We start from the raw sequence: 192021 nt of genomic DNA, 5'->3' as shown, positions 1-192021 counted from the left end.
CACAGGTACCTGACCATCGAACAGGCCCGGTACGGCTCGCGGCTCAACGTCCGCCTGCGGATCGCGCCCGAGGTGCTGCAGGTCGTCCTGCCGTTCCTCGTCCTCCAGCCGCTGGTCGAGAACGCGGTCCGCCACGGCCTGGCCAAGAAGCCGGGCGGCGGCATGCTCACGATCACCGCAGAGGACAACGGCAACGAGGCCCTGATCAGCGTCGAGGACGACGGCGTCGGCATGGACCCCGACCGTCTCGACGACATCAAGGACGCCCACCAGACCGGCGCGCACGTCGGCATCGGCAACATCAACGACCGCATGCGCACGGTGTTCGGTGCCGAGTACGCCCTCGTCGTCGAGACCGCGCCCAACGCGGGCACCAAGGTCATCCTGAAGGTGCCGAAGTTCGCGCGGAACGTGCTGCCGAACCTCAACCTGGGCACCCAGCTGACCGACGAGCCGATGACGAACGAGCAGCCGGTCATCCGCGCCTGACCAGGCCTGCCAGCGGTGATGACACTGCGTGTGGAAAGCGGTCTCGCGCTCGCCCCGTTCGGCCGTCTGTGTCCCCGGGACCTGTCTGCGATCATCCTTTCGGGCTAACTTGATCAACACGAAGGACGGGGTCGCGATGGGTGCCGTTGAGGCTCAGGTGCGCGAGTACTACGACACGGCAGGACCGGCGTACGCGCAGCTCATGGGGTCGTTCTGGCACCACGGTGACCTGGAGGCCGAGAACGCGGGACTGTCCCCGGTCGAGGCGGCGCAGGCCCTGGCGCGCAAGCAGGTCGAGGCCGCGGGTCTCCAGGCCGGCGGGACCGCGATCGACTTCGGCAGCGGGGTCGGCGGCACGACCGTCTACATGGCGCAGATCAGCGGTGCGAACCTGGTCGGGCTGTCGAACAACGAGTGGCTCTCCGCTCAGGCCCGGCAGCACACCGCCGAGCAGGGCATGTCCGGGCAGGTGTCGTTCCTGACCGTCGGCGACGAGGACTACAAGACGCTCGTGGCGTGGCCGGCGGACTCGCTGGACATGGTCAGCTTCTTCGAGTCGGTGTGCCACCTGCCGGACAAGGCGAGCTTCTTCCGCGCGGCGTACCGGATCCTCAAGCCGGGCGCGTGCCTGGTTGGCGTCGACTGGGTGAAGCGGCCGTGGGGCGAGCACCAGACCGACGAGCAGATCGCCGAGTGGATCCGCCCGGTCGAGGAGGTCATCTCCATCCCCTGGCTCGGCAGCGTCGACGACTACCGCGGGATGTGCGAGGCCGCGGGGTTCACGGTCGAGATCGCCGAGGACCTCTACCCCGGCGTCGAGTGCTGGGGCAGCACGCCGCCCGACGACGGTCAGGGCTGGGGCGCCTACGAGGGCGAGCTCAGCACCGTGATCCACGACGGGAAGCGCGTGCTCGACGCGGCCCGTGCCGCCGGGGTGTTCTCGGTCGGCCGGTGGGTCGCCCGCAAACCGGTGTGACGTACGCGTTCCCACGCCTGCGGTGAAGCCCTCAACTCCGGCCCCGAACGTGCCGATTGTGGTGTTGACCAATGAACAGCCGGCGCTCCCTCAGGTCGAGGCCGGCCGCGAGTTAAGGGCATCATCCATTGCAGGAACAACAGGCACCCGAGCGCGTCCGCGTCTGCATCAAGTGCACCGCGAAGGGGTTCAACAGCTGCAAGTGCTGAGCGACGCCGCAGCTCAGCGTGCTGCGACGGCCAAGGTCGTGATCAGCACGACGGCGCACACGCTCCAGCTCACCCACATCCAGTAGATGTGCATGGGCGTCGGTCCGGCGGCGTTCTGCCTGCCCCGGTCGTCCCACCACTCGACGTAGCGCTCGAGCCAGCGGATCGGGTTGAACGTCACCCGCCGACTCTAGCCCGACGTCACGTGTTCTAAGTCACGCAGGGGCCCCGCGTTCCCCGGAAGGAAACGCGGGACTCCCGCGTGACGCCAGAACGCACGTACTGTCGAGTACATGAGCGTCACGGACAAGATCGCGGCCCGTCTGCCGAGGGTCATGGACCGGGGTGAGCGGCCGCCGGTCGTCGCGGCGGTGCGGTTGCACGGGGTCATCACCCCGCAGTCCTCGCCGGTCGCGCGCAACACGATCAGCCTCCAGAACGTCGAGTCGGCGATCAACCGCGCGTTCGACAACGAGCGCCTGATCGCCGTGGCACTGCTCATCAACTCGCCGGGTGGTGCGCCGACCCAGTCAGCCCTGATCGCCGAGCGCATCAGGGAGCTCGCGAACAAGAAGCACGTGCCGGTGCTCGCGTTCTGCGAGGACGTGGCGGCCTCCGGTGGCTACTGGCTGGCGTGTGCGGGCGACGAGATCTACGCGCACGGCACCTCTCTCGTGGGCTCCATCGGCGTGGTCAGCGCGGGCTTCGGCCTCGACGGCCTGCTGGAGAAGGCCGGCGTCGAGCGCCGCGTCTACACGGCGGGGGAGAACAAGGTGCGGCTCGACCCGTTCCAGGCCGAGAAGCCGGAGGACGTCGAGTGGCTCAAGGGGCTGCACGCCGATCTGCACGAGCAGTTCAAGGCGTGGGTCACCGAACGGCGCGGCGCCAAGCTCAAGACCGAAGAGGACCTCTTCAGCGGTGAGGTCTGGACCGGCGCGAAGGCCCAGCAGCTCGGTCTGGTCGACGGCATCGGCACCATCCGCACTGTCATCGCGAAGCGCTTTCCCGACGCCGAGCTGACCATCGCGGAGCCGCGCAAGCCGTTGCTGGCCAAGCTCGGGCTGACCGGTGCGTCCACCCGATCGGGCGATCTCGTGACGCAGGTGCTCGCGAGCATCGAGGAACGTGCTCGCTGGTCCCGATTCGGGCTGTGAGCATCAGTTCGGTTTCACAGGGCGTGTCGAGTCAACCCTTGACGTAGACATGACCGCACATTGATGGGCAAGATGCCCGACACAGTGAGTACCCAAGACAACGCCGGTCTCCTCGTCCTCGCAGTCGATGACGAGGCTCCCGGCCTGAGCGAGATCAAGTACCTGCTCGAGAGCAGTCCTCTCATCCGGCGCGTCCTCACGGCCTTCGACGCCGCCGAGGCTCTGCGCATCCTGAGGGGTGACTACGAGCAGGAGGTCATGGCGAGGACCAAGTCCGGCCTGCCGCCGGTCGACGCGGTGTTCGCCGACATCAACATGCCCGGACTCTCCGGCATGGATCTCGCACGGGTGCTCAGCGCGTTCCGGTACCCGCCCGCTCTCGTCTTCGTGACGGGCGTGGAGGAACGCGACGCGCTCGTCACGGCGTTCGACGTCGGCGCGCTCGACTTCATCAACAAGCCGATCAACGAGGAACGCGTCCTCAAAGCGATCTCCCGGGTCGCCGACCGCGTCGGTCGCACGGCGGCGCCCGCTCCCACCGCGCCCACCGCCTCGGCGCAGGCGGCCGAGCCGAGCGACGACGAGGTCATCCCGGTCGAGCTCGGCGGCACCATCAAGCTCGTGCCGCGCGCGTCCGTGCGGTACGTCGAGGCGCAGGGCGACTACGCCCGTCTGCACACGCAGGACGGCAGCCACCTGGTGCGCATCCCGCTCGCCCAGCTGGAAGAACGCTGGGCCAACGCCGGGTTCGTGCGCATCCACCGGTCGTACCTCGTGGCGCTGCCGCTGGTGAGCGAGCTGCGGATGACGGCGAACGGCTACGCGGTCGTGATCGGCACCGGTGACGGCGCCAAGGAGCTCCCGGTGAGCCGCCGGCACACCAAGGAGCTCAAGGAACGGATCGTCCGACCGCCGAAGAGCGGCTGGTGAGCAGGCACGACGCGGGAAAGCCCGAACAGGCCGCCCGCGAGGCCTGGCTCGGTGAGCAGGCCCGCAAACCCCGCAGGCGCAGGGTCGTGCTGGCGGACTCGACGAAGGCGCGCGGCAAGGCGCTCCGGACGATCATCGAACTGGAGGAGCAGACCAGCGTCGGCGAGAAGCTGGTCCGCGACCTCATCAGGCAGCAGCTCAAGTCGGCGTTCGGGCTCGCGTTCGCGGTCCTGATCGGGATGTGCCTGCTGCCGATCACCTTCTACCTGGTCCCGCAGATCGGCGACCTGAAGATCCTCGGCATCCCCATCCCGTGGCTCGTCCTCGGCCTGGCGCCCTTCCCGATCCTCTACGGGGTCGGGTGGGTCTTCCGCCGGCAGGCCGAACGGCACGAGCGGGACTTCGTGAACATGGTCGACCGTTGACGTGAACGCCACCATCTGGAGCCTCAGCGCCATCGTCGCCGTTGCGGCCGTCACGTTCCTGCTCGGGTACGTCGGGTCCCGCAAGGCGAACACCACCCCGGACTTCCTGGTGGCGCGCCGTGCGATCCCCGCGACCCGCAACGCCGCCGCGATCTCGGGCGAGTACCTGTCCGCGGCGTCGTTCCTCGGCGTGGCCGGGCTCGTGCTCAAGGACGGCGTCGACGCGCTCTGGTACCCGGTCGGCTTCACGGCCGGGTACCTCGCGCTGCTGCTCTTCGTCGCCGCGCCGCTGCGCCGCTCCGGCGCCTACACGTTGCCCGACTTCGCGGAGGCGCGGCTCGGGTCGGCGAACGTGCGGCACTTCAGCACGTTCTTCGTGGTGTGCATCGGCGTGCTGTACCTGGTGCCGCAGCTGCAGTCGGCCGGCCTGACGCTGACCACGATCACCGGCCTGCCGCCGTGGTTCGGCGGCCTGATCGTCACGGCCATCGTGGTGATCAACGTGCTCGGCGGCGGCATGCGTGCGATCACGCTGGTGCAGGCGTTCCAGTACTGGGGCAAGCTCTTCGCGATCGCCGCGCCCACGTTCGTGCTCTTCGTGGTCTTCCTCGCTTCTCCGCAGCGCGGCACGCAGCCGATCAGCGACGACGGTGTGATCAGGTTCCCCCAGGCCGAGACGGTCACCGTGGCCGAGCAGGTGGTCAAGGTCCGCGTCGACGAGCCGCTGACGTTGCGGGTGTACGGCCAGATCGACGGCAGGGGCGCCGACGGTCCGGTGTTCTGGGGCCGCGGCGTCTACGAGCTGAGCCCCGGCACGCGGATGGAGTTCACGGCGGGCAGCCCGGTGCCGGTGGTCGAGGGCTCGCCGACGACCAACCACGACTGGACGCGGCCGCAGACCGGCGGCATCTCCGAGCTGCTCAGGACTTACTCGCTGATCTTCGCGACGTTCCTCGGGACGATGGGCCTGCCGCACGTCCTGGTCCGCTTCTACACCAACCCCGACGGCAAGGCGGCTCGTCGGACCGCGCTGCACGTGCTGTACCTGCTCGGTCTCTTCTACATCTTCCCGACGGTGCTGGGCGTGCTGTCCCGTCTCTACCTGCCGCAGCTGCTGGTGAACGGGAAGACGGACGCGGCGGTGCTGATGCTGCCGGAGACGATGGTGCCGAACCTGGGCGGTCAGATCCTCGGCGCGATCGTCGCCGCAGGCGCGTTCGCGGCGTTCCTGTCGACCTCGTCCGGTCTCGTCGTGTCGGTCGCCGGGGTCGTTTCGACGGACATCATGCCGGGCAAGGTTCGTGACTTCAGGTGGGCAACTGTGTTCACCGGACTTGTCGCGATCGGTCTTGCTCTGCTGCTGCCGCGCTCCGATGCGTCACTGACCGTGGCCATGTCGTTCGCGCTCGCGGCGTCGACCTTCTGCCCGCTGCTCGTGCTCGGCATCTGGTGGCGCGGGCTCACCTGGGTGGGTGCCGTGTGCGGGCTCGTGGTCGGCGGCGGCATGGTCATCACCGCTCAGGTCGTGAGCGTCGTCAGCTCCTACACCGGCCGCTGGGCGCCCGCGTTCATCACCCAACCTGCGCTGATCACCGTTCCGCTCGCGTTCATGACGATGATCGTGGTGAGCAAGGCGACCCGCAGACGGGCGCCGGCGGACGTCAACCAGATCCTGCTGAGGCTGCACGCGCCGGACCCGCTGGGCTTCATCCGCGACCGCGACATCGCCCGGTTCGGCACCGCCGAGGAGAAGGCCAGGATGGCCGATGATCAGCGCAGGGGAGCTGGTCGGACACGGTAAGTACTCACCGTTTCAAATGGGTGAAAATTGGTCACTCGAATCGGTGAACGGTGATTGCGGTCACGCAGAGTGCTGTTCGTCTACGCATACTGACCGTTCGTCGCATCACCCGACTGCTGGGCGCAACGCCTCGAACGGAGCCTTACCTGAGTGACTCAAGTCTCCATACGGTTCTCGACCAAGAACAGGACCGCACCTGGAGGCGTCACGTGCACGTCACGTTGCTGACACCTACGACGAATACCGCGAGGAGGGGACTGTGAGCACTGTCGAGCACACCCCGAGCGAGTCGGCCGATGCCCAGAAGTGGGTCGACGTCCAAGCAAGTGATGACTTCGCGCAGCTGAAGCACCGGCTGCTGAAGTTCGTGTTCCCGGTCTCCGGGCTGTTCCTCGCGTGGTACCTGCTGTACGTGCTGCTCGCGGACTACGCGCACGGCTTCATGGCCACGAAGGTCGTCGGCAACATCAACGTCGGGCTCATCTTCGGCCTGCTGCAGTTCGTGTCCACGTTCGTGATCACGACGCTGTACGTGCGGCACGCCAACAAGAACCTCGACCCGTTGGCGGAGAAGCTCCGCGGTGAGATCGAGGGAGACGGCAAGTGAACGAGTCCAGCCCGATCCTCAACATCAGCATCTTCGGTGTCTTCGTCCTGATCACGCTGTTCGTGGTCATCCGGGCGAGCCGCAACACCAAGACCGCTGCTGACTACCTCGCCGCCGGCCGCGCCTTCACGGGCCCGCAGAACGGCATCGCTATCGCGGGTGACTACCTCTCCGCGGCCTCGTTCCTCGGCATCGCGGGCGCGATCGCCCTCAACGGCTACGACGGCTTCCTGTACTCGATCGGCTTCCTGGTGGCGTGGCTCGTCGCGCTGCTGCTGGTCGCCGAGCTGCTGCGCAACACCGGCAAGTACACGATGGGCGACGTCCTGAGCTTCCGGATGCGCCAGCGCCCGGTCCGCGCGGCCGCCGCGACGTCCACGATGGCCGTCTCGTTCTTCTACCTGCTGGCCCAGATGGCCGGTGCCGGTGGTCTCGTCGCACTGCTGCTCGGCATCACGGGCACCGGTGGCCAGGCCCTGGTCATCGCCGTGGTCGGCGCCCTGATGATCGCCTACGTCCTCATCGGCGGCATGAAGGGCACCACCTGGGTGCAGATCATCAAGGCGGTCCTGCTGATCGCCGGTGCGGGCATCATGACCGTCTGGGTGCTCGGCAAGTACGGCTTCAACCTGTCGTCCGTGCTCGGTGCCGCCGTCGACGCCGCTCCGAAGGCGGGCGAGAAGCTCCTCGGCCCCGGCCTGCAGTACGGCAAGACCGGCACCAGCAAGCTGGACTTCCTCTCGCTGGCACTGGCCCTGGTGCTCGGCACCGCGGGTCTGCCGCACATCCTGATGCGCTTCTACACCGTGCCCACGGCGAAGGAAGCTCGTCGCTCGGTCGTGTGGGCGATCTGGCTGATCGGCATCTTCTACCTGTTCACGCTGGTCCTCGGCTACGGCGCCGGTGCGCTCGTCGGTCCGGACAGGATCAACGCGGCACCGGGCAAGGCCAACTCGGCCGCCCCGCTGCTCGCACTCGAGCTCGGTGGCCCGATCCTGCTCGGCCTGATCGCGGCGGTGGCGTTCGCGACGATCCTCGCGGTCGTGGCGGGCCTGACGATCACGGCGTCGGCGTCGTTCGCACACGACATCTACGCCAACATCATCAAGAAGGGCGCGGAGGAGGACAAGGACTCCGAGGTCAAGGTCGCACGTCTGACCGCGATCGTGATCGGTCTGGTGTCCATCGGCGGCGGCATCATCGCCAACGGCCAGAACATCGCGTTCCTCGTGGCACTGGCCTTCGCGGTCGCGGCCTCGGCGAACCTGCCGACGATCCTCTACTCGCTGTTCTGGAAGAGGTTCAACACCTCGGGCGCGCTGTGGAGCATCTACGGCGGTCTGGCCGTGACGATCACCCTGATCGTCCTGTCGCCCGCCGTGTCCGGCACGCCGACGTCGATGTTCAAGACCGTCGACTTCCACCTGTTCCCGCTGTCGAACCCCGGCATCGTCTCGATTCCGGTCGCGTTCCTGCTCGGCTACCTCGGCACGATCCTGTCCAAGGAGAAGGCCGACCCGCTCAAGCAGGCCGAGATGGAGGTCCGCTCCCTCACCGGTGCGGGCGCCGAGAAGGCCATCGCGCACTAACGCTTTCGCTCTCGATGAACGGCGCTTTTGTCCACCTCAGGTGGACAAAAGCGCCGTTCATCGTTTCCGCGTTCGTGCAACCCTGGCAGGGCTGACCGCGTATTGAACGCGAACGCAGCACAAGCATGGGGGACCGGAGTGCGACGAGACGAGGAGTTCTCGGAGTTCTTCACGAACAGGTTCGACTGGGCACGGCGCACCGCCTACGCGTTGTGCGGTGACTGGTCGGAGGCGGAAGAGCTCGCGCAGAACGCGTTCGTGAAGGCGTACGCGAAGTGGTCGAGCGTGAGGTGGGAAAGCGCCGACGCGTACGTTCGCACGATCGTGACGCGTCTCTTCCTCGACAGCAGGAGACGGGTGCGTGGCCGTGAGCACCCGGTCGCCGACGTGCCGGAACGGGGTGTCGGCGGCGGGTTCGGCGAGCACGACTCCCACCTGCACGAGGCGTTGCAACGGGTGCCGCCCAAGCAGCGAGCCGTGCTCGTGCTGCGTTATGTCCACGACCTGTCCATCGAGCAGACGGCCGCTGAGCTGGGCTGCTCGGAGGGCAACGTCAAGAGCCAGACAGCCAGGGGGTTGGCGACGCTCCGCGAGGCGTACGGCAGCCCGGTCGACTCGGAGAGTGTTCGATGAACGTTGAAGACGAGCTGCGCGGGGCTCTCGACGTGTCCGCGCCACCAGCCACGACGACGCTGGACGACGTGCTCAGGCGCGGCAGGCGCCGGCTGTTCGCCCGGCGAGCGGGGGCGGCGTTCGGCGCGATGGCGGTGGTCGCGGTCATCGGGATCGGCGGCGCCGTGTGGAACCAGGCCGGACCGTCGGTGCCCCTCGGCAACCCGGGACAGTGGCCTCGGGTTTCGGAGACGGCGCGCGAGCCGATGCACCCCAACGATCCGAATCGCGACTGCGGCATCCAGCTGCCCGCTGTGCCGTTGGTGCGCAACTTCGGTGGGGTGGCGTTCTCCGCCGAGCAGCTCCGCTCGTGGCGGAAGAAGGCGCAGGCCGTGATCTCGCCGGTGGACATCGACTCGGAGATCGTCGAGGACGTCCTCAACACCTACGACTTCGACGTCGTGGACGAGCGCGGTACCGGCAGCGTGCGGCTTTCCGCGGGGACGTTCAGCGGCACCCCGTCCGAGGCGGCGGACGAGGCGGTGTGGGCGAACGGGAGCTGCGAGCCACCTCGCCGTGCCGAAGCCCGTGACGGCACCGTCTACCAGCTGTACGACCTGCGGTGGGAGTCCCCGACGAAGACGCAGACCCTGCACGTCTACCGGCCGGACGGCCACGTGTTCCGGATCGTGCAGTCCAACCGGGGCCGGGCGGAACCCTCACGAGGGCGCGAGACGCTGCCGCTGACCGTGGAGCAGCTCGTGAAGCTCGGGCCCGCCGTCGCGGCGGTGGCCTAGGGGGAGGCCGTGCCGGAGGTTCACGTCCGTGCAACCTCCGGCATGGCACCATCTACGGCGTGACTGTTCCAAGCGTGGAGATCGCCGACGTTCCCGCCGTGCTGCCCGAAGGCGCCGTCCTGCTGGACGTGCGCGAGCAGGACGAGTGGGACGCGGGCCATGCGCCCGGCGCCCTGCACATCCCGATGAGCGAGATCGGTGGCCGTCTCGAGGAGGTGCCGAACGACGTGCAGCTCTACGTCGTGTGCCGCGCCGGTGGCCGCTCCGCCCGCGTGACGCAGTACCTCAACCAGAACGGCTGGGAGGCCGTCAACGTCGAGGGCGGCATGCAGCACTGGGACGCGTCCGGCCGCCCGCTCGAAGGTGGCGTCGACGGCATGGAACCCGAGGTCATCTGATCGTGCAGCCGCTGCAGCCGATGCGCGTGGACTGGGTGGCGACTCCGCCACCCGGTGCGTACCCGCAGCCTTCGCAGCGGTCGCAGAAGCTGTCGTACGGCGGCCCGCCGAACTACCCGGTCACGCCGCGCTGGGGCTTCCCGCTGCTGGCGTGGCGCTGGCCGACGGCCGTGGCCGGTGCGGTCGAGCAGGCCGACTCGGTCGACGGTGTGCGCAGGCTGGGCAGGACCGCGCAGAACTCGCTCTGGCTCCTCGCCGCCGTCGCGGTCTGGGGCGCGCTGTCCGAGATCTGGCGGTACGTGCTGGTCGCGCTGAGCCGGTTCGGCGCGCTCTCGCCCGGTGTGGTCAGCGCGTCGGACGCGATGGTGGTGTCGTCCTCGGCGATCACGATCACCGGGTGCCTGCTCTCGCTCGTGCTCACGCTGCTGTGGGTGCGGCGCACGCGGAACGTGGCCGCGACCCTCGTGGGCTACGGGCCGTCCCGTTCCGACACGGAGGCTCTCGTCGGTCTCCTCGTGCCCGGCATGAACCTCGTCGTGCCCGGATCGGTGCTCGCCGAGCTCGAACACGCGGTGGCCCGCAGGCCGGCCGGTGAACGTCCCCGCCCGTCGAAGCTCCTGCGCCGGTGGTGGGGCCTGTGGGTGGCCTCGGGGCTGACGTTCGTGATCACCGTCCTGTGGTCGTTCCGCGACAGCACCCAGGCGCTGGCCGACGGGGTGCTGCTGCACGCGTTCGGTGACCTGCTGCTGGCCGGGGTCGCGGTGGCGACCGCGCTGGTCGTCCGCAGGATCACCACGCTCCTGCTGCCGGTGGACGCCGCGTCCGTCCGGCTGATGCGCGTGGTCGAGGTCAAGGACGCTCCCGAACCGCCGTTGCGTCCCGTGCGCGCCTCCGGTTCGCCACGCTGAGTTCATCCTCAAGGACCTGCCGGTGCTCCTCGGGGAGTGCCAGGTTGGGTGGATGCGGACACTCGTCGGGGCGCTGGTGATCGCAATGGCCGCACCAGGCGCCGCTCAGGCGCACGACAGGGACTTCGACCTCCAGGCACATCGCGGTGGCATCGGCCTCACGGTGGAGAGCACGCTCAAGGCGTTCGGCAAGGCGCTCGAACTCGGTGTGACGACGCTGGAGCTCGACCTCCAGATCACCGAGGACGGCCGTGAGGTCATCACCCACGACCGCAAGACGAACCCTTCCAAGTGTCTCGACACGAAGCCCGCCTTCCCCGGTGATCCCGAGTTCCCCTACGCGGGCAAGTACTTGAAGGACCTGACGTTCGCCCAGGTCCGGACGTTGGACTGCGGCAGCACCAGGTGGTCTCAGTACTCGGACCAGGAGCTGTCGCCGGGCGCCCGCATGCCCACGCTGGCCGAGCTCTTCGACCTCGCGCGCAGGCACCGGGCGTGGGGCGTCCGCTTCAACATCGAGACGAAGGTCGAGGCTGCGGCGCCGCACGAGACCGCGCCGCGTGAGCAGTTCGTGCAGCGCGCGGTCCGGGAGATCCGCCGCTCGGGCTTCATTGCGAACGTGACGATCCAGTCGTTCGACTGGGGCACCTTGATGCGGTTGCGCGAGGTCGAGCCGCGCATCCCGCTGGTGGCGCTGACCCAGCCGGAGTTCCTGCTTCCCGGTTCGCCGTGGACCGGTGGGCTGAACCTGGACGACTTCGGCGGCAGCGTTGCTCGCGCGGTGAGGAGCTTCGGCGCGAAGGCCCTGTCCCCGGTGCACACGATGACCACGAGGGAACTGGTCACCGAAGCCCGCGGACAGGGCCTCGCTGTCATCCCGTGGACCGTGAACGAGGAGTCACGGATGCACGAGATGATCGACACCGGGATCGACGGCCTGATCACCGATTACCCGGATCGGTTGCGGAAGGTGCTGAAGGAGCGGGGTTTCAAGCTCCCGAAGCGATATCCGCGTCGTTAGCTGATGCCGATCGGGTTGGCGGAGTGGTTGCCGGTCTGCAGTCCTCCGCGCTGGCCGGTCGAGATGCCGCACAGCGCCGCTTCACTCAGTCCTGCGGACGACGCCTGTGCCGAGGACAGCGTGTTGCCCGAAGCCTGGCCGTCGATGGTGACCGCGCTCGGGTACAGCTTGCTGTCGGCTTCGCGGCACACGAGCACGATCACCTTGAAGGTTCTCGGGTTCGTGTACGAGAGGTTCTTCGTCTCGCCGCGGACGACGGTGAAGGTCTCCGGAAGGTCCGAGTCCTTCACGTAGCCGGTCGGGGTGGTCGTCTCGTCGATCGTGTACGTGCCGGCCGGCAGGTTGGTGAACGGCGGCTGGCAGACACCGGAGGCGTCCGTGGTGCACGTGCCGACGACGGTGCCGCCGGTGCCCGTGCCGTTGTACAGGGTGAAGACCGCGCCAGGCACGTTGTTGTTGGCGTCGTCCTTCTTCTGCACGTTCACGGTGGCCGGACGCGCCGGGTCGGTGAACGTCAGCTGCTTGTTCTCACCGGCTGCGATGGTGAACGTGTACGGCAGGGTCGGGTCCTTGTCGTAGCCGGCGGGAACCGTCGTCTCGTCGACGGTGTAGGTGCCGACGGGCAGGTCGGTGAACTGCGGGGTGCACGAGCCGTTCGCCTGCACGGTGCAGGTGCCCCTGACGGTGCCGGTGGTGTCGGAGCCGTTGTACAGCGTGAAGACGGCGCCTGCCTGGCTGCCGCCGTCGCTGCCGAGCTTGGTCACGGCTGCGGTTCCGCAGTTGCGGATGTTGACGTTGCCCGGCCCGACCAGGTCCTTCATCTGCGCGGTCGACGACTGGCCGGAGCTGCGGCTGACGGCGTAGGCCTTGCCGAAGCCCTCGCACACGCCGGGCGCGAAGACGCCGGCGGCGGTCAGGTTGATGCCGGCCTCACCGAACTCGTGCAGGCCGAGCGTCTCGGTCGTCGGCGCGACGGTGTCCTGCGCGGTCGCACCGGTGTTGACGGCTGCCTCGGCGACACCGCTGGACAGCGTGGTCGCGGTGCCCCAGCACGGCGGGGAGTTGCTGCCGACCTCGCAAGCACCGGAGGTGATCCACCGCGAGAGCTTCAGGACCGGAGTGCCGCCGCCCTCGAAGTCGTAGACGATCAACATGTCACCGGCGGTCCGCTGCACGAGCCCGGACGCGCCACAGGACGTCGTGCCCTTGTTGAACTCGAACGCCACGTGCGCACTCGGCGACGTGGTGTTCTGCGGGATGCGGACCCACGCGAGCGTCAGGTACACGCTGCTGCCGACGGTCTTGCTCGCCACGTAGACGCGCTTGAGGTCGTCCTTGTTGGACGCTTTCGCCGTTCCGACGGTTGGACAGGTGTCGTCCTGCTTGGTGCCACCGGCGAAGCCCGAGTCGGAGGTGGTCGCCTGCCGGTCCTCCAGGCCCGTGAAGGCCCAGCCGGAGGTGACCTTGTTCGCGGTTCTGAGGCCGGGAGTGCCCGTCCAGGTGGCGGGCGAGAAGCTGTTCCAGTCGAAGTTGATCGAACCCTGCGGGTTGAGGTTCGCGTCGTCGTCCTCGAAACCGGCGGCGAGGCCCACCGGACCCGCTACGGCGACGCCTGCGGGACCGAGCAGGCCGAGCACGAACGCGGACACAGCAGCGCCCGCGATCATCAAACGTCTGCGCATTGGTTGCTCCGGGTGCGCGAGGACGCAGGCCCGGTCCCCGCACCGCGCCGACGTCCAGTGGACGGGTTGGCGGCCGGGCGGGAGAGTTGGTGCGACGATCAACGGTCGAGCGGGGCCGAAACATGAGCGTAAACATGCATTTCGCCAACAGCCCCGCTGCTGACTTGTTCAAGGCCGTTGTTCTGGCCCGAAGTGCCTGGGTCGGCTGATCACTCTCCGTTGCCGAGTGCCAGCGAGTGCAGGCCGCGGATCACGAACTCCGCCCGCCGGTTCGGCTCCTCCGCCAGCACCGCACCGGGCAGCTTGCGGTGCAGCGACGACAGCGCCGCCTCCACCTCGATGCGGGCCAGCGGTGCGCCGAGACAGTAGTGGATGCCCATGCCGAAGCCGAGGTGCTGGTTCTTCTCGCGGCCGACGTCGAGCGTGTCCGGGTTCTCGAAGACCAGCGGGTCGCGTGCCGCGGCCCCGAGCAGGGCGGCGATCTTCTGACCGGGCTCGACGACGTGGCCGGCGATCTCCACGCGTTCGGTGGCGGTGCGTTCGAAGAGCTGCAACGGCGAGTCGTAGCGGATGAGCTCCTCGACGGCGGTGGGCATGATCTCCGGGGAGAGACGCTCCCACTGCGAACGGTGCCGCATCAGGGCGTAGACGCCGTTGCCGATCACGTTGACCGTGGCCTCGTGGCCCGCCATCAGCAGGAGCACCGCGGTGGCGACGAGCTCGTCCTCGGTGAGCCTGGCGCCGTCGGTGTCGGTGACCGCGACCAGGTCCGAGACGAGGTCAGCGCCGGGGTTCTTGCGCCGCAGCGCGATCAGTTCGCGCAGGTAGGCGACGAACTCCGCGGCGGCGCGTTCGGCCGCCTCCTGCTGTTCGGCGGGCAGGCCGTACTCGTACATCTTCACGATGGCGTTCGACCACGGCTGGAGCAGGTGGCGGTCCTGTCCGGGGACGCCCAGCAGCTCGGCGATCACCTCGACCGGCAGCGGCGCGGCGACGTGGGCCAGCAGGTCGGCCTGACCCTGGTCCTTGATCTCGCCGACCAGCTCGTCGACGAGCCGGTCGGCCAGCTCGGCGACCCACGGCCGCAGGCGCTCGACGTGCCCGCGGCCGAACGCGGCGGCCACCAGGCGGCGCAGGCGGGTGTGCGTGGGCGGCTCGTTCTCCAGCAGCGAGTTGCGGTGCAGGAGGTTGAAGGCCATGAACTGCTCGACCGGCTTCACGTCCGACCAGATCCGACCGAGCGAGCGGTGCCGCAGCACCGCCGAGCAGGCTGCGTGCGAGACAGCGACGGCGACGCCCATCTGCTCGTGGTGATGCACCTCACCGGCTTCGCGCAGGGCGGCGAAGGCCGGGTACGGGTCGGCGATGAAGGCGGGATCGCGCTGGTCGAACGTCACAAAGCGGGACGGTAAGTCGCGATCCGCGTTTCGTCCACGCCGATTTGATTGATGACTCAAATTGTTGTGCAGACACTATCGTCTGAGCTTGTGCAGCTGCCTTCCGTCGTCGCGCACCGTGGCGCGTCCACCGACCGTCCTGAGCACACCATCGGCGCCTACGAGCTGGCCTTGCAGGAGGGCGCGGACGGGCTCGAGTGCGACATCCGGCTGTCGAAGGACGGCGAGATCGTGTGTGTGCACGATCGCACGCTCACCCGAACGTCGAACGGCCGTGGCACGGTCAGCGCGCTCACGCTGGAAGAGCTGAAGAGGCACGACTACGGCAGTTGGCACCGCCACGGGCAGAAGGCCGAACTGCTGGTGCTCGACGAGCTGCTGGACCTGGTCAGGGGCACGAACGTGCAGCTCTTCGTCGAGACCAAGCACCCGGTCCGGTACCGCAACGAGGTCGAGCGCAAGCTCGTCGAGGCGTTGAAGAGGCACAGGCTCGACGCCCAGATCGTCATGATGTCCTTCTCGCCCACGGCCGTGAAGGTGTTCCGGGAGATGGCGCCGGACGTGCGGACGGTGCTGCTGCTCGACCGTCTCGGGCGGTACCGCAGCGGTGCGCTGCCCTCGTTCGCCGACTACACCGGGCCCGGTGTGCACGTGCTGCGCAACGACCCCGATTACGTCGATCGGGCGAGGCGCGCGGGGCACGAGACGTACGTGTGGACCGTGGACAGCGCCGAGGACGTCGCGCTGTGCCGTGACCTGGGGGTCCGCTACCTCGCGACGAACGCCCCGGCGAACACCCGCCGCCTGCTGACGGCTAACTTGGCGACCTGACAAGCCTGAACACGAGGAGGGCCGAGGTGGCCAAGCGGACTGCGGTCAAGGACGCACCGAAGGACGGGATCAACCCGAAGCAGCCCTGCCCGTGCGGGTCCGGCAAGCGCTACAAGGCCTGCCACGGCGCACCCGGCGGCGCGACGGACGTGATCGTGTCCCGGCCGTTCGAGGGCCTCGCCGCCGAGTGCGAGCTGATCGCGCTGCGCGAGTTCGTGCCGTCGGCGGTGGCGAAGCTGCCGGTCAAGGACGGTCGCGAGGTCACGCTCGCCACGGTGCTGCCGATGGCCGCCGCCGGCCTGATCCGCGGCGACGACGTGCCGTTCGTCGGTCTTCAGGTGCAGACGCGGTCCGGCGACATCAGCCGCGACCTGGCGCGGGCGCTGCAGTGGGCGCAGCAGGCGAAGACCGGTGACGTGCTCCCGGTCGTCGGCCCGGACAACGGTGAGAACCCCGGCCGCCTGCAGGACCTGCTCGACCCCGAGTCCGAGATCGTCCCCGTGCTGCACACCGACTTCGTGTGGTGGATGCCGGAGGGCACCGAGCCCTCGGGTGACGTCGCGCTGTCGCTGGAGCGCGCGAACGCCGCGATCCTGCCGACCGAGCGTCTCGACGCCCCCGGCGTGAAGGCCGCGTACTGGGTGGACGCGGGCGACAAGGCGCACCTGCGCTGGGTTCGTCCGGAGCCCGAGGAGAAGCTGCTGCCCGCGATGGCGCGCCTGGCCGCCCGCGGTGAGCTGGACCTCGGCGAGGGCTCGCGCTACGCCGGTTCGTTCCGCGCGCACGGCCTGCTGGTGCCGGTGTGGGACCTCGACCGCGAGATGCACGCCCGCGAGTGGGCCGACCCGGCCGAGGCGCTGGGCAAGCGTTTGCTGGAGGCCCTGGCCTCCGACGAGCCGCTGAGCGACGCCGAGCGCCGCGCCCGTGACGGCCTTCGCGGCCGCCAGATCACGCTGCGTTGATGCACAGGTTGTCCACAGAGCTGTCCACAAGGAGCTGTGGATAAGTGCTGCTGCACATCATCTCGAAGGCCGGCTGGGCAGCTGCCCGGTCGGCCGGGTCGATCTCGCCCGCCGGTGAGGACTTCGTGCACTGCTCCGACCGCGGTGTCGTGCACGTGACGGCGGGCAAGTTCTTCCACGGGCAGAGCGAGCTGCTGCTGCTCGTGATCGACCCGAAGCTGGTCGACGCGCCGGTCAGGTGGGAGGCGGTGGCGGACTCGCCGCTGTGGTTCCCGCACGTCTACGGGCAGATCCCGGTCGCGGCGGTGCTGGAGGTGCACGACTTCCCGTGCGAGCCTGACGGTTCGTTCGTTCTACCGGAAGCCGTTGCCGTTCTGTGATTAAGTTGGGCAACCGATCCGTCTAGTCGGGCGTGATCTCCCTGAAGCCAGTTGCTTCAGGGAGGGGGACGTGGCCGTGACGGCGGTGCTGCGACTGGAGTTGACCGCCGACAGCGGTGGGGGAAGAGCGGAAACCGTGGGGGACTTCGCGGAGTTCGTGCGCATGTCCATGCCCGGACTTCTCCGCTACGGGCACGCCCTGACCGGAAACCCGCACGACGCCGCCGACCTGGTGCAGTCCGTGCTGGAGAAGGTCGGCTCGCGCTGGGTGTCCGTGCAGCGCAAGGGTGACGACCCGCTCGCGTACGTCCGCCGGGCGATGGCGAACACGCACATCAGCATCTGGCGCAGGAGGCGTCGCGAGAACCTCGTGGCGGACCTCCCCGACAGCGGCGTTGTCGCTCCCGAGCTCAGCAGGCTCGAAAACGAACCGCTCTGGCAAGCACTGCGGTCGTTGCCGCCACGGCAGCGCGCGGTGATCGTGCTGCGTTACTACGAGAACCTCTCCGAGGTCGAGATCGCGAACGCGCTCGGAATCTCCTGCGGCACGGTCAAGAGCCAGAGCAGCAAGGCGATGGCGAGTCTTCGCACCCGCCTGGGAAAGGACTGACCGGTGGACCTCGACGACGAGCTGCGCAGGCTCTTCAGCGACGATCGGCTGGACGTCCACAGCACGCCGGACGCGACCGAGGCGGTCGTGCGCGGTGCCGAACGACGCCGACGACGGCGCTCGGCCACGACGACGGCGTTCGCCCTGGTGGTGCTGGTCGGTGCCGGCGCCGCGCTGACCCAGCTGCCCCGGTCCGACGACACGGCGGGCGACCTGCTGCCCACGTCCACCTCGAGCGCCTCCGCGACCACGACCACCACGGCGGTCAGCACGTTCACCTCGACCGCGACCGTCACCGTCGACCCGCCGCCGAGCTCGAGCGGCTCCAGCTCCGTCAAGACCGAGACCGGACAGCCGACCAAGACGACCATCCCCGCCGTCCCGGCGCCGCCTCAACCGCAGGCGCAACCGGGGCAGTTCGGGTCGCTCAAGCTCGGCATGTCCGAGGCCGACGCGCTGGCCACCGGCTCGCTGATCGAACCGAGCAGCGCCGCCGACCCGGAGAACCGGTGCAAGGCGTACGCGACGAAGTCGGTGCCCGACGCCAACGCCGTGATCATTTCTCCGGTCCGGGGAATCGTGCGGATAACCGTGCCGGGCTATGCCAAGACGCCCAAGGGAATCACCGTCGGTTCGACGGTGGACCAGGTGAAGGCCGCCTATCCGAACGCCACGCAGAGCGGTTCCACCCTGTTCGCGAAAATGGCCGCGACTCCGGCCTGGTCGTACGTCTTCGAAACCGACGGCTCGTCGGTGACCGCAGTCCTCATGCGCCTCGACGCCAACGACTGCTCGACGGTCTGACCATTTGATCTTGCCGAGGTTCCGCCGCTCTTGGGGGTGCGGCGGAACCTCGGCATCCAAGCTGGTCCGAACGGGTTGCGTTACTCCTTCGTGACACACCTCTGACAACCACCTCGCGGTCCCGGCGTCTTATGGATGTCCGAACGGCGCCTGGGGATGTACAGCCATCGGAATCCTGACACCTCGCCACGGGGAAATCGTGGCGGGCTGTTCGGTGTGCATTCTTTCGGCATTTGGTTCGTCGTGACTTTTCTGTGACAACGAACTTCGCAACCGCTTCACAATGTCGACGTCTCATGAGTGTCGAAACAAAAGCCTGGGGGGCTTGAAATGAAGAACACCGTCAAGATTGCTTTTGTCTCCGCAGTGGCCGCTGCTCTCGGCCTGACCGCGTGCACGTCCACGCCGGACCAGAACGCCGCCGCGCAGACCCCGGCGTCCACGCCGTCGACGTCCGTCATCACCGAGGTCGAGACCGCCACGGTCACCAACCCGCCCGAGCAGGCGGACAGCCGTCCCGGCTACGGCGCGCTCAAGCTGGGCATGACGCTGGAGGAGGCGCGGGCGACCGGCCAGACGAACCTGAGCTTCAGCGAAGGCAACCCGTTCTGCGTGGCCGACGGCACGGTCGCGATCTCGAAGCAGGACGGCGTCTCCCGGATCACGCTGCCCGCGGACGGCAGGACGTCCAAGGGAATCGCCATCGGCTACGGCATCGACCAGGTGCGGATGGCGTACCCGAACGCACAGGAGTACCGCGCCGGTCTTTCCGCGCAGCTCGACGGGTACAGCTACGCCTTCGTGATCGAGAACGACAGCGTCGTCGCCATCAAGCTCCTGAGCAACAACGCCGCGTCGGGCTGCGACCAGGCCGACCTCTGAGCAACCGCTCGAACAAAACCAACTGAACGAAATCTTTCTGGGGGGAAAGAAGAATGAAGCGCTCGATCGTCCTCGTCGCCATCGCCGCCGCCTTCGGCCTGACCGCGTGCACGTCCACGCCCGCGTCGGAGCAGAACGCCGCTCCGGTGACGCAGCAGCCGTCCACCACCGCTCCGTCGACCTCTGTGGTCACCGAGGTCGTGACCACCACCGTCACCAACCCGCCCGCACCGCAGGCAGTGGCGAAGGTCGACAACCGCCTCGGCTACGGCGCGATCAAGCTGGGAATGACGCTCGAAGAGCTGCGGGCCGCAGGGCTGACCGACCTGGCTTGGGAAGACTTCAGCCACGGGTGCGCGGCCGACGACAAGATCGCGGTCTCCAAGAAGAAGGGCGTCGAGCGGATCACGCTGCCAGCGGAGGCCAGGACGTCCAAGGGGATCGGTGTCGGTTCGACCTTCGCCGAGGTGAAGCGGGCCTACCCGAGCGCCTCCGAGTACCGCGCGGGCTGGTCGGCGCGCGTCGGCGACAACGCCATCTACGCGTTCACCGGCAGCGCCGAGCTCGACCACTTCGCGGACACGGACGAGGTCTTCGCCATCAAGATCGGCGCGATCGACACCGACTGCGCCATGGCCTACCTCTGAACCTCTTCATTTCCTGGGGGAAAGAAGATGAAGCGCTCGATCGTTCTCGTCGCCGTCGCTTTGGGTCTGACCGCGTGCACCGCCACGCCCGCGCCCGAGCAGAACGCCGCATTCACCACGCAGCCGCCGTCCAGCACAACCACGCCCACCACCTCGGTGGTCACCCGGACTCCCGCGCCGAAGGCAGTCACGAAGGCCGACAATCGCGTCGGCTACGGCGCGCTCAAGCTGGGCATGACGCTGGAGGAGGCCCGTGCCACCGGCCAGACCGACCTGACCTGGGAGGGCGCCGGCGACAACCCGTGCGTGGCGGACGGCAAGGTCACGATCTCCCGGAAGCAGGGCGTGGTGCGGATCTTCCTGCCCGCCGACGCCAGGACCTCGAAGGGGATCGGCATCGGCTCGACGTTCGCCGACGTCAAGAGGGCCTACCCGGACGCCCACGAGTACCGGGCGGGCTGGACCGCCGCCGTCGACGGCGACAGCCACTACGCGTTCCTGAGCAGCAGCAAGTCCGAGGACTACCACGCGCTCACCGAAGAGGTCGCCGGCATCAAGCTTCTCGCGAACGGCGCCGACTGCGTGCTCTCGTTGCTCTGAAAATCGAACTTTCCTGGGGGGAAAGAAAATGAAGCGTTCCATCGTTCTCATCACCATCGCTGCGGCTCTCGGTCTGGCCGCCTGCACCTCCACTCCCGCGCCCGAGCCGGACGACAACGCCACGTCCACGCCGCAGGCCGCGGTGGTCACCGAGGTCGTCACGCACACGGTGACCAACCCGCCTCCTCCGCCACCCGCCAAGCCCGTGATCGACTCGTTCGGCTACGGCAGCCTCAAGCTCGGCCTGACGCTGCAGCAAGCCCTGGACACCAAGTTGATCGGCCCGAACATCTACGGCAGCCCGGGCTGCACGTTGCACGAGATCCTGGGTACCGACCGGAGGATCTGGATCTCCCCGGACATCGGTGTCTCGACCATCAGCTTCAACGCCGACATGACGGCTGACGGCGCGGGTATCGGTGCGAGCGAGGCGAAGGTCAAGGCCGAGTACACGAACTTGGCACCGTCCGGTCCGACCTACCCCGCCCGTGCCGAGGCCGACGGCAACCCGAAGGCCCGGTTCGTCTTCCGGTTCTCGGAGGGCAAGGCCTACGAGTCCTACCTCGAGCTCAAGGAGCAGCGCTGCCACAACTAGTCAGAAAATCTTGAGCGGTCGTGTCGAGAAGCAGGGAACGGCTCCGTCCCCGTGGTGAAAGCGGCCAAGATGGGTCGCGACAGCACCAGAGGAGACCTCAGAGATGGCCAAGTACCTGCTGCTCAAGCACTACCGCGGCGCCCCTGAGCCGGTGAACAACGTGCCGATGGACCAGTGGTCCCAGGACGAGATCACCGCGCACATCCAGTACATGAACGACTTCGCGGACAAGCTCAGGTCCACCGGTGAGTTCGTCGACGGCCAGGCGCTCGCCCAGGAAGGTGCGTGGGTGCGCTACGACGGTGAGGGCCGGCCGCCGGTCACCGACGGGCCGTTCGCGGAGACGAAGGACCTCATCGCCGGGTGGATGATCGTCGACACCGACAGCTACGAACGCGCGCTCGAACTGGCGGGGGAGCTGTCGGCGGCGCCGGGCAAGGACGGCAAGCCGATCCACGAGTGGCTGGAGATCCGTCCCTTCTACGGCAACGCGCCGACGATCACGGAGTAGACGTGGACGAGGCACTGCTCAGGAGCCTCACGCCGGCCGTGCTCGGCATCCTCGTCCGCCGCGGAGCAGAGTTCGCGGCGGCCGAGGACGCCGTGCAGGACGCGCTGGTCGAGGCCGTCCGCGTGTGGCCGGACGACCCGCCGCGAGACCCGAAGGGGTGGCTGGTCACGGCGGCCTGGCGCAAGTTCCTCGACGCGACGAGGGCGGACACGGCCCGGCGCAGGCGTGAGGATCTCGTCGACGCCGAACCGGAGCACGGTCCGGCGAGTGCCACCGACGACACGTTGCAGCTCTACTTCCTGTGCGCGCACCCGTCGCTGACCCCGTCGTCGGCGGTGGCGCTCACGCTCCGCGCCGTCGGCGGGCTGACCACCCGCCAGATCGCCCAGGCCTACCTGGTGCCGGAGGCCACGATGGCCCAGCGCATCAGCAGGGCCAAGAAGACCGTCGGCGGCGTGCGGTTCGACCAGCCCGGCGACGTCGCGACCGTGCTGCGGGTGCTCTACCTCGTCTTCAACGAGGGCTACTCCGGTGACGTCGACCTGGTCGCCGAGGCCATCCGGCTCACCCGTCAGCTCTTCGCGGCGATCGACCACCCGGAGGTCGCGGGCCTGCTCGCCCTGATGCTGCTGCACCACGCCCGCCGCGCGTCCCGGACGGACGGCGGCAGGCTGGTTCCGCTCGCCGAGCAGGACCGCGGGAAGTGGGACACGAGGCTCATCGCCGAGGGCGTCGAGATCCTCCAGGCGGCACTCGCGCGGGACCGGCTGGGCGAGTTCCAGGCGCAGGCGGCCATCGCGGCGCTGCACGCGGACGCACCGGAAGCGGCAGAGACCGACTGGGTGCAGATCGTCGAGTGGTACGACGAACTGGCGAAGCTGACCAACAGCCCCGTCGTCCGGCTCAACCGCGCCGTGGCCGTGGGGGAGGCCGACGGACCGCGCGCCGGGCTGAAGGCGTTGGCGGAACTGGAAGATTCTTTGCCCCGTTACTCGGCGGTGGCCGCCTACCTGCACGAGCGCGACGGTGATCTGCGAACGGCAGCGAGGCTCTACGTCGACGCGGCGGAGAAAGCGTCGAACCTCGCCGAACGGGAATACCTCACCCGGCAGGCCGCCCGCCTCAACAACTGAAAAAGGCCCGCCGAGGCGGGCCTTTGTGATCAGGCACTCGAGCGTGCGAAGAAAAAACTCAGAGCGCGCCACCGGCGGCGGTCGGTGCACCCGCGTCGGCGCCCTCGCCACCCACCGACTCGCGGGTGAGGAACGTCTCCACGTAGAACATGTTGCCGTCGGCGCGGTCCATGATCGTGAGCAGCGTCTTCATCGAGGAGACCTCCTCGACCTGCTCCTTGAGGAACCACTGCATGAACTGCTCGCCGATGTAGTCGCCCTCCTCGCGGGCGGCCTTGGCGAGCGCCACGATCTGGTCCGTGACCTGCTGCTCCTGGCGCAGGGCGAGGTCGACGAGGTCGCGTGGCGTCTTGAAGTCGTTGATCGGGGTCTCGGTGCCGGGAATGGCGACCGCGATGTCGTTGTCCATGAGGAACTGCACGATCATCATGGCGTGGTTGCGCTCTTCGAGAGCCTGCTTGTAGAAGTGCGACGCGAGGCGCGGGAGGTCCTCGTTGTCGAACCACACGGCGAGCGCGATGTACTGCTGTGAAGCAGAGAACTCGTTGCCGACCTGAGCCTGCAGGAGTTCGTGGAACTTCGACTTCTTGGACAGGATCTTCTTCACGTTCGAGGCCATGAGGAGTACGTTAGCCGAAAACGATCAGGCCCGCATTCCAGGAAAAGCTAACCTTTGTTTGGAAAGGTGATCCAAACAAAGGTTAGGCATACCTGATGATCACACCAATGGTGCGCGGTCGATCGGGCACGACATGCACCGGGGGCCGCCGCGGCCTGATCCCAGTTCGGAACCGGCGATGCGCAGCACCTCGACGCCGGCGTCCTCCAGGCGCGCGTTCGTCTCCACGTTGCGCTCGTACGCCACGACGAGACCGGGTCCGACCGCCAGCGTGTTGTTGCCGTCGTCCCACTGTTCGCGCTCGGCGGTGACGACGTCGAGGCCGGTGTCGATCACCCGCAGGCGTTCGATGCCCATCGCCTCCGCGGCCGCGTCGAGGAACGGCACGGGACCGTCCACGCGCACGCCACCGCTGCCGTCGGACCGCATCGGGTACGCCGTCAGCGTGTGCCTGATCGCCGGGTACATCACCACGGCGTCGCGGTCGACCATCGTGCAGACGGTGTCGAGGTGCATCGTGGCGCGTTCCTGCTCGATCGGCACCGCCAGCACCGTGTGCGCGAGACCGTCTGCGAGCGCGGAGCGGGCGAACGACTCCGCGCCCGCCGGGGTCGTGCGCTCACCGACGCCGATGGCGATCACGCCCGGCGCCAGCAGCAGCACGTCGCCGCCCTCCAGCGGCGCCGAGTGCGCGCCGTACGCGCGGCCCGTGCGGCGGAACCGCGGGTGGTAGGCGTAGATCAGGTCGGTCAGCGTCGTCTCGCGGTCGCGGGCGGGCAGCGCGAGCGACGTGATGGCCACGCGGTCGCCGACCCAGACCGACGAGTCGCGGGTGAAGAGCAGGTTGGGCAGCGGGTCCACGGCGAAGTCGATCGGCAGGTGCATCTTGCGCACCAGCGACGCGCCCTCGGCGGCGGGCAGCTCCTCGAACGTCATGCCGGTCATCAGCACCTGGGCCAGCTGCGGGGCCGGCAGCGAGGTGAGGTGGCTGCGCAGCGCGTCGGCCAGGTCGATGCCGAGGCGGCGCTCGTTGACGGCGCTGTGGATGCCCGCGATGCGCGCGCGGTTGTCCTCCAGGGCCTGGACCAGCACGTCGGCCAGCAGCAGGACCTCGACGCCCTTCGAGGTGAGCGTCGCGGCGAACGCGTCGTGCTCCTCCTGGGCCCTGCCGACCCACGGCACGCCGTCGAAGAGCAGCTGGTCGTTGTTGCGCGGGGTGAGCCTCTTGAGCTCGTTGCCCGGCCGGTGCAGCAGCACCGTGCGCAACGGGCCGACCTCGCTGTCCACGCGGGGCGCGGCGTCCGGGAGTGCTTCGGTCTCAGCGATCGTGTGCGCAGTCACCGAACGAGCGTAACGCTGAACAGCACAAATCGCCGCTGCTGGACCTGAAATCGCAACGAATGGCGGCTGTTCCCGGTTTTTGCCGTCGAATCATTAGGGCAACCAGCTGACTTTGCCGCGCAACATTGTGTAACCGATGAACGCGACGACGTCGAGGATCGTGTGAGCGATCACCAACGGCCACAGGCGCCTGGTCCGCTGCCAGTAGAAGCCGAAGACGAGCCCCATGACCAGGTTGCCGACGAACCCGCCGAAGCCCTGGTAGAGGTGGTAAGAACCGCGCAGCACCGCCGCCGCGAACAGTGCCGTGTACCTCCTCCACCCGAGCTGCTCCAGCCGCGTGATCAGGTATCCGACGACGAGCACCTCCTCCGCCCACGCGTTGCCGGCGGCGGCCAGGATCAGCGCGACGCTCATCCACCACTGGTTGTCCAAAGTGGACGGCTGGACGGCGAGGTTCAGCCCGAGCGCCCACGCCGCGAAGTAGAACGCGAGACCGGGGATGCCGATGATCGCGGCGAGTCCGAGCGCGCCCAGCGAGTCGGCGAGCTTGCGAGTGCCGTCGAGCCCGATCACGCGCAGCTTGATGCCGGTGCGCCACAACAGGTACAGGCCGATGCCGCCCCACGCGGCGAGCTGCAGCACGCCGAGCAGCTGCGCCACGAGGTCCAGCAGGTCGGCGCGCGCCTGCGGGACGTTGATCGCGACCGACTGCTGGTTCAGCGGCGTCGGCTGGAGCAGGCTGTCGATCAGGCGCACGAGACTGCGCAGACCGGACAACCCGAGCGTCATGCTGAAGACGATCAGCAGTTCTAGCTGGTAACCGCGCTTCTCTTCGGCCGGAATCAAGGTCACCCGCGCGAGGCTACCTCTGGGACAGGAACGGGCAGCCCATCAGCCGCCGCAGCTCGGCGGCGAGTTCCTGAGCAGTGCTGACCGGCTTGGAGAACGCGATCCGCACGTCGTGGTCGTCGCACTCGGCCTCGACCCGCAGCCGCAGCCCGAACCGGTCGAGCCCGAGCGGCCGCACGTGACCGTGGCGCAGCTCCTCCGGCAGGTGACGGGCGAGCTGGCCCACGACGTCGCGGTGCGCGGCCTCCAGGTGCCGCAGCCAGTGGTCCTCGTTGCGGCAGAACGGATCCGGCGTCGCGCTCGCGAACTGCTCCGGCCGGATCGACGACGTGCCCTCGGCGTCGGCGATCACCAGCGACGCGGGTGTGAGCCTCAGCACCGAAGCGCCGTGACCCGCGTCGAGCAGCCGGTGGTCCGGCCGCACGTCGGCGACCGCGAGGATCTCGTCGCGCGCCTCCTGCCCGTCCAGCGCGGAGACCCAGCCGGTGAGCCACAGCAACCCGCGAACCGGTTCACGCAACGGCACCGGTGCCTGGTCGGCGATCTCCAGCATCGCGGTCACCTCGGTCCGCGGCGCCTGCCACAGCTGCCCGACCAGCGGGTGTTCGTCGGCGAGCAGCAAGATCGTCGTGCCGCACGGGTGCACGTGGTGGAACAACGGGCTGGTGCGGCTGCCTGCCTGAGGAAGCAGTGCGGCGTGACCACCGCGAGCCGCGATCGTGCGAGCGCGTTCCGCGGCGTGCGGCGCCGGCGGGCGCTTGGTCTGGGTGTCGGTCACCACTGCACCTCCTCAAGGTTAGGCAAGCCTAACTTAGCTTCACTGATCAACGGAAGCGTCACCTGTACGGTTGACAGGTGGTCGTGCCAAACAAGCCGTCCACCGAGGTGACGGCGCTCGACGATCGGTGGACCCGGCACTGTGTCGACCGGGCGAGCCGTCGTGCCCTGATGTGGACAGTTCTCGCCGGTGCGGCCTTCGCGCTCCAGTTCGTGCTGGTACTGGTGTGGTCGTGGTCCTCACCGGCGGCGCTGGTCCTGCTCTTCTTCGCCGCGGCCGTGCTGTGGGTGGTGACGCGTCGCCGTCCGGTGCGTTTACCGGAAGGCGAACCGTGGCATTTCGCCCATGTGCAGTGGGAAGGAGGGCGTCTGGTCGTGTTGTCGTCGCCGCCTCTTTTGTTGACCTTGAGCGTCGGTCCCTTCCTGCGCGGGCGGATCGCGCGCCACAAGCGCGTGTGGTTCGTGCCGCCCGACTCGGCGGGGAACACCGTCGTCACGTTCCGCGGCGTGCCGCAGCTGATTCCGGCGCGTGTGCAGAGATGATCCCGAAGATCGGTGTCGAGAACTGGGTCGGGACCTGCCTCGCGCGGGCGGATCGGCGCGCCGTGGGGCACGTCCTGTTCGCCGTCGCGGTGTTCGGCCTCGTGCTGATGATCGGGTGGCTGTGGCTCACCGTGCTGGCCGTCCCGGTGGTGCTGGAACTGGCCGCGCCGGGGTTGCGGCACTTCTTCACGCGGCGCGGCACCCTGCAGCTGATCGAGCGGTTCCCGTTCCGGCCGGTCTCCGTGAACTTCGTGCCGGGCCGGCGCATCGGGCGCCAGGCGTACCTCAGGGTCGACGACTCGGAGAACAACCTGCGGCTGCCGGAACTGCCTGAGCGGGCGCGGATCCTGGTCCGGCACACCCGGCGGGTGTGGATCGCCGGTCCGGACGAACGCGGACGCCTCGTGGCGATGACGCGCGGACTGGCGTTCCTGGTCCGTGGACGGGTCGTGGAGCGCTAACGGCCCGTTGCGATGCCCTCGGACTCCGCCCACTGCGTGAGGTCGTCCTTGCGCAGCGCGGCCGCCAGCAGTTCGGGGAACTTGTCCGGTGTGCAGGCGAACGCGGGCGCGCCCAGTGCGGAGAGCTTCGCGGCGAGCTCGTGGTCGTAGGCGGGCGTGCCGGAGTCGCTGAGCGCCAACAGGTTCACGACCGTCACGCCGCTCGCGACCAGCTCGCGGACCCGGCGTTGCAGCTCGGCCTCCGAACCGCCCTCGTACAGGTCGCTGATGATCACGACGACCGTGTCGGTGGGCCTGCGGACCTGGGTCTGCGCGTAGGCGACCGCGCGGTTGATGTCCGTGCCGCCGCCGAGCTGGGCGCTGAACAGCAGGTCGACCGGGTCGCTGAGCTGGTCGGTCAGGTCCGCGACCTCGGTGTCGAACACGACGAGCCTGGTCGAGATCGACCGGATGCTCGCGAGCGCCGAACCCAGAACTGCCGCGTGCACCAACGAGTCCGCCATCGAGCCCGACTGGTCGACGAGCAGGATCACGTCCCGCATGGCTGCCGTGCGGGAGCGCCTGCGGTGGCCGATCAGGTCCTCGACGATCACGGTTTTGTGCTGCGGCTGGTAGTTCTTGAGGTTCGCCTTGATCGTGGACGCCCAGTCGACGTCGGGCAGCTGCGGCCGGTGGGTGCGCCGGGAGCGGTCCACGGCACCGCGGACGGCCTCGACGAGCCGGTCCTTCAGCCGCCTCTCGATGTCCTCGACCACCTTGCCCACCACGGCTTTCGCGGTGTCGCGGGTGCGGGCGGGGATCGCGCGGGAGAGCTGGAGCAGCGTGCTGACGAGGTTCACATCCGGCTCGACCGCTTGCAGCAGTTCGGGTTCGAGCAGCAGCTGCTTGAGGCCGAGCTTCTCGACGGCGTCGCGTTGCATGACCTGCACGACGGACGTGGGGAAGTACTTGCGGACGTCGCCGAGCCACCGGTGCAGCTGCGGGGAGCTGGCGCCGAGTCCGGCACCGCGATCGCCGCCACCGCCGTACAGGCCCGTCAGCGCGCCATCACGTCGTTGGTCGTCGTCTCCGAGCTGTGCGACGTCTTCAGCACTGGGGCCCAGCAGGAGGCGCCAGCGCCTGAGCCGCTCGTCCGTCATTTGAGCGCCGCCGCCACTTCTTCGGCCGCACGCACGACGTGTGGGCCGACAACGTCCGCATCGAGCCTTTCCAGCGCCACGACGCCAACGGATGCCCTGAGCCCGGGAACGCCGCGCACGGGTGCTGCGACGCCGAACGCGTTGGGCTGCAGCTCACCGGAGGACACGACCCAGGTTTCGGTGGGCTGCGAGATGGCCTTGCCGGCGGCCCCGCGGTGCACCGGGTGACGGGAACCCACCCGGTACGCCACGTGGAAAGCGGTCCACGACGGTTCGACGACCGCGACGGCCTGCGCCTCGCTGCCGTCCGCGACGGTCAGGTGCGCGGTGGCGCCGACCTTCTCCGCGAGCTCGCGCAGAGCCGGGTTCGCCGCCATCCGCAGCTGCGGGAGGACGTTGGAGGCGAGCCTCAGCACGCCCAGGCCGAGCCGGACCTTCGACCCCTCCCTGCGCACGAGACCGCGCGCCTGGAGCGGGACGAGGAGCCGGTACACGGCCGCCCTGGACGCGCCGATGGCCGTGGCGAGCTCCGAGATCGACGGCGCCTCGGACTCCGCCTCAGCGACCGCCTGGAGCAGCGCCAGACCCCGTTCCAGGGTCAGCGAGCTCTCCTTCGTCGCTCCGACCATCACGCACTCCGAACTGTGCCCACCACCTCGGCCAGGCCGACCACGGAGCCGCCTTCACCGGGAGCCGTCGCGGTCAGTCTGACCGTGTCGCCGTCCTCCAGGAAGGACCTCGTGGAGCCGTCGTCGAGCTTGAAAGGTTCCTTGCCGCCCCAGCTGAGTTCGAGGAACGAGCCGCGCTCGTCCTTCTCCGGTCCCGAGACCGTGCCGGAGGCGAACAGATCACCTGGGCGCACGGTAGCCCCGTTCACCGTCATGTGGGCCAGCTGTTGCACAAATGACCACGACATCTCCCTGAACGGGGGCCGCGCGACGATCGTGTCGTTCAGCTCCACCGTGATGGTGATGTCCAGGCCCCACGGCTGATCGCACGTCAGGTAGTCGTGCAGCTTGTTCGGCAGCGGTGGCGTCGGTACGCGTGCAACCGAGAACGCCTCGAGCGGGGTGATCCACGCGCCGATCGACGTGGCGAACGACTTGGCGAGGAACGGGCCCAGCGGCTGGTACTCCCACGCCTGGATGTCGCGCGCCGACCAGTCGTTGACCAGCGCGACGCCGAAGACGTGCTCGGCGGCCCTGCTGGTGGAGACGTTGGCCGACTGCGGTCCGCCGCAGACGAACCCGATCTCGGCCTCGATGTCGAGGCGCTCGGACGGGCCGAACTTCGGGCCGTCGCTGCCGCGCTTCTGGCCGTTCGGGCGCACGATCTCCGTGCCGGAGACGTACACCGTGCCGGCGCGGCCGTGGTAGCCGATCGGGAGGTGTGTCCAGTTCGGAGTGAGCGGGTCGCCGTCGGGGCGGAACATCCTGCCGACGTTCTCCGCGTGGTGCCTGCTCGAGTAGAAGTCCACGTAGTCGCCGACGGTGAACGGCAGCTTCGCGGTCTCGATCCCGACGAGTTCGGCGCCCTTGGGTGCGGAGGTCGCCGTGACGATCTCCTTGAGCTTGGCGCGCAGGACGCTCCAGACCGGACGGCCCGCCTTCAGCAGCGGGTCGAGCGAGTCGCCCTGGACGTACTCGCTGCACTTGCCCAGCGCGAGGCTCTTGAGGAGCAACGCCTGGTCGCCGACGCGGACGGCCACACCCCCGTCGACGACGCCGTAGGGGAGGGTCTGCGGTCCGAACGGCTGGTCTTCGGTGAAGTTCGGGTCGCTGATCCAGCTCACAGGAGTCCCAGCTCCTCGAGGTCGGCGACTGGTTCGGCGAGCGAGCACGAGCCGTAGCTCGCGAAGACGCCGCGGACGGCGTGGGCCGCCTGGTCGCTGAGCGCCTTGGCCTCGGCGGTGAGCGCCTCGGCGTCGGTGCTCGCCAGCGCCTCGCGGACGTCGCGGCCGCTGAGGGAGCGGGCCGTGGCGACGAGGAGGTTCAGGAAGCCGTGGTGGGTGAAGCCCTGCTCGTCGGTGTGGCGGACGGCCTTGTGCAGGCCCGCCGTCGCCTTGAACGCGACGCCGCCGCCGCTGACGACGGACAGGAAGTCCGCGACCTCGTCGACGCTCGGGAAGTTCTCCTGGGAGAGGCCACCGCAGCGCAGCTTGGGCCAGCTGCCGTGCTCGATCACCCTGCGGACGCCGTCGAGCCACTCGGGGCCGCCGCGGCGGGGCTCCACGACGCGGATGACGTCCTCGGGCACGAACTCCGACACGCGCTCGAGCCACACCTCGTCCACATCGGACGGTGCGGGCATCTCGACCATGCGCAGGGCGAGGAGCTCACTGCGGCTCTCGACGATGGACACGGCCTTCGGCACGCCGCCGAGGCCGGTGTCGATCACGAGGCTGAGTGCGATCGGCTTCGGTGGCTTGACCTTGATGAGTTCGGTGATCAGTTCGGCGAGCCGGGAGGCCGGACACAGGAAGAGACCCATGACGCCAGACCACTCGCCGACTCGTCCGTCGAGGTGACCGCGCACCGCGTCGGGCATCGACGCGTTCCCCGGAGGGAACAGCGCGGCATCGTCCACAAGCCTCGCGAGCAGGGGCGGAGTACCGCGCGGACCGGGCGCACGGAGTTCGACAGCGCTTGACACGGCTGACACGCTAGCTGGGTATCGGTAAGTGAACAAAGATGTCCGATAGTCGAACGCCTTGAGAATGGTTCCGGAGACGTCATGGCCTACTACCGCCAGGTGGGGGAGATCCCCCGAAAGCGCCACACCCAGTTCCGCAAACCGGACGGTGGGCTCTACGCGGAAGAGCTGATGGGAGTCGAGGGGTTCTCGGCGGATTCGGCCCTGCTCTACCACCGGTACCTGCCCACGGCGATCGTCAACGCGGAGACGTTGAAGGACGAGCGCGGGTCGGTGTCCCCGAACCTCCCGCTGAAGCCGCGCGCGTTCAAGACGCAGGACCTGACCTGGGCTTCTGATGAGGTCGACGCGGTCACCGGGCGGCGGAAGCTGTTCGGGAACGCCGACGTGACCATTGGTTTTGTGGTCGCTTCTGTGCCTTCACCGTTGTACCGCAACGCTTTCGGTGACGAGCTGCTGTACGTGCAGTCCGGCTCCGGCGTGATCGAGACGATCTACGGGGCGCTGGAGGTCGGGGACGGCGACTACGTCGTGCTGCCGACTTCGTGCACCTATCGGGTGGTGCCGTCGTCGCCGATGTCGTTGCTGGTGCTGGAGGCGACGGGGCACATCGGGCCGCCTCGTCGCTACCTGTCGGCGAAGGGGCAGTTCCTGGAGCACTCGCCGTACTGCGAGCGGGACATCCGCGGTCCTGTCGAGCCGTTGCTGGTCGAGGGCACGGACGTCGACGTGATCGTGCGGCACCGGGCGGGGCTGACCAAGTTCACCTACGCCAACCACCCGTTCGACGTGGTCGGCTGGGACGGGCACCTGTACCCGTGGGTGTTCAACATCCGCGACTTCGAGCCGATCACGGGCCGCGTGCACCAGCCGCCGCCCGTGCACCAGACGTTCGAGGGCCCGAACTTCGTCGTGTGCTCGTTCTGCCCGCGCAAGGTCGACTACCACCCGCTGGCCGTGCCGGTGCCGTACAACCACGCGAACGTCGACTCGGACGAGCTGATGTTCTACGTGGGCGGCAACTACGAGGCGCGCAAGGGCTCCGGCATCGGCATCGGCTCGATGTCGCTGCACCCGTCGGGCTGCACGCACGGACCGCAGCCGGGTGCCGTCGAGGCGTCGCTGGGTGTGGACTACTTCGACGAGACCGCGGTCATGGTGGACACGTTCCGGCCTTTGGAACTGGGCGAGGCCGCGGAGGCCTGCGAGGACCCGGCATATGCGTGGACGTGGGCCCGTCGCGGTCCGGCCTGATTTTCTGTCGGGGGTCCTCGCTAGTTTGGTTCCGTGAGGACACGAGCCGTTCCGACGCGCTGGCAGGGCCTGGGCAAGGCCCTGCCGGTGCTGTGGGGCCTGTACACGGGTTCGGGCGCCGTGCCGTACCGCGTGTGCGTCGACCTGGCCGCGGGCTCGGCGAAGTGCACGTGCCCCTCGCGCAGGTTCCCGTGCAAGCACGCCGTCTCGTTGCAGGAGCTGGACATCCCGGACGCCGTGGCGCCGGACTGGGTGGAGGAGTGGACCCAGCGGCGAGCGGCCCGTGAGCTCGACTCCTCACCGGAGGCCGTGGCCCGGCGCCAGCGAGCGCGCGAGAAGACGGCCGCGAACCGCGCCTCGGCGATGTCGTCCGGCATCGAAGGCCTGCGCGACTGGCTCCGTGACGTCGCCTCGGCCGGCGTGGCCTCACTGCCGGGCCGTCCCGCCTCGTGGTGGCAGGCGTTCATCGCCCGCATGATCGACGCCCAGATCCCGGGCGTGGCCGCGGCGGTGGCCGAGATCCAGGAGATCGTGGCGCGCTCGGGCCCGCGCTGGACCTCCGACGTGGCCGACCGCCTGGGCGGCCTGCACCTGCTGTGCGCCGTGCAGCCCCGCTCCCGCCTGGGCGTCACGATCCCGGAGGAGACGGTCCGAGCCACTCCCGGTGTCGTCGACCGCTGGGTGGCCCTCCTGCGCCTGGAAACCGACGACGGCCGAGTCCGCACCATCCGCCAGTGGTGCTGGGGCCGCGAAACGGCCCGCTGGGTGGTCGCCATCCGCCACTCGGCAGTAGGCGCCCCCGTACCGCTCCTCCCACACGGCCAGGAGTCCACGGCCCAGGTCCACCCCTACCCGGGCTCCGACAGAGTGGCCCTGGGCGAACTGGAGGCCTCCCGCCCCCCAGACCCGGTCCCGGCCCCCACCACGTGGCGAGAGGCCCTGGCCACCCTGGAACCGATGCTGACAGCCGACCCCTGGCAACGCCTCTTCCCCCTCGGCTGCGCCTCAGTCCGCCTCTGCGGCGGATTCTTGGTGGACGCCTCCGGCCACGGCCTCCCGGTCCGCGACGACAGCGGCCTGGACATGGCCCTGGCGCTGACCGGCGGCGTCCCCTTCGACGCCTGGGCGCTGTGGGACGGCCACGCCCTCCGCGTCGGCGCCATCGCGGTGGACGGCACCCTGGAGGTGGTGGCATGACGCCCAAGTCGCGGCGAGCCCACCCCGCTCTCCGCAGGTCGGCGCGAACCCGGACCGCGCTGCTCCACGCCGCGCCGGCTCTGTTGGCGGCCTCGTCCGCGCTGACTCGGTCGGCGGCGGCCCAGACCGCCCCACCCCGGCCTGCCCCACTCCGGTCTGCCCCGCCGCCCCGCTCCATGCGCTCCCGGCCCGCACGCCTCCACCCTCACACCCCCGCGGACTCCCAGCGCGCCCGCCTCCACGCCCCGGCCCGCCTGTGGCCCGCCCACCCCCACACCCCGGAGGTGGCGGCATGAAGGCCGACTGGTCCAACACCGTCCAAGCCCTCCTCATCGGCACCACCCGAGGCGGCGGCGACCCCACCACCCTGCTCAACGACTGCGCTGCCCTCGGCGTGGCCGCGTTCGGCGCCACCCTCCCCCAGGAGGTCCAGGCGGACCCGCTCCCGCAAGCCCCACCAGAACCCGCGAACCTGCCCCGCCCCGCCGCCAGGGCCGTCCTCGAGGCGATCATGAGCGTCGACGACGAGGTTCTCCTCACCGAGTGGTGCGCGCTCGCCAAGGCCGGCAACGTCGTGGCCGACCACCGCATGCTCCCCGCCCTGCTCGCCCTCGGCACGGCGCGCCCCGGGCTGCGGGCTGCCGTCGTCGAGGTCCTCGGCACTCGTGGTCGCTGGCTCGCCGCCACCCGGCCCGGCTGGTCCTGGGCCAGCGGGACCGCGCCGCTCACCGACGAGGTTCCGCTCGAAGAGGTCCTCGACCTGCCCAGCGCCCAGCGTGTGCGTGCCCTCCGCCGCAAGCGCAGGGCGGACCTGGCGAGAACGAGCGCCTTCATCGCCGAGGAGTTCGCCAACTCCCCGAGGGCCGCCGATCGCCAGGTCCTCATCAGCGCCCTGGAGACCGGGCTCGACCAAGCCGACGAGGAGCTCCTCGAGACCGCCCTCGACGACCGCGCCGCCGCCGTCCACGACGAGGCGCTCCGCCTGCTCCGCAAACTGCCGACGTCGGGCCTCGCCACCAGAGCCGCCGACCGGCTCGGGCGGGGGCTGTGGCTCACCGACGACGGTTTCGACGTCCAGACCGACGAGCTCTGGACCGGGCAGCCCGATCTGGCCGAGCAGCGCGATCTCATGCGCGACGGGTCCGAGAAAGGTGTGGCCGGGCGCATCAGGGCGGCCGCGGCGAGTGTGCCGCCCGGGTACTGGACCAGTCGCCTCGAGACGAACGACGCCAAGGCCGCGAACGTCCTGCGCAGGGGGCCGTGGGCCAACGCCCTGCTGCGAGGGGTCGCGGACCAGCTGGCCGCCGCGCGGGATCCGCGGCCGTGGGCTGCGGCCGCCGCCGAGACGCTCACCGGGATGGAGCAGCTCGAGATGCTGGCCGCGCTGCCCGCCAAGGTCGCCGAGCAGGCGGTGGTCGCCGTCTCCGTGAACTGGCACTACGACCTGCTCGACCACGCGTGTGCCCAGCTCCCGGCGCCGTGGTCGCCCGAGACGACGCGGGCGCTGCTGCACCGCTACGCCGCGTTGCCCGATCCGCGCTGGCGTGCCGGGCGGCCTCCTGCCGTGTTGCTGGCAAGGGGTGATGCCGACCTGCTCGGCGCGAACTGGGAGGCTCTGACTCGCCGTTGGCCGGAGAACTCGCTGGAGCTGGAGGTCCTGCGCCTCCGCATCCGCCTGCGCGAGTCGTTCGCACCACCAGCCGAAGAACCACAGGAGGCCCAGTGACCGCCGTGCTCAGGCCGACGGCCGAACAGCAGTACGCCGCCGAGCTGGACGCCGTCGCGGCCCAGGACGACCGTCAGCGGCCGCCCAACTGGCGCCTGTCCCCGCAGGCCGTGGTCACCTACGTGCTGGGCGGGACCCTCAGCGACGGCACCGTGATCACGCCGAAGTACGTCGGTGCGCGACGTTTGGTCGAGGTCGCCGTCGGCACGCTCGTCACGGACCGCGCGCTGCTGCTCGTGGGCGTTCCCGGCACGGCGAAGTCGTGGCTGTCCGAGCACCTCGCGGCGGCGATCAGCGGCGACTCGACGCTGGTCGTCCAGGGCACGGCCGGCACGAGCGAGGACCAGGTCCGCTACGGCTGGAACTACGCCCGGCTCATCGCCGAGGGCCCGAGCGAGAACGCGTTGGTGCCGAGCCCGGTGCTCAAGGGCATGCAGAGCGGTGCCGTGGTCAGGGTCGAGGAGCTGACCCGCATGCCGTCCGAGGTCCAGGACTCGTTCATCACGATCCTGAGCGAGAAGTCGCTGCCGGTCCCCGAGCTCAACACGCAGGTCCAGGCCGTGCCCGGCTTCACCGTCATCGCCACGGCCAACGACCGCGACCGCGGCGTGAACCAGATGTCGTCGGCACTTGCGCGGCGCTTCAACACCGTCGTGCTGCCGCCGCCCGCGACCGAGGACGCCGAGGTCGAGATCGTGGTGACCAGGGCGCAGCAGCTCGGCAAGGCGCTCCAGCTGCCGGCCGAACCGCCCGCGCTGGACGAGGTGCGCCGGGTCGTGCGGATCTTCCGGGAGCTGCGCAACGGTTCCACTGTGGACGGTCGCACCCAGCTCAAGAAGCCCAGCGGCAGCCTGTCCACGGCCGAGGCGATCTCGGTCATCGCGAACGGCATGGCGCTCGCCGGTCACTTCGGCGACGGCACGCTCGGCGCGGACGAGCTGGCCAGCGGGCTCATCGGGTCCGTCATCAAGGACAGGGTGTCGGACGCGACCGTGTGGCAGGAGTACGTCGAGACGGTGCTGAAGGAGCGTGCCGAGTGGCGCGACCTCTACCGGGCCTGCCTGGAAGTCAGCGGTGACTGAGCCGGTCCTGCTCGGCATCCGGCACCACGGCCCCGGCTCGGCCCGGATGGTGAAGCGGGCGCTCGAGCAGACGCGGCCGGCGCTCATCCTGATCGAGGGGCCGCCCGAGGCGGACGCGCTCCTCGAGCACGTCCACGCCCTCACGCCGCCGGTCGCGATCCTGTTGCACGACGAGACGGAACCCGAGAACGCCGCTTTCTGGCCGTTCGCCGAGTTCTCCCCGGAGTGGCAGGCACTGCGCTACGCCGACGAGAACGAGGTCCCGGCTCGCTTCTTCGACCTGCCGGCTGCGGCGTCGATCGGTGACGACGGCCCGAGCGGCAACGTGGACCCCATCGGCCTGCTCGCCGAGGCCGCGGGTTTCGACGATCCCGAACGCTGGTGGGAAGACGTCGTCGAGCACAGCGCGAGCGACCCGATCGAGCTCGCCGACGCCATCGCCGAGGCCATGGTCGCAGTGCGCAAGGAATTCGAGGAAGAAGTCGGCGAGCGCACGCTCCGCAGAGAAGCGTTCATGCGCCAGACGATCCGCAAGGCGCGCAAGGAGACCGACGGCCCGATCGCCGTCGTCTGCGGTGCCTGGCACGTCCCGGCGCTGCTCGCCAAGCCGACGGTCGCCGCAGACACCACACTGCTGAAAGGCCTGCGCCGCCGCAAGATCTCCGGCACCTGGGTCCCGTGGAGCCACGGCCAGCTCGCCGCCGAGTCGGGCTACGGCGCCGGTGTCGACTCGCCCGGCTGGTACGCGCACCTCTGGCAGCACCAGGCCGACGTGGTACCGCGCTGGTTCGCCAAAGCCGCTGCCGTGCTGCGCGAAGAAGACCTCCCGGCCTCCACCGCCAGTGCCGTCGAGGCCGTCCGGCTCGCGGAAGCCCTTGCCGCGCTGAGAGAACGTCCGTCTGCAGGCCTGAGCGAGGTGAACGAGGCGGCGCTGGCCGTGCTCTGCGGCGGCGACGAGATCCCGCTGCAACTGGTGCACCGCAAGCTCGTCGTGGGCGAACGTCTCGGCGAGGTGGGCGAGGCCGTCCCGCGTTCACCGCTGGCCGCGGATCTCCAACGCCTGCAACGCAGACTGCGCCTCCCCGCGGACGTCCAGCCCAAGCAGCTCAAGCTGGACCTCCGCAAGGACACCGACCGCGAACGCTCGAAACTCCTGCGACGGCTGGAAGTTCTCGGCGTGCCGTGGGGCAAGCCGGACCGCTCCAACTCCCTCGGCACCTTCGCCGAGGTCTGGCAGCTGCGCTGGGACCCGGTCTTCGCGGTGTCCGTCGCGGTCGCTGCCCGCCACGGCACGACCGTCCACACCGCCGCCGAGAACGTCCTCACCCAGGCCGCGAAGGACGCCACCAGGGTGGCCGACGCCGCCTCGACCCTGACGAGGTCCGTGGGCTGCGAGCTCCCAACGGCCGTCGTCGAGGCGCGCAACGCCCTCGACCGGTGTGCGGCCATGGCCACGGACGCCCTCGAACTGCTCGCCGCACTGCCGGACCTGGCCAGGACCGTGCGCTACGGCTCGGTCCGCGGCACCGACCCCGAGCTCCTGCGCGTGGCCCTGCACGGCCTGCTCACGCGCGGCGCGGTGGGCCTGCCGCTCGCCTGCCGCAACGTCGACGACGAAACCGCCGAGAACGCGCTCGCCGTCATCGACGGCGCCCACGAGGCCGCCCGTCTCGCGGCCGACGAGGACCACCAGAAGACCTGGTGGCGAGCCCTGCACGCGTTGGTCAAGGCGGAGGCGCACGGTCTCCCGACCGGCAGAGCCACCCGCCTGCTCTGGGAAGCCGGCGAGCTGACGAGCGACGACGTGGCCGCCCGCCTGCACCGCAGCGTCGCCACGGCCTTCGTGGCGGGCTTCCTGCGAGGTTCTGCGACCCTGCTGGCCGCCGATCCACGCCTCTTCGGGCTGATCGACGAGTGGCTGAGCGGTCTGCGCGGCGACGCGTTCGACGACGCCCTGCCGCTGCTGCGCCGCGCCATCACCGACTTCACGCCGGCCGAGCGGCGCCTGCTCGGCGAACGCGTCGTCGCAGGCGAGACCCCGCAACCGGCCTCCGACGACGACTGGGACCTGGAGATCGCGGAACGCCTCGCGGCCCACGTCCGGAGCCTCCTGGCCTGAGTTTGGCGGACGACGAAACCGTCGATCCCAGAGCCGTGACCGCACCGGACGAAGAGCGCCTCGACCGTTCCCAGGAACTCATCGACGAGGCCAAGAAGATCGCCCACGATCTCCGCGAGGAGGCCCCGGACACCACCGGGAGCGAGCCTCCGGAAGAAGGCTCACCCGCGAACTAGCGCCTGTATCGAAGCCAAGCGGGTCAGACACATATTTTTTGGCGCGAAAAGCACGTTCGGGCCATCTATCGGCCCGAACGTGCTTTTCGCGCCAAACGGCAGGGGCTCGGTGCGGACTTCGATACAGGCGCTAGAGCGACCAGGGCGGCGTGACCGTCGTCCCGTCCTCCAGCGTGCCGATGATCCCGACCGAGGTCGCGACGAGCACCCGCGCGGGGCCGCCGGTCAGCGACAGCGGGGTGTTCGGCGGCACCACGATCGCGTCGCCCGCCTTCGCCGTCTGGCCCTGGATCGTCACCGCTCCGGACAGCACGTAGAAGACCTCCTCCTTCGAAGCGGTGTGCGTCTTCCCGTCGCCCCCTTCCGGCACGTCGACGGTCCACAGCGCGATCTCGGTGCTGCCGCGCGACGGCACGGCGAACGGCCTGAACTCGAACCCGCCGAACTCGAACGGCTCGACGGAATCCCCAGTGACCAGCAAGACAACCTCCAAAGTAGTCAACGAAGTTGTCTAACCTTAGAATAAGGTCAACCTGGTTGTCTAGTAGGAGATGCGAATGGAACCGGTGCCGATGCTCCTGGCGATGACGTACCGCGCCATGGGCGACCAGTTCCACGACCGCCTCAGGCAGATCGGCCTGGAACCGCTCAGGCCCGCCCACGGCTACGTCTTCCGGTTCCTCAAGGCGAAACGCGCGACGACCGTCGACATCGGACAGCACCTCGGCGTCACCAAGCAGGCGGCGGCGAAGATCGTCAACGAGCTCGACGAGTGGGGTTACGTCCTGCGCGAACCGCACCCGACGGACAAGCGCGCCCAGTACGTCACGCTGACGACGAAGGGCCGCGACTACCTGAAGTTCGCGGACAACCTGTGGTCCGACCTCGAGACCGAGATGGCCGAGGCGATCGGGCGGGACACGCTCGACACCATCAGGACCGGCCTCGCCACGTACCTGCAGCACGTGCACGGCGAGGACCAGCCCGGTCTGCGTCCGGTCTGGTGACCGTCAGAACGCCTGCCACAACGCGACCAGCGAGAACCCCGCGAAGACCACCCCGGCCACGCGCTGGATCCAGTGCGTCGGCAACCGTCCTGCGAGCTTCCGCCCGACCAGCACCGCCAGTCCGGCGACGGCGACCAGCGCCAGCCAGGCGCCGAGTCCGACCATCAACGGCGCCCCGTACCGGGCGGTGATCCCGGCGGTCGCGAGCTGTGAGGCGTCACCCCACTCGGCGGCGAACAGCACGCCGAACGACGTCAGCGCTGCCCGCCAGAACGGCACGTCGGCATGCGTGCCGGCCTCGTCGGCAGAGTCCTCGTCACGCGAGAAACCCTCCTTGAGCAGGAAGAACGCGCCCACGGCGAACAGCAGCGCGACCACGAGGGACACCACGCGGTCCGGCAGCAACGTGAGCGCCGACCCGAACGCGGCGGCCACCACGCTCTGCGCGGCGAAGGCCGCGACGACGCCTGTGAACACCGGCCAGGCGCGGTAGCGCGTGGTCAGCACCAGGGTCGCGACCATGGTCTTGTCGGGGAGCTCGACGAGGAACACCACCGCGAACGCGGTGATGAACGCGAGCAATGAGGTGGCCAAGAGGTCCTCCACGTCCGAATCCGAGCCCGGACGGAGGCGCAACAGACCCCGACCGGGCATGCTGCAAAGCCCGGCCGGAGGTCTCGTTCGCCCGTACAAGACGGGTGTGGCACCGGATCCGCTCGCAGGCGGATCAGTATGTCGATCACCACGCCACCGGCCACGAACTCCGGTGGGAACTACTCCCCTCTGGCGCATCCATGCTAACCGACGCTTGTCACCTGTCCGGGGTGACTTCGCGCACGGGACCTTGGTCCCGAGCCGGGACGGGACCGTCGTACCTGATAGCGGCCATGATCCGGATTTAGTCTCAGTGACGTGGACGTACTCGAACTCGCGCGGTGGCAGTTCGGCATCACCACCGTCTATCACTTCCTGATGGTGCCGCTGACGATCGGCCTGTCGTTGCTCGTCGCAGCGATGCAGACCGCGTGGGTGCGCACGGGCAACGAGCGCTACTACAAGATGACGAAGTTCTGGGGGAAGCTCCTCCTGATCAACTTCGCCATGGGTGTCGTGACGGGCATCGTGCAGGAGTTCCAGTTCGGCATGGCCTGGAGCGCCTACTCGCGGTTCGTCGGTGACGTGTTCGGTGCCCCGCTCGCGATGGAGGGCCTCGTCGCCTTCTTCGTCGAGTCGACCTTCCTGGGCCTGTGGATCTTCGGCTGGGACAAGCTGCCGAAGAAGGTCCACCTCGCCTGTGCCTGGGCGTTCAGCCTCGCGACCATGGCCAGCGCGTACTTCATCCTCGCCGCCAACTCTTGGATGCAGCACCCGGTCGGCATCGTGCTGGAGGACGGGCGTCCGCGCCTCACCTCGATCTGGGCCGTGCTGACGAACAACACGACGCTCGCGGCCTTCCCGCACACGATCGCGGGTGCGTTCGCCGTCGCCGCCACGTTCCTCGTGGGCATCGGCGCCTGGCACCTGTGGAAGAAGTCGGACGAGACCGGGGTCTGGCGCAGCTCGCTCAAGCTCGGCACCTGGGTCGGCGTCGTGGCGTTCGCGGTGCTCGCGATCAGCGGTGACGTGCAGGGCAAGCTGATGTTCCAGCAGCAGCCGATGAAGATGGCCGCCGCGGAGGCCCTGTGCCACACCGAGGAGCCCGCCGCGTTCTCGATCTTCGCGATCGGTGACGTCACCAGGCCGGACTGCGAGAACGTCAAGAGCATCACGGTGCCCGCGCTGCTGAGCTTCCTCGCGAACAACGACTTCACCAGCGAGGTCAAGGGCATCCAGGACCTCGTCCCGATGTACCAGGAGAAGTACGGCACGAACTACCCGGTCGACGAACGGCTCGGCGAGCTGAGCGGCAAGCCGATCGACTACGTGCCCGCGCTTCCCGTGACGTACTGGGGCTTCCGCCTGATGATCGGGTTCGGCGCGATCTCGGCAGGGCTGGGCCTCGTGATGCTCTGGCTCACCCGCGGCGGCCGCGTTCCGCAGGGCAGGTGGTTCCCGATCACCGCGCTCGCCGGCATCGCGACTCCGTTCCTCGCCAACAGCTTCGGCTGGATCTTCACCGAGATGGGCAGGCAGCCGTTCGTGGTCGTGCCGAACCCGTCCGGAGTGGACGGTGTCTGGATGTTCACCGCGCAGGCGGTCTCGAACAGCACACCCGGCGAGATCCTCACCTCGCTGATCGCGCTGACGCTGACCTACGGAGCGCTGGCCTGCGTAGAGGTCTACCTGATCCGCAAGTACGTCCGCGGTGGTGTCGCCGGGGTCATACCCGCGAAAACCGACGACGGCGCGCTGGCGTTCGCGTACTAGGGGAGAAGCTGTGGAGATTCTCTGGTTCTGCCTGATCGCCCTGCTGTGGCTGGGCTACCTGTTCCTCGAAGGCTTCGACTTCGGCGTCGGCATGCTGCTGCCCGTCCTCGGGCGCGACAACACCGAACGACGGGTCATGATCAACACCATCGGGCCGGTGTGGGACGGCAACGAGGTGTGGCTTCTGGTTGCGGGCGGTGCCACGTTCGCGGCCTTCCCCGGCTGGTATGCGGCGCTCTTCAGCGCCGCGTACCTGCCACTCACTCTGTTCCTGCTGGCGCTGATCGGTCGCGGTGTCGCCTTCGAGTACCGCGGCAAGGTCGACTCGGACCGCTGGCGCAAGGTGTGGGACACCGTGATCTTCGTCGGTTCGTGGGTTGCGGCACTCGGGGTCGGCCTGGTCATCGCGACCACCGTGCTCGGCCTGCCGATCGACGCCAACGGTGACCGGGTCGGCTCGCCGTTCGCGGCGATCACGTGGCAGGCGGTGCTGGGCGGGCTCGCGATCGCCGGGTACGCGCTGGTCCACGGTGCGATCTTCTTGGCCCTCAAGACCGAGGGCGAGATCCGCGAACGCGCCCGCCGGCTGGCGTTGACGATGGCACCGGTCGCGTTGCTGCCGCTGGTGGCGCTGCTGCTCTACGTCGCCGGGTTGTGGGCGCTGCCGGTGCTCCTGTTCGCCGGACTCGCGTTGTGGAGGCTCTGGGCCGGCCGCGAAGGACAGTCGTTCGCGTTGATGGGACTCGCCGTGGCAGCAACCGTCGTGGTGCTGTTCGCGTCGCTCTACCCGAACGTCCTGCCGTCCACGTTGGACCCGGCGTACTCGCTCACCGTCGCCGGCGCGGCGTCGAGCCCGTACACGCTGACGGTCATGACGTGGGTGGCGGCGTTCGGCACCCCGGCCGTGCTGGTCTACCAGGGCTGGACCTACTGGGTGTTCCGCAAGCGCATCGGCGTCCAGCACATCCCGGCAGCGCACTGATGAACCGAGGCCCGCTGGGTGCACTGCCCCAGCTCTCGAAGAACGCCAGGCGCGCCCTCGCAGGGGTGGGCGCCCTGGCGTTCCTCAACGCGCTGGCGCTCGTCGCCCAGGCCGTCGCGCTGGCGTCGGTGATCACGACCCGCGAGGGTCTTCCGCTTCTCGCCGTGGCGATCCTGGCGCGCGCAGCGCTGTCGTGGGCAACGGAATCTGCCGCTGCGCGCGCCGCCGCCGGTGCGAAGGAGGAGCTCCGCACCCAGCTGCTCGCGAAGTCGTTCGAACGCGGCCCCGGCTGGATCGCGGAACGCGGTACCGCCGAGCTGTCGGTGCTCGCGACCAAGGGCCTCGACGCGCTCGACGCGTACTTCACCCGCTACCTGCCCGCGCTGGTCACGGCCGTGGTCGTGCCGCCGCTGGTGGGTGCGTGGATCCTCTTCACGGACTGGCCGTCGGCGGTCCTGATCGCGATCACCGTGCCGCTGATCCCGGTCTTCGCCGCGTTGATCGGCTGGTACACCGAGAAGCGCGTGCAGAAGGCCGCGGACGTCACCGAGCTCCTCTCTGCGCAGCTCCTCGAACTCCTGCGTGCCCTCCCGGTGCTGACGGTGTTCGGTCGCGCCAAGCAGCAGGCCGTGGCTGTTCGCCAGATCGGCGAGCAGCACCGCAGGGCCACGATGGGCACGCTGAAGATCGCGTTCCTTTCAGCGCTGGTCCTCGAAATCGCCGCCTCTCTCTCGGTCGCCCTGATCGCAGTCGGCATCGGCATCCGCCTGGTCCACGGCGACATGACCCTGATGACCGCGCTGGTAGTGCTGATCCTCGCCCCGGAGTGCTACCTCCCCCTCCGCGCAGCGGGCGCCGCCCACCACGCCAGCGAGGACGGTCTGGAGGCCGTCAGGCGTGTCGCCGAGGTGGTCGACCACGAGGACAAGACCCGGCCGCGGCTGCCCGGCGGCTCGGTCCACGTCGACAACCTCCGCGTCCTGCGCAGGGGCGGGTTCGCTCCTGACGGCGTGAGCTTCGACGTCCGCCCAGGAGAGATCTATCGGCTCGAGGGCGCGAGCGGAGCGGGCAAGTCGACGACGTTCCAGGTGCTTCTGGGCTTCCTGGAGCCGACGGACGGCACCGCGTTCGTCGCCGGCGACATCGCCTACGTGCCGCAGAAGCCCGCGTTCGCCGCCGCCACCCCGCGCGCCGAGCTGGAGCTCACGGTTCCTGGCGCTGAAGACATCGAACTGGTCGCACGTGAGGTCGTTGCTGAGCATCTGCTCGACCGGCGCATCACAGACCTCTCGACCGGTGAACGCCAACGCGTCGCAGTCGCGCGCGCCCTGCTGAGGGTGCGTCACGGCGCGACGGTGCTGTTGCTCGACGAACCGACCGCGCACCTCGACCCGGTGACAAGTCGCAAAGTCGACAAAGCGATCAAGAGAGCAAGCGCCACGGCCGCCGTCGTACTCGCCTCGCACCGCGACAAGGAGACGACCGAGGACGAGACGTTCGCGAAGATCGTCACCGAAGAGACCCAGCAGGAACGCCCGAAGCGCCTGCCGATCCCGTGGAAGGGTGCCGCCCTCGGCGTGCTCGCGACCCTCGCGGGCATCGCGTTGACCGCGCTGGCGGCCCACCTGATCGCCCGTGCCGCCGAGATGCCGCCGATCCTGACGCTGTCGGTGCTGGTCGTGGGCGTGCGGACGTTCGCGCTGAGCAAGGGCGTGCTCCGGTACGTCGAGCGCCTGGTCACCCACCACGAGGCGTTCAAGCTCGCGACCGATCTGCGCGCCGAGCTGTGGCTTCGGCTCGTGCGGACCCAACGGCGTGATGGACTTCAACGGCTCGTCGAGGACACCGACACCGTGCGAGACCTTGTGCCGCGCGTGCTGGTGCCACCGGTCGTGGCCGTTGGCGCGGGCATCGCGACCACGATCCTGTTCGCGTTCATCGACCCGGTGGCTGCGCTGACGTTGGGCGGCCTGCTCCTCGCCGCAGGCCTGGCCGCGCCGGCCGTCGCCGTCTGGACCGAACGCCGGGCCAGCACGAAGCTCGCCAGGGGTCGTCGCAAGGTCGCCGCCGACACGATCAACGCTCTCGCGGCCGCGCCGGACCTCATCGCGCACGACGCCCACCACCGCGTGCTCGCCCAGCTCCACACCGAAGACGTCGAACTGGCGGGGGAGACCCGCAGGCAGGCGTTCGGCACGGGCGCAGCAACGGCGATCGTCCTGCTCGCGACCGGTGTGGCGGCTCTCGTCTGCGCCACCACCGGCAACCCGGTGCTCGGCCTGGTCCCGCTCGCCCTCGCCGAACCGCTGGCCGCACTGCCGCTCGCCGCCCAGCAGCGCCGGGCGTTGGCCGAGGCGAGTGCACGGCTCCAGTTCGACGCTCCGGAACGCCAGGAGGTCCCCAGGGGCAAGCGGATCCGGCTGGAGAACGTCGACGTGCGCTGGCCGGGTGCGACCGAGCCGACGCTGAAGGACCTGCACCTCAACATCGAGCCGGGCACGCACGTCGCGATCGTCGGCCCGTCCGGCAGCGGCAAGTCGACGTTGTTCGCGCTGCTCCTGGGCTTCCTCCAGCCCGAGCGCGGCATCGTCGAGCTGCCGCGCGCCACCTGGTGCCCGCAGGAACCGATGCTGGTCAGCACGACCGTCCGGGAGAACCTGCGGATGTCGGGACCGCACGACGACGAAGCGTTGCAGGCCGCTCTGCGCACGGCCTGCCTGCCGGAGTGGGCCGACCGGCTCGACACCGTGATCCGGCCCGACCAGGTGTCGGGCGGTGAGGCGCAAAGGCTTGCGCTCGCCAGGGCGTTGCTGCACGACGCCGACGTGGTGCTGCTCGACGAGCCCACCGCTCACCTCGACGAACCGACCGCGCGAAAGATCCTGGAGCAGCTCAGGCAGGACGGCAGGACGATCTTGCACATCACGCACCGCCCGGACGAGGCGGCGAGGGCGGACCTGGTGCTGGACCTCGGCACGCCCGCATACCGTTGAGGACCATGGACCCCTCCCTGGCGCGGCGCGTGCTCGTCGCGTCCACCGAGATCACGTCGGCGGCGCTGGAAGACCCGGAGAACGTGCTGCGGCTCGTGGTGGAGGCGGCCGCGGAGATCGCGGACGCCGACCTCGGGCTGGCCATGCTCGCCACGGCCGACGACGACGGCACGCTCACCGTCGAGGCGTCCAGCGGCGAGCCGGTCGTCGCGACCCTGAGCCCGCGCAGCGCCGCCGCGAAGGCCGCACGCACCGGGGTCCCGGTGATGGCCGACGACGTCACGAACGACCCGCGCACCGCCCCGTACGTGCCGCAGGCGCTGCGGAGCTATGGACCGTTCGCGGTGGCGCCGTTCGGCACGTCGGACCGCAAGATCGGCGCGCTGGCGGTTTATCGACGCAGGGACAAAGCGCCGTTCACGCAGGAGACCGTGGACGTGCTGACGGCGTTCGCGGCCCAGGCCGGCCTCGCCGTCGTGCTGTCGGAGGGCTTCACCGCACGGCAGCGCGTCGCTGTCTACGAGGAACGCGAGCGCATCGCCCGCGACCTGCACGACGTGATCATCCAGCGGCTCTACGGCGCCGGCGTGCAGCTCAGCCTGCTGGAACGGCGGCTGGGCAAGAAGCTCGACGCCTCCCAGCGCGCCAGGATCGAAGAGGCCGTCGAGCTGGTCGACGAGACGATCGCCGAGGTCCGCGCGACCGTGCGCAAGCTGCGCAACACCGATCCCGCCGACTCCGCAGACCTGCTCGACTCGATCAAGGCCGAGGTCCGCACGGCCGGCGAGCTCCTCGGATTTTCGCCGCGCCTGCACGTGTCAGGCGACCTGGCGAACGTGCCGCGCAGGCACGCCGACGACGCACGGGCCGCGCTTCGAGAGGCGTTGTCCAATGTCGTGCGGCACTCAGGCGCAACGCACGTCCAGATCGACGTACGGCGCGATGAGATGCATCTGCTGCTGCGCGTCGCGGACAACGGATGCGGCATCCCGTCCGGCGTGACTCAGCGAGGATTGCGGCATCTCGCGGAACGGGCGAAGGCCGCGAGTGGCGATTTCCGCGTGGTGAGTTCACCGAACGGGACGACGCTCACCTGGTCCGTCCCCGTTTAGCCACCCATGCGGCGGCTTGCGTTCGGCGTTCCATGCCGAGTTTGGCGAGCACGGACGTCACGTAGTTCTTCACGGTCTTCTCCGCGAGGAAGAGACGTTCACCGATTTGGCGGTTCGTCAGCCCCTCGCCGATCAGCTCCAGCACGCGCTGTTCCTGATCGGTGAGGCCGACCGGGGCCGGGTTGCGCATCCGTTCGAGCACGCGGGCCGTCGTGGCGGGGTCCAGAAGGGACCGTCCAGCCGCGACCTCGCGCACGGCCGTGACGACGTCCTGGCCCCTGACCTGCTTGAGCAGATAGCCAGACGCACCGGCCATGATGGCCCCCACCAGTGCCTCCTCGTCGTCGAACGCGGTCAGTACGAGACAGCGGATGCCGAGGTCGCGGAGCGTCCGGCACAGGTCCACACCACTGCCGTCGGGCAGCTGAACGTCCACGACGGCCACATCGGGCGGTGTCTGCCCGGCCCGCGTCACCGCCTCGTCCACCGACCCCGCCTCGGCGATGACCGAAATGTCCTCCTCGTCGTCCAGCATCTCGCGCAGCCCCCTGCGCACAACTTCGTGATCGTCAACCAACAAAACGCGCACTGGCACGAATCCACCGTACGTCGAATGGCTGTTCCTGAGTACGCCTCGTATTGGCACAGTTCTTGGCATGGCAGAAGGCTCGGTAAGGCCGGTCGAGGAAGCAGATCGCATAGTTGTCGCCCGATTGGTCCTTGAGCTATGGGGAGCGCACACAGCCGTCGCGCACGGCGAGGTGTTCTTCCCTGCGAGTCTGCCGGGCTTTTTGGTGGAGAAGCAGGGTCACGTGCTGGGTCTGCTCACCTACGCGGTGGCCAACCACCAGCTGGAGATCGTGACGGTCGATGCGCTGCGGCGGGGCCGCGGCGTCGGCACCGCGCTCGTCGACGCCGCGGTTCGCCAGGCGCGCACGCTCGGGTGCAGTCGCGTGCGACTGACGACCACGAACGACAACCTCGACGCGATCCGCTTCTACCAGCGCAGGGGTTTCAAGCTGGCGGCGTTGAGACCGGACGCGGTGCGGGAGGCGCGGAAGCTCAAGCCCGAGATCCCCGCCGTTGGGGAATACGGCATCCCCATCACAGATGAGCTTGACCTGGAACGATGGGTCGCCCCACGCCAGTAGTCCACAGGTGTCCACAACTCTGTCCACAGGGTTGTGCACAAGGTCCTAGACGTGCAGCGGGTTGAACGCCTCGTCCCACGCGGCCGCGACCTGGTGCGCGCACGTGGACGGCGCGACGCCTCCCACCCCGGTGCCGAGCCCCGGCATCGCGATGGTGCGGACGGCGTCGCGCACCGGCGTGCCGTCCTCCAGGCGTCCTTCGAGCCACAGCCGCAGCACGGCCCGTGCCGCGAGGTACGGGTGGACGGTGTCGCCCGGCAGCCGCTCGCCGGGCCGCCGCATGGTCGGCGCGCTGATCAGCCACGCCGGCTCGGTCTCGCCGGTTGCGACGAGTTGCGCCTCGCCCACGGGGAGCTCACCGCCGTGCAGCGCGAGCACCGCGCTGCGGACGTTGGTCTCGACCTGGGGGAACGCCGTGGCGTAGACGGCGTCGATGCCGCCGCGCATCCAGCCCTGGGAGTTGGCGGGACTGACGATCGCCTGCGCGCGGATGTCCAGCACGGACCCGCGATGCACCCGCACCCCGGTGCGTCCGTCGGCGACGGCGAGCCAGGCGTTCGCCATCGGTTCGTCGACCGCGCACAACACGAGTTCAGGCGCTAGAGCGGGCACGCCTCAAGCATTCCAGTTCGAACGGTCCTGACGGAACCCAGGTTTGGCGGCTGACACAGGCGTGATTCTCGCCTCTGATCGCCGCACTACGCTGACCCGATGCCGCGCATTGCGTACTTCGGACCACAGGGGACGTTCACGGAGCAGGCCGCGATGAGGTTCGAGGGCGAACTCGTCCCCGTCGACACGATCCCGCTCGCCGTCGCTGCCGTGCGCAAGGGCGAGACGGACTTCGCGTGCGTGCCGATCGAGAACTCCGTCGAGGGCGCCGTGCCAGCGACCCTCGACGTGCTGATCCGGGACGAGCCCGTGGTCGCCGTCGCCGAGACGGTGCTGGACGTGAAGTTCAGCATCCTGGTCAGGCCGGGCACCACGGAGATCAAGACCATCGCCTCGCACCCGCACGCGCTGGCCCAGGTCCGCGACTGGATCGCGGAGGAGCTGCCCGGCGTCACCTCGATCGCCACCTCGTCCACCGCGGGCGCCGCGGCCGCTGTTGAGCGCGGCGAGTTCGACGCCGCCGTGACCGCCCCGGTCGCCGTGAACCACTACAAGCTCGACGAGTACGCCACCGGCGTCCTGGACGTGGCCGACGCTCGCACGAGGTTCCTGCTGCTGCGCCGTCCGGGTCAGCTGCCAGAGCCGACCGGAGCAGACCGCACGAGCGTCGTGGTGACGACCCCGAACCGCGTGGGCGTGCTGTCCGAGCTCCTCACCGAGCTCGCGTTGCGTGGCATCAATCTCACCGGCCTCGAATCACGCCCCACGAAGGGCAAACTGGGCACGTACCGCTTCTACATCGACGTCGAGGGGCACATCGCAGAACCGAGGATCGGTGACGCGCTGGCCGCGCTGCACCGACACTCGCACGAGATCCGGTTCCTGGGCTCCTTCCCGAAGGCCGACCACGAACCAGTCGAGGCTCACAACGAGGAGTTCGCCGCGGCAGCCGCTTGGGTCGATGCTGTCAGAAAGGGCGAGCGCGGGTGAGGTTGCTGCTGGTCAGGCACGGTGAGACGGCGTCGAACATCGAACGCAAGCTGGACACGGCGATGCCGGGTCCCCCGCTCACCGAGCTGGGCCACAAGCAGGCCCGCGAGCTGGCCGACACCCTCGCGTCCGAAGACATCACCGCCGTCTACGCGAGCATCGGCCTGCGCGCCCAGCAAACCGCTCTCCCCACCGCCGAACGCTTCGGCCTGCCCGTGCAGATCCTCGAGGGCGTCCACGAGATCCAGGTCGGCTCGCTGGAGGGCCGCAACGACACCGAGGCCTACCGGACCTACCTGGAAACCGTGATCAAGTGGGCCGAGGGCGCCCTGGACGTGCCGTTCCCGGACGGCGGCGAGACCGGGCAGGAGGTGCTGGACCGGTTCCTGGGCGCCATCGAGTCGGTGCGGCAGGACGGCACGGTCATGGTCGTGACGCACGGCGGCGCGGGCAGGATGGGCGCGCTGGCGCTGGCGTCGAACATCCCGGTGGAGCTGGCGGAGAACCTGCTGCCGAACACCGGGGTCGTGGTGCTGGAGGCCGACGGTGACGGCTGGCTCTGCCGGTCGTGGGCGGGCGTGGAGATCTAAGCCGTGTGCCGAAGTGGATGAACGGCGCATTTGTCCACCTCAGGTGGACAAATGCGCCGTTCATCGCGGACGAGGAGCCTGCTGGCGGCGCCGCGCGGGTCAGCCCCAGCCCAGCTCGTGCAGCTTCGCGTCGTCCACCCCGAAGTGGTGCGCGACCTCGTGCAACACGGTGACCATCACTTCCTCCACCACGTCGTCCTCGGTGTCGCAGATGTCGAGGATCGCCTCGCGGTAGATGAAGATGTGGTCGGGCAGCGTGCCGCCGTAGTCGGTGTTGCGCTCGGTCAGCGCGATCCCCTGGTACAGGCCGAGCAGGGACGGCTCGTCCGGGTTGCGGTCCTCGACGAGCACCACGACGTTGTTCATCGCGTGCATGAACTCGGGCGGGATCAGGTCCAGGGCCTCTTCGACCAGCTCGTCGAAGCGAGCGCGAGTCATCTCGACGGTCATCGGTTCTCTGTCGTCGTGGTGGGGGCGCTGGAGGACGGCTTGTCCTTGTCGGGCTTGTTGGACTGCGAGGGCTCGCCTGACTGGGAAGGCTTGTCCGACTCGGAGTGCAGCGGGGCGCCGGTCGGTTCGTCCTGGGGCTTGACCGAGGTGGTCTGCGGCGGGTTCGAGGTGGTCAGCGGGGCGCCGTTCGGGTTGCGGACGCTGCCGCTCCAGGCCACCAGGTTCTCGCCCTGGGGGACGGCGCCGACCTTGCAGTTCGCCTTGCGGGAGCCGACTGCCCAGCTCTTGTCCGAGCGGGTGTCCCAGGTGACGAGCAGGCCCTTCGCCTTCAGGTCCGCGCCGCCGGTGTACTCGGCCGCGATGGCCGCGCACTTCTCCGACATGATCGGGTCCTGCTTCTCGGGGGCCAGGAACTCGCCCTCGGGGTGCTGGAAGACGCCGACGATCTCGAACGCGTGCGGCTGGGCGCAGTCGACCGGGTCGCCCACCGTGTTCTTGTCGCCGAGCGCGAGGCACACGCCGGGGTCGTAGACGTTCGACTGGTCCTGGGTCTTGGCGCTGCCGAACGACGGCAGGGCGGCTCCGGACGGTGCGGTGACCTGCAGGCCGCAGCGGAGCTGGCGGTAGCCGTCCGACCAGCGGCGCTCGTCCGGGTTCAGGGTGCTGACGCCGTACTTGCCGTCCGGGTCGAGCTTGCCGCCCATGTACGTGGTGGCGGCCTGCGCGCACTGTTCCTGGGCGATCTTCTCCCAGGCCTCGGCGTTCGGGAACGGCGCTTCCTTCGGGTACGCGCCGGTGATGTCCGCGAGACCCGTCACCTCGAACTTGTGGGCCGCCGAGCAGTCGACCTTCTTCGCGTCGGAGAGGTCCGCCTTCGACCAGTCGAGGCATTCGCCCGCCACGGCCTGATAGGCGGCGTTGACGAGCTCGCGCTTGGTGCCGAGCGGGCCTCCTGCCAGCACAGACGTGAACGCGGACATCATCAGCAGGACGAACGCGCCGAGGAAAGCGCCGACCATCACAAGCCGCGTGTCGCGGATGTGACCTGATCGACTCAACCAACCGGCGCTCGGAGACATCTCATCCATGATGCCCGTGCCGTGTGAGACGGCTGTGCGCCGGGTTCGGTCGAGTGTTGCTATTAGGACACTCGTCACTGAATCGGCCGTGTTTCAGCCGCGTCGCTAGGTACCTTGCCCGCGGGAGTGGTGATGACTGACAACAACCTGCCAGGTCCTGGCCAGCCGACGCCCCAGTCGGGGCAGCCGTCGGGTGCGCCCGGCCAGCCACAACAGCCGCCGCCGTACCAGCCGGCGCCGCAGCAGCAGCCCGCCAAGGGCAAGGTGCGGCAGCAGCAGGCCGGCGTGACCAAGCCGCGCCAGCCGTCGGTCGCCGAGCAACGCGCTCGTGCCGCCGCGCTGAAGGCGCAGCAGGAGCGGTTCGCCGCCGAGTCCGCCGCGTTCGAGAAGCGCCGCAAGACGCGCAAGCGCCTGCTCATCGGCGGTGGTGTCACCGTGGGCGTGATCGCGCTGGTCGCGATCTGGTACGCGGCCGCCAGCCCGAAGAACGTCACGGCGCAGTGCACCGACCAGAACAACGTGATCGTCGACGACGACTACTGCTCCGACAGCTACTACCGCAGCCACGGCGGGTACTCGAGCGGCGGCTTCATCTACATCGGCGGCAGCTCCTACCGCTACAACTACGGCGGCACCGGCGCGATCGGCCAGAAGGTCACCGGCGGGAGCTACACGATCCCGAAGGGTGCGAACGTCGCCACCAAGTCGGGCACGTCCATCCAGCGCGGTGGCTTCGGCGTCAGCAGCGGCTCGAAGAGCAGCGGAGGCTGAGCAGTTGCGTCGTGAAACCTCGCAACCGCGGCCGAACTGGCAGCGCACGGTCTCTGACCAGGGGTTGGTCTTCGGCCTGCCCGCGAAGTACGCCGACGGCGCCGACCGCCCGTACTGGGACGAGTCGGTGCACTACGTGTTCGAGATGAGCGAGATCCTCTCGCTCGAAGCCGACGTCGAGCTGCTCCACTCCATGTGCCTCGACGCGGTCGACAACGTCGTGCTGACCGAGCGGTACCGCGACTTCGGCATCCCCGAGTGGGTGTGGCCGCACATCGCCGAGTCGTGGCGGCGTCGCGACCCGCACGTCTACGGCCGCTTCGACCTGCGCTACGACGGGTCGGGCCCCGCGAAGCTGCTCGAGTACAACGCGGACACCCCGACGTCCCTGCTCGAGGCCGCGTACATCCAGTGGTACTGGAAGACCGACGCGTTCCCGGACGACGACCAGTGGAACTCGCTGCACGAGCAGCTGGTCGCCCGGTGGACCGAGATCGGCTCCAAGCTGCCCTCCGGCGAGCTGCACTTCACCTGGTCCGGCGCCGACCCGTCCGGCGAGGACCACCTCACCATCGCCTGCATGCAGGAGACGGCCGCCGAAGCGGGCCTGAACACCGTGGGCCTCGCGATCGAGGAGGTCGGCTGGGACACGCTGCTCAACCGGTTCGTCGACCTCGAAGAGGCCCCGATGAACACGGTGTTCAAGCTCTACCCGTGGGAGTGGGTGGTCGAGGAGCAGTTCGGCCGCCACGCCGTCGAGTCGTTGCCCGGCACGCTGTGGGTCGAGCCGCTGTGGAAGATGCTGCTCTCCAACAAGGCGCTGCTCGCGGTCCTGTGGGAGATGTACCCCGGCCACCCCAACCTGCTCCCTGCCTTCCTGAACGACCCCGGAATGCTCACCGAGTACGTGCGCAAGCCGCTGCTCGGCCGCGAGGGGTCGAACATCCAGATCGTCGCTCCCGGCTACGAGACGCAGACCGGGGGCGTGTACGGCAAAGAAGGTTTCGTGTACCAGCTGTTCGATCCGCTTCCGGACTTCGACGGCTACCGCCCCGCGTTGGGTGCCTGGGTCGTCGGCGACACGTCGGCAGGACTCGGCATCCGGGAAACGGTCGGTCTCGTGACCGACGATGGCGCGGCGTTCGTGCCGCATCGAATTGTTGAGTGAACTCGGAAAGGGAACAGCACATGACGACCACGCTGCTCGCGTTGGATCCCGGCTTCGGCGCGACCCTGGGTCGGAACATCGGCGCGATCGCGCTGTACGCCGTCGTCGGTCTCGTCCTCATGGTTTTCGGCTTCTACGCGATCGACTGGACGACGCCGGGCAAGTTGTCCGCCCTGGTCCGCAACGGTGCCCCCAACGCGGTCATCGTGACCGCCTCCGGCCTCGTCTCGATGGCGTTCATCGTCGTCATCGCCATCACCAGCTCGGTCGGCAAGCTCGACGAGGGGTTGCTCTCCGCGCTGGTCTACGGCCTGGTCGGCATCATCGTGCAGGTCGCCGCGGTGCGCCTGCTGGAGTTCGTGACCAGGCTGGACATCGGCTCGATCATCGAGTCGGACCGGTTCGCGCCGGCGTCGATCGTCGTCGCGTCGGCGCACGTCGCCCTGGGTCTCGTGGTGGCCGTCGCGATCAGCTGATCGCACACTCGGTGGAAAGGCCCGGTGCTCAGGCGCCGGGCCTTTTCGCTTTCCGGAACCGCCAGAAGATCAGCGACCCGTCCACGCCGCCTCCTGTTCTGCGCACGTACACGGGTACGGCCGGAGCGTCCTCGCGGTTGCCCGGATTCCGGGATGAACCGCAGGTCTACCCTTCAGGGGTGATTGACCTCAAGGTGTTGCGCGAGAACCCGGAGATCGTGCGCGCGTCACAGCACGCCCGCGGAGAGGACCAGGGCGTCGTCGACTCCCTGCTGTCCGCTGACGAACGCAGGCGGAGTGCCATCTCCCGCGCGGACACCCTGCGCGCCGAGCAGAAGGTGCTCGGCAGGGAGGTCGGCAAGGCCAAGGGCGACGAGCGGGCCGCGTTGCTCGCCAAGGCCAAGGATCTGGCGGCCGAGGTCAAGGCCGCGGAGGCCGAGCAGAACGCCACCGCCGCGGAGGTCGACGAGCTCCTGGCCAGGATCCCGAACCTGGTGCACCCGGACGCACCGGTCGGCGGCGAGGACGACTTCGTGGTCCTCAAGACGGTCGGTGAGCCTCGCCAGTTCGACTTCGAGCCCCTCGACCACCTCGACCTCGGCACCAGGCTCGGTGCGATCGACGTGGAACGCGGCGCCAAGGTCAGCGGCAGCCGGTTCTACTTCCTCAAGGGCGTCGGCGCGCAGCTCGAGCTCGCACTGCTCATGATGGCCGCGCAGCAGGCGACGGCCAACGGCTTCCAGCTCATGATCACGCCCACGCTGGTGCGGCCGGAGATCATGGCGGGCACCGGGTTCCTCGGCGCGCACTCCAGCGAGATCTACCACCTGCCGGACGACGACCTGTACCTCGTCGGCACGTCGGAGGTGCCGCTCGCCGGCTACCACGCCGACGAGATCCTCGACGGCGAGAAGCGGTACGCGGGCTGGTCGTCGTGCTACCGGCGCGAGGCCGGGTCGTACGGCAAGGACACCCGCGGCATCATCCGCGTGCACCAGTTCAACAAGGTCGAGATGTTCTCCTACGTCCGCCCCGAGGACGCCGAGGCGGAGCACGCCCGGCTGCTCGGCTGGGAGGAGGAGATGCTCGCCAGGATCGAGGTGCCGTACCGCGTCATCGACACGGCGACCGGCGACCTCGGCACGTCGGCGCACCGCAAGTTCGACTGCGAGGCCTGGGTGCCGTCGCAGGGCCGCTACCGCGAGCTGACCTCGACGTCGAACTGCACCACGTTCCAGGCGCGCCGGCTCAACGTGCGGTACCGCGACGAGAACGGCAAGACCCAGATCGCGGCCACGCTCAACGGCACGCTGGCGACCACCCGGTGGCTCGTGGCGATCCTCGAGAACCACCAGCAGGAGGACGGGTCGGTCGTCGTTCCCGCTGCTCTGCGCCCGTTCATGGGTGGTCTGGACGTTCTCAGGTAAAAAATCGCCAAAAGGTTGTACTTCGGCGGTCACAGCGGCGTCCTAGTAGGCGACACACCACATGGGGGATGTGGTGTGCGGCGATTCAGGGGGTTGTGATGGCGTTCGAAGCAGCGGTCGGCGAAGTCGACATCACGCCGGAGTTCCCGCCGTACCCGAGCCTGTGGATGGGCGGGTACGGGTGGGGCCCGCGCGGCAACCACGGCGCGGTGGCGCGCCGGTTGCGGGCGCAGTGCCTCGTCATCTGGGACGACGGTGTGCCGAAGGTCCTGATGCGGGCGGACCTCATCAGCGTCCCGAGGGACGTCCACCAGACGATCAGGGGCACTCTCGCCGACGAGGAGCTGGTGGCCTTCGACGACTTCCTGCTCGTCGCGAGCCACACGCACTCGGGCCCGCTGTACGGCGACATCCGGCCGAGCCCGTACGTGATGATGGACCTCACCGACGCGGACGTCGACGCGGTCAACGGCACGACCTTCCTGATCACCGACGCGTTGATCCAGCTGGTCCGCGACACGCTGGACCAGGAGCGGACCGGCGTCACGCTGTCCTACGCCGAGGGCGAGGCGGGCATCGGCCAGAACCGGGTGTCCGACGGCGGTGCCGTGCTGGACACGGTGCCGGTGCTGCGCGTCGACACCACCGACGGCGACCTGTTCGCGGTGATGTTCGGGGCAGCGTGCCACCCGGTCTCGCGCGGCAGGGACGACGTGTTCGACGGCGAGTTCCCCGCCGTCGCGGCCGAGTTCGTGGAGAACGAGCTCGGCGTGCCCGCGCTGTTCTTCCAGGGTGCCTGCGGTGACCAGGAGGCGAAGGACCCGCACGTCCCCGCCACGACCGAGCTGCTCGGCACGCTCCTCGGGCAGGAGGTCGTCAACCTGCTCGACAGCGGCGACTTCGCCGAGGTCACGGGCCCTGTCCAGGTGGCGATGACCGAGGTCGACCTGCCGTTCCAGGTCGACACCTCCGACCCGGACGTGCTCGACATGCTGCGCGACAAGTACCAGGCCCGCCAGAACGCGCTGAACGACCCGAAGGACGCCAACTGGCGTCACGCCGGGGTGATGCTGAAGCTGATCGCGGACGGCGAGCTGCCCACCGCGATGGCCATGCCCATCCAGCGCTGGCGGTTCGGCGGCCTGAGCATCCTCGCGCTTGCGCACGAGCCGTTGTCGGCCTACCACGTGAACCTGCGCGAGGCGTTCGCCGGCAACCTCTGGGTGATGGGGTACGCCAACGAGTGCGAGGGCTACGTCGCGGACAACGACACCCTGCGTTCCGGCGGCCACCTGCACGGCGGGTACGAGGCGGGGTGGAACGAAGGCGACGACACCATCGCCGGGTTCGGCTGCTACACCATCTCGTACGCGTGGCCGAGCCCGCTGAAGTTCTCCCAGAGCGCCACACCCGCAGCGGGCTCGACCGAGCGGATCGTGATGGACGCCGCGCAGGGTCTGCTCAACAGCTGAGCCCGTCAGGGCCGGTCGGCCGCGTGAAGTAGAGTGGCCTACCGGCCCCGTCCGGGTGGAAGCGCCCTGGTGACGTGGGTTACACCATCAAACTCACGGGCAGGGCAGATCAGGTGGCGAACCGCATTCACGAGACCGCGATCATCGGCGCGGACGTCGAGCTCGGTGACGACAACGTGATCGGACCGTACACGGTGATCGCCGGGCCGTGCCGGATCGGTGACGGCAACTTCATCGGCCCGCACGTCAGCATCGGCGGCCCCGCCGAGTACCTCAGCGCCCCGCACCTCGCGGGCTGGGACGGCGAGAACGACGGCCCCGGCGTGGTGATCGGCGACCGCAACCGCATCCGCGAGTTCGTCACGATCAACCAGGGCGCCAAGGACGCGACCCGCATCGGCAGCGACAACTACCTGATGGGCCGCGCCCACGTCGCGCACGACTGCATCATCGACAACAGCGTCGTGATCACGAGCGCCGTGCAGATCGCCGGCCACTGCCACGTGTGGAGCGGTTCCAACATCGGCCTCGGCACCGTCGTGCACCAGGGCACGCAGATCGGGCCGGGCGCGATGATCGGGCTCGGATCGGCCATCCGCAAGGAGGTCGGTGCGTTCACCATCACCCTGGGCAACCCCGCCCGCACGACCGGCGTCAACGTCATCGGCCTGTCGCGCCGCGGCTGCGACGAGGATGCGATCGCCGCTCTCACCGGCTTCCTGACCGGCAAGGAGGCGGAGGTCCCCGCCGGCCTGCCGGAGGAGCTCGCCGCGCTGCTCAAGGCGTGGACCGAGCGTTCGACCGAGCACTGATCCCAAGCCACCAGCACCGTCCGAGAGAACGAGAGAAGCATGTCCCTGAACGACCGTCTTCGTGGTGTCTTCGTGGACGCCCTCCAGCTCGACGACTCCGTTGACGTCGAGAACCTGAAGTACCGCGACATCGAGGAGTGGGACTCGGTCGGCCACATGGCGCTCGTCGCCGCCATCGAGGACGAGTTCGACGTGCAGTTCGAGACCGAGCAGGTCATCGACATGAGCAGCTTCAAGGTCGCCGTCGACATGCTGAAGGGCTTCGGCGCTGGTGAGTGACTTCACCGGCAAGGTAGCGGTCGTCACCGGCGGCACGCGCGGCATCGGCTTCGCCACCGCCGCGGCGCTCGCCGAGGCCGGTGCGACGGTCGTCATCACCGGCCGCGACCGCGAGACCGCCGAGAAGCGTGCCGCCGAGCTGGGTGAACGGGGCCACGGCGTGGCGCTCGACGTCACCGACTCGGCCGCCGTCAAGGACGTCTTCAAGACGATCGCCAAGGAGCACGGGCGCATCGACGTGCTCGTGGCCAGCGCGGGGATCCTCGAGGGCGGCCTCATCGGCATGCTCACCGACGACCACGTCACGAAGACGCTGACCACGAACGTCGCCGGCACGATCAACTCCGTGCAGGCGGCGGCGCGGGCCATGATGCGCAAGCGCACCGGCTCGATCGTGCTGCTCGGCTCGATCGTCGGCGAGCGCGGCAACGCCGGTCAGATGGTCTACGCGGCGTCCAAGGCGGCGCTGGTCGCGGCCGCGAAGTCCGCGGCGAAGGAGCTCGGGCGGCACGGGATCAGGGTCAACGCGGTCGCGCCCGGCGTGATCCAGACCGACCTGATCTCGGAGCAGTCCGACGAGGTGCTGGAGCGGGTGAAGGGCGACACCGCCCTCGGCCGGCTCGGCACCGCCGAAGAAGTCGCCAAGGTGATCCGGTTCCTCGCCAGTGACGACGCGTCGTTCGTCACCGGTCAGGTGCTCGGGATCGACGGAGGTTTGGTGCTGTGACGCTGCTGCACGCTCAGGCCCGCCTGCGTGACGCCGCGACCGGTGACCTGCTCGGCGGTGCCGAGCTCGCCGGTCGCGTGTCCGAGGTGGCGAAGGAACTCGCCGATCTGCCGTCCGGGGTGCTGTTCCTCCGGGTCGGCCTGGACCTGACGAGCGTGCTGCGGTACCTGGGTGCGTTCGAGGCGGGCCGCGCGGTCGCGCTGCTCGACCCGGCGCAGGACCGCGAGGTGCTGGACGGGCTCGTGTCCCGGTTCCGGCCCGCGGCCGTGCTGGGCATCGACGACGAGCCCGCTCCCGGCTACTCGGCGGACTGGGTGCGTGAGGACGCGGACGGCGTCGAACCGCACTCCGATCTGGCCGTGATGCTGCCGACCAGCGGTTCCACCGGCAACCCCAAGTTCGTCCGGCTGTCCCGTTCGGCGATCCTCGCGAACGCCGACGCGATCGCCGAGGTGCTCGGGATCGACGAGAACGAGGTCGCGCCGACCAGCCTGCCGCTGCACTACAGCTACGGCATGTCCGTGCTGAACAGCCACCTGCGCAAGGGTGCGACCGTGCTGCTGGAGGGCTCCGGCGTCGTCGCGCGGCCGTTCTGGGACGCGGTCACGAAGTACGGCGTCACGTCGCTCGCGGGTGTCCCGTACCACTACGAGATGCTGCGCAGGCTGCGGTTCGACCCGGCCAAGTACCCGTCGCTGCGCACGCTGACGCAGGCGGGCGGCAAGCTCCGCACCGAGCTGGTCAGCGAGTTCAACGACAAGATGCGCGCCGTCGGCGGGCAGATGTTCGTCATGTACGGCCAGACCGAGGCCGCGCCGCGGATGGCCACCGTGCCGTCCGACCGGCTCACCGAGAAGCTCGGCTCGGCCGGCCCCGCGCTGCCCGGCGGCACGTTCTCGATCCGCGACGAGGACGGGAACGAAATCACCGAGCCCGGTGTTGCCGGTGAGGTGGTGTACCGCGGTCCGAACGTGATGATGGGCTACGCCGAGTCCGAAGCCGAGCTCGCTGCCGGCGACGAGACCGGCGGTGTGCTGATCACGGGTGACCTCGGGTACCTCGACGAGGACGGATTCCTCTACATCACCGGCCGGTTGAAGCGGATCGGCAAGGTGTTCGGCAACCGGGTCAACCTGGACGACCTGGAGCAGATCGTGAAGGGCTACGGCGCAGCCGCCGCCGTGCCGGCGGGCGACAAGGTGGTCGTCTTCCTCGACAGGGCCGACAAGGACACCTGCAAGCAGGCCGCGAAGACGTTGTCCGAGACGCTGCACATGCACGTCACGGGCTTCGACGTGCGTCCTGCCGAGGGTTTCCCGCAGCTGCCCAGCGGCAAGATCGACTACCGGTCCTTGGAGGCACAGGTATGAGCGTCTTCGGACGCAGTCAGGCCGAGCGCGAGACCGCGCTGCTGGCGGAGCTGACCGAGCTGACCGAGCACCACCGCGCTCACTCCGAGCAGTACGACCGCATTCTGTCGTCGCTCGGCATCAAATCCGGCGAGCCGTTCGCGTCGCTGAACGACCTGCCGTGGCTGCCCGTGCGCATGTTCAAGACGCACGAGCTGAAGTCCATTCCGGACTCCGAGGTCTTCAAGGTCCTCACCTCGTCGGGCACGACCGGCGGTGGCGCGTCGCGGATCTACCTCGACAAGGAAGCCGCCGCGGTGCAGACCCGCCAGCTCGGCGCGACGCTGCAGGAAGTCCTCGGCGGCAAGCGGCTGCCGATGCTCATGGTCGACACCATCGGCATCATCAAGAACCGCCGCTCGTTCTCCGCGCGCGGCGCCGGCGTGCTGGGCATGGCCACGTTCGGCCGCAGCCACGTGTACGCGCTGGACGAGAACGACAGGCCGGACGTCGAGGCCGTCAAGGAGTTCCTCGCGAAGCACGGCTCCGAGCCGTTCCTGATCTTCGGCTTCACCTTCATGGTGTGGCAGTACCTCTACGAGGTCGCGCGCGAGCACCAGCTCGACCTGTCGAACGGCATCCTGATCCACTCCGGTGGCTGGAAGAAGCTCATCGACATCGCGGTCGACAACTCGGAGTTCCGCCGGCGCTTCGCCGAGGACACCGGCCTGACCCAGATCTACAACTACTACGGGATGATCGAGCAGATCGGCACGGTCTTCCTGGAGGGCAAGTCGGGCAACTCGTTGTACTGCCCGGACTTCGCGGACGTGATCATCCGCAACCCGGACACCTGGGAGGAGCAGCCAGTCGGCGAGCCCGGTGTCATCGAGGTCGTCTCGACGTTGCCGCGCAGCTACCCCGGCCACGTGCTGCTGACCGAGGACCTCGGTGTGGTGCACGGCATCGACGACGGCGACTGGCCCGGCAAGCGGTTCTCCGTGCTCGGCAGGCTCCCGCGCGCCGAGGCCCGCGGCTGTTCGGACACCTTCTCTGGAGCTGTTGCATCATGAAGCGCCGTTTCCCCGCCGGATCCGACGTCTCGTCCGTCGACGAGCTCCTCGCGAGCATCTCCGGTGAGCCCACCGGTGGCCGGCTGAAGGTCGGCGACGAGCGGATCGTCGACTTCCTGGTGAAGTTCGCGCGCAAGCTGCTCGCCCCGCAGATGGCCCGCCGCTACCCGGAGCTCGCCTCGCTCGGCTTCTTCCTGCGCCGCGGCGAGATCAACAAGGTGCTGAAGCAGCTGGAGACCCCGGCGGGCGTGCTGCGCTTCGGCCGCGGCCTCGTCTTCCACATCCCGCCGGCCAACGTCGACACGATCTTCGTGTACTCGTGGGCGCTCTCTGCCCTGGCCGGCAACAGCAACGTCGTGCGCATCTCACCGCGCTCGGCCGGCGCTGCCGAAGCCGTCGTCGAGGCCCTGAACGACGCTCTGAAGGACGCGCACCCCGCCGTCGCCGAGACGCAGGTCATGGTCACCTACGACCGTGACGACAAGGTGACCGCCGCCCTGTCCGCCGCGTGCGACCTGCGCGTCATCTGGGGCGGCGACCGCGCCGTCAACGAGGTGCGCAAACTGCCGCTGGCACCGCACGCCCGCGACGTCACGTTCCCCGACCGCGCCTCGTTCGCGCTGATCTCCGTCGACGGCTGGGTTTCCGCGACGCCGGAGCAGAAGCGCGAGGTGGCCGTCGGTTTCTACAACGACTCGTACTGGTTCGACCAGGCCGCCTGCTCCTCACCGCGCGCACTGTTCTGGGTCGGCGACGAAGCCGCCGCCCAGCAGGCGCGAGGCGAGTTCCGCGCCGAGCTGAGCGCGGTGCTGGCAGCCAAGCACCACGTCGTCGAGCCCGCGATGGCCGTGCAGAAGCGGGTTTCCGCCTACGGCGTCGCGGCAGACGGCCACGCCAAGTCCATCTCGTTCGACGGCAACGCGGTGGCCACGCTGGAACTCACGGCCGCAGCGGACGTGCCGCGCGAGTGGCTCGGCGCGGGCACGTTCCCGTTCGCCACGCTGCCGACGCTGTCCGCGCTGGTGCCCATGGTGCAGCGCAAGGACCAGACGCTGTCCGTCTTCGGCTTCTCGCAGGAGGAGCTGGAGGCCCTGGCGCACGAGCTGGCCGGCCGCGGCATCGACCGCATCGTGCCGTTCGGCAACGCGCTGACGTTCTCCGACCACTGGGACGGTTTCGACCTGCCCGCGGAGTTCACCCGCCTGGTGACTGTCCAAGCCTGACAGTCCACAAAAGACGAAACCCGCACTGGAGCCCGGTGCGGGTTTTGTTTTGTCCTTGTGTCAGACGAGAGTCGCGACCGTCTCGTCCGCGATGTGCCGCCCGATCTCCAACGCACTGGTCGCCGCCGGGGACGGCGCGTTCAGCACGTGCACCTGACGCGGCGCCGACTCGATCAGGAAGTCGTCGACCAGCGACCCGTCCGGCAGCATCGCCTGCGCGCGAACCCCGGCCTCGGCACGCACGATGTCGTCCTCCCCGACGGCCGGCACCAACCGGGCAAGGCTCGCCGCGAAACGCTTGCGGGAGAACGACCTCAGCACCTCGTCGAGGCCGATGCGGCCGAACCGGCGGGCCAGCTTCCAGGTGCCGGGGAAGCGCAGCACGTCGAACACGTCGCGCGGGGTGATCTGCGCCCAGCGGTAGCCCTCGCGGCGCAACGCCAGCACCGCGTTCGGGCCCGCGTGCACCGAGCCGTCAAGCATCCGGGTCAGGTGCACGCCGAGGAACGGCAGTGCCGGGTCTGGCACCGGGTAGATCAGGCCGCGCACGAGCGGACGACGTTCGGGGCGCAGTTCGTAGTACTCGCCGCGGAACGGAACGATCGTGGCCTTCGGGCGCAGGCCGGCGAGCCGGGCCACGCGGTCGCTCTGCAGGCCGGCGCAGTTCACCAACGCGTCCGCGCGGACGATTCCTTGCGGCGTCGCGACTTCCACGCCCGCGGACGTGGAGCGGATGGCCAGCGCGGGTGCGCGGAGGCGGAGGTCGGCACCGGAGAGCAGGCCCACCAGGACCTGGCACACGGCCGGGAAGTCGATGATCGCCGTGGACTCGACGCGCAGTGCGGAGACGGCGGACACCTCGGGCTCGTACTCGCGAGCCTCGGCGGGGGAGATCAGCCTGGCCGGGACACCGTTCGCCGCGGCGCGTTCGGCCAGGGTGTTCAGGCGGGGGAGCTCGTCGGGCGAGGTGGCCACGACCAGCTTGCCGCAGACGTCGACGGGAACGCCGTGTTCCTGGGCGAACGCCACCATGGAAGCGTTGCCCGCCACCGACATCCGGGCCTTGAGCGAGCCGGGCTTGTAGTACAGCCCGGCGTGCACGACGTTGCTGTTGTGCCCGGTCTGGTGGGCGGCCCAGCTGGCCTCCTTCTCCAGCACGGTCACGTCGTGGCCGCGCTGGAGAAGCTCGTGAGCGGCGGAGAGTCCGAGGATCCCTCCGCCGATCACGACGACGTGACTCACGTCAGTCCTTGCCCGAGATCTTCTTCAGGATGTCGAGGTTCGCCTCGCAGATCTTCGGCATGTCGAAGTTGTCGAAGACCCACTGACGACCGGCCTCGCCGATCTTCTTGGCGACGCCCTCGTCCTCGATCAGGCGGTTGATCGACTCGGCCAGCCCGTGGTGGTCGCCCGGCTTGGTGAGCAGCGACTCCGTGCCGTTGGTGATCACGGCGTTCGGGAAGTAGTCGGCCCGCTCGGCCATGACCGTCGGGACGCCCGCCGCCATCGCCTCGAGCGACGCGATGCCGATGCCGAAGCCCTGGAGGTCGTGGACCTCCATGTCGGAACCCGCGAGCAGGCCAGGGATCTCGGCCTTCGGCAGCGTGCCGGTGCAGATCAGCGCGTGGTCGACGCCGAGCTGCTTGGCGATCTCCATGAACTGCGTGTTGTACAGGCCGCCGATGACGAGGACCTTGGTGTCCGGGTGCTTCTTGAGCACCTCGGGCAGCGCCTTGACCAGGTTGATCCGGTCGCGGACCGGGATCACGTGGCCGAGCGACGCGATGACCGGGCCGTCACCGATCTCCGGGAACCGCTCGCGCATCTTGGCGCGCTCGGCGACCGGGTCGAGGTCGTGGAAGCGGTCGAGCTCGACACCGACGGCCAGCTTCTCGATGCGCTCGTCCGGCGTCTTGTAGCGCTTCTTGATGTACTCGTAGAAGATCGTGTCGATCGCGACGAGCTTCGTCGGCTTGTTGTACGACTGGATCGGCTTGACGACGAACGCGTCGAGCATCCGGAAGACCGCGTGGATCGGCTTCATCGGGCTCTGCAGACGCGTGTGCAGCGTCAGCACCGACGGCACCTTGCGCTTGCGCGCCCACATACCGCTCTGCCAGGTCAGGTCGAAGAACTGACCGTGCTGGTGGACGACGTCCGGCTTGAAGTCGTCCAGCAGCTTGAAGACCTTCTTGCGGTTGCCCCACTTCAACGCGAACGTGATGTCGAAGTTGAAGGAGATGCGGGTCTCCGGCAGCGTCCACGACGGCAGGCGCACGATCTTGATGCCGTCGCGCTCCTCCACCGGCAGCGCACCGCCGTACGCGGCGGTGATCACGAGGACCTCGTGACCCTGCGACGCGTAGTAGCGCGCCAGCGTGTCCGACACGTAGGCGCTGCCGCCCATGCGGGGCGGGAAGAAGTTGTTGATGATCGCGATCCGCATCGCGTCAGGCCTTCCCGTTGGTCGCCGAGATGGTCGCCTCGTGGACGACCTTGTGCGCCGGGAGGATCGCGTTGCGCTCAGCGAGCACCTCGTCCGAACCCGCGCCCAGCTCGAGCAGGTTCAGGAAGTGGTTCAGCTGCGCGGCCAGCGGCTCGGCGCTCTGCAGGATCGTCGGCAGCTCGATGACGGTCTGCGACTGGTAGCCGACGCCGTCCGCCGCGGGCGAGTCCGCCACGTGCTTGTAGATCGTGATGTCCCGGCGCAGCAGGTCGATCTCGATCAGGCGGTCGATCTCCAGCACCGAGATCTGCCGCACCTTGCGCTGGCTGATCCGCGACGCGGAGATCGTGGCGAGGGCGCCGCTCTCGAACGACATGGTGGCGTCGGCCGAGTCCTCGGAGCCGTTGTCCTGCGACTGCTTGTGGAAGAAGCCGAAGGAGCCCTTGACCGCGGCCGGCGCGTTGCCGACGAAGCGGATCGCGAGGTCGACGTCGTGGATGAGCAGGTCGCCCGCGACACCGGTCTTGATCCGCGGCACGAACGGCGAGTGCCGCATCGCGTTGATCTGCACGACCTCGCCCACGAACTGCCTCGCGGTGAGGATCGCCGGGTTGAAGCGCTCGAGGAAGCCGCAGACGAGCGGCAGGCCGCGCTTCTCCGACTCGGCGACGAGCTCCTCTGACTGCGCGTACGTGGCGGCGAGCGGCTTCTCGATGAGCAGCGGCTTGCCGAGCTCCAGCGCCTGCTTCGCGATGGCGTAGTGCGCCTCGGTGGCGGCCGCGATGACGACGGCGTCGACGTCCTTCAGCCCGTCCAGCGAGTCCGTGTACTCGATGCCGAAGCGGTCGGCGATGGCCTGACCGGTCTGGGCGTTGTGCTCCACGACGAACTTGAAGTCGACGCGGTCGGACTGCGACAGCACGCGGGCGTGCAGCGAGCCCATCGTGCCGGCGCCGACGAGGGCGACCTTGGGACGAGCGCTCACGCGCCGAACACCTCCCGGACGGACGAGACGATGGTCTCGAGGTCGGCGTCGGTCAGCTTCGGGTGCACCGGCAGCGACAGAGCCTGCTCGGCGACCTTCTTGGCGACCGGCACGTCCGACGCGATGACCTGCGGGTTTTCCCGGTAGCAGTCGTAGTCGAAGACCAGCTTCGGGTAGTAGATGCCGTTGCCGATGCCCTTCTCGGTGAGCTTCGCCGCGAGCTCGTCGCGGGTCACCGGGGCGTCGTCGCCGACCAGGATCGTGTACTGGTGCCACACGTGCTCACGGCCCGGCAGCACGGCCGGCACGGTGAGGCCGGTGACGCCGTCGAGGCCCTTCGAGAGCGCCTCGGCGTTGCGCCGCCGCGCGTCGGTGAGCTGCTGCAGCTTCTCCAGCTGCGGGATGCCCAGCGCCGCGTGCAGGTCCGTGAGGCGGTAGTTGTGGCCCGCCATCTCGTACTGGTAGCGGGCGCGCATGCCCTGGTTGCGCATGACGCGCAGCTTGTCCGCCAGCGCGTCGTCCGACGTCGTGATGACGCCGCCCTCGGCGGTGGTGATGTTCTTCGTCGCGTAGAGCGAGAAGCAGCCGATGCCGAACGAGCCGGCCGGCTTGCCCTCGTACGTCGCGCCGACTGCCTGCGCCGAGTCCTCGACGATCGTCAGACCGTGCTGCTGCGCCAGCGGGACGAGACGGCCCATGTCGGCCATCTGGCCGTACAGGTGGACCGGCATGAGGACCTTGGTGCGCTCGGTGACCTGCGCGCTGACCTTCTCCGGGTCGATGTTGAAGTCGACGGCGCTGATGTCCGCGAAGCGCGCGGTGGCGCCTGCCTCGAGGATGGCGTTCAGCGTGGCCACGAAGGTGAACGGCGTGGTGATGACCTCATCACCCGGCTGCAGGTCGAGCGCCTGGATGGACGCGACCAGCGCGGTCGTGCCGTTGTTGACGGCGACCGCGTGCGGCACACCGGCAACGGAGGCGAAAGCGTCCTCGAACCGCTTGACCATCGGGCCCTGTGCGATGACACCGGAGCGGAGCACTTCCAGCACGAGCGGCTCGGCGTCCTGGACGTCGACGACGGTAATCGGAATCATGCAGCAGACTTTCCACTTCCGGAGACGGTTGGATGCGTCCGGTACAGTTACCCCGGTGTTACTGCCAGGTGCAGACCAGGCGCGGACCACAGGCTACCTGCCTGATGGAGTGATCTTTTTCAGGGTCCGTTGTGGATCCGCAGCGCAGGAGCAACGACTTTCATGGACTCCCAGCCCGCCGTGCCCGGCCCGCTGCTGGGTGGCGAAGCAGGAAGCGGAGAACCGATGACCGTCAAGCCCGACGTGGCTGCGCCTGCCGAAGACGAGCAGGCAGCGCCTCCGGCGAAGACGCGCAAGGCAGTGATCATCGCGTGGGCCAAGCGTCTGCTGATCGTCGCGGTGCTCGCCGCCGCCACGTGGTCCCTGTACTCCCAGTGGGACGAGGTCTACCCCACGCTGCTCGCGCTGCCGTGGCAGTCGGTCGTGCTGTCCATGATCGCGGTCCTGGTCGGCATCTTCCTGGGCCCGCTGGTGTGGAAGATCGTGCTGTCGGACCTGGGCGCCCCGGTCCGCTTCTCCGACGCGTCGAAGTTCTACCTGGTCGGTCAGCTCGGCAAGTACGTTCCCGGCGCCGTCTGGGCCGTCCTGCTCTCCATGGAGCTCGCCCGTGAGGCGGGCGTCAACCGCGCCCGCAGCTTCACCGCGGGCCTGGTCGCGACCGGCATGGGCGTGCTCGCGTCGCTGATCGCCGGTCTCGCCGCGCTGCCGGTGATGCTGTCCGGCCGTCCCGAGTCGAACCAGCTGCTGTGGCTGTTCCTGCTGCTGGCCGTCGGTCTGCCGTTCCTGCACCCGCGCCTGCTGACCTGGTCGGTCAACCTGGTCCTGAAGGCCCTGCGCAAGCAGCCGATCGAACGCCGCTTCACGGGCGTCGAGATCCTCAAGGCGCTGGGCACTGCCGTCGCCATCTACCTCTGCTACGGCGTGCACCTCTGGCTGCTGGTCAACTCGCTCGGCTCGCCGCGCTGGGACACGCTGATCCTGTCCACCGGTGCCATGGCGCTGTCGATGACCGCGGGCCTGCTGGCGTTCTTCCTGCCCTCCGGCATCGGCGCCCGCGAGCTGGTCATCACGGCCACGATCGCGACGGTGCTGCCCTCGGGCCAGGCCATCGCGCTGGCGCTGGTCTCGCGCCTGATGTTCACCATCGCGGACCTGGCGGCGGCCGGTTCGGCGGCGCTCCTCGTGTACGTGCAGAAGCGCCGCGGCGCCCCGGTCCCCGTCCCGGCCGAGGACTGACACCCGCGAACGAGGTTGACGAGGGGAGCTTTCAGTGCCCCGGCAAAGTCCTCAGCCGTCGTCCATGAACGGCGCATTTGTGCACGTGAGGTCGACAAATGCGCCGTTCATGCCAGGGGCTGGGCGCCCGCGCGGTGGATGAACGGAACCTTCATCCACCCCAGGTCGATGAAAGTTCCGTTCATCAACCTCGGAGCCGCTTTGGAACGGGGCGGTCAGAACCAACGCTCCAGGACCTGGGCCACGCCGTCCTGGTCGTTCGTACCGGTGACCTCGTCGGCCACCTCCAGCAGTTCGGGGTGCGCGTTGGCCATGGCGACGCCGTGGCCCGCCCACCGCAGCATCGGGATGTCGTTCGGCATGTCCCCGAACGCGATCACGTTCTCGGCCGCCAACCCGAACCGCTCGGCCACGTCGGCCAGTCCAGTGGCCTTCGTCACGTCCCGTTCGGAGATCTCGATCAGCCCCGCGTTGGTCGAGTAGGTGATGGCGAACTCGTCGCCCAGCACCGCGATCGCGGCCGCAGCCATCTCGGCACTCTTCATGCCCTCGTGTCTGACCAGCAGTTTCACCGCCGTGTGCCCCAGCACCTCTGCCCTCGAGGCGACGTCGTGCCCGTCCGGCCACGCGTGCACGTACGCCTCTTCCGCGATGAACGACTCGACGTCGGCCGCGCGCTCGCCGACCCGTTCCGCCGCGACCGCGCCACCTGGAATCGCCGTGGTCAGGGCCTCGCCGAGGTCGTGCAGCCGCACCGGGCTGATGCCGCGCTGCCAGATCACTCGGTCCTCGCCGACGTCGTAGAGCACCGCGCCGTTCGCGCAGACCGCGTACCCGGTGGCGCCGACGGCGTTCGCGATGCGCGGCATCCAGCGCGGCGGGCGGCCGCTGACCAGCACGAACGGCGTCCCGTCCGCGATCACCCTGCCTGCGACCCGTGCCGTGTGGTCGCTCACCTGCTCGTTCGTACCGAGGATCGTGCCGTCGACGTCCGATGCCACCAGCGCTGGTTTCTCCACGAATCCATCCTCGCTGATGCCGGAAGTGGATTCGTCGAGTTGCGGATCACGTCGCTAGGGTCAGGTGGTGCGAGTAGGCGTGGTGATCCTGCCCGAGTACCGGTGGTGGGTCGCGGAACCGAAGTGGAGAGCGGCCGAGGAGCTCGGCTTCTCCCACGCGTGGACGTACGACCACCTCGGCTGGCGCACGCTGGTCGACGGCCCGTGGTTCTCCGCCGTTCCGACGCTCACCGCGGCCGCCGCGGTCACCTCCAGGATCCGGCTCGGCACGCTCGTCGCGTCACCCGTCTTCCGGCACCCCGTGCCGTTCGCCCGCGAGGTCCTCACGCTCGACGACCTGTCCGACGGCCGGCTCAACCTGGGCCTCGGCTCGGGTGGCACCGGCTCGTACGACACCACCGCGATCGGCGGGCAGGACCTGACGCCCCAGCAGCGCACCCAGCGGTTCGGTGAGTTCGTCGAGCTGCTCGACCTGCTTCTGACCAGGGACAAGACGACCTGGAAGGGTGAGCACTTCGTCGCGGAGGAGGCCCGCGGGTACCCCGGTTGCGTGCAGCGGCCGCGGGTGCCGTTCGTGGTGGCCGCCGACGGGCCGAAGGCCATGAACATCGCCGCCCGCTACGGCACCGGCTGGATCACCACCGGCTCGCGGCGGCTGGAGAACCCGAGCTACGAGGACTGGTGGCGCGGGGTCGCCCAGGTGACCAAGAGGTTCAACGAGGAGCTCGCCTCGATCAACCGGGCGAAGGGCACCATCGACAGGTACCTCAACCTCGACTCCGCGCCCGTCTACTCGCTGTCCAGCGTCGAGGCCTTCCAGGACGCCGCGGGCCGGGCCCGTGAGCTCGGGTTCACCGACCTGATCGTGCACTGGCCGCGCAGCGAGGGCGTCTACTTCGGCCACGAGACCGTGCTGGAGCAGGTGGCCGGGGACGTCTTCCCCGGCCTCGCCGACTCCGAGATCAGGGGTTGACGGGCGCGCCCTGCGGCACCAGCTTGTAGATCGTCGAGTCCTGGTTCGAGTAGACCTTTTGCACGAACGGCTTGCCTTCGAGATCGCGCAGGCCGGCGACGCGCTCCTTGCCGCCGTGCACGTACCCGGTGTCGACGATCACGTAGCTGACCTTCAGGTACTTCACCGCGTCGCGCACGGCCGAGTCGCTGGCGTAGTCGTTGAACTCCGCCTGCAGCAGGTGCACCGAAGGCGACTCCGCCGAGCCGTCGTAGTGGCCGACGACCGGCTGCACGCCCGCGAGCGCGTACATCCAGACCGTGCCGTCCCTGCGGTCGTTGAGCACCCGCTCACCGGGCTTCACCACCTTGGCGAGCTCCTGGAACGCGAGCACCTCGTCCGGGCTGACCACCATGTTGTGGCGGTCGGCGCCGGGCTGGTTCGCGTAGCCCTGCTTGACCTGGTTCATGTTCAGCGTGAAGTACAGGCCCTGGCTGACGAACGCGAACACCGCCACGACGACCCCGCCCGCGACGTAGCGCGCCGGGCCGTCGGACAAGCGCGGCACGCCCGCCTTCACGAAGTCGTACACCTGCGCCAGGCCGTGGCCCGCGACGACGACCAGCGGCACGCACGCCAGCGCGATGAGCCGCCACTGGTCGTTCCACCACGGGCTCGTCACCCGCGCGACCCACGGCTGCGAGTACGACGCCGTCAGCACCCACACGCCGCCGAAGAACGCGGCGGAGCCGAGCAGCCAGCGCAGGTCGCCCAGGCGTGAGGCGAAGATCAGGCCGATCCACAGCGCGAGCGCCAGCCAGTACTGCGGCAGGGCGATGACGTGCTGGAACGTGAGCAGCGAGCCGACGGACTGGCTCACCGGGAACGTCGACGGCCAGTCGACGATCGCGATCTTGCCGCCGACCGCGAGCGCACCCAGCAGGTGCGGCAGCGTCACGACGACCGCCACGACGGCCGGGACGATCAGCTTGAGGGCGTCGCGCCAGATCAGCTTGAGGTTGCCCCACCAGCGCTGGATGAACATCGGCAGCACGAACAGGATGCCGCCGAACAGCGTGCTGGAGTGGATGGCGAGCAGACCGACCGCGACACCGCCGAAGAAGACACCGGTGTCGAGCGCCGAGCGCTTGAGGTAGGCGTCCATCGCGATGGCGAGCACCGGCATGACGGCGATGCCCAGCGTGAACGTGAGCAGCGGGCCGCGCCACAGGTTGTCGTAGGTCGCGCTGGTGCAGGCGACGGTGACGAGCGCGGTGAACGCGGCGGTGACGGCGCGGCCGTTGAAGTGCCGGATCATCGCGACCAGGGTCAGCGCGAGCAGGCCGGGCAGCAGCACCGTGTTCGCGTTCAGCACGGCCGGCACCGCGGCACCGGTCAGCTTGAACACCAGTGCGCCGACCAGGTGGTAGGCGTTCGGGTAGAAGACGCCGTCGGGGAGCTCGTACCAGTTGACCTTGCCGGTCGCGTACAGGCTGCCCTCGCCGGTCTCGGCGATGTAGCGGATGCCGTTCGCGTGGTACGCGGCGTCCCAGTCCTGCGGGATCGAGTTGAGGTCCCAGCGCATCGCGGCCATCAGCACCGCGACCCCGACGACCGCGGCGGCCAGCAGCGTCACCGCCACGGCGAGGTGAGCGGTCCGCGTCCACGGCGACGGCTCGCGCTCGACCGGGCCGCGCCTGCGCACCACGAACCACCGCGCGGCGCCGAAGACGACGATCACGAACACGGTGCTGAGCAGGAACGTCCAGACGTTGAACGGGATCCCGATCTTCCACAGCCACGGGCCCGCGAGCCCGGCGATCAGGTACGTGAACACCGGGGCGCTGGCCGCCAGCGTCCACCCGCGAAGGCCCGCGGCCGCGGCGGCGAGCCCGCCCGGCAGCCACAGGACGGCGAGATACGTGCCGATCGTCGCCAAGGTCAGCAGAGTGCTCGCTTCGGTCGGCACAGGACCACCCAAGGTTGCTCAGCAAGTGGAGGTGCGGGTCGGGCCCGCGTGACCCAGCAAGGCTATCCCTACCTGGGTAATGGACCTGAAACGACCCGTCACACGCGTTTTACCTGATCAAGGCCTGTGTGGTTCGCAGAGGGGGTGCTGGGGCCGTGTCGCGTGGCACAGGTACCCTCCCCAATCGTGAGCTTCGCTGGCTATGACCTGATCGTCGTCGGATCTGGATTCTTCGGTCTCACGGTCGCCGAACGCGCCGCGTCCCAGCTGAACAAGCGGGTGCTGGTGCTCGAGCGTCGTGCCCACATCGGCGGCAACGCCTACTCGGAGGCTGAGCCCGAGACAGGAATCGAGGTGCACCGCTACGGTGCGCACCTCTTCCACACCTCGAACAAGCGGGTCTGGGAGTACTGCAACCAGTTCACCGAGTTCACCGGCTACCAGCACCGCGTCTTCGCGATGCACAAGGGAACCGCGTACCAGTTCCCGATGGGCCTGGGCCTCATCACCCAGTTCGTCGGCAAGTACCTGTCGCCGGACGAGGCCCGCGCGTGGGTCGCCGAGCAGGCGTCGGAGATCGACACCAAGGACGCGAAGAACCTCGAGGAGAAGGCGATCTCGCTGGTCGGGCGCCCCCTCTACGAGGCCTTCATCCGCGACTACACCGCGAAGCAGTGGCAGACCGACCCGAAGGAGCTGCCGGCCGCGGTCATCAGCCGCCTCCCGGTCCGCTACACCTTCGACAACCGCTACTTCAACGACACCTACGAGGGTCTGCCGGTCGACGGCTACACCGCGTGGCTCGAGAAGATGGCGGCGCACGAGAACATCGAGGTCCGCCTCGACACGGACTTCTTCGACGTGAAGGACGAGATCCCGGCGGGCACGCCGATCGTCTACACCGGTCCGGTCGACCGCTACTTCGACTACTCCGAGGGCTGGCTGGGCTGGCGCACGCTCGACTTCGAGCAGGAAGTGCTCCCGACCGGTGACTTCCAGGGCACCCCGGTCATGAACTACAACGACGCGGACGTCCCGTACACCCGCATCCACGAGTTCCGCCACTTCCACCCGGAGCGCGAGTACCCGTCGGACAAGACGGTCATCGTCCGCGAGTTCTCCCGCGCCGCGGAGAAGGACGACGAGCCGTACTACCCGATCAACACCGCCGAGGACCGCGCCAAGCTGGAGCGGTACCGCGAGCTCGCCAAGAAGGAGGCGGCCGAGCGCAACGTGCTGTTCGGCGGCCGCCTGGGCACGTACAAGTACCTCGACATGCACATGGCGATCGGCGCGGCGCTCAGCGCGTTCGACAACAAGATCGCCCCGCACCTGACCGACGGCACGCCGATCAACGGCGACCTCGACTGATCAGGTCGAAATGTGAAACATCGCCCGGCCGTGCAACCAGTGCGGCCGGGCGATCGTCATTTGACAATGGGTACTATGGCGCGAGATGCGCCGAGCCACGACGTCCACCTGTGGCATCTGGTAGCCAATCCATGAAGCTGACCCGAACCGAAGCCGTTCGGTTCGCCGGAGGAAGCACGTGACCGAGCAGGCCAACGCCGCAAGCGCCACCAAGATCGACCCGACCAAGGTCCTCCAGCGGGTGATCATGCCGCGGGACGAGGACCCGCTGGACGTGCGTCCGCTCTACCTGGACGAGCCGGAGAACGTGCACAGCCACGTGTCGGGCCGCCGCGCGGTCACGGTGCCGACCTCGGCGAAGGTGTCGTTCGCCTCGTACTTCAACGCGTTCCCCGCGAGCTACTGGAAGCGCTGGACGGTCATCGAGGACGTCGTGCTGCGCATGCGCGTCCGCGGCGCCGGTCGCATCGACGTGTACCGGTCGAAGCCGAACGGCGACATCATCCACCTCGACGGTCAGGTCATCCGCAGCGCGAAGTCGTGGACCGACGTCGCGCTGAAGGTGTCGCTGAAGCCGTTCGAGGACGGCGGCTGGATCTGGTTCGACGTCTTCACCGACGACACCACGATGGAGATCACCGAGGCCGCGTGGACCACGGAGCAGGAGCTCCCCACGCAGACCGTCGCCATCGGCATGACGACCATGCGCCCGGTCGACGCGGTCATCGCACTGCGCGCCCTGGGTGAGGACCCGGCCGTCCTCGCCGTGCTGAAGAAGGTCTTCGTCGCCGACCAGGGCGCCGTGAAGGTCCGCGACACCGAGGGCTACGCCGAGGCCGTCAAGGCGCTGGGCGACAAGCTCGAGGTCATCGAGCAGGACAACCTGGGCGGCTCCGGCGGCTTCACCCGCGGTCTGTACGAGGCGATCGAGCACACCGACGCCGACCAGATCATGCTGATGGACGACGACATCCGCCTCGAGCCGGACGCCGTCCTCCGCTCCAACGCGTTCGCCCGCGCCGCCGCCCAGCCGGTCATCGTCGGTTCGCACATGCTGAACCTCCAGGCCCGCTCGCGCCTGCACAGCATGGGCGAGGTCGTCGACCTGGGCACCTGCTACTGGCGCGCCGCGCCGGGCGCGCTCACCGACCACGACTTCGGCAGCGAGTCCCTGCGCGAGACCGAAGAGCTGCACGCCCGCATCGACTCCACCTACAACGGCTGGTGGATGTGCCTCTTCCCGCGCGAGGTCGTCCAGCGCACCGGCTACCCGCTGCCGCTGTTCATCAAGTGGGACGACGCGGAGTACTCGCTGCGCGCCCTGGAACGCGGCTACCCGACGGTGTCGCTGCCCGGCTCGGCCGTGTGGCACATGCCGTGGACGGACAAGAACGACGCCACCGACTGGCAGGCGTACTTCCACACCCGCAACCGGCTCGTCCTGGCCGCGCTGCACAGCCCGTACGACGTGCGGTCCACCCTGTTGAAGCAGGGGCTGAAGCTGTCGCTGCGGCACCTGCTGTCGATGGAGTACTCGACGGTCGTCATCCAGCAGAAGGCGATCGAGGACTTCCTGGCCGGTCCGTCGCGGCTGTTCGACTCGCTTCGGACTGCGTTGCCGGAGATTCGGGAGCTTCGGAAGAAGTACGCGGACGCGCAGGTTCTCCCGTCGGCGCGCGAGTTCCCGCCGCCCACGTTCGACATGGTGCGTGCGGAGCAGATGCTGACGCCGCCCACGAACCCGGTGACCATCGCGTCCGAGGCCGCCAAGGCGTTGATGCACAACCTGCGCGAGCCGCAGGCGGCGACGGCCGAGCGCCCGCAGATCAACGTGCCGGCGACCAACGCCCGCTGGTTCCTGCTGGGCAACCTGGACTCCGCCACGGTGTCCAACGCCGACGGGTCCGGTGTGGCGTTCCGCAAGCGCGACCCCAAGGAGTTCCGTCAGCTGATGAAGCGGGCGGTGCGCAACTACCGTCGTCTGTCGTCGGAGTGGCCGCGGATGCAGAAGGTGTACCGCGACGCTCTGCCCGAGCTGACCTCGGTCGAGTCGTGGCGCAAGGTGTTCGAGAACAACTGATCTTGAAGTGAGCGGAAGGGCCCTCGGTTTTTTCGAGGGCCCTTTTTGCTGGGCAACCTCGTCCCGAGATCACGCGTCCATGGCGCATGGGGGACATCAAGAGAGCAGATTTCTACGACGGGCCCGCCCACGACTACCTCGGGTACTGGAAGGGCCGTGACTACGAGCACGATGCCGAGCGCATCGCGATCGATCGTCTTCTCGCTGGTCAGCACTTCGAGCACGCGGTTGATGTCGGGGGCGGCTACGGCCGGATCACCGCGCTGCTGCCGCAGTACGCGGACCACGTGACGCTTGCCGAGCCCAGTCAGCGGCAGCTTGACGTTGCGGCTCGGTTCCTCGGGGAGGGGATTGAGCGGGTGCAGGCTCAGGCTGCGCACCTGCCGTTCGCCACTGGGTCGATGGACCTGGTCACGATGATTCGGGTCATGCACCACCTGCCTGATCCGACCGCGGAGTTGGCTGAGATCGCCCGTGTGCTCGACGCCGTGGGGGTCGCTGTCATCGAGGTCGCGAACCTCGGGCATGCGCGCAACCGCTTGCGCAGGCTTGGTCGAGGGGTTCCTGTTGGGCCCGTGGACATCCGGTCGCCGGAGAACCGGCACGACGACGAGATTCCGTTCGTGAACCACAACATCGACACCGTGACCCGGCAGCTGTCCGACGCCGGACTGCGGGTGGTGCGGTCGCTGTCGGTTTCCAACCTGCGGTCGGGGGCGTTGAAGCGGGTTGTGCCGCATCGGGTGTTGTTGCGGGTGGAGAGGGCTGCTCAACCCGCGTTGGCTCGGTGTCGGTTCGGGCCGAGCATCTTCTTGTTGGTGGCCAAGGGTTAGTCCTTGATGCCTGTCTCCGTCACGCCGCGTACCAGGAAGCGTTGCAGGGCAACGAAGACTATGACCAGTGGCGTGATGGAGACTGCAGCGGCGAGGAAGAGTTGGACGACGTCGATGGACTGCGAGGTCAGGAACGTCGACAGGGCCACCTGGACGGTCCAGGAGTCCTGGTCTTGGGCGATCACCAGAGGCCAGAGGAACTGGTTCCAGCTGGTCACGAAGGCGATTACGCCCAGGGCCGCGAAAAAGCCCTTGGAGCTGGGGACCACCACTCGCCAGTAGGTGCCCCAGTGGCCGAGGCCGTCGATCCGGGCGGCCTCCTCCAGTTCCCTCGGGAAGTTGAGGAAGTACTGGCGGAACAAGAACGTGGTGAAGCCGCTGAAGAGGCCGGGGATGACCAGGCCTCGCAGGTCGGAGACCCAACCCAGCGTTGAGACGACCACGAACGTCGGTACGAACGTGACCGCCGCCGGGATCATCAGCGTCGCGATCACCAGGTACAGCACCAGGTTCGAGTAGCGGTACGGAATTCTTGCCAGGCCGTAGCCTGCCAGGCCGCAGAGCAGGAGTTGGCCGAAGGTTTGCAGGACTGCGACTACCAGTGAGTTGGCCATGCTGCGGACCATTGGGACGGCCGGGTTGGTGAAGAGGTCGGTGAAGTTCTCCCAGCGGATCTGAGAAGGCCAGAAGGTCCACGTTGGGGCGGTGATCTCCTGCTCGGTGGCCAAGCCGTTGCGCAGCACCAGGTAGAACGGGATCAGGAACAGGGCGGCGGCGATGGACAGTGCCAGGTATCGCAGGGCCTTCATCGGGTGATCACCTTGCCTTGCAACAGGGTTACGCCGGCGATCAGCAAGGTGAGGATCACGGCGCCTGCGCTGCCGTGGCCGAAGTCCTGGCCGCCTGAGCCCAGGGCGGTGTAGTAGAGGTAGATCAACGGTGGGCGGGCGAAGGGTGGGTAGCCGCGGTCGGAGCCCAGGACGTTGTAGAACTCGTCGAATGCCTGGTACGCCGCGATGAGCAGCAGCAACAGCACTGCTACCGACGTGGTGCGCAGCTGGGGCAGCGTGATGAACCGCAACGTCTGCCACCCACGCGAAGCGCCGTCGATCCACGCTGCTTCGTAGAGGTGTTGCGGGATCCGCTGGAGTCCGGCGATGAACAGGATCATGTAGAAGCCGAGTTGCAGCCACAGCCGCAAGGTCACAAGCACCAGCCAGTACCAGGGCGGTGACGTCGACACGGTCCAGGCGATCGGGTCGGCGCCGAACCAGCCCAGGACCGTGTTGGCCAGGCCGAAGCGGACGCCGTTGAAGATCGAGAGCTTCCAGACCAACGACGCCACCACGTACGAGCAGGCCGTGGGGAGGAAGAAGACCGAGCGGAAGAACGCCTTCATGAAGGTGATCTGGTTGACCAGCAACGCGAGCGCCAGCGCCAGCACGAACGTCAGCGGGACGATGAAGGCCGCGAACACGCTGAACGTGCCCAGGCTGCGCAGGAACGGTTCGTCCGTCAGCATGTCGGCGTAGTTGCGCAGGCCCACGAACTCCGCGGGCGTCACCGTGTTGCGGGCCTCGAAGAACGAGAGCAGCAGGCTCCAGCCGATCGGGACGTACACGAAGACGAGCAAGCCGATCGCGAACGGGCCCACGAACAGCCAGAACGCGCGTCCGTGTTTCATTTCGAGGGCCTCATCCGTAGAGGCGCTTCAGCTCGTCACGTGCCTTCGCGGCCGCCGCCTTGAGCTCCGCGTCTGCGGGGGCGCCGTCGCGGACCACTCGGGACACGGCGTCGTTGAACGCGGTGCGCATCACCGAGGTCCAGTCCGGTGGGTTGGAGGCTTTGGCGTTGTCCTGCACGAACTTCACCGCGTCGGCGGCCGCGCCCGAGGTCAGCTTCGAGGCCTTCGCCGCGATGCTCTTGCGCGGTGGGATGTGGAAGCCGTAGCTGAGGTTGAAGTCCTCCTGGTAGTCGGTTCGCTCGATCCACAGCCAGCGCACGAACTCCTTGGCCTCGTCCACCCGCTTCGACTTCGCGTTGACCATCGCCCCGAACGCGCCGACCGGGACGCTCGGGGCGCCGGCGGCGGTGAGCTTCGGGAACGGGAGGACGCCGAAGTCGTCGCCCAATGCCTTCTGGATCGCCGGCACGGTCCACAAACCCGTCCACTGCATGGCGACCAGGCCCTGGGTGAACGCGTCCGGTTCGGCCCAGTCCTTCACCGCGCCGAGCAGCAGGCTGCCGCTGGTGTAGAGCTCGCGCAGCTTGCCGATCGCCTGTGCCGCAACGGGATCGTCGAAGCCGACCTGGTGGTCGCGCACGTAGTCGAGGCCTGCCGACCACAGCGCGGGGCCGCCCAGCACGCCTCCGCCGCCGTCGTTGCCGGCGAACAGACCCTTGACGCCGTCTCGGGTGAGGCGGCGGGACGCGTCGATCAGTTCGTCCACAGTGGATGGTGGTTGGACGCCGGCCTTGGCGAAGAAGCTCTTGCGGTAGAACAGCATCTGCATGTCCACCGCCTGCGGGACGCCGTAGATCTTCCCGTCAACGGTGTGCGTCGCGAGAATCGACTCGGAGAAGTCGTTCCTGGCGTCGCCGAAGACGTCGTCGAGCGGCACGAGCTGACCCGCCCTCACCGAGCTGATCTGCGGGGTGGACTCGAAGACGTCCGGTCCGCCGTCGGACAGCAGGCTCGTCGCGAGCTTGGAGTCGTAGTCGCCGGGGTTCCACTGCACGTCGACCGGGGTTTTCTGGTACGCCTTGGCGTAGCGCTCCACCGCCTGCTGGACGCCGGGCTCGCCGTACGCGTGGTACCACTGCTTGAGGGCCTGGCCGTTGCCGCCCCTGCCGGTGTTCGATCCGCAGGCCGCGAGAAGCGCGCTCGCGCCCGCCAAGGAGAGAAGTCTGCGTCGGGAGATCACTCATCACGTCTTACTCCGATCACCTCGGGTGCGCGAGCGGTTACTCGAAGTGTGCGACCACGACGTTGGAGAAGTTGATGACGTACTCCCGGCCGTCCGGGGCCGTGATGGGTTGCGTGTGACCGTTTCGGACGATCTGGGTCAGCCGCGGCGCGAGGTCGTCCCGCGTCTCGTCGGTGACGGTGAGGGTGATCGGGTTCGGGTTTGCGGCGAGGAACAGCACAAGTCGGCTCATGTGTTCCAGCAAACCGCGTTCCGGTGCTGTGCTGAGGGCGGTTCCGCTGGCAGCGATTCCGCCCTCAGCAGATCACTTGCGGAAGAAGCGTTCCCGCTGGCCGAGGCGCACGAGCTTCAGCCACTCGACGAACGCCTTCGGGTCGCGCTTCACGGCGAGGAAGTACAGGCCGAACCGGAACACCTCGAGGGCGCCCAGCTTGCGCATGCCCGGCTGCGAGAGCAGGTAGCCGCGGTTGCGGTAGGTGTAGTAGCGCTTGATCGGGTTCTCCGGATCCTGCGCGTGGAACTTGCCGCCCAGCATCGGCTTGAACTCGTCCGAGCCGTCCGGGTGCACGTACGCGACTCGCAGCGACGTGCCGAACGGCAGGCCGGAGCGGACCATCCTGCGGTGGATCTCCACCTCGTCGCCGCGGAAGAACAAGCGGTAGTCCGGCACGCCGACGACGTCGAGCGTCGAGGCGCGGAACAGTGCACCGTTGAACAGCGAGGCGATGCCCGGAAGGAAGTCCGTGCCCAGCTCGGAGGCCGAGCGCTTCCACGTCAGGCCGCGGCGCAACGGGAACGCGAGCTTCTCCGGCTTGTCGATGTTCGTGACGACGGGGGAGATCTCCGCGAGCTTGCGGCGCTCGGCCTCCTCCATCAGCACGGCCAGGACGGTCTCGTCGGCCGGGCGGCCGTCGTCGTCCGCGAGCCACACCCAGTCCGCGCCCAGCGAGAGCGCGTGGAGGATGCCCAGCGCGAAGCCGCCGGCACCGCCGAGGTTGCGGTGCGACGGCAGGTAGGTCGTGGGGAGCGGGCACTGCTCGACCAGGTCGTCCACCGGCTGGTCCGGGCCGTTGTCGACGACGACCAGGTGGTCGGGGACGCGGGTCTGGGTCGCGAGGGCCTTCAGTGACTCGGCCAGCAGCTCCCTGCGGTGGCGGGTGACCACCACCGCGACGACGGAGCCCTTGGGCAGTGCCTCGAGGTTCACTGTCTATTCGCCGCCGTTTCCGCTGAGGACGGTGGTGGAGGAGTAGCCGAGCCTTTCCAGCTGCTCGGTGCTCATCCGGTCGAACGGGTCGAAGCCCTTGTACTCGGTGAGGACGTCGCGCAGGCCCCCGTGCATCTTGACACGGCCCTCGTCCATCCAGATCGCGGTGTCGCAGAAATCCAACAGCGTCTCGTCCGAGTGGTTCGCGAACACCAGCAGGCCGGAGCGCTTCACCAGGTCCTTGAGGCGGTCGCGGGCCTTCGCCATGAACGCCGCGTCGACCGCGCCGATGCCCTCGTCGAGCAGCAGGATCTCGGGATCGATCGAGGTGACCACGCCGAGCGCGAGCCGCACGCGCATGCCGGTCGAGTACGTGCGCAGCGGCATCTGCAGGTAGTCACCGAGCTCGGTGAACTCCGAGATGTCGTCGACGCGCTTTTCCATCTGCTTGCGGCTCATGCCGAGGAACAGACCCCGGATCATGATGTTCTCGTAGCCGGAGATCTCCGGGTCCATGCCGACGCCGAGGTCGAAGACGGGCGCCACCTTGCCGACGATGCGCGACTGGCCGCGCGTCGGCTCGTAGATGCCCGCCAGCAGGCGCAGCAGCGTGGACTTGCCGGCACCGTTGTGGCCGACGAGACCGACGCGCGCGCCGTCCTTGAGCGACAGCGAGATGTCGTGCAGTGCCTCGATGATCGGCACCCGGCCCTCTGAGCCGATCTTGCCGCCGACCTTGCCGAGCGCGAGCTTCTTCAGCGATCTCGACTTGGCGTCGAAGATCGGGAAGTCGACCGATGCGTTCCAGACGTCGATGCTGACCATGGTTTAGCCGACCTCCTTTAGACCCAGTAGGAAACGCGGGCGCGGTAGTTGCGCAGGATGACCATCGCGAGTCCCCAGCCGACGACGGTGAAGCCGCCCACGATCGCCCAGTGGTGCCAGTCGACGGCGTGGCCGAGCAGCGGGGCCCGGACGATCTCGACGAAGTGGTACACGGGGTTGAGCTCGGCGATGAGCATGCGCCAGTCGTTGTCGCCGCCACCGGTGACCCGCTGCAGCACGCCCGCGTCCCAGACGATCGGCGTCATGAAGAAGACCAGGTTGATGAAGCTGTTCACGACCGGCGGGATGTCGCGGAAGCGGGTGCTGATGACGCCGAACAGCAGCGAGACCCACACCGCGTTCACGGCGAGCAGCACGAAGCCGGGGATCGCGAGCACGATGGTCCAGCTCAGGCCGGGGTGCACCGGGCCGTTCTCGCTGATCCGGTAGTCGTGGCTGAGCGAGGTGAAGAAGATGGCCAGAACCACCAGGTAGACCACGAGGTTGTGCGCGAAGAACAGCACCTGGCGCCACACCATGCGCATCACGTGCACCGTGATCGGCGCGGGGAGGTGCTTGATGAGCCCCTCGTTCGCGATGAAAACGTCGGTGCCCTCGGTGACGCAGCCGACGATGAAGTTCCAGACGATGAAGCCGACCGTCACGTACGGCAGGAACGTGGCGACTTCCGTTTTGAACAGCACCGAGTACAGCAGGCCCAACGCGAGGGCTGTCGTGCCCATCGAGATCGTGATCCACAACGGACCGATGACCGAGCGTCGGTAGCGCTGCTTGATGTCCTGCCAGCCGAGGTGACCCCAGAGTTCACGGTGGTCCCACGCCTCGCGCACGTCGGCGAACGCACGTTTGAAGCTGCGCGACCTCACGGCGGGGGGCGCCTCGGGGTGGTCGAGCGTACTGGTGGCTTGCACGAGGACTGAGGGTACCGGCGCCGGTTGAACGACCTGGACGCCGGTACGTCACGGTGTGGTCAACGCGCCAAGTTCTTGATCACCTTTGTCAGAGGTACTGGCCAGTGCCCTTGCCGGTGGCGCCACCCTCGTGCCCGTCGGCACCGCTGCCGGCGGGGAGAGCACGCCCGCGCATCTGTTCCAGTTGCGCACGGGCTGCCATCTGCTGGGCGAACAGAGCGGTCTGAATGCCGTGGAAGAGGCCCTCCAACCAGCCCACCAGCTGCGCCTGCGCGATCCGCAGCTCGGCGTCGGACGGCGTGCCGTCCTCGGTGAACGGCAGCGAGAGGCGCTCGAGCTCGTCGCGCAGCTCCGGCGCGAGCCCGTCCTCGAGCTCGTCGATGGACCGCTTGTGGATCTCCTTGAGACGGTTGCGGCTGGCCTCGTCCAGAGGCGCGGCGCGCACCTCCTCCAGCAGCTGCTTGATCATCGTGCCGATCCGCATGACCTTCGCCGGCTGCTCGACCATGTCGGTGATGTCGCCGTCCTGGCCGCCGACGATAACGACGGGCTGCTCCTGGTTCATGGTCTCCATCCTGGCCTTATCCGGTTACTGGAGGTTATCCGGGTGGGGGCTGGCCGACACCGTGTTTGCGTTCATACGTACGGTGTGTGGCATGGCGTTCGACGTCGCACGGGTACGAGGGCTCTTCCCCGCGCTCGGCGACGGCTGGGTCCACCTCGACGCACCCGCCGGCATGCAGGTGCCCGAGCAGGTCGCCACCGCCGTCTCCACCGCGCTGCGCGCCCCGGTCTCCGGACCCGGTGGCATCTTCCCCGCATCCCAGCGGGCTCAGGGCATCGTGGACGCCGCCCGCAGGTCCGTCGCGGACCTCGTCGGCGGTGACCCCGCGGGTGTCGTGCTCGGCCCGTCCTCCGCGGTGCTGCTGCAACGGCTCGCCGACGCGATGACCGACGACTGGTTCATGGGCGACGAGGTGCTCGTGTCGCGGCTGGACCACCCGGCGAACATCGCGCCGTGGCTGCGGGCCACCCAGCGCACCGGCAGCGCGGTCAAATGGGCAGAGATAGACATCGAGACCTGCGAGCTGCCGAGCTGGCAGTACGACGAGCTGGTCACCGACCGCACGAAGCTCATCGCCATCACCGCGGCGTCCGGCGTGGTCGGCACCCGTCCGGACCTCGGCAAGATCTCGGCGGTGGCGCGCGCCCACGGTTCGATGATGGTGGTCGACGCGTCGTCGGCAGCGCCGTTCGTGCCGTTGGACATCGTTGGCACGGGTGCCGACGTCGTGGCTCTTTCCGCTGGCCAGTGGGGCGGCCCGCCGGTCGGTGCGCTGGTCTTCCGCGACCCGTCGGTGCTGGAGCGGCTACCGTCGGTCTCGGTCGACCCGACGGCCCGCGGTCCGGAACGGCTGGAGCTCGGCCCGCACGCCTACCCGATGCTCGCCGGCCTCGTCGCGTCCGTGGAGTACCTCGCGGACCTGGACGACGCCGCGTCGGGCACGCGCCGTGAGCGGCTGCTCACGTCGTTGGGGTCCGTGAAGGCGTACCAGGCCGGGCTGCTCGCTAATCTCATCAACGAACTGCGTTCGCTGCGACACGTGATGGTGATCGGCGACGCCATGCGGCGGGTGCCCGCGCTGGCGTTCACGATCGCCGGGGTCAAGGCGGAGGACGTCGTCGAACACCTCGCGTCGCGGGGCGTCTGCGCGTTCGCCGACCCCGGTCAGCACGGGGTGTTCTCGGTGCTCGGCGTCGGCGAGGTCGGCGGCGCCATCCGCGTCGGGCTCGCGCACTACACGAACGCGGTCGAAGTGGACGACCTGGTGAGGGCGGTGGCCGAACTGGGCTGAGTACTTGGGAGATCATTTCTTGGACGACGTGCTCGCCCGCGAGCTCGCCGATCTCTCGGCCCTGCAGCGCCTCGGCTCACTCAACACCGAGTACCTGCCGCAGCTCTCCGGCGACCTGCGCCCCGCGGCTCTCGTCGCGGTGATGGACGAGGTCGTGCTCGGCGCCCGGACCGTGCTGGTGGAGCTGGGCTGCGGTTCTTCTTCCGTCATGCTGGCCCGGCTGCTGCAACAGCGCGGATTCGGCCATCTGCTGTGCATCGAGCACGACGAACGCACGGCCGCCTTCGTCGCCTCGCAGCTGCGTCGCGAAGGCCTGGGGTCGGTCGCGCGCGTGCTGCACGCACCGTTGTCGCGGCATCCGGCGGCGTTGTCACGTCACGGCCAGTGGTACGCACCGCAGCAGGTGCACGACGAAGTGCTCGGGTACGTCGAACGGTTCGGTCTGGTGGACCTGCTGCTCGTCGACGGTCCTGGGTTCGGTGACTCGCGCTATCCGGCGTTGCCCGTGTTGCGCGCCGTGTTGGCTCCCGGGGCGACGGTGCTGGCGGACGACGTCGACCGGCCCGACGAGCAGGCCGTGCTGGCGCGGTGGTCCGAGGAGTTCGGGCTGGAGTTCCGCACGGCTCCCCGGACCTCGCTGGCCGCGGCTACCGCTCTCGCTTGAGCAGGACCTTGCCGAAGACGTCGCTCGCCTCCAGCAGCCGGTGCGCTTCCGCGGCGTTCGACATCGGCACGACCTGACCGACGATCGGCTTCACGGCACCGCTCTCGACCAACGGCCAGAGGTGCTCGCGAACCTGCGCCACGATCGCGCCCTTGCTGTCGACGCTGCGGCCGCGCAGACCGGTCGCCATCACCATCGCGCGCTTGCCGAGGAGCTTGCCGATCGGCAGCTCGCCCTTCACCCCGCCCTGCATGCCGATGATCATCAACCGGCCGTCCTGCGCGAGGACGTCGATGTTGCGGGGCAGGTAGGAGGCGCCCATGTTGTCGAGCACGACGTCGGCCTGCTTCACCTCGGCCACGAAGTCCTGGGTCTTGTAGTTGACCGTGATGTCCGCGCCCAGCTCGGCGCACTTGCGCAGCCGCTCGTCGGACCCGGCGGTGACCGCGACGGTCGCACCGAGCGCCTTGGCGACCTGGATCGCGTGCGTGCCGATGCCACCCGCACCGCCGTGCACGAGGAACGTCTCGCCGGTCTTCAACCGGCCGTCCATCACGACGTTCGACCACACCGTGCACGCGACCTCGGGCAGCGCGGCCGCCGTGACGACGTCCACGCCCTTCGGCAGCGGCAGGACCTGCGGCGCGGGCACGACGACCTTCTCCGCGTAGCCACCGCCGGCGAGCAGCGCACACACCTCGTCGCCGACGTTCCAGCCGGTCACCCCCTCGCCGAGCGCGGCGATCGTGCCGGAGCACTCCAGCCCGATGACGTCCGACGCACCGGGCGGCGGTGGGTAGAAGCCCTGTCGTTGCAGGAGATCCGCGCGGTTGACCGCACTCGCGGCGACGTCGATCAGCACCTCGCCCTTGCCGGGCACGGGGTCGGGGACCTCGGTCCACTCGAGCACGTCCGGGCCGCCGGGTTCGCGAACAGTGATGGCACGCATACAGTCGACCGTAATCCGTTGGACCGGGGAGGCACCATCTGAGGATGAGCGCCTGGCCCTTGCGGAACCTGGTTCTGCGCACCCCACGCCTGGAACTGCGTCCTGACGACGACGAAGGGCTGTACGAGCTCGTCGATGTCGCACCGCGCGGAGAACGTCTTGAGCACGTGCGACTGCGTCTGGACGCCGCGGACTTCGTGCGCCCGGAGTGGGACGTTTCGGTCGAGGGGCCTCGCTGAGTGTGTTCAGCTGATCACGACCTGAACACCCGACGACCGGTGGATTGTGTCCCAGGTCTCCTGTTTGTGAGGGTTCAGCGGACTCTCGAACGAAGGGGAACGTTCATGTCAGGCAGATCCAAGCTGGCGACTGTTCTCGCCATCTCGGCACTAGTCGCAGCCCCCACCGCCACCGCGTCCGCCGCAACTGAACCCGAAGGCCCCGCACTCGCCAAGAAGCTCGCGAAGAAGGTCACCGTCGAGGGGGTCAACCGGCACCTCATCGCGTTCCAGCGCATCGGTGACCGCAACGGCGGCACCCGAGCCGCCCTGACCCCCGGTTACGACGCGAGCGTCGACTACGTCGCGGGCAAGCTCCGCGACGAGGGCTTCATCGTCTCCACGCCGACGTTCGACTTCGACATCCAGGTCAGCGACGCCAAGCTCGCCCGCGTCGACGGCGTGAACTACGAGGCGATCGTCATGACCGCCTCACCGCAGACCCCGGTCGGCGGCGTGACGGGCCCGCTGCGCGTCGTCCCGGAAGACGCCACCACGGGCTGTGAAGCCACCGACTTCGCCGGCCAGGACTTCACCGGCTCGGTCGCCCTGATCCGCCGCGGCGGCTGCACGTTCGAGCAGAAGCACCTCAACGCGTTCGCCGCCGGCGCCATCGCCGTGCTGGTCTCGAACAACGTCGCGGGCCCGCTCTCCAACGTGACGCTGACCAACCCCGGCAAGATCCCGACCGGCGGCGTCTCCCAGGCCGACGGCACGACGCTCGCCACGAAGGCCGGCCTGCCGATCACCGTCGACATGCGCTACCACCTCGAAACCCGCACCCAGCGCAACGTCATCGCCCAGACCAAGACCGGCCGCACCAACAACGTCGTCATGGCGGGCGCCCACCTCGACAGCGTCGAAACGGGCCCGGGCATCAACGACAACGGCACCGGCTCGGCCTCTCTCCTGGAGACCGCGCTGCAGCTGGGCTCGCGCCCGAAGGTCGACAACGCCATCAGGTTCGCCTGGTGGGGCGCCGAGGAGCGCGGCCTGATCGGCTCGACCAAGTACGTCCAGTCGCTGACGTTCGAACAGCAGCTGGACATCGCGCTGTACCTGAACTTCGACATGGTCGGCTCCCCGAACGCCGCGTACTTCATCTACGACGGCGACAACTCGGACAACGTCGGCGCGGGCCCCGGCCCGTACGGCTCGGCGCAGATCGAGAAGGCCTTCGCCGACTACTTCGCCGCCAAGGGCGTCCCGACCGAGGGCACGGACTTCTCGGGTCGCTCGGACTACGGCGAGTTCATCGCGCAGGGCATTCCGGCCGGCGGCCTGTTCACCGGCGCCGAGGGCGTCAAGACCGCGGCCCAGGCAGCCAAGTGGGGCGGCACGGCAGGCGTCGCCTACGACCCGTGCTACCACTCGAAGTGCGACAACCTCGGCAACGTCGACCGCACGGCCCTGGGCCGCAACGCAGGCGCCATCGCGTTCGTGACCGCGGCCTACGGTGTGTCCACTGAGGACGTCAACGGGGTGCCGCCGCGTGCCAAGCGTGCCGACGCTCGTGCGGCGGGCAAGATGTCGCTGGCCGCGCACGACGACCACGACCACCTGGCCGTCGCGTAGTCCCTCTTGCTGACGCAGGGGTCCCCCGCCAGGGGACCCCTGCTTTTATTTTTCCAGAAGGGTCTGACAATTCCGGCGGGTCGACCTGTCAGCCCAGGTTGTTCGTGTCGAACGTGTTGCAGCGCGCCGGATCCCCGGTCTGCAACCCGGTCGTGAACCACTTCTGCCGCTGCGCCGAGCTGCCGTGGCTGAACTTCGTCGTGTCGACCCGCCCGCCGCCGAGCTCGCTCTGGATGAAGTCGTCACCGATGCGTGCCGCCGCGTCCAGGGCGGCGTTCACGTCCTCCTGCGTGATGTTCGAGATCAGCGGCTTGCCGTTGGACGACGGCACGGTCGTCGCGGCCTTGCCCCACGCGCCCGCGTAGCAGTCGGCCTGCAGCTCCAGACGCACGGAGTCCGACGTGGGGCCGGTGCGCGAACTGACGCGGTCGGAGGTGCCCAGCAGGTTCTGCACGTGGTGGCCGTACTCGTGGGCCAGCACGTAGGCCTCGACGAACGGGCCGCCGGTCGCGCCGAACTTGGTGCGCAGCTCGTTGAAGAAGTCGAGGTCGATGTACACCTGGGCGTCGGCGGGGCAGTAGAACGGGCCGACCGCTGAGGTGGCGTTGCCGCAGCGCGTGTTCACGCTGTTGCGGAAGAAGTTGGTCTTGGTGACCTGGTAGGTGTTGCCGGAGCGGGCGAACTGGTCCGTCCAGAAGGCCTGGATCGAGTTGATCGTGGCCACGACCCGGCAGTCGCTGTCGCGGTTCGCGTCCGCGCCGGTCTTGCACTTCTCGGCGAGCTGGCCCGACTCCACCTGGGTGTTGGTGCCGAGGCCCTCCAGGCCGCCCGCGGGCAGCTGGATGCCGGTGAACTGCTGCACCAGGAAGTAGATGATGAGTCCGACCACGCCGAGACCACCGCCGACGCCGGCGACGCGGCCGCCCACGCCCCGCTGGTCCGAAACCTGAGAAAGATCGAGTTCCGCGCCTTCGTTGAACTGCACCGCAATCCTCCTGTTAAGGACCCCATGGGTGCCGCAAACGATAAAGCACCAAACACGCCTCGATGCGGAGCCCGACGTCGGGGCACCGCACCGAGGCTTTCCCATTTGGTTGTGACGACGACGGCCCACGAAGGTTGGCGTGGCGCTCAGCCGGTGACGCCATGAGACGACACCGATTGCCGAGCTCAACAGCGTCGAAGTGCACCGAGCGACGCCGATGGCGCCTGGGCACCCGAAACCTCGTGTCCGTTGCTACACAGTCGCGACCGGACCGGTCACGTCCGATCCACTCGCGGGGATGCAACAAACCGCGTTTCGCCACAGCGAGGAGTTACCTGCACGGCACCACCTACCCCTTCTGGGCGTGGCCTCCGGTGGTCTAGTTCAGTCACCTTCCGGTGGCCAGCTCGTTATCGAGCATGCGCTTGATCACCGCAGATCTCAACACCTCACGCAGAACCTGAATTGGTGAAGTCGGACGGGTGACCTGCGGAGATCGACTGTGCAGACAGCAATCGCCCGGCGAGAGGAGCTCTCGCCGGGCGATTGCGGGCAACGATCAGGAAACGATCAGGCCTTCGTGACGCGACGCGCGCCGCGGCGGGCCATCACGCCCGCGGACATCAGGCCGAGACCCACGAGCAGGAACTCCAGCGGGTCGGCACCGGTCCGGGAGAGGTTCGGGATCGGGGTGGCCAGCTGCGAGGCCTTGTTGCCCGTCTGCGGGGTGCCGGCGCCCGAGTCGTCGCCGGTGTTGCCGCCACCGGAGTTGTTGTCACCGTTGTTGCCACCGCCGGGGTTGCCGTTGCCCGGGTTCTGGCCCGGCTGCTCCGGCTTCGGGTCCTCGGGCTTGGGGTCCTCGGGCTTCGGGTCTTCCGGCTTGGGGTCCTCCGGCTGCGGCTGCTCGGGCACGTCGGTCTTGCCGCAGTCACCGCTCGCGGTGCCGAGCACGGCCGCCGCGTTGCCGCAGACGGTCACCGGCGCCTCGACGGCGCCGTTGGGCGGCTCCGGCTTGGTGGCGCCGCAGCTGCCGTTGCCGCCGCCCGCGACGCCGACGGAGTTGCCGCACACCGTGACCGGCGCGGAGACGAGGGCCGCGTCGGCCATCGTGCGCTGCGAGGCGGTCTGCGGGGCGGTGTCGCAGGTCGCGTCGCTCTCGCCGAGGACGTTGATCGCGTTGCCGCAGACCTTGACCGGGACGCTCACCAGGTTGCCGACGCGGACCTCGTCGTCGACGTTGATCGGGACCGGAATCGCCTGGGCGAACCCGGCGGTCGCGACCATGAGCCCGCCGGTCAGCAGGGCGGCGGACATGGTCCGGTTGAGGTTCTTGCGCATGACTGTTCTCCCTGGAGTGGAATGACGGATCCCTGTGCGTGGCCGTGAAGGCGACGGCACTGGATCAATCAGGGGAAAACGTTGGTTCTTCTGCGCGGAGGCTACGCGGTACGTCCAGCTGTTCGGAACTGACGAGAGACGTCGTTGCGGTGGGCGGCCGCATCGCGTGCGGCAGCGTGCCCGCCGGGATCTGGTTTCCGCCCGCCTGACCCGCGCCGCTCTGCGGGAGCGTGCCGGTGATCGGCTGCTCGGCCTGCGGTTGCGGCTGCTGGGGAACGGGAACGGGGTTCGTGGGCCGCGTCGTCGACGGCGGCGTCGTGTGCGTGTGCTGCTGCTGTGGCGGCGCTTCGGCCTGAACGGGCGCTTCCACGACCGGCTGAGGTGCTGGAGGTGGCGCGGGCGCCGGTGCGGGAGTCTCGACGCGCGGGTCCGGCTGGGACGGGACAGGAGCTTCCGGCCGTTGCGGGACTGTCGCCACCTTCACCGCCACGTCCACGACGGGCAGCCGCACCTCGACGTTCAGGTGGTCGATCTCGACCTTGACGTCGGCACTCGCCTCACCTGCGCTGCCCAGCAGCCAGGCGCCGGTCACCAGACCGGCGAGCAGCAGGAGCCGACGCAACCACGACATCGGCCCTCACTCTAGATCAAATGGAGCAGTACGACACGCGAAAAAGGCCATCCCGGCGACTTTCGCCGCCGAGATGGCCCTCGTTCACGCGGTTGCTACTGCCTGGTGATCCGGTCGAGCGCGGGCGCAGTCGCGCCGGGGTGCGCCTTCAGGTACGCGGAGAACGCGTCCAGGTCGATCCCGCCACCGGTGATGTTCGTGGCCTTGGTGAACTCGCTGAAGCCGTCACCGCCGCCCTGCAGGAAGCTGTTGATCGTGACGCGGTAGCTCGCGGCCGGGTCGAGCGCGATGCCGTTGAGCGTGATGCCGGAGACCTTCGACCCGAAGGGCGCTGCCGCCGACCACGTGTACTTCAGGCCCGCCGACGGCTGCAGCACGAACTGCCTGGCTGCGGTGAACTGCTGCTCCAGTACGTTCTTGATCTGCTCGCCGGTCATCGTGACCGTCTGCAGGATGTTGCCGAACGGCTGGACGGTGAACATCTCGCCGTAGGTCACCACACCGTTGCCCTCGCCCACCGGCGAGCTGGCGAACGTGAGGTCCGCGCGCACGCCACCGGGGTTCATCAGCGCGAGCACGGCGCCGTTGGCCTTGGTGGCCTCGAGCTGCGAGTCGGCGATCAGGTCGCCCAGCGGCGACTCACCGGCGGGGTTCTGCGCCCTCACGATGTCCGAGCCGATCGTGCCGACCGGCTTGTTGGCGATCGGGGCGGACTTCGTCTTGGCCAGGTCGACGATCGCCTGGACGGTGGGGTCCGGCGTGACCGTGCGGGTGACGATCTTGTTGTCGGCCTTGGTCTCGCCGCGGATGACGTCGCGCGTCCGGCGGTCGATCTTCAGGTCGACGACGCTGAGCTCACGCCCGAACGCCAGGCCCTCGATGAACGGCCGCGGGTTGCCGGCCGGGTCCTTGACCACGCAGTTGTAGTGCTGGTGGCTGTGGCCGGAGAAGACCGCGTCGATCTTCGGGCTGACCTGCGTGGCGATGACGCTGCCGGGGTTGTTGGCCGCGACGTTGCACGCGTTGGGGCCGCCCTGGGGCGACGTGACCTGGTCGCCCTGGTGCACCAGCAGGACGATCGACTTCACGCCGATCGCGTCGAGGAAGTTGGCGTACTTGTTGGCCGCCTTGACCTCGTCACCGAACTGCAGCTCCTTGATGCCGTTCGGGTCGACCAGGATCGGCACGTCCTTGAGCGGCATGCCGATGAAGCCGATGGGCATCCCGTCGCGGATCTCCACCCAGAACGGCGGCAGCGCCGGCAGGCCGGTCTTGACCTTCGTGACGTTCGCGCCGAGGATCGGGAAGCTCGCGCCGGGGTACGAGTCGCGGAACTGGCACCCGTCCGTGGGGTGGCAGCCACCGCGCTGCATGCGCAGGAGCTCCTTGTAGCCCTCGTCGAACTCGTGGTTGCCGGCCGCGGTCGCGTCCATGCCGACCTTGTTGAGCACCTCGATCGTCGGCTCGTCGTGGAACAACGCGGACACGATCGGTGACGCGCCGATCAGGTCGCCCTGCCCGACGATGACGGAGTTCTTGACCTCGTTCTGGAGGTTCTTGATGTGCGTCGCGTTGTAGGCGGCGCCACCAGCGTCGACGGTCGTGCCGTCCGGGAGGATGACGCGCCCGGACGACCCGGACGGCGGTTCGATGTTGCCGTGCAGGTCGTTGATCCCGATCAGGCGCACGTCAACCGTGCCCCGACCGCGCAGTGACTGGACATCGGCCTGGGCAGGCCCGGTAGCGCTGATGACAGTGGCCGCGGCGGCGGTGATCGCCAGAACGGAAAGCCGTCTGAACGAACTCATGGGTTAGAGGCCTTTCAAGGCGTGGTTAACGCGCGTGTACGGCGGAGGAGTCTGCCTTCCGGGCGCGACGTTTTCCAGAGCAATGTCTCGATCGTCATCGTCGGGGCTAGCCTGTTCCCGTGACACCTAGTGAGCAGGAGCCGCGCTGGCTCGACGAGGGCGAGATGCGTGCGTGGCGCACCTACGTGAACGGTTCCTCCATGCTCATGGACCGCCTGCACCGAGAGCTGCAGGACACGCACGGAGTGTCACTCGCGGACTACGAGATCCTCGTGAGGCTCTCGGAGCAGCCCAACCAGAGCATGCGCATGACCCAACTCGCCGAGGACGTCGCCTCCTCCAAGTCCCGCGTCTCCCACCAGGTGGCGCGCATGGAGAAGGCGGGCCTGGTGCTGCGCCGCGAGTGCACCGAGGACGGCAGAGGCGTACTGGCCGAGCTGACCCAGAAGGGCATGGCCCAACTGGTGGAGGCGGCCCCCACACACCTGCGCGGCGTGCGCGAGCACATCGTCGACCTCATCACCCCGGAAGAGGGCGAGGTGCTGGCCAAGGTGTTCGACCGGGTCATGACACACCTCCGGGAGTCGAACGGCTAGGCTTCCGCACGGACGCCGGTGGCGTCGGGGAAGCGTGGCAGAGCGGCCGAATGCACCCGCCTTGAAAGCGGGAGACGGGCAACCGTCCGGGGGTTCAAATCCCTCCGCTTCCGCTCATAACCTCTGAACTGCCAAAACGCAGCGCAGGGGTACTTCGTGCAGTACACGGTTTAGCGCGTATAGCGTGTCCAGTACACACGCTTTCGTCACTTCTGACGAAGAGCGACCTACGCTGGCGCACGGGCACAGACCGGGCGCCCTATGCGGATGACCGCGACGACCTTACGAACGCTGCCCACGCATCTGGCCCGACCTCAAGAAGGTTGAGTGCCGAGCCCTTGGAGTCGCGCACGCGCACACCGTCGCGGGCGAATGCGACCTCGACGCACTGCTCTGGGTTGCCGACGCTGTAACTCGACTTGCGGAACTGCATCTGTTCCATTGGCTAGTTCCCCTCCTGCGGCGGACTGCCGTCCATCTGTGCGGCGGCTGCTGATGCTGCCTCCGCACAGCGAACGAGGATCTTGCGCGCCTTGTCTCCCTCCACCGCGACGGTCCACAGCTGGTCCATCAGGCGGTTGTAGGTCTCAAGGTCGGCAGGTGTCTCAGTGTTGATCTCGGTGTCGACGGTCTCGATCAGGACCCGATCGCCGACGATCCAGAAGCCGTTCGGTGGCACCGTCGGAAGTCTCGTCCCCAAGAGGATGATGCCGAATCGCACGCGAAGACCGAGGAGCGCTTGCAGTCGGTCGATCTGCGCGACCATCACCTCGGGTGGGCACACGTAGTACATCAGCGCCGACTCGCAGATGAGCAGTTCAATGCTCTTCGCGCTGTCGTAGAGCGCTCGTTGCCGCTCGATGCGGATGCTTACGGCGTCGTCGGTGTCCATCGGCGTCTGCTGAAACTGCGCAGCGCTGATGAAGATGTGCCTGGCGTACTCGGCGATCTGCACGAGCCCCGGCACGACGATCAACTCGAACACACGGATGATCGAGACGCTGCTCTCGATCTGTCGACTGTAGTTCTGTCTGTCAGCGTGGCCCTGTGAAGCTGGTGCTTCCAAGAGGCACGGTCGATGTCGATCGAACGGAGCCACTCGCGCATCCGCTCAACCTCGGACTCCGGCGCCTCGACCGCGGTCATCCAGTCGAGGACGTCGGAGTCCGTAGGGTCTTGTCGCTTGTTCTCGATCTTGGAGACCTTCGACGCCTGCCAACCGCACCGTTCCGCAAGCTGCTTGCCGTTCAGTCCGGCCTTCTTGCGGACGCGGATCAGCTCGTTGGCGAACGCGATCCGGCGATCGTCTGGCGTGCTCACGGGCTCACCGGGCAGAGTCGATCGTCGACGGGGTGGTCACGCCGAGGTGCGACCGCGCGCCGTTCGAGCCGATCAGCTCGCCCCCGAAGCCGACCGATCCGGCCCATGCATGTCCCGCCTGCCTCGCGACCGAGCACGGCCGCTGATCGGAACTCCACGACCCAACCACGGGAGAGGCTGATGCACGCGCTCATCGCAAGTCCGTTCCTGAATGACCACCTGGTGTTGAAACCGGACGACCAGCGAGCGGTGAAGATCGGTTCCGGAAGGTTCGAGGAGCTGCTCGCACTGTCGACGCACGCGGACAGCGCGTGTCCACAGTGGCTGGTCGATGCAGCCCAGCAGCGTTGGGGCATCGACATCACCGGCAGGCCGCTTACCGATGCGGTGAAGGTCCGCGAGCCGTCGGAGCACGGGTACGGCCGCGCGTCGTACGAGCTGAACCTCGGGTGCAACTACGACTGTCCGCACTGCTACCTCGGAGTGAAGGAGTTCGACGGGCTCGAATGGCGCGACCGGGAGCAGTTGCTGCACACGATGCGCGACGCCGGGGTGCTGTGGGTGCAGCTCACCGGCGGTGAGCCGACGATCGACAAGCTGTTCGCGCCGGTCTACACGACCGCATGGGACCTCGGGATGATGATCACCATCTCGACGAACGGGTCGCGCCTGCACTCGCCGCCGATACTCGACCTCCTGACCGCACGACGCCCGTACCGGATCACGGTCAGCGTCTACGGAGCCAGCGCCGAGGTCTACGACGCGGTGACGGCGCGGCGCGGCTCACACAAGGCGTTCACGACGGGAATCTCGGCGGCACACGAGCACGGGCTGCCGTTGCACTTCAACATCGTGATCACCGAGCGCAACGAGCACGAACTCGCCGAGATGGAGGCGTTCGCGGAGGGCCTCGGCGTCACCTGCAACGTGTACTCCAACATCTCGCCCACGATCTACGGCGGTGCGGAAACGCTGCCGTCGCAGTCGCCCGAGTTCCTGCGTGCCCGCAGGCCGTTCACCGGGTGCGGCGCCGGGCACACGCACTTCCACGCCGACCCGTACGGCATGGCGAGCATTTGCAAGGTCGGTCGCGACGCACAGTTCTCGCTCGTCGACCACGGCCTCGACGCCCTGCGTCAGCTCGCCGGTGTCGCTGACTCGCTCATGGGACGTACCGGCGGCTGTTCCGGGTGCGCGCTGTCGGGAACCTGCTGGACCTGTCGCCCTCTGGCGAAGCTGTACCAGACGGCGAAGGCACCCCTTGAGCGCTACTGCCAACACGGGGGGAGGTGATTACGCATGTCCGTGGTGATGCTCGATCTGTTGCCACCGTCGGCTGCTGTTGCAGTCGGCGGGACGCTTGAACAGTCGGAGCCGCCGATTGCAGCCGACGCCGTCGTGATGGTCGACGACGTCGAGGTGCTCGGCGCCTACAACCGGTGTAACTGCACCGCATCGGACGACAACCCGTACTAGTCGGGTTGTCACCAAACCAGGTGGCCGGACGCGCGTCGCGTCCGGCCACCTTTGTCATGTCAGCTAGCCTCGCCCCGTTCACGGGCGGACGACGATGGTCGAGGAACATGCAAGAACGCATCGAGTGGGACAGCCTTACCGCCGGTTTGCGCGATGCGATCGGCGCACAGGTCGGACAGATCACGGCGGCACGCACCCTGTCGCAGGGGATGAATTCGGCGCTCGCCGCAGTCCTGGACACCCCCGGCGGACAGGTGTTCGTCAAGGGCATCCGCACCGACCACGCTGGTGTCATCGCGCAACAACGCGAAGCGACGATCAACCCGCATGTCCAGCCGCTCGCCCCGGCGCTGCTCTGGCGGCTCGACGACGCCGGCGGCTGGGACGTCTTGGCGTTCGAGTACATCGCGGGGCGCCACCCTGACTACGCGCCGGGCTCGCCGGACCTCCCGGCCGTCTTGGCGGCTGTAGACACGCTGACGTCGCTTCCGGTGCCGGACCTGCCGTTGAAGGACGCGCGGAAGCGGTGGCGCGGGTACCTCGACGACGCCGAGGCCGAGCTGCTCGGCGGCGAGACGCTGCTGCACACTGACTACAACCCGGACAACATCCTGATCACCCCGGACGGCACGCCCCGGATGATCGACTGGGCATGGCCGACTCGCGGCGCCGCATGGATCGATCCGTGCTGCCTCGCCCTGCGGCTGATCGCTGCCGGGCACACCGCCGCACAGGCCGGGCAACTCGTGAGCCGCACGCGCGCGTGGGCTTCTGCCCCTCGAACCGCGCTCGGCGTGTTCGCCCGCGCCAACGTCGAAATGTGGACCGACATCGCTACCAGCGACCCACAGCCGTGGAAGCAGCGTATGGCGGACGCCGCCCACCAGTGGGCCGACGGCCAGCTCGCCTCAGTCTGACCTCTCAAACGAGAAGAACCCCCTAGCGTGATCAACTTAAGTGCACACGCTTTGCCGACCTACGCTCGCTGCTAGGGTGCATTTGTCCTGCAAAGACCTGGCGATGCACAGAGCTGAGCAGCGCTCAGCTTGAAAGCGGGAGACGGGAAACCGTCCGGGGGTTCAAATCCCTCCGCTTCCGCAGTTCAGAACGGCCGGGGCCCCGTGACGCTCGTACGCCAACGCGAGGCCCCGGCCTTTCTCGTTCTCAGCGCCGAGCCACCGCCAGCAACCGGTGACTGCCGACCCCGAACGGACTCCCGTCGGTGTCCCCGTACAACGCGACCGACGCGAACCCGGCCTCCACCAACATCCGGCTCAGCTCACCAGCCGTGTAAACGTGCTGCACACACGTCGACCGCTGCACCCGCTCCCCGCAGGTGAACGTGAAGTCGATCAGCAGCCGGCCGGAGGCCACGTCGAACCTGTTGGCCGCGACCATGTCGACGCCTCCCGCCGACATCCGGATCTCGCCCGGCAGCGACGGCAGCAACGACTCCGCCGCGCACCCGTAGTCGAGCACCAGCACCGGTGCGGCGGCTGCCAGGTCGGACAGGAACCGTTGCGACTCCGCGTGGTCCAGGTAGCCGAAGCTGTTGCCCATGCACAGCGCCAGGTCGGCTTCGACACCCAGCGAGCCCAGGGAAGTCACGTCGCCCAGCCGCCAGTCCAGCGACGGGGCCGCCGCTCGGGCGTGCGCGATGGCTTCCGGCGAGATGTCCAGGCCGGTCACCGAGTAGCCGCGGCGGGCCAGTTCGATGCTGTGCCTGCCGCTGCCGCACGGTGCGTCGAGCACGCGGCGGCCTGGGGTGAGGCTGGTGACGAAGTCGATTTCGGCTGACGTTTGCGCGGGCTGGACGGCGCCGCGCCAGAAGGTGTTGGCCAGATCAGTGAAGAAAGAGGTGTACCACTTCAAGGTGGATGCTCCTGGTGATCGCACGAAGAATGACGTGGGTGTCACCGGGCACGGCAAAGGCACCCGGCGTGTCCGGGGCTGCCATGGCATCGACCTTGTCTGTGAGTGCGCCAGAGGGAACTACTGAAGCACGCCGCCGAAGAAACCAGAAGTGGTTTTCAGCGAGGGGACGAGAAGCGGATCATGTTGCCCGACGGGTCGCGGAACGCGCAGTCGCGGACGCCGTAGAACTGGTCGATCGGCTCCTGCATGACCTCGGCGCCGGCCGCGCGGACCTGTTCGAACTTCGCGTCCACGTCGTCGACCTCGAAGATGATGCCTTGCAGGGATCCCTTGGCCAGCAACGAGTGCAGCGCCTCGTAGTCGGTCGGCGGGACGGGCGGGCCGATGCGGGACAGGCCGATTTCCAGGTCCGGCTGGTCCGCGGGGCCGACGGTGAGCCAGCGGTAGCCGTCCTCGATGGTCTCGTCGGTGCGGACCTCGAGGCCGATGACGTCGCGGTAGAACTTCAGCGCGGCGTCCTGGTCGTGGACGAAGAGGAACGTGTGCGAGAGCTTCATGGGCAAAACCCTAGGTAGGCGGGGTTCGCGGCGCTTCTCGAAACCTGCTCGGTCGCGTCAGGCCCTTGAGGTGGCAGCCCGGCACCGAGGCGAGCGCGGAGTGCGACCGCGCGCGGTAGGCCGAGGGCGTCTCGCCGACGAGTTCGGTGAAGCGGGCGGAAAACGAGCCGAGGGACGTGCAGCCGACCTCGACGCAGACCTCGGTCACGGACAGCTTTCCCAGGCGCAGCAACGCTTTCGCGCGCTCGATCCGCCGGGTCATCAGGTAGCCGTACGGGGTTTCGCCGTAGGCCGCGCGGAACTGGCGGGAGAAGTGCGACGGTGACATCAGGGCGGCGCGGGCCATCGCGGGCACCTCCAGCGGCCTGGCGTACTCCCGGTCCATCAGGTCACGTGCCCGGCGCAGGTGTGCCAGGTCCTCCGGTGTCACGGCGACCAGCATGCCACCGCGCGACGGACGCAGTCGTCCTCGCAGTGCTCACGCTCGACGTGAGGGGCCGGTTGCCCTGGTGAGAGGAAAATCCCCCGAGCTTGGGCGGGCGCGACTCGCCGGGGTAGTTTCCGCACGTGGGGGCTTCCTTGTCTGGTAGAGCGGTCAGGTTCGCGGTTCTGACGACCGTCGCGTTGCTCGCGTTCGGCACGACGCCCGCGTTGGCGCAGGACGAGCCGACGACCACGACACCGCCGGTCGTCACGACGTCCTCCACCCCGCCGTCCTCCGAGCCGGCGCCGCCGCCCGCGCAGCCTCAGGTCCTGTCCACGAAGGACAGCCTGACGGGCGTTCTCTACGCCGACAGGAACGCCAACACGGTGCAGGACGCCGGTGAGGCGCTCTCCGGTGTCGTGGTGACGGCTTTCACCGTCCGCGTGGCGAACAGTCCCAAGACGACCACGAACGCGAACGGCGAGTTCGTCTTCCGCGACCTCGAACCCGGCGTCTACCAGCCGCTGTACGAACTGGCCGACGGCTGGGTCGTGCACCACGACAGCAGCCGCGACTACGTGATCGAGGTCACCGCCGACAACACGACCAGGGTGACGGCACGCGCCGAACGGCCGTACCGCGAGCGGCTCTCGGTGACCGGATCGCTCGACCGCGAGAGCTACCACTACCCGTCGTCCGCGACGACCACGGTGACCATCACCAACATCTCGGATCGCCGGATCAGCGGCATCGAGGGCGCGTGCAACACCAACTTCAGCGGGATCGGGCTCGGCCCCCAGCGATGGCCTGGACTGTGGGGGTCCGGCGTCGCGCTCGAGCCCGGTGAGCAGCGCACGTTCACGGCCGTCGCGCAGCTCCCGGAGAGGTCGCGCAGGGAGGGGAGGGTCACGCTGGACTGCCAGTTCGTGCCGAACTACGGCTTCAACAAGGACGGGCCGACCCTGCACGACGAGGCGGTCGTGACCAGCGACAACGGCGGTTACACGATGGTCGTCGGCGAGGACCGGAACGCCAACTCGCGCATCGACGCGGACGAAGCGGTGCAGGGCGCGGAGGTCGTGCTGCTGCAGCCGCAGACCGGCAAGCAGATCGCCATGCGCACGAGCGGCGCGGACGGCAAGATCGAGTTCGTTGATCTCCCGGTCGGTGACTACGACGCGGTGGTCCGCGGCTCGTGGGCGTTCCAGGACACCAGCCGGGTGCAGATCACTCAGCCCGCGGGCTCCGGCCACCGGATCCTCAAGCGAGCAGTTCCCGCCGAGCTGAAGGCTTCGCTGAAGTTCGGCAAGCCCCGCTACGAGGTGCACGAGACCATCAGCGTCGAGCTGACGATCACGAACGTCGGCGGCCAGCCCGCCGAGCACGTCCAGGTCGCCCCGTTCAGCGCGCTGGAGGTGTCCGGCGAGCAGTTCGGCGATCTGCGGCGGGACGGTCCTGGCGTGCGGATTCCCGCGGGTGAGTCCCGCACGGTCAGCGTCTCCGGCAAGATCCGCCAGCTCTGGGACGACAAGCTGACCGTCATCGCGGAGATCTACCACGCCGGCACTTCGGGCTACTTCACCTCCCTGAACGAGGTCGAGATCGTCCAGACCACCGGTGACATCATCGGTGTCGTCTACACCGACAAGAACCGCAACGGGCAGATGGATCCGGGCGAGGGCGCCGTCCGCGCCGAGCTGGAGCTCGGTGGCGGTACGCCACTCAGGGGCTACGGGGGCTCGACGGACGACAACGGTCGATTCCACTACAAGGGCATCCCGTCCGGCTACTACTCGATCAACTACACGCTGGCCGACGGCTGGGCCGTGCACCTCGACGGTGACAAACCCCGGTTCCGGGTGGAGCCGGGCAAGCCCGTCGAGCTCGTCGCACGTGCGGAGCGGCCCTTCCGCGAGTCCCTCAAGGCGACGGTGGTGCTCGACAAGTCCACCTACCAGGCAGGGGACATCGCCAAGATCACCGTCACGTTGACGAACACCAGCGACCGCGAGATCCGCGGCGTTCAGGCCGGGTGCAACCGGAACGCGGAGCTGAACCAGCTCGGCGGCCGCATGGGCTTCACCCCCATGCCGGAGGGCTGGGGCGACCTGCGTCCGGGCACCGAGGGCGTGACACTCGCCTCCGGTGAGACGCGGACGATCGTCGCCACCGAAAAGGTGCCGGCCAAGGCGCTGGAATCGCGGGCGGTGGCCGTTGCGTGCGACTTCGCGCCGAACCCGGTGCACAACACCGACGGTCCGTCCGGCTACGACTGGGCCAGCGTTCCCGGTCGGTTCGGTGCGGTTGACGTCCTGCTCGCGCACGACGTCAACAAGAACCTGAGGGTGGACCCCGGCGAGGCCGTGCCCAACACCCGGATCGCGCTGATGACCGACCGCGAATACGGCGCCGTGGTCGCGGACGCGGTTACCGACGCCAACGGACGTGCGTATTTGGATCAGGTTCCGCCGGGTGAGTACTGGGCGTGGATCGACGGTCCGTGGAAGTTCGAGGACCCGAACAACGCCTACGTCCGCGTGGGAGCCGACGCCAAGATCCAGGGTTGGTTCGGCGTGGTTCCAGGCCAAGCTCCCGCGCCGCCGGGCACCGCGGATGGCGAGCAGGTCGCGACCGGTGGCACGAGCGGCGGAATGAGGGTCGCGCTCGCCAAAACCGGCGCCAGTGTGCTCGGGCTCGCTTTCCTCGGCGTGCTCCTCGTCGCGGCGGGCGTGGCGATGAGCCGCCACGGACGCACTGGTGCCCGCTCTGCTCACGCTTTACCGGAAGCTTCGGTTGCCCTCGATTCGAAAAAATCTTGAATCGCGGACTCTTCTTCTCGTGTGAACATTTCGTGACCTGATGACGCTTCCGTGAACATGATCTGCTGAGGTACTTTTCGCCCGTCTTTCTGGGGCTCTTGGGGGATTCGTTGTCCGGAACGTCGATGAATCGTGCCGCGCTGCGGTTCGGGGTTCTGACGGCCGTCGCGGTGCTCGCGTTGGGCATCACGTCCGCCGCGGCTTTCGCGCAGGACGACCCGCAGCAGGGCGGTGTGACCGGTGTTCTCTACGCCGACAAGGACCGCAACGGCGAGCAGGACTCCGGCGAGGCGATCTCTGGCGGAGAGGTCACCCTCGTCGGTCCGGACAGCGCCGTGCACAAGACGACCAGCGACGCGGACGGCAAGTTCGCGTTCGCCGGTCTCGCTCCCGGCACCTACAAGCCGTCGTACGCGCTGGCCGGCGGCTGGGTCGTGCACCACGCCAAGGCGGACGGTGACCTGATCACGGTCGCCGAGCACGCGACCACAGACGTCGTCGTGCGTGCTGAGCGCCCGTACTCGGAGCAGCTCAAGGTCACCTGGGCGGCTTTCGACCACTACCTCTACCGGCACCCGTCCTCGGTGACGACCTCGGTCACGCTCAGGAACACCACCGACCGCGCGATCAGCGGCATCCAGGCGCGTTGTGACCGCAAGAACGCCCCCGGCGCGCTCGGCCACGGCCGAGGCTGGGACGTGCTCAGCGGTGCCGGCGTCACGCTCGCGGCGGGCGAGTGGCGCTCGTTCACGATCGTCGAGGAGATCCCGGAAGCCGCCCGCGCGGCCGGGAAGGTCACCCTCGACTGCGACTTCGCCCCGAACGCCGGCTGGAACACCGACGGCCCGGTCCTGCACGCCGACGCCCAGGTGATCCCGGGCAACGGCAACCACACCATGGTGGTCGGCGAGGACCGCAACGGTGACTCGCGCATCGACGCCGACGAGGCCGTCAGCGGTGTGAAGGTCGTTCTGTACGACTGGAACAACCACTTCGGGAGCGTCGAGGGCACGAGCGGTCCGGACGGCAAGGTCGAGTTCACCGGCCTGGAGAAGACCAACTACCGGGCGCAGACCCGCGGACCGTGGATGTTCGCCGGTGAGGTGCAGCACGTGCGCGCCGCCGACCAGGGCGGAACCAGCCACAGGGTCGTGAAGTACGTGAAGCCCGCGGACATCCGCGCCGAGGTGAAGTTCGCCAAGCCGAGCTTCAAGTCCCACGAGACGGTGCAGTGGGACCTGGTCCTCACGAACGTCGGCGGGATGGACACGTGGGTCAGGCCCTCCGGCTACTTCCCGGACCTGCAGATCCCGGACGAGCAGCTCACCGGTGTGTCCGTTCCCGCCGGTGAGTCACGCACCATCAGCTTCTCGGGCAAGATCCGCAACTACCGGAACGGCAAGGTCACCGTCTCGGGATCGATCGACTACTTCGACGAGCAGAACCCGCCTGTCCACAAGCAGTTCTACGGCGAGGTCGACATCGAGCAGAGCAAGGGCTCGGTGAGCGGCGTCGTTTACCTCGACAAGAACCACAACGGCCGACCCGATCCCGGTGAGGCCGCAGCGGACGCCGTGGTCGAGGCCAACGGCGGTGCGCCCTACAACTACTACAAGGCCACTACGGACGCTGAGGGCCGTTACTCCTTCAACGAGCTCCCGACCGGCGCCTACTCGATCGGCTTCACGCTCGCCGGCGGGTGGATCGTGCACTTCCCGGACGACGTCGTGCAGCACGTCCAGGTCGAGGCGGGCAAGTCCGTTCAGCTCGTCACCGGTGCGCAGCGTCCGTACGCCGAGGTGCTCAAGGCGACGGTGCAGTTCGACAAGACGGCCTACGCGGTCGGCGAGGAAGTCAAGATCACCGTCAAGCTGACCAACAGGGGCGGCTACGTGATCAACGGCGTCCACGCGCTCTGCAACCGCAACCAGGGCGACAACCACCTCGGCGACCGCGTGAACCCCTCCGAGAGCTGGGGCGACCTGCGCTGGCACGCCAAGGGCGTGACGGTCAACCCCGGTGAGACGGTGACGCTCGTCGTCACCGAGCGGGTGCCCGAAGCCGCGCGAGTGGCCAACCGGGTCGAGCTGCTGTGCGAGATCGCGCCTCGGGCAGAGTTCAACAGGGACTTCGCGCCGGCCTACGACTGGGCCAACGTGCCCGGTGGCGGGAACGGCGATGTCATGGCCCTGGTCGCGCACGACAAGGACGGCGACCACGTGATGGATCCGGGCGACGTCGTCCCCCACGCCCGCGTGCGGCTGATGTCCGACCGCGAACACGGCTTCCTGGTCGCTGAGGCGGTCGGCGACGTCTGGGGATGGGTGCGCTTCACCGACGTCCCGGCAGGCATGTACTGGGCGACGGTCGACGGGCCGTGGAAGATCGTGGAGCAGTACCGAACTGTGGGCGTTCGCGCCGGGGGCAGCGGGCTGTACTACATCGGCGTGGAGCCCGATCCCGGTGCCGTCCAGCCAGGTGACGGCGTGCAGCCCGCCGGTGGTGGCACGAGCACCGGTGGCACGAAGGTCGCGTTGGCCAGGACCGGTGCGAGCGTTCTCGGACTCGCGTTCCTCGGTGCGCTGCTCGTCGCGGCGGGCGCCGCACTGAGGCGCTGGCCGGCGTCGAGGCAGTCATGAAGAACTCTCGACGTGTGTTCAGGTTCGGTGCTGTGGCGACCGCTGCCGCACTCCTGTTCGCCACGACTTCCGGGGTCGCGTTCGCCCAGGACGACCCGGCAGAGCCACCGCGGACCGGCGTGATTGGCGTCCTGTACGCCGACAAGGACCGCAACGGCGAGCAGGACTCCGGCGAGGCGATCTCTGGCGGAGAGGTCACCCTCGTCGGTCCGGACAGCGCCGTGCACAAGACGACCAGCGACGCGGACGGCAAGTTCGCGTTCGCCGGTCTCGCTCCCGGCACCTACAAGCCGTCGTACGCGCTGGCCGGCGGCTGGGTCGTGCACCACGCCAAGCCGGAAGGTGACGTGGTCACGGTCACCGAGAACACGACGACCGAGCTGGTTGCACGTGCTGAGCGCCCGTACTCGGAGCAGCTCAGGGTGTTCGGGTTCTTCCACGACAACACCTACTTCTACCCGACGTCGGTGACCACCACGCTGATCCTGATCAACACCACCGACCGCCCGATCAGCGGCATCCAGGCGCGTTGTGACCGCAAGAACGCCCCCGGCGCGCTCGGACGCGGCCCGAGGTGGGACGTGCTGAGCGGGGAGGGCATCACACTCGCGGCCGGTGGGAGGCGCACACTCACGATCGTCGACGACGTCCCGGAGTCCGCGCGCACGACGGGCAAGGTCACGCTCGACTGCGACTTCGCCCCGAACGCCGGCTGGAACACCGACGGCCCGGTCCTGCACGAGGACGCACCGGTGATCGAAGGCCGCGGCAAGCACACGATGATCCTCGGCGAGGACCGCAACGCGAACTCCCTCATCGACGCGGACGAGGCCATCAGCGGTGCGAAGGTCCTCCTCCACGACACGACGAACCCCGCCTCGGTGATCGAGGGCACGAGCGGCCCAGACGGCAAGATCGAGTTCATCGGTCTGGAGAAGACCGACTACCGAGCTGAGGTTCGCGCGCCCTGGTCGTTCGCGAGCGACGGGCCGCAGCTCGTTCGCGTCGCCGACCACGGCGGATCCAGCGTCAGGTTCCTGAAGCCCGTGCCACCGGCGGACGTCCGCGCCACGGTCACGTTCAGCAAGCCGCGCTTCGAGTCGCACGAGACGGTGCAGTGGGACCTGACCCTCACGAACGTGGGCGGGGAGTCCACCGGCGTCTGGGTGCAGGGCGACTCCCCGGACATGGACATCCCGGGGGAGCAGTGGGAGCACCACTGGCGTCGCTTCACGACACTCGCCCCTGGTGAGACCCGCACCTTCACCGTCGCGGGCAAGATCCGCGACTACCGGAACGGCAAGGTGATCGTTTCGGGGTCCTACGGGTACAGCGACCAGCCGCACACGCCCCGGAAGCCCTTCCGCGCCGAGGTCGAGATCGTGCAGACCGAAGGCGCGCTGACCGGTCTCGTCTACCTCGACAAGAACAACAACGGGCAACCCGACCCCGGCGAGGCCGCAGCGGGCGCTGTGGTGGAGGCCAACGGCGGCGCGCCGTACGGCTACCACAAGGCCACCACGGACGCTGATGGCCGTTATTCGTTCAACGGTCTCCCGGCCGGTGGCTACTCGGTCGGCTACACGCTGGCCGGCGGGTGGATCGTCCACGTCCCGGGCGACGTCGTCCAGAAGATCCGGGTGGAGCCCGGGCGGCCTGCTCAGCTCGTCGCGGGTGCGCAGCGTCCGTACGCCGAGGTGCTCAAGGCGACGGTCCAGTTCGACAGGACGTCCTACGCGGTCGGTGACGAAGTCAAGATCACCGTCAGGCTGACGAACAGGGGCGGCTACGTGATCAACGGCGTCCACGCCCTGTGCAACCGCGACCGTCAGACCAACAACCTCGGCGGCCGCCACTTCCTGGCCGACAGCTGGGGCGACCTGCGTCCGTCCACTAAGGGCGTGACGGTCGGCCCCGGCGAGACGGTGACGCTCGTCGTCACCGAGGTGGTGCCGTACGAGGCACGTAAGCGCAACCGGGTGGAGCTGCTCTGCGAGTTCGCACCGCAGGCCGAGTTCGGCAGGGACTTCGCGTCCGCCTACGACTGGGCCAACGTTCCCGGTGGCAGACCGGGCAGCGCCAACGTCCTGGTCGCGTACGACAAGGACGAGGACTACGTGATCGACCCCGGCGACGCCATCGGGAACGTCCGCGTCAGGTTGATGTCTCATCGCGAGAACGGCTTCCTGGTCGCCGAGGCCACCACCGACGTCTGGGGATGGGCGCGCTTCACCGGGGTTCCGGCCGGTTCCTACTGGGCTGAGGTCGACGGACCGTGGAAGTTCAGGAACCAGAACGCGAGCGCTGTCTGGATTTCGGACGACGTCGCGTGGCCCGTTTTCTGGATGGTGCCTGGTCCTGATCCCGCACAGCCAGGTGCCGGTGACCAGCCCGCCACCGGTGGCGCGAGCAACGGTGGCACGAAGGTGGCGCTCGCCAGGACTGGTGCCGGCGTTCTCGGACTCGCCGTCCTCGGTGTGCTGCTTCTCACTGCGGGCACGGCACTGAGGCGTTGGCCCCGCCACTCGGCGCTTTCGGAAACGGAGCGCGTTGGGGTACTTTCCGGGCGTCTTGCGGACGCGTGCGGGGGCTCTGACGTCGGCAGACATGATCATCGTGGGGTCTTTGGGGGATCCGTTGCCGGGTAGACCGTTCAGTGCTGCGCGCCGGTTCGGCGTCGTGACGACCGCCGCCGCGCTCGTGTTCGCCACGACCTCGGCCGCGGCTTTCGCACAGGACGACCCGACGAGCACGCCGCCGCCGTCGACCTCGGAGCAGGCGCCGGCTCCGCAGCAGACCGGCGTGACCGGCGTCCTGTACGCCGACAAGAACCGCAACGGTCAGCAGGACCCCGGCGAGGCGATCTCCGGCGGCGAGATCACCGTCGCCGAGCGCAAGGCGACCAGTGACGCGAACGGCAGGTTCGGCTTCGCCGACCTCGCCCCCGGCACCTACCGCCCGTCCTACCGGCTCGCCGACGGCTGGGTCGTGCACAGGACCGAGGCCGACGTGATCACGGTCGTCGCGAACCAGACGGCGCAGGTCGTCGCACGGGCGGAGCGGCCGTACTCGGAGCAGCTCAAGGCCACCGCGACGCTCGACCGGCCCTCGTACCAGCAGCCGTCGACCGCGACGATCGCGCTGAGCCTCACCAACACCACCGACCGCGCGATCTACGGCATCCAGGCCGCCTGCGGCCGCGACGGCTCCGCACACTCCCTTGGTCGCGGCTGGAACGTGGTGAAGAACTTGACGCTCCAGGCCGGTGAGACGGTCAAGTACACGATCTACGAGCAGATCCCGCTCGCCGCCCGAGGAACCGGCACCGTCGAGCTCGACTGCGACTTCGCGCCCAACGCCGCCCTCAACACCGACGGTCCGTCCGTGCACGCCGATGCGGCCGTCACCGGTGCCTCCAGCGGATTCACGATGGTGTTCGGCCAGGACAAGAACGCCGACCGCCACATCGACGCCGACGAGGACATCGCCTTCGACAGGTACACCCTGGTCAACGCGCGGACCGGCGAGAAGATCGAGAGGTTCGACGCGAGTCCCGACCCCGGACGGCCCGGCAAGGTCGAGTTCACCGACGTGCCGAGCGGCGACTACCGGATCGAGCCGCAGGGGCCGTGGAAGTTCCGCGACCCCGGCACGGAGCTGGTGAGCATCACCGAACAGGGTGGCTTCCGCTACGGCTTCCTGGTGCCCTCAGGTCCCGCGAAGGTCGTCGGCACGGTGAAGTTCGACAAGCCGCGCTACCAGTCGCACGAGACGGTTCGTCTGGAACTGACCGTCACGAACGTCGGCGGTGAGGTGGCCGAGCAGGTCCAGCTGCTGCGGGATCCCGACAGCCTGGACATCCCGGCTGAGCAGTGGGGCGACTTCAGGCCGAACGGTCCTGGCTTCAGGCTGGCCCCCGGTGAGTCCCGCACGTTCACGGTCGCGGGCACGATCAGGTACTTCGGCAACGGCCTGCTGGGCTTCTCGGGAAGCGCCAAGTTTCACGCCAGCGACGGCTGGCACTGGGGTTTCGACGACATCCGCGGCGTCGTCGAGGTCGTGATGTCCACGGGCGACATCACCGGCGTTGTCTACATCGACAGGAACCGCGACGGGCGGCAGGACGCCGGTGAGGCCGCCGGGGGTGCCGCAGTCGAGGTGAAGGGCGGCGCGCCGTACGGCACCTTCAAGACCACGACGGACCCCAACGGCCGTTTCAGGTTCAAGGACCTTCCGACCGGCGGCTACTGGATCGGCTACACGCTGCCGGACGGCTGGGTCGTGCACCTCGAGGGGGAGGTGCGGAAGACCAAGGTCGAGCCGAACACCGTCACCCAGGTCGTGGCACGGGCGGAGCGGCCGTACCGCGAGCGGCTCAAGGCGACGGCTGTGCTCGACAAGGCCACCTATGCGATGAACGAAGAAGCCCAGATCACCATCACGCTCACGAACACGGACGACCGCCCGATCAGCGGCGTCAAGGCCAGGTGCAACGAGTTGGGCCACGGCGACCACCTCGGGGGCACCGGTTACTACGGCCCGCCGTCGAACTGGGGCGATCTGCGTCCGGCAGCCAACGGCCTGACGCTCGCGGCCGGCGAAACGAAGACCTACGTCGTCAAGGAGACGATTCCCATCTCCGCGCGCTCGTCGCGCAGGGTGTTCGTGAACTGCGACTTCGCGCCGAATCCCGATCACAACAAGGACGGCGCGCACGCCTACGACTGGGCGGCCATCAAGGGCGGGCTCCAGACGCTGAAGGGCTGGATCGCCCAGGACCTCAACGGCAGCAACTGGTTCAACGAGGGCGAGGGCATCCCCAACACCCGGATCGTGCTGATGACCGACCGCGAGAACGGCTTTCCCGTCGCCGAGGCGGTGTCCGACGCCAAGGGGAACGTGCAGTTCGACAACATCCCGCCGGGCGAGTACTGGGCGTGGATCGACGGACCCTGGAAGTTCGAGGGCGAACGCGACCACGTCCTGGTCATGGACAACAACCTCCACCACCCCTACTTCTTCCAGGTGGTGCCGGACCTGACGCGCAGCCCCCGGCCGGCCATCGACCTCAGCTCGAACGTCCCTGCCGGCGGCGGCACGAAGGTCGCGCTCGCCAGGACCGGCGCCAGCGTGCTCGGCCTCGTGTTCCTCGGCGTGCTGCTCGTCGCGGCGGGTGCGGCACTCAGACGTGGAGGATCCGTTGCCAGGTAGATCGTTCAGAATCGGTGCCTTGACGACCGCTGCCGCGCTCGTGTTCAGCACTGCGGCTTTCGCGCAGGTCGACCCGACGAGCACACCGTCGGCGCCCACCGAAACCTCGGCACCGGTGGACACGCCCGAGCCGGTGCCCACCAGTGAGCCGGCTCAGCAGCAGGCGCAGAACAACGTGACCGGCGTCCTCTACGCCGACAAGAACGGCAACGAGCAGCAGGACCCCGGCGAGGCGATCTCCGGCGGCAAGATCACTCTCTTCGGCAGCCCCAAGCACGAGACGACCAGCGACGCGAACGGCAGGTTCGGCTTCGCCGGCATCGCCCCCGGTACCTACAACCTGGCCTACGAACTGCAGGACGGCTGGGTCGTGCACCGCGCCAAGAACACCGGCGACATGATCACCGTCACCGCGAACGTGACGACCGAGATCGTGGCGCGGGCGGAACGTCCCTACTCGGAGCAGTTCGACGTCACCGCGTCGCTCGATCGCACCAGTTACGAGTACCCGGGCTCCGTGAAGATCACGACGACCCTCACCAACAGGACCAGCCGCAGAATCGCCAACATCAACTCGGAGTGCAACCGCGGGCGCGTCGAGCACGCGCTCGGCGTGAGCCAGGAGTGGTACCTGCAGATGGGCCTGTCCCTCGAACCGGGGCAGCAGCGCACGTTCACCGTCGTCGAGAAGGTTCCGCAGGCCGCCCTCACCTCCGGCGTCGTCACGCTCAACTGCGACTTCGCCCCGAACGTCAACTGGAACACCGACGGTCCGACCGTGCGCGCCGAGGCGAAGGTGGTCGGCGGCATCGGCTACTCGATGGTGCTCGGCGAGGACAAGAACGCCGACCAGCGCATCGACGCCGGGGAAGCCGTGAGCGGCGCGAAGGTTCTGCTGCTCGACCTCAGGACCGGTGCCCAGGTCGCCGAACGCACGAGCGGCGCGGACGGCAAGGCCGACTTCACCGGGTTGAAGGCCGGTCAGTACCGGGCGGTTCTCGGGGGCTCGTGGGAGTTCACCGACGAGAGTCAGCAGCTGGTGACCGTCACCGAGCAGGCCGGCGCCGTCACCAAGTTCCTGAAGCGCGCGGCACCACCGTCGCTGAGCGGCGTGATCAAGCTCGACAAGCCGCGCTACGAGTCCCACGAGGTGGTGCGCGCCGACGTGACCATCACGAACAACGGCGGCAAGACCGCCGAGCGCTTCCGGTTGATGGACGGGTTCTACGACCTCGACCTCGGCTACCCCAGCCCGTGGGGTGACGTCCGGCGGGACGGCCCTGGCGTGCGCATTCCGGCGGGCGAGTCCCGGACGTTCAGCGTCACGGGCAAGATCCGCGGCTTCACCGGCGGCAAGCTGCGGGTCTGGGGCTCGGTGGACCACATCGGTGTGCCGGAGTTCGGCAACCCGGTCTTCAGCGCCGAGGCCGAGGTCGTGCAGACCAACGGCGATCTCGGTGGTGTCGTCTACATCGACCGCAACCACAACAGGCAGCAGGATCCGGGCGAAGAGGCGGCGGACGTCCTGGTCGAGGCGAACGGCGGCGTGCCGTACAGCTACTTCAAGACCACGACGGACGCCAACGGGCGCTACTCGTTCAAGAACGTCCCGTCGGGCAACTACTGGGTCGGCTACACGCCGGCCGGCGGATGGGTCGTCCACAGCGAGGGCGACCAGGAGATCCGGGTTCTGCCCGGCACTCCCGTGCAGCTCACCGCACGTGCGGAGCGCCCGTACACCGAGGCGCTCAAGGCCACGTTGGTGCTCGACAAGTCGGTCTACTCGATCGGCGAGGAAGCCACGATCACCGTCACCCTGTCGAACCGGGCCGCCTACGAGGTCGGGCACATCCACGCGGCGTGTGACAGGGCGGGCTACGGCCAGCTCGGCAGCGTGCCGATGACGGAGGGCTGGGGCGATCTGCGCGACAAGGGCGTGACGCTCGCAGCCGGTGAGACGAAGACGATCATCGTCAAGGAGAAGGTGCCCGCGGCCGCGCGCTGGCAGAACCGGGTGGTCGCGGCGTGCGACTTCGCGCCGTGGGCCGCGTGGAACCTCGACGTCGTGAGCGCCTACGACTGGGCGAGCGTGCCCGGCGGGACGGGCTCGCTGGCCGGTCCGCTCGCGTACGACCGCAACAAGAACTCCGTCGTGGACCCCGGCGAGGCCATCGGCAACACCAGGGTCTTCCTGATGACCGACCGCGAGTACGGCGGCATCGTGGCCGAGACGTTCTCGGACGCCGAGGGGAACGTGCGCTTCGACGGGGTTCCGGCGGGCGACTACTGGTCGGTGGTCGACGGCCCGTGGAAGTCCGAGGGCGAGTGGGGCGGCCACCACCTGATCATCGCCGATCAACTGCAGCGAACCGCGTTCTTCGTGGTGCCAGGCCCGGCTCCGGCACTGCCGGAGGACGTCGGCGACGCCCACCGGGATGAACAGACCGTTGGCAGCTCGACCGGTGGCCGCTCCACCGGGGGCGCGCTCGCCAAGACCGGCGCCAGCGTGCTCGGCCTCGGCGTGCTCGCCGTGCTGCTGATCGCGCTGGGCCTGGGCGCCCGCGCCGCCGGCCGCCGCAAGACCACCTGATCAACCACAAAAACACCTGCAACTGGGGGAGAGATGTCAGACAGACCCGTCAGGCGAGGCCTGCTCAGATTCACCGCGATGGCCACCGCCGCGCTGCTCGCGTTCGGCGGCGCCACCACCGGAGCCCTCGCACTGGAACCGGAAACCCCGACGTCGACCGTCGAGCCGACCCCGACGAGCGAGCCGAGCGCTCCTCCGTCCACAACGGACCCGACGCTCCCGCCGACGTCGACGACCGAGCCCGCGCCGCCGTCGTCCAGCGACCCCGCGCCGCCCTCGTCGACGCCGAGCAGCGAGCCGTCCACGCAGCCGCCTGCTCCCACCACGTCCGCCGAGACGCCCAAGGCACCGTCGCAGCCGACTCCCGGGGAGCAGAAGAACGAGCCGCAGAAGCCCGCGGCCGAACTGCCGAACCTCAAGGTCACGGCGTCGATCGACAAGACGCACTACCAGTCGCACGAGCCGGTGCGGCTGAAGATCACGGTCACCAACCAGAGCTCGTTCGCCGCCGAGCGCGTCCGTGCGAGCGCATGGGGCATTCAGGTGCCGTACGAGTCGTGGGGCGACTTCGTGTACCCCGGAACGACCCTCGCACCCGGTGAGACCCGCACCATCGAGGTCGCCGGCTCCATCGCGACCCTCAACGGCGACAAGCTCGACGTCAGCGGCTACGTGCTGGCGGAGGTGGGCGACGTCAACCAGAACGACAACCACTTCCACCTCAACGCGACCGTCACGCAGACCGTCGGCAACGCGGGCGGCCTCGTCTACGCCGACGTGAACCGCAACGGCAAGCCGGACGCGGGCGAGCCGATCGAGGGCGCGAAGGTCAGCATCTACGGTGGCAGCCCCACCGCGGAGCACCGCACGACGACGGACGCGAACGGCCGGTTCAGCTTCACCGGGATCCCGACCGGCACGTACTACAACCCGTACTACGAGCTGCCCGGCGGCTGGGTCGTTCACATTCCTGCCGGCCAGGAGTCCTTCACGGTCGCCCCGAACCAGACGGCCGAGCTGGTCGGCCGCGCCGAGCGGCCGTACTCGGAACTGCTGACGGCGAAGGCGTCGCTCAACAAGAGCACCTACGCCTACCCCGGGAACGCGCGGATCTCGCTGACGCTCAGCAACATCAGCCAGTACGCGCTCACCGGCATCCAGGCCGGCTGCAACAGGATCGGTGACAGCAACCACCTCGGCTACGGCCCGGAGTGGAACGCGATCTTCGACAAGGGCGTCGACCTCGCGCCCGGCGAGACGAAGTCGTTCACGATCACCGAGGCCATTCCGGAAGGTGCCGCCAAGGCGGGCGTCGTCTGGCTCGCCTGCGACTTCCAGCCCAACCCCGGCTGGAACACCGACGGTCCGAACGCCAGCGCCAAGGCTGCGGTGACCGGTGGCAAGGGCAACGTCACGATGTCGCTCGCGGACGACAAGAACGAGAACCACATCCGTGACGCCGGCGAGGAGGTCGCGGGGCTGAAGATCGTCCTGGTCCACCCGGACACGGGCGCCCAGGTCGCCGAGGGCGTGAGCGACTCCACGGGCACGCTGACGATCGTCGACGTGCCGGTGGGCACCTACCGCGCCGTCATCCTCGGTCCGTGGGACTTCCGGTACGGCCCTGGTGCCGACGAGGTGCCGGTCGTCGGCTGGGGCACGAACATCTTCGTCGGCTTGAAGCCCGGACCGGGTCCCGCCGACATCCGCGCCACGGTGAAGTTCGACAAGACGCGCTACGAGTCGCACGAGACCGTGCGCATGTCGTTGACCGTGACCAACATCGGTCCGCGTACCGCCGAGAAGGTCCGGATGTACAGCTCGCCGTACGCGCTGAACATCCCCGACGCGCAGTGGGGCGACTTCGCGCCGTCCGGACCTGGTGTCCAGATCCCTGCGGGCGAGTCCCGCACCTTCGAGGGTTCCGGCACGATCCGCGACTTCAACAACGGCAGGTTGACCGTCTTCGGAGCCGTCGACTTCCTCGGCCGGTCGAACCCCACCTACAGCACCTACCACGGTGACGCCGAGATCGTGCAGACCAAGGGTGCGATCACCGGTGTCGCCTACACCGACAAGAACCGCAACGGGCAGCAGGACGCGGGCGAGGCCGCCGCGGGTGTGGTGGTGGAGGCCAACGGCGGCGCGCCGTACGGCTACGTCAAGACCACGACGGACGCCGAGGGCCGCTACTCGTTCAACGACCTGCCGTCGGGTGACTACTACGTCAACTACACCTTCGCCGACGGCTGGGTCGTGCACTACGACAGCACCGAAACGAAGATCCGGGTGCAGCCGGGCGCCCCGGTTCACCTGATCGGCCGGGGTGAGCGGCCGTACACCGAGTCGCTCAGCGCGAAGCTGGAGCTCGACCAGGACGTCTACGAGCCCGGCGAGGCCGCCAAGATCACGATCACCCTGACCAACCGCGGTGATCGGGCCCTCAGCGGCATCACCGCCTGGTGCAACCGCGTCGGCAACGAGAACCAGCTCGGTGGCACGCCCAGCGGTGGCGCCCCCGGCGGGTGGGGCGAGCTGCTCCCGCCCGGCAAGGGTGTGACGGTCGGTGCCGGTGAGACCAAGACGTTCATCGCCATCGAGCGTGTGCCGGAGGCCGCCCTCACCTATGGCAGCGTCGTCGCGTCCTGCGGCTTCGCTCCGTACGCCGGGTGGAACACCGACGCCGCCGAGGCGTCCGACACCGCTCGCGTCCCCGGTGGGTTCGGTTCGCTGAAGGGCGAGCTGTACTACGACCGCAACGGCAACTGGATGGTCGATCCCGGCGAGGCCCTCGGCAACACCCGGATCGTGCTGCACGACCGAGAGCAGGGCATCGACGTCGCCGAGACCGTCTCGGACGACAAGGGCAACGTGCACTTCGCCAAGGTGCCCGCCGGTGACTTCTGGGCCAGGGTCGACGGGCCGTGGAAGTTCGAGGGCGAGTGGGGCGGCCACGTGCAGGTCTTCGCCGATCGCGAGTCGAACAGCGGCTTCCCGGTCGTTCCCGTTCCGAAGCCCGCGCCCGGAGACGGCGGCCACACCACGCCGCCCGTGTCGGCGGGCGGTGGTGGAGCAGGTGGTTCGGGTGACGCCCTGGCCAAGACCGGCGCGTCCGTGCTGGGCCTCGGCCTCGTCGGCGCGCTGCTCGTGGCGTTCGGCTTCGGCGCGAGCGTGCTCGGCAGGCGTCGTCAGACCGTCTGACTGAAGATCGACAGTGCCCCAGAGAGCAAGTGATCTGGGACGAGGGGTGGTCACGTCGACGAAGAGCGTGTCGACGTGACCACCCCTGCTGTCAGGGCCCCGGCAAAGTCCCAGCCCGTCCGATGCGGGCGCGCCCACACCCCGAGCGCTGTGGATGAAGGGAACCTTCATCGACCTGTGGTGCAGGGCCCCGGCAAAGTCGGGTGACCGTGTCGGACCTTGACTCGTGGCGTTTGCAAATACCACCGACTCAAGATCATCGGTCGTTTGCGCGAAAAGCACGTTCGGGCCGATAGATGGCCCGAACGTGCTTTTCGCGCCAAAAAATATGTCCGGTATGCCGGAGCTGCTTGGCTTCGATACAGGCCCTGGTTAGGGCCTACCAGCAACGACACGACTTTGCCGGGGCCCTGACCCCTGCTGTCATGAGCACCACACTTCACGGTCCCGAGTGGAGTGTTAGCGTCGCTAACCATTGGGTACCTGGGGGTGACATGACGGTCTGGGAAGCAATCGCGGTGGTCATCGCGGGTGTGTTCGCAGGCGGCATCAACACCGTCGTCGGCAGCGGCACGCTCGTGACGTTCCCCGTGCTGCTCGCCGTCGGTTATCCGCCCGTGGTCGCGAACGTGTCGAACAGTCTCGGCCTCGTGCCCGGCTCGCTGTCCGGCGCGTGGGGGTACCGCGAGGAGCTCAAGGGGCAGAAGTCCCGCATCGCCAAGCTGTTGCCGGCGTCGATCATCGGCGGCGTCATCGGCGCGGTCCTGCTGGTGACGTTGCCCGCCAAGGCCTTCACCGCGATCGTGCCCGTGCTGATCGTGATCGCACTGGTCCTCGTGGTCATGCAGCCGTGGCTCAACCGCAAGCTCGCGCACCGGCGCGGCCACAACGACGGCGGCGTGCTGCTCTGGATCGGCGTGTTCCTCGCGGGCATCTACGGCGGCTACTTCGGGGCCGCGCAGGGCGTGCTCGTCATGGGGATCATGGGTGTGCTCGTCAACGAGCACCTGCAGCGGATGAACGCGTTGAAGAACCTGCTGACCGCGTTCGTGAACCTGGTCGCGGGCGTCATGTTCATCTTCATCGCCGACGTGGCGTGGCTGGCCGTGCTGCTGCTGGCCGTCGGGTCCGTCGTCGGCGGTCAGATCGGCGCCAAGATCGGCCGCAAACTCCCACCCGCCGTGTTGCGCGGCGTCATCGTGGTGGTGGGAGTCGCGGCCATCGTTCAGCTGCTCACGAAGTGAACGCGCGCGCCGCCGCGAGGAATGCGTCGTTCTCGTCCGGCTCGCCGATCGTCACACGGACCCCCTCGCCCACGAACGCGCGCACGACCACCTTGTGCGCCAAGCAGTGTTCGTTGAACGCCGCGGTGCGCTCGCCCAGCGGCAGCCACACGAAGTTCGCCTGGGTCGGCGGGACGTCGTAGCCCATCGCGAGCAGCTCACCGCGGACGCGACCCCGCTCGGCCACGATCGCGCGGCAGCGGACCATCAGCTCGTCCTCGGCGTCCAGCGAAGCCATGGCCGCGACCTGGGCGAGGGCGTTCACCGAGAACGGCACGTAGACCTTGCGCAGCGCCTCGGCGACGTGCGGCTGGGCGACCGCGTAGCCGATCCGCAGGCCCGCGAGGCCGTACGCCTTCGAGAACGTGCGCAGCACCGCGACGTTGTCACGACCGGCGGCCCACTGCTGCTTCGCGAGCTCGACGCCGTCCGGGATGTGCGCGTCGTCGACGAACTCCTTGTAGGCCTCGTCGATCACCACGAGCACGTCGGACGGCACGCGGGCGATGAACGCCTCGATCTCCTCGGTGCGCAGTGCGGTGCCCGTCGGGTTGTTCGGGTTGCACACGAACACCATGCGGGTCTTGGGCGTGATCGCCGCGGCCATCGCGTCCAGGTCGTGCACGTGCTCCGACGTCAGCGGCACGCGGACCTGCTTGGCGCCCGCGACGTGCACGACGATCGGGTAGGCCTCGAACGACCTCCACGCGAACAGCACCTCGTCGTTCTCGGCGCAGGTCGCCTGGACGAGCTGCTGGCACAGGGTCACCGATCCGCAGCCGAGCGCCAGGTGGTCGGCGGGAACGCCCAGCTTCTCGGCGAGCCTGCCGGTGAGTTCGACGCAGCCTGAGTCGGGGTACCTGTTGATACCGGTGGCTGCTTCGGCGATCGCCTTGACGACGCTGGGCAGCGGCCCGGCGGACACCTCGTTGCTCGCGAGCTTGATGGCGCCGGGAATGGACTTGCCGGGCACGTAGGCGGGCAAGGACGCCAGGTCAGCACGGGTTCGCACGGTCATACCCGGGATCCTCGCATTGCTCCGTCCGATTGGTCACGTTGACTTCAGTTCACCCCGTCGTGGAAGGGTAAGAAACATGACCACTACCCGCGTCGAGACGCTTTCCCTCACCGACGGCCGTGAGCTGCGGGTGACGATCGCCGAACCCGACTCCGCCGTGCGGGGCGGACTCGTGGTGCTGCACGAGGCCCGCGGTGTGACCGAGGGGGTGCGCTCGCTCGTCAGCAGCCTTGCCGACGAGGGCTGGCTCGCCATCGCGCCGCACCTCTACGACGAGGACCGCGTGCACGGCGACGACATCAGGGACCAGGTCAGCAAGCTCTCCGGTGACCGCCTCCTGGAGGACACCGACGTCGCGTTCGTGTGGCTGGGACAGCAGGGTGTGAGCGCGGACCGGATGGGCGTGGTCGGCTTCGACATCGGCGGCACGGTCGCGATGGTGGTCGCCGCCAGCCGCACGATCGGCGCGGCGGTCACCGTGCAGGCTCCCGGAATTCTGGAGCCGCTCTCGGACGGCCTGCCCGCTCTCGTGGACGTCGCGAGCGACCTCACGTGCCCGTGGCTCGGCATCTACCGGGACGACGACTCCGAAGAAGTGAAAAAGCTTCGCGATGCGGTGATCAGTTCGGAAACCGCTTCGGATCTGGTGCGTTTCGACGTTTCCAGTGACGAAGCGTGGGCTCGTGCGTTGAACTGGTTCGACGCACACATGAGGTAAGAGTCTTTACGGCGGATTGGAACCGAACCGTCCTCCAGGTACATCTAAGGGGTGCTTCGGACGGCTGACTGGGTGTAGCTGTGAGTAACGCCCAGTGCTGCGGTGACGAGTTATGCAGTGCAGGGGGTTATGAGGATGGCTGAAGGCACTGGGACGACCGGCACGGAGACACCCGCGGTCACGACGGCGACGACGACGCCGATCACCGCGGAACAGCTCGCGGCGGTGAAACCCGTTCTCCAGCAGCAGATGCTGGTGGACAAGGCGGAGGCCAGTCATGCCGCGGCCAAGCTCGACCAAGCGGCGGACAACGGCAAGCTGACGCTCGACGTCGACGCCGCGGACGCGTTGATCAAGGCGGTCGACGACGCGCGCGACCAGGTGATGGACCTGTGGGAGCGAACGAGCAAGCAGCTGGCGACGCCGCTGCAGTTCGGTGAGAACCCGGTCGCCAAGGCGATCAGCGCGCGGTTCTCCGAGCTCGCCGTCGGTGAGGAGTCCGGGGCCGCGAAGGCGTTGTTCGACCTCTTCAAGGTCCTCGACGACATCAGCAACGCGTTGAGCCGCAACCGCGACAGCACCCGCGACGCCGACGAACAGGCAGAAGAGGCCATGAAGAAGGCCGGGGGTTCCTGGTGAGTCACGGATCGCACGACAACAAGGGCAACGACAACAACGGCCACGACAACAAGGGTCACGACGACGAGGGCAGTCCCCTGACCGCCCAGATCGACTGGATGACCTTCTCGCACGAAGCGCTTTACAACATGGTTCACACCGGCGTGAACCTCGAAGGCGCCCAGGCCGCAGCCACGAACTGGAAGAAGATCGGCGAGGACATCGCCGGCGTGCGCGCGAACCTGCTCAAGGCCGTCGAGGACTCGACCGTGGGCTGGGACAGCGAGTCGGCGCGGCTCGCGCGTGACGGTCTGACCGAGGTCACCAACTGGGTCGACGACACGGCGACCTACGCGCACAAGGTCTCCGCTGCCATCACGACCGAGACCGACAACGTCGAGGCCGCCCGTGCCGCGATGCCGCCGCCTCCCAAGCCGCCGGAGCCGCCGGTGCCGGTGGAGCCGACAGTGCTCCGGCCGGCGCTGCGGGACCGCCTCGCGATGGTCGACCAGGCCGACGGGTTCACCGCACTGAGGGAACCGCGCCTGGTGCAGGGCGAGTTCGCGGGCTTCGAGACCTTGGGAACCAGCACCGTCGAGACCCTCGCGGCCAACGACGCCCAGCACCGACTCGCGGCGGACGTCATGGCGTCGTTCCAGCGCAACTCGGCCGCGGTCGACCAGACCGTGCCCGCGCAGTTCACCCCGCCGGTGAACCCGCTCAACCCGACGCCTCCCCCCGTCACCGATCTCGGCGGACGGTCCAACACGGGCCTTCCCGACGGCCCCGGCGCCGGCGGCGGTGGTGGCGGCACGGTCGCGACCGGCACGCAGAACCAGAACCGCGGCACCACGAACACGTCGTCGCGCTACGGCGGCGCCGGTGGTTACGGCGGCGGTCGCGGTGGCGGCGGCGGTTTCGCCGGCGGCATGGCCAGGCCCTTCGGGACGAACTCCGGCAGCCAGGCCGGTGGCGGCGGTGGTGCCGGTGGCGGTGGTTCCGCCAGCGGTGGCGCGGCCGGTGTGAGCGAAGGTGCGCGCGGCGGAGCAGGCGCGGCTGCGGCTGCGGCGTCGGCAGCGCCCGGTGGCCAGACCAAGGCGTTCCAGAACCCGCTCGCGATGGGTGGCGCGCCGATGGCAGGTGCTCCGGTTGCGGGCGGTGGCCGTGACGACAACCGCGAACACAAGACCGCGAGCTACCTGGAAGAGGACGACAACGTCTTCGGCCTGGACCGCAAGGCGGCCCCGCCGGTGATCGGTCAGTGACAGAACGCCAGTTCACGGTGAGCTCGCAGGAGTTCTTCCTGCTGTGGCAAGCCGTGCACGGCGAGGACCGCGTCGTGCCGCTCGGCACGCCCCACTTCGGGGCCACCCGAGCGGCGCGGCAACGCCTCGTCGAGGAGAGTTCGCAGGCGCTGCAGGCCCGTCGCCTCGGCACCGTGCACCGCCCCGACCCCGACCTGCGTGCGCTGGTCGCCGGTCTCGGCGAGTTCGACCGCGCGTTGGAGATCGCGTACTTCAAGGGCACCGAACTGGCCCGCGGCATCGCCTGCGCGGGCTGGAGCGGTGCGTTCGCCGCGCGCGTGAACGACGACGTGCACCTGTTCCCGTTCCGCCCGACCTCGCTGGCCTCGGCCACGGTGTCATCGTTGCCAGGCCTCGCACCGGGGACCGGACGCGCGGTGAACGTGCGCTGGGACGACTACCTGCGCGCGGGCCAGGCGGGCCGGCAGGACGGCAAGCAGGCGTTCCTGGACGTCCTGCGCGACGCCGGCATCCGCGAGCCGGAGGCCCACACCCTGCTGCGCCTCATCACGTCCCGCATCGGCGGCGGCGAGCTGGGCCTGACCGCCCGCAACCGCGACGGCGTGCCGCGCCCGACGGGCCGTTCGGTGTCTTGGCTCGACACGCGCGAGGGCCGCTACCTCCTCCGCAGGCAGGACGGCTGGCTCGTGCTGGCCCCCGCCGACGCGGCACGGCTGACGAACGCGGTCGACGAGCTGCTCGCGGCGGGGTAAGAGCACACAGGTGGGCTACCGCAAGTCCGCCAATCACACATGGACGTGCGGTTGTGCCTCAACTAGACATGGGGCATGACCGACACCGACGTCGAACTGCTGTGGCGCCCCGACCCCACGAGGGACAACGGGATGACCGCCTTTCGGTCGTGGCTCCGCTCTGAACGAGGCCACGACTTCCCCGACTACGAGTCGCTGTGGGAGTGGTCAGTCTCCGACCTCGAGGGGTTCTGGGGCGCCACAGCTTCGTACTTCGACGTCCACTTCCACTCCCAGCCCACGCGGGTGCTGGGGTCTGCCGAGATGCCCGGCGCCGACTGGTTCCCCGGCGCGACGCTGAACTACGCCGAGCACGCGTTGCGACGCGGCGGCGACGACGACCTGGCCGTGATCTTCCATCGGGAAGACGGCCTCGCCTCTTCTTTGACGTTCGGCACGCTGCGTTCACGCGTGGCCGCTTTCCGAGCCGCATTGGCCTCTCTGGGCGTCTCGCAGGGCGACCGGGTGGTGGCACTCGTCCCGAACGCCCCAGAAGCCCTCATCGCGTTCCTGGCGGCCGCCTCGCTCGGCGCCACGTGGTCGTCCTGCTCCCCGGACTTCGGCGCGCGAGCCGTCGCCGACCGCTTCACCCAGATCGAGCCGGCGGTCTTCGTCGCCGTCTCCGGCTACGTCTACAACGGACGCTCCTTCGACTGCCGCCCGGTCGTGGAGGAGATCCGCGCGCAGCTGCCGGGCCTGCGCGCCACGATCCTGGTCGACTACCTCGACAACGGCTCGTCGCTGCCGGACACCCTGTCGTTCGCGGAGCTGGTGGCGTCGAACGAGGGCGCCGCGCTGGAGTTCACGCCGGTGCCGTTCGACCACCCGCTGTGGGTGCTCTACTCGTCCGGCACGACGGGCCTGCCCAAGGGCATCGTCCAGGGCCACGGCGGCATCGTGCTGGAGCACCTGAAGATGCTGGGCCTGCACAGCGACCTCGGCCCCGGCGACCGCTTCTTCTGGTTCACCACCACCGGCTGGATGATGTGGAACTACCTGGTCGGCGGCCTGATGGTGGGCACCACCATCGTCCTGTACGACGGCAGCCCGGCCTTCCCGTCGCTGAACACGTTGTGGCAGCTGGCCGAACAACACCGGGTCACCTACTTCGGCACGTCGGCCCCGTACGTCCAGTCGTGCCTGAAGGAGGGCCTCGACCCGTCGTCGCGCTACGACCTGACAGGCCTGCGCGTCGTCGGTTCGACCGGCGCACCCCTTACGCCAGAAGGCTTCCGCTGGATCGCCTCGGCCGTCGGCAAGGACGTCCAGATCGCCTCGGTCTCGGGCGGCACCGACCTCTGCACGGCCTTCGTGGCCGCCTCCCCGGACCGCCCGGTGTGGCTCGGAGAGCTCTCCTGCCGAGCCCTGGGCGCCGCGGTCTTCGCGTTCGACGAGGCGGGAACCGAGCTGGAAGACGCCGTGGGCGAGCTCGTGATCACCCGCCCGATGCCGTCCATGCCGGTCTTCTTCTGGGGCGACGAAGACGGCTCAAGGCTGCGCGACGCCTACTTCGACACCTACCCGGGAATCTGGCGCCACGGCGACTGGATCCGCATCACCCCGCGCGGCTCGGCGGTGATCTACGGCCGCTCCGACTCGACCCTGAACCGCGGCGGCGTCCGCATGGGCACCTCGGAGTTCTACCGGGTCGTGGAGTCCGTGCCCGGCGTCGTCGACTCCCTGGTGATCGACACGTCCGGCGTCTCCGAGGGCGAACTCCTCTGCTTCGTGGTGCTCGACGGCGTGACTTTGGCCGACGTGGAACCGGTGCTGCGCAAGGAATTGCGCTCGTCCCTGTCCCCGCGCCACGTGCCGAACCGCTTCGTGGCCGTGGCCGAGATCCCGAGGACCCTGAACGGCAAGAAGTGCGAGGTCCCGGTCAAGAAGATCCTGGCCGGCGTGGACCCCGATCGCGCGGTCAGCCGCGGCGCGCTCCGCAATCCCGAGTCGCTCCAACCGTTCCTGGAACTCGCTTCGGGATGATCTAGGTCACTCTGTCTCCGCCGAACAGGCGTTTAACGCCCTTCTCGAGGCCTCGGCACGTGCCCTGACCAGCGCGTTCCAGGCTTCGAGGGGGGCGTTTTGCAAGTCGGTTGAGGACCTGTGTAACCTATGCGTCGTGGCCAAGGATGGTCCCGGGAGGCTTCGCCTAGTCTGGTCTATGGCGCCGCACTGCTAATGCGGTTTGGGGTAACCCCCCATCCCGGGTTCAAATCCCGGAGCCTCCGCAAGGCCGAACCTCTCGGGGATCGGTTATAATTGAAGACCTGCGCTCGTAGCTCAACGGATAGAGCATCTGACTACGGATCAGAAGGTTACAGGTTCGAATCCTGTCGAGCGCGCCAGACTGAGAGCCCTGTTCGCGGAAATCGCGAACAGGGCTCTCTGGTTTTGTGGTGGATGGCCACGTCGCTGTCGGGGTGCCGACCGTCCGGTGATCAAGGCCACAGCCGGAGGGTCGGATGCCGCGCCGCTGCTCCCCCTGCTTCGGGTGGATCCCTTTGTGGAACTGGGCGCAAAAGTTTCACGTTTCCATTTCGGAACGAATTCGGTTGCGCCCATGAAGGATCCCGGTCGCAATGACCAGTTTTTGTCCACTGACCTGGCGGGACGTGCCCGGTGCGTGATCTGGGCGAATTGGAATGCGCTATCTGAAGCTATTGACTTGCTGAGAGTCCGCCAACTGTGAAGAGATAATCATGCTATCTTGGCGCATGGACTTGAAGGCTCCAGGTCACTCGATGGAGCATAAAGCAGTGCATTCGCTGGATCGAGTGACGCCTGACGTGGTGGTGGCAGTCGACGGCCCTGCTGCGGCCGGAAAGACCACGACGTGCGTAGCTCTGGCTGACAGGTTCCGGCTCGGCTATCTCGAAAGCGGACGTACGTACCGAGTAATTGCGTTCGAGGCGTTGCGGCGCGGTGTCCCGACCGGCGATCGGGAAAATCTGGTGGCCCTCTGCGACGAACTGTTGCACGAGAGCCGCGATCAGGACCTGCTCACCTCTGAGCGCTATCAGGCCGCTGACCTCCGGTCCCCTTCGGTCAACGTCGCGGTGTCCGACGTCGCGCGGGTCGACGAGCTGCGCAAGCGGGTGACGCAGCTGGTGCGGCTGTGGGCCCAGCGCCAGGTGCGGTGCATCATCGAAGGGCGTGACATCGGCACGGTGGTGTTCCCGTCCGCGTCGATCAAGTTCTACCTGACCGCGAGTCCGGAGGTGCGGGCACTGCGTCGTCTGGAGCAGGAGCGACGAGGCTCCTACGAGGACGTGCTCAAAGACGTTATTCGACGTGACCGCGCAGACATGTCGAGGACTGTTTCACCGCTCGTTCCAGCAGATGACGCGATAACCATCGACACCACCGAACTGACCCTCAATGAAGTGCTCGGCCAAATGAGTTCGGTGTGCGAGAGAAGCGTAACGTTCTCATGATCGGCAACGACGTACCGGCGGTTGCTCGGGCAAGATCACAACTTGACGCACTCGAACGGTGGACACCGGATCGTGTTCGGTCGTTTCAACGGAAGTCGCGCTACGTTGTTCATCGGCCTCGACCAGAAGTGGGCGACTGTGATGGCACGTGAGAAAAGGGACGCTATGGGGCAGCCGGTCGTGACGAACAAGACCGGATCACGTCAGGCTGATTGCTTGTTCTGCAAGCTGCACGACAACTCTCTGCACGACATCTTGATCGAAAGCCTCCACTTCGTGGTCCGGCGGGACAACTTCCCCCTCTCCAAGGGCCACGTGGAAGTGGTACCGCGCAGGCACGTCGAGTCGTTCTTCGACCTGACGGCGGCGGAGATCGCAGAGGCCTACGAGCTCATGCAAGAGGCCCGGAAGAAGATCGACGACGAGCACACGCCGGACGCGTACACGATCGGCGTCAACGACGGCACCGCCGCCGGCCGGACGGTCGACCACCTCCACATCCACCTCATCCCGCGGTACGAGGGTGATGTGGAAGATCCACGCGGCGGCATCAGGCAGATTCTGTCCGGCCCGCATCCTGACGAGTGGGCACCCAAGGCTTGACCGCTTCAACGATGAACCAATCGCCTCGTCCGCAGTGCGTCCACCTGATCGAGGTGAAGCCCGCCGACGCCAGCTCCTGCACGACGTGATCAGGGTGGCGCAGGGTGAACCACCGCTCGTCGTCCATGCGCACGCCCCTGCGCCATCCCTCGCCCTCGCCGTCGCGGAGACTGATCGCCGTCGCGCCGCGGCCGGCCAGCACGCGGTAGATCTCGCTGAAGGCTCGAGGGTGGGCCGCACTCGGTGTGTGCAGCAGACTTCCGGACGCCCACACGCCCGCGAACGAACCGTCGCGAAACGGCAGCGACATCAGGTCGAGCTGGACCAGCCGGGTGTTCGGCCACCGCTCGGTGAGTCGCAGGAGCTCGATGCTCAGGTCGCCGCTGATCACCTCCCGGCCTCGGGAGATCAGGTGCCGGGTGTCACGCCCTGCGCCACAGCCGAGGTCGAGCACGCGGCCCTCCGGCAGCACCGCCCGAAATCTCTCCAGTTCGCCCTCGAGACCGGGGAACGATGCGAAGTCGTCGGTCCGGCCGGCGTACTGAGCAGCGTTCTCGTCGTACGCCTGCCTGGTCGCCGCGGTGATCGCGGCCAGGCACGGGTCCTCTAGGTGCATTCGAAGTTCTCCTGACCGATCGCCAGACCGAGTTCGGTCATTTCCTCGATCAGCGCCCGGCAGTGGAGCACGTCGTATCCGTGGCTCGCGTCGACGCTGACACACCCGATGAAGCGGTTCCGTCCGTTGCGGATCGGTGTCGCGAGCAACGCCGCGCGGTGGTTGAACTCGAGGAACTCCTTCCACGCCAGGTTCATCACGGATGCGGTGCCGTGTTGCCGCACGTGCTCGTCGAACTCCTCCTCGGTCCGCAACGCGGCGATGAGCGGTTCGGCGTTGAAGAAGGTCTCCTTGTTGAACTGCCAGCAGAGCCCCACGACGCCAGTCCCCTTCTTCGGGGTGAACCTCCGGTTCAACGGGTGGGTCGACATCCGGTACGTGCTCACCCTGACCAGCACGCCGCTGACGGGGTGGCGCAGCGTGCGCTTGCGCCGCCAGATGTGCATCGCCAGGTCGCCGGTGTCCAGCGGCGGCTGAATCTCGCCGCTGATCTCCAGCATCCGCCCGAAGCCGGCGAGGATCCTGCGGCGGATCGTCACGTTGCGATCGAGCATCGAGCGCTTGTAGTAGCTCTCGAACGGCGTCAGCGCCCCGAAGACGCCGGCAAGGCCGAGCAGGACCAGCGGTACGTAGCCGTGGCCGTGGACCAGCGAGTTCCAGAACTGCTTGGAGGGCACGTCGTATGCCTTGCCCGCGAGTCCGAGCGTGGCGAGGAGCAGCGCCGACCTGTCCAGCAGCTTGGCCGTCAACTGCTTCACCCGTCACCCGCCGGCTTCGTCGACGGTGTGTTTCCACGCCTTGCCCGGTAGTGGCGTGCGGCCACCGTCGGACCTGCACAGCACGACGTCGGTGTCGTCGGTGACCTCCCCGATGACGTGCAGGCCGATCTCGTTCCGGAGCTGGTCGACGGCATCGGACGGCGCGGTGAAGGTCAGCTCGAAGTCGACGGAATCCCCGAAGACCAGCCCGAGCGGATCGAGGTCCAGATGGCGGGCGACCGCGGCGGCAGGCTCGGGCACCGGCACCGAGTCCTCGAACACGGCGATCCCGGCCCCGCTGGCCGATGCGATGCACTCGATGGTGGCCTTCAGCCCGTCCGACGTGTCCTGGCAAGCGGTGACGCGCCTGCACGCGGAGAGTGCGATTCCCTCGTCGACTCGTGCGACGGGTCTGCGCCAGCTGTCGAGCATCGTCTCCAGGTGCAGTTCGTCGATGATCGCGCAGGGCCTCTGCGCGCGGAGGTACTCCATCGCCGCTCCAGCGAGCCCGGTCGGTGAGGTGATGCAGACGAGGTCACCAGGCTTGGCGCCGGTGCGGAACAGTGCGCCGCCGCGTCTGCAGGTGCCGAGCGCAGACGCGGAGAGGATCAGCCTTTCCGCACTTCCGATGTCACCGCCGATGTTGGGGCAGCGGAACTTCGCACAGGCGTCCTTGATGCCTTGCATGAGGTTCTCGAACGAGTCGTCCGTCATGTCCGGCGGGTAGCGCACGACGGACAGCAGCCCGATGGGATGAGCACCCATCGCGGCGATGTCGCTCACGTTGGCAGCCACGAGGTAGTGGCCGAGGTCGTACTCGCTGAGGTAACCCATTTCGCAGAGACGGAACTTCGGGCCTCTGACGTAGTCCGAGCCCACCACCAACTCCTGGTCTCCGTTCATGCGGAAGACGGCGCAATCGTCTTGGGCATCGGCCCCGGCGACGAGGTCGACCGTGCTCGTCTCGTCGACGACGACCTGTTCGGTCGTGATGCTCTGATCGCGGAAGAGGCTGGTGATGATGTTCGCGAGCCGGGTGGGTTCATCGGATCTCATCGCGACCAGCTTTCGACCAGTTTCATGGTTCGCCGCAAGCAGTCCTTGCGGACTATTACCGCGTAGTCCCATTCGGGATCGGGGATGTCGAGAGTGGTGGCGACGATCGAGCGGAGGTACTGGCGTTTCTGGTTGCCGTTCGGCACGTAGACGCGACTGCGCCCGCGGTGGTGGCGCAGGAAGTAGGCCGATTCGGGCCACGGCGCCTCGCGGAGCTCGGTGATCGATTCGAGGTCGACGTAGGAGAGTCCGTCTTGGACGAGCAGGTCGTCCACGGCGTCGGCATCGGCGGGCAGCAGGTGGAGGTGCGCGTGCGTGATGCACGCGTGCGACTCCTCGTCGATGCCAGAACCGTGTTCCAGGATCAGCGGCTCGCCAAAGGTCTCACGGTAGATCGCGGCAATGTCGTCGAGCAGTTCCTCGGTTTCGCCGGGGTGATGGCCGAGCACTTGGGCGAACGAGAGGTAGTGCTTGCGGGGGAGCAACAGGAGATGACCTGTCACCAGAGGCGACATGTCGGCCAGAACTTCGAAGTTCGCCGTGGACCGTGCTCGCCGATGTGGTGGATTGCCTTCGTAGAATCGGCTGAACGAGGTGTCAGTCGCTCCGGCGATTTCCTCGCAGAAGTCGGCGCCATCGCACTGCGGCATGTTGATCACCTGCGACTCTCGTGTCGAACCCGGCCATTGTGTTGGGGTGGCGTTCCTGAGATCGTGGCGCAGTTCGAGGGCAAGTCAGGGCGTGCCGGCTCAGGTTAGCTCGAATGTTGCAACCCGGATTAATGTCAATTCTGTGACATTGACCTTTGGTGTCATGTCTGATGGCCAATTCTGACCGATTGGGAATCTGTGTGCGGGTGCGGCGATTCAGTTGCCGAATGGAATCATCGCGTGAAATTGCTTGGACATGTTGTCGTTGGCGGGGCAGCATTGACAGCATGCGGACGTTGCAGGTGATCAAAGGGGACGCCACGAGCCCTCAGGCCAAGGGACCGAAGATCATCGCCCACGTCTGCAACGACATCGGCGGCTGGGGCAAGGGCTTCGTGGTCGCCGTCTCGAAGCGCTGGCCCGAGCCTGAGCGCGCCTTCCGGGAGTGGCACCGCAACAGAGCCACCAACGACTTCGGGTTGGGCGCCGTCCAACTGGTCCAGGTCAGGCCCGACACCTGGGTCGCGAACATGGTCGGCCAGCGCGGCATCCGCACTGGCAGCAAAGGCCCGCCCGTCCGGTACGAGGCGATCGAGCGTTGCCTGGCGGCCCTGGCCGGGCACGCCGAAGAACTGGAAGCCAGCGTTCACATGCCGCGCATCGGGTGTGGGCTGGCCGGTGGCAAGTGGGAGCGGATCGAGCCGATCATCGAGGAGACGCTCCTGAAGCAGGACATCGCCACCACGGTCTACGACTTCGACTGACGCACGCCGGTCACCGCGTCAGACCAGCCGCCCAGCGCCGACAGCGGCCACTCGGCGAACTGAGGGACCGCTCCCAAGGCTCGGATCGTCACACTCGGACGATGGCGGTTCTGGCGGGCAAGGCCGTGGTCATCACCGGCGCCGGGCAGGGTTTGGGGCGCGCGTTCGCGACCCACGCGGCGGCGGAAGGTGCCGCGGTGGTCGTCAACGACGTCGACGAGCCGCTTGCCAGGCAGGTTGCGGAGGTCATCACGCTCAGGGGCGGCACGGCCGTGGTCAGCCCCGGCAGCGTCACGGATCCCGCGCAGGCCGAGGCCATGGTCGACACCTGCACCGCGCAGTTCGGCAGGATCGACGGTCTCGTCAACAACGCCGGCATCCGCTACCAGGCACAACTCGGGCAGGACGATCCCGCGAGGATGCGCGAGCTGATCGAGATCAACGTCCTCGGCACGCTCTACTGCACCAACGCGGCCGCGCGGCGCATGCGGACCGGGTCCATCGTCAACCTCGGCTCGGTCGCGATGGTCGGGCAGCCGACGGCCTTGGCGTACAGCGCGTCCAAGGGTGCCGTTGCGAGCATCACGGCCGGCGCTGCTGCGGAGCTCCACGAGAGAGGGATCCGCGTCAACGCCGTGTGCCCTATCGCTTGGACGCGGATGGCGGCGGCTGACACGAAGGCCGTCCAGAGCGGGCCGCCCGAGACGATCGCGCCGCTGGTCACCTATCTGCTCAGCGATCGCGCGGCCAAGGTCACCGGGCAGCTCGTGCGGTTCGCCAACGGGCGGTTGCACGTCGTGGGGCAGACCTCGCCCAAGCATCCCGTCGTCGAACGGGTCGAGTGGGACGTCGACGCGATCGCCGAGGCCTTCGAACAGCGACTCGTCCTGGAGGACCCGGCGTGGGTCAGGTGGTCCCCATAGAGTGGCGGCGTGGAGCAGCGCGAGATCATGCAGCGGGCGCTGGGCGTCCTGACGCTCACCTACGACGGCGCCGGGTCTGAGGACTACCTGCGGACGGCCCTCAAGTCGTTGCAGGAGGGCGTGTTCAGCTACGAGGTCAAGGTCGACGGTGAGCTCAACGAGGCCGGCGCGCAGGCTCTCAAGCAGGCGATGGACCAGGTCCTCTCGCAGTTCGGGTGGTTCACGGCGGGGCTGCTCTACGCCTTCCACGGCGTTGCGCAGGCCTACGAGAACGACTACGAGGACGCCGACGTGCAGGAGGTCCTCCGGCAGCTGGCGCTCAGGCTCGCCGACTGACCAGTTCCTCGCGGACGCCGTCGGAGAACGGGGTCCAGGCCTCGACCGCCCACGGGCCGAAACGCAGGTCCGTCAGCGCGACGCACGCCGCGGAGATGTCCGGGTCGACCCACAGGAACGTGCCGGACTGGCCGAAGTGGCCGAACGTCCGCGGTGAGAAGGAAAGTCCCGTCCAGTGCGGTGACTTCGAGTCGCGAATTTCGAAACCCAGGCCCCAGTCGTTCGGCTTCTGCATGCCGTAGCCGGGCAGCACGCCGTTCAGGCCCGGGAAGACGACCGAGGTCGCCTCCTGCACCAGGCCGGGAGAAACCAGCTTCGGCGACAGCAGCTCGGCGGCGAACAGGGCCAGATCCGCGGCGCAAGATTCGGCACCGGCACCCGCCGAACCGACCAGAGCCGACGAGTTCATGCCCAACGGCTCGAACACAGCCTCACGAACGTAAGTGGCGAACGGCATCTCGCAGGCATCGCCGACGAACGACGCCAGCACGTCGAAGCCCGCGTTCGAGTAGATCCGGCGCGTCCCCGGCGCGGCCTGCACCTCGGGCTTGTCGAACGCGTACCCGGCGGTGTGCGCGATCAGGTGCCGCACGGTGGCGCCTTCCGGACCCGCCGGCTGGTCCCACTCGACCGCGCCCTCCTCCACGGCCACCAGGACCGCGTAGGCCGTCAGCAGCTTCGTCACCGACGCGAGCGGGAACACGCGCTGCTGATCACCCAACGAGCCCACGACGGACCCTTCGGACACCACGGCCACCGCCACGTTCTCGACAGGCCACGACGCTGCCACTTCGACGCTTCGCATGGGACAGACGTTAACGTCAGGGGGTGACAGTCCGGGAACTGATCGTCCTGGGAACGGCCAGCCAGGTTCCCACGCGCCAGCGCAACCACAACGGCTATCTGCTGAGGTGGGACGGCGAGGGCTTCCTCTTCGACCCCGGCGACGGGTCCCAGCGGCAGCTCCTCCGATCGGGTGCCGCTGCGAGCGACATCACCCGGATCTGCATCACGCACTTCCACGGCGACCACTGCCTCGGCGTCCCGGGCATCGTGCAGCGGCTCAGCCTCGACCGCGTCCCGCACACCGTCCACGCGCACTTCCCGCGGTCCGGCGCCCACTTCTTCGAACGCCTCCGCTACGCCAGCGCCTTCTACGATGCCGCGGACATCAAGGAAGACCCGGTCGAGGGGGACGGCGAGATCGCCGGCGGCAAGTTCGGCAGCCTCCAGGCCTACCGCCTCGACCACGGCATCGACAGCTTCGGCTACCGCGTGGTCGAACCCGACGGCCACCGCATGCTCCCGGAGAAGCTGAAGGAGCACGGCATCCAGGGCCCGCAGGTCAGGACGCTCCAGCAGCAGGGCGAGCTCAACGGCGTCAAGCTCGAAGACGTCAGCGAGCCCCGCAAAGGCCAGAAGTTCGCCTTCGTCATGGACACGAGAATGTGCGACAACGTCTACGAGCTCGCCGACCAGGCGGACATGCTGGTGATCGAGTCGACCTACCTCGCCCGCGACACGAAGCTCGCGGGCGACCACGGCCACCTCACCGCCCAGCAGGCCGCCCGCGTCGCGCGGGACTGCAAGGTCCGCAAGCTCGTGCTGACGCACTTCTCCCAGCGCTACGAGGACCCCGCCGAGTTCCACGCCGAGGCGGCGCGGGAGTTCGACGGCGAGATCGTCATCGCGAAGGACCTGGACCGGGTGCCGGTGCCGAAGCGAGCCACTGGTCCCTGACGATCTCTGTCAGCGACGTGAAGTGCGGTTTCCAGCCCAACGCGAGCAGTCGCGACACGTCGGCCCGCTGGAACCGCACCTCACCGGGGTGCGCGGGTTGCCAGGTCACGTCCACGGACCGTCCGGTCACCTCCGCAACGGCAGAAAGCACGTCACGAACAGACGCCGGCGTCCCACCGACGTTGTAGACCGACGACTCGCCGACCGAGCACGCCTCCAGCGCCACGACGAAAGCAGCAGCAACGTCGCGTACGTGCACGAAGTCGCGCACGGCCGTGCCGTCGCCGTAGACCTCCATGCCCGGCACCGTTCCGGCGGCGCACGCCACGGCACGGGTGATCACCCGACTGGTGTCGGCGTCACCACCTCCAGCGACGTTGAAGAGACGCAGAGTGGTCGCCCCGATCCGTCCCGACCGCGCCGCCCACGCCACGAGGTCCTCCGCGGCGGCCTTGGTCGCGGCGTACGGGGAGGAGGGTTCGCGGACCGACTCCTCCGTCAGCGGCGAGTCCGACGGCCGGTACACCCCGGCAGTCGACGCGAGGAGGAATCGCTGGCCCTCCAACGCCTTCAGCAGGTTCAGCGTCCCCGCCACGTTCGTCTCGTAGTACGAAAGTGGATCAAGGAACGACTCCCGCACACGGGCCGCGCCCGCCAGGTGGATGACCGCGTCCACGCCCGACAGGTCGAACGGCTCCGAGAGGCGTTGACGGGACAAAACAGGTTCATGACCGTGAACCCGCAGCTCACAGACCACGGCACGGCCGACGTACCCAGTGGCGCCGGTCACCAGAACTCGCACAAGTTGACCCTAAAGGTCGACCCTCACTGCGCCGATAACACACGAGTGAGTTACCCCCATCGCGCTGTGCACACAAGCATCGCCGGACTTCTGCACGACGTCGCCGTGCAGGAGTTCAAGCGGCAGGAGTTCCTGCGCAACGTCGCCGAGATCGTCGGAGCCGCGCCCGGTTCCGCCGAGCTCACCGCCCCGCTGCCGGCGGTCAACCCCAGGCGCAGTTTCCTCAGCCGCGTTGACCAGGTCCTTCGGGACGCGGCGCGCTCCTAGCGGGCACCGAGATCATCGCCTGATCCAACATTCATCCGGCCGTTGCCGGACCGTGCTTCGACACACATACCGGGTGGCTCTACGCTACGCGCTACCCGGCGATCGCCGGTCGCATCCTCCGCTTCTCTCAAAGCGAGTTCTCGGCGATGAATCATGTCCTCGCAGCGCTCAACGAGCGCCTCGGCAAGTTGTTCGGTGACCGGCTGGTAATCCTCGCCGGTGGTACACGTCTGGCGAAGCGCGCGCATGAGCTCCATACGCTCGGTGCCCGCCATACGCTCGTGCTCGATACCGACGACCACGCCCCGCTGCATGATTCGGAGATCGCCCGCTGGGTGTCGCTGGGCATCAAGGGCGGCTTCGTCGCCGTCGAACAGCGCCGCCTGGGCAAGCTGCTGACCAAGCCGGGCCCCGAGGTCAAGGCGATCCTGCGCGACTTCGACACGAAGCGCGAGGCCGTCGTGATCAGCACGCCCTACAACGAGATCAGCACGTTCCAGGGCCGTCCCGTGCTCAACGCGCGCCAGCGCAAGTGGGTCGAGCTGGAGAACAAGACCACGATCGACGGTCTGTGGGACGAGCTCAGCGCCCGCCGCGCGCCCGCGATGGTGTTCGACCTCGACTTCGAACGCCTCTGGGGCGCCTCGGAGATCCTGGACCGCGGCGCGGGTGTCGTCTGGTCCGGTGACGGCCCGGCGATCAACGGTGGCGCGAACTTCGTGCGCCGCGTGCGGTCGTACGAGGAGGCGAAGGACGCGTTCGAGGTCCTCGCCCCGAAGTGCGAGCAGGTGCGCGTGATGCCGTTCCTGGAAGGCATTCCGGTGAGCGTGCACGGCATCGTGTTCCCCGACGGCACCGCGGTGCTGCGTCCGATCGAGATGGTCGTGCCGCGCCGCCAGGGCCAGGCCAAGTTCCTCTACGCGGGCTGCGCGTCCTACTACGACCCGCCCGTGTGGATCCGCGACGAGATGCGCAACCTGGCCCGCCGCGTCGGCGAGCACCTGCGCGAGACCGTCGGCTACCGCGGCACGTTCACGCTGGACGGCATCGCGACCGAGGACGGCTTCCTGCCGACCGAGATCAACACCCGCTACGGCGGCGCGATGGTGTGCTTCGAGGACGCCGTCCCGACGCTGCCGCTCGCGCTGGTGCAGGTCGCCCTGGTCGCGGGTTGGGACCTGGGCATCTCCTCGATGGAGTTCGAGGAGCTCGTCCTGCAGGCCGCGGACAACCACCGCGCCGGCGCCGTGGGCGCCAACGTGCGTGCCGTGCAGCCGACCGAAGTGGACGAACGCCGCGTGATCTTCACCGGCTGGGCGTGCCGCCTCGCGCACCCCGACGAGCCCGCGCACGCGACGCTGCGGCTCAGCCCGTCCCCGATCGGCGGGCGTCTGGACCTCGACCTGCACCGCGAGAACATGCCGGTCGGCGCACCCGTGGCGGCGCTGACCGTCGCGGCGTTCGCGCTGGCGGACCAGGAGTGGGGGACGGGCCTCGGCGCCCTGGAGCCCGCGATCGCCGTCGAGGACAACACCCAGGTCGAGCAGTCGATCATCGAAGAGGCCGTGATCGCCTAGGACGGACTACCAGGCGCCCTCGTCGCCGTACGCGGAGACGAGGGCGAACCGGTACCCCATCAACGCCGCCGCGACCTCACGCGGCTGGTGCGCGGGCCGCACGAGTCCTTCGCCGAGCACCTTCGGCCGGTCCACGCCGACTAACTCCGGTGATCGCTTCAGCAGTGCCACGGCGATCTCCGCGGCGTCCGCGAGCATGTCCTCGCCCGGCAGGTCGACCATGTCGTTCATCAGGCCGCTGACGAACGACGGCAGCTTCTCCGGCACCGCGCACGCCAGCGCCACCAGGCACGCGACCCGTTCGGACGCCAGCGCCTCGAAGATCTTCGGCGCGCCCTGGGCCACGGCGTGCCGGGTCTGCGTCAGCCAGTCCGGGGCCGTGCGGGGGAGTTCACGCCCGAGAGCGTTCCACCGGCGGTGCGTGCGGCGTCCGTCCTCCGTGAACCCCTTGCCCGCCAACGCCATCGCGGCCAGCAGGAAGATCACCCGATCGCGCACGTCCCCGGTGACCTTGTACGACGCCCCCAGTTCCACGAGGTACGGCACGGCGCAGAACGAGGCCTCGGAGACCGTGTCCTCGGTCAGGAGGCGGTCGGCCAGCGAGGAGAACGCGTCCAGGCGCACGTCGGCGCTGGGATCCATCAGGGAGCGCAGCAGGCGGGGTACGCGACCGGCGCCACCCCGGCCGTCGTAGACCTCGACCCAGGAAATCCTGTCGAGTCCGCGCAACGGGTCAGGCCGTTGCCAGGCACGCGGCAGCTCCATAAGGCGGAAAGGTACGGGATGTCACGGAAAGGTCCTCGGAGCCTCGCCCGTACGATCTCGTGGTGTCCTTCTCGGTGGCCGACATCTTCTCGGGTGCGGGCGGCATGAGCTTCGGCTTCCACGCCCACCGCGACTTCCGGGTCGTCGGTGCCGCCGATGCGCAGATCGGCAAGCCGTCGAGCCGTCTGGGCTCGTTGCGCTGCAACGACACCTACCGCGCGAACATCGGCGTCGACCCGTTGGAGGTCGACCTCTCGAAGGTGTCGCCATCTGCGCTGAGAGAGGTGTGGGGCCTCAAGCGCGGTGAGCTGGACGTGTTGCTGGCGTGCCCGCCGTGTTCGGGCTTCAGCCGGATCACCGCCCAGAACCACCTGCGCGACGACCCGCGCAACTCGCTGGTCGGCCGGATCGCCGTGTACGCGCAGGAACTGCGGCCGAAGGTCGTGCTCGTCGAGAACGCCCGCGAGCTCGTCAAGGGCAAGCAGCGCCACCACTTCGACAGCCTCGCCGAGGAACTCACCCGAATCGGTTACTCCGTCGCGGGCGGCACGCACATGCTGTCCAAGTTCGGCCTGCCGCAGCTGCGCGAGCGGACGTTGATGGTCGCGGTCGACGAGGGCCTGCCGCTGCTCACGCTGGACGACCTGTGGGAGGGCAGGGTCATCCGCCCGTCCGCCATCACGGTCCGGCGCGCGATCGGCAAGCTGCCCGTCGTGGCGGCCGGTGAGGCGCACCCGGAAGACCCCATTCACGTGTCGCCGACCTTTTCCCAGGACCGCAGTCTCGAACGAATGCGTGCAATTCCCGCGAACGGTGGTTCGTGGGCGGACCTGCTCCGGTCACCCGAGACCGCGGAGTTGTTGAATCCGGCACAACGCAAGATCGTCGAACAGCAGAACTGGGGTTCTCACCCGGACGTGTACGGCCGGATGTGGTGGGACGAACCCGCCCGCACGATCAAGCGCGAATGCGGTCACGTCGGCAACGGCCGTTATGCCCACCCCGTGCAGCACCGCCTCTGCACGGTGCGGGAGATGGCCCTGCTCCAGGGCTTTCCGAAGCAGTTCCGCTTCGACGTCTCGATTCTCGGCAACGCGTACCGGCACGTCGGCGACGCCGTTCCGCCGCTCATCGCCTACCAGCTGGCGGGGCTGACCCGCTGGATTCTCACCGGTCGCAGGCCTGAACCGAGAGAGATGTGTCTTCGAGGCACTTCACTGCGTCCCGGGGACATTCGACCGGTCGAAGTTACCGAAATGGTGGCGTAGTCCTTGAACCGTTGCCGCTGGTCATCCGTAGCGGGACGCGCCACTCGATAACTGTTCGGCAACGAATCTATCGTCACCTGACAAATCGAATGCATCGCGGGCCTATCCACAGTGGACACCGTGAGTAGCTTTTCGCTGGTCACGCGCCGTTTGTTGTGCGCTCTATACCTCACCCCATCGGGTGTCACCCCATCGGATAGTGTCCGCTCGCTTCCTGTCGGTTCAGTGTCGATCTCGGAGTGTCGACCTCCCCGACGAGCGACTGACTTCCCGCCGCCTCGGGCTAATTTCAGCGAGCAAGGAGACCCATGGCTTCCCGGTTGAGGATCGGCACGGCGCTGTTGGGCGCCACGGCCGCCCTGGCTTTCTCAGCCCTCCCCGCGTCCGCGGACGTCATCATCAGGCCGGACCGCGGTGGCCAGGAGGACGGCCTCAACGTCCACCTGATCAACGGTGACCACCACCACCGGCAGGGGACTGCGGTCATCAAGCTCCGCATCGAGGACGACGCGGAGCGTTCGAACGTCTTCACCTACTGCGTGGAGCTGCCGACGCCGCTTGAGGACAGGGACGCCCTCAAGGAAGTGCCGTGGGACAAGCACCCGAACCCGAACACCAAGTTCAAGGTCAACGCGGGCAAGGTCCTCTGGATCCTGACGAACTCGTACCCCGGACAGCCCATGGACAAGGTCCAGGAGAAGTTCGGCAAGCAGTTCGACAAGAAGGAGACGATCGCCGCCACGCAGGCCGCGATCTGGCACTTCACCGACGAGGCCGAGCTCGACAAGGACAAGAACGACGCCGACGTCATCAAGCTGTTCGAGCGCCTGGTCAAGGACGCCACGGCGAACGAGATCAAGGAGCAGCCGAAGCCGACGCTGGAGATCGAGCCCGCCTCGCAGTCCGGCAAGTCCGGCGAGAAGATCGGCCCGTTCAAGGTCACGACCACGGCCTCCGAGGTCAAGCTGACCGCGAACCTGCCGGAGGGCGTCACCGTCACCGACGCCAAGGGCAACCCGCTCGCGGTGCAGAAGCAGGGCGACAAGCTCGCCGTGCAGGCCGCGGGTGAGAAGGTCTCCGAGTTCTTCGTGAACGTCCCGGCGAACGCCCCGGCCGGCAACGCCTCGTTCAAGCTCTCGGCCGAGGCCGAGCTCGCGATCGGCCGTCTGTTCGTCGCGCACAACAAGGACAAGGACGACGTGGCGCAGTCGCTCGTCGTCGCGCAGCCGCAGAAGGCCAAGGTCGAGAAGGAGGCCAAGGCCGACTGGAAGCTCGAGGTCGTGCCGCCGACGACGACGACCACCACCACTACGACGACGACGTCGACCACCACGACGACGACGGCGCCGACCACGACCACCACCCCGGCCAACCCGGCTCCGGGTGGTGGTGAGGACCTGGCTTCGACCGGTGCCTCGATCCTGTGGCCGCTGCTCGGCGGTCTGGCGCTCGTCGGCGCCGGTGTCGGTGCGCTGTTCGTGGTTCGCCGCAAGAAGGCCGGCGCCTGATCTGAGCTGAGCTGATCAGCCGCCCAACTGACGAACGCCCCCAGAACCCGCGCCGGTCCTGGGGGCGTTTGCCGTCTTGCACGCGGGGCCCTCTCGTGCGCTCAGAGTGAACGAAAGCTCCCCGCGTGCACATCAGCGGCGGCTGATGCCCGCCACGCTGATGTCCCCGTCGGCGATCGCCACGTCTCGTTGTGAAGACGCGCCGGAGAGGATCGCGCGGGCGGGGTCGCGGAAGTTCGCCACGACGTCGACGCGCTGCACCGGCTTGGCCGTCGGGATGATGGCCTCCAGGTCCCACGTGCGACCGAACCGCACGAGGTAGGTGTTCACGTTCGGCTTGCCGTCCTCGGTGGCGTAGACGCGCCACGTGAACGGGTCGATCTTCTCCATCTCACGGGTGCGCAGTCCCCGTGCGACTTCCTTGGTCTCCCACTTGCGACCGTTCCACGTGGACATGTAGTTGCGCAGCGGACCCTTGTCCGGATCGCCCATGAACCACAGCAGGAACGGCTGGCCGAACGTCGTGCCGACGAGCTGGATGTAGTCGGGGGACTTCACGCCGTTGGGCACGGTCAGCGGGGTCTCCGCGACCTTCAGGTACGTCTCCTGGTCGGCGTCGTCGATCTGGGTGCCCAGATCCTTCCCCGCGGCCGAGTAGAAGTGCTGGTCACGAGGGTCGAACCACGCGTAGTAGATGTTGCGGTGGTACCGGTCGTGCAGATGGCCTTCGGGGCCACCGCCCGCGAGCGTGTAGACGATCCGCACGCGCCCGCTGTCCTCCTGGCGCAGCTGACCGATGTAGATCTCGTTCATGTTGTCCGCGCGGGACGTCGAACCGATCGCGAACCGGTCACCGGTCAGGTCCGTGGAGGTCTTCCACGTCTTCCCGTTGTCCTTCGACACCACGTAGAGCATCGGACGCGTGTCCGTGGGCGTCGTGTGATCGAGGTCGCGGGTCGTCTCGCGGTAGAAGACGTAGATCGTGCCGTCGCTGGTGACGAACGGCATCGGGTACGTGGCCGCGTTCTTCGAGATCAGCGTCTCCTCCCACACGCCGTCAGCCGAGTTGGGCTGGGGCGAGCGGGACATGCGCAGCTCGACGTTGTGCATGCCGCGGAAGATGAGCAGGTGCCCGTCCTTCGCCTGCACCATGGTCGGGTAGTTGTGCGCGTCGGAGTCACCGTCCGCGACCCGGTTGGGCGCGGACCAGGTGGCGTTGCGGTGGTCGTACGTCTGGACGTAGCTGTCCTCGTACTGACCCGACCACGAGATGAAGGTCTTTCCGGCTTTGCGGTCGTAGACCCCACCCGCGACCGGGCGCCGGTCACTGCGTGCCGCGACGTTCGTGGCGGTGGTCGTCACCGTGAACTTCGCCTTCCCCTGCGCGTCGGCCGTGGCGTGGGCCGAGGGGACTGCGACGAGCGGCAACAGCAGTGCGGCGGACATAACTCCACGCAGGAGCCGTGTCATGTGGCGTGTCCTCCTGGTTCTGGCCGCGACGGCGGCCGACCAGGCGGCGGCACGGGCCATCCTGCTGGTCGCCGAGCCGACTTGTCCAGGCGGACGTAGCGTGATCGCTGGCTATCAACACGCGGGGCCTACTCGGGTACCCTGCGTCAGGAGCGGAGGAGCACCACATGAACTTCGACGAGATCAAGAACAAGGCCATGGACCTGGCCGAGGAGCACCACGAGCAGGTCGACAAGGGCGTGGACGCCGCGGCTGATTTCGTCGCAGGCAAGTTCGGTCACGAAGAGCAGGTCGACTCGGTTGCCGAGAAGATCAAGGACATCCTTCCAGGTGGATGAGTGAACTCCTTCAACGCCACTGACGCGGGGCGGGTCACCTCGAACGGGGAGACCCGCTCTCCTTCTGCCCGCAGGCCAGAGATGATCACCTGGCAGGGCCTCCACGAGCCGCGCCTGGAGCAGGTCCGCCTGCTCCTCTCGAGCGATCAGCGGCTGCGCGCGTCCGGCCGCATGGTCGCCGCCGGGCCCGACGAGCAGTTCAACGCCTCGTTCGAGGTGTCCGTCGACGAGAGCGGCCAGGTCAACCGCCTGCTGCTCCGCACGGCCACGGTCCTCGAAGAGCGCCAGTGCTCCCTGTCGAGGACCGAGGACGGCGCCTGGCTCGTCGACCACGGCCAGGGCGCCAAGCGCGAGACGTTCAACGGTGCGCTGGACGTCGACGTGCAGTTCGCGGTGCTGTTCAACACCATCCCGATCAGGCGCCTGGGGCTGCACCGCGAGGAGGGCGAGTTCACGCTCCCCGTCGTGTGGGTGTCGCTGCCCGAGCTGACGGTGAAGGCCGTGACGCACACGTACAAGACGGTGTCCGTCGCGGACGACGTCTCGGTGGTGCGGTTCAAGAGCGCCGGGTTCGAGCAGAACATCAAGGTCGACCCCAACGGCCTGGTGGTCGACTACCCGTTGATCTCGAAGCGGATTTAGAAGCCCTCCAAGAAGTACTTCCTTCGTGGCGAGTCGTGTCCAAACGATGGAAGCCGGTGGGGTTCGCCTTCTAGCGTCCGACCATGCCGAAACGAACTTCGAGCGTGGTGGGGCGCTCGTTCGGTGATGGCGTGCGCGACGCCATCCAGGCCGCCGGATCGACCCAGCGCAAGCTCGCTGAACTTCTCGGCTGGGAAGAGGCCAAGGTCTCCGACCTGGTGAAGGGCAAGGGCGGGGTCACCGAGGTCGAGCTGGCGATGCTGCTCGGACTCTGCGGTGTGAAGCCGGACGAGGCGCGGCGGCTCCTCGCGTTGTTCAAGGAGACCAGGGAAAAGGGCTACCTCCAGTTCGACGACGGCGGTCTGCTCGGCCCGTTGCGCACGCTTGTTGAGCAGGAGCGGCTGGCGAACGAGATCGTGGCGTGGTCGTTGAGTCTCATCCCCGGCCTGCTGCAGATCGCCGCCTACATCCGAGCCGTGTCTGAGAGATCCGCCCAGCTGACAGAACCACAGGACATCAACGCGGCAATCACGATGAAGCTCGAACGACAGGCGATCTTCCACCGCAGCCGGACGTTCGTCTTCTACATCCACGAACAGGCGCTTCGGCTGCCTGTAGGTGGTCCGGATGTGATGAAGCAGCAGCTGCTGCACATCCTGACGATGACGGTCCGTCCATACATCACCGTGCGGGTCGTCCCCATCTCCGCCGGTGCGCACGCAGGTGTCAATGGCTCGTTCGTGCAGCTGAAGTACGAGAAGTTCGAGCCGGTGATCTACGTCGAAGGCGAGAGGACCGCACTTTTCCTCGAAGACAAAGACAGCGTGAGCCACTACGACGACGTCGTGAAGGCGCTCGATGGGCTGGCCTTGGATGAGGAACAATCGAGGGAGCTGATCACCAGCATCGTGTCCTGAGGAGGCGCCAACGTGTCCACGTGGCGGAAGAGCAGCTACAGCCAAGCCGGGAGCGACTGCGTCGAAATCGGTCGTGGCATCGGCATCCGGGACAGCAAGGCGCCGACCACGCACCTGCCCCTCTCGGACAAGGCGTGGTCGGCGTTCCTCACCTACATCATCTCGCCCAGCACCTCCGGGTCGATGAGGATCGGCGCGGGCCGGTAAGCCGGCGGCTCAACGCCCATCAGCTCGCGGACCAGGAAGTCCCAGCAGCGCGTCCGCACGTACGAGATCCGGTCGAGGTACAGGTGCTCGGCTCCCGGCACGATGAGCAGCTCGAAGTCCTTGCCGGCGGTGATCAGGGCGTCTGCCAGTCGCAACGCGTGGTCCGGGTGGACCGTGTCGTCCAGCTCGCCGTGGACGAGCAACAGCTTGCCCTCCAACCGGTCCGCGATCTCGGTGTTCGAGGCGCGCAGCCAGGCCTCAGGGTTGTCCGCGCCGTCGCACGACTCTGCCCAGCCCAGTCCGATGTACCGGCCGTCGTGCGAGCCGGACATGGCGACAGCGGCCTTGTACGTCTCCGGGAAGGCGAGCACCGCCCGTCCCGCCGCGAAACCGCCGCCGGAGTGGCCCATGACGCCCACGCGGTCCAGGTCCATCCACGGGCGTGACGTCGCGAGCTGGTGCAGGGCCGAGACGTGGTCCTCCAGGCTGCCGGCGTCGGCGAGGTTGCCGTACGAGACGTCGAGGAAGGCCTTGCTGCGTCCCGGAGTGCCGCGTCCGTCGAGTGCGACGACAACGAAACCGACTGCTGCCAACGGTTCCGCGTCCAGGCCCATGCCGCCGGGGTCGAAGCACGGATCGACCCTGGTGACCTGCGGGCCGGGATACACGCTGTCCACCACCGCGTAGCTGCCGGACGGGTCGAAGCCGCGCGGCTTGTACAGCACGCCGTAGATGTCCGTCTCGCCGTCGGCCGCCTTGACGCAGAAGCGTTCCGGTGCGGTCCAACCGGTCTCGAGCAGCCGCGTGATGTCGGCGCTCTCCAACGAGACCAGCACCTCGCCGGACCACGAGCGCACCGTCGTCACCGGCGGTGTGTCCACAGTGGACGCCGAGTCGACGAAGTACTGCTTGTTCTCCGACACCGTCACGACGTGGTCCAGCGAGTCGTCCGTGACGGCCGCGAAACCGGTGCCGTCCAACGAAACCCGGCAGACCGTGCGGCGGTACGGGTCCTCCGCGACCAGCCCGGACGCCATGAAGTACACGACGCCGTCGGAGACGTGCAGGATCTCGCGCACCAGGTACTGGCCCGACGTCACCTGGCCGAGCAGCAAACCGGTGTGCAGGTCGTAGCGGTAGAGGTGGCCCCAACCGTCGCGCTGCGAGAACCACAGCACCTCGTCGTCGAGCACCTTCACCACGGGCAGGCCGTACATGAACTGGTTGGGGCCCACGCGGTTGGTGCCGGTCTCGCTCACCACGACCCTGACCTCGCCGGTCGCCGCGTCCATCCGGTTCAGGGTGAGGCTGTGCTGGTCACGCGGGCGGCTGAGGAAGTAGACCGCCGAGCTGTCCTCCGCCCACCAGGCCCAGCCCGCCGTGATCGGGGAGAACTCCGGCATGAGCAGCGGTTCGGTCTGCGCGAAGACCGTCGTGCCCGCTGCCAGGTCGAACACGACCAGTTCGGCCAGCGGCACGTGCTCGTCGCCGGGGTAGGCGTAGCGCTGGGTGTGCACGCGGGGTGCGCTGCCGTCGGCGGGCCTCGATTCCAGCAGGTGCGTCTGGCGGACGTTGCGCTGGTCGGTGCGGTGGGCCAGCACCTTCGTCGAGTCGGGCGACCACGCCAGTGCCGGCGGCATGTGCGGGAGGCCGAACTTGCGCATCAGCGTGCTGTAGCTCATGGCGTCCGGGCCGTAGCCGTATCCGAAGGCGGGCTCGCCGTCGGTCGTCAGGGCCCACTCGCGTTCGCCGGAGCGCGCCCAGAGGTCCTCGCCCCGGCGGGACACCGCGACCTTGCCGTCGGGGGAAGTCACCTCCAGCGGGTTGCCGGGCGTCGGCAGGAACGGGGTGGGGTCGAAGCCCGGCTCACGGGTGCCGGCGGCCGGGTCGACCACGACGAACTGGCGGTCGGCACCGTCGCGGACCTGGTACCAGAAGCGGGTGCCGCCGTCGATCCACTGTGGACGGACCTTGTCGCCGACGACGAGCTCGCCGGGGCTGGCGGAGCGGCGGAGGAGCTTCTCTGCGGCCTGGTAGTTCTCGGTGGTGCTCAACGGTTTCTCCCCAGTTTCGAAGTGGTGGTCAGAGGCTGCGGGCGGTGATGTCGCCGTAGGCCGTGGTGGCGTGGATGGTCACGTCGGTGGTGCCGTTGTTGTTGAGGGAGTTGTGGATCCGGCCGTAGGAGGTGCCGGCGTCCATCGAGGCGGAGAGGCCGGCGGGGACGCCGACGGTGATGTCGCCCTTCTGCGTGGTGATCTCGGCGGATCCGTTGAGGCGGCCGATGGTGACGTCGCCGGCCTGCGTCGACAGCTTCACGGTCCCGGCCTCGTCGAGCTTGATGTCGCTCTGCGCGGCCTCGAACGCGATGTCGCCGAGCCGTCCGACGCCGCGGAACTCCGCGGCCGCCGCCTTCGCCTCGACGCGGGAACCCGCGGGCAGCTGGACGGTGATCTCCACGGACCCGGACGGACCGAGGACCTTGCCGCCGGGATCACCGTTGATCCGCAGGACGCCGTCGGCGAACTCGACCGACGTCTTCTCCGCGGCCTTCACGTCGCGGCTCTTGCCGGCGTCCGAGGGCCGCACCTCGACGGTGGTGTCGTCACGGTCGGCGGCGATGAACTGGATGCGGCCCGCGGGGATGTCGAGGACGGTGGTGATCGGGGCGGTGGTGGCGAAGTTCTGCATCTCTGGCTCCTGTGGCTCGCTGTTTCTGATGAGCGAAAAGCTACGTTGCGTTCACGGAAGTCGCCAACAGGCGTGTTGCGTTCTGTCTACATATCTGCAGTTCAGAGGCTGGATATCATTGCAATGGGATGTAGATCTAACGCAACGATCATGCGGTTGCGTTGCAATGGGATGAAGGTGAACGCTATGGTCTGCGCATGCCAGGAGGTCGACTCACCCAGCAGGAACGCCGGCAGATCGCGATCGGCCTCGCCGACGGTCTCGCCTACGCCGAGATCGCGCGCGGCCTGGACCGGCCCACGTCGACGATCACGCGCGAGGTGATGCGCAACGGCGGTCCCGCCGGCTACAAGGCCGATCTCGCGCAGCTCGGCACCGAACGCCGTGCCCAGCGGCGCAAGCAGGCCGCGCCGCGAGGCCGTCAGACGCCCGAACGATCCGACGGCCGCGATCCTGAGGCCGTACGTGAGTTCGAGGAGGCGTTCTCCGCGATCTTCATGGCGCAGGGCCTGCCCAAGATGACGGCCAGGGCCCTGGCGTGCCTCTACGCGACCGACTCCGGCAGCCTCAGCGCGTCAGAACTGGTGGCGCATCTGCAGGTCAGCCCGGCGTCCGTCTCCAAGGCGATGTCGTACCTGGAAGCCCAGGGCCTGATCGGCCGGGTGCGCGACGAACGCCGCCGCGAGCGCTACGTCGTCGACGAGGGCGACATCTGGTACCAGTCGATGATCGCCAGCGCGGCCGGGACGTCGAAGCTCGCCGAGGCCGCGCGAGGAGGCGTCGGCGTCCTCGGGTCCGGCACCCCGGCCGCCGACCGGCTGGAGAACATCGCGCGGTTCCTCGACTTCGTGTCCGAGAGCATCGTCAGGGCCGCCGAACAGGCCCGCGACATCCTGCACCCGAAGGGCTAGTGTCCTGCGCCGGAGATCCGTGATCTAAGTCATGTTTGGCGCGAAAAGCACGTTCGGGCGATCTAGCGGCCCCGACGTCCCGTTCGCGCCATACGGCTCCCTTGAGCGAACGAGGAGCCAAGGCCATCTAGCGGCCCGAACGTGCTTTTCGCGCCAAAACAACAGGACACCACTTTGGCGGTTGATTTACGACGCGGGACACTAGACGCGGACCGCCACCGCAACGCCCTGGCCGACGCCTACGCACGCTGCCGCGATCCCGACGCCACCGCCACGCGCTCGGAGGTGCCGCGCTACGTCGATGATCACGCGCGGCATCGAGGCCCCGAGCGGGTGCCCGTACGCGATCGCGCCGCCGTGGACGTTGACCTTCTCCTTCTCGATCTCCGGCAGGTGGTGCAACACGGACAGTGCCATGGCGGCGAACGCCTCGTTGATCTCCCAGAGGTCGACCTGGGCGGCGTCGAGGTGCAGGCGCTTCAACAACTTCCGGATCGCCGACACGGGCGCGATCGTGAAGCGGTGCGGCTCCTCGCCGGTCGTCGCGCTGCCGAGCACCTCGCCCAGCGGTGCCACGCCCAGCTCCGCCGCGATCGCCTCCGTGCCGATCAACGCGGCCAGCGCGCCGTCGTTGAGCGGCGACGCGTTGCCCGCCGTCACCGACCCGTTCTCCGAGAAGGCGGGCTTCAGCTTCGAGAGCTTCTCGACGCTGGTGTCCGCGCGGACGTTCTCGTCGCGCCGGATCGCCGTCCCGTCCGGCAGCTGCACGGGGAACGCGAAGCCCTCGTGCACGCCCGCGTCCCATGCAGCAGCAGCGCGACGGTGCGAGCGCAACGCGAAGTTGTCCATCTGCTCGCGCGTGATGCCCAGTTCGTGCGCCACGTTCTCCGCGGCCAGCCCCAACGGCACGGTGTAGTGCTTGGGCATGCGCGGGTTCACCAGCCGCCAGCCCAATGCGGTCGACGCGGTCTCCATGCGGTCGGGGAACGCCTTGTCCGGCCGTGCCGTCACGAACGGCGCCCGGCTCATGCCCTCGACGCCACCGGCGACGACGAGCTCCGCGTCGCCCGCGGCCACCGCCCGTGCGCCCTGGATGATCGACTCGCCACCGGAGGCGCACAGCCGGTTCAGCGTCACGCCCGGCACCGACACCGGCAGACCGGCCAGCAACGCGGCCATGCGGGCGACGTTGCGGTTGTCCTCGCCGGCGCCGTTCGCGTCGCCCAGCAGCACGTCGTCGATGCGCGCGAGATCAAGTCCGGGGTAGCGGCGCAGCAGATCGACGATCGGCAGCGCCGCCAGGTCGTCGACTCTGATGCCGGAGAGCCCTCCCCGGTACCTGCCGAACGGCGTGCGGGCTGCATCGAGGATCAGTGCGCGAGCCATTACTCCATAGTGCGGCACTCATGGCTTCAACAAGAAGGGAACGTAACCGGTTTCCGGGTGAACGTCTGAATCGGTGCTGAACGCCCTCACCTCGACGGCGTGCGCGCCGGGTGTCATGGCCGCCGTGTTGAGTGAAATCCGCCACCGGCCTGCGGCGGCAGGTCCGTCCGCCGTAGTCGGCACGGTGGCGACGTGCGTGCCGTCGAGCCTGATCTCGAACCCCGCGAGGCCCGCCACGGACGAGTCGAGGGCGTTGATGCGGATCTCCAGCACCACCCGGCCGCGGTTGAAGGCGGCGCCGTTCTCGATGGGCTGGCCGCTCGCGTCCAGGACCTCGGGCACGGGGTCGGCGAGGAGCGGCTTGGCGTCGACGAGTGGTGTGCCGGACTGGCGCTGCGGCGGGTTCTTCGGGCCGGTGAGCTCGACGTCGGTGTGGGTGACCTGGATGCGTTCCTCGGTCACCAGCTGGACGTTCACGTTGTCGGTGAAGGCCTCTTTGGGCAGGTCGGCGACGGCTGGGTACTCCGCGCCGGGCTTCCACGGCGTGCCCTCGACGGCGGGGCGCAGGGGCACCACGACACCGTTGATCCGCACGGCCGTGACGGGCTCGCTCTCTCGTGACGGGATGAGGGCGATGCGCAGCTGGCCGCCGGTGACGTTCGCGATCGGGTTGGAGCTGACGCTCGCCGGACCGTCCACGCGGACCTGCGGCGTGGGGACGGCGGGCGGTGCGTCGGCCTTGGCGGTCCGGTAGCCGATCAGGTCGACGCCCGCGCGGATCCGGTCGCCCGCGAGCGCCGCGAAGCCGAACAGCGCGGTCGCCTCGCGCCACTGCGGCACGAACGGCGAGGTGGCCACGACGTCGCCGTCCCGCACGAGCTGCGTGCCGTTCTTGGTCAGCACGACTTCCCAGCGCACGGTCACGCCGGGCAGCGCGGCGGGAAGGGCCTTGACCGCCGTGCCGTTCGGGACGAGCTCGACGACCGAGTTGCCGGCGGCGTCGGTCGAGATGGTCGCGCGGATCGTGTTGGGCGGCACCGGATCGCCCTGGACGCTGACCGGTCCGGGCACGAGGTCGAGCAGCAGCTTCCCGCCGGTGCTCGGGGCGTCCGTCTCGATCACCATCCGACTCTCGTCGTCGCTGCGGACGAACGGCGTGCGGGACCTCAACGTGACGGCGCGGGTGCCGCAGCTGCTGCTGACCAGGAGCCGGTCGTGGTCGTCCTCGTCGCCGGACGTGGCGCGGGCGCAGTCGGTGCGCTTGGCGAGCCGCCACCGTTGCAGATCGGGCTCGTCGGGGGCGTCGAAGCGGTCGACGAACGTGTAGGGGGCGCTGTCGGCGCGCGGTGTGGCCGTGGTCCGGGCGGGCTGCGAGCGTTGGCCGAACGAGTCGACGGCGCGGATCTCGATCTGCTGCTCGCGGTCGTTCACCAGGCCGTTGAGCTGGGTGCCTGCGCGTGTGACGAGCTTCGTCCGCTCGCCCCACCGCACCTCGTACGCGGGCGCGTCGCCGGTCCAGTTGAGCTGGATCTTGTGGTGGCCGCCGCGCGCGATGACGCCGGTCGGGGTGGCCGGGCGGCTCTGCGGGCTCGGCACGAGCACCTGCTCGGCCACGTACGGCCTGAGCTTCGTCGGCGGCGGGGGAGCGGTGGGCAGGGTCGAGTCGCTCCCGCCGGTGTCGCGCAGAACGATCACGCCGACCACCAGCGCGAGGCCTGCGACAGCGAAGGCGACCCGCTTCATAGCGTCACGCTAAGGCGTTCAACCCAGCTCGAACACGGTTTCCGCGATAACGGGTTCGCCATGGTCCGCCGGAAGGACGATGAGCTTGAGCCGAGCGTTCGACCCCGGCGTCAGCTTCTTCGCGTCGAGCCAGAACTCGTGTCTGCCGGGCACCCCTGGCCCCTGTTCGTCGGTGGGCAGCGAGACGATCCGCTTGCCGTCCAGTTCGAGCTCGATCCCGCGGTGCCTGATGGCGTTGATCTCGGCCGTGACGAGGACGCGGCCGGTCGGCGGGAGCGGTTGCGGAGGCTTCGTGCCGTCCTCGTGCATCACGTGCAGCCGCGGGGCGCCGGTCTTGATGCCACCCGGCCGGTCCGCGAGCCTCGGAAGGGTGCCGGGGCGGCTTTCGGGCTTGCGGATGACCACGAGCTGGGTGTCGGGGCCGGCCGGGATCTTCCTGGTGCTGACCGGAATGTCGGTGACCTCGACCTGGTTGCCCGGCTTGGAGGTGACGATCTTCGCCGCGATCGCGTCCTGCGGCAGTACGGTGTCCTGCTGGAGCGGAACCACCTCGGTCGGGACCGCTCGTTCCGGCACGCCGCCGACGCCGAACGCGTCCAGGAAGCCGCCGCCGTCGATCCTGATCCGCGGGTGGACCAGCTGGGGCTTGATCGCCACGGGCTCGTAGGCGACCACGACCCCGTCGCGCAGGGCGACCACCGCGTCCGGCAACACCCGCATCTCCCACCGGTGCCGCACGCCCGCCACGAGCCCGGTCATGGGCGAATCTCCGAGCGCGACCTGCTTGCCGGTGCGGGGGAGGTCGGGGTCGGCGACGATCCGCGTGCCCTGGGTCGTGACGTCGAGGCTGACCGCGCCGCGGGGCTGGGTGTCCGTCTCCTCGAGGTACTGCCACGGGTCCGGCAGCAGCGTGAGCCGCACGTGACTCGACTCGACCGCGCCGGCGACGCTGATGACCGCCCGTCCCGTCGCGCCGTCCGCAGCCGGCACCCCGAACCTGATGGGCGTGTTCGACTGGAACGCCGCCATGGGGCAGTCGACGTCGATGCGCTTGCCCGGCCCGAACGCCCGCAACCCGAGGCACTCCGGCTCGGCCTCGATCCGCCACTTGCGCGGATCCAGCGCCTCGGGCCCGTCGAACCTGTCGACCTGACCGACGAGCAGGTCGTCCCACTTGTCGTCGTAGAGGTCCTTGGGTGTCGCGGCGATCCTGAGCGGCTCGGACCGCTTCCCGGTCGCGCTGACCGCCCGGATCTCGACCTCGGTCTGCTGATCGGGATCGAGCCCGGCGAGCTCGACCTCGGGACCGGGCACGAGCTGCTCGTTGCCGTTCCAGCGCACCTCGTAGGCCGACGCGGACCCGTTCCACGCGATCTGCAGCGCGTCCGGGTCGAGCGCCTGGGCCCTGGCGTTGGCGGGTTTCGTCGGTTCCTGCAACGCGACGACCTCGACCCCGTCAGCGATTTCTCTCTTGAGGGTGTCCGGTGCGTCGCCGATCCGGAGCGCCACGACGGCGGCGACGACGAGCGCGAGACCACCGAGCCCACCGGCGAGCGTCCGTCGATCCACCCGGCGACCTTACGACGTTTCCGCTTCGGCGGTGCTGCCGTTCAGCCCAACCACGCGTCCACCCCGGGACCCGAGATTCCGCAGCGCCGCGAGGGCCCCCGGCTTGGTCAGGTCGATCGTGACGCGGGTGCGCTGAGGCTGGTTGACCAGGGCGTTCCTGCCGTCGTGTCCGGCCTCGATGGTCTTGGCGAGACCACCCGTCGACGCGAGCGAACCCCGCGCGGCGCCCAGCCGTCCGAGGGCGTCGTCGACGGCCATGAGAAGCGCGTCACGGTTCCCCTCACACATCGCCCGCACGAGCTCGGGCCTGCTGCCCGCGACCCTCGTGCCGTCCCCGAAGCTGCCCGCCGCCAGTGCCATCGCCAGGGGCCCGCCGTCCGCTCCGACCGCCGCGAGGATCGCCGCCATGACGTGGGGGAGGTGACTGATCCGCGCGACCGCCTCGTCGTGCTCCTCGGGCGTGGTCGGCACGACGTGCGCGCCGAGGTCGAGCGCGAGCTGCATTACGTCGTTGAGGTGCTCGCCGGCCTCCTCGGGCGTGACGACCCAGGCCGCGTTCTGGAAGAGGGTCTCTGATCCCGCGTCCCACCCGCTCTGGCTGGTGCCGGCCATGGGGTGGCCGCCGACGAAGCGCACTTCGGGCGCGTACCGGTGAACGGCGTCGTGGACCGGCCCTTTGACGCTGGTGACGTCGGTGAGGCGGGTGTTCTTCGGGATCTTGCGCAGGAGGTCGGGCAGCGCCGGCAACGGCACGGCGAGCACCACAAGAGCCTCGGGGTTGCGGCTGAGGGCCTCGTCCACCGTGACGATGTCGAAGCCCTCAGCGCGCGCCTTGTCCGCGTCGTCCTTGCTCGCCGTCGCACCCCACACGGTGCGCCCGGCAGCCTTGGCGGCCCGCAGCACGGAGCCGCCGATCAGTCCCAGTCCGATCACGCACACGTCTCGCACGCGTCCATCATTCCGTGCGAGGCGTGCCGGGAACTACCGCAGGGCGTCCAATGCGAACGCCGCATACGTCGCCACCCCGTGCTCCATCGCCGCTTCGTCGAACAGCACTCGGTTCGAGTGGTTCGGCGCGGCTTCCTCCAGATCGATCCCCCGCGGGCACGCCCCGAGGAACGCCAACGCCCCCGGCACCCGCTGCAGCACGTAGGAGAAGTCCTCCGCGCCCATCAACGGGTCCTGCATCGGTTCGCTCCACGTCGGCCCCATCGCCCGCGCCGCCAGGTCCACCACGTGCTGCCCGACCACGTCGTCGTTCACCGTCACCGGATAGCCAGGCACGATGCTCACCTCGGCGTGGCACCCGTACGCGGCGGCCGTGTGCTTCACGACCTGCTTGAGCTCCTTGTGCACCTGGGTGCGCGTGGCCTCCGACAGCGTCCTGATCGTCCCGTCCAGCGTCGCGGTCTCCGGGATGATGTTCGTCGTCGTGCCCGCCTTGATCTGCGCGACCGTCACCACGGCCGGCTGATGAACGCTGATCCGCCGCCCGAGCATCGTCTGGATGGCGCCGACCATCGCCGCGGCGGCCGGGACCGGGTCGAGGGCGTTGTGCGGCATGGCGCCGTGGCCGCCGCGGCCCTTCACGTGGATGTGGAACGTGTCCGCGGAGGCCATCATCGGGCCCGGCCGGCACGTCACCACGCCCGACTTCATCGTCGAGGTGATGTGCAGGGCGAACGCCTTCTCCACGCCGTCGTCGAGCAGGCCTTCCTCGATCATGTACCGGGCGCCGTGGTAGCCCTCCTCACCCGGCTGGAACATGAAGAGCACGCGGCCTCGCAGGGCGTCGCGCCGGTCCGCGAGCAGCCGGGCGGACGAGGCCAGCATCGCCACGTGCGTGTCGTGGCCGCACGCGTGCATGTTGCCGTCCACTTCGGACGCGTAGGGCAGGCCCGTGTCCTCCTGGAGCGGGAGGCCGTCCATGTCGCCGCGCAGCAGGACCGTGGGGCCCGGCCGGTCGCCTTCGAGCACCGCCACGACCGAGGTCGTCGACTCGCCCTTCGTGACCTTGAGGGGGAGCCCCTCCAACGCGTGCAGGACGGCCGCCTGCGTCTTGGGGAGCTGAAGTCCCTGTTCGGGGTGCCGGTGGATCTGCCTGCGCAGCGCCACCGTGCGGGGCTGGAGCGCGCGCGCCCCTTCGAGCAGTCCAACGAGACGGGGGTCCGGCGTAGTTGTGCTCATCTACCGATGGTGCCACCACCTCGGCTACCGGGAAGGTCGTCTGGGCCCTACGGTGTGCACATGACAGAGCAGGAGCCGGTCAACGGCTTCGCGGTCGCGGTCGTGCGCGAGGACGGCCGCTGGCGGTGCAGCAAGATGGACAGCTCCGCGCTGTCGGAGCTGGACGCGGCGATCACTCAGCTGCGCCAACTCAGGTCGACCGGTGCGGTCTTCGGGCTGCTGGCCGTCGACGAGGAGTTCTTCATCATCCTGCGGCCCGTGCCGGGCGGCGTCGCGCTGCTGCTCTCGGACGCGGCCGCCGCGCTCGACTACGACATCGCGGCCGACGTGCTCGACCTGTTGCGCATCGAGCCTCCGGACGAGGAGGACGACGAGCTCTGGCCCGAGGGCGACCTGGGCATCCTCGCCGACCTCGGCATGCCCTCGCACGAGCTCCAGATCATCGTCGACGAGATCGACCTCTACCCGGACGAGCAGCTCCAGATGATCGCCCAGCGCGTCGGCTTCATCGACGAGCTCACGAAGCTGCTCCCCACCATCCAGGCGTGATCTCCGCAGAGGACATGGTCAGAGCCGCCCTGCACGCGGCCGCCGGCTCGGGCCAGGACGTGCCGATCGGCGCCGTCGTCTACTCACCGACGGGCGAGATCCTGGCCGAGGCCTGCAACGCACGCGAGGCGCTGGGCGACCCGACCGCGCACGCCGAGATCCTGGCCCTGCGCGAGGCGGCCACGAAGTTCGGCGACGGCTGGCGCCTGGACGGCTGCACCCTCGCCGTGACCCTGGAACCGTGCACGATGTGCGCCGGCGCGTTGGTGCTGGCGCGTGTTTCTCGTCTCGTTTTCGGCGCCTGGGAGCCCAAAACAGGCGCTGTGGGGTCGCTGTGGGACGTCGTGCGCGACCGCCGGCTCAACCACCGGCCCGAGGTACGGGGTGGCGTGCTGGAGTCGGAGTGCGCTGACCTGCTGGAACGCTTCTTCCGGACCCAGCGTTAACCCAGTGGATCGGGCTGTGTATTGTTCTTACCGGTGGCGTGTCCGAGCGGCCGAAGGAGCACGCCTCGAAAGCGTGTGAGGTGCAAGCCTCCGTGGGTTCAAATCCCACCGCCACCGCTCATGAAGGGCCCCGGATATCCGGGGCCCTTTTTGCGTTCTCAGGCGGGTGGCGAGCCCACGCGCAGGACATTGCCGTCGGGGTCGTGCAGTCGCATTTCGTACATCCCCCGTGGTCGGGGACCACGGGCGGTTCGGCGACGGCTGCTTCGCGGGCCCAGCGCGTCCGCGTAGGACCGCAGGCTGCCGCAGAGATCGCTGCCCGGCACGTCGGGCCGGCATCCGACGATCATCCGAATCTCCTCTGCCGCAGGCGCGTCTTGCCTGGTGTCGATCTTTACTGCTTTACTAGCTTCCTAGTAAAGCAGTAAAGGGGATGCCGTGTTCGTGTTCCGCATCGACAGCCATTCGGGCGTGCCGCCCTACCTCCAGCTCGTCCAGCAGGTGCGCCAAGGCGTCCTGCTGGGCTTCCTCAAGGAAGGTGACCGGCTGCCGCTGATCCGCGAGGTCGCCGAGACCGTCGCGATCAACCCGAACACCGTGGCCAAGGCGTATCGCCAGCTGGAGCAGGAGGGTCTGGTCACCGGACGTCCCGGGCAGGGCACGTTCGTCAACGAGACCCCAGCCGCTCCCGTCTCGCCCGCGACCTACACCTCGTTGCAACGCGGCCTCGAGACGTGGCTGGGCCGGGCGCGGGCCGCCGGGCTCGACGAGCAGGCGATCAGCGCGCTCTTCACCGCAGCTCTCAACCAAGCCAGGAACGAGAACATCGCATGACCGAATACGCGCTCCAGACGAACGGGCTGGGCAAGCGCTACCGCCGGACGTGGGCGTTGCAGGACTGCAGTTTGTCCGTGCCGTCCGGCCGGGTGACGGCGCTCGTGGGGCCCAACGGCGCGGGCAAGAGCACCTTCCTGCGGCTGGTGGTCGGGCTGCTCGCGCCCACCACCGGCAGCGTCAACGTCCTCGGCGAGTCGCCGGCCACCAACACGCCGCAGGTGTTGTCCCGCATCGGTTTCCTCGCGCAGGACCACCCGCTGTACAAGCACTTCACCGTCGCGGAACTGCTGCGCGTCGGCCGCTCGTGCAACCTCCGCTTCGACCAGAACCTGGCCGAACGGAGACTCCAGCAACTCGACATCCCGCTCGACCGCAAGGCCGGTGCGCTCTCCGGCGGTCAGCAGGCCCAGGTCGCGCTGGCACTGGCGCTGGGCAAACGGCCGGACCTGCTGGTGCTGGACGAACCCATGGCCAGCCTCGATCCCGTGGCCCGCTTGGAGTTCCTCCAAGCTCTGATGGGCGCGGTCGCCGAGGACGGCATGACCGTGTTGTTCTCCTCGCACGTGGTGCCCGAGCTCGAACGCGTCTGCGACCACCTGATCGTCCTCAACCACAGCCGGGTCACGGTCGCCGGGGACATCGACGACCTGCTGACCGAGCACCGGTTGCTCGTCGGGCCGCGCACGACCGCCGACCTCGATCGGTCCGGCACCGTCGTGGAGGCCACGCACAGCGAACGGCACACGACGTTGCTCGTGCGCGACGGCGGTGCGGCTGCCGCGCCCGGCTGGCAGGCGAGTCCGGTCGGGCTCGAAGACCTGGTCCTGTCCTACCTGCGTCAGCCCGCGCGGAAAGAGGTGGCGGCATGACCTGGCTGACCTGGCGCCAGCACCGCGCCGAGATGTACGCGCTCGGCCTGCTGGTCGCGGCGATCGGAGCCTTCCTGTTCGTGGTCGGGCTGCAGATGCACTCGCTGTTCCCCGGTGGCGCCGGGCAGTGCACGGGCGTCGACCTCACCGAAGCGTGCTCCACGGCGATCAGGCGGTTGAACGACGAGCACGGGTACGCGTCCAAGATGCTGAACCTGTTCAGCCTCGTGCCGTTCCTGATCGGCGCCTTCTTCGGCGCACCGCTCGTGGCCCGCGAGCTGGAGGCCGGCACCTGGCAGTTCGCCTGGACCCAGTCGGTGCCCCGGATGCGCTGGCTGGCGGTCAAACTGGGTGCGCTGGGCCTCGCGACCGCGGTGCTCGCCGGCGTCTTCTCGGCCGTGATCACGTGGTACCGGCAGCCGATGGACGTGCTCGACGGCAGGTTCGGGGCTGATGCGTTCGACCTGGAAGGGCTCGCCCCCGCCGGGTACGCGCTGTTCGCGTTCGCCGCCGCCACGGCCGCGGGTGCGGTGCTGCGGCGCAGTCTGCCCGCGCTCGCGGTCGCGCTCGGCGCCTTCCTCGCGGTCCGCGTTCTCGTGGCGGGCTGGCTGCGGCCGAACTACCAGGACACGCAACGGCTCGTGGAGCTCGTGGGCGCCGACGACCCCGCGGATGTCAGCCCGCGGATGTCGACCGGAAACCGCCTCGACTGGACCATCGCCTCCGGCTACACGGACTCGGCGGGCCGGCCTCTCTCGCTCTACGACTCCGCGACGATGTACACCGCCGCGGAGAAGGAAGGCGTGAAGTTCAGCGAGTACCTGCACGCGCGGGGCGTCCAGCAGTGGGTCGACTTCCAGCCGGCCGAACGGTTCTGGACGTTCCAGCTCATCGAGGCGGCGATCTTCGCCGGTCTCGCCGCGGCACTGCTCGCGCTCGTCGTGTGGCGGTTCCGGCGCCGCGTCTTCTAGAAGCGCACCCGGTCCAGGAGGAGATCGAGCAGCTCGGCGTCCCCGAACACCTCGAGACCCTCCACCGGGCGCCGCCGGTAGACCGCCAGCGCCAGCTCGACCACCGGCCCGCGCACCGCGACGGCGGCCTTCTCGTGGCTGTGCCGCACGACCGGTCGCGAGTCGGTCAGATCGATCACCAGCTCGGCGTCGGCGTCGGTGGCGTGCAGGTGCACTGTCCGCCCCGGACCGACCAGAGGAGCGGTCTGCTCGGGCCAGCGGTAGAACGCGAACGGCAGCGCCAGGTCGGTCCACTCGATCAACGTGTCGCGGGCGACCTCCGGATCCAGCTCGAAGGGCACTCCCAGCGCGTTTGCCACGTCCCAGCGGTGCAGCACGGTCTCGTGCGTCATCCGCCGCGACCACACGCGCGGGCCGGGATGCCCGCCGAGGACCGCGATCATCTCGTCCGGGTCGACCTCGGACAGCGCCTCCGACAACGACGCGGCGCCCTCCACCAGCCACGGAACGACCTCGGAGGCCTTCTCGCCGACGTACGAGTCCAGCTCCTGGGCCTGGTTGCGGTCGTACGGGATCTCGGCGACCCGCTCGCGGATCATCATGTCGGCCCAGCGGTGCGCGAGTCCGACGTGGCGCACGAGCTGGTTCAACGTCCAGTCGGGGGTCGACGGGACCTGGACGCCCAAGTCGGCGCCGTCCAGCGACGACACGAGGAGCGAGGTCTGGTGGATGATCTCGGCGCAGCGGCGCTCGTAGGTCAGCATGCCCCCAAACGTAGGGACGCTGGCCGGTGCCTGGGAGGGGTCCACCGGCCAGCGTTCCGAAATCGAGCATACACCATGATCGAACACTTGTTCGAGTGATCATTGATGGGCCAAGCGGTTAACCGTTAGTAACAACGCCTTCCAAACGTCACTCGATCGAGGAAAGATGCGGCGGTCCGCCGCATCCCCTGGAGGAAGTTTTGAGACCCACCCTGCCCGGCGTCGGGACAGCGGTGGCGGCGCTCGTGTTCGCCGCCGTCCCCGCCGTTGCCGCACCCAGCACCGACGCCCTGATCTCCGAGGTCTACGGAGGCGGCGGCAACTCCGGCGCCACGCTCAAGCAGGACTTCGTCGAGCTCGCCAACAAGGGCACGAGCGCGATCAGCCTGGACGGCTACAGCGTCCAATACATCTCGGCCAGCCCCGGCGCGACGACGCAGTGGGGTGTGACCCCGCTCGCCGGTTCGATCGCGCCCGGCAAGACGTTCCTCGTCGCCGAGGCCAAGGGCACGGGCGGCACCGTCGACCTGCCGACGCCGGACGCCGTCGGCACGATCGCCATGGGCGGCACCAGCGGCACTATCGCACTGGTCAACGGCACCGCGCCGCTCACCTGCAAGACGGCGGCCGACTGCGCGGCCGACTCGCGGATCAAGGACCTCGTCGGCTACGGCACCGCAGTCGTGCGCGAAGGCACCGCGACCGGCGCCCTGAGCAACACCACCTCGGCGTCCCGCAACGGGCTCAGCGACACCGACGACAACGCCACCGACTTCAAGGTCGGCGACCCGACCCCGACCAACTCCAAGGGTGAGACCCCGGGCGGCGGCAACCCGGATCCCGACCCGGACCCCGTGCCCGGCGACAAGCGCATCCACGACATCCAGGGCGTCACGCGCACCTCGCCGTTGCTCGGCCAGAAGGTCACCAACGTCCCCGGCGTCGTCACCGGCACCCGCGCCACGGGTGACCGCGGCTTCTGGATCCAGGACACGGTCAGCCCGGACGCCGACCCGCGCACCAGCGAGGGCGTCTTCGTCTACACGGCAGGCACCGCGCCGACCGTGGCCGTCGGCGACAACGTGCTGGTCAGCGGCACGATCGCGGAGTACCGGCCGGGTGGCGGCTCGAAGCAGACCCTCACCGAGATCACGCAGGCCACCACGGTCACGTTGTCCAAGGGCAACCCGGTCCCCGCGCCGGTGGTCATCAAGAACCTGCCGCAGGGCTACCTGCCCGCGCCGGGTGGCGACATCGAGCAGCTGCCGCTGGAGCCGCAGACCTACGCCCTCGACCTCTTCGAGTCGCTCGAGGGAACGCTCGTCCAGGTCGACGACGTCCGCGTGGCCGGCCCGAGCACCGGGTTCGGCGAGGTCTGGGTCACGCTCAACCCGAACCAGAACCCCACCCCTCGCGGCGGCAGCATCTACACCGGCTACGACCAGCCGAACAACGGCCGGTTGAAGATCAAGGCCACGCCGCTGCCCGCCTCGAACGTCGGTGACGTCTACGCGGGCGCGACCGTCGGTGCCATCGAGTACACCGACTTCGGCGGCTACACCCTGGCCGCGCTGAAGCTCGGCCAGCACGTCTCCTCGAACCTGCAGCGCGAGATCACGGCGCAGCAGAAGGAGAGCGAGCTCTCGGTCGCGACCTACAACGTCGAGAACCTCGACCCGTCCGACCAGCAGGCGAAGTTCGACCGGCTCGCGGACGGCGTGGTGACCAGCCTGCGCAGCCCCGATGTCGTTGTGCTGGAAGAGATCCAGGACAACAACGGCACGGTCGACGACGGCACGGTGGCGGCGGACCAGACGTTGCAGAAGTTCGCGGACGCGATCGTCGCCAAGGGCGGGCCGCGCTACCAGTGGCGGCAGATCGACCCGGAGAACGGCAAGGACGGCGGTCAGCCCGGCGGCAACATCCGCGTCGGCTTCTTCTTCAACCCGCAGCGGGTGTCCTTCGTGGACCGTCCCGGCGGCGACTTCAAGGCCCCGGTCGAGGTCGTCAAGAAGAACGGCCGTGCCGCACTTTCCGTGTCACCGGGCCGCGTCGACCCGCTCAACACGGCGTGGGAGGACAGCCGCAAGCCGCTCGCCGGTGAGTTCAAGTTCCGCGGCCGCACGGTCTTCGTGGTCGCGAACCACTTCAACTCCAAGGGTGGCGACGACGCCATCCACGGCCGCATCCAGCCGCCGAACCGCACCTCCGAGGTGCAGCGCGCCAAGCAGGCCGCGTCGCTGAAGGCGTTCACCGAGCAGATCCGCGCGATCGACAAGGGCGCCAACGTGATCCTCGCGGGCGACCTGAACGACTACCAGTTCTCGCCCGCGCTGAAGACGCTGACCGGTGACGGCAACCTCAAGGCGCTGATCGAGACGCTGCCCGTGAACGAGCGGTACAGCTACGTCTTCGAGGGCAACTCGCAGACGCTCGACCACATCGTGATGAGCAAGAACATCACCCGCTTCGGCTACGACGTGGTGCACATCAACGCCGAGTTCGCCGACCAGGCGAGCGACCACGACCCGCAGATCGTCCGCGCCCGCCCGTCCACGGGTGATGCGAACATCGACAAGATCGTGTTCGCGCTCGAGGACATCCTCGACTGCCTGAAGAAGTAACCGCTGCTCCGCTGCCGCCGCGTCATTCCCCTGACGCGGCGGCAGTGGCCGCGGCGGTCACCCCGGCCTGGATCGCCTCCACCGCACGGCGAACGGCATCGCCCGCCCAGTTGCCCCGCGCGATCTCCTTCGCACGTTTCTTCAGCTCGCGCTTGTCGCCCTCGAACACCTTGTGCACGGCGTTCACCGCGTACAACAACGTGATCAGCGACCCGGTGTGCTCATCCGCACCCCGGTACCCGTGCGCTACGTCGCCGACCGACTTCCGCAGCTTCCCGGCCGTCGCCTCGTCGAGGATCGGATAGCTCTTCGCGGGGAAGATCCCGAACACCTTCCGCGGCTCCACGCGAATCGCCGCGTGGTCCTGCAGCTGCCTGATCACGTTGTGCCACAAGCGCTTTCGGACGCGCTCGACCGCGGACTGCGGCGGCAGCGGCTTGGTGATCCGGCCGAGCGCCTCGTGCAGCACGGGGTCGTTCGGCGGCGTCGGGTCGGCCACGGCGAGCTTCTTGCCGTTGGGCTCGAACGCGATTCGCCCGGACTTCACCAGCTCGATCAGCACGGCGCCGGCGAGCGCGTTCTCGATCGACGTCGAACTGGCGTGCAGCCGGCCGTTCCGCGGGTTGATGAACAGCAGCATCAGGTCTTCGTGCAGCATGAAAACACGGTAGGGGCCGGGCCTACCTCAGGAATCCGACTTTCGTCTCGGCCAGCACGACTTCCGCAGCTACCGCGTCGTGCACCGCCACCACCGCGGGGGAGTGCCCGTCGGCGAGGCAACCCGAAGCTGCCCGCTGTACGCGAGCCGGCCGGAGTGCACGAGCTCGATCAACATCGCTCCGGCGTCCGCTGGCAGCACCTCAGCTGCTGCTCACCGAAGTCGCGGCCACCGTCGTGGCCACCATCATCGCCATCAGCGCGACCTGGACCGCCTCCAGCGCCTTCTTCACCGCGACCCCGGCCCAGTTCCCGGCGGCGATCTCCTTCGCCCGCGCGTTCATCTCACGCCGGTCGCCGTCGAACACCTTGTGCAGGGCCTTCACCGCGTACAGCAGCGAGATCAGCGCCCCGGTGCGGTCGTCCGGCGCGCGATGCCCCAGTGCGACGTTGCCCACCGCGTCCCTGAGGTCGCTGACCGCCTGCGGGTCCTGGATCACGTAGCTCGTCGTCGGGAAGATCCCGAGCATCTTCGTCTTCTCGACGGACAGCACGCCCCGGCCCTCCAGCTGGGCCATCACGTTGTCCCGCACGTGGGTCCGCAGCTTCTCGACCGCCTGCTGCGGCTTCATCGGCTTGGTGAGCCTGCTGAGCGACTCCTGCAGGAACTCGTTGGGCAGCGGTGCCGGGTCCACGACAGCGAGCGTCTTGCCGTCCGCGTCGAAGGCGACCCGTCCGGAGTTGACGAGCTCCAGCAGCACGGCGCCGGCGAGGGCGTTGTGGATGGACGTCGTGTCCATGAGCACGCGGCCGGTCTCCTCGTCGAGGAAGAGCAGCATCAGATCTTCGGGCAGCATGGCCTCATAACGCCAGAAGGGCGCCGACTGTTGCAAGTCGACGCCCTTCCGCAGCGAGCGGAGGATACGGGATTTGAACCCGTGAGGGGGTGAACCCAACACGATTTCCAGTCGTGCGCACTAGGCCGCTATGCGAATCCTCCGTGGAGAACCTTACCGGACGGGTGTTCCGCGACCCAAAACGGGGGTCGCCGAAAAAACTTCGGAGGCGGTGTCGATCTGGCGTGTGCCCGCTCGTCGTGATCCCGTAAGACCGACCGAGGAGGACACTCGTGAAGTACATGCTGATGATCTACGCGGCCGCTGACCAGCAGGCCAGCTGCACCGTCGAGGACTGGATCGCCCACGAGAAGGAGATGCGGGACGCGGGCGTGCTCGTCTCCGGCCACTCGCTCGCCGACCTCGTCACGGCGACCACCGTCCAGGTCGGGCAGGACGGCAAGCGGACGGTCACCGACGGACCGTTCGCCGAGACCCGCGAGGTGCTGGGCGGCTACGAGATCATCGACGTCCCGGACCTCGACGCGGCGCTGGAGTGGGCGGCGAAGTGTCCGGGTTCACGTGACGGCGGCGCTGTCGTCGTGAGGCCGATCGCCGAGTTCTGATGAACGTCGAGCAGGTGTTCCGGGAGGAACGCGGCAGGCTGCTCGCCACCCTGGTCAAGCGCTTCGGCGACCTCGACCTCGCCGAGGAGGTCACCTCCGACGCGATCGAGGCGGCGTTGCGGCACTGGCCGGTGGACGGGGTGCCGGACCGGCCCGGCGCGTGGTTGCTCACGACCGCGCGCCGCAAGGCCGTCGACCGCTTGCGCCGCGACCAGGCCTACGCGGCGCGCCTGGCGTTGTTGCAGGTGGAGGTCGACCGGGCGGATCCGCCGACGACGGACGCGCTGCCGGACGAGCGGCTGGAGTTGTTCTTCACGTGTGCGCACCCCGCGTTGGCGGCGGAGGACCGGGGTGCCCTGGTCCTGCGCTGCCTGGCCGGCTTCACGACGCCCGAGGTCGCGCGGGCCTACCTGGTGCCGGTCACGACGATGCAGCAACGGATCGTGCGGGCGAAGAAGAAGATCAGCCAGGCGCGCATCCCGTTCCGCGTGCCGGACCCGCACGAGCTGCCGGAACGCCTGCCCGGCGTGCTGCAGGCCGTCTACTCGATCTTCACCGAGGGCTACGCGGCCCAGCGCACGGATCTCGCGGACGAGGCGATCCGGCTGGCCAGGATCCTGCGCTCGCTGATGCCGGGGGAACGCGAGGTCACGGGCCTGCTGGCGTTGATGCTGCTCGTCCACGCGCGCAGGGACGCGCGCGCTGAGCTGCTGGAAGACCAGGACCGCACGCTGTGGGACCAGGACATGATCGCCGAGGGCGGTGCGCTCACCGAGTTGGCGCTGACCGGCGGTCACGGTCCGTACGGGGTGCAGGCCGCGATCAACGCGCTGCACGACCAGGCCGAGGACTTCGCGAGCACCGACTGGCCGCAGATCGTCGCGCTCTACGACGTGCTGGACGGCCTGGCACCGTCACCGGTGGTCGCGCTGAACAGGGCCGCCGCCGTCGCCATGCGCGACGGTCCGGCGGCAGGGCTCGCGTTGCTCGACGAGCTCGCCGGCGAACCCAGGTTGCGCGACTACCACCCGTTCCAGGCGGCCCGCGCCGACCTGCTGCACCGCCTGGGCCGCTGCGAGGAGGCCGCGCAGGCCTACCGCGAGGCGATCGCGCTCGCGGGCACCGAATCCGAACAGGACTTCCTGCGTCGCAGGCTCAGCGTCGTCGAGGGGTGATCATGATCATGAAGTGGCTGGAGGCGGAACGCTTGGGCGTCGCCGACCTGCTGGAAGACCTGACCGACGACGAGTGGCGGCGCGAGACGCTCTGCACCGGCTGGACGATGCAGGAGATGGCCGCTCACCTGACCACGTCGACCCGAACCGGGTGGCGTGATGTGCTCGCGGGAACGGTGAAGGCGCGGTTCGACTGGAACCGCATGGAGGACGAGAAGGCTCGCGCGATCGCCGCGCGGTTCACGCGGCCGGAGCTGATCGCGCAGATCCGGGAGACGGCCGGGTCGCCGAAGCGGGCGCCCATGGCCGCTCCGATCGATCCGTTAGTGGACTTCCTCGTGCACGGCCAGGACATCGCCCGGCCGTTGGGCCGCGTCCGAGAGATGCCGCTCGAACCGGCCCGGGCCGCCCTGGAGCACGTGCTGAAGAGCCCGTTCTGGGGTGCGCGCAAGCGTTTCCGCGAATCGGGGGTTCCGGACCTGCCCGCCCCCGACCTGCTGATGCTCGCCACCGGACGTCACATCTCCGGCGCCTGATCCAGGAACTTCTCCAGCTTGCCGTCGCCCGTCTTCAGCTTCTTGTCCAGCCGCTTCACCAGTTCGTCGGAGTCGGCGAAGCGCTCGTGGTTGCCGCCCAGCCCGTCCGCGGTGGCCTGGAGCGCCTTGCCGAGCAGCTCGGACTGGTCGAGCCACGGCGCGGAGTCCGTGACGAACCCGGGGTGCACCTTCTCCCGGATCAGCTTCGCGGCGCCGGCCAGCACGTCCGCGTAGGCCCGCAACCCGGCCACCGCGGTTCCCTTGTCCCCGGCCCGCCACTTCTCCGTGAACTCGTCGAGCTCCGCGGCGAGGCGCGGTGCCGTCCACGAGTTGAGGTCGAAGAACGCCAGCAGCGCCGTCGTCAGCTTCTCGTCGCCGCCCGCGAGCAGCCGGGCGTAGGCGTTCTCGGAGCGGTGTTCGTCGTACGCCTGGTCGTTCCAGGCGTAGTCGGCCATCTCGAACATCGCGACCCTGCTCGCGTAGGCCTGGCTCATGGGGTTCGCGAGGAGCCCTTCGACCTGCAGGCCCGGTTCGCGGTCCGAGTACGAGCCCAGGAAGAGCCGCCCCGCCGCGTCCGGGTAGTCGTTGACCGGGTAGTTGTCCCAGATCAGGGTCTTGCGGCCCCACAGCTCCTTGGCGCGCTCCGACTCCTTCCTGGTGATCGCCCTGGGCACCACCGCGGTGCCGGTCCACATGACCACGACGGACTTGTCCAGGCCGTCGCGGAAGACCCTCTTGTACGGCGTCGGGGTGATGTCGCCGTACTCGGTGAGCACGGTGATCAGCGGTCCGACGTCCGGCATCTGGTTGCGGATGGTCAGCGCGGTGTCGTTGAGCAGGTCGTTCTGCGCGCGGGCGGCGTTCGTCCGGTTCGGCGGCCCGTACTCGGCCTGGTCCTCGGAGCAGTTCCACTTCGCGTAGTCGATGTCGTCGAGCAGCAGGGCGAACGACTTGATGCCCGAGCTGTGCAGCTGCGCGAGCTTGGCCTGGATCGCGTCGCGGTCGGAGTCCTTCGAGTAGCACATGGAGAGGCCGGGAGCGAGCGAGTAGGTGAACTGGACGTGCGAGACGGCGGCCCGTTTCGCCAGCTCACCGAGCTCGGCCAGGCGGTCGGCCGGGTAGGGCTCGCGCCAGCGGTCGCGGTGGTACGGGTCGTCCTTGGGGGCGTACACGTACGAGTTGGACTTCACGGAGGCGGCGAAGTCGATCTGCTCCTGCTGCTCGGCGTAGGTCCAGCGCCGTCCGTAGAAGCCCTCGACGATGCCGCGCAGGCGCAGCGACGGGTGATCGTCGATCTTCACGCCCAGGACCTTGCCCTGTTTGACCAGCTGGCGGAGGGTCTGCACGGCGTAGAACGCACCCGAGGGGTCCGCGCTGGCGATGTCGATCTCGTCCCGCCCGACGTTCAGCGCGTAGCCCTCGGCCGTCAGCGACTTGTCGGTGCGGAACCGAACCGTGAGCTTGCCGTCACCGCTGCCACCTGTCAGTGCCTTTTCGACCACCTGACGGGTGATCGCCTCCACATCACCCTCGACGGTGACGGAAGCGGGGATCGGGACGTCGTCGCCCACGCGTTCGCTCGCCTGAGGCGTTGGCCACACGTCCACGTCGCTGGCGCGCTTGGGAGCGGCGTTCTCCCGTGCGGCCCAGAACCCGGCCGCACCCGCCGCCACCAGCACGATCACGGCCGCGAAGATGAGGCCTTTTTTGCGCATGATCGCCAGTCTGCCCGACTCGGGGTGTGGCAAGTGAGTGTTGTCCACAGGTGGGGACAACACTGTGGGCAACTCGAACACCCGTTCGAGTCGAACCCTTCGCTACACTTGCTGCGGACCTCGTGCGGCACACATCTCGCGAACCTCCCCAGGGCCGGAAGGCAGCAAGGATAAGCGGGCTCTGGTGGGTGCACGGGGTCCCCTTTTTGTGTCGGTGCCCACCGGTACTGTCTGCGGCGTGGCGCTCGCTCTGTATCGCAAGTACCGTCCGGCCACGTTCTCCGAGGTCGTCGGCCAGGAGCACGTGACCGATCCCCTGCGTGTCGCCTTGGCGGCGGGCCGGGTGAACCACGCGTACCTGTTCAGCGGCCCGCGCGGCTGCGGCAAGACGTCGTCCGCCCGCATCCTGGCCCGCTCGCTGAACTGCGTGAAGGGCCCGACACCCGACCCGTGCGGCGAGTGCAACTCGTGCATCGGCCTGGCGCCGAACGGCACGGGCAGCGTCGACGTGGTGGAGCTCGACGCCGCGTCCCACGGTGGTGTGGAGGACGCCCGCGACCTCCGCGACAAGGCCTTCTACGCCCCGGCCGAGTCCAAGTACCGCGTCTTCATCATCGACGAGGCCCACATGGTCACCACGCAGGGCTTCAACGCCCTGCTGAAGATCGTCGAAGAGCCGCCGGACCACCTGATCTTCATCTTCGCCACCACCGAGCCGGACAAGGTCCTCCCGACCATCCGCTCCCGCACGCACCACTACCCGTTCCGCCTGATCCCGCCCGGCGTGATGCGCGGCCTGCTCGAACGCAACTGCGCGGCCGAGGGCGTGGCCGTCGAACCGGCCGTCTTCCCGCTGGTGATCCGCGCGGGCGGCGGCTCGGCCCGCGACACCCAGTCGGTCATGGACCAGCTCCTCTCCGGCGCGGGCCCGGACGGCGTGAAGTACGAGCGGGCCATCACGCTCCTGGGCGTCACCGACTCGGCCCTGATCAACGACGTGATCGACGGCCTCGCGGCAGGCGACGGCGCCGCGGTCTTCGGCACCATCGACCGCCTGGTCGAGGCCGGCCACGACCCCCGCCGCTTCGCCTCGGACCTCCTGGACCGCCTCCGCGACCTGGTCCTGCTCTGCGCCGTTCCCGACGCCGCCGACCGCAACCTGGTCAGCGCCCCGGAAGACGAGCTGGCCACCATATCGGCCCAGGCCCAGCGAATCGGCCCGGCGGCCCTCACCCGCTACGCCGAGATCGTCCACACGGGCCTGGTCGAAATGCGCGGCGCCACGGCCCCGCGCCTCCTGCTGGAACTCCTCGTCTCCCGCATGCTGCTCCCGTCGGTGAGCCAGTCGGAAGCAGCCCTGCTCCAACGCCTGGAACAGCTGGAACGCCGCCCACCAGCCGCCATCGCCGCACCGGGCGAGCCCCAGGCAGCCGCGCCTGCCGGCGGCCCGGTCTTCACCCGCAAGTCGCAACAGCCGACGGACCCGGCGCCCGCACAACCACCGGCTGCGGAACCGCCCCGCCAGGCCCCGCCCGCACCGGCCCCCGCGCCTCAGGCCGCCGCTCCCGTTCAGCGTCCGACAGCTCCAAGTCAGCCTGCGCCCGCTCCGGCCGCTCAGCCCCCGGCTGCCGCGCCAACTCCAGTCGCCGCGCCACCCCAGGCCGCAGCTCCACCCCCCGAACCCGCCCCGACCACCGGCGGCATGGACGCGACGGCAGTCCGCCGAGTCTGGTCGGAGCTGCTCGCCGCGGTCCGCGCCTCCAGCCGCAGCACCGAGGCGATGCTGACCAACGCCATGGTCAGCGAGGTGGACGGCAACGTCGTCACCATCACCCACACCTCGGCCCCCCTGGCCCGCCGCCTGGCAGAGCCCCGCAACACCGAGGCCATCGCCAACGCCCTGGCCACGGTCCTGGGCGGCACCTGGCAGGTCCGCTGCACCCACGGCACCCCCAGCGCCGCCCCCCAGGCCGCGGCCCCCGCCAAGGCCCCACGCCCTGCCCCGACCCGCCCGAGCCAGGCGGCCCAGAACGCCAGGCAACCGGAGCCCCAACGCCAGGCCCCACGCCCGCCGGCAGACGACGTCCCACCGCCCCCGGAGCCCCCGGAGCCAGACGAACCCCTCCCGCCGGAACCCGACGACGAAGAGGCGATGCTGGCCGAAGCCGCCCGCCCGGTCGACCCGGACAGCGTGAACGAGGCCCAAGACCCGGAAGCCGTGATGCTCAAGCTCCTGGCCGACGAACTGGGCGCCCGCCCGCTCAAAAAGGCCTGACCTCCGAGCCACCGCCGCGAGCAAGCAAAACGCGGCGGCGCAAGGCGAGTGGCCAGGCAACGCGAGCGCGTCGGGAACGCACACCGGCGCCTCGGCCGCGACTCGTGACGGGACCACCCCACACCACCTACGCAACAGCAAGTCGCCCAACGCCACAGGCGTGCCATCAGCCTGCCGACGGCGCCGGCAAAGTCCCAGCCCGCCCGATCTGCCCGATGAGAGCGCACCCACACACCACGCGCTGTGGATGAAGGTTCCCTTCATCCACCACGCGGGCCTAGTCCCTGGCATGAACGGCGCATCTGTCGACCTCACGTGCACAAATGCGCCGTTCATAGGCGATGGCCGAGAACTTTGCCGGAGCCCTGGGGCCGGAGCCCCAGACAAGGGGAAGCACGCAACAGGCACGGCAGCACGCCACAAGACCACCCCTCGGACACGAAACCGGCAGCCGCCAACGCACCAAGGGGGACGACCAAAGCAACCGATGCGCCCAGAAAAACCCACCCCCGTACGCTGGAGACACACAAAACCACCGGAGAGGACGGACCACGCGGTGCAACCCGGTCAGTTCGACATGCAGGCCCTGCTCCAGCAGGCCCAGAACATGCAGCAGCAGATGGCGACCGCCCAGGAAGAGCTGGCCAACACCGAGGTCACCGGCAACGCGGGCAACGGCCTCGTCACCGCGACCGTCACCGGCGGCGGCGAGCTGGTCAACCTCGCCATCGACCCCAAGATCGTCGACCCGGAGGACGTCGAAACCCTCCAGGACCTCGTGATCGCCGCGATCAAGGACGCCAACCAGAAGGCGCAGAGCCTGGTGGAGCAGAAGCTCGGCCCACTGGCCCAGGGCGGCCTCGGCGGACTGCTCGGATAACCGAGCGCGAACGAAACGGGCAGAGAGATGTACGAGGGCCCGGTACAGGACCTGATCGACGAACTGGGCAGACTCCCAGGCGTGGGCCCCAAGAGCGCCCAGCGCATCGCCTTCCACCTCCTGGCAACGGAACCGGCTGACATCGAGCGGCTCCAGCACGCGCTCCAGAAGGTCAAGGAAGGCGTCGTCTTCTGCGACGTCTGCGGCAACGTGTCCGCCGAGACCAGGTGCCGCATCTGCCGCGACCCCAAGCGCGACCTCAGCCTGGTCTGCGTGGTCGAGGAGCCGAAGGACGTCCAGGCCATCGAGCGCACCAGGGAGTTCAAAGGGCGCTACCACGTCCTGGGTGGCGCGCTCGACCCGTTGAGCGGTGTCGGGCCGGACCAGCTCCGCATCCGGCAGCTGCTGAACCGGATCGGCACGACCACCGACGGCGTGGACATCTCCGAGGTCATCATCGCCACGGACCCCAACACCGAGGGCGAGGCCACGGCCACCTACCTGGTCCGGATGCTCAGGGACTTCCCGGGGCTCACCGTCACTCGGCTGGCCAGCGGTCTGCCGATGGGTGGCGACCTGGAGTTCGCGGACGAGCTCACCCTGGGGCGTGCGCTATCTGGTCGCCGGAGCATGTGAAGCACAGTCCACCGCGACTCGGCACCACTCGCCTGGTCGCGGTGGACGGCCCGTCCGGCGCGGGCAAGTCGACGTTCGCCAAGATCCTCGCCGAGCAGCTGAACGCCCAGCTGATCAGCACCGACCACTTCGCGACCTGGGACGACCCGACGACGCAGTGGTGGCCGCGGCTCACCCAGGCCCTCGACGCAGTCGCACAAGGAAAAACAGGTCGCTACCGCAAAACCGACTGGTCCCAAGGCTTTCCGTGCGTAGCGGAAGGCGACGAGGTCACGATCGGTCCACAAGGGACCATCATCCTGGAAGGCTTCTCGTCAGCCAGGAAAGCGAACGCCACAAGGCTGAGCCTGGCGATCTTCGTCGACCACGGAGACGAAGCGACCCGGCTGGAACGCGCCGTCGCTCGAGACGGTGAGAACCAAAGGGAACACTTCATCCGCTGGCAGCAGTACGAACGAGGCTGGTTCGCGGTCGACGAGACGAAGGCCAGAGCGGACTACGTCGTCACCTCGAGCTGAGCGCGGACGACGGAGGCCTCCGGCGTTCCGATCGCGCTCAACACCTCCAACGCGGACGACCAGTGCGTCCGGGCCGCGTCGATGTCGCCCAGCGCGCCGTACGCGTCGCCGGCCAGCAGCAGGGCGCGTCCGAACACCCAGCGGTGGCCGGAGTCCGAGCCGACCGAGGCTGCGCGCAACGCGCATTCCAGGCCACGGGAGGCGTCCGAGGTGTCGAGGTGGATGCGTCCGAGCACGAGCAGCACCTCCATCTCGGCCAGGCGGAACTGCGAACGTCCCGCCTCGACCAACGCCGAGGTGGCCATCGACAGGGCTTCCTCGTACCGCCCGCTGCCTCGGTACGCGGCCGCCAGACCGCGCCGCGCCGAGCAGATGCCCCACGAGTAACCGGTCTCCACAGCGATCGTCAGTGCCGACGAGAACTGCTCCACGGCGTCCTCGAAGCGGCCCGCGCCCTCCAGGGCACGGCCGAGCAGGTTCATCGCGTCGCAGACGCTCTTGGCGTTGTCGAGGTCCTGGGCGATCTGCATCGCGGCCGACGCCTCGACCGCGGCCTCGTCGTACCGGCCGCGCATGATCAGCGTGATTGCCATGCCCTCGTGCATGGTGTGGCCGAAGTTGCGGGCGGCCGCGCGTTCGTACAGCTCGCTCGCCTGCGCGAAGTAGGAGGCGCCCAGGTCGGGCTCGCCCCGCCACGCGTGCACCTCGCCCAGTGCGCGCATCGAGTTGGCCTGGGTGATCCACGAGTCGAGGCGCGTGCCGACCTCCAGGGCCTCCTCGAACGTCGACGCCGCGCGGTCGAGCTGGCCCAGCTGCATGTAGACGCCGCCGAGGTTGAACAGCGCGTTGGCCTGGACCTGGAACGCGCCGATCCGGCGGGTGATCACCAGGGCGCGTTCGAGGTGGTCGGCGGCGTGTTCCAGCTCACCGAGGTCGATGTTCACGCTGCCCGCGTTGGACAGCACCGCCGCCTCGGCCTCCGGCAGGTCGATGTGCTCCTGCAGGGCGATGGCCTGCTGGTAGTAACCCAGGGCGTTGCGGTGCTGGCCCGTCACCCAGTAGAGCGTTCCCAGCGACGACAGCATCGCGAGCTGGCCGAGTTCGTCGCGCGGCGCGCGGGCGCCGAGCAGGCCCGCCTTGGCCGTCTCGCGCCACTCCGCGGTCAGGCCCTGCGTGTAGAAGTAGCCGCGCAGGGCGTCGGCCAGCTGCCACGGCGAGTTCTCGGGATCCCGCTCCACGGCGTGCGCCACCAGGGCCACGAGGTTGGCGCGTTCGACGTCGAGCCACGTCAGCGCCTCGGTGGAGCTGCTGAACGTCCTCGGCAGCACGCCGTCGAGCGGGGCCGGGCGTGGGAAGCGGAACAGCGTCGACTTCATCGCCGACGTGGCGTTGTCGACCGAGCGCACCGCCCAGTCCACCAACCGCCGCAGCGCGATCCTGGAGTCGGCGCGACCGTCCTCGAAGGCCAGACGTTCGGCCGCGTAGTCGCGCAGCAGGTCGTGGAACTGGTAGCGGGACGGCGCGTGGTTCGCGATCAGGTTCGCCGTCGCCAGGCGGTCCAGCCGGCGGCGGGCGTCCTGTGTGGTCAGTCCGGACAGCGCCGCGGCCATCTCCGGCGTGAAGTCCGTGCCCGGCACCAGCGACAGCAACCGGAACATGTGCGCCAGCTCGGGCTTCAGAGCCGTGTAGGACAGGTCGAACGCCGCGTGCACCGCGACCCGCTCGTCGCCCTCGACCGCGAGCGCCGCCAGCCGGTTGCCCGCGCGGAGCTCCTCCACGTAGTCCGCAATGGACAGTTCGGGACGCGACACCAGGTTCGCGGCAGCGATACGCAAAGCCAATGGCAGATGCGCGCACAGCTTCGCCAGCTCGAGTGCGGCGTCCTCCTGGGACGCGACTTCGTCCGCACCCAAAATGCCTGCGAGGAGTGACTGCGTCTCGTTCCAGTCGAGCACGTCGAGCCGCACGTTCGACGCCGCGTGCGAGACGGCCAGGCCGCGCAGCGTGTCCCGGGAGGTCACCAGCACCGCGCACCCCGGCGAGCCGGGCAGCAGCGGCCGGATCTGCTCGGCCGACGACGCGTTGTCGAGCAGCAGCAACACGCGCTGGCCGGTCAGCGTCGACCGGAACATCGCCTCCTGCTCGTCCTGGTCGAGCGGCACCTGGTCCGGTTCGGTCCCCAGCGCGCGCAGGAACCGCGGCAGCACGTCGACGGCGCTCAGCGGCGGGCCGGGGGCGTATCCGCGCAGGTTGACGTACAGCTGGCCGTCCGGGAAGTCCGCCCGCATCCGGTGCGCGGCGTGCACGGCCAGCGCCGTCTTGCCCACGCCCGGCGGTCCGGCCAGCGTCACGACCGGCACGCCCTGCGCGGTCCGCAGCAGGGCGATGATCAGGGAAACCGCCTCGTCGCGGCCGACGAAGTCCGGGATGTCGGCTGGCAGCTGCGACGGCACGACCCGTTCGGGCTTCGCGGCCACGACCGGCGCACCGGGCGACGCCGCGGCCACCGCGTCGATCGACCCGGACAGCACCTGGCTGTGCACGCGCCGCAGCTCGTCACCGGGGTCGATGCCCAGCTCGTCGCCCAGCAACCGGGAAACGCGCTGGTAGGCGGCCAGCGCCTCGCTCTGCCGGCCGGAGCGGTACAGCGCCACCATCAGCTGCGCCCAGAACCGCTCGCGCAGCGGATATTCGCTGGTCAGCCGGGACAGCTCCGCGACGAGCTCGCCGTGACGGCCCAGTTCGAGATCGACCTCGACCCGGCGTTCCAGCACGTGCAGACGGCGTTCGTCGAGGCGCGGCACCTCGTCGCGGTGCAGGATCTCCGACGGCACGTCGACCAGCGCCGGGCCTCGCCAGAGCCCCAGGGCGGCGGCGAACGCGGCCGAGGCGGCCTGCAGGTTTCCGGCAGCGCGCTCCTGCTCGCCCTGTTCGATCAACGGCTCGAAGCGCATCAGGTCGATGGTCTTCTCGTCGACGTCGATCAGGTAGCCGTCCGGGACGGTCCGGATGGGCACCGACGGCCCGAGGAGCTGTCTGAGACGCATCACGTACGTCTGAAGAGTGGCTCGCGCGCGGGCAGGGGGCTCGTCGCCCCACACGTTCCCGGCGAGCTCGTCCACGGACACCGAAGTGCCCGCACGCAGCAACAACGACACCAGCAGCGCCCGCTGGCGACCCGCGCGGACCAGCAGTGGTTCGGAGTCGATGAGGACCTGGAGGGGGCCGAGCACGCGGAACTCGACCTGCCTGTTCATGCGACCTCCTCCGCGTGTCGTTGTCGTTTCTACAGCCTAGGAGAGCGTTCGACGCATCTGACGTGCTCACGTTGGGTCAGCGGGCATGCGCCGGACGTATCAGAATGCCTGGTCTAGTGGCCGGATCGTGACCTGAGTAACCCCGGTGGGGGTATCTACAACGGTTATGGTCGGCGACCACACCGTGAGATGTGCGGATTGTCCAAGGGGTGTTTGATGGTCCACTCAGTAACGGCTCGCCGCCGTTGGGTTGCCGCGATCGGCTTCCTCAGCGTCAGCGCGCTCGCCCTGTCCGGTTGCGCGCAATCCCAGCGCGACTCAGGCGGCGGCGGCAAGGAAGGCGGCACGCTGACCTTCGGCGCCGCCGGCGCGCCGAAGCTCTTCGACCCGTTCTACGCGACTGACGGCGAGACCTTCCGCGTCGCCCGTCAGATGTACGAGGGCCTGGTCGGCTTCAAGCCGGGCACCGCAGAGGTCGAGCCCGCTCTGGCGAGCAAGTACGAGCCCAGCGCTGATGGCAAGACGTGGACCTTCACCCTCCGGGAGGGCGTGAAGTTCCACGACGGCACCGCCTTCAACGCCGAGGCCGTCTGCTTCAACTTCGAGCGCTGGTACAACCAGAAGGGTGCCGGGCAGAGCGACGCCGTCTCGCAGTACTGGCTGGACAACTTCGGCGGGTTCAAGGACACGCCGGACAAGCCCTCGCTGTACAAGTCCTGCACGGCCAAGGACGCCAAGACCGCGGTCATCGAGCTGAACGAGGTCACCTCGCAGTTCCCGTCGGTCCTCGGCTTCACGTCGTTCTCGATCTCCAGCCCCGAGGCGCTGAAGAAGTACGACGCCGACAACGTCGTGGCCGCCGGTGACGCGTTCACCTACCCGGCCTACGCGAACGAGCACCCGACCGGCACGGGCCCGTTCAAGTTCGGCAAGTACGACAAGGCCAACAACACGGTGGAACTCGTGCGCAACGAGGACTACTGGGGCAACAAGGCCAAGCTGGACAAGATCGTCTTCAAGATCATCCCGGACGAGACCGCCCGCAAGCAGGCGCTCAAGGCCGGCGACATCGACGGTTACGACCTGCCGAACGCGGCCGACTGGGCCGGTCTGAAGTCCGACGGCTTCAACGTCGCGATCCGTCCGGCGTTCAACGTGTTCTACCTGGGCATCAACCAGAAGAACAACCCGAAGCTCGCCGACCTCAAGGTCCGTCAGGCGATCATGTACGCGATCAACCGCGAGCAGCTGGTCAAGTCGCAGCTGCCCGAGGGCGCCAAGGTCGCGACGCAGTTCATGCCCGAGACCGTGAACGGCTACAACAAGGACATCAAGGCCGTCGGCTACGACCTCGAGAAGGCCAAGTCCCTGTTGAAGGAGGCCGGTGCGGAGAACCTCAAGCTGAAGTTCTACTGGCCGTCCGAGGTCACTCGCCCGTACATGCCGTCGCCGAAGGACCTCTTCGGTGCGATCTCCGGTGACCTGGAGAAGGCCGGCATCACGTTCGAGGTCGTCACCAAGCCGTGGAACGGTGGCTACCTGACCGACGTCGACAACAGCATCCCGGACCTGTTCCTGCTCGGCTGGACCGGTGACAACGGCACCGCGCACAACTGGGTCGGCACCTTCTTCGGCCGCACCGACAACCGCTTCAACACCGGTGTGTCGGCGTGGGGCGCCACTCTGAAGGACGACCTGGCCAAGGCCAACTCCGAGCCGGACGAGGGCAAGCGCACCAAGCTGTACGAGGACATCAACAAGCGGATCATGGACGAGTACCTGCCGGCCATCCCGATCTCGCACTCCCCGCCCGCTCTGGTGTTGAAGTCGGACATCAAGGGTGTCGTCCCGAGCCCGTTGACCGACGAGAAGTTCGGCCCGGCCTCCAAGGGCTGAGCTGAATAGCTCCCACCACAAGAGAACAACGGGGTAGCTCAAGTGCTCCGCTACACCATTCGACGGCTGATTCAGCTGGTCGGCGTGGTGCTGGTGCTCTCGCTGCTGCTCTTCGCGTGGTTGCGACTTCTCCCAGGAGGGCCGGTTTCGGCCCTCCTGGGAGAACGCGCTACGCCGGAGTCGCGCGCAGCCCTCACCAAGCAGCTCGGCCTCGACCAGCCGATCGTGGTCCAGTACTTCAAGTTCCTCGGTCGCGCGGCGACCGGTGACTTCGGCGTCTCCACCGGCGTTCAGCCCGGTGACTCGGCGCTCGACATCTTCCTCCAGCGGTTCCCCGCGACGCTCGAGCTGAGCTTCTTCGCGATCCTGATCGCGATCGCGATCGGCGTTCCGCTCGGGTACCTCGCCGCGAAGCGCCGCGGCAGCTGGTTCGACAACCTCAGCGTGGTCGGCTCGCTCATCGGCGTCGCCGTTCCGGTGTTCTTCCTGGCCTACGTGCTCAAGGACGTGGCGGCCTCCGGCCTCGGACTGCCGTCCAGCGGTCGTCAGGACGCCATCGACGCCACGCGCGTGACCGGGTTCTTCACACTCGACGGCATGATCACCGGTGAGTGGGACGCGACGTTCAACGCGCTGGAACACCTGATCCTGCCCGCGATCGCGCTGGCCACCATCCCGTTCGCGGTGATCTTCCGGATCACCCGCGCGGCCGTTCTCGACGTGCTCGACGAGGACTTCGTGCGCACGGCCGAGTCGAAGGGCCTCACCGCACCGGTGATCCGCCGCCGGCACGTGCTGCGCAACGCGATGCTGCCGGTCGTCACGACGATCGGTCTGCAGACGGGCGCGCTGCTGTCCGGCGCGGTGCTCACCGAGAAGGTGTTCTCGTTCGCCGGTGTCGGCGAGGCGCTCGCCATCGGGTTCGAACGCCGTGACTACCCGGTGCTGCTGTTGCTGATCATCATGGCCACCATCGTCTACGTCGTGGTCAACCTGCTGGTCGACCTGTCGTACGCGCTCATCGACCCGCGCATCAGGACGAGGTGAGCGCTGTGGTTCTCGGACTTTCCTCCAAGAAGGACAAGATCGACGGTCTCGCCGGGACCGCGGGTGTCTCGCTGGCCGCGAGCGCGTGGAAGAGGCTGCGGCGCAGCCCGGTGTTCCTCACCGGCGCGGTGATCATCGGCATCTTCATCGCGATCTCGCTGCTCTCGCCGTGGCTCGCCCCGCACAACCCCGCCGACCCGATGCTGATCGACCAGGTCGTGAAGGCGCGCAACGAGATCCCGCCCGCGCAGCCGGGCCACCCGCTCGGTGGTGACCTCCAGGGCCGCGACTTCCTGTCGCGACTGCTGGTCGGCTCGCAGCAGACGTTGATCGTCGGTGTGGGCGCGACGATCATCGGCCTGTCCGGCGGCCTGATCCTGGGCACGCTCGCGGGCGCCATCGGCGGCTGGGTCGACTCGGCCGTCATGCGTCTGGTCGACGTCATGCTCTCGCTGCCGTCGCTGCTGCTGGCGTTCTCGATCGCGGCGATGTTCGCGCGGCCGAGCCAGTTCACCGTGATCCTCGCGGTCGCGATCGTGCAGATCCCGGTGTTCGCCCGGTTGCTGCGCGGTTCGATGCTGGCGCAACGGCACAGCGACCACGTGCTGGCGGCGACGGCGCTCGGCGTGAAGAAGGGCGCGATCGTGTTCCGGCACATGCTGCCGAACTCGCTCGGCCCGGTGATCGTGCAGTCCACGCTGGTGCTCGCCACCGCGATCATCGAGGCGGCGGCGCTGTCGTTCCTCGGCCTCGGCAATCCGGACGACCGGGTGCCGGAGTGGGGCCAGATGCTCGGTGACGTGCAGAAGGTGTTCGACACCCACCCGCACCTCGCCGCGTGGCCCGCGATCTGCATCATCATCGTCGCGCTCGGCTTCACGCTCATGGGCGAGACGCTGCGCGAAGCCCTCGACCCGAAGAACAGGCGGTGAGTCGTCGTGGCACTGCTCGAAGTTCGTGACCTCACCGTCGTGTTCCAGCGCAAGGGCGAGGAGCCGTTCCGCGCGGTCGACGGCGTCAGCTTCGACGTCGAGCCCGGCCAGACGGTCGGTCTCGTCGGCGAGTCGGGCTGTGGCAAGTCGGTGACATCGTTGGCGATCATGGGTCTGCTGCCCAAGCGCGGCGCCAAGATCACCGGCACCGTCTCCTACGACGGCACGGACCTGCTGAAGCTCTCGGACAGGGAGATGCGCGACCGTCGTGGCCGCGATCTCGGCATGGTCTTCCAGGACCCGCTGTCCTCGCTCAACCCCGTCGTCCCGATCGGCCTGCAGGTCACCGAGGTGCTCGAACGGCACCGCGGCATGCCCCGCAAGGAGGCCATGATCGAGGCGAAGAACCTGCTCGACAAGGTGGGCATCCCGGACCCCAACCGCCGGCTCAAGGAGTACCCGCACCAGCTCTCCGGCGGCATGCGGCAGCGCGCGCTCATCGCGATCGCGCTGGCGTGCCGGCCGAAGCTGCTGATCGCGGACGAGCCGACGACGGCGCTGGACGTGACCATCCAGGCCCAGATCCTGTCGCTCATGAAGGAACTGGTGCAGGACCTCGGCACCGCACTCGTGATGATCACCCACGACCTGGGTGTCGTCGCGGGCCTGTGCGACGAGGTGAACGTGCTGTACGGCGGCAAGGTGGTCGAGAAGGCCATGCGGCACAAGCTCTTCGCCGAGCCGCGCCACCCGTACACGCACGGCCTGCTCGCGTCGATCCCGCGGCTGGACGCGGCGCCCGGCGAGAAGCTGACGCCGATCAAGGGTTCCGTCGCGGACAACATCCCGTGGTCGGAGGGGTGCGCGTTCGCACCCCGCTGCCCGAACGCACTGGACGTCTGCGTTCAGGTCACGCCCGCGGAAGAAGACCAGCTGGGTCGCCTGCTCCGCTGCCACAACCCGGTGGTGCCGGGAACTCCCGCCGCCGAGGAGGTGCCGGTATGAGCGAGACCCTGGTCTCGGTCCAGGACATGAAGGTGCACTTCCCGATCAAACGGGGCGTCTTCTTCGACAAGACCGTCGGCTACGTCTACGCGGTGGACGGCGTCGACCTGGAGATCAAGCGCGGCGAGACGTACGGCCTGGTCGGCGAGTCCGGCTGCGGCAAGTCCACCCTCGGGCGGGCGATGCTGCGGCTGAACGAGCCCACGGCCGGGAAGATGGTCTTCGACGGGCACGACTTCTCGACCCTGAAGGGCGAGGAGCTGCGCAAGATGCGGCGCCGGATCCAGATGGTCTTCCAGGACCCGCTGTCGTCGCTCGACCCGCGCCAGTCCGTGGAGTCGATCCTGGTCGAGGGCCTGCGGGCGCACGACCTGGACGAGGGCAAGGAATCCACGTCGAAGCGGCTCCGCGAGCTGCTGTCGGCCGTGGGCCTGCCGACGACGTCGCTGCGCAAGTACCCGCACGAGTTCTCCGGCGGTCAGCGGCAGCGCATCGGCATCGCCCGCGCACTGGCGCTCAACCCGGACCTGATCGTCGCCGACGAGCCGGTGTCCGCTCTGGACGTCTCGGTGCAGGCCCAGGTCGTGAACCTGCTGGAAGAGCTGCAGGAGCAGTTCGGCCTGACCTACCTGGTGATCGCGCACGACCTCGCCGTCGTGAAGCACATCTCCGACCGGGTCGGCGTGATGTACCTCGGCGGACTGGTCGAGGAGGCCACGTCCGAGGACCTCTACGCCGAACCGCTGCACCCGTACACGCGGGCGCTGCTGTCGGCGATCCCGGTGCCCGACCCCGTGGTCGAGGACCGGCGCGAACGGATCCTGCTCGCCGGCGACCTCCCGTCGCCCGCGAACCCGCCGAACGGCTGCCGGTTCCACACCCGGTGCCCGTGGCGCCAGCAGACCCGGTGCGACACCGAACGCCCGGCGCTGCGCGAGCTCAAGCCGGGTCACAAGGTGGCGTGCCACTGGGCCGAGCAGATCCAGTCCGGCGAGATCCAGCCGCACGAGGTGAAGCCGATCCTGGTCGAGGAGGACGACGGCATCTCCCCAGACGTCCCCTTGGTGGGCCCAGCCTCAGTAACCGAGGCCCTCAACCCCTGATCGGGTGAGCGATGAACGGCGCTTTTGTGCACCTCAGGTGCACAAAAGCGCCGTTCATCGTCAATTGGGGCTCTAGGGCGGGGTGGTCCAGTGGCGGGGTGGACAGTCGTGGGGCGATATTGGTGAGGGCTGCTGAGATCGCGTCCGTCGAGGGGCTCGAAGGAGTCACGATCGGGCGGCTCGCGGTCGAGCTCGGCATGAGCAAGAGCGGGGTGTTCTCGCACTTCGGCGCCAAGGAAGAACTGCAGATCGCGACCATCCACACGGCCGCGGAGATCTTCGCGCGCGAGGTCGTGACCGCCGGTGGCACCGCGCTGGACCTGTGCGAACGCTGGCTCGACTACTCGAAGCGCCGCGTGTTCCCCGGCGGCTGCTTCTTCGTGGTGACGCGCTCGGAGTTCGCCGCCCGCCCCGGCCGCGTGCGCGAGGTGCTGATGCTCTTCACCCTGCGCTGGTTCTCACTGCTGGAACGGCTGACCGGCGACGCGCAGCTGGCGTTCGAGCTCGACGCCCTCCTGTCCGCCGCGGACCGGTTCGCGGTGCTCTACGACGACGCTTCGGCGTACGAGAGGGTGCGGTTGGCGTTGCGCGCACGGATGGCCATGCCGACCGGGATGGAGATGAGCGTGGCCACGGCGAACGACAGCAGCATCGCGAGCCAGGCGTCGTCGATGATCTGACCGCCGATGTACCCGACGGTCGCGGGGTAGACGCTCCACAGCGTCGACCCGACCGCGGCGACCGGCACGAACCTGCGCAGCGGCCACTTCAGCGCACCCGCCAGCAACGCGCCGACGATCCCGCCCGCGGGCAGGAACCGCGCCGCGATGAGGATGGTCTCGCCCTTGGACGCGAGCTGGTCCGCGGTCCACACGACCATGGCCCGCGCCCTGGCGTTCTTGTTGACCTTGTCGAGCGCCTTCATGCCCATCCGCCGACCTGCGGTAAAGTTGATCATGTCGGCGATCAGGCAGCCGGCCGCGGCGACCGCGACCACGAGGTACAGCGGAACCTCACCGGACGCAGCCAGGACACCGGCGCCGATGAGCACGGCCTCCGTCGGTGCCAGTGGCACGACGGCGACCAGGAACAGCACGACGAGACTGGCGGCTGTGGTGCTCATGATCCGTGAACGTACGTGACGCAGATGAACAATCCCGACCTGGGTGTTTCTTCAGCGTGCCTACAGGATTGAAGTCGATCTAGCCTGGTCCTGTGCCCTTCACGCTCGCGCATCCGGCCGCCGTGCTGCCGTTGCGCCGGCACCTCTGGTTCCCCGGCCTCGTGGCGGGCGCCGTAGCCCCGGACGTGGGCTACTACCTGCCGTTCCTGCCGACCCACGACGTGCTCGGCGGATCCCTCGCCGCGGTGGTGTTGCTGCTGGCCGGACGGGTGATGCTGCCTTCGCTGATGGCGTTGGCGCCGACGTTCGTGCGGGACCGCGTGCAACGCCCCGGTGGCTTCCGTCAGCCGTTCGTGCGCGCGTTGTCCATCGTGGTGGGCGTGCTCACGCATCTGCTGTGGGACGCCTTCACACAGACGGACGGGTGGTTCGTTCAGCGGTGGGACTGGCTGAACGTGTCGGTCATCGGACCGCACCGCCTCTACAACGTGGTCGGGTACGTGTCGTCCCTCGGAGGCATGGCGCTGCTGGCCTGGACGGCACGCCGGGCTGCTCCGAACGGCCCCGCCCGCTGTTCGAACGGGCATGACTGGCCGTCACGCACCGGGAGTTCCCGGTACAAGTTCCGGATCTTCATCGGGCTCGCCGCCGTGGTCGGCGCCGTCGTTTCACTGTCCGATCCGGTCAGTCAGGTCAGCTCGTATGACTGGGTCCGCAGCCTTCTTCTGGGCGTGATCCAGGGCACGGTCGCCGGTTTGGTCGCGCACGCCGTTCTGTGGCGCTTCAACCAGTCAGCGCGTGACACGTGATGACTGCTCGGTTCTGCCGGTAGACCTCCGATCTGTCACGCGTTCCACCGTCAGTTCTGCCGTTGACCTGTGTCCTGGGCCACAACTAGCCTCCGAAATCAATAGGAAAGCTTCTTTACCAATACTTCGAGCCGCTGCCCTTGCCCAGGAGGACGAAGTGATCAGAAAACACACCAGAACAGGCGTCGTGGTGGCGGTGTTAGCGCTGGTGATACCGCCCCTCGCGGCATCAGGCACCGCCAACGCGGCCGACGTCCTGCTCTCCGCCAACAAGCCCACCAAGGTCTCGTCGGTCGAAGCTGCGACCTTCGGTGGTGCCAACGCCGTCGACGGCAACTCGACCACCCGCTGGGCGAGCCTCGAAGGCGTCGACCCGCAGTGGATCTCCGTCGACCTCGGCGGCAACGCCACCATCTCCCGGGTCAAGCTGAACTGGGAGGTCGCGTACGCGTCGGAGTACAAGATCCAGACGTCGGCCGACGGGTCGACGTGGAGCACGAAGAAGACGATGACCGGCCAGAACGGCGGCATCGACGACGTCGCCATCGCCACGTCCGGCCGCTACGTGCGGATCTACGGCACCAAGCGCGGTACGCCCTACGGCTACTCGCTGTGGGAAATGGAGGTCTACGGCAGCATCAGCAACGGTGACACCCAGCCGCCGACCGCTCCTGCCAACCTCACCAGCACGGGCACCACGTCGAGCTCGGTGAGTCTGCAGTGGACGGCCTCGAGCGACAACATCGGCGTGACCGGCTACGAGGTGCTGCGCAACGGCAGCGTTGTCGGGACGCCCACCGGTACGACGTTCACCGACACGGGCCTCGCGTCGGGCACCGCGTTCACCTACACCGTCCGGGCGCGCGACCTGGCAGGCAACCTGTCGCCGTCGAGCAACTCGGTGCAGGCGACCACGTTGCCGGCCGGTCCCGGTGACAGCATCACGATCGTCGTCGCCGGCGACATCGCGTCGCTGACGAACACCGAGCACTACGAGACCGCGAAGCTCATCGACCAGATCAAGCCGAACCACATCCTGACGGTCGGCGACAACCAGTACGACAGCGGCACGCTGACGGAGTTCCGCAACCACTACGACAAGTCGTGGGGCAAGTGGAAGAGCATCACCCATCCCGCGACCGGCAACCACGAGTGGTACGACAACCTCAACGGGTACAAGGCGTACTTCGGCACTCAGGCCTTCCCCGACGGCAAGCCGTACTACAGCTGGGAAGCGGGCGAGTTCCACTTCGTCTCGGTCGACTCCGACCCGATGGACAACGACGGTTCGGACTCGACGCAGCTGAACTGGCTCAAGGCCGACCTGGCCGCCAACACCAAGCCCTGCGTCGTCGGCTACATGCACCACCCGAGGTTCACCTCCGGCAAGTACGGCGACAACCCGAAGATCGCGCCGTACTGGAACGCGTTCGCGGACGTCAAGGCGGACCTGATGCTCGGTGGCCACAACCACCACTACGAGCGTCTCGCGCCGCTGAGCAAGACCGGTGCGGTCGACCCGACCAACGGCGTGCGGTCCGCGGTCGTCGGCATCGGCGGTGACTACCTCTACGACGAGCGCACCGACCGGGTGGGCGTGGAGAAGTACTTCTCCGACAGCCACGGCGTCATGAAGCTCACCATCTCCGGCCGCTCCTACTCCTGGGAGGTCATCGACACGGCCGGAACGGTGCGCGACAAGGCCGGTCCCTACACCTGTCGTTGATCCGGAGGCCGTCGTGTACATCGCAACCGCTCGACAAGCTCCTGCCGCGGGTGGCACCGGCAGGATCGCGGCGAACGTGCTCGCACTGGGCGCGGTGTCACTGCTCACGGACGTCTCGTCCGAGATGGTGACCGCGATCCTGCCGCTCTACCTCGTGCTGGGGCTCGGGTTCTCCCCGTTGCAGTTCGGTGTGCTCGACGGCATCTACACCGGTGTCACGGCACTGGTTCGTGTTGCCGGCGGTCATGCGGCTGACCGCTGGCAACGGCGCAAGCTCGTGGCCGGTCTGGGTTACGGGATCTCGGCGGTGGGCAAACTCGGACTGCTCGCCGCCGGGACCTCCGCCACCGCGATGGGGCTCGTGCTGGCCGGTGACCGGACCGGCAAGGGCTTGCGCACCGCGCCGAGGGACGCGCTGATCACGTTGAGCAGCGAGCCCTCCGCGCTCGGACGCGCCTTCGGTGTCCACCGCGCCATGGACACCGTGGGTGCGTTCCTCGGCCCGTTGGTGGCGTTCTGTCTCTTGTGGACGCTTCCAGCGCGTTACGACGTGGTGTTCGTCGTCAGCTTCTGCTTCGCGGCACTGGGTTTCCTGGTGCTCGTGCTCTTCGTTCGCGACCACCGGGACGTGTTGCCACGCGTCGCCGTGTCGTTGAGGAACGCCTTCGGGTTGCTGCGTTCCAGGCCGTTCCGGCGGGTCTGCCTGGTCGCGTGCGGACTCGGGTTCCTGACGCTGGGCGACGGGTTCATCTACCTGTTGCTGCAGAGGAAGCTGAACGTCGAGGTCGCCTACATCGCGTTGCTGCCCCTCGGCACGGCCGGCGTGTATCTGCTCGCCGCCGTGCCGATGGGAGCGCTCGCCGACCGGGTCGGGCGGTGGCGGATCTTCTTGTTCGGCCACCTCGCGTTGCTCGGGGCGTACGTGCTGCTCGCCGGCACGTCCGGGATCGCGTTGCTGGCAGGCGTGCTGCTGCTGCACGGGTTGTTCTACGCGTGCACCGACGGTGTGCTGATGGCTGTCGCAGGTCCGTTGATGCCCGACGAGTTGCGCACGTCCGGTCTGGCCCTGCTCCAGACCGGCCAGGTGCTGGCTCGTGCGTGTTCTTCTGTCCTGTTCGGCGCGCTTTGGACGTGGTTCGCTTGGTGAGGATCCTGGTCGTCGTCGCGGCTGTCATCGCGTTGGGCCTCGGTGCGACGGCGTACGCGTTGCGGGGGCCGGACGAGGTTTCTGTAGCGGTGGAGCAGGGCCCGGTCGAGCTGGCCGCGGGCCGGTTGTTCTTCGTCGACGATGCGAGCGGCAAGGTGGCCTCGGTGCCGCTGTCCGACCCCGCTGGCCCGCGCCGGGTGAGTCCGTTGTCCTGCAAGCGGTTCTACACCGCGGCGAAGCAGGGACTGTGCCTCGCGGACCGGACCGGCCCGTTCCCCGGCGCCGTCTCGATCTTCGTCGACCAGTCGCTGAAGGAGACGAGCCACGTCGACGTCGCGGGCGTGCCGAACCGCGCGAAGCTGTCGCCGGACGGCCGCATGGCGTCCTGGACGACCTTCGTCACCGGCGACTCGTACTCGCAGACCGGTGCGTTCTCCACCCGCACGGGCATCTACGACAGGGAGACGTTGCTGTACCAGAGCAACATCGAGGGCACCCGGATCGAAGGCATGAAGCGGGCGGAGGACATGAACTTCTGGGGCGTGACGTTCACCGAGGACGACCGCACCTACTTCGCGACGATGTCCACCGCGGGCAAGACCTACCTGATCAAGGGCGACGTGGAGGAAGTCTTCGCGAAACCGTTGCGGGAGAACGCCGAATGCCCGTCGCTCTCACCGGACGGCAAGCGCGTGGCGTTCAAGAAGCGGGTGCCTGGCGACGGCGCGCGACCGTGGCGCGAGCACGTGCTGGACCTGACCACGATGGTGGAGACGCCCCTGGCCGAGACGCGTGGGATCGACGACCAGGTGGTGTGGCTCGACAACGACACCATCGCCTACGGCCTGCCGGGAGAGGGCATCTGGGCCGTGCAGGCGAACGGGGAGGGCGCGCCGCGGCAACTGGTGCCGCACGCGTCCTCCCCGTCGCTCGCTATCGGTTAGCGCGGTTGACGGCGCTCACGATCGCGCGGAACGACGCCGCGACCGTGCTCGAGTCGATGCCCACGCCCCACAGGACGCGGTCGCCCACGGCGCACTCGAGGTAGGCGGCGGCGCGGGCGTCGTCACCGGCGGACAGCGCGTGCTCGGCGTAGTCCAGCACTCGCACGTCGTAGCCCACCGACGCCAGCGCATCGACGAACGCGGCGATCGGGCCGTTGCCGGACCCCGTGATCTCCTGCTGCTCGCCGTCGATCAGCAGCGTCGCGGTGATCTCCTCGTGGCCGCTGCCGTCCGACGACGCCCTGTGCTTCAGCAGGTACAGCGGCACCCGGCCGTGGAGGTACTCCTCCGCGAACGCGTCCCACATCTCCTTGGGGTTGATCTCGCCGCCCTGCGTGTCGGTGACCTCCTGGATCACCCGCGAGAACTCGATCTGCAGGCGCCGCGGCAGGTCGAGGTGGTGCTCCTGCTTCATCAGGTACGCCACGCCGCCCTTGCCGGACTGCGAGTTGACCCGGATGACGGCCTCGTAGTTGCGGCCGACGTCCTTCGGGTCGATCGGCAGGTACGGGACCTCCCACGGGAAGTCGTCGACGTGCTGGCCCGCGTCCTTGGCGTCGGCCTCCAGGGCCTCGAAGCCCTTCTTGATGGCGTCCTGGTGGCTGCCGGAGAACGCCGTGAAGACCAGGTCGCCGCCGTACGGGTGCCGCTCGGGCACCGGCAGCTGGTTGCAGTACTCGACGGTGCGGCGGATCTCGTCGATGTCGGAGAAGTCGATCTGCGGGTCGATGCCCTGGCTGAACATGTTCATCGCCAGCGTGACCAGGCAGACGTTGCCGGTGCGCTCGCCGTTGCCGAACAGGCAGCCCTCGATGCGGTCCGCGCCGGCCAGGTAGCCCAGCTCGGCCGCGGCGACGCCCGTGCCGCGGTCGTTGTGCGGGTGCAGGCTCAGGATGATCGAGTCGCGCTGGTCCAGGTTGCGGGACATCCACTCGATGCTGTCCGCGTAGACGTTCGGGGTGGCCATCTCGACGGTGGCCGGCAGGTTGATGATCAGCGGCTTCTCCGGGGTCGGCTGGATGACCTCGGTTACCGCGTTGCAGACCTCGAGTGCGTAGGTCAGCTCGGTGCCGGTGTAGGACTCGGGGGAGTACTCGTAGCGGAAGTCGGTTTCGGGGTAGTCGGCTTCCTGCTGCTTGGCGAACTTCGCGGCGTCCGTGGCGATCTTCTTGATGCCGTCCTTGTCGGACCGGAAGACCACTCGGCGCTGGAGGATCGACGTCGAGTTGTAGAAGTGGACGATCGCCTTGTTGGCTCCGCGCAGGGACTCGAAGGTCCTGGCGATCAGCTCTTCTCGGCACTGGGTGAGGACCTGGATCGTGACGTCGTCCGGGATTGCGCCGTCTTCGATGATCTCTCGTACGAAGTCGAAGTCGGTTTGGCTGGCTGCCGGGAAGCCGACCTCGATCTCCTTGAAGCCCATTCGGACCAGGAGGTCGAACATCTTGCGCTTGCGGGCCGGGGACATCGGGTCGATCAGGGCCTGGTTGCCGTCTCGCAGGTCTACTGCGCACCACTGGGGGGCGGTTTGTGCGCGTTTGGTGGGCCAGGTTCGGTCTGGGACGTCGATGGTTTCCACCAGCTCGTGGAACGGGCGGTAGCGGTGGAAGGGCATGCTGCTGCCGAGTTGACGGTTCCAGGTGGGCTGTTCCGCGGGGGCCTGGCGGGCGGGCTGGCGGATTCGGCTCGTGCCTGAGGTGTACGCGTCAGCTGAGGTGTAGGCGTCGCTTGGGGTCATTTTGGATCGGCTCCTGCGGGTCGTGTTGGAACGACCGGCGGCAACGCTGAGTCCCGCGACGGGGGGCCGGTCTGATCAGACCCCGTCACGGCAGCGAAGCAGGAGGGAACGCCACACGAGGGACAGGGTAGTCACAGATTGCTTCAGGATGGAACTGAGGTACCGGATCGTGGGATGTTTTGGGTCCGCTCCGGTTCCGCAAGTCGTGCCGAGGTCGCCCTCGGCCTCGGGGTGGTGGTCGGTCCGCAAGTTTTGCCGGGCTCGAATCCGGGAAAAGCTCATGTATGTCCAGATTACGTACGACCAGTGGCCGCGGCACGGCTTCCCGCGTGATCAGCGGCATCGGCGCGCTCTTCGCCCTCATCGAGGTCCTCTACATCCTGATGATCGTGCTTGGTGCTAACCAAGGCAACGCGTTCTTCAAGTTCATCCAGTCCCTCGCAGAGCCCCTCGCCCTGTTCTTCCCGGGGTTGTTCAACACCGGCAACTACAACGTCGACGTGTTCTTGAACTACGGTCTGGCCGCCGTGTTCTGGCTGGTCGTGACTGGTTTGCTTGCACGTGCGGTGTCTCGCTACTGAGTAGTAGATTCCTGACCTATGCGAACGCGCGTGGTCGGGATCGCCGCAGCGGTTGTCAGTTGGGTCGGCCTCGCGCTGGCGGTTGTGCTCGTCGTTCACGTCGTGCTGACCGTCGGCGGGGCCAACCCGGACAACCCCATCACCAGCACGGTCAAGGCCGTGGCTGAGCCTGTTGCGCTCGCGTTCAAGGATCTGTTCCCGCCTGCTGACGCCAAGTTGAGGGTCATCGTCAACTTCGGGCTCGCGGCGGTGTTCTGGTTGGTCGTTCGAGCGATCGTCCTGAGGCTCGTGAGGCGCCTGAACTAGGTTTTGACCATGGCGCGCGACGACTTCTGCAACAGCTGTGGCACGCGGTACGCGGAGAAGGACGGATACCCGCGGACGTGTGGTGGGTGTGGGCACGTGGTGTGGGCCAACCCGGTGCCTGTTGTGGTGCTGCTCGTGCCTGTCAAGGACGGGGAGCGGACTGGGCTGTTGACTGTGCGTCGGGCCATTCCGCCGGTGGGGGAGCTGGCGTTCGTCAGCGGGTTCATGGACTACGGGGAGTCGTGGCAGCAGAGTGCTGCTCGCGAGCTTGAGGAAGAGGCTGGGGTCCCGGTTGATCCCGACGGGTTGAGGCCCCTGCACTTCGTGTCCACGCCGGATGGTGGGACGGTGTTGTTGTTCGCTTCGGCGCCTGCGATTCGTGTTGAGGACCTGCCGCCGTTCGTGCCCAACGACGAGGCTTCTGAGCGCAAGGTCATCTTCGAGTGGGAGCCGTTGGCGTTTCCGCTGCACGACGATGTTGCGTCGCGGTACTTCTCAGCCGAACAGTGACTTGCCCCAGGTGTCGGTGAAGACAGTTTCCGAGAGTGGGTGGCGGCGGCGTTCTCGCTGTTCGCGGGCTTGAAGGTCCTCGGGGAGGTCTTCCAGGTCGCCGTGGCGGCCTATGGCCATGGCCACCAGTGGGCGGACGTCGTCCGGCATGGAGAAGGTGTCGTGGGCGGCCGTTTTGTCGAAGCCGCCCATCATGTGGGCGATGAGGCCCAGGTCCACTGCCTGCAGGGCGATGTTCTCCATGGCCAGGCCCAGGCCGAACTCGACGTTGGGGAGATCGCCCCGGTCGTCCCGGGTGATCACGCAGCCGATCAGGAGGACTGAGGCGCGGGTCGCCCAGGTCCTGTTGCCCGGGCGGAGGGTTTCGAAGATCTTCGTGAACGTGGCGGTGCCTCGGTGGCCGACTACGAAGCGGGCCGGCTGGCTGTTGCCGTGGGACGGGGCCCAGCGGGCTGCTTCCAGCAGGGTGCGGAGTTCGTGGTCGGAGACGGTGGCCTCTGGGTCGAAGGCTCGTGGGCTCCAGCGGCTCGAGATCAGTTCGTTCATCAGATCGCATACTGCCAAACGGCCAGGGAGTAGGCGCCGAACCAGGCGCTGAACAGGATGGCCATGCCCAGGACCGTCAGGACTGTGGACGGGCGGCGGCGGGCCAGGACCAGGGCCAGCGGGATCAGCAGGGTGAAGGCTGGGAGTAGAAGGCGGGCCTTCGAGTTCATCAGGCCGTTCGAGCCGATGTCCATGGCCAGGACGCCCAGGCCGTACGCGATCAGTGGCCACTCCAGGCGGCGCTGGAAGGCGTAGAAGACCAGGACGACGGCCAGGGCCAGGAGCCAGACGGTGCCGGTTTCGAGGACCGAGCGCGGGTTGCCGAGGTGGCTGAGGCTGAACTCCCAGGTGGCGGCGCCGCCGTCGAACTTCGAGTTCCAGCCGCGTTGCTGCACGCCGAACCAGCCCGCCAGGTCGCCGGTGCGGAACGAGACCCAGGCGAGGTAGCCGAGCATGCCCAGCGGGGCGATCAGGCCGCCTGCCCACGCGCGCCAGTCGCGGCGGTTGGCGATCACCGCTACCAGGACCGCCAGGCCCACGGCCGCGATGAGGGCCGCTGCCGTGGGGCGGACCAGGCCCGCTGCGGTGCAGCAGACGCCGGCGAGGATCCAGCGCTTCTTGACCACGCCCACGAGGGACCAGATGGCGAACGCGCAGAACGTCGCCTCGGAGTAGGTCATGGACAGGACCACGGCCATGGGGGAGGCGGCGAAGAGCGTGACCAGGATCAGGCCCGCGCGTGAGGAGCCGTCGCGGACCGTGCGGCCCAGGACGAACAGGCCGTAGGCGCAGAACAGGCCGCTGATCAGGCTGACTGCGAAGGCGGCGCCGACCAGGTCCACGCCCGGCAGGCCGTCCACCCACCTGATCAGGGCGGGGTAGCCGGGGAAGAACGCCAGCGGGGTCTCGGCCGTGCGGTGGCCCGCCGCGTCGGTCAGGCGTTGCGGCACGTCGTTGTAGCCGCCCTGGGCGATGCCGAGGAACCACTCGCCGTCCCACGACTTCAGGTTGTCGACGGACGTGTCGGTCCTGCCGGTGGTCTTGTTCTGGTACTCGACGACCAGCTGCAGCACGAAGAGACCGACCTGTCGCACGAACAGGTAGATCAGCGCCGGAGCCGTCCAGAGCGCGGCGGGGTGTCTGAGCGCCTCGGCCAGCCGTGTGCGCGCATTGCTCTCATGCACGGCTGCTGGGTCCTCCACGTCAAAGGCGATCGACGACACCCGGACAGAGTAGTCACGCGCGTCACGGCTCCAGAGTCTCACCAGGTGGTCCGGGTAGGCTGCCTACGACGTGGGGTTTTAGCTCGCGAAGGAGGTTGGGTCGGTGGCGCTCGTCGTCCAGAAGTACGGCGGTTCATCGGTTGAGAGTGCCGAGCGGATCAAACGCGTGGCCGAGCGCATCGTCGCGACCAAAAAAGCGGGGAACGACGTCGTGGTCGTCGTGTCCGCCATGGGTGACACGACCGACGAGCTGCTCGACCTCGCCCGCCAGGTGTCCCCGGTGCCGCCCGCACGTGAGCTCGACATGCTGCTCACCTCGGGCGAGCGGATCTCGATGTCGCTGCTCGCGATGGCGATCCACTCGCTCGGTGCCGAGGCGCGCTCGTACACGGGCTCGCAGGCAGGCGTGATCACCACGTCGGTGCACGGCAAAGCCCGGATCATCGACGTGACCCCGAGCCGGATCCAGGACGCGACGTCGGAAGGGGCCATCGCGATCGTCGCGGGCTTCCAGGGCGTTTCGCAGGACTCGAAGGAGATCACGACGCTCGGCCGTGGCGGCAGCGACACCACCGCGGTGGCGCTCGCGGCGGCGACCAAGGCCGACGTGTGCGAGATCTACACCGACGTGGACGGCGTCTACACCGCCGACCCGCGCATCGTGCCGAACGCGAAGAAGCTCGACACGATCACGTACGAGGAAATGCTCGAGATGGCCGCCTGTGGCGCCAAGGTGCTGATGCTCCGCTGCGTGGAGTACGCCCGGCGCTACAACGTCCCCGTGCACGTCCGCTCTTCGTTCAGCAACAAGACCGGAACCATCGTGTCCGGTTCAGTGGAGGACCTTCCCGTGGAACAGGCGATGATCACCGGCGTCGCGCACGACCGGTCTGAAGCCAAGATCACCGTGACCGCCGTCCCGGACCACCCCGGCATCGCGGCCAAGATCTTCCGGGTCGTGGCGCAGGCCGAGCTCGACATCGACATGGTCGTGCAGAACGTCTCGCAGGCCGCGTCCGGCCGCACCGACATCACGTTCACGCTGGCCAAGGTCGACGGCCCGCGTGCCGTGGCGGCGCTCGAGAAGGCGCGCGGCGAGATCGGCTTCGACCAGGTCCTCTACGACGAGCACGTCGGCAAGGTGTCGCTGATCGGCGCGGGCATGCGCTCGCACCCCGGCGTCACGGCGACGTTCTGCGAGGCGCTGGCCACGGCCGGCGTCAACATCGACATCATCTCCACCTCGGAGATCCGCATCTCGGTCATCTGCCGCGACACCCAGCTCGACGACGCCGTCCGTGCCCTGCACGACGCGTTCGAGCTCGGTGGCGACGAAGAGGCCGTCGTTTACGCAGGGACTGGACGATGACCGCGCCTGTACTCGCGCTGGTTGGCGCGACCGGTGCCGTTGGCACCGTGATGATCGACATCATGAACACCCGCTCCGACTTCCCGTGGGGCGAGGTCCGGCTGATCGCGTCGCCGCGTTCGGCGGGCAAGAAGATCAGCGTGCGCGGCCAGGAGCTGACGGTCATCGCGCTCTCGCCCGAGGCGTTCGACGGCGTCGACATCGCGATGTTCGACGTGCCGGACGAGGTCTCGGCCGAGTGGGCCCCGATCGCCGCTTCCCGCGGTGCCATCGCGATCGACAACTCCGGCGCGTTCCGGATGGACTCGGACGTGCCGCTGGTCGTGCCCGAGGTCAACGCGGACCAGATCGACAACCGTCCGCGCGGGATCATCTCGAACCCGAACTGCACGACGCTGTCGATGATGGCGTCGCTCGGTGCCCTGCACCGCGAGTTCGAGCTCAAGGAACTGGTCGTGGCCTCGTACCAGGCCGCGTCCGGCGCAGGGCAGTCCGGTGTCGACCGCCTGTACGCCGAGGTCAGCGCGCTGGCCGGCAAGGAGGCCGGTGTCGTCGCGGGTGACGTGGCGCAGGCGCTCGCCGCCGCCGGTCTGTCCGCAGAGGACTCGCCGTTCCCGGCTCCGCTGGTGCTCAACGTGGTGCCGTGGGCGGGTTCGCTGAAGGACGACGGCTGGTCGTCGGAGGAGCTCAAGGTCCGCAACGAGGCCCGCAAGATCCTCGGCATCCCGGACCTGAAGGTCTCCGCGACGTGCGTGCGCGTCCCGGTCGTCACCACGCACTCGCTGTCCGTCCACGCGACGTTCGCCCGCGAGGTCACGGTCGAGGCCGCTCACAAGATCTTCGAGGAGCAGCCGACCATCGTCCTCATCGACGACCCGGCCGCGAAGAAGTTCCCGACGCCCGCCGACGTGGTGGGCGGCGACCCGACGTACGTGGGCCGCGTGCGCCAGGCGCTGGACTTCCCGAACACGCTGGACTTCTTCGTGTGCGGTGACAACCTGCGCAAGGGTGCGGCGCTGAACACCTACGAGGTCGCGGAAGAACTCGCGAAGCGCCTCTGATCCGTCCCTGCGAAGGAAGCCTGGTCACTGCATGGTGGCCAGGCTTCTCTCATCTGTTCCTCAAGGAATTGGTCGTCTTGAGGGAGGGTCCAGACTGCGCGTGGATCGTTCGTTGACTTGCCGTTCCAGCGGATGATCCTCGAGAGCCTTGAGTCGCGTTTTTGTGGCGGGGCGGCTCAGTCCTAGTGTCCCGCGTCGTGAATCAACCACCAAAGTCGTGTCCTGTTGTTTGGCGGGGGG

The 192021-nt window shown here is 68.5% G+C and carries 186 protein-coding genes, 5 tRNA genes, 1 other RNA gene and 1 pseudogene; 124 read left to right on the top strand and 69 right to left on the bottom strand.

Going from position 1 to position 192021, the window contains the following annotated elements:
• Both ACFOWZ_RS47745 and ACFOWZ_RS47740 read left to right on the top strand, forming a co-directional pair.
• Positions 1–489, top strand: a 489-nt coding sequence (locus tag ACFOWZ_RS47745) for a sensor histidine kinase (RefSeq protein WP_382381291.1), incomplete at its 5' end; no start/stop codon positions are given.
• A 136-nt stretch (positions 490–625) separates the two neighbouring features.
• Entirely contained in the window at positions 626–1465 is an 840-nt protein-coding gene (locus ACFOWZ_RS47740; RefSeq protein ID WP_382381289.1) for an SAM-dependent methyltransferase, read from the top strand.
• Positions 1466–1687: 222 nt separating this feature from the next.
• Here the strand turns inward: ACFOWZ_RS47740 and ACFOWZ_RS47735 are convergent, their stop codons facing one another.
• Entirely contained in the window at positions 1688–1855 is a 168-nt protein-coding gene (locus tag ACFOWZ_RS47735) for a hypothetical protein (protein ID WP_166048541.1), read from the bottom strand.
• Between the two features lie 112 nt (positions 1856–1967).
• On the opposite strand from ACFOWZ_RS47735, the gene ACFOWZ_RS47730 reads away from it, so the two are divergent.
• From ACFOWZ_RS47730 to ACFOWZ_RS47680, 11 genes are all read left to right on the top strand, one after another.
• On the top strand, positions 1968–2828 hold the full coding sequence (locus ACFOWZ_RS47730) for a S49 family peptidase (RefSeq protein ID WP_382381287.1): 861 nt from the start codon (positions 1968–1970) through the stop codon (positions 2826–2828).
• Between the two features lie 63 nt (positions 2829–2891).
• Positions 2892–3758 carry a LytR/AlgR family response regulator transcription factor gene (locus ACFOWZ_RS47725; protein WP_382381285.1) on the top strand — a complete coding sequence of 289 codons (867 nt, stop codon included), beginning with the start codon at positions 2892–2894 and terminating at the stop codon, positions 3756–3758.
• Positions 3755–4183 (top strand): hypothetical protein, encoded by a 429-nt coding sequence (locus tag ACFOWZ_RS47720; RefSeq protein WP_382381283.1) that lies wholly within the window; start codon positions 3755–3757, stop codon positions 4181–4183. Before ACFOWZ_RS47725 ends, ACFOWZ_RS47720 begins: the two co-directional genes overlap by 4 nt.
• 1 nt (position 4184) lies before the next feature.
• A complete protein-coding gene (locus tag ACFOWZ_RS47715) occupies positions 4185–5984 on the top strand; it encodes a sodium/solute symporter (RefSeq protein WP_382381281.1) in 1800 nt (599 codons plus the stop codon).
• A gap of 259 nt (positions 5985–6243) precedes the next feature.
• Positions 6244–6591, top strand: a complete 348-nt coding sequence (locus tag ACFOWZ_RS47710; protein WP_382381279.1) for a DUF485 domain-containing protein — start codon at positions 6244–6246, stop codon at positions 6589–6591.
• The gene (locus ACFOWZ_RS47705; protein WP_382381277.1) at positions 6588–8180 is read left to right on the top strand and encodes a solute symporter family protein; all 1593 of its coding nucleotides are present in this window, start codon (positions 6588–6590) and stop codon (positions 8178–8180) included. Before ACFOWZ_RS47710 ends, ACFOWZ_RS47705 begins: the two co-directional genes overlap by 4 nt.
• A gap of 138 nt (positions 8181–8318) precedes the next feature.
• Positions 8319–8813 carry a SigE family RNA polymerase sigma factor gene (locus ACFOWZ_RS47700; protein ID WP_382381275.1) on the top strand — a complete coding sequence of 165 codons (495 nt, stop codon included), beginning with the start codon at positions 8319–8321 and terminating at the stop codon, positions 8811–8813.
• On the top strand, positions 8810–9589 hold the full coding sequence (locus tag ACFOWZ_RS47695; RefSeq protein WP_382381273.1) for a hypothetical protein: 780 nt from the start codon (positions 8810–8812) through the stop codon (positions 9587–9589). Before ACFOWZ_RS47700 ends, ACFOWZ_RS47695 begins: the two co-directional genes overlap by 4 nt.
• Before the next feature lie 59 nt (positions 9590–9648).
• Positions 9649–9987 carry a rhodanese-like domain-containing protein gene (locus ACFOWZ_RS47690; protein WP_030465537.1) on the top strand — a complete coding sequence of 113 codons (339 nt, stop codon included), beginning with the start codon at positions 9649–9651 and terminating at the stop codon, positions 9985–9987.
• Between the two features lie 2 nt (positions 9988–9989).
• Entirely contained in the window at positions 9990–10895 is a 906-nt protein-coding gene (locus ACFOWZ_RS47685) for a DUF4328 domain-containing protein (RefSeq protein WP_382381271.1), read from the top strand.
• Positions 10896–10947: 52 nt separating this feature from the next.
• Positions 10948–11916, top strand: coding sequence for a glycerophosphodiester phosphodiesterase family protein (locus tag ACFOWZ_RS47680; protein ID WP_382381269.1), 969 nt, complete (start codon positions 10948–10950; stop codon positions 11914–11916).
• Here ACFOWZ_RS47680 and ACFOWZ_RS47675 read toward each other — a convergent pair.
• Entirely contained in the window at positions 11913–13598 is a 1686-nt protein-coding gene (locus tag ACFOWZ_RS47675) for an MSCRAMM family protein (RefSeq protein ID WP_382381267.1), read from the bottom strand. The two genes, ACFOWZ_RS47680 and ACFOWZ_RS47675, sit on opposite strands and share 4 nt — an antisense overlap.
• 209 nt (positions 13599–13807) lie before the next feature.
• Positions 13808–14995: a cytochrome P450 gene (locus ACFOWZ_RS47670; protein ID WP_382381265.1), complete on the bottom strand. Its 1188-nt coding sequence runs from the start codon at positions 14993–14995 to the stop codon at positions 13808–13810.
• A 90-nt stretch (positions 14996–15085) separates the two neighbouring features.
• Between ACFOWZ_RS47670 and ACFOWZ_RS47665 the strand changes: the two genes are divergently transcribed.
• The 11 genes from ACFOWZ_RS47665 (at position 15086) to ACFOWZ_RS47615 (ending at position 22950) form a co-directional block, all read left to right on the top strand.
• The gene (locus ACFOWZ_RS47665) at positions 15086–15826 is read left to right on the top strand and encodes a glycerophosphodiester phosphodiesterase family protein (RefSeq protein WP_382381263.1); all 741 of its coding nucleotides are present in this window, start codon (positions 15086–15088) and stop codon (positions 15824–15826) included.
• A gap of 26 nt (positions 15827–15852) precedes the next feature.
• Positions 15853–16788 carry a DUF5926 family protein gene (locus ACFOWZ_RS47660; protein WP_382381261.1) on the top strand — a complete coding sequence of 312 codons (936 nt, stop codon included), beginning with the start codon at positions 15853–15855 and terminating at the stop codon, positions 16786–16788.
• Positions 16789–16832: 44 nt separating this feature from the next.
• Positions 16833–17168, top strand: a complete 336-nt coding sequence (locus ACFOWZ_RS47655) for a DUF952 domain-containing protein (protein ID WP_030465530.1) — start codon at positions 16833–16835, stop codon at positions 17166–17168.
• A gap of 163 nt (positions 17169–17331) precedes the next feature.
• A complete protein-coding gene (locus tag ACFOWZ_RS47650; protein WP_382381339.1) occupies positions 17332–17778 on the top strand; it encodes a SigE family RNA polymerase sigma factor in 447 nt (148 codons plus the stop codon).
• Positions 17779–17781: 3 nt separating this feature from the next.
• A complete protein-coding gene (locus tag ACFOWZ_RS47645) occupies positions 17782–18582 on the top strand; it encodes a hypothetical protein (protein WP_382381259.1) in 801 nt (266 codons plus the stop codon).
• Positions 18583–18912: 330 nt separating this feature from the next.
• Positions 18913–19464, top strand: coding sequence for a hypothetical protein (locus tag ACFOWZ_RS47640; protein ID WP_382381257.1), 552 nt, complete (start codon positions 18913–18915; stop codon positions 19462–19464).
• Between the two features lie 53 nt (positions 19465–19517).
• Positions 19518–20111 (top strand): hypothetical protein, encoded by a 594-nt coding sequence (locus ACFOWZ_RS47635; RefSeq protein WP_382381255.1) that lies wholly within the window; start codon positions 19518–19520, stop codon positions 20109–20111.
• A 27-nt stretch (positions 20112–20138) separates the two neighbouring features.
• Complete coding sequence (locus tag ACFOWZ_RS47630; RefSeq protein WP_382381253.1) at positions 20139–20711, top strand: hypothetical protein; 573 nt, start codon at positions 20139–20141, stop codon at positions 20709–20711.
• A 28-nt stretch (positions 20712–20739) separates the two neighbouring features.
• On the top strand, positions 20740–21306 hold the full coding sequence (locus ACFOWZ_RS47625; protein WP_382381251.1) for a hypothetical protein: 567 nt from the start codon (positions 20740–20742) through the stop codon (positions 21304–21306).
• 103 nt (positions 21307–21409) lie between these two features.
• Positions 21410–21817 (top strand): YciI family protein, encoded by a 408-nt coding sequence (locus tag ACFOWZ_RS47620; protein ID WP_382381249.1) that lies wholly within the window; start codon positions 21410–21412, stop codon positions 21815–21817.
• A gap of 2 nt (positions 21818–21819) precedes the next feature.
• On the top strand, positions 21820–22950 hold the full coding sequence (locus ACFOWZ_RS47615) for an RNA polymerase sigma factor (RefSeq protein ID WP_382381247.1): 1131 nt from the start codon (positions 21820–21822) through the stop codon (positions 22948–22950).
• A 58-nt stretch (positions 22951–23008) separates the two neighbouring features.
• On the opposite strand, the gene ACFOWZ_RS47610 is transcribed toward ACFOWZ_RS47615, so the two are convergent.
• From ACFOWZ_RS47610 to ACFOWZ_RS47595, 4 genes are all read right to left on the bottom strand, one after another.
• Positions 23009–23569: a ferritin gene (locus ACFOWZ_RS47610; RefSeq protein ID WP_382381245.1), complete on the bottom strand. Its 561-nt coding sequence runs from the start codon at positions 23567–23569 to the stop codon at positions 23009–23011.
• A 99-nt stretch (positions 23570–23668) separates the two neighbouring features.
• Positions 23669–24856 (bottom strand): arginine deiminase, encoded by a 1188-nt coding sequence (locus tag ACFOWZ_RS47605; protein ID WP_030465521.1) that lies wholly within the window; start codon positions 24854–24856, stop codon positions 23669–23671.
• 147 nt (positions 24857–25003) lie between these two features.
• On the bottom strand, positions 25004–25702 hold the full coding sequence (locus ACFOWZ_RS47600; protein ID WP_382381336.1) for a CPBP family intramembrane glutamic endopeptidase: 699 nt from the start codon (positions 25700–25702) through the stop codon (positions 25004–25006).
• 73 nt (positions 25703–25775) lie between these two features.
• A complete protein-coding gene (locus ACFOWZ_RS47595; protein WP_382381243.1) occupies positions 25776–26540 on the bottom strand; it encodes a DUF2470 domain-containing protein in 765 nt (254 codons plus the stop codon).
• Positions 26541–26647: 107 nt separating this feature from the next.
• On the opposite strand from ACFOWZ_RS47595, the gene ACFOWZ_RS47590 reads away from it, so the two are divergent.
• Both ACFOWZ_RS47590 and ACFOWZ_RS47585 read left to right on the top strand, forming a co-directional pair.
• Positions 26648–27082, top strand: a complete 435-nt coding sequence (locus ACFOWZ_RS47590) for a hypothetical protein (protein ID WP_382381241.1) — start codon at positions 26648–26650, stop codon at positions 27080–27082.
• Complete coding sequence (locus ACFOWZ_RS47585) at positions 27079–27543, top strand: hypothetical protein (RefSeq protein ID WP_382381239.1); 465 nt, start codon at positions 27079–27081, stop codon at positions 27541–27543. Before ACFOWZ_RS47590 ends, ACFOWZ_RS47585 begins: the two co-directional genes overlap by 4 nt.
• Here ACFOWZ_RS47585 and ACFOWZ_RS47580 read toward each other — a convergent pair.
• The 4 genes from ACFOWZ_RS47580 to ACFOWZ_RS47565 are packed head-to-tail and all read right to left on the bottom strand — an operon-like array spanning position 27540 to position 31334.
• A complete protein-coding gene (locus ACFOWZ_RS47580; RefSeq protein WP_382381237.1) occupies positions 27540–28682 on the bottom strand; it encodes a VWA domain-containing protein in 1143 nt (380 codons plus the stop codon). The genes ACFOWZ_RS47585 and ACFOWZ_RS47580 overlap by 4 nt on opposite strands.
• Positions 28679–29311: an IclR family transcriptional regulator gene (locus ACFOWZ_RS47575; protein ID WP_382381235.1), complete on the bottom strand. Its 633-nt coding sequence runs from the start codon at positions 29309–29311 to the stop codon at positions 28679–28681. The genes ACFOWZ_RS47580 and ACFOWZ_RS47575 overlap by 4 nt, the downstream gene beginning before the upstream one ends.
• Complete coding sequence (locus ACFOWZ_RS47570; RefSeq protein ID WP_382381233.1) at positions 29311–30474, bottom strand: fumarylacetoacetate hydrolase family protein; 1164 nt, start codon at positions 30472–30474, stop codon at positions 29311–29313. The genes ACFOWZ_RS47575 and ACFOWZ_RS47570 overlap by 1 nt, the downstream gene beginning before the upstream one ends.
• Positions 30471–31334, bottom strand: coding sequence for a hypothetical protein (locus tag ACFOWZ_RS47565; protein WP_382381231.1), 864 nt, complete (start codon positions 31332–31334; stop codon positions 30471–30473). The genes ACFOWZ_RS47570 and ACFOWZ_RS47565 overlap by 4 nt, the downstream gene beginning before the upstream one ends.
• Before the next feature lie 81 nt (positions 31335–31415).
• Between ACFOWZ_RS47565 and ACFOWZ_RS47560 the strand changes: the two genes are divergently transcribed.
• The 6 genes from ACFOWZ_RS47560 to ACFOWZ_RS47535 all read left to right on the top strand — a co-directional run bounded on the left by ACFOWZ_RS47560 (position 31416) and on the right by ACFOWZ_RS47535 (position 38888).
• On the top strand, positions 31416–32588 hold the full coding sequence (locus ACFOWZ_RS47560; RefSeq protein WP_382381229.1) for a homogentisate 1,2-dioxygenase: 1173 nt from the start codon (positions 31416–31418) through the stop codon (positions 32586–32588).
• 33 nt (positions 32589–32621) lie between these two features.
• A complete protein-coding gene (locus ACFOWZ_RS47555) occupies positions 32622–33785 on the top strand; it encodes an SWIM zinc finger family protein (RefSeq protein ID WP_382381227.1) in 1164 nt (387 codons plus the stop codon).
• 292 nt (positions 33786–34077) lie between these two features.
• Positions 34078–35511, top strand: a complete 1434-nt coding sequence (locus ACFOWZ_RS47550; protein ID WP_382381225.1) for a DUF5691 domain-containing protein — start codon at positions 34078–34080, stop codon at positions 35509–35511.
• Entirely contained in the window at positions 35508–36593 is a 1086-nt protein-coding gene (locus tag ACFOWZ_RS47545; protein ID WP_030465509.1) for an ATP-binding protein, read from the top strand. Before ACFOWZ_RS47550 ends, ACFOWZ_RS47545 begins: the two co-directional genes overlap by 4 nt.
• Complete coding sequence (locus tag ACFOWZ_RS47540; RefSeq protein ID WP_382381223.1) at positions 36586–38712, top strand: DUF5682 family protein; 2127 nt, start codon at positions 36586–36588, stop codon at positions 38710–38712. The genes ACFOWZ_RS47545 and ACFOWZ_RS47540 overlap by 8 nt, the downstream gene beginning before the upstream one ends.
• Positions 38713–38747: 35 nt before the next feature.
• Positions 38748–38888: a hypothetical protein gene (locus ACFOWZ_RS47535; protein WP_382381221.1), complete on the top strand. Its 141-nt coding sequence runs from the start codon at positions 38748–38750 to the stop codon at positions 38886–38888.
• Between the two features lie 130 nt (positions 38889–39018).
• On the opposite strand, the gene ACFOWZ_RS47530 is transcribed toward ACFOWZ_RS47535, so the two are convergent.
• Positions 39019–39369 (bottom strand): cupin domain-containing protein, encoded by a 351-nt coding sequence (locus ACFOWZ_RS47530; RefSeq protein ID WP_382381219.1) that lies wholly within the window; start codon positions 39367–39369, stop codon positions 39019–39021.
• 76 nt (positions 39370–39445) lie between these two features.
• Here ACFOWZ_RS47530 and ACFOWZ_RS47525 point away from each other — a divergent pair, with 76 nt between their 5' ends.
• A complete protein-coding gene (locus tag ACFOWZ_RS47525; protein WP_382381217.1) occupies positions 39446–39895 on the top strand; it encodes a MarR family winged helix-turn-helix transcriptional regulator in 450 nt (149 codons plus the stop codon).
• 3 nt (positions 39896–39898) lie between these two features.
• On the opposite strand, the gene ACFOWZ_RS47520 is transcribed toward ACFOWZ_RS47525, so the two are convergent.
• Positions 39899–40477 carry a TMEM165/GDT1 family protein gene (locus ACFOWZ_RS47520; protein WP_382381334.1) on the bottom strand — a complete coding sequence of 193 codons (579 nt, stop codon included), beginning with the start codon at positions 40475–40477 and terminating at the stop codon, positions 39899–39901.
• A 330-nt stretch (positions 40478–40807) separates the two neighbouring features.
• Here ACFOWZ_RS47520 and ACFOWZ_RS47515 point away from each other — a divergent pair, with 330 nt between their 5' ends.
• The 4 genes from ACFOWZ_RS47515 to ACFOWZ_RS47500 are packed head-to-tail and all read left to right on the top strand — an operon-like array spanning position 40808 to position 47349.
• Positions 40808–42262, top strand: a complete 1455-nt coding sequence (locus ACFOWZ_RS47515) for a cytochrome ubiquinol oxidase subunit I (RefSeq protein WP_382381215.1) — start codon at positions 40808–40810, stop codon at positions 42260–42262.
• A gap of 10 nt (positions 42263–42272) precedes the next feature.
• Positions 42273–43244: a cytochrome d ubiquinol oxidase subunit II gene (gene cydB / locus ACFOWZ_RS47510; RefSeq protein ID WP_382381213.1), complete on the top strand. Its 972-nt coding sequence runs from the start codon at positions 42273–42275 to the stop codon at positions 43242–43244.
• Positions 43244–46237, top strand: coding sequence for a thiol reductant ABC exporter subunit CydD (gene cydD, locus ACFOWZ_RS47505; protein WP_382381211.1), 2994 nt, complete (start codon positions 43244–43246; stop codon positions 46235–46237). Before cydB ends, cydD begins: the two co-directional genes overlap by 1 nt.
• Positions 46238–46242: 5 nt before the next feature.
• Entirely contained in the window at positions 46243–47349 is a 1107-nt protein-coding gene (locus tag ACFOWZ_RS47500) for a GAF domain-containing sensor histidine kinase (protein ID WP_382381209.1), read from the top strand.
• Here ACFOWZ_RS47500 and ACFOWZ_RS47495 read toward each other — a convergent pair.
• Positions 47327–47944 (bottom strand): response regulator, encoded by a 618-nt coding sequence (locus ACFOWZ_RS47495; RefSeq protein ID WP_030465500.1) that lies wholly within the window; start codon positions 47942–47944, stop codon positions 47327–47329. The two genes, ACFOWZ_RS47500 and ACFOWZ_RS47495, sit on opposite strands and share 23 nt — an antisense overlap.
• A gap of 61 nt (positions 47945–48005) precedes the next feature.
• Between ACFOWZ_RS47495 and ACFOWZ_RS47490 the strand changes: the two genes are divergently transcribed.
• Positions 48006–48500, top strand: coding sequence for a GNAT family N-acetyltransferase (locus tag ACFOWZ_RS47490; protein WP_030465499.1), 495 nt, complete (start codon positions 48006–48008; stop codon positions 48498–48500).
• Positions 48501–48545: 45 nt separating this feature from the next.
• Here ACFOWZ_RS47490 and ACFOWZ_RS47485 read toward each other — a convergent pair whose 3' ends face one another.
• Positions 48546–49064 carry a macro domain-containing protein gene (locus tag ACFOWZ_RS47485; RefSeq protein ID WP_382381332.1) on the bottom strand — a complete coding sequence of 173 codons (519 nt, stop codon included), beginning with the start codon at positions 49062–49064 and terminating at the stop codon, positions 48546–48548.
• A 147-nt stretch (positions 49065–49211) separates the two neighbouring features.
• Between ACFOWZ_RS47485 and pheA the strand changes: the two genes are divergently transcribed.
• Together pheA and ACFOWZ_RS47475 are read left to right on the top strand one after the other, a co-directional pair.
• Entirely contained in the window at positions 49212–50102 is an 891-nt protein-coding gene (gene pheA, locus ACFOWZ_RS47480) for a prephenate dehydratase (RefSeq protein ID WP_382381206.1), read from the top strand.
• Positions 50099–50692 carry a histidine phosphatase family protein gene (locus ACFOWZ_RS47475; RefSeq protein ID WP_382381204.1) on the top strand — a complete coding sequence of 198 codons (594 nt, stop codon included), beginning with the start codon at positions 50099–50101 and terminating at the stop codon, positions 50690–50692. Before pheA ends, ACFOWZ_RS47475 begins: the two co-directional genes overlap by 4 nt.
• Positions 50693–50791: 99 nt before the next feature.
• Here the strand turns inward: ACFOWZ_RS47475 and ACFOWZ_RS47470 are convergent, their stop codons facing one another.
• Together ACFOWZ_RS47470 and ACFOWZ_RS47465 are read right to left on the bottom strand one after the other, a co-directional pair.
• The gene (locus tag ACFOWZ_RS47470) at positions 50792–51142 is read right to left on the bottom strand and encodes a metallopeptidase family protein (RefSeq protein WP_382381202.1); all 351 of its coding nucleotides are present in this window, start codon (positions 51140–51142) and stop codon (positions 50792–50794) included.
• Entirely contained in the window at positions 51139–52161 is a 1023-nt protein-coding gene (locus ACFOWZ_RS47465; protein ID WP_382381200.1) for a septum formation family protein, read from the bottom strand. Before ACFOWZ_RS47465 ends, ACFOWZ_RS47470 begins: the two co-directional genes overlap by 4 nt.
• 192 nt (positions 52162–52353) lie before the next feature.
• Here ACFOWZ_RS47465 and ACFOWZ_RS47460 point away from each other — a divergent pair, with 192 nt between their 5' ends.
• From ACFOWZ_RS47460 to ACFOWZ_RS47410, 11 genes are all read left to right on the top strand, one after another.
• Positions 52354–52992, top strand: coding sequence for a hypothetical protein (locus ACFOWZ_RS47460; RefSeq protein ID WP_382381198.1), 639 nt, complete (start codon positions 52354–52356; stop codon positions 52990–52992).
• 4 nt (positions 52993–52996) lie between these two features.
• Positions 52997–54160, top strand: coding sequence for a glutathionylspermidine synthase family protein (locus tag ACFOWZ_RS47455; RefSeq protein WP_382381196.1), 1164 nt, complete (start codon positions 52997–52999; stop codon positions 54158–54160).
• A 20-nt stretch (positions 54161–54180) separates the two neighbouring features.
• The gene (locus ACFOWZ_RS47450; RefSeq protein ID WP_382381194.1) at positions 54181–54636 is read left to right on the top strand and encodes a DUF350 domain-containing protein; all 456 of its coding nucleotides are present in this window, start codon (positions 54181–54183) and stop codon (positions 54634–54636) included.
• 179 nt (positions 54637–54815) lie between these two features.
• Positions 54816–56063, top strand: a complete 1248-nt coding sequence (gene serS / locus ACFOWZ_RS47445; protein WP_382381192.1) for a serine--tRNA ligase — start codon at positions 54816–54818, stop codon at positions 56061–56063.
• A gap of 98 nt (positions 56064–56161) precedes the next feature.
• Entirely contained in the window at positions 56162–57535 is a 1374-nt protein-coding gene (locus ACFOWZ_RS47440; RefSeq protein WP_382381190.1) for a hypothetical protein, read from the top strand.
• A gap of 113 nt (positions 57536–57648) precedes the next feature.
• Positions 57649–58347 (top strand): UDP-N-acetylglucosamine acyltransferase, encoded by a 699-nt coding sequence (locus ACFOWZ_RS47435; protein ID WP_382381188.1) that lies wholly within the window; start codon positions 57649–57651, stop codon positions 58345–58347.
• Positions 58348–58386: 39 nt separating this feature from the next.
• Positions 58387–58626 (top strand): acyl carrier protein, encoded by a 240-nt coding sequence (locus ACFOWZ_RS47430; protein WP_030465485.1) that lies wholly within the window; start codon positions 58387–58389, stop codon positions 58624–58626.
• Positions 58619–59353, top strand: a complete 735-nt coding sequence (locus ACFOWZ_RS47425) for an SDR family NAD(P)-dependent oxidoreductase (RefSeq protein ID WP_382381186.1) — start codon at positions 58619–58621, stop codon at positions 59351–59353. The genes ACFOWZ_RS47430 and ACFOWZ_RS47425 overlap by 8 nt, the downstream gene beginning before the upstream one ends.
• Positions 59350–60723 (top strand): AMP-binding protein, encoded by a 1374-nt coding sequence (locus tag ACFOWZ_RS47420; protein WP_382381184.1) that lies wholly within the window; start codon positions 59350–59352, stop codon positions 60721–60723. Before ACFOWZ_RS47425 ends, ACFOWZ_RS47420 begins: the two co-directional genes overlap by 4 nt.
• Positions 60720–61775: a LuxE/PaaK family acyltransferase gene (locus tag ACFOWZ_RS47415; protein WP_382381182.1), complete on the top strand. Its 1056-nt coding sequence runs from the start codon at positions 60720–60722 to the stop codon at positions 61773–61775. The genes ACFOWZ_RS47420 and ACFOWZ_RS47415 overlap by 4 nt, the downstream gene beginning before the upstream one ends.
• Positions 61772–62998: an acyl-CoA reductase gene (locus ACFOWZ_RS47410; RefSeq protein WP_382381180.1), complete on the top strand. Its 1227-nt coding sequence runs from the start codon at positions 61772–61774 to the stop codon at positions 62996–62998. Before ACFOWZ_RS47415 ends, ACFOWZ_RS47410 begins: the two co-directional genes overlap by 4 nt.
• Before the next feature lie 60 nt (positions 62999–63058).
• Here the strand turns inward: ACFOWZ_RS47410 and lhgO are convergent, their stop codons facing one another.
• The 4 genes from lhgO to ACFOWZ_RS47390 are packed head-to-tail and all read right to left on the bottom strand — an operon-like array spanning position 63059 to position 67523.
• Complete coding sequence (gene lhgO, locus ACFOWZ_RS47405) at positions 63059–64240, bottom strand: L-2-hydroxyglutarate oxidase (protein WP_382381178.1); 1182 nt, start codon at positions 64238–64240, stop codon at positions 63059–63061.
• Between the two features lies 1 nt (position 64241).
• Positions 64242–65444 (bottom strand): glycosyltransferase family 4 protein, encoded by a 1203-nt coding sequence (locus ACFOWZ_RS47400; protein WP_382381176.1) that lies wholly within the window; start codon positions 65442–65444, stop codon positions 64242–64244.
• A gap of 4 nt (positions 65445–65448) precedes the next feature.
• Positions 65449–66429, bottom strand: a complete 981-nt coding sequence (locus tag ACFOWZ_RS47395; RefSeq protein WP_382381175.1) for a Gfo/Idh/MocA family protein — start codon at positions 66427–66429, stop codon at positions 65449–65451.
• On the bottom strand, positions 66426–67523 hold the full coding sequence (locus tag ACFOWZ_RS47390; protein WP_382381174.1) for a DegT/DnrJ/EryC1/StrS family aminotransferase: 1098 nt from the start codon (positions 67521–67523) through the stop codon (positions 66426–66428). The genes ACFOWZ_RS47395 and ACFOWZ_RS47390 overlap by 4 nt, the downstream gene beginning before the upstream one ends.
• A gap of 162 nt (positions 67524–67685) precedes the next feature.
• On the opposite strand from ACFOWZ_RS47390, the gene ACFOWZ_RS47385 reads away from it, so the two are divergent.
• Positions 67686–68759, top strand: coding sequence for a lysylphosphatidylglycerol synthase domain-containing protein (locus tag ACFOWZ_RS47385; RefSeq protein ID WP_382381173.1), 1074 nt, complete (start codon positions 67686–67688; stop codon positions 68757–68759).
• 215 nt (positions 68760–68974) lie between these two features.
• Here the strand turns inward: ACFOWZ_RS47385 and ACFOWZ_RS47380 are convergent, their stop codons facing one another.
• Positions 68975–69778 carry an HAD family hydrolase gene (locus tag ACFOWZ_RS47380; protein ID WP_382381171.1) on the bottom strand — a complete coding sequence of 268 codons (804 nt, stop codon included), beginning with the start codon at positions 69776–69778 and terminating at the stop codon, positions 68975–68977.
• 67 nt (positions 69779–69845) lie between these two features.
• On the opposite strand from ACFOWZ_RS47380, the gene ACFOWZ_RS47375 reads away from it, so the two are divergent.
• On the top strand, positions 69846–70751 hold the full coding sequence (locus ACFOWZ_RS47375) for an LLM class flavin-dependent oxidoreductase (RefSeq protein WP_382381169.1): 906 nt from the start codon (positions 69846–69848) through the stop codon (positions 70749–70751).
• On the opposite strand, the gene ACFOWZ_RS47370 is transcribed toward ACFOWZ_RS47375, so the two are convergent.
• Positions 70741–72699, bottom strand: a complete 1959-nt coding sequence (locus ACFOWZ_RS47370; protein ID WP_382381167.1) for a DUF6541 family protein — start codon at positions 72697–72699, stop codon at positions 70741–70743. The two genes, ACFOWZ_RS47375 and ACFOWZ_RS47370, sit on opposite strands and share 11 nt — an antisense overlap.
• A gap of 186 nt (positions 72700–72885) precedes the next feature.
• Between ACFOWZ_RS47370 and glf the strand changes: the two genes are divergently transcribed.
• From glf to ACFOWZ_RS47355, 3 genes are all read left to right on the top strand, one after another.
• The gene (glf, locus tag ACFOWZ_RS47365; protein WP_382381165.1) at positions 72886–74070 is read left to right on the top strand and encodes a UDP-galactopyranose mutase; all 1185 of its coding nucleotides are present in this window, start codon (positions 72886–72888) and stop codon (positions 74068–74070) included.
• 178 nt (positions 74071–74248) lie between these two features.
• Positions 74249–76150: a glycosyltransferase gene (locus tag ACFOWZ_RS47360; protein ID WP_382381163.1), complete on the top strand. Its 1902-nt coding sequence runs from the start codon at positions 74249–74251 to the stop codon at positions 76148–76150.
• A gap of 86 nt (positions 76151–76236) precedes the next feature.
• A complete protein-coding gene (locus tag ACFOWZ_RS47355; protein WP_382381161.1) occupies positions 76237–76983 on the top strand; it encodes a class I SAM-dependent methyltransferase in 747 nt (248 codons plus the stop codon).
• Here ACFOWZ_RS47355 and ACFOWZ_RS47350 read toward each other — a convergent pair.
• The 8 genes from ACFOWZ_RS47350 to ACFOWZ_RS47315 form a co-directional block, all read right to left on the bottom strand.
• Positions 76980–77792 (bottom strand): carbohydrate ABC transporter permease, encoded by an 813-nt coding sequence (locus ACFOWZ_RS47350; protein ID WP_382381159.1) that lies wholly within the window; start codon positions 77790–77792, stop codon positions 76980–76982. The two genes, ACFOWZ_RS47355 and ACFOWZ_RS47350, sit on opposite strands and share 4 nt — an antisense overlap.
• A complete protein-coding gene (locus ACFOWZ_RS47345; protein WP_382381157.1) occupies positions 77789–78667 on the bottom strand; it encodes a carbohydrate ABC transporter permease in 879 nt (292 codons plus the stop codon). Before ACFOWZ_RS47345 ends, ACFOWZ_RS47350 begins: the two co-directional genes overlap by 4 nt.
• 10 nt (positions 78668–78677) lie before the next feature.
• Positions 78678–79880: an ABC transporter substrate-binding protein gene (locus tag ACFOWZ_RS47340; RefSeq protein WP_382381155.1), complete on the bottom strand. Its 1203-nt coding sequence runs from the start codon at positions 79878–79880 to the stop codon at positions 78678–78680.
• Positions 79881–79947: 67 nt separating this feature from the next.
• Positions 79948–80142: a hypothetical protein gene (locus ACFOWZ_RS47335; RefSeq protein WP_156093582.1), complete on the bottom strand. Its 195-nt coding sequence runs from the start codon at positions 80140–80142 to the stop codon at positions 79948–79950.
• Between the two features lie 72 nt (positions 80143–80214).
• Positions 80215–81117 carry a galactofuranosyltransferase GlfT1 gene (gene glfT1, locus ACFOWZ_RS47330; RefSeq protein WP_382381153.1) on the bottom strand — a complete coding sequence of 301 codons (903 nt, stop codon included), beginning with the start codon at positions 81115–81117 and terminating at the stop codon, positions 80215–80217.
• A 3-nt stretch (positions 81118–81120) separates the two neighbouring features.
• A complete protein-coding gene (wzt, locus tag ACFOWZ_RS47325) occupies positions 81121–81942 on the bottom strand; it encodes a galactan export ABC transporter ATP-binding subunit Wzt/RfbE (RefSeq protein WP_382381151.1) in 822 nt (273 codons plus the stop codon).
• Between the two features lie 17 nt (positions 81943–81959).
• Positions 81960–82874 carry a galactan export ABC transporter permease subunit Wzm/RfbD gene (gene wzm, locus ACFOWZ_RS47320; RefSeq protein WP_382381149.1) on the bottom strand — a complete coding sequence of 305 codons (915 nt, stop codon included), beginning with the start codon at positions 82872–82874 and terminating at the stop codon, positions 81960–81962.
• A gap of 88 nt (positions 82875–82962) precedes the next feature.
• Positions 82963–83439 carry a bacterial proteasome activator family protein gene (locus ACFOWZ_RS47315; protein ID WP_382381147.1) on the bottom strand — a complete coding sequence of 159 codons (477 nt, stop codon included), beginning with the start codon at positions 83437–83439 and terminating at the stop codon, positions 82963–82965.
• Between the two features lie 91 nt (positions 83440–83530).
• On the opposite strand from ACFOWZ_RS47315, the gene ACFOWZ_RS47310 reads away from it, so the two are divergent.
• Both ACFOWZ_RS47310 and ACFOWZ_RS47305 read left to right on the top strand, forming a co-directional pair.
• Entirely contained in the window at positions 83531–84730 is a 1200-nt protein-coding gene (locus ACFOWZ_RS47310) for a cysteine desulfurase-like protein (protein WP_030465461.1), read from the top strand.
• Positions 84731–84758: 28 nt separating this feature from the next.
• Positions 84759–85394: a class I SAM-dependent methyltransferase gene (locus tag ACFOWZ_RS47305; protein WP_382381330.1), complete on the top strand. Its 636-nt coding sequence runs from the start codon at positions 84759–84761 to the stop codon at positions 85392–85394.
• Here ACFOWZ_RS47305 and ACFOWZ_RS47300 read toward each other — a convergent pair.
• Entirely contained in the window at positions 85378–86343 is a 966-nt protein-coding gene (locus ACFOWZ_RS47300; protein ID WP_382381145.1) for an NAD(P)H-quinone oxidoreductase, read from the bottom strand. The two genes, ACFOWZ_RS47305 and ACFOWZ_RS47300, sit on opposite strands and share 17 nt — an antisense overlap.
• Positions 86344–86387: 44 nt before the next feature.
• Here ACFOWZ_RS47300 and ACFOWZ_RS47295 point away from each other — a divergent pair, with 44 nt between their 5' ends.
• Positions 86388–86582: a hypothetical protein gene (locus tag ACFOWZ_RS47295; protein WP_382381143.1), complete on the top strand. Its 195-nt coding sequence runs from the start codon at positions 86388–86390 to the stop codon at positions 86580–86582.
• A gap of 105 nt (positions 86583–86687) precedes the next feature.
• Positions 86688–88196, top strand: coding sequence for a M28 family metallopeptidase (locus ACFOWZ_RS47290; RefSeq protein ID WP_382381141.1), 1509 nt, complete (start codon positions 86688–86690; stop codon positions 88194–88196).
• Between the two features lie 88 nt (positions 88197–88284).
• Here ACFOWZ_RS47290 and ypfJ read toward each other — a convergent pair whose 3' ends face one another.
• From ypfJ to ACFOWZ_RS47270, 4 genes are all read right to left on the bottom strand, one after another.
• Positions 88285–89181 carry a KPN_02809 family neutral zinc metallopeptidase gene (ypfJ, locus tag ACFOWZ_RS47285; protein WP_382381139.1) on the bottom strand — a complete coding sequence of 299 codons (897 nt, stop codon included), beginning with the start codon at positions 89179–89181 and terminating at the stop codon, positions 88285–88287.
• Positions 89182–89751: 570 nt separating this feature from the next.
• Positions 89752–90519, bottom strand: a complete 768-nt coding sequence (locus ACFOWZ_RS47280; protein WP_382381137.1) for a hypothetical protein — start codon at positions 90517–90519, stop codon at positions 89752–89754.
• 64 nt (positions 90520–90583) lie between these two features.
• On the bottom strand, positions 90584–91150 hold the full coding sequence (locus ACFOWZ_RS47275; RefSeq protein ID WP_382381135.1) for a hypothetical protein: 567 nt from the start codon (positions 91148–91150) through the stop codon (positions 90584–90586).
• A 95-nt stretch (positions 91151–91245) separates the two neighbouring features.
• Positions 91246–92958 (bottom strand): bifunctional metallophosphatase/5'-nucleotidase, encoded by a 1713-nt coding sequence (locus ACFOWZ_RS47270; protein ID WP_382381133.1) that lies wholly within the window; start codon positions 92956–92958, stop codon positions 91246–91248.
• A gap of 164 nt (positions 92959–93122) precedes the next feature.
• On the opposite strand from ACFOWZ_RS47270, the gene ACFOWZ_RS47265 reads away from it, so the two are divergent.
• Together ACFOWZ_RS47265 and ACFOWZ_RS47260 are read left to right on the top strand one after the other, a co-directional pair.
• Entirely contained in the window at positions 93123–93554 is a 432-nt protein-coding gene (locus tag ACFOWZ_RS47265) for a MarR family winged helix-turn-helix transcriptional regulator (protein WP_051782808.1), read from the top strand.
• Positions 93555–93582: 28 nt separating this feature from the next.
• Positions 93583–93667: transfer RNA gene (locus ACFOWZ_RS47260), tRNA-Ser, on the top strand.
• Between the two features lie 146 nt (positions 93668–93813).
• Here the strand turns inward: ACFOWZ_RS47260 and ACFOWZ_RS47255 are convergent.
• From ACFOWZ_RS47255 to ACFOWZ_RS47245, 3 genes are read right to left on the bottom strand one after another with little or no spacing between them, the layout of a single operon-like run.
• Entirely contained in the window at positions 93814–93987 is a 174-nt protein-coding gene (locus ACFOWZ_RS47255; protein ID WP_382381328.1) for a DUF397 domain-containing protein, read from the bottom strand.
• Positions 93988–93999: 12 nt separating this feature from the next.
• On the bottom strand, positions 94000–94620 hold the full coding sequence (locus ACFOWZ_RS47250) for a DUF5753 domain-containing protein (RefSeq protein ID WP_382381131.1): 621 nt from the start codon (positions 94618–94620) through the stop codon (positions 94000–94002).
• Positions 94527–94874 carry a helix-turn-helix domain-containing protein gene (locus ACFOWZ_RS47245; RefSeq protein WP_382381129.1) on the bottom strand — a complete coding sequence of 116 codons (348 nt, stop codon included), beginning with the start codon at positions 94872–94874 and terminating at the stop codon, positions 94527–94529. The genes ACFOWZ_RS47250 and ACFOWZ_RS47245 overlap by 94 nt, the downstream gene beginning before the upstream one ends.
• A 180-nt stretch (positions 94875–95054) precedes the next feature.
• Between ACFOWZ_RS47245 and ACFOWZ_RS47240 the strand changes: the two genes are divergently transcribed.
• The 3 genes from ACFOWZ_RS47240 (at position 95055) to ACFOWZ_RS47230 (ending at position 97267) form a co-directional block, all read left to right on the top strand.
• Positions 95055–96167, top strand: coding sequence for a radical SAM protein (locus ACFOWZ_RS47240; protein ID WP_382381127.1), 1113 nt, complete (start codon positions 95055–95057; stop codon positions 96165–96167).
• A 6-nt stretch (positions 96168–96173) separates the two neighbouring features.
• Positions 96174–96350, top strand: a complete 177-nt coding sequence (locus tag ACFOWZ_RS47235) for a hypothetical protein (protein ID WP_382381125.1) — start codon at positions 96174–96176, stop codon at positions 96348–96350.
• Positions 96351–96457: 107 nt separating this feature from the next.
• Complete coding sequence (locus ACFOWZ_RS47230; RefSeq protein ID WP_382381123.1) at positions 96458–97267, top strand: phosphotransferase family protein; 810 nt, start codon at positions 96458–96460, stop codon at positions 97265–97267.
• A gap of 247 nt (positions 97268–97514) precedes the next feature.
• Here ACFOWZ_RS47230 and ACFOWZ_RS47225 read toward each other — a convergent pair whose 3' ends face one another.
• The 3 genes from ACFOWZ_RS47225 to ACFOWZ_RS47215 form a co-directional block, all read right to left on the bottom strand.
• A complete protein-coding gene (locus tag ACFOWZ_RS47225) occupies positions 97515–98222 on the bottom strand; it encodes a class I SAM-dependent methyltransferase (RefSeq protein WP_382381121.1) in 708 nt (235 codons plus the stop codon).
• Positions 98223–98380: 158 nt separating this feature from the next.
• Positions 98381–98782 carry a VOC family protein gene (locus ACFOWZ_RS47220; protein WP_382381119.1) on the bottom strand — a complete coding sequence of 134 codons (402 nt, stop codon included), beginning with the start codon at positions 98780–98782 and terminating at the stop codon, positions 98381–98383.
• Between the two features lie 10 nt (positions 98783–98792).
• On the bottom strand, positions 98793–99224 hold the full coding sequence (locus tag ACFOWZ_RS47215; RefSeq protein ID WP_382381117.1) for a helix-turn-helix transcriptional regulator: 432 nt from the start codon (positions 99222–99224) through the stop codon (positions 98793–98795).
• Between the two features lie 137 nt (positions 99225–99361).
• Here ACFOWZ_RS47215 and ACFOWZ_RS47210 point away from each other — a divergent pair, with 137 nt between their 5' ends.
• The 7 genes from ACFOWZ_RS47210 to ACFOWZ_RS47180 all read left to right on the top strand — a co-directional run bounded on the left by ACFOWZ_RS47210 (position 99362) and on the right by ACFOWZ_RS47180 (position 116910).
• Positions 99362–102025, top strand: a complete 2664-nt coding sequence (locus ACFOWZ_RS47210; RefSeq protein WP_382381115.1) for an SdrD B-like domain-containing protein — start codon at positions 99362–99364, stop codon at positions 102023–102025.
• Positions 102026–102150: 125 nt separating this feature from the next.
• Positions 102151–104664 (top strand): SdrD B-like domain-containing protein, encoded by a 2514-nt coding sequence (locus ACFOWZ_RS47205; protein WP_382381113.1) that lies wholly within the window; start codon positions 102151–102153, stop codon positions 104662–104664.
• A 32-nt stretch (positions 104665–104696) separates the two neighbouring features.
• Positions 104697–107312: an SdrD B-like domain-containing protein gene (locus ACFOWZ_RS47200; protein WP_382381111.1), complete on the top strand. Its 2616-nt coding sequence runs from the start codon at positions 104697–104699 to the stop codon at positions 107310–107312.
• On the top strand, positions 107272–109875 hold the full coding sequence (locus ACFOWZ_RS47195) for an SdrD B-like domain-containing protein (protein WP_382381109.1): 2604 nt from the start codon (positions 107272–107274) through the stop codon (positions 109873–109875). The genes ACFOWZ_RS47200 and ACFOWZ_RS47195 overlap by 41 nt, the downstream gene beginning before the upstream one ends.
• A gap of 19 nt (positions 109876–109894) precedes the next feature.
• The gene (locus tag ACFOWZ_RS47190; RefSeq protein WP_382381107.1) at positions 109895–112465 is read left to right on the top strand and encodes an SdrD B-like domain-containing protein; all 2571 of its coding nucleotides are present in this window, start codon (positions 109895–109897) and stop codon (positions 112463–112465) included.
• A gap of 33 nt (positions 112466–112498) precedes the next feature.
• Entirely contained in the window at positions 112499–115666 is a 3168-nt protein-coding gene (locus ACFOWZ_RS47185) for an SdrD B-like domain-containing protein (protein ID WP_382381105.1), read from the top strand.
• A 494-nt stretch (positions 115667–116160) separates the two neighbouring features.
• Positions 116161–116910, top strand: a complete 750-nt coding sequence (locus tag ACFOWZ_RS47180) for a sulfite exporter TauE/SafE family protein (RefSeq protein WP_382381103.1) — start codon at positions 116161–116163, stop codon at positions 116908–116910.
• On the opposite strand, the gene hisC is transcribed toward ACFOWZ_RS47180, so the two are convergent.
• The gene (gene hisC, locus ACFOWZ_RS47175) at positions 116900–117967 is read right to left on the bottom strand and encodes a histidinol-phosphate transaminase (protein WP_382381101.1); all 1068 of its coding nucleotides are present in this window, start codon (positions 117965–117967) and stop codon (positions 116900–116902) included. The two genes, ACFOWZ_RS47180 and hisC, sit on opposite strands and share 11 nt — an antisense overlap.
• Positions 117968–118043: 76 nt before the next feature.
• Here hisC and ACFOWZ_RS47170 point away from each other — a divergent pair, with 76 nt between their 5' ends.
• The 9 genes from ACFOWZ_RS47170 (at position 118044) to ACFOWZ_RS47130 (ending at position 125396) form a co-directional block, all read left to right on the top strand.
• Positions 118044–118685 carry a dienelactone hydrolase family protein gene (locus ACFOWZ_RS47170; protein ID WP_382381099.1) on the top strand — a complete coding sequence of 214 codons (642 nt, stop codon included), beginning with the start codon at positions 118044–118046 and terminating at the stop codon, positions 118683–118685.
• 135 nt (positions 118686–118820) lie between these two features.
• A complete protein-coding gene (locus ACFOWZ_RS47165) occupies positions 118821–119324 on the top strand; it encodes a hypothetical protein (RefSeq protein WP_382381098.1) in 504 nt (167 codons plus the stop codon).
• Complete coding sequence (locus ACFOWZ_RS47160) at positions 119321–120568, top strand: PPE domain-containing protein (protein ID WP_382381096.1); 1248 nt, start codon at positions 119321–119323, stop codon at positions 120566–120568. Before ACFOWZ_RS47165 ends, ACFOWZ_RS47160 begins: the two co-directional genes overlap by 4 nt.
• Positions 120565–121320 (top strand): ESX secretion-associated protein EspG, encoded by a 756-nt coding sequence (locus ACFOWZ_RS47155; RefSeq protein ID WP_382381094.1) that lies wholly within the window; start codon positions 120565–120567, stop codon positions 121318–121320. The genes ACFOWZ_RS47160 and ACFOWZ_RS47155 overlap by 4 nt, the downstream gene beginning before the upstream one ends.
• Before the next feature lie 75 nt (positions 121321–121395).
• Positions 121396–123342, top strand: coding sequence for an acetoacetate--CoA ligase (locus ACFOWZ_RS47150; protein ID WP_382381092.1), 1947 nt, complete (start codon positions 121396–121398; stop codon positions 123340–123342).
• 155 nt (positions 123343–123497) lie between these two features.
• A tRNA-Ser gene (locus ACFOWZ_RS47145) sits at positions 123498–123587 on the top strand.
• 41 nt (positions 123588–123628) lie between these two features.
• Positions 123629–123704, top strand: a tRNA-Arg gene (locus ACFOWZ_RS47140).
• A gap of 369 nt (positions 123705–124073) precedes the next feature.
• Complete coding sequence (gene cmk / locus ACFOWZ_RS47135) at positions 124074–124793, top strand: (d)CMP kinase (protein WP_382381090.1); 720 nt, start codon at positions 124074–124076, stop codon at positions 124791–124793.
• Positions 124794–125009: 216 nt separating this feature from the next.
• A complete protein-coding gene (locus ACFOWZ_RS47130; RefSeq protein ID WP_382381088.1) occupies positions 125010–125396 on the top strand; it encodes an HIT family protein in 387 nt (128 codons plus the stop codon).
• Here ACFOWZ_RS47130 and ACFOWZ_RS47125 read toward each other — a convergent pair.
• The 4 genes from ACFOWZ_RS47125 to ACFOWZ_RS47110 are packed head-to-tail and all read right to left on the bottom strand — an operon-like array spanning position 125344 to position 128485.
• The gene (locus ACFOWZ_RS47125; RefSeq protein ID WP_382381086.1) at positions 125344–126012 is read right to left on the bottom strand and encodes a class I SAM-dependent DNA methyltransferase; all 669 of its coding nucleotides are present in this window, start codon (positions 126010–126012) and stop codon (positions 125344–125346) included. The genes ACFOWZ_RS47130 and ACFOWZ_RS47125 overlap by 53 nt on opposite strands.
• The gene (locus ACFOWZ_RS47120) at positions 126003–126770 is read right to left on the bottom strand and encodes a hypothetical protein (protein ID WP_382381084.1); all 768 of its coding nucleotides are present in this window, start codon (positions 126768–126770) and stop codon (positions 126003–126005) included. The genes ACFOWZ_RS47125 and ACFOWZ_RS47120 overlap by 10 nt, the downstream gene beginning before the upstream one ends.
• A 3-nt stretch (positions 126771–126773) precedes the next feature.
• On the bottom strand, positions 126774–127826 hold the full coding sequence (gene thiL, locus ACFOWZ_RS47115; protein WP_382381082.1) for a thiamine-phosphate kinase: 1053 nt from the start codon (positions 127824–127826) through the stop codon (positions 126774–126776).
• A complete protein-coding gene (locus tag ACFOWZ_RS47110) occupies positions 127823–128485 on the bottom strand; it encodes a hypothetical protein (protein WP_382381080.1) in 663 nt (220 codons plus the stop codon). Before ACFOWZ_RS47110 ends, thiL begins: the two co-directional genes overlap by 4 nt.
• 278 nt (positions 128486–128763) lie before the next feature.
• Here ACFOWZ_RS47110 and ACFOWZ_RS47105 point away from each other — a divergent pair, with 278 nt between their 5' ends.
• From ACFOWZ_RS47105 to ACFOWZ_RS47095, 3 genes are all read left to right on the top strand, one after another.
• On the top strand, positions 128764–129240 hold the full coding sequence (locus tag ACFOWZ_RS47105; RefSeq protein ID WP_382381078.1) for a macro domain-containing protein: 477 nt from the start codon (positions 128764–128766) through the stop codon (positions 129238–129240).
• Between the two features lie 101 nt (positions 129241–129341).
• Positions 129342–130163: an SDR family NAD(P)-dependent oxidoreductase gene (locus tag ACFOWZ_RS47100; RefSeq protein ID WP_382381076.1), complete on the top strand. Its 822-nt coding sequence runs from the start codon at positions 129342–129344 to the stop codon at positions 130161–130163.
• A gap of 9 nt (positions 130164–130172) precedes the next feature.
• Entirely contained in the window at positions 130173–130499 is a 327-nt protein-coding gene (locus ACFOWZ_RS47095) for a hypothetical protein (protein WP_030469543.1), read from the top strand.
• Here the strand turns inward: ACFOWZ_RS47095 and ACFOWZ_RS47090 are convergent.
• Entirely contained in the window at positions 130483–131304 is an 822-nt protein-coding gene (locus ACFOWZ_RS47090; protein ID WP_382381073.1) for a serine hydrolase domain-containing protein, read from the bottom strand. The two genes, ACFOWZ_RS47095 and ACFOWZ_RS47090, sit on opposite strands and share 17 nt — an antisense overlap.
• A 23-nt stretch (positions 131305–131327) precedes the next feature.
• On the opposite strand from ACFOWZ_RS47090, the gene ACFOWZ_RS47085 reads away from it, so the two are divergent.
• Complete coding sequence (locus ACFOWZ_RS47085; RefSeq protein WP_382381071.1) at positions 131328–132239, top strand: ribonuclease Z; 912 nt, start codon at positions 131328–131330, stop codon at positions 132237–132239.
• Here ACFOWZ_RS47085 and ACFOWZ_RS47080 read toward each other — a convergent pair.
• A complete protein-coding gene (locus tag ACFOWZ_RS47080; protein WP_382381069.1) occupies positions 132184–133041 on the bottom strand; it encodes an NAD-dependent epimerase/dehydratase family protein in 858 nt (285 codons plus the stop codon). The genes ACFOWZ_RS47085 and ACFOWZ_RS47080 overlap by 56 nt on opposite strands.
• A gap of 66 nt (positions 133042–133107) precedes the next feature.
• Here ACFOWZ_RS47080 and ACFOWZ_RS47075 point away from each other — a divergent pair, with 66 nt between their 5' ends.
• Entirely contained in the window at positions 133108–133308 is a 201-nt protein-coding gene (locus ACFOWZ_RS47075; protein WP_030469539.1) for a hypothetical protein, read from the top strand.
• On the opposite strand, the gene ACFOWZ_RS47070 is transcribed toward ACFOWZ_RS47075, so the two are convergent.
• The gene (locus ACFOWZ_RS47070; protein ID WP_382381067.1) at positions 133305–133610 is read right to left on the bottom strand and encodes a hypothetical protein; all 306 of its coding nucleotides are present in this window, start codon (positions 133608–133610) and stop codon (positions 133305–133307) included. The two genes, ACFOWZ_RS47075 and ACFOWZ_RS47070, sit on opposite strands and share 4 nt — an antisense overlap.
• Between ACFOWZ_RS47070 and ACFOWZ_RS47065 the strand changes: the two genes are divergently transcribed.
• Positions 133590–134885 carry a hypothetical protein gene (locus tag ACFOWZ_RS47065; RefSeq protein ID WP_382381065.1) on the top strand — a complete coding sequence of 432 codons (1296 nt, stop codon included), beginning with the start codon at positions 133590–133592 and terminating at the stop codon, positions 134883–134885. The genes ACFOWZ_RS47070 and ACFOWZ_RS47065 overlap by 21 nt on opposite strands.
• A 6-nt stretch (positions 134886–134891) precedes the next feature.
• Here the strand turns inward: ACFOWZ_RS47065 and ACFOWZ_RS47060 are convergent, their stop codons facing one another.
• Positions 134892–135650: a hypothetical protein gene (locus tag ACFOWZ_RS47060; RefSeq protein ID WP_382381063.1), complete on the bottom strand. Its 759-nt coding sequence runs from the start codon at positions 135648–135650 to the stop codon at positions 134892–134894.
• Between the two features lie 62 nt (positions 135651–135712).
• Here ACFOWZ_RS47060 and ACFOWZ_RS47055 point away from each other — a divergent pair, with 62 nt between their 5' ends.
• Together ACFOWZ_RS47055 and ACFOWZ_RS47050 are read left to right on the top strand one after the other, a co-directional pair.
• Complete coding sequence (locus ACFOWZ_RS47055; protein ID WP_236703066.1) at positions 135713–136918, top strand: DNA cytosine methyltransferase; 1206 nt, start codon at positions 135713–135715, stop codon at positions 136916–136918.
• A gap of 308 nt (positions 136919–137226) precedes the next feature.
• Positions 137227–138426 (top strand): Cys-Gln thioester bond-forming surface protein, encoded by a 1200-nt coding sequence (locus ACFOWZ_RS47050; RefSeq protein WP_382381061.1) that lies wholly within the window; start codon positions 137227–137229, stop codon positions 138424–138426.
• Positions 138427–138558: 132 nt separating this feature from the next.
• On the opposite strand, the gene ACFOWZ_RS47045 is transcribed toward ACFOWZ_RS47050, so the two are convergent.
• A complete protein-coding gene (locus ACFOWZ_RS47045) occupies positions 138559–139872 on the bottom strand; it encodes a BNR-4 repeat-containing protein (RefSeq protein ID WP_382381059.1) in 1314 nt (437 codons plus the stop codon).
• Positions 139873–140063: 191 nt separating this feature from the next.
• On the opposite strand from ACFOWZ_RS47045, the gene ACFOWZ_RS47040 reads away from it, so the two are divergent.
• From ACFOWZ_RS47040 to ACFOWZ_RS47025, 4 genes are all read left to right on the top strand, one after another.
• Positions 140064–140234 (top strand): antitoxin, encoded by a 171-nt coding sequence (locus ACFOWZ_RS47040; RefSeq protein WP_081902328.1) that lies wholly within the window; start codon positions 140064–140066, stop codon positions 140232–140234.
• Positions 140235–140876: a putative glycolipid-binding domain-containing protein gene (locus ACFOWZ_RS47035; protein WP_382381057.1), complete on the top strand. Its 642-nt coding sequence runs from the start codon at positions 140235–140237 to the stop codon at positions 140874–140876. It begins immediately after the preceding gene.
• A gap of 83 nt (positions 140877–140959) precedes the next feature.
• Positions 140960–141793, top strand: a complete 834-nt coding sequence (locus tag ACFOWZ_RS47030; protein ID WP_382381055.1) for a helix-turn-helix domain-containing protein — start codon at positions 140960–140962, stop codon at positions 141791–141793.
• A 12-nt stretch (positions 141794–141805) separates the two neighbouring features.
• Positions 141806–142000, top strand: coding sequence for a DUF397 domain-containing protein (locus ACFOWZ_RS47025; RefSeq protein ID WP_382381053.1), 195 nt, complete (start codon positions 141806–141808; stop codon positions 141998–142000).
• On the opposite strand, the gene ACFOWZ_RS47020 is transcribed toward ACFOWZ_RS47025, so the two are convergent.
• Both ACFOWZ_RS47020 and ACFOWZ_RS47015 read right to left on the bottom strand, forming a co-directional pair.
• Positions 141946–144054: a S9 family peptidase gene (locus tag ACFOWZ_RS47020; protein ID WP_382381051.1), complete on the bottom strand. Its 2109-nt coding sequence runs from the start codon at positions 144052–144054 to the stop codon at positions 141946–141948. The two genes, ACFOWZ_RS47025 and ACFOWZ_RS47020, sit on opposite strands and share 55 nt — an antisense overlap.
• A gap of 28 nt (positions 144055–144082) precedes the next feature.
• On the bottom strand, positions 144083–144688 hold the full coding sequence (locus ACFOWZ_RS47015) for a hypothetical protein (protein ID WP_382381049.1): 606 nt from the start codon (positions 144686–144688) through the stop codon (positions 144083–144085).
• Between the two features lie 197 nt (positions 144689–144885).
• Between ACFOWZ_RS47015 and ACFOWZ_RS47010 the strand changes: the two genes are divergently transcribed.
• Complete coding sequence (locus tag ACFOWZ_RS47010; RefSeq protein WP_382381047.1) at positions 144886–145599, top strand: GbsR/MarR family transcriptional regulator; 714 nt, start codon at positions 144886–144888, stop codon at positions 145597–145599.
• A 201-nt stretch (positions 145600–145800) separates the two neighbouring features.
• Here ACFOWZ_RS47010 and ACFOWZ_RS47005 read toward each other — a convergent pair whose 3' ends face one another.
• The 5 genes from ACFOWZ_RS47005 to ACFOWZ_RS46985 are packed head-to-tail and all read right to left on the bottom strand — an operon-like array spanning position 145801 to position 152484.
• Positions 145801–146985 (bottom strand): thiolase family protein, encoded by a 1185-nt coding sequence (locus ACFOWZ_RS47005; protein WP_382381045.1) that lies wholly within the window; start codon positions 146983–146985, stop codon positions 145801–145803.
• Positions 146986–147003: 18 nt separating this feature from the next.
• The gene (locus ACFOWZ_RS47000) at positions 147004–148728 is read right to left on the bottom strand and encodes a hypothetical protein (protein ID WP_382381043.1); all 1725 of its coding nucleotides are present in this window, start codon (positions 148726–148728) and stop codon (positions 147004–147006) included.
• A gap of 18 nt (positions 148729–148746) precedes the next feature.
• A complete protein-coding gene (locus tag ACFOWZ_RS46995; protein WP_382381041.1) occupies positions 148747–150297 on the bottom strand; it encodes a hypothetical protein in 1551 nt (516 codons plus the stop codon).
• Positions 150298–150306: 9 nt separating this feature from the next.
• Positions 150307–151245 carry a prephenate dehydrogenase gene (locus ACFOWZ_RS46990; RefSeq protein ID WP_382381039.1) on the bottom strand — a complete coding sequence of 313 codons (939 nt, stop codon included), beginning with the start codon at positions 151243–151245 and terminating at the stop codon, positions 150307–150309.
• A 33-nt stretch (positions 151246–151278) separates the two neighbouring features.
• Complete coding sequence (locus ACFOWZ_RS46985; RefSeq protein ID WP_382381037.1) at positions 151279–152484, bottom strand: M20 metallopeptidase family protein; 1206 nt, start codon at positions 152482–152484, stop codon at positions 151279–151281.
• A 60-nt stretch (positions 152485–152544) separates the two neighbouring features.
• Here ACFOWZ_RS46985 and ACFOWZ_RS46980 point away from each other — a divergent pair, with 60 nt between their 5' ends.
• The 6 genes from ACFOWZ_RS46980 (at position 152545) to ACFOWZ_RS46955 (ending at position 156156) form a co-directional block, all read left to right on the top strand.
• Positions 152545–153033 carry a tRNA adenosine deaminase-associated protein gene (locus ACFOWZ_RS46980; RefSeq protein WP_030469521.1) on the top strand — a complete coding sequence of 163 codons (489 nt, stop codon included), beginning with the start codon at positions 152545–152547 and terminating at the stop codon, positions 153031–153033.
• 14 nt (positions 153034–153047) lie between these two features.
• Positions 153048–153479 carry a nucleoside deaminase gene (locus ACFOWZ_RS46975; protein ID WP_382381326.1) on the top strand — a complete coding sequence of 144 codons (432 nt, stop codon included), beginning with the start codon at positions 153048–153050 and terminating at the stop codon, positions 153477–153479.
• 32 nt (positions 153480–153511) lie between these two features.
• Positions 153512–153596 (top strand) — tRNA-Ser (locus ACFOWZ_RS46970).
• A 321-nt stretch (positions 153597–153917) separates the two neighbouring features.
• Positions 153918–154313 (top strand): GntR family transcriptional regulator, encoded by a 396-nt coding sequence (locus ACFOWZ_RS46965; RefSeq protein ID WP_382381035.1) that lies wholly within the window; start codon positions 153918–153920, stop codon positions 154311–154313.
• A complete protein-coding gene (locus ACFOWZ_RS46960) occupies positions 154310–155185 on the top strand; it encodes an ABC transporter ATP-binding protein (protein WP_382381033.1) in 876 nt (291 codons plus the stop codon). Before ACFOWZ_RS46965 ends, ACFOWZ_RS46960 begins: the two co-directional genes overlap by 4 nt.
• Positions 155182–156156, top strand: a complete 975-nt coding sequence (locus tag ACFOWZ_RS46955) for an ABC transporter permease subunit (protein ID WP_382381031.1) — start codon at positions 155182–155184, stop codon at positions 156154–156156. Before ACFOWZ_RS46960 ends, ACFOWZ_RS46955 begins: the two co-directional genes overlap by 4 nt.
• On the opposite strand, the gene ACFOWZ_RS46950 is transcribed toward ACFOWZ_RS46955, so the two are convergent.
• Positions 156153–156920 carry a maleylpyruvate isomerase family mycothiol-dependent enzyme gene (locus ACFOWZ_RS46950; RefSeq protein WP_382381029.1) on the bottom strand — a complete coding sequence of 256 codons (768 nt, stop codon included), beginning with the start codon at positions 156918–156920 and terminating at the stop codon, positions 156153–156155. The two genes, ACFOWZ_RS46955 and ACFOWZ_RS46950, sit on opposite strands and share 4 nt — an antisense overlap.
• 200 nt (positions 156921–157120) lie before the next feature.
• Between ACFOWZ_RS46950 and ACFOWZ_RS46945 the strand changes: the two genes are divergently transcribed.
• Positions 157121–159544 carry an endonuclease/exonuclease/phosphatase family protein gene (locus ACFOWZ_RS46945; RefSeq protein WP_382381027.1) on the top strand — a complete coding sequence of 808 codons (2424 nt, stop codon included), beginning with the start codon at positions 157121–157123 and terminating at the stop codon, positions 159542–159544.
• A gap of 22 nt (positions 159545–159566) precedes the next feature.
• On the opposite strand, the gene ACFOWZ_RS46940 is transcribed toward ACFOWZ_RS46945, so the two are convergent.
• The 3 genes from ACFOWZ_RS46940 to ACFOWZ_RS46930 form a co-directional block, all read right to left on the bottom strand.
• The gene (locus ACFOWZ_RS46940; RefSeq protein ID WP_382381025.1) at positions 159567–160202 is read right to left on the bottom strand and encodes a GOLPH3/VPS74 family protein; all 636 of its coding nucleotides are present in this window, start codon (positions 160200–160202) and stop codon (positions 159567–159569) included.
• Positions 160203–160404: 202 nt separating this feature from the next.
• Entirely contained in the window at positions 160405–161058 is a 654-nt protein-coding gene (locus ACFOWZ_RS46935) for a GOLPH3/VPS74 family protein (protein ID WP_382381023.1), read from the bottom strand.
• 58 nt (positions 161059–161116) lie between these two features.
• Positions 161117–161201, bottom strand: a tRNA-Ser gene (locus ACFOWZ_RS46930).
• A gap of 129 nt (positions 161202–161330) precedes the next feature.
• Here ACFOWZ_RS46930 and ACFOWZ_RS46925 point away from each other — a divergent pair.
• The 3 genes from ACFOWZ_RS46925 to ACFOWZ_RS46915 are packed head-to-tail and all read left to right on the top strand — an operon-like array spanning position 161331 to position 163374.
• A complete protein-coding gene (locus ACFOWZ_RS46925) occupies positions 161331–161663 on the top strand; it encodes a YciI family protein (RefSeq protein ID WP_382381021.1) in 333 nt (110 codons plus the stop codon).
• Entirely contained in the window at positions 161663–162838 is a 1176-nt protein-coding gene (locus ACFOWZ_RS46920) for an RNA polymerase sigma factor (protein ID WP_382381019.1), read from the top strand. Before ACFOWZ_RS46925 ends, ACFOWZ_RS46920 begins: the two co-directional genes overlap by 1 nt.
• A gap of 2 nt (positions 162839–162840) precedes the next feature.
• Entirely contained in the window at positions 162841–163374 is a 534-nt protein-coding gene (locus tag ACFOWZ_RS46915) for a maleylpyruvate isomerase family mycothiol-dependent enzyme (RefSeq protein ID WP_382381017.1), read from the top strand.
• Here the strand turns inward: ACFOWZ_RS46915 and ACFOWZ_RS46910 are convergent.
• The gene (locus tag ACFOWZ_RS46910; protein ID WP_382381015.1) at positions 163356–165089 is read right to left on the bottom strand and encodes a beta-N-acetylhexosaminidase family protein; all 1734 of its coding nucleotides are present in this window, start codon (positions 165087–165089) and stop codon (positions 163356–163358) included. The genes ACFOWZ_RS46915 and ACFOWZ_RS46910 overlap by 19 nt on opposite strands.
• Positions 165090–165201: 112 nt before the next feature.
• On the opposite strand from ACFOWZ_RS46910, the gene ffs reads away from it, so the two are divergent.
• The 5 genes from ffs to ACFOWZ_RS46885 all read left to right on the top strand — a co-directional run bounded on the left by ffs (position 165202) and on the right by ACFOWZ_RS46885 (position 169398).
• An RNA gene (gene ffs / locus ACFOWZ_RS46905) (signal recognition particle sRNA small type) lies at positions 165202–165296 on the top strand.
• Between the two features lie 31 nt (positions 165297–165327).
• Complete coding sequence (locus ACFOWZ_RS46900) at positions 165328–167364, top strand: DNA polymerase III subunit gamma and tau (RefSeq protein ID WP_382381013.1); 2037 nt, start codon at positions 165328–165330, stop codon at positions 167362–167364.
• Between the two features lie 577 nt (positions 167365–167941).
• On the top strand, positions 167942–168244 hold the full coding sequence (locus tag ACFOWZ_RS46895) for a YbaB/EbfC family nucleoid-associated protein (protein WP_035911413.1): 303 nt from the start codon (positions 167942–167944) through the stop codon (positions 168242–168244).
• A 27-nt stretch (positions 168245–168271) separates the two neighbouring features.
• A complete protein-coding gene (recR, locus tag ACFOWZ_RS46890) occupies positions 168272–168880 on the top strand; it encodes a recombination mediator RecR (RefSeq protein ID WP_030469505.1) in 609 nt (202 codons plus the stop codon).
• On the top strand, positions 168877–169398 hold the full coding sequence (locus ACFOWZ_RS46885; RefSeq protein ID WP_382381010.1) for a uridine kinase family protein: 522 nt from the start codon (positions 168877–168879) through the stop codon (positions 169396–169398). Before recR ends, ACFOWZ_RS46885 begins: the two co-directional genes overlap by 4 nt.
• Here ACFOWZ_RS46885 and ACFOWZ_RS46880 read toward each other — a convergent pair.
• Positions 169377–172655 (bottom strand): AfsR/SARP family transcriptional regulator, encoded by a 3279-nt coding sequence (locus ACFOWZ_RS46880; protein ID WP_382381008.1) that lies wholly within the window; start codon positions 172653–172655, stop codon positions 169377–169379. The genes ACFOWZ_RS46885 and ACFOWZ_RS46880 overlap by 22 nt on opposite strands.
• 216 nt (positions 172656–172871) lie before the next feature.
• Here ACFOWZ_RS46880 and ACFOWZ_RS46875 point away from each other — a divergent pair, with 216 nt between their 5' ends.
• From ACFOWZ_RS46875 to ACFOWZ_RS46850, 6 genes are all read left to right on the top strand, one after another.
• The gene (locus ACFOWZ_RS46875; protein WP_382381006.1) at positions 172872–174551 is read left to right on the top strand and encodes an ABC transporter substrate-binding protein; all 1680 of its coding nucleotides are present in this window, start codon (positions 172872–172874) and stop codon (positions 174549–174551) included.
• 42 nt (positions 174552–174593) lie between these two features.
• The gene (locus tag ACFOWZ_RS46870) at positions 174594–175598 is read left to right on the top strand and encodes an ABC transporter permease (protein ID WP_382381004.1); all 1005 of its coding nucleotides are present in this window, start codon (positions 174594–174596) and stop codon (positions 175596–175598) included.
• A gap of 5 nt (positions 175599–175603) precedes the next feature.
• Positions 175604–176530, top strand: a complete 927-nt coding sequence (locus tag ACFOWZ_RS46865; protein WP_382381002.1) for an ABC transporter permease — start codon at positions 175604–175606, stop codon at positions 176528–176530.
• Between the two features lie 6 nt (positions 176531–176536).
• Positions 176537–177535 carry an ABC transporter ATP-binding protein gene (locus ACFOWZ_RS46860; protein ID WP_382380999.1) on the top strand — a complete coding sequence of 333 codons (999 nt, stop codon included), beginning with the start codon at positions 176537–176539 and terminating at the stop codon, positions 177533–177535.
• Complete coding sequence (locus ACFOWZ_RS46855) at positions 177532–178638, top strand: ABC transporter ATP-binding protein (protein ID WP_382380997.1); 1107 nt, start codon at positions 177532–177534, stop codon at positions 178636–178638. The genes ACFOWZ_RS46860 and ACFOWZ_RS46855 overlap by 4 nt, the downstream gene beginning before the upstream one ends.
• A 122-nt stretch (positions 178639–178760) precedes the next feature.
• Positions 178761–179318 (top strand): TetR/AcrR family transcriptional regulator, encoded by a 558-nt coding sequence (locus ACFOWZ_RS46850; protein WP_382380995.1) that lies wholly within the window; start codon positions 178761–178763, stop codon positions 179316–179318.
• Between the two features lie 20 nt (positions 179319–179338).
• Here ACFOWZ_RS46850 and ACFOWZ_RS46845 read toward each other — a convergent pair.
• Positions 179339–179761, bottom strand: a pseudogene (locus tag ACFOWZ_RS46845) (DedA family protein); the annotation flags it as partial.
• A 92-nt stretch (positions 179762–179853) separates the two neighbouring features.
• Here ACFOWZ_RS46845 and ACFOWZ_RS46840 point away from each other — a divergent pair.
• From ACFOWZ_RS46840 to ACFOWZ_RS46825, 4 genes are all read left to right on the top strand, one after another.
• Positions 179854–180570, top strand: a complete 717-nt coding sequence (locus ACFOWZ_RS46840; RefSeq protein WP_382380993.1) for a DUF4184 family protein — start codon at positions 179854–179856, stop codon at positions 180568–180570.
• A gap of 157 nt (positions 180571–180727) precedes the next feature.
• Positions 180728–182296, top strand: a complete 1569-nt coding sequence (locus ACFOWZ_RS46835) for a discoidin domain-containing protein (RefSeq protein ID WP_382380991.1) — start codon at positions 180728–180730, stop codon at positions 182294–182296.
• 13 nt (positions 182297–182309) lie between these two features.
• Positions 182310–183443: an MFS transporter gene (locus tag ACFOWZ_RS46830; RefSeq protein ID WP_382380989.1), complete on the top strand. Its 1134-nt coding sequence runs from the start codon at positions 182310–182312 to the stop codon at positions 183441–183443.
• Positions 183440–184387, top strand: coding sequence for a hypothetical protein (locus ACFOWZ_RS46825; RefSeq protein ID WP_382380987.1), 948 nt, complete (start codon positions 183440–183442; stop codon positions 184385–184387). The genes ACFOWZ_RS46830 and ACFOWZ_RS46825 overlap by 4 nt, the downstream gene beginning before the upstream one ends.
• On the opposite strand, the gene leuA is transcribed toward ACFOWZ_RS46825, so the two are convergent.
• Positions 184377–186185 (bottom strand): 2-isopropylmalate synthase, encoded by a 1809-nt coding sequence (gene leuA, locus ACFOWZ_RS46820; RefSeq protein WP_382380985.1) that lies wholly within the window; start codon positions 186183–186185, stop codon positions 184377–184379. The two genes, ACFOWZ_RS46825 and leuA, sit on opposite strands and share 11 nt — an antisense overlap.
• Positions 186186–186469: 284 nt before the next feature.
• On the opposite strand from leuA, the gene ACFOWZ_RS46815 reads away from it, so the two are divergent.
• Genes ACFOWZ_RS46815 through ACFOWZ_RS46805 form a run of 3 tightly spaced genes read left to right on the top strand, consistent with a single transcriptional unit; the run spans position 186470 to position 187582 of the window.
• A complete protein-coding gene (locus tag ACFOWZ_RS46815) occupies positions 186470–186766 on the top strand; it encodes a hypothetical protein (protein ID WP_382380983.1) in 297 nt (98 codons plus the stop codon).
• 30 nt (positions 186767–186796) lie between these two features.
• Positions 186797–187072, top strand: a complete 276-nt coding sequence (locus tag ACFOWZ_RS46810; protein ID WP_382380981.1) for a hypothetical protein — start codon at positions 186797–186799, stop codon at positions 187070–187072.
• 9 nt (positions 187073–187081) lie between these two features.
• Entirely contained in the window at positions 187082–187582 is a 501-nt protein-coding gene (locus ACFOWZ_RS46805; RefSeq protein WP_382380979.1) for an NUDIX domain-containing protein, read from the top strand.
• On the opposite strand, the gene ACFOWZ_RS46800 is transcribed toward ACFOWZ_RS46805, so the two are convergent.
• Positions 187568–188128, bottom strand: coding sequence for a nitroreductase family protein (locus ACFOWZ_RS46800; protein WP_382380977.1), 561 nt, complete (start codon positions 188126–188128; stop codon positions 187568–187570). The two genes, ACFOWZ_RS46805 and ACFOWZ_RS46800, sit on opposite strands and share 15 nt — an antisense overlap.
• The gene (locus ACFOWZ_RS46795; RefSeq protein ID WP_382380975.1) at positions 188128–189312 is read right to left on the bottom strand and encodes a hypothetical protein; all 1185 of its coding nucleotides are present in this window, start codon (positions 189310–189312) and stop codon (positions 188128–188130) included. Before ACFOWZ_RS46795 ends, ACFOWZ_RS46800 begins: the two co-directional genes overlap by 1 nt.
• A gap of 142 nt (positions 189313–189454) precedes the next feature.
• Here ACFOWZ_RS46795 and ACFOWZ_RS46790 point away from each other — a divergent pair, with 142 nt between their 5' ends.
• Positions 189455–190720: an aspartate kinase gene (locus tag ACFOWZ_RS46790; RefSeq protein ID WP_030469486.1), complete on the top strand. Its 1266-nt coding sequence runs from the start codon at positions 189455–189457 to the stop codon at positions 190718–190720.
• Positions 190717–191781, top strand: coding sequence for an aspartate-semialdehyde dehydrogenase (locus tag ACFOWZ_RS46785; protein WP_382380973.1), 1065 nt, complete (start codon positions 190717–190719; stop codon positions 191779–191781). The genes ACFOWZ_RS46790 and ACFOWZ_RS46785 overlap by 4 nt, the downstream gene beginning before the upstream one ends.
• The last annotated feature ends 240 nt before the right edge of the window (positions 191782–192021 follow it).

This window comes from Lentzea rhizosphaerae (assembly GCF_042649515.1).
In the GTDB taxonomy this organism is placed as follows: Bacteria; Actinomycetota; Actinomycetes; order Mycobacteriales; family Pseudonocardiaceae; genus Lentzea; species Lentzea aerocolonigenes.
Note: the sequence above shows the minus strand (reverse complement) of the source record. Positions and strands in the feature narration are given on the sequence as shown.

What these genes read in the sequence shown, in the direction of transcription:
- ACFOWZ_RS47740 (WP_382381289.1), top strand. Translation starts at nt 626, where the DNA reads ATGGGTGCCGTTGAGGCTCAGGTGCGCGAGTACTACGACACGGCAGGA.
- ACFOWZ_RS47730 (WP_382381287.1), top strand. Translation starts at nt 1,968, where the DNA reads ATGAGCGTCACGGACAAGATCGCGGCCCGTCTGCCGAGGGTCATGGAC.
- ACFOWZ_RS47725 (WP_382381285.1), top strand. Translation starts at nt 2,892, where the DNA reads ATGGGCAAGATGCCCGACACAGTGAGTACCCAAGACAACGCCGGTCTC.
- ACFOWZ_RS47695 (WP_382381273.1), top strand. Translation starts at nt 8,810, where the DNA reads ATGAACGTTGAAGACGAGCTGCGCGGGGCTCTCGACGTGTCCGCGCCA.
- ACFOWZ_RS47680 (WP_382381269.1), top strand. Translation starts at nt 10,948, where the DNA reads ATGCGGACACTCGTCGGGGCGCTGGTGATCGCAATGGCCGCACCAGGC.
- ACFOWZ_RS47675 (WP_382381267.1), bottom strand. Translation starts at nt 13,598, where the DNA reads ATGCGCAGACGTTTGATGATCGCGGGCGCTGCTGTGTCCGCGTTCGTG.
- ACFOWZ_RS47650 (WP_382381339.1), top strand. Translation starts at nt 17,332, where the DNA reads ATGTCCATGCCCGGACTTCTCCGCTACGGGCACGCCCTGACCGGAAAC.
- ACFOWZ_RS47640 (WP_382381257.1), top strand. Translation starts at nt 18,913, where the DNA reads ATGAAGAACACCGTCAAGATTGCTTTTGTCTCCGCAGTGGCCGCTGCT.
- ACFOWZ_RS47635 (WP_382381255.1), top strand. Translation starts at nt 19,518, where the DNA reads ATGAAGCGCTCGATCGTCCTCGTCGCCATCGCCGCCGCCTTCGGCCTG.
- ACFOWZ_RS47630 (WP_382381253.1), top strand. Translation starts at nt 20,139, where the DNA reads ATGAAGCGCTCGATCGTTCTCGTCGCCGTCGCTTTGGGTCTGACCGCG.
- ACFOWZ_RS47625 (WP_382381251.1), top strand. Translation starts at nt 20,740, where the DNA reads ATGAAGCGTTCCATCGTTCTCATCACCATCGCTGCGGCTCTCGGTCTG.
- ACFOWZ_RS47620 (WP_382381249.1), top strand. Translation starts at nt 21,410, where the DNA reads ATGGCCAAGTACCTGCTGCTCAAGCACTACCGCGGCGCCCCTGAGCCG.
- ACFOWZ_RS47610 (WP_382381245.1), bottom strand. Translation starts at nt 23,569, where the DNA reads ATGGCCTCGAACGTGAAGAAGATCCTGTCCAAGAAGTCGAAGTTCCAC.
- ACFOWZ_RS47600 (WP_382381336.1), bottom strand. Translation starts at nt 25,702, where the DNA reads ATGACGCTCGGGTTGTCCGGTCTGCGCAGTCTCGTGCGCCTGATCGAC.
- ACFOWZ_RS47585 (WP_382381239.1), top strand. Translation starts at nt 27,079, where the DNA reads ATGATCCCGAAGATCGGTGTCGAGAACTGGGTCGGGACCTGCCTCGCG.
- ACFOWZ_RS47580 (WP_382381237.1), bottom strand. Translation starts at nt 28,682, where the DNA reads ATGACGGACGAGCGGCTCAGGCGCTGGCGCCTCCTGCTGGGCCCCAGT.
- ACFOWZ_RS47575 (WP_382381235.1), bottom strand. Translation starts at nt 29,311, where the DNA reads ATGGTCGGAGCGACGAAGGAGAGCTCGCTGACCCTGGAACGGGGTCTG.
- ACFOWZ_RS47560 (WP_382381229.1), top strand. Translation starts at nt 31,416, where the DNA reads ATGGCCTACTACCGCCAGGTGGGGGAGATCCCCCGAAAGCGCCACACC.
- ACFOWZ_RS47550 (WP_382381225.1), top strand. Translation starts at nt 34,078, where the DNA reads ATGAAGGCCGACTGGTCCAACACCGTCCAAGCCCTCCTCATCGGCACC.
- ACFOWZ_RS47525 (WP_382381217.1), top strand. Translation starts at nt 39,446, where the DNA reads ATGGAACCGGTGCCGATGCTCCTGGCGATGACGTACCGCGCCATGGGC.
- cydD (WP_382381211.1), top strand. Translation starts at nt 43,244, where the DNA reads ATGAACCGAGGCCCGCTGGGTGCACTGCCCCAGCTCTCGAAGAACGCC.
- ACFOWZ_RS47500 (WP_382381209.1), top strand. Translation starts at nt 46,243, where the DNA reads ATGGACCCCTCCCTGGCGCGGCGCGTGCTCGTCGCGTCCACCGAGATC.
- ACFOWZ_RS47490 (WP_030465499.1), top strand. Translation starts at nt 48,006, where the DNA reads ATGGCAGAAGGCTCGGTAAGGCCGGTCGAGGAAGCAGATCGCATAGTT.
- ACFOWZ_RS47485 (WP_382381332.1), bottom strand. Translation starts at nt 49,064, where the DNA reads ATGGCGAACGCCTGGCTCGCCGTCGCCGACGGACGCACCGGGGTGCGG.
- pheA (WP_382381206.1), top strand. Translation starts at nt 49,212, where the DNA reads ATGCCGCGCATTGCGTACTTCGGACCACAGGGGACGTTCACGGAGCAG.
- ACFOWZ_RS47470 (WP_382381202.1), bottom strand. Translation starts at nt 51,142, where the DNA reads ATGACCGTCGAGATGACTCGCGCTCGCTTCGACGAGCTGGTCGAAGAG.
- ACFOWZ_RS47465 (WP_382381200.1), bottom strand. Translation starts at nt 52,161, where the DNA reads ATGGTCGGCGCTTTCCTCGGCGCGTTCGTCCTGCTGATGATGTCCGCG.
- ACFOWZ_RS47460 (WP_382381198.1), top strand. Translation starts at nt 52,354, where the DNA reads ATGACTGACAACAACCTGCCAGGTCCTGGCCAGCCGACGCCCCAGTCG.
- ACFOWZ_RS47450 (WP_382381194.1), top strand. Translation starts at nt 54,181, where the DNA reads ATGACGACCACGCTGCTCGCGTTGGATCCCGGCTTCGGCGCGACCCTG.
- ACFOWZ_RS47440 (WP_382381190.1), top strand. Translation starts at nt 56,162, where the DNA reads ATGGCGTTCGAAGCAGCGGTCGGCGAAGTCGACATCACGCCGGAGTTC.
- ACFOWZ_RS47430 (WP_030465485.1), top strand. Translation starts at nt 58,387, where the DNA reads ATGTCCCTGAACGACCGTCTTCGTGGTGTCTTCGTGGACGCCCTCCAG.
- ACFOWZ_RS47415 (WP_382381182.1), top strand. Translation starts at nt 60,720, where the DNA reads ATGAGCGTCTTCGGACGCAGTCAGGCCGAGCGCGAGACCGCGCTGCTG.
- ACFOWZ_RS47410 (WP_382381180.1), top strand. Translation starts at nt 61,772, where the DNA reads ATGAAGCGCCGTTTCCCCGCCGGATCCGACGTCTCGTCCGTCGACGAG.
- ACFOWZ_RS47400 (WP_382381176.1), bottom strand. Translation starts at nt 65,444, where the DNA reads ATGCGGATCGCGATCATCAACAACTTCTTCCCGCCCCGCATGGGCGGC.
- ACFOWZ_RS47390 (WP_382381174.1), bottom strand. Translation starts at nt 67,523, where the DNA reads ATGATTCCGATTACCGTCGTCGACGTCCAGGACGCCGAGCCGCTCGTG.
- ACFOWZ_RS47385 (WP_382381173.1), top strand. Translation starts at nt 67,686, where the DNA reads ATGGACTCCCAGCCCGCCGTGCCCGGCCCGCTGCTGGGTGGCGAAGCA.
- ACFOWZ_RS47355 (WP_382381161.1), top strand. Translation starts at nt 76,237, where the DNA reads ATGGGGGACATCAAGAGAGCAGATTTCTACGACGGGCCCGCCCACGAC.
- ACFOWZ_RS47350 (WP_382381159.1), bottom strand. Translation starts at nt 77,792, where the DNA reads ATGAAGGCCCTGCGATACCTGGCACTGTCCATCGCCGCCGCCCTGTTC.
- ACFOWZ_RS47345 (WP_382381157.1), bottom strand. Translation starts at nt 78,667, where the DNA reads ATGAAACACGGACGCGCGTTCTGGCTGTTCGTGGGCCCGTTCGCGATC.
- ACFOWZ_RS47335 (WP_156093582.1), bottom strand. Translation starts at nt 80,142, where the DNA reads ATGAGCCGACTTGTGCTGTTCCTCGCCGCAAACCCGAACCCGATCACC.
- wzt (WP_382381151.1), bottom strand. Translation starts at nt 81,942, where the DNA reads ATGGTCAGCATCGACGTCTGGAACGCATCGGTCGACTTCCCGATCTTC.
- ACFOWZ_RS47315 (WP_382381147.1), bottom strand. Translation starts at nt 83,439, where the DNA reads ATGAACCAGGAGCAGCCCGTCGTTATCGTCGGCGGCCAGGACGGCGAC.
- ACFOWZ_RS47310 (WP_030465461.1), top strand. Translation starts at nt 83,531, where the DNA reads ATGGCGTTCGACGTCGCACGGGTACGAGGGCTCTTCCCCGCGCTCGGC.
- ACFOWZ_RS47300 (WP_382381145.1), bottom strand. Translation starts at nt 86,343, where the DNA reads ATGCGTGCCATCACTGTTCGCGAACCCGGCGGCCCGGACGTGCTCGAG.
- ACFOWZ_RS47295 (WP_382381143.1), top strand. Translation starts at nt 86,388, where the DNA reads ATGAGCGCCTGGCCCTTGCGGAACCTGGTTCTGCGCACCCCACGCCTG.
- ACFOWZ_RS47290 (WP_382381141.1), top strand. Translation starts at nt 86,688, where the DNA reads ATGTCAGGCAGATCCAAGCTGGCGACTGTTCTCGCCATCTCGGCACTA.
- ACFOWZ_RS47280 (WP_382381137.1), bottom strand. Translation starts at nt 90,519, where the DNA reads ATGCGCAAGAACCTCAACCGGACCATGTCCGCCGCCCTGCTGACCGGC.
- ACFOWZ_RS47275 (WP_382381135.1), bottom strand. Translation starts at nt 91,150, where the DNA reads ATGTCGTGGTTGCGTCGGCTCCTGCTGCTCGCCGGTCTGGTGACCGGC.
- ACFOWZ_RS47270 (WP_382381133.1), bottom strand. Translation starts at nt 92,958, where the DNA reads ATGAGTTCGTTCAGACGGCTTTCCGTTCTGGCGATCACCGCCGCCGCG.
- ACFOWZ_RS47265 (WP_051782808.1), top strand. Translation starts at nt 93,123, where the DNA reads ATGCGTGCGTGGCGCACCTACGTGAACGGTTCCTCCATGCTCATGGAC.
- ACFOWZ_RS47255 (WP_382381328.1), bottom strand. Translation starts at nt 93,987, where the DNA reads ATGCAGTTCCGCAAGTCGAGTTACAGCGTCGGCAACCCAGAGCAGTGC.
- ACFOWZ_RS47240 (WP_382381127.1), top strand. Translation starts at nt 95,055, where the DNA reads ATGCACGCGCTCATCGCAAGTCCGTTCCTGAATGACCACCTGGTGTTG.
- ACFOWZ_RS47235 (WP_382381125.1), top strand. Translation starts at nt 96,174, where the DNA reads ATGTCCGTGGTGATGCTCGATCTGTTGCCACCGTCGGCTGCTGTTGCA.
- ACFOWZ_RS47230 (WP_382381123.1), top strand. Translation starts at nt 96,458, where the DNA reads ATGCAAGAACGCATCGAGTGGGACAGCCTTACCGCCGGTTTGCGCGAT.
- ACFOWZ_RS47220 (WP_382381119.1), bottom strand. Translation starts at nt 98,782, where the DNA reads ATGAAGCTCTCGCACACGTTCCTCTTCGTCCACGACCAGGACGCCGCG.
- ACFOWZ_RS47215 (WP_382381117.1), bottom strand. Translation starts at nt 99,224, where the DNA reads ATGCTGGTCGCCGTGACACCGGAGGACCTGGCACACCTGCGCCGGGCA.
- ACFOWZ_RS47205 (WP_382381113.1), top strand. Translation starts at nt 102,151, where the DNA reads ATGAATCGTGCCGCGCTGCGGTTCGGGGTTCTGACGGCCGTCGCGGTG.
- ACFOWZ_RS47195 (WP_382381109.1), top strand. Translation starts at nt 107,272, where the DNA reads ATGATCATCGTGGGGTCTTTGGGGGATCCGTTGCCGGGTAGACCGTTC.
- ACFOWZ_RS47185 (WP_382381105.1), top strand. Translation starts at nt 112,499, where the DNA reads ATGTCAGACAGACCCGTCAGGCGAGGCCTGCTCAGATTCACCGCGATG.
- ACFOWZ_RS47180 (WP_382381103.1), top strand. Translation starts at nt 116,161, where the DNA reads ATGACGGTCTGGGAAGCAATCGCGGTGGTCATCGCGGGTGTGTTCGCA.
- hisC (WP_382381101.1), bottom strand. Translation starts at nt 117,967, where the DNA reads ATGACCGTGCGAACCCGTGCTGACCTGGCGTCCTTGCCCGCCTACGTG.
- ACFOWZ_RS47170 (WP_382381099.1), top strand. Translation starts at nt 118,044, where the DNA reads ATGACCACTACCCGCGTCGAGACGCTTTCCCTCACCGACGGCCGTGAG.
- ACFOWZ_RS47165 (WP_382381098.1), top strand. Translation starts at nt 118,821, where the DNA reads ATGGCTGAAGGCACTGGGACGACCGGCACGGAGACACCCGCGGTCACG.
- ACFOWZ_RS47150 (WP_382381092.1), top strand. Translation starts at nt 121,396, where the DNA reads ATGACCGACACCGACGTCGAACTGCTGTGGCGCCCCGACCCCACGAGG.
- cmk (WP_382381090.1), top strand. Translation starts at nt 124,074, where the DNA reads ATGGACTTGAAGGCTCCAGGTCACTCGATGGAGCATAAAGCAGTGCAT.
- ACFOWZ_RS47125 (WP_382381086.1), bottom strand. Translation starts at nt 126,012, where the DNA reads ATGCACCTAGAGGACCCGTGCCTGGCCGCGATCACCGCGGCGACCAGG.
- thiL (WP_382381082.1), bottom strand. Translation starts at nt 127,826, where the DNA reads ATGAGATCCGATGAACCCACCCGGCTCGCGAACATCATCACCAGCCTC.
- ACFOWZ_RS47105 (WP_382381078.1), top strand. Translation starts at nt 128,764, where the DNA reads ATGCGGACGTTGCAGGTGATCAAAGGGGACGCCACGAGCCCTCAGGCC.
- ACFOWZ_RS47100 (WP_382381076.1), top strand. Translation starts at nt 129,342, where the DNA reads ATGGCGGTTCTGGCGGGCAAGGCCGTGGTCATCACCGGCGCCGGGCAG.
- ACFOWZ_RS47090 (WP_382381073.1), bottom strand. Translation starts at nt 131,304, where the DNA reads ATGCGAAGCGTCGAAGTGGCAGCGTCGTGGCCTGTCGAGAACGTGGCG.
- ACFOWZ_RS47060 (WP_382381063.1), bottom strand. Translation starts at nt 135,650, where the DNA reads ATGGAGCTGCCGCGTGCCTGGCAACGGCCTGACCCGTTGCGCGGACTC.
- ACFOWZ_RS47050 (WP_382381061.1), top strand. Translation starts at nt 137,227, where the DNA reads ATGGCTTCCCGGTTGAGGATCGGCACGGCGCTGTTGGGCGCCACGGCC.
- ACFOWZ_RS47045 (WP_382381059.1), bottom strand. Translation starts at nt 139,872, where the DNA reads ATGTCCGCCGCACTGCTGTTGCCGCTCGTCGCAGTCCCCTCGGCCCAC.
- ACFOWZ_RS47040 (WP_081902328.1), top strand. Translation starts at nt 140,064, where the DNA reads ATGAACTTCGACGAGATCAAGAACAAGGCCATGGACCTGGCCGAGGAG.
- ACFOWZ_RS47030 (WP_382381055.1), top strand. Translation starts at nt 140,960, where the DNA reads ATGCCGAAACGAACTTCGAGCGTGGTGGGGCGCTCGTTCGGTGATGGC.
- ACFOWZ_RS47015 (WP_382381049.1), bottom strand. Translation starts at nt 144,688, where the DNA reads ATGCAGAACTTCGCCACCACCGCCCCGATCACCACCGTCCTCGACATC.
- ACFOWZ_RS47010 (WP_382381047.1), top strand. Translation starts at nt 144,886, where the DNA reads ATGCCAGGAGGTCGACTCACCCAGCAGGAACGCCGGCAGATCGCGATC.
- ACFOWZ_RS47005 (WP_382381045.1), bottom strand. Translation starts at nt 146,985, where the DNA reads ATGGCTCGCGCACTGATCCTCGATGCAGCCCGCACGCCGTTCGGCAGG.
- ACFOWZ_RS47000 (WP_382381043.1), bottom strand. Translation starts at nt 148,728, where the DNA reads ATGAAGCGGGTCGCCTTCGCTGTCGCAGGCCTCGCGCTGGTGGTCGGC.
- ACFOWZ_RS46985 (WP_382381037.1), bottom strand. Translation starts at nt 152,484, where the DNA reads ATGAGCACAACTACGCCGGACCCCCGTCTCGTTGGACTGCTCGAAGGG.
- ACFOWZ_RS46980 (WP_030469521.1), top strand. Translation starts at nt 152,545, where the DNA reads ATGACAGAGCAGGAGCCGGTCAACGGCTTCGCGGTCGCGGTCGTGCGC.
- ACFOWZ_RS46975 (WP_382381326.1), top strand. Translation starts at nt 153,048, where the DNA reads ATGGTCAGAGCCGCCCTGCACGCGGCCGCCGGCTCGGGCCAGGACGTG.
- ACFOWZ_RS46960 (WP_382381033.1), top strand. Translation starts at nt 154,310, where the DNA reads ATGACCGAATACGCGCTCCAGACGAACGGGCTGGGCAAGCGCTACCGC.
- ACFOWZ_RS46955 (WP_382381031.1), top strand. Translation starts at nt 155,182, where the DNA reads ATGACCTGGCTGACCTGGCGCCAGCACCGCGCCGAGATGTACGCGCTC.
- ACFOWZ_RS46950 (WP_382381029.1), bottom strand. Translation starts at nt 156,920, where the DNA reads ATGCTGACCTACGAGCGCCGCTGCGCCGAGATCATCCACCAGACCTCG.
- ACFOWZ_RS46940 (WP_382381025.1), bottom strand. Translation starts at nt 160,202, where the DNA reads ATGCTGCACGAAGACCTGATGCTGCTGTTCATCAACCCGCGGAACGGC.
- ACFOWZ_RS46935 (WP_382381023.1), bottom strand. Translation starts at nt 161,058, where the DNA reads ATGCTGCCCGAAGATCTGATGCTGCTCTTCCTCGACGAGGAGACCGGC.
- ACFOWZ_RS46920 (WP_382381019.1), top strand. Translation starts at nt 161,663, where the DNA reads ATGAACGTCGAGCAGGTGTTCCGGGAGGAACGCGGCAGGCTGCTCGCC.
- ACFOWZ_RS46915 (WP_382381017.1), top strand. Translation starts at nt 162,841, where the DNA reads ATGATCATGAAGTGGCTGGAGGCGGAACGCTTGGGCGTCGCCGACCTG.
- ACFOWZ_RS46910 (WP_382381015.1), bottom strand. Translation starts at nt 165,089, where the DNA reads ATGCGCAAAAAAGGCCTCATCTTCGCGGCCGTGATCGTGCTGGTGGCG.
- ACFOWZ_RS46895 (WP_035911413.1), top strand. Translation starts at nt 167,942, where the DNA reads ATGCAGGCCCTGCTCCAGCAGGCCCAGAACATGCAGCAGCAGATGGCG.
- recR (WP_030469505.1), top strand. Translation starts at nt 168,272, where the DNA reads ATGTACGAGGGCCCGGTACAGGACCTGATCGACGAACTGGGCAGACTC.
- ACFOWZ_RS46880 (WP_382381008.1), bottom strand. Translation starts at nt 172,655, where the DNA reads ATGAACAGGCAGGTCGAGTTCCGCGTGCTCGGCCCCCTCCAGGTCCTC.
- ACFOWZ_RS46875 (WP_382381006.1), top strand. Translation starts at nt 172,872, where the DNA reads ATGGTCCACTCAGTAACGGCTCGCCGCCGTTGGGTTGCCGCGATCGGC.
- ACFOWZ_RS46855 (WP_382380997.1), top strand. Translation starts at nt 177,532, where the DNA reads ATGAGCGAGACCCTGGTCTCGGTCCAGGACATGAAGGTGCACTTCCCG.
- leuA (WP_382380985.1), bottom strand. Translation starts at nt 186,185, where the DNA reads ATGACCCCAAGCGACGCCTACACCTCAGCTGACGCGTACACCTCAGGC.
- ACFOWZ_RS46815 (WP_382380983.1), top strand. Translation starts at nt 186,470, where the DNA reads ATGTCCAGATTACGTACGACCAGTGGCCGCGGCACGGCTTCCCGCGTG.
- ACFOWZ_RS46805 (WP_382380979.1), top strand. Translation starts at nt 187,082, where the DNA reads ATGGCGCGCGACGACTTCTGCAACAGCTGTGGCACGCGGTACGCGGAG.
- ACFOWZ_RS46800 (WP_382380977.1), bottom strand. Translation starts at nt 188,128, where the DNA reads ATGAACGAACTGATCTCGAGCCGCTGGAGCCCACGAGCCTTCGACCCA.
- ACFOWZ_RS46785 (WP_382380973.1), top strand. Translation starts at nt 190,717, where the DNA reads ATGACCGCGCCTGTACTCGCGCTGGTTGGCGCGACCGGTGCCGTTGGC.